Origin of the sequence: Rhizobium sp. BK538 (assembly GCF_014197575.1) — a bacterium.
Lineage (GTDB): Bacteria > Pseudomonadota > Alphaproteobacteria > Rhizobiales > Rhizobiaceae > Rhizobium.
On record NZ_JACIFT010000005.1, the window covers coordinates 1 to 227,014 of the forward strand.

Here is a 227,014-nt window from a genome sequence, read left to right on the forward strand (position 1 = left end):
GTCGACACGTCGCCGATGTCCTTGGCGCCACCCTCGCTGAACTTCGCCGGAAGCGGCATCTCCGGGGGTACATGGTCCGGGCCACTCACACAGCCTGACAGAACAGACAGTGCGGCAAGGATTGCATATCGGTGCATAGGGTCTCCAACGGGATGCTCGGCGATTCTCTAAGAAATTATTACCGCCTATGGTTAATTTTTCACTTCTCAATACCCCTTAACCACAATCCAAAAGGAAGCATGCGTGATGACGAAACGGAGGCGTTGATGCCGGCCATTTGAGCGCGCGCCCCCGCACGCCAATTGCATGAATATGACTATGCCGCGATCCGAGTGCACAATCGCAAATACCGATGTAACAGCGGCGCGCAGCACGCAGTGGATGAGGATCTTCGCGCAAACTCAACTCATGAGACTTGACGCAGCTTACGCTGTCAACCGCCGTCTAATGTGGAGCGCATGGCCCTCGAGTAGTCGCTCCCCGCCGGGGCGGCGAGTGCCCGGCTGCTGATCGCGGCCTGTTTCCTTACCTGGTCGAGAGGCAGGTCGGTACGGACCAGGCCGCGGTCGTAGAGGTAGTCCGGCAGGTAACCAGATGCGATGATGCGCCAGTCGAGCGGGATGCCGGGATCGATCAGTCGGGCGAGCTTGAAGACGATCGTCGTGCAGTTTGCCGTGATCGTCTGGTAGAATTCGGGCTGTGCCGCCAGCGCGTTGGCCTTTTCAAGGTAGGACAGGAAGAGGGCGCGCGCTATCTGCGGGGAGACACGGAGCGGATAAAGCGACACGGTCTCCCGGCGGATGTTGGTGCGCAGGCGGACGATGTCGCTCTCTTCCGCAGCTATCAGCACCAGTTCGAACTCTTTGAAGAAGCCGCCGATCTCCGAGAATGCCTCGCCTCGTTCCTTTCGGATCTCGGCCGAGAATACGACATGGCGACCATCCGCAAAACCGAAGCTGACAAGGGTATGGGCAATCGCGGGGTTGCTCCAGACGGAGTTCAGCAAATCGACCGACCGGAGCGTGGCGAGGTCATATTGCTCGGTTTGCCAAAACGGATCGAAGTCTTCAGTCGTCCGCCATTGAAAGTTCCGGACGTTGTGCAGGATGATCTGGTCGCCTGTTATCGTTGCGGTGACACCGTGGGCAACGTCGGCCGCCCACTCCCGGTTGTTGCTCGGCTTGATGCCGCTCCACCAGTAGGAAACCGCGAGCATCGCCGCCAGTAGAAGCACACCGGCGAAAAGCAGGCGCCGCCTGGCAGTCAGAATGGCGATCAGTCCGACGAGAAAGCCAGCGGCGATGATTGGCCATTTCCATGTAGAAGGCGCCTGATAGAAGGCGGCAAGGGCAAACCATCCGGCGAAGGCAATGGCTGCAAGCCGGAAGACGAAGCGAGCGATAAGTACCAGAATTCGCCACTTCCGAGGCTTTGCCGCAGTGGAGATAATTGCCATTGTTTCGCCCCCGCGAACGCGCCTGCCTGCCAATCGGAAGGCGCAATATCGCGCGGCCTTCCAGGAAGCGCAAACCACCGGAACGACCGACGCCCGCTTCAATGGCGGCCCCAGATCCCACCAGCGGTGCGAGCGGGGCCGCCTCGTTGAATTATGCGGATGCGGCTTCGCTCGAACTGCCTGAGAGCGCCTTGCGCAGCCGCTCCTCCTGATCCGGCGCCAGCGAAGTTTTCAGGACGCGGCCGCGCAGCCCCTGGAGCTCGGCGAGAACCTTCTCCGGTTGCGCCTTGCGCACGAGGATGAAGAGAGCGGAGGAGGAATTCGGTATGGTCCCGCCAAGAGACCTGATGAACTCGTCGTCGATACCATAGTCAGTGAGCGAGCCGGAGATCGCGCCGGTGCCTGCACCGACGAGGCCGCCGATTGCAAAGCCTGCGAGCGGATTGAGGAACAGCAAGCCGACAAGACCGCCCCAGAGGGAGCCGGACAACAAGCCTGATGTGGCGCCGATCGCCGTCAGGTTGAGGCTCTGCTTGAGATGGACCTTGCCGGCCTCGTCTCGAACCACCACGACTGCATCTTCGAGATCGACGAGGTATTCCTTCTTCAGGCTGTTCAATTTCAGCAGCACCTTGTCTGCTTCGTCCATGGCATCGAAGCCGATGACAACGAGTTCCGACATTGTCCGTTCCTTTCGTTTGATGGCGAGGATATGGAGCATGACGGCTGGCAGACGTGCGCCAGCCGGGGCCCATTGATCGAACGCGTAGATCTTCCGCCAGTCTGCTTTCATGTCAACGAGCAACCAACTGCGCGCCGCAGCCTCAAGCGCCTTATCGAGCATTCCGAAGTCAGATTTGCGCATCATATGCGTATTCCCGATCTGCATCGGTATGATGAACGGTGTCATTGCGAAGTAAGGCCGCATCCAGCCATGACCACTGGTTGGGACAGGCTGGAGCCCCGGCGCTGCACAATGCTCGTCGCATTTCTCGACGAGCTCGCGTTCCCACTGAAGAGGGTCACTCGGTAAGGACGTGACCGTAACAAACGAGCGTCAAACGTAACAGCGAGCAGAAGTGCCTTGGCCTACTGGGTAAGCGGCTGTGGCTTAAAGTCTCCCTGAAGAGTTTCATCGGCAGGGCGTTTCTTGGCCTGCATCGGCTGCTCAAGCACTGTCACTGGTGCGGCGACAGCCGTGGCGGCAACGTTGCCGATGGTTGTCACCGTGCCGCCGACCACAGCGGTCAGCCCTTGGCCGAGCGAGACATTCGAGTCCGTCAGCGTCTGCCCGGTGATGATGCGTTGGCCAATCAGTTGAACGATTTCAGGACTTTCGGCGAACTTGCCATGGTTCAGACCTTCCCCCTTCACCTTGGTAAGATCGATCGCCGTAATGCCGGCAGCTTCGAGTTTCGAGCGATAGGGCTCCACGGTCGGGTCAATCGAGCCCAAACGCGAGACCTTGCCGGTGATGAAGCTTGACACTGCAAGCGCCTTGTCATCCTGCGACACGAAGATCGTGAACTTCGGCGTCGGCGTGCCCATCTCGGCGAACTGTTTTGCGAAGACCTGAATGTCGATATCAGGGGAAGCGAGGATGACGTTGTGAATCTTGCTGTTCACATGGCCGTCGCGGATGCCCATCTGTCGCAGCGACTCCATGGTGAGCCAGGTGCCCATGGAGTGGGCAAGGATGGTGATGTCCTTGACATCCGGGTCCGCGGCGAGCGTTCGCAGCCCCTGCTCGAGTGCTGTGCGCGAGTAGTTGGTGCTCTCCTTGTCGTATTCGTAAGCCGTGAGTTGCGCGCGTGAGGGCCAGGTGAAGAGAAACGGCGTCGCCTCCATGCCGGAATCGTGGACGATCTGGGCGAGGCGGAAAACCGAGTCTTCGTACTTGTTATTGAAGCCATGCACGAAAACCAGCGCGTGACCGCCTTGAATATGCTGGCGAAACCAGGCACGGCCCTGCGCTTGCGTCTCGATCTCTCTGACGCTGGTCACCGCAAAGTCGGTCGCGGGGTTGGGCGGCAGTCGCCTCGGCCATTGGACGGTGCCGGGCTCCCGTTTTGGCGGTATCGAGACGTCGACCGCCGTCAAGTAAGGTTTCGGGCTGCGTTCGCCGGTAAACAGCGTTGCAGGGTCGCCGGACGGTTCGCGGGTGGTGGCGACCAGCATGCTGACTTGCGAGGTCTTCGGCGTGGCCGCCGTCAGCGCAATGGGTGCCATGACCCCGCTTGGATGACCACAACCGGCAAGAAGTGCGGCGACGAGCAGCGGTGCAATTGTCCGAACAGCGCGGGCAGCGATCACGTTTCCGGTCCCCTCGTTTGAAAACGCAAGCACCTTACGGTGGCCGGGCCAAAGTGAAAATACCTTACAGTAACCACGCAGATGTTACGTGCAATTCGCGCAAGACGCCTACGTGCCGCGACGAGTTTTGGGCAAGTGTTACCGAACCGCAACGTGTGCACGCCGCTTGTCCTCTGGGCGGCTCCAGTCCGATCTCGCGGCGCCCCTTTCGTCCTCATTTGTCCTTTTGTGAATTCGGTTCACAGATCCTTGGACCACGTGACCGCTTATCATCGAAATCCAATGCCTCCATATGTCCGCCAGTCAACCACGCCGGCAGGCCGGCAGTCATTTGAGGCACATTATGCCAATTGCTCTTTTTGCTTTGACGATCGCGGCCTATGCGATCGGAACCACAGAATTCGTCATCGTCGGACTGTTGCCGACTGTCGCTTCAGATCTTCATATCAGTCTGCCGCTGGCGGGATTGATCGTCAGCGTTTATGCCTTGGGTGTCACTTTCGGCGCACCCGTGCTGACGGCGCTGACCGGACGTATCGAAAGGAAGCCACTGCTTCTCGGCCTGATGGCACTCTTCGTCATCGGCAACGGCATGGCGGCAATCAGCCCGAGCTACGCGCTGTTGCTGGTCGCGCGCGTGCTTTCGGCCTTTGCGCATGGCGTCTTCTTCTCTGTCGGTTCGACCATTGCGGCCGACCTCGTTCCCGAAAACCGTCGTGCTTCGGCGATCGCTATGATGTTCATGGGCTTGACGGTCGCCATCGTCACCGGCGTTCCGCTTGGCACGCTGATCGGCCAGGTCTTCGGCTGGCGCGCAACCTTCGCCGCTGTTGCCGGCCTTGGCGCAATCGCCTTTCTTGCGATTGCCGTGTTGCTGCCGTCGAACCTGAAGAAGGCACCAGCCGCCGGCATCGGCGACCAGATCCGCGTGCTCGGCAGCGGTCGCCTGCTTATCGTCTTCGCCATGACAGCGCTCGGATATGGCGGTACCTTCGTCGCCTTTACTTTCCTCGCGTCGATTCTGCAGGAAATCACCGGGTTTTCCGCCGGCATCGTCGGCCTCGTTCTCGTGGTCTACGGCATCGCCATCGCCATCGGCAATGTCGCCGGCGGCAAGCTCGCCAACCGCAGCCCTGTACGTGCCTTGACCGGGCTCTTCATCGCCCAGGCAATCGTGCTGGTGCTCTTCAGTTTCACGGCAGCATCGCCCTGGCTGGTCGTTCCGACGCTGGCAGCACTTGGCTTCCTCTCCTTCGCCAACGTGCCAGGGCTGCAGATCTACGTGGTGCAGTTGGCAAAGCAGGTTCGCCCCGCCGCCGTCGATGTGGCATCGGCCCTGAATATCGCAGCCTTCAACCTCGGCATCGCGGCGGGTGCATGGATCGGCGGTCTGGTGGTCGAGTCCTCGCTGGGGCTTGGTGCAACGCCATGGGTTGGTGCAATCCTCGTCGTGGCAGCGCTGGTTCTGACACTCTGGAGTGGTGCTCTGGATGGCCGCTCGGCATCCGATGCCGACACCGCGAGCCAGCCTGCCTAACCACGGCGACGGGAATCCCCAACATCCCGAGATCGGTGGTCGACGCGAGCCCAATTGCGTTGGCCACTGTTACTTTGTGGACGGCGGAGTACCTGTGCCTTAACCCGGCGAAGGAGGCTGGCGCTGCGCGGGAAGCATTCTTTGCCAGTCGTTTCCGATGTTTCTTTTCCCGGTAAAATTGTGTCGTCGTCGTCCACAATTTTCTTGCCTAATAGCGGCATGCTGCGACATACTCAGCGCAGCTGATAGCCACTTGTATGCATGCTTCGAAACACCTTGCGCATTTGCGTTCTTCACGCAGTTGGGGTTCGATCAATGGTTTATCTGTCGCCTTTTCTCAAGATATCGGTTGCAATGCTCGCCACTTGCGGGGCGTCGCTTCTGTCCAGTACATCCGCATATGCACAAGATCCCCTTGACGATTTTCCGCTGGTTATCAGTTGTGAATACAAGGGCACCTACCACGCATTCTATTTGTCGAGGGTGACGAAAGACGGCACCGCCACTTTTTCAGCCTCCGACCGGATTGCGGGCACGATTACGCTGGACGGTAAAGCAAAGGCCGTCGGCGGATCCGATGGGGGAAGTTGCGTGGGCAAAACCCTCAAGGAACTGCGCGCGTCAGGGCAGGCGCACGACCTCAAATCTTAGCCCTGCAACGCCGCGATTCTGGGCTATTGGCTTCGACCAGGGCCATCTTTCGCGCGGGCGATGGAGAGGCCCCCAACCTACGTCGCACGAGCTGGCTTGATCTGTAGCGTGAAGCTCAGCTATTGGCGCGACGCGAGGGGGAAGAGGCATGGAAGAGCTGCGAACTCCTTTCAAGGTAACAGCGGGTCGCTTTCTGCGCTCGGTGAGGATTTTCATGTCCTCGGAAGTCGGCGGCGCAGCCAAGCTTCTGACGGCAAGCCTTGTCGCGCTCTTCCTCGTGATCAACGGGCTCAATGTGCTGAACAGCTTCGTGGGCCGGAACTTCATGACGGCGATCGCCGACAGGCAGATCGCGGAATTCGCCCGGCAAGCCGTATTCTATCTTCTCGTGTTTGCTGGCTCCACGATCGCATCGGTTTATGCGCGCTTTACGGAGGAGCGGCTAGCACTCACCTGGAGAGACTTTCTGACGCGTCGCGCCGTCAATCTCTATCTTACTGACGGAGCCTTTTACCGCCTCGGTGTTTCGGGCGAACTCTCGTATCCGGATCAGCGCATTTCGGAAGATATCCGGGCATTTACCGTGACGACACTGTCTTTCTTGCTGATGATCTTCAGCAGCGGGCTAACGATCCTTTCATTTTCAGGCGTACTTTTATCGATCAACCCCGTCTTGTTCGCCGTGGCCTTCATTTATGCGGCTTGCGGCTCGCTTCTGACGATCTGGCTGGGGCGCCCGCTCATCAAGCTGAACTACGACCAGCTCGATAAAGAGGCAAGTTTCCGTACGGGCCTCATTCAAGCGAGGGAGAACGCCGAGCGAATCATACTCACCGGCAGTGAGTCGCGCATGAAGTCCTTTCTTGCAAGCCGAATTGATGATTTGGTGACCAACTTTCGCAGCATAACATCCGTGAACCGCAATGTCGGCTTCTTCACGACGGGCTACAACTGGCTGATCCAGATCATCCCTGCTTTGATTGTCGCACCGGCCTTCTTCCGCGGTGATATCGAATTCGGGGTGATCACCCAATCCGCGGCAGCATTCGCAATGCTGGTGGGCGCCTTTTCGCTGATCATCAACCAGTTCAACTCGATCTCCAACTTCGCCGCGGTCGTGGCGCGACTAAACATGCTTTTGGAAGCGATAGAGAACTCGCAGCAGCGCGTCGGATCCGACATTCGGATCGACGACACCAGCGAGGGCCTGTCGTACGAGAGGCTCACGATACTGTCAGAGTGGGACGGCTTGCCGTTGTTACAGGAGTTGACCGTAGCCATTCCGCCTCGTGCTCGCGTCCTTGTGACATGCGCCCGAGAGGACCAAGGGAGCGCGCTTTTCAGGGCCACCGCCGGTGTTGCTTGTCCCGGTTCTGGCCGAATATTTCGCCCCGCCGCCGAACGGATACGCTTCCTGCCGCAGCAGTCCTATTTTCCGACGGGTACGCTTCGACAACTCATCGTTCCGTCGGACGCGAGCACAGAAATTCCGGACGAACAAACTTCGCTGCTACTTGCCGAATTCGGACTCGAGCGCATTTCTAAGGCAGAGGGATTTCAACAAGAAGTGGAATGGCATACGTCTCTGACGCAAAGAGAGCAGTGCTTGCTGATGCTGGCGAGCGTGTGCGTTGCGAAGCCGGATGTCATCTTGCTTGAGAGGGCCGAGGTTATGGTTGGCTGGGATACACTTTTCCGGATCATGACGCGCTTTGCAAATGACGGCATCGCCTGCGTTCATATCGGGAGCGCCGCCAACATATCATCCTATGACGCCATCCTGGACCTTGGCGATAGTGGCGGATGGCAATGGAGGAAACCCACATAACCGCGCAGACGCTTCTGCGGCGTGCAGCACGGAGATTGCGACGACAAGAAAGTCGATAGGAGGCTGACGATGACGAATGCCGCTCTTGCAACCGACGATTATCTGAAAACGAGCACTCCGCTTGGAGCAGAGGAACTCCGCTTGATGGACGCCTACTGGCGCGCATCGAACTATCTTTCGGTCGGGCAGATTTATCTGCTCGACAATCCGCTCCTGAAGCAACCCCTCGCGCGGGAGCACATCAAGCCGAGGCTGCTTGGCCACTGGGGAACGTCGCCTGGCTTGAACATGCTCTATGTGCATTTAAACCGAGTGATCAAGCGCGACGATCTCAACATGATTTATGTGATCGGGCCTGGCCATGGTGGGCCATCACTGGTCGCGCATGCTTATCTGGAGGGGACCTACAGCGAAGTCTACCCGAATATCGGTCAGGACACCGAAGGGATGAAGGCTTTGTTCAAGCAGTTCAGCTTTCCCGGCGGCATTCCGAGCCATGTCGCCCCCGAAACGCCAGGAAGTATTCATGAGGGTGGCGAACTCGGCTATGCGTTGAGCCATGCCTACGGCGCGGCCTTCGACAATCCGGATCTGATCGTCGCCTGCGTTGTTGGCGACGGCGAGGCCGAAACCGGTCCGCTTGCGACGGGATGGCATGGCAATAAGTTTCTCAATCCTGCCCGTGACGGATGCGTGCTGCCGATCCTGCATCTCAACGGCTACAAGATCGCCAATCCCTGCTTCCTAGCCCGCATCCCCAAGGACGAATTGCGGAAGTTCTTCGAGGGGATGGGCTATGCTCCGCTTTTCGTGGAAGGTCATGATCCTGACAAGGTGCAGCAGCAGCTGGCGGCAGCGATGGATACAGCCGTCGGCGAGATCAATCGGATCTGGGCGGAGGCGCGTGAGAAGGGTAATCTGAAACGCCCGGCGTGGCCGATGATCGTTTTCCGCACGCCAAAGGGCTGGACCTGCCCAAGCGAAATCGACGGCAAGAAATGCGAGGACTACTGGCGGTCGCACCAGGTTCCGATGGGCGACATGGATAAGCGGGAACACATCGAGATCCTTCGGCACTGGATGCAGACGTACAAACCTGGAGAGCTCTTCGACGACGACGGTAAGCTGCGCGCCGAATTCGCGGCGCTCGCCCCGGCTGGCAATCGCCGGATGAGCGACAATCCGCACGCGAACGGTGGTCTGCTGCTGCGTGACCTGAAGATGCCAGATTTCCGCGACTACGCCGTTCCCGTGCCGAGCCCGGGGGCGACAACGACCGAATCCGCCCGGGTGATGGGCAAGTTTCTTCGCGATGTCATGAAGATGAACCTGAACACAAAGAACTTCCGGCTGTTCAGCCCCGACGAGAACAACTCGAACCGCTGGCAGGATGTGCTCGAGGTCACCAACCGCTGCTACATGGCTGAGATCTATCCCGAGGACGATCACCTGTCGCCCGATGGCAGGGTGATGGAGGTGTTGAGTGAGCATCAGTGCCAAGGCTGGCTTGAAGGCTACCTTCTGACAGGACGCCACGGCTTCTTCTCGTGCTATGAGGCCTTCATTCACATCATCGACTCGATGTTCAACCAGCACGCCAAATGGTTGAAGGTGTGTAATCACATACCTTGGAGGCGGCCGATTGGATCGCTCAACTACTTCTTGAGCTCGCATGTCTGGCGCCAGGATCATAACGGCTTCAGCCATCAGGATCCGGGGTTTATCGACCACGTCGTCAACAAGAAGGCCGAGGTGATCCGCGTCTATCTCCCCGCGGACGCAAACACGCTGCTTTCCGTTACCGATCATTGCCTGCGTAGCCGCAACTACGTGAACGTCGTCGTGGCCGGCAAGCAACCGGCGCCGCAATGGCTGACCATCGATGAGGCGATCAAGCATTGCGCCGAGGGCCTCGGCATTTGGGAATGGGCCAGCAATGATAAGGGCAGTGAGCCTGACGTCGTGATGGCGTGCTGCGGCGACGTTCCGACGCTCGAGACGCTGGCGGCGGTGCAATTGATCCGCGAGCATCTGCCCGAACTGAAGGTGCGCGTCATCAACGTCGTCAACCTCATGAAGTTGCAGCCATCAAGCGAGCATCCCCACGGTCTTTCAGACCGCGATTTCGATGCGCTCTTCACCAAGGACAAACCGATCATCTTCGCGTTCCATGGATATCCCTGGCTGATCCACCGGCTGACCTACCGGCGCACCAACCACGGCAATCTGCATGTGCGCGGATACAAGGAGGAGGGGACGACGACGACGCCATTCGACATGGTCGTTCTCAACCAGCTAGACCGCTTCCATCTTGTCGAAGACGTCATCGATCGGTTGCCGCAACTCGGTTCCCGCGCCGCCTACTTCAAGCAAGCGATCCGCGAGAAGCTGATCGAGCACCGGCAATACATTGAAGACCATGGCGATGACATGCCTGAAATCACCGGTTGGAAATGGGGCGTCCAGGGGCGGCCAGCAAAGACGCAAAGGACGTCGACGGAAGGCGACAATACCTAAGGCGTTCGGCCCGCAACGTGCGGCCGGGCTGCATTTCCCGGGCGCCGATGACGTCGGTGCAGTATACAAGTCACTGCTGTGACGACGCTCGGGCGGCGATTTGCATATTGGCGAGTTGAGGAGCGCCGTCAGGCGCGAAGCCCGTGTGGAAAGGGGGAAGTCATGGTCGAGGTACCCACCCCAAACATCGAGTCCGCGCCGAGCGACGAGGATTTCGCGCGACTGCAGTTCACGACCCTACTCTATTACCTGCATTGCACGAACCCGGACAACGGGCTCGTCCGCGACAAGACTCAAGCGGGCGCGCCGGCGAGTATCGCCGCCATCGGCATGGCACTTGCCACTATCCCTGTCCTTGTGGAGCGCGGTATCATCATTCGTGAGTTTGCTGCCAAGATCGCCCGACGGCGGCTTGATTTTCTCCTGCATTGCCACCAGGGTCCCGAGCCGGACGCCTCGGGCTATAAGGGCTTCTTCTACCACTTCCTCGATATCGAAACAGGACGTCGGGTATGGCAGTGCGAACTGTCGACCATCGACTCCGCCTTCCTGTTTGCCGGCGCCCTGACGGTCGCCACTTACTTCGATGAGGATACGGCTGACGAAGCAAGGATCAGGCAACGTGCTGCATCGCTCTACGAGCGGGCAGACTGGAACTGGGCATGTGACCACGGCGCGACCCTGACGCACGGCTGGCGCCCCGAGAACGGCTTCATTCCCTACCGCTGGCGCGGCTACGACGAAGGCTTGCTTCTCTACATACTGGGGCTCGGCTCGCCGTCGCATCCCTTGCCGCAGGAAAGTTACGCGGCCTACACGGCAAGCTATGACTGGCGCAACATCTTCGGACGCGAACTGCTCTACTCCGGTCCGCTCTTCACGCACCAGCTTTCGCATATGTGGATCGATTTCCGCGGCCTCCGCGACGAATTTATGCACGAACATGACAGCGACTATTTTCAGAACAGCAGGCAGGCGACGTTCGTCCACCAGGAATATGCGATCCGAAATCCGATGGAGTTCGAAGGCTATGGCGAGCACTGCTGGGGATTTACCGCAAGCGATGGACCCGGCTGGCTGACGGCGGAAGTTGACGGGGTGCGCAGGGAGTTCTTCGACTATATCGCCCGCGGGGCACCGTTCGGGCCGGACGACGGGACGGTCTCGCCGTGGGTCGTCGTGGCGTCTCTGCCTTTCGCACCCGAGATCGTCATTCCAACCGTCCTCAACTGCGGGCGCATGAATCTGGGAATGACGCGGCTCTACGGGTTCAAGCCATCGTTCAATCAGACTTTCAAGGTTGCAGACAGTCCTACAGGGTGGTGGATCAGCCCCTGCCACTTCGGCATCGATCAGGGCCCGGTGGCGCTGATGATCGAGAATTACCGGACCGGCTTCCTATGGAATCTGATGCGCAATTGCGAACCTATTGTCAGGGGACTGCGCCGCGCCGGCTTTACCGGCGGCTGGCTTTAGCCAGCGTTTGTGCATGCGGACTTGTACGATGGTCGCGCACGCCGAGTTCGATCAATGGGAACCGCGAAGCTGATTGTCCACGAGCCAATTCCGGTTGAAAACACGCTTCGCTCCATCGGTTGCCTGGGAGGTCTGCACGATATCCTCCCGCAACCACCAGTCGAGCGAGGTGCCGGGCGGCGAGAGTTTTCCTTGTTCAAGGTTTGCCGTGACCAGGATTGATATCGATGGGTTCCGCGCAGACTTCCCTGCCGCCGTTTCGGCAGCCGACAGAGCAAAAAGCGGCGCGACGATGCCCGTCATGAGGACGGACGCGTAGACTGGTAGCGTTTGCGAGTACGACATAACATGCACCCCGCTGGAACTGCAGCAATACTACAATGTCGCAAGTCAAACCTGTAGTCGAGCCTGTATTTTGTGTGCTTCGTCCAATGAGATGCCGCGGGGATAGGAAGCACCCCGCGCTGGATTTCTGTACCTTTACTTTGACCGTCTGCGGCGGCGACCGGCACAAGCGCTATCGCTTCAGCAGTAGCCGTGTTGGCTCGAGGCTGCACCATGCGGATCTCCGTCAAAACGAGAGCGTTGCGGCCCCCTCCTTGATCTCGGCATGCATCGCGCTTGCGCCGACGATCACGACACCATCGAGGAGGTCTTCCTGATCGTAGCCGCGCGACTTCACGCATGGTGGGCAAGCCCAGATCGTGCCGCCACGGTTCTGAAAGTCCTCGATCAAATTCGTGAGGGGGTCGAGAGGAGGGACATGCGTCATGCGCTGGCCGCCTTTTCGCACCAAATCGATCGCGGTGCTGGTGAGGAACATCGAGACTTTGAGCCCGGCGGTGATGCCGCCGTTGGCGATCGTGAAGGCAACGGACGAAAGCTCGGAATCAATTCCCTTCGTCAGGAGCACGACCAGTTTTTCAGTCGAGGTTTGCATAGTATTCTCCTCCAGTTGAGTTGTACCTGTTCATTCTAGGGAGGCGGGAAGCACCTGTATTTGGCCGAGATGCGTGAAGACTTATCCAAAAGTCCTCAACCGACGCGCGGCGTGGCGCGGGATGACGTTCTGTCGACGCTTCTGTCAGCGATGCGCCTTTCGGGATCGCTGCAGTTCTGCTTTATGCCGTCTGGTGCCTGGCAGACGGATGACAAACCTTCCCTGGCCGCTCTCTCGGGAAAAGCAAGCGGTACGGTGCCGTTCCACATCGTCGTCGCGGGCCAATGCTGGCTGAAGATTGAAGGCGACGAGGCAACTTTGAATGCAGGTGATGTGCTGATATTCCCCTTCGCTACCGGACACCAATTAGGGGCAGGGGCCGGCGGCGTATTGGTCGAACCCATGCGCGAATTGCCGCCGAAGCCGTGGCGGCAGATCCCCGTTCTCCGGCATGGAGACGAAGCGGACGGCGTGAGGCTGCTCTGCGGCTACCTGCAATGCGATGCGCTGCGCTTTGAGCCACTGAGGAAGGCGTTGCCCAAGCTCATTCATGTGAAAACGCTCGGCGCGAATGGTGGAGACTGGCTCCGTGCCACCATCCGGCAGATGGTTGACGAGGTCGATAGGCCACGTGCGGGTGGAATTTCCATGCTGCCGCGGCTGACCGAAATGATCTTCATCGAAATTCTCCGCCACCAGATCATGACGGCCGAGCCGCGGAGTGTCGGTTGGCTGGCGGCGCTGGCGGATGAGGCGTTGTCGCGGTGCCTTTCCATCATTCACGACGACCCGACGCACGACTGGTCTTTAAAGGAATTGTCGATCACCTGCGGGATGTCGCGAAGTGTACTGGCGGAGCGGTTTAAGACAATCCTTGGTACATCCCCCATCAGGTACATGCGGGATTGGAGGCTCTATCTTGCCAGCGTGTCGCTGGCGACGACCGGAGCGCCGATCGCCGCCATTGCTTATGAAGCCGGATATGCGACGGAGGCGGCTTTCAGTCGAGCCTTCTCCCGCGCCTTCGGCACACCACCGGCGACGTGGCGCACAGAGGCGCAGAATTCTCACGCGGCCTTGGGCCAAAGGCCACCTCGCAGCACACCGTGAAAGCCTTGCGGTGCGCTGCACAGCGAGCGGGCTGTTTGGCGCTCTAAAGTGGGCCGTCGGGTCTCAACCCGACGGCCTTTCAAGATCGCAACGTTCTAAATGCGGCTCTGACCTCGTCGCTGAACAGTTCAGGTTCTTCCCACGCCGCGAAGTGCCCGCCTTTTGCGGCGCGATTGTAGTAGATGAGCTTTGGATATGCCCTGGATAGCCAGCTCTTCGGCGGCTTGTAAACTTCTCCGGGGAATACCGTGACGGCAACCGGAACTTTCACCGGGGTCAATTTCACTCCCGAAGCAGTGTTTTCCCAATAAATCCGCCCGCTGGAAGGGCCGGTGTTCGTCAGCCAGTAGAGCGTGATGTTGTGGAGGATAGCCTCCTTGTTCAGGGCCTTCTCCGGATCTCCACGCGTGAAGACCCAATCGGCCATCTTATCGTAGAGCCAAGCGGCCAAGCCGACCGGCGAATCCGCGAGGCCATATCCGACCGTCTCCGGACGGGTACCCATGATGGCCGCGTAACCGAAGCCGTTGTTCAGGAAGTCGCGGGTTTCTTCGAAGACGGCCTTCTCATCTAGAGACAGGCTATCCGGCGCGGGTCCACCGCTCTTGAGAGCCTGCGCAGCTTCCGGTGGGAAAGTCGTCGCGCGTTCGACCCTGTTGACATGGATACCCAGCAATCCTTCAGGTGCCTGACGACCCAGGGCGTCGCTGATGATCGCGCCCCAGTCGCCGCCTTGCGAGACGTAACTGTTATAGCCGAGACGTTTCATCAACGCGTCCCATGCTGCTGCTATCCGCTGCGGGTTCCAGCCCGTCGCAGTCGGCTTCTGCGAGAAGCCGAAACCAGGGATCGAGGGGAGCACTAGGTGGAAGGCGTCTTCAGCGCTGCCGCCGTAAATAGTGGGATCTGTCAGCGGGCCTACGACATTCAAAAGTTCGAACACCGACCCCGGCCATCCATGCGTCATGATCAGTGGCAGTGCGCCCTCATGCTTCGAACGAATGTGGATGAAATGAATGTCCAGGCCATCGATGTTCGTCAGAAACTGGGGCAGCGCGTTCAGCTTCTCTTCGGCCTTTCGCCAGTCATAGGACGACTGCCAGTAGTCTACCAAATCTCTCAGTCTATCGGGCTGGACACCCTGAGAGCGGTCGGTCACCGTTTCGCCGTCCGGCCACCGCGTCGCGGCAAGGCGTCGCCTGAGGTCCGTTAGCGCGGCCTCGGGAACTTCGGCTCTGAACGGACGGATATCCCCGCCGCCAGCCTTCGTCACGTCAACGGCGTTCGCCGCGGTTGCCGCCAAGGGGAGGATCGTCGTCGCAAGTCCAATTGCCGCACCGCCAAACATCAGTGAGCGCCGTGACATATGGATTCTTTCGATTGATTGCTGGATCGTCATGACATGCATCCTTTGCGCGGGAAGCTTCCAGGGCTCATTTGACCGGCTCGACGAGTGCGACGCCCTTGCTGACGACATAGGTCGCCAATTCGGAAGCCTTGCCGTCACCGACGTTCTTGGCGGTGTGCGGCACTCCCGAGGGAATGAACAGCGATTGGTCGGCCTTCAGCGTAACGGGCTTGCGGCCCTCGATCCGGTATTCCAGCGTGCCCTGGAGGACGACCGCTATTTCTTCGTCGGGGTGCTTGTGATTGGTTGCCAGAGCGCCGGGATTGCGATCGACTCTCGTCTGGATGGCTTCCTTTCCCGGAACGCTGATATTGCTTTTGGCGACATCGATGCGCTGTATATCAAGCTGCTGTGCCTGAGCTGTCTGAAGCGACAGGACGCCAAGTGCCAGGGCTGAGATGATCGTCATACGCGTTTTCATATGTTTCCCCCTTCGAAGATGGTGGGAGGCGTGGGCAAGGTACGCCACGCTCCCGAGAAAGGTTGGTGGTCGCAATCAGACCTGATCCGGACCTGCACGGTAGATCAGGAACTTGTTGCCTTCAGGATCGCGGAAATAGGCACAATAGGGGCCTTCGCCGTTTTCGCCTCTCGGGCCCGGAGCTCCTTCGTCGGAGCCGCCCAGCGCCAAAGCGGTCGCATGCGCTTCGTCGACCTTGGCACGGGAGCGAGCTTCGAAAGCAACCATTCCACCATTGCCGACGGTGGCCGGCTTGCTGTCAAACGGTTTGATGACGCCGAATTCCAGCGTCTGGTAGCCATAGTAGACAGCGCGGCCGGGCTGGACGAGAACGCGGCCGATCCCGAATACGCCAAGCAGTTTGTCGTAGAATGCCGAGGCGGCATCCAGGTCGTTGGTCCCGACGGTCGAATGGCCCGGCAGGCCACGCACCGTCTCGGGCCGGGCGGCATGTTGTTTATTGGCTGTCATGTCGTTCATGTCCGTCTTCCTTTTGGCTCAGGGGTTCAATCGCGGCCATCTCGAATGCGAGCTCTTCGGCCAGCGAGTGGGAAGAATCTAAGCGGGGCAAGCTTGCCTCGGTACTCAGGGAAACTGAGAGCCAGCCTCTCGTTTCGATGCCCTGAATAGGCTTCGATGCAGGGCGCTGAGCGCCAGCTCGCTATCCACAAAGATCGTCGACGACACCGTGCACGTTTGTATTTCGTCTGCGGCGAGCATCCGCCAGATCGGCTGCGGTGCGATCGACGCAAGCGGTTCATGCCGGTTCGGGACCTGCCGAATTCAAGAGGCTGCCTCTCGCATTCTTGCTCTACCCGATGCGGTGGCGATGTTCGATTTTGCGGCAATCGACAAACCGATCGTGGAATTTCGAACGAAAGGGCACTCACATGCTGAAGTTGTCAATCGGAACCCTGCTTGCGGCCGCAGCGGCTTTTACACCTATGTCGCTGGGGCATGCTGCAGCCGCCGAGCGAAAAAACCAGGCCAGCATCAGCTTCCTCGACGTTGGCAAGGGCATCACGCTGAGGAGAATGGTGGTGCGGGCACCGGACCCGAAGGGGACGGTCCTCTTCCTGCACGGGTTTCCCGAAACCCTATTTGTCTGGAAGGAGATCTCGGCTGCACTCAGCGACGACTTCGAAGTGCATGCCTTCGACTGGCCAGGGTTTGGACAATCGACGCGACCCGCTGTCGAGAAATTCTCCTACTCACCCACAGCCTACGCGGAGGTGCTGAACGCTTATATCGAGAAAGCCGGCATCGATCGATCGAATCTTACGATCTACGCCACGGACATCGGTGCCCTTCCTGCGCTGCTTTTGGCAGTCGACGAACCGGATATTGCCAGGAGCATCATCGTCGGCGACTTTGCGCCGTTCAACCGGCCCGAATACATGTTCGACAGTCTGCAGAGCCTGAAGGCCGAGCCTTCGGCCTCACAGGTGCGCGCGCACATGAACGAGACCAGCGCCGAGATTCTGGCGAATGCCTACAGGCGAGGTCTTTCAAAGGAAGAGCAGTTCGACCTGCCCGAAGACGTCCAGAAAGACATGGTCCGTGGCTGGAGCCACGGGGCTTTGACCTCGGCTGATGCCTTCTATTACTATTATGCAAAGTTCACGCGGGATGAGGATTTCCTCGAGGCAAATCTGGACAAGCTCAAGACCCCAATCAAGGTAGTCTGGGGCGAGAAGGACCTCTACATCAGAAAGGAAATGGGCGCCGAGTTGGCCAAGCGGATCGATGCGAAACTCGATATATTGGGTGGCCTCGGGCATTACCCGCATTTGCAGAAGCCAGAGCAGACCGTTGAGGAAGTGCGCGCCTCATTCCGGTGAGACGGTAGCACTCGCGAGGTCGGCACCATAACTTCTGCAGGCCGCCCGAAGCCGCGGCAGGGTCCAGTCGATGAATGAACGCACCTTCGAGGCGAGTAGACCTTGGCGCGAATAGACGATGTGGATTGGCCCTGGTGGGCCGGCGTATTCATCCAGGATCGGCACAAGCGCGCCCGACGCCAACTCGTCGGCAACCTGGTAGTCGAAAAGCCGTGCAATACCCGCTCCGCTGAGCGCGGCGGCGACACAGTTCGCCGCAGTGTTGACCTCCACCCGATGGCGGGGGACGGATTCAATCGATGCGCCATCGACGTCGAATGTCCAGAAGAATGTCCGCTTGTTGAAAATGATGCCGTCGTGGTTTGCCAGGTCGCCGGGATGCTCGGGACGTCCACTCCGCTTCAGATAAGTCGGGCTGGCGCAGGTGAGCAGCCGGAATTCGCCAGCCTTCACCGCATAGAGGGAACTGTCCGCAAGTTTGCCGAGCCTGATGGCGATATCCACTTGCTCACCGACCAAGTGAACCGTGCGGTCGAGCGACAGCAGGTTCAACGAGACCTCTGGGTGTTGCTGTATGAATTCCAGCGCGATCGGCAACACGTAGCGGCGCCCGAACTCCACGGGCATCGTAATTGTCAGGGTCCCGCGAGGGGTGTGATATTCCCCGGAGGCACGGCGCTCGGCCTCCTCAAGATCTGCCATGATTTTCCGCGCGGCTTCGACATAGTCGCGCCCGGCATCCGTCAGCTGCAGGTTCCGACTTGTGCGGATGATGAGATTTGCGCCGAGCTGCCGTTCCAGATCGGCGACTTTGCGGCTGACGCTGGGCAACGGCGCGTTCAGCACCCGACTGCCGGCCGACAAACTGCCGGCGTCGACCACCGCAAGCAACACACGCATGGCATCAAATCTGTCCATCGGACACCGCGGCTAGCGTTTGTCTTTGTCGAAGCCAAATCGGCTCGGAGGATTGAACACGTTTGACGGCTCCCTGTCACCTGCGAGAGAGCGATACGATTGCCTTTAGCCAGCCTGAGAGAGCCAGGGAGTTCCCAATCCGCGTTTATGGCGTCACAGTCCGTCGTCGGTCGAAGGGCGTCCTCGTGGCGCTCGACGTAAAGAAAAGGCCAGCCAGCTTGGGAAAGATTGCGACAGTCAAAGCCGAGGGCTTCGAAGGCCGGCTTCATCTCAGTCTCAATATACTGGTCGAGCATCGGCGCGATCAGGGTTCTGTCTCTCCGTCGGCATCGCGACCCGTCGCACCAGATCCTTCCGCTGGCAATGGTGCCGTTGCTCGCCGCGGCTTCCGTCGCAGTTGACTACGCCAATGCCGGTTTCGAGGCTGACAAGCTGCAGGAGGCATTGGATAGCGCCGCGCTCAGCGCGGTCCGGCTTTACGGCGAGGGCCAAACCGAGGCGGAAGCCACTCGGCGTCGCCGATCGAAACCTGGTTGGACATCGAAGAGGCCAACTATCAGGGTGCATCTGAAGAATGGGAGGAGGCGGATTACGAGGGGGATGCACCAGTCCGGGGTTTCAGGTGCAACTGGGATTCTGCAAAGAAGGGTTGGCGGGAGGGGCGATCCAAGATCCACTGCCTAATCGCCCAGCGGCGACGGCGAGCAAGATCGTTTTCATTGTGGAATCTTCTGCTGTTGTTGACCGCTCTGCGGCCCGTCGCGGTGACTTGCGTCGTCGGGAAAGATTGGCGGGGCTACCGAAAGGACGACGACATACGAGATTGTGCCGCCGCCTCAGCGCCCGCTGATTCGCCACGATGGCGTCCCGCGGATGCGATGTCTTCGGCCCGGGAGTGACGCGGTTTCAAGGCAACTCGCGCGTGGAGCGCTCGTTGTAGTTCGTCTATCCTTCGACGGCCAATCGCGCACGGAGTTGGTCGATGGCACGCTGGAAGACTGCCGGATCGTCCAATGCCCGAGACAGAACAATCGCTCCCTGGATGGCGAGAACGGCGTCTTCCGAGAGGAGGCGCGCCTGCTCAGCGTCACGGCCTTGCCGGACGAGCGCTGATTGCAACGCGTCCACCCAGGATACGAAGTAACCCCGGATGGCCTGCGCGAAGAGGTCTCGGGTGTTGGCGACAGCCAACGCACCGACGAGACAGACACGCCTGCCCGACCTGAAGTATTTCGCAGTTTCATCGAGCATTGCAGTGATGGCGGCATCGGCATCGGTCCCGTCTCGCAGGGGGGAATAGACGGAATCCTCGAACCATTGTTCAATCTCGGCAAGCACAGCCTGCACCATCTCCTCCTTCCCGTTCGGGAAGAAGTGGTACAGACTGCCCTTGCCAAGGCCGGTGGCCTTGCCGATCAAGGCAAGGCTTGCACCTTCGTATCCATGTTCGCGAAATACTTCGGCCAAGGAGGCGATGGCGTCGGATCTTTCAGCGACCATGCGGGCCATGATTAGAGACCCAGATCGCTGAGGCCGGGATGGTCATCCGGACGGCGGCCGAGCGGCCAATGGTACAGCCGATCGCTTTCAGCAATCGGCATTTCGTTGATGGATGCGTGGCGGTGTGCCATCAGGCCGTCCTCTGCGAATTCCCAGTTCTCGTTACCATACGCGCGGAACCACTGCCCGTTGTCGTCGCGATATTCGTAAGCGTACCGTACAGCGATGCGGTTGCCGGTGAAAGCCCAGAGCTCCTTGATGAGGCGGTATTCATGCTCCTTGTTCCACTTACGCGTCAGAAATGCCTGGGCTTCTTCGCGGTTGGTCGCGAATTCTACGCGGTTCCGCCAGCGGGTGTCGACCGTGTAGGCGAGGGCGACCTTGGCGGCATCGCGGCTGTTCCAGCCATCTTCGGCCAGACGGACCTTTTCAATTGCAGTTTCGCGGGTGAACGGGGGAAGAGGAGGACGTGACATGTTGATATTCCTTTGTAAATCGTTTTTGTGTACTGTTCGGTAAAGACTTTACTGATTGGTACAGTAGCTACGGTGATTTTGGGTGTCAACCTGTTTTTTGCGGTGTCGCGAAATTTTTTTAAGGGCGTTTCTCCGGCTCGAACCGCGGGCGACGCGGCTGAAGCTGACTGAATATCTGCAGAACGTGCGCGTCATGAAGGCGCGGCAGTTGCTTGAGACGACGAACGGTTCGGTCGAGAGCATTGCCTGGGCAGTCGGCTATCGGGATCCGGCAGCATTCCGTAAGGTGTTTGGCCGGTTGACGGGCGCGAGGCCAAACGTCTATCGCGGCGATGCGCGACTGTGATCGTATCGGTAATGTGGTGCCCTGCTGGCCGTCAGCAGAGGACGATCATCTGCAACGGGCATGGGTCTGCCAAGCACCATCGCCTCCATTGTACATGGTGCGGCGAGGCCGGTTTTATTCGACTTCATCAGCGAAACGCATAGGGGCCATCGAAACCGTGCTGGCTACGGGTCTCGGTTCATCACCATAACGGATCGCAAACCTGCGTCGGGCACGCCTTGACGGGTGCCCAGCATCCATAACGACAGAACGCGCCAGTGCGGGCGGGCACTGGCGAGATCGATCACAAGGGGGGGTGGCGCTTAAAGGCCGAGATCGCTCAGCGAGGGATGGTTGTCCGGACGCCGGCCAAGCGGCCAATGATATTTGCGATCCGCCTCGGCGATCGGCATCTCATTGATGCTGGCGTGCCGGTGTGACATCAACCCGTCTTCGGCAAAAAGCCAGTTTTCGTTGCCGTAGGCGCGAAACCACTGCCCGCTGTCGTCGCAATACTCGTAGGCATAACGCACCGCGATGCGGTTGTCCGTAAAGGCCCACAGTTCCTTGATGAGCCGGTATTCGTGTTCCTTGTTCCACTTGTGGTAAATCCGCATATGTTTGCGCCTGAGAATGCCTCGCAACGGGAAAAGTGTTTTATTTTCAATTGTTTATAGGATCGACTTTGGAGCCTGATTCAAAGTTGGTCGTTTCTCCGCGGTAGGTGTGATCCTGGATTTAGCACGATAACCTTCCTCTTGGAGCTAAACGCAAAAAAGGCCCGCCGAAGCGAGCCTGGGAGATGCCGGATTTGTCGAAGAAAGGTGCTATTTACCCTTGAACCTGCGAACCTCGATCGGTGCGTTCAACACTTCCGAGCGGAGGAAGTAGCGGCTAACATTGCCACAATTGTCGTAGATCGGTCGTACACCAATTTTGGCAAAAAGATCCAAGATTGTAATCGGACGAGTTCCATGCAGCGCGGCCACTTCGGAGACGAGAATGTGATCCTTTTGGAAGCGATCCATCGACTCCACTGTTACTGCCAACTGTGGGCGACCGTTCATCGGATTGTTAATCTCGACTGTGTCGAGCAGCCCAAGATTGATCAGGTAGCCGTCGACGATGAAATCAAGGATGCCATGAAGGACGTAGTCTGGACCGTTTTTTCAGGATCTGCGGAGATGCCTCAAGCTGCTTCCTGAGTTCGCTGTGGCCGCGATCTGATCCGTGGCGAACGGAGATGATGTGATGACGTCCGACGAAGATCGAGGTCTCGCCGTATTCGATCTCATCGCCGTCGAGGTGGGCGGTTTTCGCGACCACGAAGATCTGGTCATCATAGACGTCCACCTTCGGCACCTGCCTTGCGTTGAGGGCGTCCTCGACGGCAAGAGGGTGCAGATGAAACGCCTTCTGAAGAGAACCAAGTTCGTCGGCGCTCGGATCATGGAGGCCGATCCAGACAAACTCGTCCGTCGCGTCGGTGGCCCTTGGATCTTCAAGAGAGACGGCTTCGGCTCGGCGGCCATTTCTGTAGAGGAATGCTGCAACGACGCTCACGAACGATCCTTCACGCACCGGGTTATGCATCGTTGGAACGGCAAGACATCGTTGTCCAGTTATCTAGGGTGCCTTGTGCAGCTCGCGTGGCGCAGTCCGCGCTGGTCCTGCGAGGTGACGCTGAAGCAGCTCATCCCGGAGGCTGGGGCTGCGGCAGCTCTTCGGACGCCATGAAGGCTGCGTAAAGGCTTGCGGAGTCCTCCGCGTTTCGCATCGCCGAAATAATCGCGGTGTGATGACCCTTTCGGGCGATCGTCGCGAGCACTTTCAAATAATCTGAACGCCATTCCTCACCAAACACCAGTAGGAATATCAGGTCGACTGGGGCTTCGTCGATAGCATCAAAATCAAGCGGACGAGAGAGTTGGAAAATGAAGCCGCGAGGGGGACCCAGCTCGGGCAACGCTGCATGCGGCACGGCAATCCCTTTGCCGATGCCGGTCGATCCAAGTAACTCCCGCTTTTCGAGGACGCCGAGGAGTGAAGCAGCGTCCACTCCCAGCGCCTCGGAAGCTTTCGTGGCGGCGACGTGCAGCGCCTTGGCTTTTGTTTGCGACGGGGCGCCGACAAAAACGTCGCTTGGAAGGAAGATGTTCGTAAGGTCCATTATCATGTCATCTATATCGATCATTTTGGTGGTTGCCAGGCGTGTCTACGCGCATCAGTCCGGTTCACGCAATCGATATCCCACACCGGTCTCCGTCGTGATGTACTGCGGTTGATCGGGGAACTTTTCGACCTTCTGACGCAGTTGCCGGACGTAGACACGAAGGTACTGGACATCGGCAGTCGGTCCCCAGACCTGCTTCAAGACAAACTGGTGCGTCAGCACCTTGCCAGCGTGCTGCGCAAGGACGCGGAGAATGTCGTATTCCTTCGGAGAGAGTTTAATCTCGATACCGTCCACTCTGACGATGCGCTTGACGAGATCCATCGTCAGCCCTCCGGTCTGAAATATCGCCCGTTCACCTTGTTGCTGAAGGCGGTGGCGAAGCGCTACGCCGATGCGTGCAACGAGCTCATTGATTCCAAAAGGTTTGGTAACATAGTCGTCCGCGCCGGTCTCAAGCGCTTTGACGATGCCGATCTCGTCCGTCCGACTTGATAGAATGACGACTGGGGTAAGCACCCCGGCATGTCGCCATTCCTGCAGAAGGTCATAGCCGGGTTTGTCTGGCAAGCCGAGGTCGAGGATGATGAGATCGGGCTGATGCTGCTTCAGGTATTCGGTTGCCTCGAAAGCGTCGGATGCCTCCGCCACTGTATATCCTTGCGCGGAAAGGCCGACGCGAAGAAGTTTACGGATCGGCGGCTCGTCGTCGACGACAAGGATGTTGATAGCTGCGCCTGTCATTTGAATTCATCCAGTTTGGGAATATCGTTCGTTTTCGGAAGGCGAATGGTGAAGATGGCTCCCGTTCTGTCGTTGCGGTTCTCTGCCGAAATTGTGCCACCCATGGCTTCAACGAAACCACGGCAGATGGAAAGGCCGAGGCCGGTTCCCGCTCGTACCTGGTCGCCCTTGCGCACTCTGTAGAAAGTGTCGAAAACCCGTTCAAGATCGGCGGGTGGAATCCCTTGGCCCTCGTCGGACACTTGGATAAAAACGTTGTAGGCATTCGACCAGCCATTGATCCTGATCGTAGAGTTTTCAGGAGCGTATTTTGTCGCGTTGTCGAGCAGGTTGAACAGAACCTGTTCAAGCAACACGGGGTCGACGAGAACCATCGGCAGATCAGAGGCGATGCTCATTTCAGTCTTATGGTGCGCAAGTATCTTGGCACTTCGCCGGAGAGCGCTGCCGGCGATATCGCCAATGAAGTGCGGTGCGGTGTTCGGCTCCATCGCTCCGGATTCCAGTCGCGTCATATCGAGCAGATTGGCGATGAAACGATTGAGCCGCTCGGATTCATCGACGATCGTCGAGAGCAGATCGATGCGATCTTCCGCTGGCATCGATTCCAGGTATTCGCGTAGCGCTCCAGCAGCGCCCAATATGGCCGCGAGCGGCGTCTTGAGGTCATGGGAGATCGATGTGAGCAGCGCCGAGCGCAAGCGATCGGCTTCCACCGCGAGCCTAGCGCGATCGACGTCCGCAACGAGCTGGATGCGTTCTATCGCCAACGCGGCTTGATCGGCGAGCGCGTCGAGCAGGCGTTGCTGCTCTGGCGTTAGCAGCGGTCCGTCGCGGCGGTCGCTATCGAGACCGATCACGCCGACAGCGGAGCGCCCGGTTCTAAGCGGCACGTAGAGTCGTTTGGCTCCAGGCAGGGTGTCGGCACCGCGGCCGGCGGCATGATTGTGCTCCCAAGCCCAGCGGGCAGCGGCGATATCGGCGTCGTCAAGCGTATCATCCGGAGGATAACCGGCCTTGACCGCGATGGTGCCTTCTTCCGGCAGGAGCAGCACGACGCGGACCTTGAGCATCGAGGCCAATTGGAATGCCGTGGCCCACAAAACATCATCAAGCGTGCCGGTGCCGGCCAGTTTCTTGGAAAACAGGTAGAGGTCTTCCGTCGTTCTGGCGCGATGCCGGGCGGCGGCGGCCTGGCGCTGCACGGTCGCTGTCAGATTGCTGGCGATGACGGCTACTCCAAGAAAGAAGAATAGCGCGAGTACGCTTTCCGGATCGCTGATCGTGAGCGTGTAGCGGGGCGGCAGGAAGAAGAAGTTGAAGGCGAGAGCCCCGAGGAGCGACGAATAGAGCGCGGGCCGCAAACCGTGAAGGACGGCCGATGTCAAGACCGCCATCAAGAAGACGAGGGCGAGGTTGCGGACATCAAGCACCTGATCGAGGACCACGCCGACCAGAAGTGCCACGGCCACGTAGGCGGTTGCGCGCGCGTAGGCCCTGAAATCCAACGTGGACGAAACAGCGGCGGTGCCAATACCTCGCGAAGTCGCGGCGTCCTTCTCGCTGCCCGATATGACGTGGACGCTTATCTCACCAGCCTCCCGGATCAATTCATCCGCGACAGACCGTCCCCACGACTTCCACCAGGCGGTCCTCGCAGGCGCGCCAATGACAATATGAGTGACGTTGTTGGCGGCGGCGTGACGTAGGAGTTCCTCGGAAGCTTCGCGTCCGGGAAGCGTGATCGCTTCGCCGCCAAGCTGTTCTGCGAGGCGGAGGGTGGCCGCCACACTGTCGCGTTGCGCCTCGGTGAGGTTGATCGAATGATTAGTCTCGACGTAGACCGCAGCCCAGGGCGCCCGAAGGCGCGAGGCCATACGCGAGGCATACCGTACCAGCGACGCCGATCGCGCCTGATGGTCGACCGACACCAAGACGCGATCGCTTGCCGCCCAGGGGCCGGAAATCGCGTTGGCCTGCATGTGGGTCAGAAGCTGGTCATCGACACGCTGGGCGGTCTTTCGCAACGCCAGTTCGCGCAGCGCCGTCAGGTTGCCGGGGGTGAAGTAGTTCGTCAGCGCCCGCTCGGCGGTCCCTGACATGTAGACCTTGCCGTCATGCAGCCGCTTGATGAGATCGTCTGGTGTCAGGTCGATGATCTCGATATCGTCCGCGAGGTCGATGATTGAATCGGGGACCGTCTCTCTCACGCGAATTCGGGTGATCTGCGAGACGACATCGTTCAGGCTCTCGACATGCTGGATGTTCAGCGTCGAATAGACGTCGATACCGCGGTCGAGCAGTTCCTTGACGTCGAGATAGCGCTTTGGGTGGCGGCTACCTTCGGCGTTGGTATGCGCTAGTTCGTCGACGAGAACAAGGTCGGGTTTCCGGGCAAGGATCGCGTCGAGATCCATTTCGTCGAGCGACCGGCCCTTGTATTCGACGGCCACACGCGGAACGATCTCGTAGCCCGACACAAGCGCTTGTGTCTCCTTACGGCCATGCGTCTCGACCACACCGATGACGACATCGACACCGTCAGCGACCTTGGCGCGGCCTGAGACGAGCATCTCATACGTCTTGCCGACCCCCGGTGCGGCGCCCAAGAATATCTTGAGGCGACCGCGCGTCTCGGAACGAGCCTTTTCCAACAGAGCATCGGGCGAAGGTCTTATTGATAGATCGCGGTCGCTAATGGACATCATGTGTTCCTTCTGTCTGCCCGGTGCCGGTGAGGCTCCGGGCGTCATTTACTGTGTTGCGGCAGCGTCGAGTGACATGTTCAATGCGAGAACATTCACGGTCGGCTCGCCGAGAATGCCGAGTTCGGGGTGATCGATGGCAGCATCGACAATCGCCTTCAGCTTGGCTTCATCCGTGCCGCGGGCCTTGGCAACGCGTGGTATCTGGAAGTAGGCAGCTTCAGGTGAAATATGCGGGTCGAGGCCGCTGCCCGAGGCTGTCACCAGATCGATCGGGACCTCCGCATTGGGATTGGTCGCCTTGGCTGCCTCGTAGTCTGTCTTCACGCGATCGAGCAGCTTCTGGCTCGTCGGACCGAGGTTCGAGCCGCTCGAGCTGGCGGCATTGTAACCGTCGCCGGCTGCCGAAGGACGCCCATGGAAGTACTTGTCACTGGTGAAGCCCTGACCGATCAGCGTCGAGCCGATCACGGTGCCGTCCTTCTCGACTAGACTGCCGTTGGCCTGCGTCGGAAAGATCGCTTGTGCCACGCCAGTCATGGCGAGAGGATAGACGAGACCGGTGATGGCGGTTGTAGCAACAATCATCACGATTGCGGGGCGAAGCTGGTTCAGCATTGTCGTGAACTCCTAGGATTCAATTGAGGTATGGAGCCGGACGCGGTGCGTCCGGCATCAGACTTATGCGAGGCCAAGGGCTGCGACGACCATGTCGATCGCCTTGATGCCGATGAACGGGACGATGATGCCGCCGACGCCGTAGATCAGAAGATTGCGTGACAACAACGCGCCGGCACCGATCGGACGATAACGCACGCCCTTCAGCGATAGCGGGATCAACGCGATGATAATCAAGGCGTTGAAGATGATCGCCGACAGGATGGCGCTCTGCGGCGTCGAAAGACCCATGATGTTCAGCACGCCGAGTTGCGGATAGAAGGTCAGGAACATCGCCGGGATGATGGCGAAGTACTTGGCGATGTCGTTGGCGATCGAAAACGTCGTCAGCGCGCCGCGGGTCATCAGCAACTGCTTGCCAATCTCGACGATCTCGATCAGCTTGGTCGGGTCGCTGTCGAGGTCCACCATGTTGCCGGCTTCGCGGGCTGCGACCGTGCCGGTGTTCATGGCGACGCCGACATCGGCCTGAGCGAGAGCGGGCGCGTCGTTGGTGCCATCACCGCACATGGCGACGAGCTTGCCCTTGGCCTGTTCCTCACGCATCAGGGCCAACTTCATTTCCGGCGTCGCCTGGGCAAGAAAGTCGTCGACCCCCGCCTCAGCAGCAATGGCTGCCGCAGTCAGCGGGTTGTCACCAGTGATCATCACGGTGCGGATGCCCATGCGGCGCAGCTCGGCGAACCGCTCGCGGATGCCGCCCTTGACGATATCCTTGAGCTGGATGACGCCGAGCAACTTGCCGTCGCGGGCAACGGCGAGCGGTGTTCCACCAGACTTCGCGATTTCGTCGGCAATGGCCTGCAACTCACGTGCAACGTCGTTGTTGACCTGCAGCGCGACGACGGCGTTGCCCGAAACAGATGCGGAGCTGGAGCCAACGTAGGTGAGTACAGCGTCAACCGCGCCCTTGCGGATCGACGAGCCCTCGACATCGACGCCGCTCATCCGGGTCTGAGCCGTGAAGGGTACGAAATGCGCCTTCAGGCTTGCCATGTCGCGGCCGCGGATTGCGTATTTCTCCTTGGCGAGCACGACGATCGAGCGGCCTTCTGGCGTTTCATCGGCAAGCGATGCGAGCTGGGCCGCATCGGCCAGATCCTGTTCGGAAACGCCTCGTACCGGTCGGAAGGCAGTCGCCTGGCGGTTGCCAAGCGTGATCGTGCCCGTCTTGTCGAGAAGCAGCGTATCAATGTCGCCCGCGGCTTCCACGGCGCGACCGGACATGGCAAGCACGTTGAAGCGCACGAGACGGTCCATGCCCGCAATGCCGATCGCCGAGAGAAGCGCGCCGATCGTCGTCGGGATCAGCGTCACAAAGAGGGCAACGAGTACGATGATCGGGATCGACCCGCCGGCATAGGCGGCAAAGCTCGGGATCGTCGCCGTGGCCAACACGAAGATCAGCGTCATTCCGGCGAGCAGAATGTTGAGCGCGATCTCGTTCGGCGTCTTCTGGCGTTCAGCGCCCTCGACCAGCGCGATCATCCGGTCGATGAAGGTCGAGCCCGCCGCAGCGGTGATGCGGACGCGGATTTCGTCGGACAGCACTTGCGTGCCACCCGTGACAGCCGAGCGGTCGCCGCCGGACTCGCGGATGACCGGAGCAGACTCGCCGGTAATTGCGGCTTCGTTGACGGAAGCGACGCCCTCGATCACTTCTCCGTCTGACGGGATGATGTCTCCGGCTTCGACGAGGACGAGATCACCAACCTTGAGGCTGGTTCCGGGTACCATTTTGTAATCGGTGCGACTGCCGTTGGTTAGAAGCTTTGCCTGCGTTTCCGTCCGCGACTTGCGCAAAGACTCAGCCTGGGCCTTGCCGCGACCTTCGGCGACAGCTTCCGCGAAGTTGGCGAAGAGCACCGTGAACCAGAGCCAGAGATTGACCTGGAAAGAGAAACCAAGATTTCCGTTGCCGACAGCAAGGTCGCGCAGAAACAGTACGGTGGTCAGCGCCGAGACCGTGGCGACGACAAACATGACGGGGTTTCTTGCAAGTGCCCGAGGGTTGAGCTTTTTAAAGGCGGCGCCCACGGCCGGAATGAGAATGCGACTATCCATGATACTCGCGGATTTTGCCTGGCTCATAAGAGACTCCAGCTTTAGAAAGAGGACAACAGGATCGGTTAAGTCCGATCAGCCAAATAAAATTCTGTAGGCGCACAGCATGAGAAAAAGTGCGGCCATCATTATCAGGATGATGTCCGTGCCCCGTGCTTGGCGCTCTCGCTCGCGTCCCGGCGAACCGGGACGCGAGCGGAATGAATCCCGCAATTTGTGGCGGAGGATCATTGCTTCACCTCAGAAAGTCTGTCCGGCGATCATGACCAGATGCTCTATGATCGGGCCGAGAGCCAGCGCTGGGAAGAAGGTCAGGCCGCCAACAATCAGGATCGTACCGACGAGAAGGCCGACGAAGAGTGGGCCATCAGTCGGGAATGTGCCGGCGGAAGCGGGAACCGTCTTCTTGGTGACCAACGAGCCTGCGATTGCGAGAGCCGGAATGATGACCAGAAAGCGCCCCATCAGCATGCCGATGCCGAGCGTGATGTTGTACCAGGGCGTGTTGCCCGTCAGCCCACCGAAAGCCGAGCCGTTGTTCGCCGCAGCGGACGTATAGGCATAGAGAATTTCGGAGAAGCCGTGCGGACCCGCCGTACCGACCGACGCGACAGCCGATGGAAGCACGGTGGCGATCGCGGTGAAGACGAGCATCGCGAGCGGCAGGCACAGGATAGCGAGCACGGCCATTTTCATTTCCTTGGCTTCGATCTTCTTGCCGAGATATTCCGGCGTACGACCAACCATCAAACCTGCGACAAAGACGGCGACGATGATGAAGAGCAGGATGCCGTAGAAGCCTGCGCCGACGCCGCCGACGATGACTTCGCCAAGCTGCATGTTGATCAGCGGGATAAGGCCGCCGAGCGCCGTGAAGCTGCCGTGCATGGCGTTGACCGCGCCGCACGAGGCGGCCGTTGTGATCACCGCGAAGAGCGAGGACATGGCGACGCCGAAGCGGACTTCCTTGCCTTCCATGTTGCCACCGCCAAGGCCGAAGGCGTGCATCAGTGGGTTGCCGGCAGCTTCCGCCCAGTAGGTGACGATGACGCCGGCGATCAACAGTACGCCCATTGAGGCCAGGATCGCCCAGCCTTGACGCTGATTGCCGACCATGCGGCCGAAGACATTGGTCAGCGCCGCACCAATTGCAAAGATCGTGACCATTTGGATGAGGTTCGAGATCGCGTCCGGGTTCTCGAAGGGATGGGCGGAGTTGGCGTTGAAGAAGCCGCCGCCGTTGGTGCCTAACATCTTGATCGCGAGCTGTGAGGCGACCGGGCCGAGGGCAATCGTCTGCTGTGCACCTTCAAGCGTCGTCGCGTTGACGTAAGGACCGAGAGTTTGCGGAACACCAAGATAAACGTAAGCCAGCGTGAGAACGATGCAGAGCGGTAGGAGGATGTAGAGCGTGCAACGGGTCATATCGACCCAAAAATTGCCGACGGCCTTACCGGAAGCGCGCGCGAAGGCGCGAATGAAAGCCACTGCGATTGCAATGCCCGTCGCTGCCGATGCAAAATTCTGGACGGTTAAGCCAGCCATCTGCGTCAGATACGACATCGTGCTTTCGCCGCCGTAGTTCTGCCAGTTCGTATTGGTCGGAAAGCTGACAGCGGTGTTGAAGGAAAGCTCCGGTGGAACGGCGGCCATACCGGCTGGATTGTAAGGCAGCATGCCCTGCAGGCGAAGGAGCGCGTAAAGGACGAGCACACCGAACAGGTTGAACATCAGCATGGCGAAGGCATAGGAGGTCCAATGCTGCTCCTCGCGCTCGCTGGTGCCGGCGATGCGGTAAAGCCCCCGTTCGATCGGAACGAGGACCGGTGACAGGAATGTGCGCTCGCCATTGAAGACACGCGTCATGTAACCGCCGAGCGGCTTGACGAGCACGATGATGATCCCGCAGTAGAGCAGAATCTGAAGCCATCCGTTGAGGGTCATGGGAGGTAACTTTCAGTACGGGCAGCTTCGATTAGAAGCGCTCGGGGCGAATGAGGGCGTAGGTGAGATAAACGGTCAAAAACACCGTCACCGCACCGCTCAGGAAATAGTCGAAAATCATGGCGAGGTTCCTCGGTTCAGAGAGTGTCGCAGGCCTTGGTGTAGGCAAAGCACAGTGCGAAAAAGATCACGGCGATGCCGAGCAGAACGATGTCCATCATCGGGCGCATATCCTTCCAGACGTTTGAAAACGGTGAGGCAAATGGGCGAGCCTCGACCGGCAAAGGACGTTTCCCCGCCATGGTGTTATGCGCCTGATCCGGATAAAGGTTCGAGATGCGAGGCAATCGGTATAAATAAAAAAGTTATAAAGAATGTCGGCTACGGCAGCGTGCGAAACGACCGTGGGCCTATAGAGGCGCGACACCGAAGCCGGCATGAGGCTCACTACGAGATTCCTATAGGCCCGTCGTCATCCTCCAATGGAAATCCTACCCGTTCCAGACCTAGATGAACGACGGTCGCTGGGCCCCTGAAATCTCGCGCAGTCGCCGGTGCGTCCGTGCATGCCGTGCACATGGTCTTCGAGGGATTCAAATGAGAGAAGTAATGCCAAATCTTGCAGTGCCTCAGGGCGCTATCACGTCATTGGTGACTCCTTTCCGATCGGATCTGGTTGATCAACGCGGCCTGGAGCTTCTCGTTGATCGCCAGGTCCTCGGCGGCGTTGACGGGCTGCTCGTGTGCGATCCGACCGGGGAAGGGACCTCGCTGTCGGAGGACGAGCGAGATGCCGTCGTCAGGACTGCTGTCGCGGCGGCTCGCAATCGCGTTCCCGTCATCGCAGCCACCGGGACGAATTCTACATCGACGACGATCGAGCAGACGCTCCACGCCGCCGAGCTCGGCGCCGCGGCCGCTTTGGTGACCGTTCCCTATTATTCGAAGCCGGGCCAACGAGGGATCGTTCACCACTTCGAAGAGGTCGCGACCCGGACAAAAGTTCCAATCATCGTCGACGTGGACCCTAACAGGACGGCGAGCCCACTCGGCCTCAGCGCCCTGACCGAGTTGGCGAACATGCCGAACATTGTCGGCCTCAAGCATTGCGACGGGGACATAGCGTCCTTCGCCGCGATGCCTCCTGGTCTGAAGCACCGCTTCATCCAGTATGGAGGTCATGACCTGACGGCACTTGCGTTTCTAATCGCCGGGGGCTCGTCTGTAATTTCCCGCACGAGCAACATCACCCCCCAGCTTGTCAGTTCCATGCAAAAGGCGGCGTCCGGGCAGAATATCTGTGCGGCGCTTTTGATACAGAAGCGATTGGCACCCCTGGTGGCGGCGATAGGTGACAGCGGCGCACCGACGATCAAGCACGCGCTGTCGTTAATGACCGGGTGCAGTGCGGACGTACGGCTTCCGCTCGTGCCCGCGGAACCTGAGGAGTGCCACGCTATAGCCGCTGCGCTGGCACCCTACCTTGCGTCGGAGACCACCTTCAACATCAGGCGCCACGCGCAGATATGGGCCTGATTCCTATGGGATTTCGATTTTCTGAGCGGCCCAGTCCAATGGAACCCATATCCGGACTCGCTTACATTGACCGCGTTGCATTGCCGTGTCGGCGACCGCTTCACGACCATCGGAAAGGATTTTGAGATGGCACGCATTAATCGGGTTTCCCGCGAAACGGACCCGCTCCAATGGCATAACGCCCCTGTTTCCGCTCAGCAGAATATCGAGGCGCGCTTTATGATCGGCCGCGACCGTATGGGCCGCTGGATCGTCAAGGACAGGGAGGGGAATGTCGGGGGAATGTTTGTCAATGAATCGGCCGCGCTGCATTTTGCGCGCGAAGCGGCTGACTATGACGTTTCTCAGGTCTGCAAAGCTGCTGAGGGGCAGATCTTGGAACTTGGGATTCTCTCGGGTATCCGCACGCAGATTATTCACTAAGATCGGTTCCGGAACGGGCGCCGCCGCCAGCCCCTGCACTCTACGCATCGTGTTGTACTGGACTGCGTCCCCTCGACGTCCCTGTCCAGCGGTGAAGAGAAGTTCGACCCGATACAGGCGTCGACAACAGTTCATGGAACGGGCGACCGTAGGCCGCCACAGTGGCACGCCATGCTGGCGCCGAACTCGCAAGACTGGCACCTTTTCCCTGGCCCGACAGGCCATCCATCTGGGCTTCGTGCCGCGGCCGAAAATTCGTTTCACTTCGCCATGGAACACCTGCTCGCGCTCGAGGTCTTCGAGCGGAAGTCGGACCACGCTACGGTCGAAGTTTCCGGAACGGCGATCTTCCTCGCCAGCGCCCCGGACATGACACCCGGCGTCCTCCTGCATAATCTGAGACACATTCGCATGCTCGACGAGCGCAACGTGATCCTGAGCGTCCAAACGCTTCACCAAAATCCAGCTCCTCTTTGGCTTCATGGAGGATCAGAAAATATCCGCCGCGTTGCCGCTCTGCCGCAAGGCCGGCTTCGACTTCGAGATCATGTCGACGTCGTTCTATGTCGGGAGGCGAAAGCTGGTCGGAGATCCGAATACGGGTCTGCCGCATTGGCAGGACAAGCTGTTCATCGCCATGGCCGGCTTCGCCATCGATCCTTCGGACTACTTCCAGCTTCCGGCTAACCGCGTCGTGGAGCTCGGCGAGCAGATAGTGATCTGAGGTCGTCGTTGCATCCGTACATCTTGTCAGTCAAACTATCGCGGAAACTGTAAAGGCGGGTTGGAGTTGTTGTTTCGATATCTGAAGGATCGGAACCGGGATCGCGTCCCGGTCAAGGTTCTGCTCTGGCGCGATATCGTATAGGGCACCGTCGTCAATCTCCTCTTCGTCGGCCTTGCGCTTCTGACCATATACCATGGCTATCCCGACTGGCTGGCGGTCGCGGTGTTCTTTCTGCCGATGCCGTTCAACATTTTCCTCTGGTCTGGGGTCTGGCGTGCAGCCGCGCAGGTCTCCGGCATTGCTGCATGGATCGTCCGTGTACTCGGCACGGGCCGGCTGGCCGCGACCGTCGTCGTCTGATTTTCTTCCCACCCTCTTCGCAGGAAAGCTCCGCTTTGGTTCTGGAAATCTCGATCGTCATCCTTCTCACCATCGTCAATGGCGTACTCGCCATGTCGGAGCTTGCGGTCGTTTCCGCCCGACCGGCGCGGCTCAAGGTGCTCGCCGACCAGGGGAGCCGCGGCGCCCGCCAGGCCTTGCGACTTGCCGACAATCCAGCAAAGTTCCTTCCACCGTGATCGAGGCCGTTTGAAGGTCGCCGCATCACATGGTCCTGGTCTTCGACGAGTACGGTCACTTCGAAGGGGTGATCACGTCCGGCGATTTTCTGGAATCGATCATGGGCGTGTTTGGAGACGAAAGTGCAGACGAGCAGGCGATCAAGCGACGGGACGACGAAACCTACCTCGTCTCGGGATGGACGCCTATCGACGAGTTCGCGGATTCATGAACTTTCCGAAGGAGGACGACGTCGAATACCAGACCGTCGCCGGACTGGTGTTGGAAGAACTCAAGCACATTCATGATCTCGGGGAGTCTTTCGTCAAGAACGGCTGGCGCTTCGAGGTCATCGACCTAGACGGCCGCCGGGTCGACAAGGTGCTCGTCAGCGCCGATAAGGATGTCGGTCAGACCGGAGGCTGATTTTCGGACGATAGTCCGCATCCGCTGTTGACGCTTTCGGGTAGAAGGGAAGCATTGATGAAGAGGTTCGTAATCGCCCTGACGATCATAGTTGCGCTTCTCGCGGTGGCTGCGTCCTACCTCCTGCCGGAGATAGCGCAGAGAGCTGTGCCGACCGCCACCACGCCTGCCGAGTGAGCGGTATTGGGATTCACGGCTCCCCAACGCCACCGGGTATCAGGTAAAGACGCACTCGATTTGGCCAAGCGGGCCGAAGTCGGCTGCTAGATGCTGGCCTGCCCAGACCTGAAGAATTTTCGTGCACGAGCCAGTTGCGATGACGTCGTTCGGCTCGAGTTGTCGGCCCTTTGCTGCAAGCTCGGCGGCGAGCCAGGCGACAGCGTTCAAGGGATCGCCCATGACCGACGTCGCCTTTCCCGAAAAGACGGTCTGCTTGAACAGAAACGTCGTCACGTCGATCTTGGCGACATCGCCAAGCCGTACGTCCGGAGCCGGATCGCCGCAGATCGTTGCGACATGTAGGCCGAAGTCGGCAATCGCCGCATAGTCGCCATTGAATGTCCGGCGAGTCCGGCGGCCGATGATCCCAATGGCCGGTCGACAGGCCAGGATGGCGTCGCTGGCAGTTCTACTGTCGATGAGCTCGCCCGCCTCGGAATAGGATCGGCGCATGGTGAACACGAACTCGCACTGGACCCCGATCGTTTCTGGCGGAAGTCGGAACTCCTTTACCCCTTCAAGAAGATAGGACGCGGGAATCTCCGAATAGATTGGGGTGGTCAAACCCAACGTCTGACGTGAGGCGTCGCTTGTACCGATAATGGCATAGCCCTTTCGCTCGAAGCCCAGGGCTTCCTGCGCGATCGACTGGATGTCGTATGCCTCCTTTTCCGAGGCAATCAGGTTTAAAGGAAGATCGCAGACGTCTTCACGGCGTCGACTCTTGGCGAGGATGTCGCCGGTTGCGTCCTTGAGTTCGAAATACATCTTCGGGCTCCAATTCCTGAGATTGGCTGTGACGTGAAGATGGTCTTTCGCGCGTTAGGTGTCCATGCGAACGCGAGCTCGTGGAAATCAAAATCCCATAGTGGCACCAGGTTCCGATGGTCACGCTTATACGATACTTATAAATCTCACCTCGCTCCCACATGGAATTCAAATCCAACACAGCCCACTTCTGTTTGTTAGGAGGATTTGCTCATGTCCTTGGATAGTGAACTTTCCCACTCCGAAGGTGGCGTCGCGGCGAAGCCGAAGGTTGACAGTGACCTTGGCCTTTCAGAAATACCATCCCCAGTCCAATATCTCGCCTCTTTGATCATGGCGGGAATGGCCACGGCAATCGCCGCCGGCTTTGACCGCTATGAGACAATTCCGAACCTGTCGCTGATCTACGTCCTGCCTGTCGTCGTCAGCAGCGTCGCATTCGGTCTTGGTCCGGCATTGTTTTCCGCGCTTATCGGAGCCCTTGCCTACAACTTCTTCTTCACCGAGCCCCGTTTTTCGCTTGCGGTAGCGGACACAGCCAACATCTGGGCTATTGCGCTGCTCTTCGTCGTCGGCTGCATAACCAGCACCATTGTATCGACGAAACGGCACGACAAAGCGGAGCTTGACCGCTTCCGTCTACACCAGGACAAACTCAAGATTTACGCGCGTCAGATGATTGCAGCGACCTCCGCAGAGCAAGCGAAAGACCTCACGCGTTCAATCCTGGCGGAGATTCTCCAGGCTCCGGTCGCCCTCGTTTACGCGGGCAGCGACAACGTGAAGGTCGACGGCGAGGCAAACCTAACCGAAGTGGAAATAGATGCGGCGAGAGCGGCATCTGCGTCGAACGCGATGGTGGCTGCGGGTGTCTACCCCTTTGACAAATCCCGCTTCGATTTCTGGCCGGTCCAAGCGACTGTTGACGAGACGATTGTCATTGGTGTTGCATTCAGTCCGGAGCGTCGTCCGGCAAATCCTGATGCGACCATGGAGACTGTCGCGCTGATCCTCGCTGCAACGATTGATCGCTACAAGGTATAGGCCGGCGCCGGATGAGCACACCCCACGCGAAGCGTATCGAGCTTCGCGATCACGTAAAGCTCCCGGAGAGGCACCGGCGGGCTTTCATGCAGTTCCTATTTGCGGCAGCTCTTCGCCGTATCGATTTCATACGCGCGACGATGCAGATTCGTTCCGCTGAATATCTGGTGGAGACATGAATGTTCGGTCGCGTCGTGCGGTCCGATGGGCGCCAGTGGAGGAGGCGTTCACGCCCTATCGCGCGCGCTGCCGTTCATACCAGTCCAAGCGCCCCTCGCGGCTGCTAACAAGGGTCCAAGCGGCCGGTTTTTTGCATTCGCGTTCTCTAGATGTTCTCGCCATCGCGTCCTGCCGGCCTAATCCGCGCGGCGCCTGCCACGGAAGAACCATCCGGAATACAGACAGATAAGAAAGAGCACAAAGTGGACCGTGCCACGCACAGCGCTGAGCTCAGGCGACTGGACCGCGCTGGTCCACATCAGCGGGATCGGGATCTTCGCGAAGTAGAAGTAGAATTGCATCCCGCTGCTGACGAAGAACGCGCCGGCAAGGAATTTGCGGTACTCGCGGTATCGCATCGCGACGTAGAGTGTCGGCAGCCCAATCACGATGATCGCGGCAACAAGATATGGAAGCATGGGCCTTATCCTGGGCTCGCGCTTGCCGCCCGCCCGTTCTTCTACATATTCGGCAGATGCCGAACATATCAAACAAGGTGGGCGAGGACGAGCGGCGCTTCGTGGCGGACGTGGCTCGGCCGCTCGCGCAAATGGGGCGTACCACCCGTCGCCGCCCGGCTCTATGGGCGTCCGCTTCTCTCCCGCCACGCTGCCGGGAGCGGCAGGTGGCGGCGGGCCATAGCATAACGCTGGTCAGGATCGTCCTTGATGCGATCGAGGGCGTCCGCCCAGAACTCACCATTCTCAGGTGCCGGACCTGTTGCCTGTGCAACAAAGCTTCCATCCGGCTCCTGCCGACCGACCACTTCCCACATGCCGCGGTCGGGCGCACGGGCCTCTTCGTCGGCTCTCTCGGGCGAAGAACTATCATAAGAGGTTTTTCGAATGACGTACACGGCAAGCGCGGATACTGCACTCCTTGCGCAGCGTCTGTCTCTTCGGTCTGTACACAGATCGAATGACATCGTAAGCAAACTCTAATCGATACTTTTCGAGGGGAAAGGACAGCAATGGAGTTCGACCTCAGCCGCGTTTTGGACGCGCTTCCGGCCATGGTGTGGATCGCACTGCCAGACGGGCAGCTCGAGCTCATCAATCGACGCTGGTCTGAATACACCGGCCTCAGTCTGGACGAAGCCCGTGGCTCGGAATGGCAGACTGCGGCACACCCGGACGACCTGCCCGCACTGTTCGAACGCTGGCGGTCGATTCTTGCGTCCGGCCAGTCAGGCGAGATGGAGGCGCGCGTTCGGCGCTTCGACGGGCAGTATCGCCGAGTTCGCGTGCAATGCAGTCCGATGCTCGACGATGCCGGACGGATCATCAAATGGTGTGGAACGGTCACCGATGTCGAGGATTTTCGGCGAGCTGAGGAGGCCTTGCGGCGACGTGAGCTCGACTTTCAGTTGATCGTCGACAGCATCCCGATTCCGGTCGCCGTGACGACACCATCAGGCGAGGTCGAAGGCCTTAATCAACTGACCCTCGACTATTTCGGCAAGACATTCGAGGAGCTGAAAGGCTGGAAGGTCTCCGAAGTCGTCCATCCGGACGATCTCGAGCGGACGGTCGCCGCTCATCTGGAGGCGCACCAGCAGGGCAATTCGTACAACATCGAGATTCGCCACCGTCGCGCCGACGGCGTCTACCGCTGGTACAACGTCCTGGGCCTGCCTCTACGGGATCCGCAAGGCAACATCCTCCGCTGGCTCCACTTGCTGATCGACATCGATGATCGGAGGCGGGCAGAGGCGGCCCTCCAGGCCGCGAACGACAGGCTTGCGCGTGCATCGCAGGTCGCAAGCCTGGTCGAACTCTCCGCCTCGATCGCGCACGAGGTCAATCAGCCGATTGCCGCTGCACTCGCCAACGCGCAGGCTGCGTTTCGCTGGCTGGGAAGGGACCCGCCCGATCTTGCGGAGGTGAGAGAGGCGCTCGACGACGTTGTGAAGGACGGCACGCGAGCCGGAGCTGTCATTGATCGGATACGCTCGCTGTTCAAGAACGCACCGCCGTCGCTTGAGAACCTGGACATCACCGAGGCGCTCAGCGAGATTGTTGCCCTTAGCCGCGGCAAAGCCCTGAAGAGCGGTGTCTCCTTACAAGTCCAACTCTCGGAGGGCTTGCCGACCGTCCGAGGAGACCGCGTACAGTTGCAGCAAGTGATGCTCAACTTGATCACCAACGCCATCGAGGCGATGAGCGATGTCGATGATGGTAATCGCAATCTTCGGATCACCGCCGGAAGAGACGACGACAAAGTCTTTGTCAGCGTGCAGGACTCCGGTCCGGGCTTGACGCAAGCCGCCTTGGAGCGCGTCTTCGAACCGTTTTACACGACCAAGCCGAGCGGTCTCGGGGTGGGGCTGTCGATCTGCCGTTCTATCATAGAGGCCCACAGCGGCGCGCTCTGGGCGACAAACGCCGAGAAGGGCGGCGCCGTGTTTTCGTTTACTGTTCCCATGTCCATGTCGACAAAATCCAGAATAGGCGTTCCGAATCCCGTCGCGCCCAGCCAAGAGTCTAAACCGTTCGCCGATATAGTCTCCTGAACTGCTTCAGTCAGTTCCATAGGCGAGCCGATTATCAAACCGCATCAAGTCCAACGGTCTTGGCTAATGCCTTCGTCTTGCATCCGAGGCAGTTTCCGTCATGCTATGGTTTCAACGCTTTTAGAGAACATGGGCCTTTAAATGTCGCACAGTCCGGACGATAGAGCGATTGTCTACATCGTCGACGACGATGAAGCGCTGCGTCGCGCGCTAGACCGCCTGTTCCGCTCGGTTAGCCTTGAAACGCGCAGCTATGGAGCTGCCCGCGAGTTTATCGATGCGCAGCGACCGGATCTACCCGGATGCATCGTACTCGACGTAAGGCTGCCGGGCATCAACGGGCTTGAATTCCAGGCGCAGCTTGGCGAGCTGGGCATCAACTTACCCCGTCGTCCTGATCACCGGTCACGGCGATATTCCCATGACGGTTCGGGCCATGAAGGCCGGGGCCGTAGACTTCCTGCCGAAGCCTTTCCGCGACCAGGACATGCTCGATGCAGTGAGCACGGCGATCAACCGCGATCGCAGCCGACGCGCCACGGAGGACCTCACTGCCGGTCTCAAAGGTCGCTTTGCCACATTATCGACGCGCGAGCGGGAAGTGATGATGCTGGCGACCTCCGGCAGGATGAACAAGCAGATCGCCGGGGATCTGGGACTGAGCGAGGTGACGGTCAAAATCCATCGTGGTGCTGCGATGCGCAAGATGGGTGCTCGTACGCTCGCCGATCTGGTGCGAATGGCCGATGCCTTGAAACTGGGACTTGAGCACGACGCTAACACCTGAGTATGATTTCCAAAGGGTGGGACGTGTGCGAGGCTGACGTTCAGCGCTCCGCTCTATCTCCGCGGCCAAGCTAACAAGAAGCGAGTGATGCCGCGTGGCAGGGGAACCACTCATCTCCATTATCGACGACGATCAGGCGATGCGGTCAGCGCTTGTCAGGCTGATCCGTTCGCTCGGATATGTTGCCCGTGGTTTCGCATCAGCCGAGGAATTCATCGAGGCGGGTGTCATGTCGGGCTGTTCCTGCGTCATCACGGACGTCCAGATGCCGGGCATGAGCGGCATCCATCTGACAAGGCTGATCGCGGAGCGGCAATCCGAGGTGCCTGTAATCCTGATTACCGCTCGTACTGAGCCTGGACTCGAGGAGAGCGCCCTTGCCAGCGGGGCCGTCGCCGTCTTCAGGAAGCCGATAGACACCACGGCCTTTGTTGAATGCCTGGAAATGGCGATAAGGGCATGAGCCCACTCGGCCCGCCTCTGCTCCCGCACTAGATTAGTCTTCATCAGGATTTCAACCCGCAACGGCCGCTCACGGCTGACAACAGCGGTGTGAAGGGCGGCGGTTGCCCTCCTGGCGCAGGCGGCAGAGCCATCAAGCTGACCGGGGATACCGCTCCGTGGCATCTAATACCAACGCATGAGCCGCATAGCCGCTCGTCTTAACCAGACAGCCGCCCGTACGATGGCGACGACGGCATTCGTCCAGCAGTATGCTCATCACCGACCTGGCACGTGTGAGTGCCGATCGAAAGATCTCAAACGGAGAAGCACATGCTGCAAATCACCTCCAAACAAGCCCAGGCGATCATCTCGGCCGGCGAGGCTAAGGCCGTCGACATCGGCGTCCCCGTCAACATTACGGTGCTGGATGCCGGCGCCCATCTGAAGGCGTTCAGCCGCATGGATGGCGCAGTGCTCGGCTCGATCGACATTGCCACGCGCAAGGCACGAACCGCCGCGCTTTTCCAGACCACCAGCGAGGCCGTCTGGGAATATTGCAGGCCGGGCGCGCCCGCCCACGCACTCGAACTTACGAATGGTGGCCTCGCCCCCTTTGCGGGCGGGATTCCGCTCGTTGATGCGGACGGCACGATGATTGGCGCTGTCGGCGTGTCAGGCGGGTCCGTCCCGCAGGATCTCGAAATCGCACAGGCGGCCGCGGCCGCCCTGGGCGCCTAACCCTCTCAAGGGCAACTACCAACCAGTCGAAAGGAACTTCCATGTCCAAAACAATTCTCATCACCGGTGCAGGTTCGGGCTTTGGCAAGGGCGCCGCCATCGGCATGGCCAAGAACGGCCACAACATCATCGCCACCTGCCAGGTTTCGCCGATGGTCACCGCACTGCGCAACGAGGTGGAGGCGCTCGGTCTGGCCGACCGAATTCGCGTCGAGCGTCTCGACCTCACGGATCCTTATGACATCAAGCAAGCCCAGGGATGGGACTTCGACGTCCTCTGGAACAATGCCGGACAGGGCGAGCCGGGTCCGGTCTGGGAAATCCCCGTAGACATCGTCCGTCGCAACTTCGAAACGAATGTCTTCCTTCCGCTGACGCTCACGCAAGGTGTCGTCCAGCGCTGGATCCGCGAGGGCAAGCATCACGGCAAGAAGGTGGTCTTCACCTCCTCGATGGGCGGCCTGTTCACGCCGGCGAACTGGGGCACCTACGTCTCCACGAAGCACGCGCTGGAATCCATTGCTGAGGCTCTGCAGCAGGAACTCGCCGCCTACGGGATCAAGATCCAGACCATCAATCCCGGCGCCTACTATACGGGCTACAACGAGACCATGGCCGACAATCCGTTCCGCTGGATGGACGACAGCAAGAACTTCACCAAGCGTGCCGACCTGCGCAAGGGCTTCGACGACTTCTTCGCAACCCCGGAAGGCAGGCTGGACCCGAAGGAGATGATCGATCGCATGATCGAGATCGTTCCGGCGGATACCGGCAAGTTCCGCAACGTATGCCCGAAGGTCATCGAGGACATGCTGAAGGATCACCAGCTCAAAGCCTGGGAGGCCCAGATCTAGGACTTCGCGGCGTTGCCCCTGCCGCTCACCTACCCCGTCGGGGAGCTGCGGGGGCAATCCAACTCGTTCCAAGGCGACTCTGACATGAGCAAAAACAAGCTATTGGTGGCAACTCTGCGGGGCACCGCGTGTGCGGCCTTCATTTCAATCTTCATCGCGACAGGAGCCGCAGTCGCTGCCGACGAGGCAGCGAACAAGGCAACGGTCCAGAAAGCCTTCGACGCTTGGGCTGCGGGCACCGGAAGCCCGTACGACCTTCTGGCAGACAACGTCACGTGGACAATCACGGGCAATTCGGCCGCGTCCAAATCCTATGGCAGTCGGGATGCCTTCATCAACGAGGTGATCAAGCCCTTCAACGCCCGCATGAGTGTCGGTCTCAAGCCGACGATCCGGAACATGTACGCCGACGGCGACACGGTGATAGTGTTCTTCGATGTCGCCGGAACGGCGAAGGACGGCCAGCCATACAAGAACACCTACGCGTGGTTCCTTGATCTCGATGGCGGCAAAATCGTCAAAGCGTCGGCTTTCTTCGACAGCATTGCCTTCGACAAGCTCTGGGCGCTGCCCGCCGCCTCTGAATAGGAAAGGAGACCGAAATGAAGACATGGTTCATAACCGGAGCATCGCGCGGATTCGGCGCCCGCATCGCGCAGCTTGCTTTCGAACGCGGCGACAACGTGGTCGCGACTGCCCGCAGTGCAGGATCGGTCACGGAGAAGCTCGGAGAGCGAGGCAACCTGCTCGCGGCCGCACTCGATGTGACGAACGAGGAGCAGGCGCGTGACGCTGCCCGACAGGCAGTCGAGCGCTTCGGCACAATCGACGTGCTCCTCAACAACGCAGGTTTCGGCCTTGTCGGTGCGGTCGAGGAAGCCACCGGAGAGGAAGTCGAACGTCTCTATCGGACGAACGTCTTCGGTCTGCTGACGGTGACGCGTGCCGTCCTCCCGCAGATGCGGGCGCAGAGGTCGGGTCGCATCCTCAACATCTCATCGATCGGCGGCTACCGCGCTGGCGCAGGATTCGGTGTCTACTGTTCCACGAAGTTCGCAGTCGAAGGATTATCCGAGGCGCTTCATGCGGAACTGGAACCGCTTGGAATCCACGTTACCGTGATCGAACCCGGCTACTTCCGGACGGACTTCCTCGACCCCAGCTCGTTATCATCGAGCGGCAACAGGATCCGCGACTATGATGCTACCGCCGGCGCGGTTCGCGAGCGCGCGTCCTCGCTGAACCACAACCAGCCCGGAGACCCGGAAAAGTTCGCGCAGCAGGTCGTGGCATTCGCCGACATCGCCCAGCCTCCCGTTCGCATGCCGTTCGGCAGCGACACCGTTGCGGCGATCGAGGCGAAGCATCTCGGCGATGCCGACATCATCAGGCAGTGGCGAGAGGTATCGGTCTCCACTGACTTTTGATGAGGATGCATCTCGTCGCCTCTGGTTGCGTTCTAGGCGGAGCCGTTCTTTGATAGGCCACGTTGGCCACGGGGAGACATATGGACGGCATCCACCTCTTTGAACTCGTGATCGCGATGTTTCTCGCGATCATCGCGCTCCACTATCTGGCCCATCGGCTGGGACTGCCTCCGACGGTCGCACTGCTTACGGGCGGTGCTGCTTTGGCCTTCGTCCCCGGGCTGCCAGTGGTAACGGTGGATCCGGAGCTTGTTCTCGTCATCTTCCTGCCGCCGCTTCTGTTCGACGGGGCTTGGTCCATCGCCGTCGACAGGCTGAAGCGCCACATGTTCGGCATTGCCTCGCTGGCAGTTGGCGCCGTGCTCTTCACCACGATCGTCGTTGCTGTTGTCGCTCATCTGCTGATGCCTTCGTTGCCTTGGGCTGCCTGCGCGGCGCTGGGAGCGATCGTATCGCCGCCGGACGCGGTGTCCGCCCGAGCGGTACTCGAGCGGGTTCGCCTGCCACGACGTCTTCAGATCCTTCTGGAGGGCGAGAGCCTGCTGAATGACGCGAGCGGGTTGGTCCTTTTTCGCTTCGCCGTTGCAGCGGCAGCGACTGGCGCGTTCAGTACGGTCAGTGCAGTTGGGACGTTCCTTGTGCTTGCCGCCGGCGGGGCGGCGGTGGGGGTCGTGCTCGGTTTCGCGTGGGTCAGGCTCATCCGGAGACTGCGCGACGACTACCTCATGATCGCTGCGACCACGTTGCTCTGCTGGATCGCATACCTTCTGGGAGAGCAACTCCATGTGTCGGGTGTGATCGCCACCGTCACAGCGGGTCTGATCGCCTCCTGGCACCAGCACACCGTGATGTCGGCCGGGACGCGCATGCGCGGCACGTCATTCTGGACAGTGCTCGTCTTCCTGATGGAGGCGATGGTGTTCATCCTGATTGGCCTATCGCTGCGCGATGTCGTCGAGCGCGGCGGCGGCTTCGGGGTGCTGGTCGAAACCATGGCGTTTCCGGCGCTTGTGATCCTTGCCGCCCTCGTTGCGGCTCGCTTCGTCTGGGTCTTCGGCTCCGATCTGGCGATCAGGCTTGCAAACGGGGTAGGACTCGCTCGATCGGTTCCGATGGGGGCGGGGGCGGCGACGGTGTTGAGCTGGGCAGGCGTCCGCGGTGTGGTCACCCTCGCGCTTGCCTTGAGCTTGCCCGAAGGGTTTCCCGGGCGGGATTTCATCCTCGTCATTTCCTTTGCCGTGATCATGGGGACGGTGCTCGTGCAGGGGACGACGCTAGGTGCGGTGATTTCCTGGGCTGGCTTGGGAGAGGCGGAAGCCGAGCGCGCGCCGATGACGATGAGCCAGGCCGAGGCGGCGATGGCACAAGTCCAGTTCACGAAGGTGAGAGATCTCGCTTACGACATCGAGGGGAACCTCATCCATCCCCAACTGCTGAAGAGGTACGAGCATCGGGCGACGGCCATCGTGGATTACGCGGAGCGGACCGTGGATTACATGCCGATGCTTCACGCCCATTTCGACGTCGTCCTAGAGGCGGTTGCCGTCGGCCGGACGGAACTGATCCGACTGCATCGTTCGGGACAAATCGATGACGAAACCCTCCGCGAACTGGAGCGTGATCTGGATCTTGAAGAATTGAGTGCGATCTCCGCGAAGGCATAATGTTCGAACTTGCGTTCGCCGAGATACCGCACAGTGCGCCATGTCAAACGACTTCACGACATCGTTCGACGATGTCAGGTAGAAGACGCGCGGTGCAATGGGGATCGTGCCGAAGAAGTCGCGGCAGACCGCATGCAGCAAAATTTCGCCAACCTCTCCCCGGCGCTTGTAGTTGTCGCTCGTATAGACCTGACCGCCGCCTGCTGCATCTTGACGTATGAGTTCGAATGATTGACATCGAGCTCGTCCTCCTTAAGGGCGTAGTCGAGAATCCATTCGATCAGGTGTCTCGCTAGAGCATCGCAACGCCACGCCGAGAATTCGAACCCTGCACAGTAACTATTGTTGTTGAACGGAATATCGATCTTCAGAACGTGTTTGAGCAGTCTGTTCGGCTTGATCGAATACTTCGTCACAACCGTCTCTGTAAAAAAATCCGGGAATGAGAATCACTGAGTAATTCTATCATGAGTTGACTTACTAACCCATGATCCGTGGTCGTGAAGTTGCACGAAAATCGCCAATGCATGCGGAAAACCAAAGCTGCGCCCTGAAGGACATGGCGTGGGATCCTGACCAAGTGGTTCTTGTCCCCAAGGATTCATGCTGAGTGATGTCGAACCACGACTCCTGGTCTCAAGCGCGGAACCCGGTTGCAGCTGCCGAAGGATATGACGGTGAATCCTGTTCGCGAAATCGCTGCCTAGTATTAATCACTGTATATCCGAGTACTTGTCCCGATGAGCGAATTTTCAATTAAATTGAACTGTAACGAGGCGATCCATATACACGTGCTGTATTTCGTAACGGGATCGAAAAGCGGCGAGTTTGAGCTCAATACAATGCCATTTTCCGCGTACGAAGGGGTTTTTCGACCTGTTAACTGGTTGTTGAGGATAACTGGCGAATGGCCGTTTGAAGCCTCTTTTCGCGGTCAACCTGGGGAACGTCGTTACGTGTCAACAATTGTAAAGAGGGCGGCAGTGGGGAAGAACTCGGTAGGCCACTCGATTGCCAGAACCCAAGCTCAGATGAGACAAAGCTGGTCGGAACGATCGGAGGAGAGGCCGCTGGATCACGGTGGCGCTCACCGCGCTTCGCTGCCGATCGAACTATCGCAACAACAGGTAGGCCGACCTACGCGTCCCTCCGCGGTCGCTACACCAGGATGGGAAATGTCGAAATAAGCCGAAGACGGCCCTTCAGGCCGGTCCAGTTCGCACTTATGGTGTCGAGAGTCCGCGAAGCAGTGGCGTCAGTTCGCGCTTATGTGGCGACACAGACTCGTCAATTGGTGGCGCACCCGACAGGATTCGAACCTGTGACCTTTGGAATCGGAATCCAACACTCTATCCAGCTGAGCTACGGGTGCATGCCTGAGGCGTTTGAATCGCCTGTCCGATGCGTGGTTCTTAGCCTAGCTTCTCGCTGGCTTCAATCTACAAAATGAAAAGTCCGCCGTTCTTGCGGGCGGCGGACTTTTATATCTCACGTCCGGGGTCAGACCTGCATGGCGCCAGGGCCAGGGATGGCCTTCGGCGGCACCTTGCCGAGGATGATCATGCCGAGCACTTCGTCCTTGGTGACGTCCTCGGTGCGGGCGTGGCCGACGACCTGGCCGTTCTTCATCACCGAGACGCGGTCGGCGAGATCGAAGACGTCGTGGATGTCGTGGCTGATCAGGAAGATGCCGATGCCTTCCTTTTTCAGCTGCTTGATCAGCTCGCCGACCTGCGCCGTTTCCTGGGGACCAAGGGCGGCCGTCGGCTCGTCCATGATCAGGATGCGGGCGTTAAAGAGGATAGCGCGAGCGATCGCCACCGATTGCCGCTGGCCGCCGGAGAGCGCCTTCACGGGCTCCTTGAAGCGACGGAAATTGGGGTTGAGACGCCCCATCACCTCGCGCGCGGAGGCTTCCATGGCGACGTCGTCCAGCGTGCCCCAGGGGGTACGCAGCTCGCGGCCGAGATAGAGGTTGGCGGCGGCGTCGACGTTATCGGCGACGGCGAGCGTCTGGTAGATCGTCTCGATGCCGTACTTCTTCGCATCGCGCGGATTGCGGATGTCGGCCGGCTCGCCGTTGATCAGGATCTCGCCGCTGTCGCGCTTGTAGGCGCCCGAGAGGATCTTGATCAGCGTCGACTTGCCGGCGCCGTTATGGCCGAGAAGCGCGACGACTTCGCCGGGGTAGAGATCGACGGAAGCGTTGTCCACGGCGTGGATACCGCCGAAGGAGATCGAGATGTTCTTGAGTTCCACAAGAGGAGCGTTCTGGCTCTGGGGAGTGCGTTGATCAGTCATATCTAGGACTCCTCTTACTTGGCACGTGAACGATAGACAGTGTCGAGCCAGACGGCGACGACCAGCACCGCACCGACGACGACGCTCTGCAGCGGCGTGTCGACATGGGCAAGTACCATCCCTGACTGCAGCGACTGCATCACCAGTGCGCCGAGCATAGCGCCGGCGATCGTGCCGGTACCGCCGGCCAGTGACGTGCCGCCGATGACGGCTGCGGCGATCGTATACAGTTCGTCCAACGTACCTTGGGCATTGGTGGCGGCGTTGAGGCGGGCGGTCGAAATCGCTGCCGCGACGGCGGCGAGCATGCCCATCAGCGCGAAGATGCGGACAGTGACCCAGCGGGTCTTGATACCGGCAAGTTCTGCCGCCTCAGGATTTCCGCCGATCGCGAAGACGTAACGGCCAAAGCGCAGGCGGGTGGCGATGAAGGTCATGATGATGCCGACGATGATTGCGATCAGAACCGGCACGGCAATGCCGTAGGGGATATCTAGGCCGGTTTCGGGCCACGGAATGTTGTTCGCCTCGGCGTACCTCTTGGCGATATTGATCGGCCAGTAATAGCTGTTGGCGATCCAGACGGCGCCGAGGATCAACACGCAGGAGAGCGCCGACAGGAAGTACTCGGCCCAGACCGGGCGCCGCGGGAAGCCGAAGCGTTTGCGCTGGCGGCGCGAGTTCAGGATGCTGCCGATGACGAAAAGGCAGGCGAGCACGCCAACGATCCAGCTCCAGGTAGCGCCGATCGAGCCTTCGGCACCGCCGCCCATGATGCGAAAGGTCTGGTCCATCGGGGCAACCGTCTGGCCGCTGGTGACGAGCCAGGTGGCGCCGCGCCAGACGAGCAGACCGCCGAGCGTCACGATGAAGGAGGGAACGTTCAGGAAGGCGATGATGAGGCCCTGGAAGGTACCGATCAGTGCGCCGGCGATGAGGCCGACGATCAGCGTGACGATCCAGGTGAAAGGGCTATCGAAGCCGATGAATTCGGGCAGGATTTTCGCCTGCGTGACGCCCATGATCATGGCGCAGAGGCCAAGCACGGAGCCGACCGAGAGGTCGATATTGCGCGTCACGATAATGAGAACCATCCCGGTCGTCATGATCGCGATGTCGGTTGTCTGAACCGAAAGGTTCCACAGGTTTCTCGGCGTCAGAAACAGCCCGCCGGTGATGATGTGAAAGCCGATCCAGATGATAAGCAGCGCACCGATCATACCGAGGAGGCGCGTGTCGATTTCGGTCGCGCGGAAGAAGCGGCTGACGAGGTTGCCCTCAGCCATGCTCGGTCCGCTTGAAGTTGTGGATTTTACCATTTCGGCCATGGGTTTGCCGTTCCCCCACTGTTTGGACGTTTGATCCGCTTCGCATCACGTCGATGCCGGCGGCGTCGCCCCGTTCTTGTACTGACCATCGCCGTGCTTCCGAATTTCGGTCGCTCTGTCCCGCGACATGAAACCGGCAGGGAATCAAGGCCGCGATGGTTGGGTGAGGCGGATAGACCATCGACCGACGGTTCCAATCCGCATCCGGCGCCGCAACGGTTTCAGCCGTTGCGGCGCCGGCAATCTATGCCTTGCGGCCGTCGATTAGTCGCAAGCCTTGACGCTGCCGGCCTTGACGCCTTGGCAAGCTTCAGCCTTGGAGATCCAGCCGGCATCGATGACGACGTTCAGGTTGTCCTTGGTGATCGGAAGCGGCTTCAGGAAGACCGACTCCATCGGAACGCCCTTGGCGCCACCCTTGAAGGTCTGAACGCCTTCGATCTCGTTCATCTTCTTGCCGGCAGCGAGGTCGAGCGCGACTTCGGCGGCGCGCTTGCCGAGTTCGCGTGAGTCTTTCCAGACGGAGACCGTCTGTGTGCCGAGCGCAACGCGATTGAGAGCGGCTTTGTCGGCGTCCTGACCGGAAACCGGTACGGAGCCGGCGAGGCCCTGCGCGTCGAGGGCTGCGATGGCGCCACCGGCGGTGCCGTCGTTCGAAGCAACAACGGCATCAACCTTGTTGTTGTTCGCCGTCAGGAACTGCTCCATGTTGCGCTGTGCGTTCTCTGGCAGCCAGCCGTCGGTATAGGCTTCGCCAACGTTCTTGATCTTGCCGGCATCCACGGCGGCCTTCAGCACTTCCATCTGGCCCGAGAACAGGAAGTCCGCGTTCGGGTCGGACGAAGAGCCCTTGATGAAGACATAGTTGCCTTCCGGCTTCACCTTGAACACGCCTTCAGCCTGCAGACGACCAACTTCCTTGTTGTCGAAGGTGATGTAGAAGGCAGCCGGATTTTCGATCAGACGGTCGTAACCGACGACCGGGATGCCTTCAGCGGCGGCCTTTTCGATGGCCGGGCCGATGGCGTCGCTATCCTGAGCGAGGATGATGAGTGCATTCGCGCCCTGCGAAATCAGCGATTCAACGTCGGTCAGCTGCTTTGCGGCAGACGACTGGGCGTCGGCGGAGATGTACTTGGCGCCCTTGGCTTCCAGTGCCTTCTTGATGGCAGCTTCGTCCGTCTTCCAGCGCTCTTCCTGGAAGTTCGACCAGGAAACGCCAACGACGAGATCGGCAGCCATGGCGGCAGTGTGGACCGACACGAGGATGGCCGCCCCGGCCATCAGCTTCAAAATTGACTTCATAATTATCCTCCCGAGTGAGTTGCGGCCAGCCCCAGCCAGTGGTTCCTCCGGCCGCCGCGGTTCGCTGACGAGAAGTTCCAATTATTTTCTCGACAGTCGAGAAATTTAGTGTCAGAGATTTTTTCAACTGTCAACACCGCACTATCAGCTTCGTTTCCGTTGCGGAAAACTGCTGGAGATGCTGTGTGAACGAGGGCGGAATGCGAGGGGGAGAGGGCCGGCATATATGCTGACCAAGTCGAGCACGGAATTGGTCCGGCAGCGAAATAGCGTCCTCGTGCTCGCCGCGCTTCGAAGACATGGCGCGTTGGCGCATACGGAGATTTCCGAATTTACGAAGCTTTCCTCGGCGACGATCTCGGCGATCACCGCCGATCTGGAAAAAGCGCAGATCATCGAGAAATCCGAACACCAGGCAACGAGCGGGAGAGGGCGTCCGCGCGTGCTGTTTCGGCAACGGCGCGACTGCGGCTACCTTGTCGTCGTGATCATTTCATCGGATGGCGTCCAGTATTCGCTCGTCGACTATGCCGGCAGGCTCATCGACCGGTTCAGCGAGGAAAGGTCGCACGATCCCGCCGGTTCCGAGCGGTTTATTGCCTCCATCAGGGAGGGGCTTGCACGCATTCTTTCACGCTCAAAGCTTTCCCAGGAAAAAGTGCTGCTGATATCGATCAGCAGCAAAGGTCTCGTGCATGCAACGGACCCCGTGCTGGTGTGGTCTCCGATTTTCGGCAGCAACCAGATCGACTTTGAATCGGCATTACGGCCGGACTGGCAGGCCAAGATCATTCTCGGCAACGAGACGCAGCTGGTTGCGGCGGCGCTCGGCGCGCATGAGGAAAATACCAGGCCAGCGGAATTCCGCTCGCTGGCGGCGTTGTCGCTCGGACATAGCATCGGCCTCGGCATCGTTCGGCGCACGGGGCAGGGGGAGCGTGAGATCTCGGCGCCGAATTTCGGTCATATGCTGCATATGGCAAACGGAGGCCTTTGTCGCTGTGGAAGCAGGGGGTGCATCGAGGCCTATGCCGGATTCTATGCCATTTTGCGCATGGCCTTCGAAGTGCCGCTCGACACGATCCCGGCCAAGTTCGTGCCGGTCGCCGAGCTCGACAAGATCGCCGCGCGAGCGCGCCAGGGGCATCGCATGTCCGCTTTTGCGTTCAGGCAGGCCGGTATCGCACTCGGAAACGGGCTTTCGCGTCTCCTCAGCCTGACGGAGCGTATGCCGATCGCGATCACCGGTCCGGGAACGCGCTACTATGATCTGTTGCGACAAGGGATCGAGGAAGGGCTTGGCCAAGCGCATGTCGTGCGAATGGAAGGGATGCCGGAGATCCGCGTCGTACCTGACGAATCGATCCTCGTCTTCGAGGGGCATCTGGACAGGGCATTGTCAGTGATCGATCAGGAGCTGGTTCTGTCCGGCATTCAGGGATCGGACTAGCCGTGCGTCCCGCGCAGCATAGCAATGAAACGAGAAATGGCCGGGCAGGGACCCGGCCATTTCACAGGTGGCTTTCGGTCGGGAGAGGGCCGTCAGCCAATCTTGATGAGTTTGCCTTCCTTGACGGACTGCACGGCAGCGTCGGCAAGTGCCAGAGCAGCGAGGCCATCGGCGCCGGACGGCGTAATCTTCGCGCCCTTCTCGATCGCGGCGATGAAGCTCGCGATCTCGTTGGCATAGGCTTCGGTGTAGCGGGTCATGAAGAAGTCGTGCAGCGGCGGGCGGGTGTAGCCGAAGCCGTTGGCAACCTCGATCGACACCGGGCGCTGGTTTTCGGCGGCGACCATGCCCTTCGAGCCATGCACTTCGATGCGCTGGTCGTAGCCATAGGTGGCGCGGCGCGAGTTGGAGATGATCGCCTGCTTGCCGGACTTGGTCTGCAGGATCACCGAAACGCTGTCGTAGTCGCCGGCTTCGCCGATCGCCTTGTCGACGAGGACCGCGGCAGTGGCGCTGACGGCAACCGGCTCCTCACCAAGCAGGAAGCGGGCCATGTCGAAGTCATGGATCGTCATGTCGCGGAAGATGCCGCCCGAACGCTTGATGTAATCGACCGGCGGAGCGCCCGGATCGCGCGAGGTGATGGTGACCATTTCGACGTCGCCGATTCGGCCGTCATCGATCGTCTTGCGAACGGCCATGAAGTGCGGGTCGAAACGGCGGTTGAAGCCGACCATCAGCTTGGCCCTGGTCTCGTCGACGACCTTGATGCAGGCCTTGACGCGGGCAACGTCGAGATCGATCGGCTTTTCGCAGAAGATGGCCTTGCCGGCGCGCGCGAAGCGCTCGATCAGATCGGCATGGGTGTCGGTAGGGGTGCAGATGACGACAGCATCGATATCCTTGGCGGCTTCGATCGCCTCGATTGTGCGGACCTCGCAGCCGTAGGCGGATGCGATCGCTTCGGCTGCCTGCGGGAACGCGTCGGCGACGGCAACGAGCTTGGCGTTGGCATCGCCGCTGACGGCCTTCGCATGAACCTTGCCGATGCGGCCGGCGCCGAGAAGACCAAATCTGACTGTCATGAGAACCTCCCTTGGATTCGGAACAGATGAACCGAATTGCATCTAATGTGGAATTTTCATTCCATTTTATGTCCGCCGCGTCAAGCCGGCGCTCTTTCACATTTTCAAAATCCACCTTAAAGACGTGTGACAATTCAGCTATGGGAATGAGATGCAACTGATCGATCCACAACATCCGGCCTATCGCCCGCTTTGGGTTCGCATCCTGATTGTGGCCGTTTGCTTCGGCTGGGCGCTGGTCGAAATCATTACCGGCGATCCATTCTGGGCCGTCCTGTCGGGCGGTGCCGGTGTCTACGCGGTCTACATGCTGTTCTGGACCTACAAGCCGCAGTCGGCGCAGAACGCCACGCCGCCATCGACCGATAACGACGACGACGAGGAAGACAAGGAAAACAAGGAAAACAAGGAAAACAAGGAAAACAAGAAGGACGCGGACTAGTCAGCGGGCAATGCGGCGCAGTGCCTGGTCGATCAGCAGATTGGCTGTGGTCATCCGCTTCGTCGCGTTCTCGCGGAACAGCGGATCAACGCGATCTGGATGGTTCTTCTTGGCAAAGGCGCGCCGTTTCACGCTGAGACTTTGCACCGTATCGCGCGCTGAAATATCCAATTCGGCGGCGATGTCTTCTGCTGTGATGCGTGCAAGATAATCCGGCATTACCGGCTCGGGCTCCGGTTCAGGAGGCGGCAGGGGCTCGGCCACCGTCTCCGGAGCGATGAATTCCAGTGTCTCGAAATACGCCTGGTCGGGCCGTGCTGACGATACCGAGACCCCTTCCATGACGTTGAAAGCGAGTCCAGTGTTGAGACCGCTCACACGGGCCGAAGCGGGCGCATCCTGTTCGACAGTCTCGTCCTCCGCCTTCAGGCGGTCGAGCACGGACTGGAACACCGATTGGCTGAACAGCATGATTGCCCTCCTTTGGCGGCGGGCATTAGATGCGAGCAAAATGGTGCAAAGCTTGTCAGCCCGCGGCCGCTTTCTTGCTCTCGGCCAGTACTAGGTCATAAAGGAGCCGCGCGCTCGGGGGGAGCGCCCGCTCCTTCACCGTGATCAGGCTGTAGGGCCTGACATTGATCTCGAAATCGATCGGCAATACCCGCACATCCGACGCCTTCGACTTGTGGGTCGCCAGGAACTGCGCGACGTCAAGCGCGATCGGAGCGATTGCATCCGTCTGGCAAACCGTCGCGCAGGTGAGCAGTAGCGACGAGGTGTTGACGATATTTTCCGGCAGCGGCACGCCGCGAGACAGGAACAAGTCCTCGATCGTCCGGCGCAGCAGCGTCCCCGCCGGCTGGAAGACCCAATCATATCGTGGGAGGTCCTCCAGGGAGGCGACCTTCTTCTTCAGCAACGGATGGCCTCCCCGCACGATCAGGCAAGCCTTCTCCACGCCGATCTCCTGGACCTGGAACAAGCGCGGATTAAGATCGTCGGGAATGCGGCTGATAATGAAGTCGTGCCGGGCGGCCAGCAGTTCGCGGGCGAGCACGTTGCTCGTTTCGACCTGTATGGTCACCTCTATGCCGGGCAGGGCGGTTCTAACCCGCTTGATCGCCGGTACCACAAGGCTCATGGCCGGCGCGGTAACCGCGCCGATGAAGACGGCGCCGCCCTTTCCCGTCTTCAGTTCGGCAATCTCGCGGCCGGCCTCGCGAAGTTCCAGCATGATCTTGCGCGCCCGTCTGGCAAGCGCCTGTCCGAAGGTCGTCAGTACGACGCCGCGCGCCACTCGCTCATAAAGCGGTGTCTTAACGATCGATTCCATTTCCGACAGGATTCGCGATGCCGCCGGCTGCGAAATGTTCAGCACCTCGGCGGCGGCTGAAATTTGGCCGCTATCTTCGATTGCGACGATCATCCGCAGGTGATTCAGTTTAAGCCCCGATCTCAAAAAGGCGTCGTCACCGAAAATATCGGTATGAATGTCCACATTGGCATCGGTCTGCGGGTCTGAAATGAACGCCATGGTTGCGGCCTCCCAACCGCGCTCCATCAAAAGTAATACTTTTTAACGATATACCAAAATTGTTATGCACTTTGCCAGTTATTCTATTTGACAGTTATAGGAATCCATACCAGTTTGCCGCCGTGTGCTGGTTGGCACTCAACACGTGTGAGAGCGTGGAGGAGACCTACTTCGTTTCTCACCATCTGAAGTAATTATCCAAGACGGAACCTGCCACAGTTTCGGAGCGGGCGATTTTTCGTCCGTGCGTTTATTAACTAAGGGAGAGAGAGATATGAAATCCATTATCTCGTTGATGGCAGCGGCGGCCTTTGGCGTCGCTTCGTTCGTAATGCCGGCTATGGCAGCCGACAAGGGGACTGTCGGCATTGCAATGCCCACGAAGTCGTCCGCTCGCTGGATCGATGACGGTAACAACATCGTCAAGCAGCTCCAGGAAGCTGGCTACAGCACCGACCTGCAGTACGCAGACGACGACATTCCGAACCAGCTGTCTCAAATTGAGAACATGGTCACGAAGGGCGTTAAGGTTCTCGTCATCGCCGCTATCGACGGCACGACGCTTTCCGACGTTCTCCAGAAGGCTCACGACGCAGGCATCAAGGTCATCGCTTACGACCGCCTGATCCGCGATTCGGGCAACGTCGACTACTACGCGACGTTCGACAACTTCAAGGTCGGCGTTCTGCAGGCAACGTCCATTGTTGATGCCCTCGGCCTTAAGGATGGTAAGGGTCCGTTCAACATCGAGCTCTTCGGTGGTTCGCCGGACGACAACAACGCCTTCTTCTTCTATGACGGCGCGATGTCGGTTCTGCAGCCTTACATCGACAGCGGCAAGCTCGTCGTGAAGTCCGGCCAGACCGGCATGGACAAGGTCGGCACGCTGCGCTGGGATGCGGCAACGGCCCAGGCTCGCATGGATAACCTGCTCTCGGCTAACTACACCGACGCGAAGGTCAATGCAGTTCTGTCGCCTTACGACGGTCTGTCCATCGGCATCATCTCGTCGCTGAAGGGCGTTGGCTACGGCACCCCGGACCAGCCGCTCCCGGTCGTTTCCGGCCAGGACGCTGAAGTTCCGTCGGTCAAGTCGATCATCGCTGGCGAGCAGCACTCCACGATCTTCAAGGACACCCGCGACCTCGCAAAGGTGACCGTCGGCATGGTCAACGCCCTGATGGAAGGCAAGGAGCCTGAAGTCAACGACACCAAGACCTACGACAACGGTGTCAAGGTTGTTCCGTCCTACCTGCTGACCCCGGTCGCAGTTGACAAGACCAACTACGAGAAGATCCTCGTCGAAGGCGGTTACTACAAGGCTGACCAGCTGAAGTAATAATTGTACCAAGTTGGCCGGAATCCGCTGCTTGCGGGTTCCGGTCTTCAATTTTATGATCGCCGCGCCCCTTTTGGCTGCTGGCGCTGGATTATGACCATGGACAATACAATCCTCGAAATGCGGAACATCACCAAGACGTTCCCAGGCGTAAAGGCGCTTGAGAATGTGAACCTCAAGGTTCGACAGGGTGAGATCCACGCATTGGTGGGTGAAAACGGGGCCGGAAAGTCGACCCTGATGAAAGTTCTCTCCGGCGTTTACCCGGCCGGAACCTACGACGGCGACATTGTCTACGAAGGCGACGTCCGTCATTTCAAGGCACTCAAGGACTCCGAAGAAATCGGCATCGTCATCATTCACCAGGAACTGGCGCTGGTGCCGCTCTTGTCGATCGCCGAAAATATCTTCCTCGGCAACGAAGTCGCCCAGAACGGCATCATCAAGTGGCAGGAAGCCTTCAAGCGCACGAAAGAGCTGCTGAGCAAGGTCGGCCTCAAGGAGTCGCCGGAAACGCTCGTCACCGACATCGGCGTCGGCAAGCAGCAGCTGGTCGAAATCGCCAAGGCGTTGTCGAAGAGCGTAAAGCTGCTGATCCTCGACGAGCCCACGGCTTCGCTCAACGAAAAGGATTCCGACGCGCTGCTGGAACTCCTGATCGAGTTCCGCAACCAGGGCCTGACGTCGATCATCATCACGCACAAGCTCAACGAAGTGCGCAAGGTCGCCGACCAGATCACGGTTCTGCGCGACGGCATGACGGTGAAGTCGCTCGACTGTCAGACCGAAGAGATCAGCGAAGACATCATTATCAAGAACATGGTGGGCCGCGAGCTCGCCGATCGTTATCCGCCGCGCTCAGTGCCGATCGGCGAGACGATCCTCGAGGTGAAGAACTGGAACGCTTATCACCAGCATCACCGGGACCGCCAGGTTCTGCACGACATCAACGTCACCGTCCGCAAGGGCGAAGTGGTCGGTATCGCGGGCCTGATGGGCGCCGGTCGCACCGAATTTGCGATGAGCCTGTTCGGCAAGTCCTACGGACACAAGATCCATGGCGACGTGTCCATGCACGGCAAGCCGGTGGATGTCAGCACCGTTCGCAAGGCGATCGATGCCGGTCTTGCCTATGTGACTGAAGACCGCAAGCATCTCGGGCTCGTGCTCGGCGAGAACATCGTTCACAACACGACGCTCGCCAATCTGGCCGGCGTGTCGAGCGCCACGGTTATTGACAGTATCAAGGAATCGAAGGTCGCATCGGACTACCGCTCGAAGCTGCGCATCCGCAGCTCCAGCATCTTCCAGGAAGCGGTCAATCTCTCGGGCGGCAATCAGCAGAAGGTCGTGCTGTCGAAGTGGTTGTTCTCCGATCCTGACGTTTTGATCCTCGATGAACCCACACGCGGTATCGATGTCGGAGCAAAATACGAAATCTATACTATCATCAACCAGCTCGCCGCCGACGGCAAAGGCGTTCTGATGATCTCATCGGAAATGCCGGAACTGCTTGGCACGTGCGACCGCATCTACGTCATGAATGAAGGACGTATCGTGGCGGAACTGCCAAAGGGAGAGGCGAGCCAAGAAACCATCATGCGCGCTATCATGCGCTCAGGGGAGAAGAAACAATGACTCCGGTCAACCCTTCAGCCACCGAGGAAAGTAACGTCGTATCTGTTGCCGACTATATCAGGGGCAATATCCGCGAATATGGCATGCTTATCGCGCTCGTCGCGATCATGGTCTTCTTCCAGTTTTATACCGGCGGTATTCTCTTCAAGCCGGTCAATCTGACGAACCTCGTTCTGCAGAACTCCTTCATCGTCATTATGGCGCTTGGCATGCTGCTCGTCATCGTGGCCGGTCACATCGACCTCTCGGTCGGCTCGATCGTCGCCTTCGTCGGTGCTGTTGCCGCAATCATGACCGTCACCTGGCAAATGAATTTTGTGGTGGCGGGCATCCTGTGCTTGATCATCGGCGGTCTGATCGGTGCTGCCCAAGGTTACTGGATTGCGTATCACCGCATCCCGTCCTTCATCGTTACGCTGGCGGGTATGCTCGTCTTCCGTGGCCTCACGTTGTTTGTGCTCGGCGGCAAGAACATCGGCCCGTTCCCGAAGGACTTTCAGGTCATCTCGACCGGCTTCCTACCGGGCACGATGATCGATGTCGCTGGTGTTCCGCTGCATTCCACGTCCCTGATCTTGACGCTTGCCATTACTGTTGTCCTTTTCTATCTCGCTTGGCGCCGCCGCAAGGTCAACGAGAGCCATGGTATCGATGTCGAGCCGACGAGCTTCTTCATCGCGCAGAACGCCGTCCTGTCGCTGGCAATCCTGTTTCTCGGCTATCAGCTTTCGAGCTACAAGGGCCTGCCGAACGTTCTCGTCGTCATGCTCGTGTTGATCGCGGCCTACGCCTTCGTAACGCGCCGCACGACAATCGGTCGCCGCATTTACGCCATGGGCGGCAACGAGAAGGCAACCAAGCTCTCGGGTATCAACACCGAGCGCCTGAGCTTCTACACCTTCGTCAACATGGGTGTCCTGGCTGGCCTCGCGGGCATGATCATCGCAGCTCGCCTGAACTCGGCGACCCCGAAGGCGGGCGTCGGCTTCGAGCTTGACGTTATCGCGGCCTGCTTCATCGGCGGTGCCTCGGCATCCGGCGGCGTTGGCAAGATCACCGGTGCTGTCATCGGCGCCTTCATCATGGGTGTCATGAACAACGGCATGTCGATCGTCGGCCTTGGCATCGACTTCCAGCAGATGGTCAAGGGACTGGTGCTTCTCGCTGCCGTCTTCTTCGACGTCTACAACAAGAACAAGGGCTAAGCGCTCCGGCGCTGCGCACGCATTCGCAGTCATGTGAACTTACCAATCCGGCTCCTTTGAGAGCCGGATTGGCGGAGCATTTTCCGCGCTATCGAAAAAAGGATGAAGACCGTGCTCATTTCGCAGATCAAGGGTTCGAACGGAGAGATCATTGTCGCCGTGCGCGAGCCGGGCGGTACCGCGAAAGCCGTCAAGAATGCCGGCAGCGTCTATGCGCTGGCCATGGAAGCCGCAAACGGCGGCAAGTCGCTGGTTTCGGTGATCGAAGCGCATGGCTACGGCGATGCGGTCGATCTCGAAAAGGCTTATGCCGAGGGCCGCTTCCTGCCGCCGATGACGCATCCCGATGCGGCGCACCTGCACCTGACGGGCACGGGCCTCACCCACCTGGGCTCGGCCGCCACGCGCGACTCCATGCACAAGAAGACCTCCGAGGCGGCTGAAGAGACGCTCACCGACTCGATGAAGATGTTTAAGATGGGCCTCGAGAACGGCAAGCCGAAAGCCGGCGAGAAGGGCGTCCAGCCCGAGTGGTTCTACAAGGGCAACGGCTACGGTTCGGCGGCCCCCGGCACGCCGCTCGTTTCCCCGTCCTTTGCGCTTGATGGCGGCGAAGAGCCTGAAATGGCGGGCGTCTATGTCATCGCGGAAGACGGTACTCCGTTCCGCATCGGTTTTGCGCTGTCGAACGAGTTCTCCGATCACGTCACGGAGCGGATCAACTACCTCTACCTCGCGCACTCCAAGCTGCGCCCGGCAAGCTTCGGTCCGGAAATCCGCATCGGCGTGGCGCCGGAAGACATCCGCGGCACCTCGCGCATCAAGCGCGGCGACAAGGTGATCTTCGAAAAGCCCTTCCTGTCGGGCGAGGCGAACATGTCGCACACCTTTGCCAATCTCGAATATCATCACTTCAAGTACGGCCTGTTCCGTGTGCCCGGCGATGTCCACGTCCACATGTTCGGAACGGCAACGCTCTCCTTCGCGGAAGGCATCAAGGCGGAACAGGGCGATGTCTTCGAAATCGAAGTCGCCGAGTTTGGCCTGCCGCTGCGCAACCCTCTGAAGATTGCCGCCGAAGAAGAGATTGCCGTCAAGCAGCTCTGATTTCGCAAGGCCCGGCCGCTTCGGCGGCCGGACCGTTTCTATAGAACGGTGAAGGAGGCCTCATCAGCCCATGACCATTTATCAGAACCTCATTGCCGGCGAATGGGTCGGCTCGGACGCGACCAAGAACATCAATCCGTCGGACACCAACGAGGTCGTCGGCCTTTATGCGGACGGTACGGCCGAAGACACGAAGAATGCGATTGCCGCCGCCAAGGCAGCCTTTCCTGCCTGGTCGCGTTCGGGCATCTGGGAGCGCCACGTCATCCTGAAGAAGGCCGGCGACGAGATCATGGCCCGCAAGGACGAGCTCGGCGCCCTGCTTGCCCGCGAAGAGGGCAAGACGCTTCCCGAAGCGATTGGCGAGACCGTTCGTGCGTCGCAGATTTTTGAATTTTTCGCTGGCGAAGCATTGCGCCTTGCAGGCGAGGTCATCCCGTCGGTTCGCCCCAACATTGGCGTCGAGATCACCCGCGACCCGCTCGGCGTGATCGGCATCATCACGCCCTGGAATTTTCCGATCGCGATTCCTGCCTGGAAGATCGCGCCGGCGCTCTGCTATGGCAACACGATCGTCTTCAAGCCGGCGGAACTCGTTCCGGCCTGCTCCTGGGCAATCGTCGACATCCTGCACCGTGCCGGCCTGCCGAAGGGCGTACTGAACCTCGTCATGGGGAAGGGTTCGGTTGTCGGCCAGGCGATGCTCGACAGTCCTGATGTCGCGGGCATCACGTTTACCGGTTCCACCGGCACGGGCCGCCGCGTCGCGGCAGCCTCGATCGAGCACAACCGCAAGTTCCAGCTGGAAATGGGCGGCAAGAACCCGATGGTCGTCCTCGACGATGCCGATCTCACCGTCGCCGTCGAAGCGGCCGCCAATTCCGGCTTCTTCTCTACCGGCCAGCGCTGCACTGCGTCTTCGCGTTTGATTGTCACCGAAGGCATCCACGACAAGTTTGTTGCCGCGCTGACGCAAAAGCTGGAGACGCTCGTCGTCGACAACGCGCTGAAGCCTGGCACGCACATCGGGCCGGTCGTCGATGAAAGACAGTTGAAGACCGATACGGACTATATCGAGATCGGCAGACAAGAAGGCGCGAAACTCGCCTTCGGCGGCGAACTCATCACCCGCGAGACGCCCGGCTTCTATCTGCAGCCAACGCTGTTTACGGAAGCCACGAACCAGATGCGTATCAGCAGGGAGGAAATCTTCGGTCCTGTTGTATCGGTCATCCGCGTCAAGGACTACGAAGAAGCGCTGGCGACCGCCAACGACACGCCGTTCGGCCTGTCAGCCGGCATCGCCACGACGAGCCTCAAGCACGCCACGCATTTCAAGCGTAACTCCGAAGCCGGCATGGTGATGGTCAATCTGCCGACCGCGGGCGTCGACTTCCACGTTCCCTTCGGCGGCCGCAAGGGTTCGTCCTATGGCCCGCGCGAGCAGGGCAAGTACGCGGCGGAGTTCTACACGACCGTCAAGACAGCTTACACGCTGGCCTAACCACGGCCCAAAACGATCCGAGCCGCCCTGCGGCGGCTCGGCCAGATCTCGATACAGAGTTCTTCCGAGGCCGCCGCTCAGCTCTGGCTCTGCATCTGTCCCTGATCTTCTACCGTGACGACGACCGAGAGCTTTTCGCCCGGCGTGCCGATGCGCATGCCTGAAACGGGGGCGGCATCGCGGTAGCAGAGGCCGGAGGCTACACGCACATAGCGTGCGTCCGGGCAGATATTGTTGGCCGGGTCGAAGCCGACCCAACCAAGGCCCGCGACGTGCGCTTCGCCCCAGGCGTGGGTCGCTGCCTGCTCAACCTTCTCTTCCATCATCAAGTAACCGGAGACGTAGCGGGCCGGAACGCCGAGGCTGCGTGCGGCGGCCACAAAGATATGAGCGTGATCCTGGCAGACGCCGCTTTTCTTCTCCAGCGCCTGCTCCGCTGTCGTTTCGGTATCGCTCGTCCCGGGCCGGTAGGCTACCATCTCATGAATCCCGGACATCAGCGCATGCATGCGAGCAAGTTCGTTTTCGCCGCTCACGCCTTTGGTCAGCTCCTTGATAAGCTTTCCGGGCTTCGTCCTTGGCGTCTCGCGCAGGAATAGCCAGAGCGGGCAGAAGCCGCTGTGGGGGCCGAGGACGCCGTTTCGATCTTCCGTTTCGACTTCGCCCTCGGCAACGATGCGTGTCGTCCGCTGCTCACCTTCCAGCGAGACGAGGTTGACGTGGTTGCCGAACTGATCGTCGTATTCAACCTCGGGCTTGGCGCCCTCGACATGCAGGGACCAGTTGAGGATCGTTTGTCCGACCACGGTCGGCGGCGTCAGCCGCAGCCGCTGCAGCGAGAAGGCCGACGGCTCTTCGTAGTGATATTCGGTGACGTGGCTGATCTTAAGTTTCATGTCGTGCCCGCCTATGCATAGAACCGGTAACCGTCGGATATTTCCATGCCGAGCTGGTTGTTGCGCGTGACGAAATCCTCGAGAAACTCATGCAGGCCCTGATCCATGATCTCCTTGATGGCGCGTGTCTGGAGCGTCTTCCGGATGGCGTCTGCCGTGTCGTGCGCCGGCAGCCGCTCGCCGTAATCCTTGGCGAGGTAGCCGAGTTCGCCGACGATCTTCTCGTAACAATAGGCGAGCGAGCGCGGCATCTGGCCGTTGAGGATCAGGAAGTCGGCGATATTCATCGCGCGATACTCGCCGTCATAGGCCCAACTATAGGAGCGGTGGGCGGAGACGGAACGCAGGATCGACTCCCATTGGATGTTGTCGATCGACGTGCCGACGGCGGAGACCGCGGGCAGGAGCACATAATACTTCACGTCGAGAATACGGCTCGTATTGTCAGCGCGCTCGATGAAGGTGCCGATGCGTGCGAAGTTGTAAAGTTCGTTTCTGAGCATGGAACCATGGAAGGCTCCACGGATCAGCCCTGCGCGATGCTTGATGGCATCGATCGCCTCGGGCAGTTCCGCCGCTTTCAGCCGCTTGGAAAGCAGAGCCTTGAGCTCGATCCAGAACTCGTTGGTCGCTTCCCAGGTTTCGCGGGTCAGCGCCGTGCGCACCATGCGGGCGTTGTTCCGTCCGTAGTCGACGCAGGACATGACGCTCGAAGGGTTGGAGCGGTCGCGCAGCAGGTAGTCGATCGCATCGGCGCTCGTCAGCTTGCTGTGGCCTTCGTCAAAGGTCTCGCGCACTCCCGCACTTTGCAGGACGCCATCCCAATCGTCGTCCCCGGTTCCGCTTCGCGTCAGCGACATGCGCAGGCCGGCGTCGATAAGGCGCGCGATGTTTTCGGCGCGCTCAATGTAACGGAACATCCAGTAGAGTCCGTTTGCGGTTCTTCCGAGCATCAGTCCTCCAATACCCAGGTATCTTTTGTGCCGCCGCCCTGGCTGGAATTGACCACCAATGAACCCTGCTTCAGGGCTACACGGGTCAGGCCGCCGGGGATGATCTGCACCTTGTCGGAGACGAGAACATAGGGGCGCAGGTCGACATGGCGCGGCGCAATTCCCTTGTTGACGAGGATCGGCACGGTCGAAAGTGAAAGCGTCGGCTGTGCGATGTAGTTGGCGGGCTTCGCCGTCAACTTCTCGCCAAAGTCGGCGCGTTCCTTCTTCGAAGCTGTCGGGCCGACCAGCATGCCATAACCGCCTGAACCATGTACCTCCTTGACGACGAGCTCTTCGAGATGCTCGAGGACGTATTTGAGGCTTTGCGGCTCGGAACAGCGCCAGGTCGGCACGTTTTCCAGGATCGGCTTGCGCCCGGTGTAGAACTCTACGATCTCGGGCATATAGGAATAGATCGCCTTGTCATCCGATATGCCGGTTCCCGGCGCATTGGCGATGGTGATGTTACCCGAGCGGTAGACATCCATGATTCCCGGGATGCCGAGCGCGGAATCCGGACGGAAGGTGAGGGGATCGAGGAAGTCGTCGTCAACGCGGCGGTAGAGCACGTCGATCGCCTCGTAGCCGCGGGTCGTGCGCATCTTCACCTTGCCATCGATGACGCGCAAATCCGAGCCTTCGACAAGCTCGACGCCCATCGTGTCTGCGAGGAACGAATGCTCGTAGTAGGCGGAATTGTAGATGCCGGGGGTGAGCACGGCGACGCGCGGCTTGCCCTTGCAGCCCGGAGGCGCAAGCGACGCCAGGCTCTGGCGCAGCAGGTAGGGATAGTCCTCGACCGGCCTGACCTTATTGGCGTGGAACAGCTCCGGGAACATCTGCATCATCGTTTCCCGGTTTTCCAGCATGTAGCTGACACCGGACGGCGTGCGGGCGTTGTCCTCCAGCACATAGAACTCATTCTCGCCGGTGCGCACGATATCGGTGCCGACGATGTGGGTGTAGACGCCTCCCGGCGGCCGGAAGCCGATCATCTCGGGCAGGAAGGCGTCGTTTCTCTCGATCAGTTCGCGCGGAATGCGCCCGGCACGGATGATTTCCTGCTTGTGGTAGATGTCATCGAGAAAAGCGTTGAGTGCGATCACCCGCTGTTCGATGCCCTGCGCGAGCTTGCGCCATTCGCGGCCGGAAATGATGCGGGGGATGATGTCGAACGGGATGAGCTTTTCGGAAGAGTCTGCGTGTCCGTAAACCGCGAAGGTAATGCCGGTCTTTCGGAAGATGTTTTCGGCGTCCCGGCTCTTGGCAATCAGATGCGTTCGATCTTGGTTATTGTACCACTCAAAATATTTTTCATACGGCTGACGAGGACTTTCGTCCCCGGTGATCATTTCATCAAATGCCAAAGGTGTGGCTCCCCTTTTTTGTTCATTTGAATACAACGCACTAAGCAATGCAAGAACCATGCACAGTTGGAGGGCGAGATTCGTAAAATCCTCCCAAATGGCCAAAAGAGCCGAAAAACTGGGCATTCATCAAAATCTGGCATGGCCGTTGCCGTCTTCAATCCCTGGTGGCCGCTCAAAATGTAGGCACCTGATTATTTTCAGATCGGCATTCGATTCATTTTCGGGCGAGGCGGCAGAGTGACCGATCGCGCCACCCATCAACGAAACTGCAGGCAAGCATCAACGCTTCGACTTTGACGGAGAGGCTGTTGGTCGGTTATCTGCGGCACGCTCCGTTGCCCCAGGATCCATCCATGTCGCTCGATCGCATTGCACCCGCCATTTTCGTTCTTCTCTGGTCGACCGGCTGGGTCGTGGCGAAATACGCCGCCATTCATTCGCAGCCCTTCACCTTCCTCGCGGTGCGTTATGCATTGTCGACGCTGGCGTTTTTCAGCCTTTGTCTCGCGATGCGCGCGGCGTGGCCGGGCAGGGTGGTTGCTTTCAAGGCGGTCTACTCCGGTGTGTTCCTGCATGGCTTCTATCTTGCCGGCCTGTGGTGGGCGATCGCGAATGGCGTGCCGGCGGGGATATCAGGGATCATTGCCGCCTTGCAGCCGCTGTTGACGGCCATGGCTGCGCCGCTCCTCGTCGGCGAGCGCTTGCAGGGCACCCAGAGGCTGGGCCTGCTGCTTGGCTTCCTCGGCATCGCCATCGCGATATCGCCGAAGCTCTTCGATCCGGCGACGGCCGATCTGGCGCATGCCGCCGTACCGCTGGCCATCAACCTCATCGCCATGTGTTCCGTCACTTACGGAACACTCTATCAAAAGAAGCATCTGCAGACGGGCAACCTTTTGCCCATCGCCACGCTGCAATATGTCGGCGCGCTGATCGTCACGGTACCGCTGGTGCTTACTTTCGAGCGCATGCATTTCGATGGATCGGCGCAGGCCATTGCGGCGCTTGTCTGGTCGGTGTTCGGATTGTCGATGGGCGGCGTCGGACTGTTGCTCTACCTCATCCGCCGCGGCCAGGTCTCACGGGCGGCTTCGCTCATCTATCTGATGCCGCCGACGGTGGCGCTTGAAGCCTTCGTCGCCTTCGGCGAGCCGTTGACGCTGCCCCTGATCCTCGGCACCATCGTGGTTGTGACCGGCGTCTATCTGACCAATCGGCAGGTGACCGAATCTCGGCTGCGTGAGCAGCTGCAATGAAAAACGGCGGGGTTTGCCCCGCCGCCGATCATCTTTAAACGTTGAAAACTAGGCGCGTTCGCGACGCTGGCCATTGCCGCCGCGCGGCGGGCCGCCGCGACGATTGCCGCCATTGCCTTCGCGACGTTCGCCGCGCTCGCCGCCGTGGGCCTGAGCGCTGCGATCTTCGCCGTGCTTGCGGGCCGGGCGGCCGTGGGCATTGCGGGCGCCGCCGCCGGGGTGGTGGCGGTTGGCGTCGGCGTGGCCGTGGTTGCCATGCTGCGGGCGCTGCGGCTTACGGGCCGGACGGAAGTCCGACGTTGTGGCCAGATCATTGTCCGGACCGACGGCAGGCGTGGGCTCGCCACGGCGCTGGCCGCGGAAGTCCTCGTTGCGGGCGGTCTGGCGCTCCGGACGCGGACGACGCTCGCGGCGCTCCTCGTTGTTGGCGCGTACTTCGTCACCGGCTTCAGGGCGCGGACGACGCTCCGGGCGGCTGCCTGCACGGTGGCCTTCGCCACGGCCTTCGCCGCCACGACGCTCACCGCCACGCCCCTCGCCACCGCGACCTTGGCCACGGTTGCCGCCATTGCCGCGGCGTGGAGCCGCGTTCATGTTGGCCGGGACTTCGCCGCTGGCAACCGTGATGCCGATGTTCATCAGACGTTCGATATCGCGCAGCAGGCGGGTTTCATCAGGTGCGCAGAAGGCGATCGCAACGCCGTCGCGGCCGGCGCGGGCCGTACGGCCGATGCGGTGGACGTAGGCGTCCGGAACTTCCGGCAGGTCGTAGTTGTAGACGTGGCTGACGGCCGGGATGTCGATGCCGCGGGCGGCAACGTCGGTCGCGATCAGCGTCTTGATGTCGCCGTCGCGGAAGGCCTTGAGGGCGCGTTCGCGTTGGCCCTGGCTCTTGTTGCCGTGGATGGAGGCGACGGAATAGCCGACGTGATCAAGATGCTTCATCAGCTTCTCCGCACCATGCTTGGTGCGCAGGAAGACGATGGCGCGGCCATCCGGGTTTTCGGTGAGAGACTTCTTCAGGAGGTCCGTCTTGTCGTTCTTGCCGTTGACGAAGTGGACATACTGCTCGACCTTGTCGGCAGCCTTGCCAGGAGGCGTCACTTCGACGGTGACTGGATTCGTCAGGTATTCGCCGGCGAGATCGGCGATCGACTTCGGCATCGTCGCAGAAAACAGCATCGTCTGACGCTTCTTCGGCACCATCTTGGCGATCTTGCGCAGGTCGTGGACGAAGCCGAGGTCGAGCATCTGGTCGGCTTCGTCGAGAACGAGGTAGCGCACGGCTGTCAGGCCGATGGCGCGACGGTTGACGAGGTCGAGCAGGCGGCCCGGGGTGGCGACGAGGATGTCGGTGCCCTTTTCAAGCTGCAGCTGCTGCTTGTTGATCGATACGCCGCCGACGACGACGTTGATACGCAGGTGCGACTTGCGCAGGAAGTTCTTCAGGTTGGTGGCGATCTGGTTCACCAGTTCGCGGGTCGGCGCCAGGATCAGCGTCCGGGTGGTGCGGTTGTCGGGGCGGCGTTCTTCGGGGATGAGCTTTTCGATGAGCGGCAGGCCGAAGGCGGCCGTCTTGCCGGTGCCGGTCTGGGCGAGGCCGATGAGGTCACGGCCTTCGAGGAGAAGCGGGATCGCCTTTTCCTGAATGGGGGTCGGCGTTTCAATGCCGAGCTGGAAAAGAGTGGCGACGATCGGCTTGGAAACACCAAGCGATTCAAAATTGGTCAAGTCATAACCTTTTTAGGGCGCGCCAAAATAATATCGCCGGAACGCAGAGTGCGGCCCGGTGTCATTCTGGCGTCAAGCACCCCGCGTGAAGTGGGAACTTGTCTTGTTGGAAAAAGCTTTCCAGCGCTTCCGCCGCGTCTTGGGATGCGGCCTGTATGAAATGCGCTTTTGTCCTTCTTCCTGCATCCTATTTGCTGGCAGGAGCACGCTCACGCGGCGGCCGGAAGGTGAAAGCTGGCCTGCATTTGGTCTAGTTCGGGCCAAAAGTCAAGAGCAGCCAGCTCAAGAAGCGGCTGTGCGCGAAGGCCCTGTGACGCTTCAGACCAGCTCAGTCCTCAGTAGCATACCCTTGCACGGTAAGCCTCGCCCCATCCATTGCGCTGCCATTGAACATAACAACGGGGTGCGTAGTAGTCGCGGCGGTAGTACGGTCTGTAGTAGCTTCGATAGGTCGGATATGGCCGATAGTAAGATCCGTAATAGGGCCGGTAATAGGGCCGATAGTAGGAGCCGTAGTAGGGCCGATACACCGATCCGTAGTAAGGCCGATAGTATGGCTGCGGATAGTAGCCGTAGTTGGGGTAGGGACGTACAGCCTGCGACAGTAGGATGCCACCGACAGCCCCAGCCGCGACGCCGCCCCAAAAGTCGCTGTTAGCATTCGCGGGCGTTGCCGGGAGGAAGGTTGTCCCAGTCAGGGTCAATGCCATTAAGCCCGCCGCCATGCTTTTACGAAGTACGGACATGGTCGTCTCCTTTCGTTGACGAAGCTTGTTCTTGAAGCCGCCAGGAGAAGCCGTTCGGGTTTACGGGCCAGCTGAACGAGTCCATTTTAGAAACGACTGAAACTATACCACAGTTCCCGGATGTTTACTGCTTGTGATCATACAGCGCCGGCCAACACGCAAATTGCTCATGCCCTCAAGAATCATGGTTAAAGCCTTGTTAAAGCGGCGCGGCTATAGTCGTTCGACGAACAAACGTTTCCTGACCGAGGACTGATCTTGACATCGAACGGGGACCTTCTCGAACTGGCCTGCCGCCGGATCGCAGATCTGGATCGCCCCGCCTATGTCAAGAACAGCGAGCTTCGCTACGTCGCCGTCAACCGGGCCTATGCGTCCTTCTTTGAAAAGGAGATCTCCGATTTTATCGGCCGCCGGAGCCGAGAACTGATCGATACGCCGGAAGAGGAGACCCGCGAGGACAAGGAGCGGCGCGCTCTCGTCTTTGCAAGCGAGGAAAGCGCCGCTTGCTTCGCTTCCCGTGGTGCCGAGCACGAGCGGGTGCGCATTGAGAGCTTCTCGCCCTCCGCAGACCGTGTCTACGTGCTCGGCATCTTCGAGAAGAGGGCGCCATGCCGCAGTGACGATCGGCCTTCGGCGTCGGATTTGGCCCACGGCCAAGCCCTGACGGAGGATCTTCAAAACATCCTTCACGCTCTTCCCGTCGGTGTCATGATCCTCGACGACAAGCGCAACGTTCTCTACGCCAATGACGAGTTTTACGATGTCTGGGATCTGCCGCGTGACAACCGCTTTGACGGCTGGGCCTTCATCGACGTAATCCGTTACAATCACGAGCTCGGGCGTTACGGCGCCAAAGTGACGCCGGAGCAGATCTTTGCTCGGCGGGAGGCGCATTTCCACGTGGTGGAGAGGCAACAGCAGCCGGTGGAGCTCGGCTGGGTCGGCGGTAAGCGCGTGCTTTTCGATGGCCGAAGTCTCTCCAATGGCCGGGTTCTGCTTTCCTATGCTGATGTGACCGCAGTCCGTGAGCGCGAAAAGGAAGTCCACGAGACGCGGGCGGCGCTCGAGCATCTGGGCGATCTGATGCACGACGCAACGCGCGCGATGTCCCAGGGCCTCCTGATCGTTCAGGACGGGATCATCCTGCTCGCCAGCGACCCGCTCAGCGACATCCTCGCCATTCCGCCCGAATACCTCGCGGTCGGCCGGGGGTGGATCGATCTCTTCCGGTTCTGCGCTGAACGGGGGGATTTTCACGGCCAGGAAGATGAAATCCTGACGAGTTGGCGAGACAACATCGCGGCCAGGAAACCGATCTCGACGCCATTTCATGTCGCTGGAGAGCGTTGGGTCAACCTGGACGCTACCATCAGCGAGCGGCAGCATTGGATTGCGTTGTTCACCGACGTCACCGAAGCGAAGGAGCGCGAGGCCGAGCTCGAGCGGCTGCTGTCACGGGCGGAAGCCGCTGACCGCGTCAAGTCGGAGTTCCTGGCGAACATGAGCCATGAAATCCGGACACCGATGAATGGCGTCCTCGGCATGGCTGAGCTGTTGGCAAAGACCGATCTCGATACGCGCCAGAAGACCTTCATCGATGTCATCGTCAAATCAGGCAATGCGCTGGTGACGATCATCAACGACATTCTCGACTTCTCGAAGATCGATGCCGGACAGATGACACTCAGGCGCACGACGTTCGATCTGGTTGACGCGATTGAGGATGTTGCGACCCTCTTGTCTTCATCTGCGGCCGAAAAGAATATTGAATTGCTTGTGCGCACGGCGCCTGATTTGCCGTCGGCGGTGATCGGCGACGCGGGACGCTTCCGGCAGATCATCACCAATCTCATCGGCAATGCCGTAAAGTTCACGGAGCGCGGTCACGTCCTTGTGGACGTTGGCTTCACGCCGGGCGCGCAAGATGAGATCATGGCGAGCATCCGGGTCGAAGATACCGGCATTGGTATTCCGGGCGACAAGCTCGAGTCCATTTTCGACAAGTTCTCGCAGATCGATACATCCTCCACGCGTCGCCACGAAGGAACGGGCCTTGGCCTTGCCATCACGACAGGGCTGGTTGACCTGTTCGGCGGTTACCTCGAGGTGGACAGTCAGCCGGGGGAAGGCTCGGTCTTTACCGTGAACCTGCCTTTCGTCGTGGCCGCGGCGCGGTTGGCGCCAAAGCCGCTGCCCGTCAACGTGAAGGGCGCGCGTGTTCTCATTGTCGACGACAACGCGGTCAACCGGCAGATACTGACTGAGCAATTGGCTGTTTGGGGCTTCGATGGAGCGGCCGCCGGGGATGGACTGGAGGCCGTTGCGATCCTCGAGGCGGCGGACGAACTTGGCATCGGGATCGATGCGGCTGTGCTCGACTACCAGATGCCCGGCATGAATGGCGCCGAGATCGCGCGAAAACTGCGTGCGGACTGCCGGTTCGAGCGCTTACCAATCATCTTCTTGACGTCGATGGACATTTCGGGGACGCAGAAGGACTTCGCGGCGCTTAATGGCCAAGCCTATCTCATGAAGCCGGCGCGGGCCAACGTGCTGAGGAACACAATCGTCGACGTCGTGCGTACCAGTCGCACGAAACAGATCGCCACGGCGCTCAACATACTCCCCAATGTTCAGGAAACAGCACCGTCGCTGCTTCCCAAAGTTGAGTCTTCCGAAAGAATGCCGGCGGGGTTCATTGATGTGCTGGTCGCCGAGGACAACGAGGTCAACCAGATCGTCTTCAAGCAGATCCTGCAGGAAACCGGCGTCAGCTTTCTCGTCGTCAGCAACGGCCAGGAGGCGGTGGCGGCGTGGGACCGCTACACCCCGCGCGTCATCATGATGGATGTCTCGATGCCCGTGATGAACGGCCATGATGCGACGCGTGCAATACGCGATCGCGAGTGCGGACAAGGCCATCGCGTGCCAATCATCGGTGTGACGGCGCATGCGCTGGATGTCGACCGTGATCTGTGCCTGGAGGCCGGCATGGATGATTATATGTCGAAGCCGATCAGCCCGGAACTGCTTGAAGAAAAGCTGCGGCTATGGCTGGGCAGAAGCGAGCAGCGGGCGGACCGCTCGGCCAGCTAGGATTTGATGCCACAGAGCATCTCACGTTTTCCCGCAAAGCCGCTGCGGCGCTCCACAACAAAGCCAGCGGCAATCAGATTGCGCCTGACGAAGCCCGCCGCCGCATATGTCGCGAAGGTCCCGTTAGGCTTCGTCTTCTCGCAGACGAGGCGCATCAAATCCTCGCACCACATGTCGGCATTGCGCGACGGAGCAAAGCCGTCGAGATACCAGGCATCGAAGCCCGCCTCAGCGGCCGCAACACCTTCGAGTGCGCGGCCGCAGACGACGCTGAGGGATGTCTGGTCATCGAGCCTCAGGGATACGGTTCCCTGCGGCGTTTCCGGCCAGGCTGCCGTCAGGGCTTGCCGTTCGGCATCGATCTCTGTCCAATGAGAAAGTGCACGGTCGATTTCCCGGCGCTGCATCGGATAGAGCTCGAACGACATGAAGTGCAATTGCTGGCCGATGCGCCGATTGAGCTTCCACTGTCGCCATGTTTCGGCAAAGTTCAGGCCGGTGCCGAAGCCGAGTTCGCCGATCAGGAAGTCGCTCTGCTCCTGCCAACGCTGCGGCAAACCGTTGCCAGCCAGAAAGACATGCCCGCATTCCAACCTGCCATCGGTCTGGCAATAAAAATGATCGCCAAAGGCCGGTGAATAGGGCATATCGCCGTCGCGCCACTCCAACGGCCCATGTGCGCCAGCAATTTTTTCAGGATCTGTATCTGTCATGCCCAAAGCCGATAGTCCGGCCTTGTCTTCCGGTCAATCATCGACCGCCCTATTGATCGTCGGCGGTGGGATCATGGGGCTGTGGGCGGCAGTTCACGCCGAAAGGCTGGGTATCGATGCAGTGCTCGTCGATGCCGGTCGGCTTGGCCACGGGGCGAGCGGCGGCCTGCTCGGCGCGCTGATGCCCCATATGCCGGACAAGTGGAACGCCAAGAAGCAATTTCAGTTCGATGCGCTGGTTTCGCTGGAAGCGGAGATTGCCGCGTTGGAACAGCAGACGGGCCTTTCCGCCTGCTATCGCCGCTCTGGGCGCCTTATCCCGCTGCCGAAGCCGCATTTGCGTGAGATCGCCTTTGGTCATTCCCGCGATGCCGAAGATAGCTGGATCGCGGGCGAGCGGCGTTTCCACTGGCACGTCCTCGACAGGCCTCCCCAGGAGAATTGGCTTGACGCAGCGGCCGGCGAAAGCGGCTTCGTGCACGATACGCTTGCGGCAAGGGTTGCCCCCCGATCGCTGACTGCAGTACTGGCCGCATCGACGCGCGACGCACGGCATGTGCGGGTTGCCGAATACGTTTCGGTCGATGATATCGATTTTGAGCGCAAGGCTGCGAAAACGACCGCAGGTAACATTGCGTTCGGCCGCTGCATCGTCGCAGCCGGTCACGAATCCTTTCCCTTGCTGGGGCGTTACACCGCCGGCCTTGCGCGGCCGCTCGGCCAGCCCGTCAAAGGGCAGGCGGCGTTGTTGAAAGCCGATGTCGACCCATCCTTGCCGACCATCTTCCGTGACGGGCTCTATATCGTTGCACACGAGGGCGGCCACGTCGCCGTCGGCAGCACCAGCGAGAATCGTTTCGACGAGCCGTTCTCGACCGATGGACAGCTCGACGCACTGCTTGAGGCAGCCGGACAGCTGGTGCCGCTATTGAAGAGTGCGCCTGTGCTTGAACGGTGGGCCGGTTTGCGGCCGAAGGCAATCGACCGTGATCCGATGATTGGCGTGCACCCTGACTACGACGGCCTGATCGCATTGACCGGTGGCTTCAAGGTCAGCTTCGGCTTGGCGCACCGTCTAGCGGCGGCAGCTGTCCACTTAGCCGCCGGTCTTCAGCCGCCCTTTGCGCTGCCCGAAAATTTCCTGCTTGCCAATCACATCCGCGTGGCTTCACGCTAAACGTGAATTAGCATTTCCTGCCTTTCGTCAATTTGTCACGCAAATCACCTATCTGCTAGCGCAATCGCGGCGCCGACGGAGGGCTGCGCCGTTTGTCTACGGAGGAAATTTGATGCGCTACGCCATTTGCTTTACGCCCGCTGCGAGCGACCCGCTCTCGCATGTGGCCGCAAATTGGTTGGGTCGGAACGTGTTTTCCGGCGATATGGTCGAGCCGATTGCGATACGCGGCCTGAGCATTCACGAGATCGCCTTCCACACGGCGATGCCACGCCGCTACGGGTTTCACGGTGTCCTGAAGGCGCCCTTCCGCCTGGCCGCCGATGTGACGGAGGCGCAACTTCTGCGTGATCTCATGCGCTTCTGCGGCACGCTGACGCCGTTTCACATCAATCGGCTGGAGGTGGCCCGGCTCGGTGGATTCTACAGCCTTGTGCCGTCGCTGCCTTGCGAACACGTCCACTATCTTGCCAATGGCGTTGTTCAGGAGTTCGACCGATTCCGCGCGCCGTTGAGCGAGGCGGAAATCGAGCGCACCGATCCGGGCGGTCTGTCGGCGGCGCAGTTCGCCAATCTGCACCGCTGGGGAAGCCCCTATGTGATGGACGAATTTCGCTTCCACATGCCGCTGACCGGACCGGTCAGCCATTGTGACATGCCACGAGTCGAGCACGCGCTACGCGACGTCTTCGAGCCCGTGCTTGCCGATTCCGTGAAGGTTGCGAATGTCGCGCTGATGATCGAAGAGGGAAATGGCGGACCGTTTCGCGTGCATTCGCTGCATCCGATGGGCAAAGTCAGCGCCCGGAAAGATCGCGTCCCCGCGCTAGCCTAGGAGTTGTGCCACAACGGCAAAACTCTGTTGCGTACTTTCCGTCTCGACATTCCGTCTCCGGGTGTTACCGTTTCGCCGACTTTGAGGAAGGTGATTTCATGGTATCCGAGACTTATCCGCGCAATCTGATCGGTTATGGACGCAATACGCCCGATCCGAAGTGGCCGGGCGATGCGCGCGTGGCCGTCCAGTTCGTCATCAACTACGAGGAGGGCGGCGAGAGTTGCATTCTCGATGGCGATCCGGCCTCCGAGAACCTGCTGTCGGAAATTGTCGGTGCTGCAGCCTGGCCGAGCCAGCGCAACCTCAACATGGAATCGATCTACGAGTATGGTTCGCGCGCCGGCTTCTGGCGCTTGTGGCGCATGTTCACCGAGCTCAACGTTCAGGCCACCGTTTATGGCGTGACGCTGGCCATGGCGCGCAACCCGGAAGCGGTCGCGGCCATGAAAGAGGCCGGCTGGGAGATCGCCAGCCATGGCTACCGCTGGCTGGAATACAAGGACTTCCAGGAGGACGTCGAGCGCAAGCACATTCAGGAAGCCGTGCGCTTGCACACGGAACTGACTGGCGAGCGGCCTTACGGCATGTATCAGGGCAAGCCCTCAGACAACACGCTGCGCCTCGTCATGGAGGAGGGCGGTTTCCTTTATTCCTCGGATTCCTATGCCGACGACCTGCCGTTCTGGGTGAAGGGTATCGACGACAATCCGTTCCTGATCATCCCCTATACGCTCGAGACCAACGACATGCGTTTCGCCACACCGCAGGGCTTCAACTCGGGCGATCAGTTCTTCACCTACCTCAAGGATGCCTTCGATACGCTCTATGAAGAGGGCAAGGCGGGCAGCCCGAAGATGATGTCTGTCGGGCTGCATTGCCGCCTCGTCGGTCGTCCTGGCCGCGCGGCGGCGCTGAAGCGGTTTATCGAGTATGTGCTGAAGCACGACAAGGTGTGGGTGCCACGGCGTCTCGAGATCGCCCAGCATTGGCACACCCACCACAAGGCTGAGGCGATCTGATGCTGTCGCGTGACGAGTTCGTATCGCGTTACGGCGGCGTTTTCGAACATTCGCCGTTCATTGCCGAGCGCGCTTATGACGACGGTTTCGTCGGAGACGAGTTGACGGTGGACCGGGTGCATACGGCGCTCGTCGCCATCTTCCGAGCGGCGAGCCCGGAGGAGCGGCTGGGTGTGCTGCGCGCCCATCCGGATCTTGCAGGACGCCTCGCGATAGCAGGTGAGCTCACCGAAGACAGCAAGAAGGAGCAGGCAGGCGCCGGGCTCGACCGACTAAGTGCGGAGGAGCATGCCCGTTTCACCGAGCTCAACACGGCCTATGTCGAGAAATTCGGCTTTCCCTTCATCATTGCCGTCAAGGGCTTGAACAAGGACGACATTCTGGCGGCCTTCGAAAAGCGCATCGGCAAAACCCGCGACGAAGAGTTCGATACGGCCACGGCTGAAGTCGAGCGCATCGCGTTGCTGCGACTGGAAACGATGCTGCCGGCGCGTTGAAACAGGCGTCTCCGACTTTTCTCTTTCGCATCCGTGACTTATAGTTGCGCCATGAAGCCGTCAGAAGTGCTGGAGAAGAACAGGCAGGCGATCCGCGAAGCGACGAAGCGCTTCAACGCGGCGAATCCGCGTGTCTTCGGTTCCGTGGCGCGAGGGCAAGATCGGCCGGACAGCGATCTGGACATTCTGGTGGATACCTTGCCAGGCACTACCTTGTTCGATCTGGGAGGGTTGCTTGAGGAGTTGAAAGAGACGCTTGGTATCGAGGTCGATCTTGTAACGCCCGGTGGCCTGCCGGAGAAAATACGCGAACGCATTCTTTCGGAAGCGGTCGTTGTATGAGCGTCGAGCGGCTGGTGGAGTACATTGATCGTATGCAGCAGGCCGCCGAACAAGCACGCGCGCTAACCGAAGGTTTGACCAAAGAAACCTTTCTGGCGGACCTTAGAACCCAGCTGGCTGTCACAATGTCCCTGGTCCTTTTGGGCGAGGCAGCGGCTCGCATCGGCACGAACCACCCTGATTTCCTTCGCGATCATCCAGAACTCCCCTGGTCAAAAATAAAGGGAATGCGGGATCTGATTGTGCACGACTACTATCATGCAGATCTTTCGGCGATTTGGGGTACGGTGCGAAGCGATCTGGCGGATCTTATCTCGCAGCTTCAAGCGATACGCCATTGGCGCATCCAAGGCGAATAGTGAAATGTCTCAATTACTCGATATTCTTCCCCTCACCAAATCCGCCTTCGCGCCCTTCGGCGACGTTATCGCACCAGATCCGGCAACGATGCGCTATATCAACAACGGCACGACCGAGCGTTTTCATGCGCTGGCCACCGCCGAAGCGGCAGGCGAGGGTGCGCGTGTCATCATCAACCTTTTTCGCGGCCGGCCCAGGGCCTTTCCCTATGAAATCGGCATGATGGAGCGGCATCCGTTCGGCAGCCAGAGCTTTTCGCCGATCTCTGGGCGGCCTTACCTTGTCGTCGTCTCCGAGGACGAGGGGGGAAGGCCCGGCCGTCCTTGCGTATTCCTCGCGCGCGGCGATCAGGGCGTGAACTATCGTCGCAACGTCTGGCATCATCCCCTGATGTCGCTCGGTGCCGTCAGCGATTTCCTCGTCGTCGACCGCGAGGGACCTGGCAACAATCTAGAAGAATACGTCTTCGATACGCCCTTCATCATCAGCGAGCCCAGCCTATGACCGGACTGACCACGCATGTTCTCGACACCGCTTCCGGCAAGCCAGCCGAAGGCCTGCGGATCGATCTTTTCCACCTGGAAGGAGACGTCCGCCGGCACATCAAGACGGTCAGCACCAATTCCGACGGCCGTGTCGATGGGGGGCCGATCCTGATCGGCGACAGCTTCAAGGCGGGAACCTACGAACTGCTCTTCCATGCCGGCGATTATCTGCGTGCAAAAGGTATTGCTTTGCCGCATCCGGCTTTTCTGGATCTCGTGCCCATCCGCTTCGGCATCGCCGACGTGACCGCGCATTATCATGTGCCGCTATTGATCTCGCCCTACGGCTATTCGACCTATCGCGGCAGCTAGACCATGCGTTTTGCGGCGATTGCGGACATTCATGGCAACCATCTGGCGCTCGAGGCTGTATTGGCCGACATTGCGGCGCAGGGCATCACCGATATCGTCAATCTCGGCGACTGCTTCAGCGGTCCGCTGACCGCAGGACGAACCGCGGAACTGCTGCGGGCGCAGGACATGCCGACAGTCCGCGGCAATCACGATCGCTACCTGATCGAACAGCCGCGGGACGCCATGCATGCTTCGGATGCGGCCGCTTTCGATCAGCTGACAGTGGATGACCTGCAATGGTTGCGCAGCCTGCCGACGCGTGAGGTCTATCGTGACGAAGTCTATCTCTGCCACGCGACGCCGGCGGACGACAGCACCTATTGGCTCGAGTCCGTGTCTACGGAAGGCGACGTCTTCCTGAAGCCGCTTGCGGAGATCGAAGCGCTGGCCAAGGGCGCGGATCTCCCGCTGATCCTCTGCGGCCACAGCCATCTCCCGCGCGTGGTTCGCCTCAGCGACAACAGGCTGATCGTCAATCCCGGCAGCGTCGGCTGCCCCGCCTACGACGACGACGTGCCGCACTACCACAAGGTCGAGACCGGCCATCCGCTCGCGTCCTATTGCATCCTCGAGAAGGGACAGGCTGGCTGGCTTCCGGCTTTCCGCACTGTCGCCTACGACCACATGGCTATGTCGCGCCTCGCAAAAGAAAACGCCCGCCTGGATTGGGCAGGCGCGCTTGCGACGGGCTGGATGCCGTAGCTCTGTCTTTACTGACGGCCGAGCAGGATCGACGCGTTGACGTCGTTGATGTCGCGCTTGCCGCAGAGCGCCATGGTGACATCCATTTCCTTGCGCAGAATATTGAGGGCAAGCGTCACGCCCTCCTTACCCATGGCACCGAGGCCGTAGAGGAAGGGGCGGCCGATATAGGTGCCCTTGGCGCCGAGGGCGATTGCCTTCAGCACGTCCTGTCCCGAGCGAATGCCGCCGTCCAGATGCACCTCGATCTTGTGGCCGACGGCATTGACGATCGGCTCCAGCATGCTGATCGAGGAGGGGGCGCCGTCGAGCTGGCGACCGCCATGGTTGGAGACGATGATGGCGTCGGCGCCGGTTTCGGCTGCCGCCTTGGCGTCCTCGACGTCGCAGATGCCCTTGATGATCAGCGGGCCGCCCCATTGTTGCTTGATCCAGGCGACGTCGGCCCAAGAAAGCTGCGGGTCGAACTGCTCGGCGGTCCAGGAGGAGAGCGAGGAGAGATCGGAAACGCTCTTGGCGTGGCCGACGATGTTGCCGAAAGTGCGGCGCTTGGTCTGCAGCATGTCGAGGCACCAGAAGGGGCGCGTCGCCATCTGCCAGATGTGTTTCGGCGTGAACTTCGGTGGTGCGGAAAGGCCGTTGCGCAGGTCCTTGTGGCGCTGGCCGAGGATCTGCAGGTCGGCGGTCAGCACGAGGGCAGAGCACTTTGCCGCCTTCGCACGATTGATCAGGTTGAGCACGAAGTCCTTGTCGCGCATCACGTAGAGCTGAAACCAGAAGGGCTTAGTCGTAACCGAAGCGACATCTTCGATCGAGCAGATGCTCATCGTCGACAGCGTGAAGGGAACGCCGAATTCCTCGGCGGCACGGGCCGCCAGCATTTCACCGTCGGCGTGCTGCATGCCGGTCATGCCGGTCGGCGCAAGCGCCACCGGCATCGCCACCTTCTGGCCGATCATCGTCGTCTCCAGCGTCCGGTTCGTCATGTCGACGAGCACGCGCTGGCGCAGCTTGATCTTGGCAAAATCGCTCTCGTTCGCCTGGTAGGTCGACTCCGTCCAGGCACCGGAATCCGCATAGTCGAAAAACATCTTCGGGACGCGGCGCTGGGCGAGGCTTTTCAGGTCGGCGATCGTGAGAGGCGTGGCCATGGATAAGACTTTCACATCTGAATAATGCCATGGCCCTTAACATGATTTCCGAGGCTTTGTGTATCTCTTTCGTCGCCTACGGAACAAGAATAAGGCTGCCTGCGGCACGCCCTTCTTCGAGGAATTGCTGGGCTTCTGCTGCCTCCTCCAGAGCGTATTTGCGGGCGATCGTTGCGGTGATGCCGGAGGCCAGCATTTTGACCACTGCTTCGGCTGCGCTCAGATAGTCCGCAGTATCCGTGATGTAGGCCATGATGCTCGGATGCGTCAGCCATTTCCCGGGGCGAAGCTCGTCGACCGAGACAGGCGGGATCGGCCCGCCGGCCTGTCCAATCGTTGCGACGACCCCGAAGGGACGGACGCATTGGATGGATTTTGCGAGCATGCCGGCGCCGATGCCGTCATAGGCAACATCGACCCCGCGATTGCCGGTCAGCGCCTTCGCGGTGGCGACGACATCTGCGTCGCGGCCGACGATCACGTGATCGGCGCCATAGCCACGGGCGAGATCAGCCTTTTCCTCCGAGCTTACGGTTGCGATCACCGTTGCGCCGAGGTGCTTGGCCCATCGCACGAGAATACTTCCAAGCCCGCCGGCGGCGGCATGGACAAGCACGGTGGTTCCCGGCTCGACGCGGTAGGTCTTCGTCAACAGCATATAGGCCGTCAGTCCCTTCAGCATGGATGCGGCTGCGACGTTCGAAGGCACGCTATCGGGCAGGCGAACGGCGCGGGCTGCCGGCAAGAGCCGTGTTGCGGCATAGGCGCCGACTGGCGCGCCGGCATAGGTGATGCGATCGCCGGGCTTCAGATCCGTGACTAGGCTGCCAACAGCCTCCACGGTGCCGGCGCCTTCGACGCCGAGCACGGCGGGATAGGCCGGCAAAGCGTAGAGCCCGCGCCGGTGGTAGATATCGAGGAAATTCATCCCGATCGCGTTGTGGCGTATCCGGATCTCGGTTGCGCCGGGTTCTTGCGGCGCTTGTTCCCAAACCTGCAATTGCTCGATGCCACCCGGCGCGAGAAGTGTAACGACCTTGTCCATGAAAAGTGCACTCCGATTGCTGTTGCAGTCAGCATCGCGCATGGCATAATGATCGAAAATTCCCTATTATTTATCATTGAATGGGAAAAAATAAACAATGATCGATTGGGAAAGCCTTCGCTACTTTGCGGCTTTGGCTCGCGCCGGAACCTTGCTCGGGGCCGCTCGCGCCCTTGGAGTGGAGCATGCGACGGTTGCCCGCCGGGTTGCCGGGCTCGAGGAACAGATGGGTGTGAAGCTGGTGGATCGGCGTGGCCGCCGCATCGTGCTGACGCCGGAGGGTGGGCGGATCGCGGGAATGGCGGAGCGTATGGGGCAGGAGGCGCTTGCCATCGAACGGCTGGGGCTTGCGGCCGGCGCAACGCTTGCCGGCGAGGTCCGGATCAGCGCGCCACCGACACTCGCCGCCGCAATGATGCCGGCAACGCTTGTTGCTTTGCGAGCCCGCCACCCCGATATCGGCATCACGATCGTTGGCGAGACGCGCTACGCCTCGCTCGACAGGCGGGAGGCGGATATTGCGGTTCGCATGACAAAGCCGGAGCAGGGCAACTTCGTCATCAGCAAGCTTGGAGATGTCGCCTTCGGCCTTTATGCCACGGCTACCTATCTGGCCGCGACGCCGAAGGAGCAGAGAACCTTTATCGCCTATGACGAAACGATGGCGAGCGCGCCGCAATCGATGCGGCTTGCCGAGGCGACTGAGGGGAGGAAGGTGACGCTCAGGGCAACGACGCTGGAATTCCAGCTGGCGGCGGCGCGCGCCGGCGGCGGCATCGCCATGCTGCCGAATTTCATGCTGGCCGAGCTTGACGACTTGGTCGAGGCGATTCCTCAGCGGCAGCCGCTGACGCGTGAACTCTGGCTGGTCGTGCATGCCGACATCCGTAATGTGCCGATCATCCGGGTTGTCATGGACGCGCTGAAGTCGATTGCGTGGTCGAAATAGCGGCCGCCAGCGTTATCCTGGACGATAGCGCAGGTAGACGACGTCGCCTTGGAGTTGCTCGACCGAAACAAGCTGCAGGCTCGTTGCCGGCTCGGCGGCGCGGTCGAAGGTCATCGGCATGTTCACGCTGCCGTCGGCAACAGGCAGGATCAGCAGGCTGATCTCGTCGATGAGCCCTGCGGAAGCTGCCGTTGATACCGCCACCGCCTTCGAGCAAGAGCCGGTCAGTGCCGAAGTCGGCACGGATGCGTTCAAGCGCCAGAGCAAGATCGATCTCATGCCGACCGGCAAAGAGATAGGAGATACCGTCGCGGCGCAGTTCCGCTAGATGGTTGTCCGGCACCGTCTCCGGCAGGATCATCACGATCGGATCGCCGTTGATCGTGTCGATGTTCATATGCAGCCTGGCACCCTGATCGACGGCAACGGCGTAGTGACCTTTTCCAGCCCCTGGTGCTTTCCAGGTCGTGCGAGGGAAAACCTCGCCAGCTTCAACAGGGCGGGGATCGCCTTCCGCGAATTCGGCCATGGTCACGCGTCCGACGATCCAGGCATCACCTCTCATCTGCTGGTGCAGGCGTTCATAGATCGCGGTGAAGGCGGCAGTCATCTCCTTCGGCCATTGCGACGTCACGATCCGGCCGTCGATGCTCGATCCCATATGCAGGATGACGTAAGGCTTCACGTGGTCCTCCGATCCCGGTAGGTGGCGAAAGGCGGCCGGAGCGTCGCCCTCGATGTCAATATTCCTGCTTTGTCGGCCTGAACAGGATTTCGTTCACGTCGACGTCCTCCGGCTGGCTCATTGCGAAGGCCACCATGCTTGCGAAGGAATTGGGGGGGCCGCCATCTCGACGACCTTATCCTTGAACTGTCGGTCATGGCAGATCCTTTCCGTCCGCTTCGCCGCCGCTCAGCGGTCGACTCTCGCCTGCAGATGCGCCGGGTAGCGGTCGCCCTCGACCTTTATGTCGGCGAGTGCGGTCTCGATGGCAGCGAGATCGTCGCTTGTTAGTTGTACCGCGGCGGCGCCGATATTCTCGTCCAAGCGGTGCATCTTCGTCGTGCCGGGGATCGGAACGATCCAGGGCTTGCGGGCCAGCAGCCAGGTAAGAGCGATCTGCGCCGGCGTCGCGTCCTTCTGGCGCGCGATCTCGCTGAGCCGATCGACGAGCGCCTGGTTGGCCTTGCGGGCCTCGGCGGAGAAGCGCGGCACGACGTTACGGAAGTCCTTGCTGTCGAAGGTCGTCGCCTCGTTGATCGCGCCGGTCAGGAAACCTTTCCCGAGTGGGCTGAACGGAACGAAGCCGATGCCGAGCTCCTCGAGCGTCGGCAGGATTTCCTGTTCCGGCTCGCGCCACCACAGCGAATATTCGCTCTGAAGGGCGGCGACGGGCTGCACCGCATGCGCGCGGCGGATCGTCCTGGCGCCCGCCTCGGAGAGGCCGAAATGCTTGACCTTGCCTTCGCGGGGGAGCGCCTGCCTATTTCGAGCGGCGGCCGAAGCCAAAGACGCCGGCCGATCTCACCGACCACAACTGCATCAATCTACGCCTGCCGACCTACGGCGGGGTTTATGCCTGGGAATTCGGGAAGGACGGGCGCGAAGTGAAGGTGCGCGTGGAGGGGCAACTGGTGTTCAACAATGCCCAGCTGCGGTTGAATGCTGCGCTTTCAGGACTTGGCCTGGCCTTTGTGCCAGAAGCACTGGTGCGACAGCCTCTGTCCGATGGACGGCTTGTCCGCGTGCTTGAGGATTGGTGTGCGCCTTTCCCCCGGATACCACCTCTATTATCCGAGCCGCCGGCAAACATCGCCGGCTTTCGCCCTGCTCGTGAACGCGCTTCGCTACCGGGCGTGAGACGTGCTACGTCTGCCCGCCGTCTGCGGGCGACCTGTCGCCGCGGAACCTCACATCGCACTCTTGGCCGCAACGCCCGCCACGTAAGTCTCGACGATCGCGCGGTCGTCGCCCATGGTTTGCAGCAGGAACAGTTCTTCCGGCAGCGTCTTCACGACCTCCATCTTCAGCGCCATGGCAGGCGTTGCGGCGGCGTTGAGGACAACGATATCGGCGTCCGAGCCGACATCAAGCGTGCCGATCCGATCGGCGAGCGAGAGCGACCGGGCGTTGCCGAGCGTCATGTGGTAGTAGCTTTCCAGTGGGTTCAGGCGCTCGCCAAGCAGCTGCTGGATCTTGTAGGCCTCGTCCATCGTGCGCAGCATGGAATAGCTTGAGCCGCCGCCGATATCGGTGGCGACGCCGATGCGTACCGGTTTTTCGCGGCGGGCGAGCGCCTTCAGCGGGAACAGGCCAGAGCCGAGGAAGAGGTTCGAGGTCGGGCAATGGACCGCGACCGAGCCTGCCTCGCTCATTGCATCCGCCTCGCGATCCGAGAGATGGATGCAGTGGCCGAAGAGCGTCTTGTCGCCGAGCAGGCCGTAGCGTGCGTAAATATCGGTGTAGTCGATCGCCTCGGGATAAAGCTCGCAGGTGAATTTGATTTCGTCGTGGTTTTCCGACAGATGCGTCTGGATGTGCAGGTCGGGAAATTCGCGGGCAAGCGCCTGCGTGGCCTCCATCTGCGCCGGCGTCGAGGTAATCGCGAAGCGCGGGGTGATCGCGACGTGGTTGCGACCCTTGCGGTGCCATTGCGCGATAATCTGGCGGGTTTCGTCGTAGCCCATCTGAGGCGTATCGAGCAGGCCCTGCGGGGCGTTGCGGTCCATCATCACCTTGCCGCCGACCATGCGCATGTTGCGCCTCAACGCCTCAGCGAAGAAGGCATCGGCTGAGGTCTTGTGGACGGAACAATAGGCGACCGCCGTCGTCGTCCCATGACGCACGAGCTCGTCGTAGAAATGCGTGGCGATACGTGCGGCATGGGCGCTTTCGACGAAACGGCATTCCTCCGGGAAGGTATAGGTATTCAGCCATTCCAGCAGGTTTGCAGCATAAGAGGCGATCACCTGCATTTGCGGGAAATGCAGGTGCATGTCGATAAAGCCCGGCATGATCAGATGCGGACGATGATCGACGGTCACGGCATTAGCGGGGGCTTGCGCGCTCACCGTGTCATAGGCGCCGCAGGCGACGATCAGACCGTCCTTGATCAAGAGGGCACCGTCGCTTTCGTAGAGGTAGCTTCCGCTATCGCCGAGGTCTTGCGGGGCACGCAGGAAGGAGAGGAGGCGGCCGCGGAGAAGGGTGTGTGTCATGGCTTTCTGCCTCTCGATTGTCTTGTTGCGCGGCTTTCGCGTCAGGGCGCCGGCTGGGCGGCGATGGACGCCGGCGTGGCGGCGCAGCCGTACATGGTCTTGTCTGCGAACACCAGAACCGCGTTCATCGCGTAGTGGCGATCGGACATGCCGTCCGAGCAATCCCCTTTGGTCAGCGTCAGCTTGAACGGTGTCGGTCCATCGGCGACTGTCCACGTGGCACGATCGTTCTCGATGACTGGACCAGGGTTGGCGCTCTTGACGTCCTCGACGCCCGGACGGCTGAACGTGAGACCGTCGGCACGGATTTTGATCGCCCAGAAGGGTTCGGTACCGAGCGCGTTGAGGTCACCGGCGAAATCGCCTGCTGTCGGGCTGCTTGCCGTCGCCGTTGCATCCGCACCGCTCTGGCCGCAACCGGTCAGAGCGGAGGCGAGGAGCATGACGCGAAGGGCGGCTGACATCATTCCTGCTTGCCTTCGACTGCGCTTTCGAACCAGGCGACGAGCAGCTTGCGCTCGTCCGGGGTGATATCGGTCACGTTGCCGGGCGGCATGGCGTGGCTGCGGCCCGCCTGTATATAGATCTCCCGGGCGTGAGCGGCAATTTCCGCATCGGTTTCGAGGATGACGTTGTTCGGCGGACGGGCCAGTCCTTCATAGACCGGTTCGGCGGCATGGCACATGGAACAGCGCGTACCGACGAGCTGCTTGACCGCGGGGAAATGTGCATCGCCAGCGAATTGCTGGAAAGCGGGAGCGACGGCCTGCGCATCCTTCTCGCCGGTCAGCACCTTTGGCACGGTCGACAGCCACATGATCAGGATGAAAAGGATGACGGTGACGATCCAGGTCCAGGTCGGCCGTCCCTTGCGCGCATGCGTCGTGTTGAACCAATGACGGATGGTGACGCCCATCAGGAAGACGAGGGCGGCGATCACCCAGTTGTAGGCGGTGCCGAAGGCCAGAGGATAGTGGTTCGACAGCATGAAGAAGATGACGGGCAGCGTCAGGTAGTTGTTGTGGAGCGAGCGCTGCTTGGCAATCGCGCCATACTTCGCATCGGGCGTGCGCCCGGCAATCAGGTCGGCAACGACGATCTTCTGGTTCGGGATGATGATCATGAAGACGTTGGCCGACATGATCGTTGCCGTGAAGGCGCCTAGATGCAGGAAGGCGGCGCGGCCGGTGAAGAGCTGCGTATAGCCCCAGCCCATGAAGACGATCACGGCGTAGAGCACGACCATCAGGCCCCAGGTGTTCTTGCCAAGCGGCGACTTGCACAGCCGGTCGTAAACGATCCAGCCAACGGCCAACGAGGCGAGCGAGATCAGGATCGCCACCGGCGCGCTGATGTCGAGCACATGGCGGTCGATGAGGAAGAGGTCGGCGCCGCCGTAGTAGACGATGCAAAGCATCAGGAAGCCGGAGAGCCAGGTAAAATAGCTTTCGTACTTGAACCAAGTCAGGTGCTCGGGCATCTGTGCGGGTGCCACGAGATACTTCTGGATATGATAGAAGCCGCCGCCATGGACCTGCCATTCCTCGCCATAGGCGCCGGGCGGCAAATGCGGCCGCTTCACCAGGCCGAGGTCGAGTGCAATGAAATAAAAGGACGAGCCGATCCAGGCAATCGCGGTGATGACGTGGAACCAGCGGGCGGCAAAGGCCAGCCATTCCCACGCGATGGCATATTCATACATTGAGTTCCCCTGTTCTTCCTCCGACTCGTCACATTGCAGAAAGTCGTGCCAGGAGGAAAGGGGATTGGCGATCACTCGGAGCTAATGCCGGGAATAACGCAACGCCGATCGTGGTAACGAACTTTTGAAAAGCCCCACGGGGCAGCCTCGCATTCCCGAAGCTCAGAACCTATGGGTGAAGCCAGCCCTGTTCTTTTGATTTCATTCGGCCAGAGATCAAGGCGGCTTTGCCTTGTCTGAAGCATGGGAGCCGGTGATCGACAGGACGGCGCAGCTGATTCGCGCTCCTGTAACCGATTGCCTCGAACCTCGCATCTGTCCTGTCTCGCCCTTCAAACGAAGAACGAAACTTAATCCCGATACGGCTGCAATACACAAACCATATCAATGCCCTTTTCGAGGCTGCTGGTCTTGCGTGTATCGCCGCGCAATCAGATTCTCTGCCCGAAGTTGATGTTGCCTGGCATGCAGCAAGGGCGGCGTAAAAACACCACGCACTAAGCCAACATATCGACGTTTTTTCATCGGATGCTCTCCCGTGCTGGAGATGTCTGCCGGTTGCGGAGAGGCTTGCCAACGGTCGATTGGTGAGCGCCGCGAATGGTGAAACGCCTTTGAAAATGCGGTCCGTCGACGCCGCCCTGCAGCCTGCAAAGTGGCTTGAAATGTAACGGTTCGATTACAGTTTCATTTTGAGGCCGCCGGAATGAGGTGGAAACCGCTTCATTCCGGCGGCGCATTCATCAACGGAGAAGATGCCAATGCGCAGTATTCTTGTGTGTGTGATGATTGCATTCGCGTCCTGCGCTTACGGCCATGACGCGCCTTCGGGTTGGAGTTATGAGCCCTTCTGTTGCAATGGCGATAGCGAAACCGGGGACTGCCAGATGATCCCGCCGAAAAGCGTGGCGATTACCCCCCATGGCTATCGGGTGACGCTGCTGCCGGGCGATCACCGACTTGTCACGCATGCGCATGTCTTCCTGCTTCCCATGGGAAAGGCCATGCGTTCAGGTGACGGCGACTATCATCTTTGCCTGTTCCCGAACGAGGATACGCCGCGTTGCTTCTACGCGCCACAGATGGGCTATTAGCTGCCCTTGATCTCAAAGACGTTCATTTCCTCGAGAATCCAGTTTCGGAATGCCTTGATCTTAGGAACGTTGCGACGGCTCTCCGGATAGGCCAGCCAGTAGTCCCAATCGTTGTCGCTGCAGACGATTGGAAAAGGCTGGATCAGCCGACCTGCGGCAATGTCATCGCGATAGAACGCGGGCGTCAGGATCGCCACGCCTTGTCCCGCAAGAGCAGCGCTCGCCTCGAAGGACTGTGCGCCGAGCCGGCTGCGCGGCCGGCCCGCGAGGTCGGGATTGTGGACACCGGCCGCCTCGAACCATGAAGCCCACCACGAGTCGCCGGCGTCGATCAGTCGCAGTTTGAGGAGATCACTCGGCTGGCGGATGCCGCCGGCGGCGCTAGCGGCAAGTTCGGGGCTCAGCATCGGCGTGAAATCAATCGCCATCAGCCGATGCGACACAAGGCCCGGCCAGTTTCCCTTGCCGCTACGGATCGCGATGTCGGCGGACTCCCGGGCAAAATCGATCAGCGTATCTGATGTGCGCAGGCGTACGGCGGTCGCCGGATACTTGAGATGGAACGAGCCGAGGTGACGTGCCAGCCATTGCGAGGCGAATGTCGGGGTAGAGTGAATAAGCAGCGTTTCCTCGGCAGCGCCCCGAACCGAGGCCATCGCTTCGTGCAACATGGCGAAGGCTTCGGTCACTTTGGGTGCCAGCCGCTCGCCGGCGTCGGTCAGCCTGATGTGGCGTGGGCGCCGCATGAAGAGGGGCTCGCCGATATTCTCCTCCAGCAGCTTCACCTGGTAGCTGACGGCCGTCTGCGTCATGCCGAGCTCCTCGCCGGCCTTGGTAAAACTCCCGAGCCTCGCGACCGCCTCGAAGACCCGCAGCGCGTTCAGGGGAAACTGTTTCGACAGCTTCATGGATAAGCTCTCTTTATGTGTCCAGACGATCGTTCGATTGGAATTGCAGCATTTATTGGCGCAGTCTGCAACCCAACGGATCAAATTGTCGAGGTGATGTTATGGATTGCGCCGCTATCGAACAGGACAGGCAGGCAAGGGCTGCCGGGACTTTCAGTTGGCTGTCCGACCTTGGCCGGAGACTGCTGCGCCGGCTTTCGGGATGGGACAGGCTGGAACTCGAGGGTATGCCGGATCGCGTCAAGCGCGATCTCGGTTTCATGGACGGGCGCGAGCCGCGCTACGACAGGGAGTTCCGGCGGTAGGCCGTGAGGTTGGCGTGGCAGTGCCCCGAGGTGTTGCCACTTTAGCCTATGCCTTCTTCATTCTCTCCACGGCCATCAATACCCGCTCGGGCGTCGCCGGCGCATCGAGCCGCGGGCAGAGCTTGTAGTTGGCAACGCTGGCGACCGCCATCGAAAGCGCCTCGAGCACCGAAATCGCCAGCATGAAAGGTGGCTCGCCCACCGCCTTGGATCGGCCGATCGTATGCTCGGCATTCTCCGACCACTCGGCCAGCCGGACGTTGAAAATCTTCGGCCGATCGGAGGCGAGGGGGATCTTGTAGGTCGAGGGGGCGTGCGTGCGCAGCCGGCCCTTGTCGTCCCACCAGAGTTCTTCCGTGGTCAGCCAGCCCATGCCCTGCACGAAGGCGCCCTCGACCTGGCCGATATCGATCGCCGGGTTCAGCGAACGGCCGACATCGTGCAGGATATCGGTGCGTTCGATCATGTATTCGCCTGTCAGCGTATCAATCGATACCTCCGAGCAGGCCGCGCCATAGGAATAATAGTAGAACGGCGTGCCGCGGCCGGCGGCCCTGTCCCAGTGGATCTTCGGGGTCTTGTAGAACCCGGCAGCGGAAAGCTGCACACGGGCGAAGTAGGCCTGCTTGACGAAGTCGGGGAAGGGGAACTCCTTGTCGCCAACCCGCACGCGGTTCGGCAGGAAGACTACGTCCGTCGGAGGTACAGCCCATTTTTCGGCGGCAAAGGCGACCAGCCGTTCCTTGATCTGGCGGGCGGCATCGCAGGCGGCCATGCCGTTCAGATCCGATCCGGACGATGCCGCCGTGGCCGAGGTGTTCGGCACCTTGCCTGTTGTCGTTGCCGTGATCTTTATCCGCTCGATGTCCACCTGGAAGCTGTCGGCCAGCACCTGCGCCACCTTCGTGTAGAGGCCCTGGCCCATCTCGGTGCCGCCATGGTTCAGATGGATCGAGCCATCCTGATAGACGTGAACGAGGGCGCCAGCCTGGTTAAAGGCCGTCATGGTGAAGGAGATGCCGAACTTCACCGGCGTCAGTGCAATGCCCTTTCGGATGTAGCGGTTGTTGCGGTTGAACGCGACGATTGCGTTGCGGCGCGCCTGATAGTCGGCGCTGTCTTCAAGTTCGTCGACGATCCGGCCGATGATGTTGCCTTCGACCTCCTGATGATAGGGGGTGAGCGTGCGACCGGAGCCGGGCTGTCCGTAAAAGTTCAGCTTGCGGATCTTTAGCGGGTCCTTGCCGAGCGCATAGGCGATTTCCTCGATAAAGCGCTCTCCGCCCAACATGCCCTGTGGGCCGCCGAAGCCACGGAAGGCGGTGTTCGAGACGGTGTGAGTCTTCAGCGGCTTCGATGCTAGGTGAACATGCGGGTAGAAATAGCTGGAATCCGCATGAAACAGCGCGCGGTCCGTGACCGGCCCCGAAAGATCGGAAGAAAAGCCGCAGCGGGCAGCGTAGGTCGCATCGACCGCGTGGATTCGCCCGTCGTCGTCGAAGCCAAGTTCGTAGTCGACAAGGAAGTCATGGCGCTTGCCGGTGGCAGCCATATCCTCGTCGCGGTCGGGCCGGAACTTGATGGCACGCTTCAGCTTTTTGGCGGCAATCGCCGCCAGAGCTGCGAACTGGTTGCCCTGCGTTTCCTTGCCGCCGAAGCCGCCGCCCATGCGGCGCACGTTCACCGTCACCGCGTTCGACGGGATATCGAGGACATGACCGACGATATGCTGGATCTCGCTCGGATGCTGGGTCGATGACCAGACGGTAACCTCGTCGTCTTCGCCGGGGATCGCCATGGCAATATGGCTTTCGAGGTAGAAATGTTCCTGGCCGCCGATCCGCATCTGGCCCTTCAGGCGCCGCGGCGCGTTCTCCATTTCGGTCTTGGCGTCGCCGCGCTGCAGGGTCATCGGCGTGACGACGAGGGGGCTGCCGTTGGCGAGCGCGCCATCGATATCGCTCCAGTGGGGCAGGTCGCGGTACTCGATCTTGGCCTTGCGGGCGGCTCGCCGGGCAATCTCGCGCGTTTCGGCGATGACGGCAAAGATCGGCTGGTTGTGGAATTCGACCTTCTTTTCGGCAAGCAGCGGCTCATCGTGGCTGCCGTTCGAGCTGACATCATTGACGCCGGGAACGTCCTTGCCGGTGAACACCCAGACGACGCCGGGCGTCGCCTTGACCTCGGAAAGATCCATGCTGACGATCTCGGCGTGGGCTCGATCGGACAAGCCGAGCGCGCCATGCAGCAGCCCGGTGGGCTCTGGCAGATCGTCGATGTAGTCGGCAGCTCCGGTAACGTGCTTGTGGGCGGAATCGTGGCTGAGCGCATCGTGCATCGCGCCATTGACGATGAATTTGGGGTCCGCGAAGGTCGACTTGTCCATTACGCAACCTCCTCGAAGCGATGGAGCTCGGCCGGTGCGCCGGAGGTTTCCAAGAAGAAGCGCGTTAAAAGGTTCTTTGCCGTCAGCTGACGATACTCGGCCGTTGCGCGCCAGTCGGTCAGGGGCTGGAAGTCGGCGTCGAACTCTGCGCGCGTCGCCTCGATCGTTGCTTCGTTCCACGGCTTGCCCATGAGGGCGTTTTCGACGTGGCGCGCGCGCTTCGGCGTGGCGGCCATGCCGCCGAAGGCGATGCGGATGTCGTTGACGTCTCCCTGCGTATCCAAGGTCAGATAGAAGGCGCCAAGAACCGCGGTGATGTCCTCGTCACGGCGCTTGCTGATCTTGTAGACGGCGAATTGGGTGTCCTCGGCCGGATAGGGCACGAAGATGCTCTCGACGAATTCGCCGCGGCGGCGATCCTGCTTGCCGTAGTCAATGAAGAAATCCTCGAGACGCAGCATTCGCGTCCCGGCCAGAGAGCGCAGCTTTACGGTTGCGCCAAGGGCAATCAAGGGCGGCGGCGTGTCGCCGATCGGCGAACCATTCGCGATATTGCCGCCGATCGTGCCCATGTTGCGCACCTGATCGCCGCCGATACGGTTGATGAGGCGGCCAAGGGTCGGCACCTTGCGGGCGATGGTCTCGAAGGCGCGGGTGTAGGTGACGCCGGCACCGATGGTGAAGCCGCCGTCGCCAGATGTGATCGACTGCAGGTCTGTCAGGTGGTTTATGAAGACGACAGGGTCCAGGGCGCGCATCTGCTTCGTCACCCACAGGCCAACATCGGTGGCCCCTGCAACAAGAGTGGCGGTGGGCTCTTGCGACAGCACGCGCGCCAGCGCGTCCAGCGAACCCGGCACGACCAGCCGGCCTTCGGCCGTCGTGATCGAGATGGTCTGGCTGTTGCGCATTGCCCAGAGGCGGGAGATGATATCGGAGCGGGTCTTTTCGAGCGGGTCGAAGAGCGCGCTCGGGCGGGTGTGGCTCACCTGCTCGGCGGCCTTCACGATCGGCTCGTAACCGGTGCAGCGACAGAGATTGCCTTGCAGGGCCTTTTCAATGTCGGCGCGGCTCGGCTTGTCGTTGGAAAGCCAGAGGCCATACATCGACATGACGAAACCCGGCGTGCAGAAGCCGCACTGCGAGCCGTGGCAATCGACCAAGGCCTGCTGCACCGGATGCAGCGTTCCATCCCTGGCCGCCAGATGCTCCACCGTGACGACATGGGTGGCGTTGAGCGACCCCATGAAGCGGATGCAGGCATTGACGGACTCATAGTGCAGCTTGCCGTCGATCAGCCGTCCGACAAGGACGGTGCAAGCGCCGCAATCTCCTTCCGCGCATCCTTCCTTCGTGCCGGTCAGCCGGCGCTTCAACCGGAGATAATCGAGAAGCGTCTCGGTCGGCCGGACATCGCCAAGCGTGACGTCCTCGCCATTCAGGATGAAGCGGATGCTGTCGTTCATGTGGTTCCCTGGTTTTTATGCTTATCTTGAATGGTTATGCCGCGGTCCAGCCACCGTCAATCGAGATGTGGGTACCCGTCACCTGCCGGGCTTCGTCGCTTGCGAGGTAGAGAGCCAGCGCGCCAATCTCCTCCGCCTTGACGAATTCATGCGTCGGCTGGGCCTTGAGGATCACTTCGGTCTTGACCTGCTCCTCGGTCATGCCGCGTGCCTTGGCCGTATCCGGTATCTGCTTCTCGACGAGGGGCGTCAGCACGTAGCCCGGGCAGATCGCGTTCACGGTCACGCCAAATTCGGCAAGCTCCAGTGCCGCCGTCTTCGTCAGGCCCAATATACCATGCTTTGCCGCCACATAGGCGGATTTGAACGGCGAGGCGACCAAGCCGTGCGCGGAGGCGATGTTGATGATCCGCCCTTGGCTTTTCGCCTTCATCAGCGGAATGGCCGCCCGCATGGTGTGGAACGAGCTGGACAGATTGATCGCAATGATCTGGTCCCACTTTTCGATCGGGAAATCCTCGATCTTTTCCACATGCTGAATGCCCGCATTGTTGACCAGCACATCGACGCTGCCGAAGGTCTTGGCGGCTGTTTCGATCAGATCCGCGATTTCGGCCGGCTTTGTCATGTCTGCCGGATGGTGGGTCACCTTCGCCTTCGAGGCGGATTCAAGTTTCTCGACGATCGCCTTGATTTCCTCGGGCTTTCCAAAGCCGTTGATGACGACGTTGTCGCCCTTGCCGGCAAAGGCTGTTGCGATCGCAAGCCCGATGCCGCTGGTGGATCCGGTGACGACGACTGTTCTTGCCATGCTCTTCTCCTAAAGCCGTTTTGCGACGCAATAGAGCTGAGGTTATGCGCAAAGCATCTCTTGTGGCAATTGCGATCACGGCAAATCTCTTGTGTCGAAGAGGCGGTGAGGTTCTTTCCTCGCCCGCCGTCCTGTCCTATTGATTTTTCCCGATAATCACGATCTTGGGGAGGACTGGCATGAGCGGATATGTTCTGGCGATCGATCAGGGGACGACCTCGACGCGGGCGATCGTTTTCGACGGCGAGATGAAGATCGCCGGTGCGGGCCAGAAGGAATTCCGTCAGATCTACCCTCAATCCGGTTGGGTCGAGCACGATCCGGAGGAAATCTGGGATTCCGTGGTCTCGACCATCAAGATGGCGATCCGCGAGGCGAGGATCGAGGCAAAGGACATTGCGGCGCTCGGCATTACCAACCAGCGCGAGACCGTGCTCGTCTGGGAGCGCGACAGCGGCAAGCCGATCCACAACGCGATCGTCTGGCAGGACCGCCGCACGGCAAGCTATTGCGACAAGCTTAAGAGGCAGGATCTCGAAAAGACCTTCACCAGGAAGACCGGCCTTCTCCTCGATCCATATTTCTCCGGCACCAAGCTCTCGTGGCTGCTTGCCAACGTCAAGGGCGCGCGGGCGCGTGCCGCCAAGGGGGAGTTATGCTTCGGGACCGTCGATGCTTTCCTGATCTGGCGGCTGACCGGCGGCAAGGTGTTTGCGAGCGATGCGACGAACGCTTCCCGCACGCTGATGTACAACATTGCCGACAACAAGTGGGACGCGGATCTCCTCGATATCCTGCGTGTTCCCGCAGCGATGCTGCCTGAGGTAAAGGATTGTGCCGATGATTTCGGCATTACCGAGAAAGCTATCCTTGGTGCCGAGATCCCGATCCTCGGCGTTGCCGGCGACCAGCATGCCGCGACCATCGGGCAGGCCTGCTTCGAGCCCGGCATGATGAAGTCCACCTACGGCACCGGCTGTTTCGCATTGCTCAACACCGGAAGCGACATTGTTCGTTCGAAGAACCGGTTGCTGACGACCATCGCCTATCGGCTGAACGGCGAGACGACCTATGCGCTCGAAGGCTCGATCTTCATCGCGGGTGCTGCCGTGCAATGGCTTCGCGACGGGCTCGGCATCATCGATACGGCCTCGCGCACGGGGGAACTTGCCGATGCCGCCGACCCGACGCAGGAGGTCTATCTGGTTCCCGCCTTCACCGGGCTTGGCGCGCCGCATTGGGATGCGAATGCGCGCGGGGCGATTTTCGGCCTGACGCGCAACAGCGGCCCGAAGGAATTCGCCCGCGCCGCGCTCGAAGCGGTCTGCTATCAGTCCCGCGATCTGCTCGACGCCATGCACAAAGATTGGAAGGGCGGTGTGGAGAGCACCGTCCTTCGCGTCGATGGCGGCATGGTCGCTTCCGATTGGACGATGCAGCGGCTTGCCGACATTCTCGATGCGCCCGTCGACCGGCCAGTCATCCTCGAGACCACGGCGCTTGGCGCTGCCTGGCTTGCCGGCAGCCGGGCCGGTGTCTGGCCGGACCGCGTAGGCTTTGCCAAGAGCTGGAAGCGCGACCGCCGTTTTGAACCCGACATGGACGAGAAGACGCGCGCCGCAAAGCTCAAGGGGTGGCGTAGCGCCGTCAAGCGCACGCTCGCCGATGTGTGACGCGCGCAAGGCGGCAGGCAGGCGGAACGGCGCTCATTCGTGTCTCGGATGTGAGGCGTGAGATTGCAGAGCAATTCCGGCCAGGCGGCTTGATGGCGCCGACGTGGACGCCACGGGATGATACGACGGCTTTTCCATCGCCAACCAAAACAGGATTTGGGGCAATGACGGGTTGAGATGGCAGCCAGCAATGGTTATGTGCTGCCAATCGCAAGCGGACTTCCGCAAACAACAAGGCGCATCCTGGCATGAATCCAGATTTCCTCGTCACCCATTCCGGTGGCTTCCATGCCGATGAAGTGCTGTCGAGCGTCATCCTGACCCGTCTTTTCCCGCAGGCTCGTGTGATCCGCAGCAGGGCGCCGGAGTGGATCACGCCGGGCGCCGACCGCATCATCTATGACGTCGGGGGTGCATATGACGCCTTAAAGGGCATCTTCGACCACCATCAGCGTGGCGCGCCGCTGCGAGAGGACGGGCAGCCCTACAGCTCGTTTGGGCTGATCTGGAAGCACTACGGCCGCGACTACCTGGTTGCCACCGGCGTTCCCGAAGCCCACGTCGAGGCATTGCATACCTCGTTCGATCTCGCTTTCGTGCTGCCGATCGATCTCACGGACAATGGTGCGCTCAGCCCGTCAGGGCCGATCGCCGGTCTGACGCTGCCGGCCTTGCTGGAAACCTTGAAGCCGGTTTTCGACGATACCGATCCGGATGCCGATGATCGCAAATTTCAAGATGCCGTGGCCATCGCCCGCAGCTTTGTCGAGGCGAAGATCGCCCAAAGCGCTGCCAAATTGCGGGCCGAAGCGCTCGTCCTTCAAGCCATAGAACGTACCGGGCAAGGGCGTGTTCTCGAACTTCCGACGGGAATGCCTTTCCGTCCCGCCATCGTGAAGGTGCGCGCCGATCACCTGCTCTTTGTCGTTCATCCGCGAGAAAGGGATTGGTGCGTCACCGGCATCCGCCGCGGGGATGAGGGGTTCGAACTTCGGGCGGATCTGCCGGCTGCCTGGGCAGGCCTGACCAATCACGATCTGGAGGCGGTCTGCGGCGTTCAGGGCGCAACCTTCTGCCACAACGGTCGCTTCGTCGCCGCCGCCAAGACTCGCGAAGCCGCATTGGCGATGGCGCAGCTGGCTGTGCAGGAGGCCCTTGCCGTCGGAGCCGTGAGCTGAGGTAGGCGTAATACTCTTCGGTCTGGCAGCTGCCTGCCAAGACGGCCGCGAGGTGCGCGCCCGTCCGTTTGTGTTATGTCGCATTCGCCGCCTTCGGCTGCTGCCGGCGAACACTTAACCATCTCCGTCTACACGCTGTAATTTTTTGCTGCGTCCTGTCGGATGTCGCGTTACTCCTTCGTCATTCAGGAAGAGGAGTACGACATGCTTTATGCAATCCTTTGTTATGCCAATGAAGAGACCGTGTTCTCCTGGACCAAGGAGGAAGAGGACGCCGTTATGGCGAAGCTCTACGCTGTTCAGGCACCCTTGGCCGAGCGCGGCAAGCTTGGTCCCGTGGGCCGGCTGATGCCGACGACGGCGGCGACCACCGTGCGCAAGGGCAAGGAGGAGCCGCTGGTTCTTGACGGTCCCTTCGCAGAAACGAAGGAAGCGCTCCTCGGTTTTTACGTGGTTGATTTCGATACGCTGGAGGAGGCGGTCGCCTTCTCCAAGGAGCTTTCCGTGGTCAATCCCGGTTCCACCTCTTATGAAATTCGGCCGTTCTACGTGTTCCGGCCGGGAGCTTCTGCGACATGACAGACATTGCCTGGATCGACGTGACGCTTGCTTCGGCCCGACCGAAGGCGCTTGGCGCGCTGCTCAGATACTTCCGCGATCTCGACATCGCGGAAGAGGCCTTCCAGGAGGCCTGCCTGCGCGCCATCCGCACCTGGCCAGACAAGGGGCCGCCGCGCGATCCGACGGCATGGCTGATCTTCGTCGGACGCAACAGCGGCATCGATGCGGTCCGCAAGCGCTCGAAGACCCAGGCGCTTCCCGATGAGGAGCTGATCTCCGATACCGGCGACGCCGAAAGCGACATCGCCGAGCGGCTGGACGATTCCAACTACCGCGACGATATCCTGCGGCTGCTCTTCATCTGCTGCCATCCGGATCTGCCGGCAACGCAGCAGATCGCACTGGCGCTGCGCATCGTCTCGGGGCTTAGTGTCCAGCAGATCGCGCGTGCCTTCCTCGTCGGCGAAAGCGCGATGGAGCAGCGGATCACGCGAGCCAAGGCGCGCGTTGCCAAGGCCGGCGTGCCCTTTGAGACGCCGGATGCGCAGGAACGGGCCGAGCGGCTCTCGATCGTCAGCACGATGATCTACCTTGTTTTCAACGAGGGCTACAGCCAGGCCGATCCGAAGCACGAAGCATGTGCCTTTAGCGACGAGGCGATCCGGCTCGCGCGGCTGCTGCTGCGCATTTTCCCCGGTGAGCCCGAGCTGATGGGCCTGCTGGCGCTGATGCTTCTGCAGATTTCGCGGCGCCAGGCCCGCTTCAACGGCGAAAACGACATCGTGCTGCTCGAGGATCAGGATCGCTCGCTGTGGAATCGCGAGCTGATCAACGAGGCGCTGGCGCTGCTCGACAAGGCGATCCGCCATCGCCAACCGGGACCCTACCAGCTGCAGGCGGCGATCGCGGCGCTGCATTCACGCGCCAAGCGTGCCGAGGATACCGATTGGGAAGAGATCGAGCTGCTTTATCGGGCGCTGGAGCGTGTTCAGCCGTCGCCTGTCATTACGCTTAACCGCGCCGTTGCCGTCTCGAAGCTCAGAGGGCCGGAAGAAGCGCTGGCGCTCGTCGAAACACTCGGCGAAAAGCTCGGCGGTTACTTCTATTACCACGGCCTGCGTGGCGGCTTGCTAAAGCAGCTCGGCCGCGCTCACGAGGCGCATGAGGCGTTCGACCGCGCCATTGCGCTTGCTCATTCCGCAGCGGAAGCCGCCCACATCCGCCAACAGATCGACAGCCTCGTCCATGGGGCCGCGCAACCGATCGCGAAATAATTCTCAAAAAGTCAGATCCGGTTGTCGGAACCGGAAAATCTCCCACGTCCTTGTAACAACCTGATCGAAAACAGGTTTCGCTCAACAGGAGGAAGGCTGAAATGACCGCAGAAGCTCAACATGAACTGATTCTCGTCCGTGAATTCGATGCCCCGCGCGAGAAGATTTTCAAGGCCTGGACCGATCCTGCCTTGATGAAGGAATGGTTCGTCCCGCGTCCCTGGACCCTGTCTGATGTGGAGGTCGATCTACGCCCGGGCGGATCAAACCTCATCGTCATGCGCGGCCCCGAAGGCCAGGAATTTCCCAACCGCGGCGTCTATCTGGAGATCGTCGAAAACGAGAAGATCGTCTTCACTGACGCTTTCACCAGCGCCTGGGTACCGTCCGAAAAGCCGTTCTTCGTCGGCATCATTGTGCTCGAAGACCTCGGCAACGGGCGCACGAAATACACCGCCAAAGCCCGGCATTGGACGGCGGCCGACAAGGAACAGCACGAGCAGATGGGCTTCCACGAGGGCTGGGGCAAATGCGCCGACCAGCTCGCCGAGCTGCTTCCCAGGATCTGAAATCGGGAATCGAAACAGGGGGATAGGGGCATGTCTGCAATTGTTGATTCACATGCGCGGCTTCCGCGTTGGCAAACCGTCACCGGCACTGTCATGAGCGGGCTGATCGTCGCCTTTCTCGTTTTCGACGGGGCGATCAAGCTTGTGCCGATCGCGCCGGTTACGGAAACGATGACGGCGCTCGGCTACTCGGGCGATCCGATGCTGGCCCGAGGTCTGGGTATCGTGACGCTGTTGTGCGCGCTGCTTTACGCAATTCCACGCACGTCGGTGCTCGGGGCGATCCTGCTTACGGGTTTGCTCGGCGGTGCGATCGCGACGCATCTGCGCGTCGGGAGCCCGATCTTTTCGCACCTGCTGTTCGGCGTTTATCTCGGGCTGATTGCCTGGGGAGGTCTTTATCTCAGATACGAAGCCGTTCGGAAAATGATTCCATTCAAGCTTTGAAGTCGTTGATTTCAGAATCAAAGTTCGCCGCGATCCCCGGGTCGCGGCGGTGCTGCCTATCGATATTCTCGAACGATCGGTTCCAGAATTTATATTTGCGCTGAGGCCGCTCCATCCTTATCTCCATCTGTAGATTCAACGGGATGCGAGCCATGGAACTAGGCCTCTACACCTTTGCCGACGTGAACCCGAATCCGAGCCGAGGCAAGGGTGAGGAAGGGGCCGAGCGACTGAAGCATCTGCTCGAAGAAATCGAACTCGCCGATCAGGTCGGGCTCGATGTGTTCGGGTTGGGCGAGCATCACCGGCCAGACTATGCGGCTTCCGCTCCCGCCGTCGCTTTGGCTGCCGCTGCCGTGAAGACCAAGAACATCCGGCTGACCAGTGCGGTGACCGTGCTGAGCTCGGACGATCCCGTGCGGGTCTTCCAGCAGTTCGCGACACTCGATCTGCTTTCCAATGGACGTGCCGAGATCATGGCGGGGCGAGGCTCGTTCATCGAGTCCTTCCCTCTCTTCGGCTACAATCTGGAAGATTACGATCAGTTGTTCGAGGAAAAGCTCGACCTGCTGGTGGCCCTGCGCGACAACGAGACGGTCAGTTGGTCGGGCGAACTGCGCGCGCCGATCAATGGGCGCGGGGTTTATCCGCGGCCGCTGCAGGATCCCTTGCCTTTGTGGATCGCCGTCGGCGGCACGCCGCAATCGGTAGCGCGTGCAGGCGCGATGGGCCTGCCGGTGGCGCTGGCGATCATCGGCGGCGAGCCACGGCGCTTCGCACCGCTGTTTGATCTCTACCGCGAGGCGGCCCGCCGGGCCGGGCAGGAGGCGTCGAAGCTCAAGACCAGCATCAACGTCCACGGGTTCATTGCGGACACGACGGACGTTGCTGCCGATCAGTTCTACGGCCCGCAGGCCGAGGTCATGAACCGGATCGGCCGCGAACGTGGCTGGGGACCGACGAACCGGGCGCATTTCGACATATCGCGCGGGCCGAACGGCGCGCTCTTCGTCGGTGAGCCGGAACTGGTGGCGGAAAAGATCATCGCGCATCACCGGCTCTTCAAGAACGACCGCTTTTTGCTGCAGATGGCGATCGGCCTGATGCCCCATGATCAGATCATGCGCGGCATCGAATTGTACGGCACGAAAGTCGCGCCGATCGTCAGAAAGGCATTGACTGAAAGCGACGAAGAGGCGAAAGCCACCGCCTGAAGCTGGAGCATGATGCCGTAAAGGATGAATTGGATTCCCAACGCCGTCGTGCTCTCATTCTGATCGAGAGCCGGCCGACCGGCCGAAGAAGGCCGGGTAGAGATTCATGATCATCGAAAACGAAGACGAACTTCTCAAGCTGAAGGAAATCGGCCGTATCTGCGCCAATGCCCTGCAGGTGATGGGGGCTTCACTGGAGCCCGGCATCACGACGCTGGAGCTCGATCAGATCGGCCGCAAGGTGCTCGAGGAGGCCGGCGCACGCTCCGCGCCCGAGCTTTGCTATCAGTTTCCCGGGGCTACCTGCATCAGCGTCAACGAAGAGATCGCCCATGGCATTCCGGGGCCGCGCATCATTCGCCCGGGAGATCTCGTCAATATCGACGTCTCCGCCGAGAAGGATGGATTCTTTTCCGATACCGGCGCGTCCTTCAGCCTTCCACCGCACAAGTCGAAGATCGAAAAGCTCTGCCGCGACGGCAAAAGGGCGCTGTGGGTTGGCCTAAACCAGGTGAAATCGGGCGAGCCGCTCGCCAAGATCGGCCAGGCCGTCGGCGCCTTCGCCCTGAAAAACCGCTATACCCTTGTCGCCAATCTGGCGAGCCACGGGATCGGCCGTTCGCTGCATGAGGAGCCGGCCGAGCTCTCGACCTGGCCGGATCCATCCGAGAAGCGGATGATAACGGAAGGCCTTGTCTTCACGGTCGAGCCGTTCCTCTCGCTTGGCGCAACATGGGCGGAGGGGGGCGACGACGCCTGGACGCTCTACGGGGAGCCTGAGGCTCCGACCGTGCAATACGAACACACGGTCGTCGCCACGCGAAATGGTCCGCTGATCCTGACGCTGCCGGAAGGCGGCGCTTGAGGCCTCACTCGCCCGAACGGCCGCCGGCAAGAATTTCGCCGGCCGCGCGCTCCAGAATGCCAGCGATGCGCTTGGCCTCGTCCTTCGACCAGGGGTAACGCAGGCGAAGCGCCGATTTTAGCAGCATGCGCGCAGTTGCGACCTCGCTCTTGTCTTCCGGAAAGCCGTCCTCATCCCGATCGCCATTGCGGCTTTCGGGGTCAAATATCTTGCGCACGTGCGCCATCTTCGCGCCGATCTTCTCCAATTTTCCAAGCGTCATGTCGATCATCGTTTGGTTCTCTTCGACGAGCCTGCGGCCACTCTCCGTGATGCGATAGAGCTTCTTGGTGCCCTCGCTCTCCACGTCAGCAAGGCCGGTTTCTTCCAGGTAGGTCAGTGCCGGATAGATCACGCCCGGGCTTGGAACATAGAAGCCACCCGAACGCTCTTCCAAGAGCTTGATAAGCTCGTAGCCATGGCGGGGCTGTTCCACCAACAGGGCCAGGATCACCAGTTGCAGGTCGCCTGACGCAAATTTCCGCCCCATGCGAAAACCGCCACCACCCATCATTCCACCTCTAAAACCTCTCATAGGTCACTCCTTAGATGTATCGTTCACTATGTCGTAAAATGTATATCGTAAGATAATTGCGTTCAAGGGCGAATGCATGATTTCGTGCGATTGATCGATCGATCAGAAATTCTTGATTGTCGGCGCCATGCTGCAGCGCGATAAGCAATCCATGTTGGCACGCAATGACACCTTCCCCGAAAACCTGTTTCGAACCGGCCTCGCAGGCGCTATCGCCATGGCTGCCGCCATGGGCTTCGGCCGTTTTTCCTATACGCCGATCCTGCCGAGCATGATCAGCGGCGTGCCGCTTTCGGCCGCAGATGCCGGCTTCATCGCTTCGGCGAATTTCGTCGGTTACCTCGTCGGTGCCGTGCTGGCCGCCTATGGCTGGGCGACAGGACGCGAGCGCAAGGTCGCGCTTCTTGCTCTTGCGGCCACAGCAGTCCTTCTGGCGGCCATGGCCACGACGACATCGGTTTCGGCCTTTGCCGTCATCCGGTTCCTCGCCGGCGTTGCGAGCGCCTTTGCTCTCGTTTTCAGTTCGCAGATTGTGCTCAGCCACGGGGCGATCGCCGGCAACGATCACGTGCAGGCGGCGCATTTCGGGGGGCCGGGCGCCGGTATCGCGCTTTCATCGGTTATGGTGCTGCTGGTGGGACTGCTCTTTGATGGAAGCGCAGACGCCTGGCGCGCATCCTGGATCGGTGGCGCCATCTATTCGGCGGTCAGTCTGCTGGCGGTCTGGTGGTTGCTGCCGGCAGGCCCGGCTGCCGCGGCACAGACCGGCAAGGAACCGCGGATCGCCTGGAGCCTGCCGATGCTGCTCGTCACGGCATCTTATGGCCTGTTCGGGTTCGGCTATGTGATCACGGGCACGTTTCTGGTCACGATCGCGCGCATGGATGCTGCCGGACCGACTGTCGAGTTTCTCTGCTGGTTCATCGCCGGTCTGACCGCTTCGGTGGCGCTCTTCGCCTGGAAGCCATTCGTCCGCCCGCTGGGATTGGGGAAGGTGTATGTGGCCGCACTGCTGATCGAGGCAGCTGGCGTGCTGGCGACCGTACTCCTGCCGCACTCGGTGGCTCCGCTTATCGGCGGCGCGCTGTTTGGAGCAACCTTCCTCGCGATTACCGCCTATGGACTGCAGATCGGCCGCAAACTTTCGCCGGCCAGCCCGCGCCGGATACTCGCGACGATGACGGCCGCCTTCGGGGTCGGGCAGATCATCGGCCCCATTGTCGCGGGGTGGATGGCCGAGCAAACGGGCAGCTTCACGACGCCGACCTATGCCGCGGCCGCAGCGCTGCTCGTGTGTGCGGCGCTGGTGATGCCGGTCGCCAGGAAGTTGTCGTAGCGCGTTACAAGTGCGTAACAATGGGGCGAGCCCATTGCCGCTCTTTGCGAACTGCCGTAGTTTTCGCCGCAATTGGTCTGTTAGAGACTCCGAAGACTCCAGTTCAGGAAAGCAACCTCTCCCGTGTTCGTATCCTACTTCCCCAAGCCTAGGCTCTTCTTCATCTCAGCTGTTGCTTGGGCGCTTCTTGCCGTTCTCTTTTGGTATTTCGTGGGTTCCGGCCTCGGCGCAGCAATTGGTCTGCCGCCGCTGGCACCAGGTCTGGAATCGCCGATTGGTGTGTCTGTCTTCTGGTCGGCCCCGTTCCTATGGTTCTACATCTACTATGTGTTGGCGGTCGCGCTCTTTGCCGGCTTCTGGTTCGCCTACAGCCCGCACCGCTGGCAGATGTGGTCGGTGCTCGGCTCCGCGCTGATCATCTTCAACACCTATTTCTCGGTGCAGGTCAGCGTTGCCATCAACGCCTGGTACGGACCGTTCTACGACCTGATCCAGCAGGCGCTCGCGAAGACGGCGCCAGTCACCGCGGCACAGCTCTACCTCGGCATGCTGGGCTTTGCCGGCATCGCTTTCGTGGCAATCACCGTCGGCGTGCTGAACCTGTTCTTCGTCAGCCACTGGATATTCCGCTGGCGCACGGCGATGAACGAATACTACATGGCGCACTGGCCGAAGCTTCGACACATCGAGGGTGCCTCGCAGCGTGTTCAGGAAGACACGATGCGCTTCTCCTCCACGGTTGAAAGCCTCGGCGTCAGCCTCGTCAGCTCGGTCATGACGCTGATCGCGTTCCTGCCGGTGCTGTTCAAGATCGGTGCCAACATCACCGAGCTGCCGCTGATTGGCGAAGTGCCGCATGCGCTCGTCTGGGCGGCGATCTTCTGGTCGATCTTCGGAACCGTGTTCCTGGGGCTCGTCGGCATCAAGCTGCCGGGGCTCGAGTTCCGCAACCAGCGCGTCGAAGCGTCCTATCGCAAGGAGCTCGTCTACGGTGAGGACCATGCGGACCGCGCGACGCCGCCGACGGTGGCCGAACTCTTCGCCAACGTGCGCCGCAACTACTTCCGCCTCTATTTTCACTACATGTATTTCAACGTCGCCCGCATCTTCTATCTGCAGGCCGACAACCTGTTCAGCCTGATCGTGCTTGTGCCGTCGATCGTCGCCGGTAAGCTGACGCTCGGCCTGATGACGCAGATCAACAATGTTTTCGATCAGGTGCGCGGCTCGTTCCAGTATCTCGTCAATTCCTGGACGACGATCGTTGAGCTCCTGTCGATCTACAAGCGCCTGCGCACTTTCGAATCCGCGATCGAGGGTGAGCCGCTGCCTGATATCGACCAGCGCTACCTGGAGCGTGAGGCCGGCATCATCCACGCCGACGGCTGACGTCGTCGGCTGCAGAAAGCCGGAACTCGGTCATAAATGCTGCCATGCCTTGGCGAGGGCGCAGACGGCCTTTGCGCCAAGGGTGGCCGTTGATTGACCGGCTCGGTCTGTTGAACCTGACCTTTCGCTGGCCGGATGTTCACCTCGTCGACCCGAACGATGATCTCCTGTGCGCGACAGGACTCTCTTACGCGAACCGGATTGCAGTTCTCGCGCGGGCCTTTGCAGCTACTTCCTCACGATCGCGAGGCGGTTGAGAAGTCTCCAGCGAATTGAGCAGCTCGTGGGCGCATCTCGCAATCGAAATGACCGCGTGCTCGAACGCGGCCTCATTGCGTTTCGATGGCCTGGTGGTGCCGCTCAACTTGCGCACGAATTGAAGCGCGGCATCATGGATCTCCTCGTCTGTCGCTGGCGGATCGAAATTGAACAGCGGTTTGATATTTCGGCACATGGCTTGCTCCCGGTCGTTTTCTCTCTGCCAATGAGAGGAGGGTAACCTAGTATAAGAACTAGTCGCATAAGCGTTCATGGCAAACGGACCAGATGGCCGTGGCGGAAAGCTATGGACCGCAAGGCAGGCGTCCTCACTTCGTTGCTGTCGTTTCTGGCTTTAGGCTAGAGGCGCACGGCGGTTGCTTCTCGCTGGTGGTCGAAATCTTAGATCGCCACCGCCTTTGCCGTAAGGCGATCCTTATCCGGGGAGATTGCCGTTTTCGTCCGCGTAAGACTGGCCACTCCAGGAGCGCCTCGACCTCAGGCGACGGACCATCCGCCGTCCACCAGCAGGTTCGCGCCTGTGATTAGGCTCGCGGCCGGCGATGCAAGGAAAACGACGGCACCCACCACATCATCGGTTTCGCCGATCCGGCCAAGTGGAATGTGACCAAGCGTTGCTTTGTGGTTGTCGGCATCGGATAGAAACGGTGCTGTACCATCCGTGTGGATGAACGTCGGCGATACGGTATTTACGGTGACATCATAGCGTGCCCATTCAGCCGCAAGACAGCGCGTGAGGTGATTAATTGCCGCCTTGCTCATGCAATAGATTGCCTCGCCGCGCAGTGCCACGGTACCGGCCTGTGAGCTGATGTTGATGATTCGGCCGCTATTGCGCTCGATCATGTGACGGCCAACGGCCTGCGTCATCAGGAAAGTGCCCTTGATGTTGACATCGAGTATCTCGTCAAGGTCCTTCTCCTCAACGAGCTCCGCGAGATTGCCCGGCGCCACGCCGACGTTGTTGACGAGGACGTCGATCCGACCGAACGTCGTAAGCGCCGCCTCGACGGCTTGTGCGATGTGGGCCTTATTGGGAATGTTGAGTTCAACAGGGAGAACCTTTCGTCCCGCACCCTCGAGTTCGGCAACCAGGCCCGCCGACGCCGCGACATCGCGGACCCCCAAAACAATATCGGAACCTGCTGCGGCACAGGCTAGTGCGCAAGCTCGACCGATGCCACGGCTCGCTCCCGTCACCAAAGTCACCTTGCCCTGAAGGCTGAAGTCCGGCGCATTCTTCTGCATCATGATGCCTCCCTCGATGAAGCTCATTTATGGCAGCGTCGGCGTGTGGATGCCAGATGTTCTGCGCATGCAGGGGAGCGTCTCCTTGACCAACCGGTGATCCCCGAGCGTTTCTGGAGTCAGATTGATCGGGCAGCCCGAGCGTTGCGTGTTCACGCCGCCGCCTTTCACACCCGGCAAGAAGCGGGAAGAGGCCGAATGCGCGCTTAAAGACCCGAGGCTTGTGCCTGCTCCCGCAGCTTGCCACGTGCCTCGATCATGGGAATCGCGTCGGAATAGCTGACGCAGGCGACATCCGCGCGATGACAGACATCGCTGACGAGCCTGTCGAGCGCGCGCCAGTAGGCGCCGCCGTTCATCTCGACGAAGTGGAAGCCGAGCTGCAGCGGAACACGGTTGCCCGCATACTGCTTGTCGAAGGCCTCCTTGAAGGCCGCATAGGAGCGGTCTTCGAATGCCTTTGAATCGGCCTTGTCCTCGGTGCCGTTGGAGTGGCGAACAAAGAGGTTGTAGTCCATGCCGATGATCGGCTTCTCGCGCGGGCCTTCGGGGATCAGCGGCAGGCCGAAGCGGACGATGCCGGCTTCCTCGACGGGCATGGCCGGTCCCTTCGTCACCAGGCTTGCGTCATAGGCGAAGCCGGCCTTCTTCTCTGCCGCGATCATGTCGGCACCCGGCGTTGCCGAGAGATAGGGGGCACGGAAGCCGCGGATGCCTTGGTCGACCAGATCCTGCCAGCCTTTCGGCTCCTCCAGGTCGACGCTCTTCCAGGCGTTTTTCAGCGTGGCGTGGAAGGTCGCGAACTCCTTCGACCAGTCGGCTTCGCTCCACTGGCGGCCATCGAAGTGGCCGCAGGCATGGCTCGAAATGTCGTGGCCCTCAAGATGGGCGTGCCAGATATTGCCGAGCCGCTCGCGGATCTCATCGTCGCTCTGGGCAAAGCCCACATTCGACTTGCCCTGTTTCTGGTGCGGCGCCTGATAGGCCTTCTTCGCTGCCAGGTTCATCAGGAAAGTGCAGGAGAGGAAGTAGGTGAAATGTGCGCCGTTTTTCGCCGCCATCTCACGGCTCTTTTGCCAGAGCGCGTTGTCGTGTGCGCCGTCGAACGAGATGATCACCAGCTGCTTCGGCTGGTCGCTGGCGCCCGCTGCGCCAGGAATGAACAAAGAAAGGGTAAGCGAGGCTTTGAAAAACGAACGAAACATAGACACCGCGACGATTTGTTTGCGGCTTTCCTGTTACAGAAATGCGGCGAAGCTGCGGTGACGCTGGCGTTTTTGCGTGTCTCCGGCTAAGTCTCGGAAAACGCACAGGAGATCACCATGGCATTGCTCATCGTCGGGATCGTCATTTTCCTTGGGCTTCATCTGATACGTGTGATTGCGCCCGGTCTTCGCCAGTCCATGATCGACCGTCTCGGCGAGAACGGCTGGAAAGGCGTCTACTCTGTCGTCAGCATCCTGTCCCTGATCCTGCTGATCTACGGCTTCGGTCAGGCCCGCCAGGTGACTGGCATGCTCTACGATCCGCCGGTCTGGATGGCGCACATCGCTCTGACGCTGATGTTGCTCGCCATGATCTGTCTGGCCGCCTCGCTGCTGCCGGCGGGGCATATCGCGGTCAAGACGAAGCATCCGATGGTTTTGTCGGTGAAGATCTGGGCACTGTCGCATCTGCTGGCAAACGGCGAGACCTCCTCGGTGCTGCTGTTCGGCGCCTTCCTTGCATGGGGCGTCATCCTCCGCATTGCGCTGAAGCGCCGTGAGCGCGCCGGTGAGCTTACCCGTCGGCCCTTCGTCTCCGGCAAATATGACCTCTATGCCGCGATCATCGGCGTCGTTGCCTGGGCACTCATCACGTTCAAGCTGCACGAGTTGTTGATTGGCGTGGCCCCGATCGTAATGTGACGAATCTTTCCGATCCCCCTTACAACTGCTGAAAAATGGGGTAGAAGGCCCCACAATGTGCGTGCAACCCGCATGCCGAAGCATATCCGTGGCCGGAGACGAGAATGGCATTCAACGACGACAGCTTCATTCGTGAAGTCAATGAGGAACTGCGTTCCGACCAGGTGAAGGGCGCATGGCGCCGGTTCGGCCGCTACCTGATTGCGCTCGCTGTCCTCATCGTTCTCGGTACCATCGGCTACAAGGCCTACGAGTATTGGGACGACAACAAGTCCTCCGGTACCGGCGACCAGTTCATCGCTGCCATGAAACTCGCCGACGAGAACAAGACCGACGAGGCACTCGCTGCCCTCGCGAAGCTGGAGAAGGAAGGTCACGGAGCCTATCCGATCCTTGCGCGTATGCGCTCGGCGACCGTGCTGGCGCAAAAGGGCGACGCAGCGGGCGCCGTTGCCGCTTTCGACGCGATCGGCAAGGACACAGCAGCGCCGCAGGCGGTTCGCGACGCCGCCAAGATGCGCGCCGGCTGGCTGCTGATCGAAGGCGGCACCTACGAGCAGGTTTCCGCCCAGGTCGAGGAAATGGCAGTGCCCAGCAACGCCTTCCGCCACTCGGCCCGCGAAGCGCTCGGTCTTGCCGCCTACAAGGCCGGCAATATGGCGCAGGCGCGCCAGTGGTTCAAGGCGATCGCCGACGACGCGCAGAGCCCCCGCAATGTTGCCAATCGTGCCCAGATGATGCTTGATAACATCACCGCATCCGGCAAGGCGCCCGCCGCACAGGGCTGAATGTAAGGAATTTCAATGAGCTTCACGGTCGCCATCGTCGGTCGCCCGAATGTCGGCAAGTCGACGCTTTTCAACCGTCTGGTTGGAAAGAAGCTGGCGCTCGTCGATGACACACCGGGTGTCACCCGCGACCGCCGCCCCGGCGACGCGCGGCTGATCGACCTGCGCTTTACCATCGTCGATACCGCTGGCCTTGAGGAGGCCCACGAAGAGAGCCTGCAGGGCCGCATGCGCGCGCAGACCGAGGCCGCGATCGACGAAGCCGATCTCTCTCTGTTCGTCGTCGATGCCAAGACCGGTCTGACGCCGGTCGATACGGCGCTTGCCGAAATGCTGCGCCGTCGCGGCAAACCGGTGATACTGGTCGCCAACAAGTCCGAGGCGCGCGGCTCCGACGCTGGTTTCTACGATGCCTACTCGCTGGGCCTCGGGGAGCCCACGCCGATTTCGGCCGAACACGGACAGGGTATGCTCGACCTGCGTGACGCGATCGTTGCAGCCCTTGGCGAGGAGCGTGCGTTTCCGCCGAAGGAAGATGTCGCCGTCACCGACGTCGATATCCCGCAGTCGACCGGTGCCGACGGCGAAGAAGAGGAAGAGCCGGCTTACGACGACAGCAAGCCGCTGCGTGTGGCGATCGTCGGCCGCCCGAATGCCGGCAAGTCGACGCTGATCAACCGCTTCCTCGGTGAAGACCGGCTGCTGACCGGACCGGAAGCCGGCATCACGCGCGATTCCATCTCCGTGGAGTGGGACTGGCGCGGTCGCACCATCAAGATGTTCGACACGGCAGGCATGCGCCGCAAGGCGAAGGTGATCGAGAAGCTGGAAAAGCTCTCCGTTGCCGATACGCTGCGCGCCATCCGATTTGCCGAACTCGTCGTCATCGTCTTTGATGCGACGATCCCGTTCGAGAAGCAGGACCTGCACATTGTCGATCTCGTGCTGCGCGAGGGCCGGGCTGCCGTTCTCGCCTTCAACAAGTGGGACATGATCGAGGATCCACAGGCCGTCCTGGCTGACCTGCGTGAAAAGACCGACCGGCTGCTGCCGCAAGCGCGCGGCATCCGCGCCGTGCCGATTTCCGGCCAGACGGGCCGCGGTCTCGACAAGCTGATGCAGTCGATCATTGACACGGACAAGGTCTGGAACAAGCGTATTTCGACGGCACGTCTCAATCGCTGGCTGGAACAGCAGCAGGTCCAGCACCCGCCGCCGGCCGTTTCCGGCCGCCGCATCAAGCTCAAGTATATGACGCAGGTGAAGGCGCGTCCGCCGGCCTTCATGATCTCCTGTACGCGTTCGGACGCGCTTCCGGAATCCTATACGCGTTATCTGATCAATGGCCTGCGTGCTGATTTCGACATGCCGAGCGTGCCGATCCGCATTCACTACCGCTCGCCTGACAATCCGTACGAATCAAAGAAGAGACGGACCTGATAGAGCGAGTTCAGGTTGCGCTGCGCTCCAACGCATCGCGTAGCGCAACAACCTCCGCCCTTAGCCGCTTCAGTTCAGCGAATTCCTGGCCCGACGCGCTGACGATGCAGCCGGGGATGGAAGCTGCGCGCTTTCTAAGTTCCCGGCCTTCCTCGGTCAGCCGGATAATGACGACACGTTCGTCGTCCATGCCGCGTTCACGCTTGACGTAGCCGGTCGCTTCCAGACGCTTGAGGAGGGGGGTGAGGGTGCTCGATTCGAGGAGCAGTTTCGCGCCGATGGCACCCACCGTCTGGCTATCTTCCTTCCAGAGCGTGACCATGACCAGGTATTGCGGATAGGTCAGGTTCAGTGCGTCCAGCATCGGCTTGTAGACGCGGTTCATCGCGTGGTTCGCGGTGTAGAGGGCGAAACAGATGAAATCGTCGAGATTCAGGTCGTCGCTCATATCGTGATCTCCAAAATCGCACAATAATATATCGCACGATAAATAGTCGCAAGCATACTTTTTGCATGGCTGCCATGCTCAGATTTATATCGCGCAATAAATAATCGTTCGATAAATATAATGCGTGTTCACAACGAACCGCAACCAAAAGGACAAGACGATGTCGACCATCAAGACCGCAGTCTGCGCAGCAACCATCCTGGCAGCCACCGCCTTCGGCGCCGCTGCCGATCCGGTGCTGGAACCGACGACCCAAAAGTTCATCGACGCGCTGGCCGGCGCCAAGCCGATCTATACGCTGTCTCCGTCCGACGCCCGCGGCGTTCTTGCCGGCGCGCAGAAGGGCGACGTCAGGAAGCTCGCCGCCAAGGAAGAGAACCTGACGATCAAGGCCGGTCCGACCGGCAGCATCAAGTTGCGCATCGTTCGTCCGGAAGGCGCGAAGGGCGAGCTTCCTGTCGTCATGTATTTCCACGGCGGCGGTTGGGTTCTCGGCGATGCCGACACGCATGACCGGCTCGTCCGCGAGATTGCCAATGGCGCCAAGGCCGCCGTCGTCTTCGTCGACTACGAGCGCTCACCGCAAGCGCGTTATCCGATCGCGATCGAACAGACCTATGCCGCCACGAAATATGTTGCCGAGCACGAGAAGGAATTCAATGTCGATGCGAGCCGCCTGGCGGTGGCCGGCGATAGTGTGGGCGGCAATATGACGGCGGCAGTCACCTTGCTTGCCAAGGAGCGCGGCGGCCCGGCAATCGATCAGCAGGTTCTCTTCTATCCGGTGACCGACGCCAACTTCGAGACCGGCTCCTACAATCAGTTCGCCAATGGCCCGTGGCTGACCAAGGAAGCGATGAAGTGGTTCTGGAACGCCTATCTGCCTGATGAAGCCAAGCGCAAGGAGCCGACGGCTTCACCGCTGCAGGCGTCGCTCGATCAATTGAACGGTCTGCCGCCGGCACTGATCATCACCGATGAGAACGACGTGCTGCGCGATGAAGGCGAGGCCTATGGCCGGAAACTGAGCCAGGCCGGCGTGAAGGTGACCTCGATCCGCTACAACGGCACGATCCACGACTTCGTGCTTCTGAACGCCATTGCCGAGACGCCGGCGGTGCGCAGCGCGATTTCCGTCGCCAACCAGACGCTGCGCGACGCGCTCAGGAAATGACGGGATCAGGTTCCTGAGGAGATAGGCCCGGCGGCCTCGCCGGGCTTTTTCGTTCTTGGCAGCGACTTGGCGGCAAACTGCCAAGCCTTTTTCCATTTTGGCGTGATGACGCCGTTGGCGGCGCGAATGTTGTTGATGAACTGCGTGGTCGCCGCTTCCCAGGAATATTGCTGGGCAAGTTCACGGGCCTTTTCGCGCGAAGCAGACAGAGCCGCCAAGCAGGCTGTCCTCAGGTCGTTGTCGAGTGCGCCGACCTCGTTGTCTTCGCCGATGATGTCGAGCGGCCCAGTCACGGGGTAGGCAGCGACGGGAACGCCGGAGGCAAGCGCCTCCAGAATCGTATTGCCGAACGTATCCGTCAGCGATGGGAAGACGAAGACGTCCGCCTGGGCATAGGTCTTTGCCAGTTCCTCGCCGACTTTCAGACCGGTGAAAAGTACATCCGGGTAGCGCTTCTCGAGTTCGGCGCGGGCCGGTCCGTCACCCACGACGACTTTCGATCCGGGCAGGTCGAGATCCAGAAAGGCCGGGAGGTTCTTCTCCAATGCTACCCGGCCAACCGTCATGAAGACCGGGCGGGGCAGTCCGAACGGTGCATCTTCCAGCGGTGTCGGGTGGAACTGGCCGGCGTCGATGCCGCGGCTCCATGGCATCAGGTTGCGGATACCCTTCTCGGAGAGCTCACGCGCAAGACTTGGCGTTGCGACCATGCAGCCCGCACCCGAATTGTGGAACCAGCGGACGAAAGCGTAGAGCCAGCTTTTCGGTACCGGCAGGCGCGCCGAGACATATTCCGGAAAGCGGGTGTGATAGCTGGTGGAAAACGGCATGCGGTTCCTCAGGCACCAGCGCCGCGCCGTGAGACCCAAAGGGCCTTCCGTCGCGATGTGAACGTAGGACGGCATGTGCTTTTCTATCTCGCGCGCGACGCGGCGATAATTGGCGATCGAAAGGCGAATTTCAGGATAGGTGGGGCAGGGGATGCTGTGAAAGCCCTGCGGCGTCACCATCGCCACCTCGATGCCCATCTTCGCGAGTTCGCGATTGGTATTCTCGATCGAGCGAACGACGCCGTTGACCTGAGGATGCCAGGCATCACTGACAATAACCAGCCGTTCCGCCACGCCCTGCCGAGACATAGCCAGGCTTTCGTCGCTTCCAACATCCGACATATGTTGCAGCACGCCCCAATTCCATCCACGCCGCGCCGCGGGGCGCCGGCTCAATTCCGGGTAGGCCCGGAGACTCGATTCCCGCGCTTCCTATTCTGGCGGCCGTCGATGATGGAAATATTACAGTCGCGTTACGCCGACAGATGAGTGGTCTTTAGCGGGGCGCGGTGCTGCCTAGGCCTTCTTCAGGCCGAGCTTTTCCCGTGCGACGAGGGCGCCGTGTTCGCTGACGACGCGTGCGGCGACCTTTGCGGCAAATGCGGCTGCGGCCGCAGCGTTCCTGGTCTCGAGATAGCGTGCGAGAAATGCGCCATTGAAACTGTCACCGGCGCTTGTCGTGTCGACGACCTGCTCGACCTTTTCAGCCGGGACGAAGTTCTCCACGCCATCGAAACTCAGCGTAGCGCCTTCCGCGCCATTCTTGACGACGACATCGGCAGCCCCAAGTGTGCGATACCGCTGGATCGTTGCCGCTATCGAGACGTCGCCGAAGTGAGTTGCCTCGTCATCAAAACTCGGCAGCACCAGGGAAGAGGCGCGCGCGCCTTCGCTGATTGTCGCATGCATCACGTCATAGCCCGACCAGAGCCGTGGGCGAATGTTGGGGTCGAAGGCAACAATCTTGCCGGCCGCCTTGGCACGGCGAACCTCGGCCAGCAACGTGTCGGCGTCATTGCGCGACAGGATCGCAAGCGTGATGCCGGAGAAATAGATGACGTCGCAGGCCTCGATCGCCTCGCGCAAAAGTTCCGCATCAGCTGCCAATTGGCGAGCCGCGGAGTTGTCGCGCCAGTAACTAAAGGAGCGTTCGCCATCCTTCAGACTGATCATGTAGAGACCGGGCGCCTTGCCCTTGATGCGCCTGATAAACGCGGTGCCGATGCCGGCTTCCTTGAAGAAGGCGATCATCTCATCGGACATAGGTTCGTCACCGAGCGCGGTAAAATACTCCACCGACCAATCGGCCGGCAGGCAGGCGCGAGCATACCAGGCGGTGTTCAGCGTATCGCCGGCGAAGCCCTTGCGCAGCAAGCCGGCGCCGGCCTGCGAAAGCTCCACCATGCATTCACCGATCGATAGAAAACGCCCGCTCACAGAAAGCCTCCCCGAATTTTCTCCTTTCGCTGATACGCGCAGAGCACTTCGCTGACAAGCTACGAACTGGCGGCTTTGGATCTGATAATCGGTTGGATTGGCGGGGCCATTGGCGACGCTTCCGGCTGAAGGTTGTTTTTTGTCCCACCCGCTTTAGTGTGCAACGTCATTGCATGAATGCAGGAGATGAACGGTGGCGGTTGCGGACAAGACGGCGGACTGGTGGCGGGGTGCAGTGATTTATCAGGTCTATCCACGTTCCTTTCAGGATACGAACGGAGATGGCTTGGGCGATCTCAAGGGCATTACTCGGCGATTGCCCTATATCGCCAGCCTCGGTGTCGATGCCATCTGGCTGTCGCCGTTCTTCAAATCGCCCATGGCCGATATGGGCTACGATGTTTCGGACTATTGCGATGTCGATCCGATTTTCGGCACTCTTGCCGATTTCGACGAGATGATGACCGCGGCTCACGGGCTCGGCATCAAGGTCGTCATCGACCAGGTGATCTCGCATACGTCGGACGTTCATCCCTGGTTCATCGAGAGCCGCTCGAGCCGGACCAATTCGAAGGCGGACTGGTATGTCTGGGCCGACCCGAAACCGGACGGCACTGCGCCCAACAACTGGCTCTCGATCTTCGGCGGACCCGGCTGGGAATGGGACGGCGTGCGCCGGCAGTACTACCAGCACAACTTCCTGACCTCGCAGCCGGATCTCAACTTCCACAGCCCGCAGGTTCAGGATGCCGTGCTTGCCACGGTGAAGTTCTGGCTCGACCGCGGCGTCGACGGCTTCCGCCTCGATACCGTCAACTATTACTTCTGCGACAAGCTGCTTCGCGACAACCCTGCGCACGCGCCTGACGAGAGTGACGCCGGCCTCGATGCGCCGGATACGAACCCCTATGGCATGCAGAATCACCTCCATGACAAGACGCAGCCGGAGAATATCGGCTTCCTCCAGCGGTTCCGGGCTCTGCTCGATCGCTACGAGGCACGCACGACGGTCGGCGAGGTCGGTGACGGCGCCCGCTCGTTGAAGACCGTGGCCGCCTATACGACCGGCGGCGACAAGCTGCACATGTGCTACACCTTCGATCTGCTCGGGCCGGATTTCACCGCCACGCATATTCGCAGTTGCGTCGACGCCTTCCAGAAGTCGGTCGCAGATGGATGGGTCTGCTGGGCCTTCTCCAACCACGACGTCAACCGCCATGTCAGCCGCTTTGCCAAGACGGAAGCGGAGCGACCTGTTATCGCCAAGCTCGCCATGTCGGTGCTGGCGGCACTGCGGGGCTCGATCTGCCTCTATCAGGGTGAAGAGCTTGGCCTTCCGGAGGCACAGCTTGCCTTCGAGGACCTGCGCGACCCCTACGGCATTCGCTTCTGGCCGGCCTTCAAGGGGCGTGACGGGTGCCGCACGCCGATGCCCTGGGAGGCGGCCAAGGCGCATGCCGGCTTTACGACGGCCGAGAAATCCTGGCTGCCGGTGCCTTACGAGCAGGCAGCACTTTCGATCGATACGCAGGAGAGTGATCCGCATTCCGTCCTGCATCACTACCGGCAGACGCTCAGATTCCGCAAAGGCCACCCGGCGCTGCTCGACGGCACCATGGAGTTCATTGGAACCAATCAAGATCTTCTGGCCTTCACGCGTTCGAAGGGAAGCGAAAAGCTGCTCTTCGTCTTCAACCTGACGCGCAAGCCCGCACAGTTCGTTCCGCCAGCGGGAATGGTGATCGGAGAGCGGCTGGCGATACCTGGCTTCGAGGCGGTGACCGGAACCGGGCCGATCAAGCTGGCGGCGCTGGATGCGTTCTGCGCGCGGGTGGCGGGCTAGGCGCTCACACGATCAACGCGAACTTGTCGACATCCACCATTCCGCGGTCGGAGATCTTCAGGTGCGGGATGACCGGCAGCGGCAGGAAGGCGACCTGCAGGAAGGGTTCTTCCAACGTCGTGCCAAGCGCGTAGGCGGCTTGGCGAAGGTGGTGGAGCGTGTCGCGCACCGTCTCGTAGGGCTCAAGGCTCATCAGCCCTGCAACGGGCAGGGCGATCTCGCCTGTGACCCTGCCATCCTCGACGACCACGAAGCCGCCGTTGATTTCGCCGAGGCGATTGGCGGCGAGCGCCATGTCGTCCTCGCTGACGCCGACGACGCAGATGTTGTGGCTGTCATGGCCGACGGTCGAGGCGATCGCACCCTTCTTCAGGCCGAAGCCCTGAACGAAGCCGTTGGCATGGTTGCCGTTCTTGCCATGCCGCTCGATAACGGCGACCTTGACGATGTCGTTGCCGAGGTCGACGTCGGTCTGGTTGCCCTTCACGGGAAGCCGGTAGCGGCGATATTCGGTGATGATCTTGCCGGGGGTGACGCCGATGACGGGCGTTTCTCCATCGGCGACCGGCACGCCGAAATGAGCGGCGTTGACGGGCCTGGCCTTCACACTGTCGAGGCCGACGGGCTCCACCGGTTTGCGGGTGGCAAAGAGTTCGGCGGTTACCTCGCGTCCGGCCACAAAAACGATATCGGCGCGGCAGTTTTCCAGGCTGTCGATCACCACGAGGTCCGCGCGCCAGCCGGGGGCGACGAGGCCGCGATCTCTCAGTCCGAAGGCCCGCGCAGCCGAAATCGATGCGGCGCGGTAGATAGCCAGCGGCTCGACGCCGTTCTTGATCGCGGTGCGGATCATGTAGTCAAGGTGGCCGTGCTCGGCGATGTCGAGCGGATTGCGGTCGTCGGTGCAGAGCGCAAGGTGCGGCGACAGGCGTTCGGTGATAATGGGCATCAGGGCCGCGAGATCTTTCGACACTGAACCCTCGCGCACGAGGATGTGCATCCCCTTGCGGATCTTTTCCAGCGCTTCTGCAGCACTCGTGCATTCGTGCTCGGTGCGGATGCCGGCGGCGAGATAGCCGTTCAGGTCGTTGCCCGAGAGCAGGGGCGCGTGGCCATCGATATGCTCGCCCTGGAAGGCGTCGAGTTTGGCCAAGCAGACGGGATCCTTGTGGATCACGCCGGGGAAATTCATGAACTCTGCAAGGCCAATGACTTTCGGATGACGGCGGAAGGGCAACAACCGCTCGATCGGCAGATCGGCGCCCGACGTTTCCAGGTGCGTGGCGGGCACGCAGGAAGAAAGCTGGACGCGGATGTCCATGATCGTCTCGAGGGACGAATCCAGGAAATACTGAATGCCTTCGATGCCAAGGACATTGGCGATCTCATGCGGATCGCAGATGGCAGTTGTGACGCCATAGGGCAGGACGCAGCGGTCGAACTCGTGCGGTGTCACCAGCGAGGATTCGATGTGGAGATGCGTGTCGATGAAGCCAGGCACGACGATCTTGCCTGAGATATCGATCTCGGTTTCGCCATCGTAGTTGCCGCATGTGCCGACGATACGGTCTTGGGCGATAGCGATATCCGATGCCACAAGTTCGCCCGTAACGAGATCGAAGAAGCGCCCGCCTTTCAGCACGATATCGGCAGGCAGTTGGCCCGTTCCCTGGTCGATGAGGCGTTCGAGCTTGGCGGTCATGGGCATCCTCGTGCTGGCGTTTGTCCAGTTATAACCCATGTGTCAGACAAAGCGAGATCGGCTTGCCGGCTGGTCCACAAACGAAAACCGGGCGCCCCAAAGGGACGCCCGGCGATCCATCCGCGAGATCGAAGGCTTACTCGGCCGGAACGATCTTGCCACCTTCCCACTTGTAGAGCGCGAAGCTCTGCGAGGTCAGGTCACCGGTTTCGCCGTAGGTCAGCTTGCCGATGGTGGTCGAGATCGGCTCGCCGCCCTTCAGCGCCTTGGCGACGGCTTCGGAATCTTCGGCGCTGCCGGCCTTCTCGATGCCTGCCTTCAGGACTTCGACTGCGGCGTAGGCGTTGAGCGTGAAGGCTTCGGCCGGGATGCCCTTGGCCTTCAGCGCATCGGCTGCCGCCTTGGAATCCGGGCTCTTGGTCGCGTCGACCGCGTTGGTGAAGATCGTGCCGCCGGCGGCATCGGTGCCGATGTTCCAGAACTCGCTGTTGGAGAGGCCATCGCCGCCGATGATGACCGCATTGACGGAGAGATCATGCAGCTGGCGGGCCAGCAGACCGCCTTCCGGGTGATAGCCGCCGAAATAGACGACGTCGACCTTCTCGGCCTTGAGGCGGGTTGTCAGCGCGCTGAAGTCCTTGTCGCCAGGGGTCAGCGAGTCGTCGAGCACCTCCTTGATGCCGCCGGCGTTGAGCGTTGCCTTGAAGGAATCGGCCAGACCCTTGCCGTAGGCGCCCTTGTCGTTGATGATCGCGACGCGCTTGTCCTTGAAGTTCTTCAGGACGTAGTTGGCAGCGACTTCGGCCTGCTGGTCGTCACGGCCGCAGGTGCGCAGAACGTTGGTGAGGCCGCGCTTGGTCAGGTCCGGGGCGGTTGCGGTCGGAGTTACCATCAGCACGCCGTTCTCGGCGAGAACGTCGGATGCCGGGATCGCGACGCCCGAGGTGACCGGGCCGACGACGAAGCGGATGCCGTCGCCGACGATCTGGTTGGCAGCGGAAACGCCCTGCTTGGGTTCGCCGGCGTCGTCGGCGTACTTGAGGATGACTTTCTCGCCGAGGATGCCACCCTTCTTGTTGATCTCGTCAACAGCGGCCTGCGCGCCATTCTTCACCTGATCGCCATAGGCGGCGACCGGACCGGTCAGCGGCGCGATGAGGCCGATGGTGATGTCTGCATGGGCGAGCGGCGCAAAGGCGAGCGAGGCGACAAGGGCCGCCGACAAAGTCTTCAGACTCATTTTCTTTCTCCTTGGGTGGGTTTCAAAACCCGCGATTTGAGTACCGCGGCGGCGAGCCCAGATCGTACAACAGCCCTTGCGGGATGCGCCAAGAGACGATGAGCAGCCGCCCGGCCGAGACACCCGGCTTCCATGTTTGGCTTCGCAGGGTGCACAGCAAGTTTCTTAGGAATTTCACAGCGATTAGGCAAGAAGATAGCAAATCGATCGCCACTTTTGACGAATTCTGTCATGAGCTACGCCGGAATCACGGTTTTCACGGGAAAATCCGCGATTCCGACCGTGCCGCCGCACCATCTATTTTGCGGGAAGTGCTTTGGCCAGAAAGGCAAGAGAAATGTCGCTGACCTGCCTGTGGATCGATTGTCGCTTGGCGCCCGTCGCGGCAGAGCTTGGATGGGAAGAGAATGCGGCGAGCACAGAAAGAAAAGCGCAAGCAGTCTCGTGAACATGAAATCATCTCCAATCGAAAGGAACGTGTCCTTTCTGGCGGAGAAATGCGGTGGCCAAGACCTGTAACGCGATTGAGGTCTTGGCGTTATACAGATTTGCCATTTGGTGGATGACGAGCAAAGCGGTGGTCGGTCATCGCGTATTTTGTGCTCATCGCGTTTGATGCCTCTCCCCCTCTGGAAGGGGAGAGGATTAAAAGGCGGGCACTCTACCGTTGCCGATATCAGATGTTGCTTTGCAGAATTTCGCGCAGTTTTGCGAAGAGTTCGTCGATGTGGTGCTTCTCGATGATCAGCGGCGGCGAGAGCGCGATGATGTCACCGGTGGTGCGGATCAGCAGGCCTTTCTCATAGGCCCTCAGGAAGGCGGTGAAGGCACGCTTGGTCGGCTCGCCAGCGATCGGATCGAGCTCGATGGCGCCGATAAGGCCGGTGTTCCTGACGTCGATCACGTTCGGGCAATCCTTCAGGGAGTGCAGCGCGTCGGCCCAATAGTCGGAGAGTTCCGCAGCGCGGGTCAGGAGGCCTTCTTCCTTGTACGTGTCGAGCGTGCCGAGCGCGGCGGCGCAGGCGATCGGGTTGCCCGAATAGGTGTAGCCGTGGAAGAACTCGATCATGTGTTCCGGGCCGCTCATGAACGCGTCATGGATCTCCGCAGTCACGAAGACCGCGCCCATCGGGATGACGCCGTTGGTCAGGCCCTTCGCGGTGGTGATCATATCGGGCTTGACGTCGTAATACTGCGCGGCGAACGGGGCGCCGAGGCGGCCGAAGCCGGTGATGACTTCGTCGAAGATCAAAAGGATGCCATGCTTGGTGCAGAGCTCGCGGAGCTTCTGCAGATAACCCTTCGGCGGGATCAGCACGCCGGTCGAACCGGCGATCGGCTCGACGATGACGGCCGCGATCGTCGAGGCGTCGTGTAGCGTGACGATGCGTTCGAGCTCGCTCGCCAGATCGCCGCCATGCTCGGGCTGGCCGCGGGTAAAGGCGTTCTTGCCGGGCTGATGGGTGTGCGGCATGTGATCGACGCCCGTCAGCAGGGTGCCGAACATCTTGCGGTTGGAGACAATGCCGCCGACGGAGATTCCGCCGAAGTTGACGCCGTGATAGCCGCGCTCGCGGCCGATCAGACGGAAGCGCGAGCCGTTGCCCTTCACGCGATGATAGGCGAGAGCGACCTTCAGCGCGGTCTCGACCGATTCAGACCCGGAATTGGTGTAGAGAACGTGATCCATGCCTTCGGGCGCGATATCGACGAGGCGGTTCGCCAGTTCGAAGGCCTTGGGATGGCCGAGCTGGAAGGCCGGCGCATAGTCGAGCTCGCCCGCCTGTTCGCGGATCGCCTCGGTGATCTTCGGCCGGCAGTGCCCTGCATTCACACACCAGAGGCCGGCGGTGCCGTCGAGCACCTGGCGGCCGTCATGGGTCTGGTAGTACATGTCCTTGGCGCTGACGAAGAGACGCGGCTCCTTCTTGAACTGACGGTTCGCAGTGAAGGGCATCCAAAAGGCCCGCAGGTCATTTGGCGTGGTATTGAGGCGGTTGGACATGCTGTTCTCCATGGCCGTTTCGGAGGCCGTTCCCGGTATTGGCTGATGCCGTTTTTTACTGCCCGGTCAAATTATCAGCGCTTCTCCGGGCGTCAAGCCGCGGACGTTGCCGTCTGGGCAGCGCAGCGGCGAACAATATGCAAAAAAAGACCGGCATTGCTGCCGGCCTAAAAGTATGCAGACGTGCTGAAACAAGGTTGCCACACTATTCCGGATGCATCCCTCGGCAGTGCGGCTTATAGGCTGACGTTATGTCAGCGCATCCTTACGCCGCAGACTTGGTGCGGCTTTGAACAGCATAGATGTCAGTGAGGGCTTCGAGGATTTTGAGAACCTGCTCGGAATTGCTCGAATAGTAGATCGTCTGGGCGTCGCGGCGCGTTTTTACCAGTTTCTGGGCGCGCAGCTTGGACAGGTGCTGCGAGAGAGCCGACTGGCTCAAACCGACCTCCTGCGCCAACGCACCGACCGGAATTTCACCCCTCACGAGGTTGCAGAGAATGAGAAGTCTCTTCGGGTTTGCCATAGCCGACAACAGGGCAGCGGCAACGTTTGCATTGGCGGTTAAATCGATTGTATCCATATCCTGTTCCCGATGTGAAACTAATTTCAAAAACGCACGTTCCCGCTCAATGCCGGACGGCGAAAACTATCAATACAGCGTCAAGATTGTATATAGCTAAATTTCAGGTATTGCGTATTTTATGTTAGGTATATGTGAATAAACGTCCTCAACACCCTGCGCAACGGCATCAAACTCGTAACGCAGGAGCAAATCACCCGAAATGAGATCGAAACCGGCGCAATCCACTCCACAAATGCGCCAATCGCCGTTGCCGGCCTGCCGGCCCGCCGCAGCCGCAGCCGCGAGATCCGGGCGCATGGCTAGCAATTCTTGCACTATCGCGTCGGCTTGCGCTGCCACGGCTTCGCTGCCGGGGGATCGAATCGTCAGATCTTCGCCCTCCAGCAGATAGGCGCGACCGAAACCGCCATTGAGGCTTGCGGACTGCGGCACAAGCCGGAAGAAACGGAAGTCCGGGAAATCGATGTAGAGCTTTGCCTTGGCATGGCGGTTGAGGAAGCGGCTGCGAATCCGGACGTGGATGTCGCTGTCGCGCTCGACCGGTTCGGCAAGGCATTGGGTCGTTAGGCGCGGATAGGCAAGCGGATCGCCCTTGCCGGGCTCGCCCGTCAGAAGCGAGGCGCGGCGGTCGGCGTCGAGCGCGCGCGTATGCGTCGACAGGCCCGAGACGAGAATGACGGGAACACCATCGATATCGGTGCCGAGCAGGACGCGACTCGCAAAGGGAAAGCCGGTCCCGGGATCGAGAACGGCAATTGCGGCATAGCGGGCGGAGCGGAGAAGCGTGCGAGCGAGTTTGCGGGCTTCTCCGTCCGTTTCCCTGAGAACGGAAGCTTGATCTTTCATGTCCACTTTGTGACGGAAGCGGACGGCGGGATCAAGCCTGTTCTTTGCGCCGGTGCTGGGTCAGGCCTTCGACGATATCCTGCGCCGAGATAGTCCCGACGATCGCGCCGTTTTCCACGACACCGATACTGCCCGGCTGGCGCGACAGCGCATCGAGAATGTCGATCAGCGGCGTCTCGGCGCGCGCCGTGCCGCTGACGCTCGCGCCAGCGGCCGCATGTCCGAGACCGCGCTGCATCACGTCCTGCGCCGTCAGCATGCTGATCGGGTTCATGTGCTGGACGAAATCGGCGACGTACTGGTCGGCCGGGTTCTTGACGATTTCCTGCGGCGTGCCGCACTGGATGATGCGCCCACCCTCCATGATGGCGATGCGGTTGCCGATGCGGAACGCCTCGTCGAGGTCGTGGCTGACGAAGAGGATCGTCTTCTTCAGCCGCCGCTGGAACTCGAGAAGCTCATCTTGCAGACGCGTGCGGATCAACGGATCGAGCGCCGAGAACGGCTCGTCCATCAGCAGGATCGGTGCACCAGTCGCAAAGGCACGCGCTAGGCCGACACGCTGCTGCATGCCGCCGGAGAGTTCGTTGACCTTGCGGTCGGCCCATTTCGTCAGGTTGACGAGCTCAAGTTGTTCGCCCACGCGCTTCTTGCGCTCGGCTTCCGGCATACCCGCGAGCTCGAGGCCGAAGCCGACATTCTCCGCCACCGTGCGCCACGGCAGCAGCGCGAACTGCTGGAAGACCATCGAGACGGTGTGCATGCGCAGGTCGCGCAAGCCCTTGGCAGTGGTCTTGTAGGGATTACAGAGGCCGTTTTGCGTTGCGACAGACACCTCGCCACGTACGACAGGCGCCAGCCCGTTCACGGCACGCAGCAAGGTCGATTTGCCGGAGCCCGAAAGGCCCATGAGGACGAGGATCTCGCCTTCCTGTACGGAGAGCGAGGCATCCGCCACGCCGAGAACGAGACCGGTCGCGGCGCCGATCTCGTCGCGATTCTTGCCCTGATCGGCCAAGGTGAGGGCGTTTTCCGGCTTGTCGCCGAAGACGATGCTGACGTTGTCGAAGCGGACCGCGGTCATACGCCTTCTCCTTCACCTGTCGCACGGAACATGCGGTCGAGAATAATCGCGAGGATGACGATACAGAGACCCGCCTGGAAGCCCATGGAGACATTGACCGTATTGAGCGCGCGCACCACCGGTTTTCCGAGACCATCGGCGCCGACAAGCGCCGCGATAACCACCATCGAGAGGGAAAGCATGATGGTCTGCGTAAGGCCGGCCATGATCTGAGGCATGGCGAAGGGGAGCTCGACCTTGCGCAGCACCTGCATTGGCGTCGCGCCGAAAGACTCCGCTGCTTCCACGAGGGACGGCGGCGTCGAGATGATGCCGAGACGCGTCAGGCGGATCGGGGCGGGGATCGCGAAGATTACGGTCGCGATCAGACCCGGAACCATGCCGAGACCGAAGAGGATGAGCGCGGGGATGAGATAGACGAAGGTCGGGATCGTCTGCATCAGATCGAGAACCGGCCGCATGATGGAAAACACCCAGGCGCGCCGCGCACCGGCGATACCGAGTGGAATGCCGACCGCCATGCTGACAAATGTCGATGCCAGGACGAGCGCCAGCGTTTCCGTCGTTTCCTTCCAATAGCCCTGGTTCATGATCAGCAACAAGCCGAGCAGGGTGAAAACCGCGACGCCGATCGAGCGGCGCAGCCAATAAGCGATCCCAACGATCGCAGCCAGTACGATCAAAGGATGCGGAGCCTGCAGAATGAAAAGCAACGCATTGATAACGTGCGACAAAACGAAAGCAAGCTGGTTGAAAAACCACTCACCGCTCGACGTCAGCCAGTCGACGGTCGATTTGGCGAAAGGGCCAATAGGAATTTTGTAGTCGGTGATCCAGTTCAAGGAGCGCGCCTATCCGAAAGAGCAAAGATCGAGATGAAACAAAAAGGGGCGGCGAGGGCCGCCCCGTTCATCAGTTTCAAAGGCCGAGGCCCGACTTCACGGCGGTAAGGGCGTCCTTGCCGTCCTTGGTCGTAACGCCTGCGAGCCACGGATCGACTGCGTTCGGATTTGCCTTCAGCCACTCGGTCGCGGCGACCTGCGGATCCTCACCATCGTTGAGGATCTTGCCCATGATCTGGTTTTCCATTTCCAGATTGAACTTCAGGTTCGAGACGAACTTGCCGACGTTGGGGCATTCGGTGGTGTAGCCGGCGCGGGTGTTGGTGTAGACCGTCGCGCCGCCGAAATTTGGACCGAAGGTGCTGTCACCGCCCGTCAGGTAAGTCATCTTGAAGTTCTCGTTCATGGGGTGGGGTGCCCAACCCAGGAATACGACCGGCTTGCCTTCCTTCTCGGCGCGGGCGACCTGTGCCAGCATGCCTTGTTCGGAGGACTCGACGAGCTCAAGGCCGCCCATTCCCATCTCGTTCTTTTCGATCAGGGTCATCACGAGGCGGTTGCCGTCGTTGCCGGGCTCGATCCCGAAGATCTTGCCGTCGAGTTCGTCCTTGTGCTTGCCGATATCGCTGAAATCCTTGATGCCGAGTTCAACGCCCTTGGCATTGGTCGCGAGCGTGTATTTGGCGCCCTCGAGGTTGACGCCGAGGGAATCGACCGTCTTCTCATCGAGGTAGGGCTGGACATCCTTCGCCTGAGCCGGCATCCAGTTGCCGAGGAACACGTCAATGTCCTTGTTCTTCAGCGACTGATAGGTAACCGGAACCGAAAGAACCTTGACATCAGGCTCGTAGCCGAGGTTCTTCAGAATGACTGCGGCCGTGGCGGTGGTTGCGGTGATATCAGTCCAGCCAACGTCGGAAAGACGGACGGCGGAGCAGCTATCGGGGTCTGCGGCAAATGCTGCTGTTGCGACAGAGAGAGCGGCAACTGCGGTGGCGGTGGTCAGTTTGAATGCGCTTGTCGTTTTCATTTTTAGACTCCCAGTCTTGCGTTCCCAAGCCAATCACCAATAACCGAGTTTGACAAGCGATCTGAGCGCGTTTGCGCCGCATTGCAGTACCCGATTGCGACGTGGGGCATTTTTCGCGGAGTGCCGGGTTTTCAAGGCTTTTGGCGGTTTTTGGCCGCGATTTTCCTGTGATTATCAAAATGAGGGACTTTTCTTCGCAGTTTCGAGCTTCCAAGAAGCGAAAGACGGAGAAAACGATGGCAAAACTCTATTTCAACTATTCGACCATGAACGCCGGCAAGTCGACGATGCTGCTGCAAGCCTCCTATAATTACGAGGAGCGCGGCATGCGTGTCGTTTTGCTGATCGCGGCCTTCGATGAGCGCGCCGGAAAAGGGGTTATCGGCTCTAGGATCGGGCTGCAGGCGAGCGCCGTGGCCTTCGAACCGGAAGCAGACTTGCAGGCCTTGATTGGCGAACTTAGCAAGGAGGGGGAGCCAATCGCTTGCGTCTTCGTCGACGAAGCTCACTTCATGACGCGCGAGCATGTCTGGCAGCTTGCCCGGATCGTCGACCGGATGAACATTCCGGTCATGGTCTATGGCCTCAGGACCGACTTCCAGGGGAAGCTGTTTCCTGCGTCTGAGGAGCTTCTCGCGATCGCGGACGAGATGCGTGAGGTGCGGACCATCTGCCATTGCGGACGCAAGGCGACGATGGTGGTGCGCCTCGACGCAGAAGGAAAGGTGCTGCGCGAAGGCGCGCAGATCGATGTCGGGGGCAACGAAAAGTACGTATCGCTTTGCCGGCGGCATTGGGATGATGCCATGAACGGGCAATGGCTTGCCGAGGCGGTGTGAGCGTTCCTCAAATCGATTCCGGTTTGTCGGCTTATGCGCTAGGTTCGCTGTAACCGATTCATGGAGGCGTTCCGGTGCGCAAGCCTTTCTCCTTCGACACGCAGCTGGAAGCCGCGCGAGCGCTCGTGGAACAGCTGCGTCTTGAAGCCAGGGTCTGCGTCGATTTCGTCAAAGAGTTTGCGCGCCAAGGGGCCGCCGTCGATGATGAGCGCTTCCTTGTCGAGAACGGGCGCTTCCAGGCGTTTGTCACAAACGGCGCGAGCCTGACCAATCTGCTGGCGGAACTCGTATCCGTCCTCGACACGCTGACGGTCAAGGTTTCAGCGGATCTCGACAGTTTCCGCGGCCTGACGACAGGCGAGAAATTCATCGGTCGCTTTTCGCGTCAGCGGATGTGGCGTCGCCATAGCGCGCGGGTGCGCGCCGCCCCGGTTGTGGAGCGGCTGCGCGACCTGCTGGTGAAGTCGAACGAAACCGCTGCTGTCATTGCGAGCTACCGCACGATTGTGATCGACTTTCACAAGTTGGGGGAGCATGGGTTGATCGGCATCGTCGAGCAGCGCCGTCGGCTTGTCGACAAGATCGATATCGCGCGCCTGCGCATTCGGGAATTGAATGCCAAGGCGCTGACGAAGCAGGGCAGGATCGGTCTTTATGGAAGCAAGGCCGAATGGGAACGTATGGAACAGGAGCGGCGCGCCCTGAAGAGCGAAGCCGACCGCGTTGCCGAGGAAGAACGCGGAATGCGCGAGGATAGCCAGCGCCGCGAACGCTTCATCAATCTCTTCCAGGTTTTCGTCGATGCGCTGAATAGCCAGGTCGGCCTGTGCAACGCCCTCACGCGCAAGATGGTGATCGACACCGAAGAGCGGCTTTTGATCTATCAGGCACAGGTGGACACGGACATTCCCGGGTCGAAGGTCCAGATTTCGGCGGAACTCTTTCCCGCCATTGCCGGTCCGATTGAACTGTTTGAGCGCAATATGCTGGTGCCGCAGGAACTGGAGCATCGCAAGCGGACCGCCGACGCCGTCTTCGCCAGTAAGTTCGAGACCTTCCAGCGGGAGCCGGAGGAGGGCTGCGGAGGGCCGATCATCGATACGAGGAAAATCTCCAAGCGCCTTCGCTTCCGCCTCCTGCGCCCCAAGCTCCTGAAGAAACAATAATATCAGCACGATATTGTTCTTCCCGGAGCGAGCGCATATGTCAGTGCGCAGACACTGTCTGCCCATCACGGCAAGGAGAAGAGGATGCTCGACCGGATCGCCGGTTTTTTCAGGCTGATCGGCCGGACCATCGCACGCTGGGCGCGGATCTTCTTCGCCTGGGCTTTCTGGCCATTTATCGCCGCCCGTGGCTGGTACGTTCAGCGGACCTGGATGGTCCGGTTGCCGATCCTTGGTTTTATCGGGCTGCTTACCGTTCTTTATTGCTATTTCATCTGGCAGACGCAGGTCTGGTCCGGCTTCAACCCGTCCTTCGTGAATGAGTACAGGCTTTCCGAACGCAAGGTGCCGGCTGGGCAGGAACTGCCGGCAACAGACGACGCGGCGGCGACGAAGACCTGCCAGCGCTCGGCCATCGTCGATGTCGCGGCCGATCTGACGGACTTCAACGTCAATCAGAATGCGTGGATCTCCTCCATGCTCCTCTATCGTCTCGGCTTCTTCGGCATCGACTGGGATCACACGCCGTTCCTCGACAACAAGGCGTCGTTCCAGCGTGGCGTGAACCAGGCGGTTCGTCGCACCTCGGTCGAACTCGTCGATACGCTTGGCCGCGTACGGGGCACGTCGGGGATCAACAACGATCTGCAAAAGGCACGCGGCAATCTGCAGTTCGATGAGTACAGCTGGTATTTCGGACTCGATCCGTTCGGGCCGAAGACGCCGACACCAAGCTATTATCGTTCCGCTCTCGAAAGCCTGCGCAAATTCAATGCCGACTTGGCCGCTTGCAATGCGATCTTCGATGGACGCGCGGATAACCTGATCCAGTTCATCGACCGCATCGCCAACGATCTCGGCAGCACCTCGGATGTGCTTGCGGACCGCTCGCAGAACCATCATCGCGGCTGGTTCGATACGCGCGCCGACGACCGCTTCTGGTTCGCCTATGGGCAGCTCTATGCCTACTACGCGATCCTTGCCGCCGCGCAGTCCGACTTTTCCCAGGTCGTCGCGGAACGCAATCTGGGCGCCATATTCGGCGCAACGATGAGGCAGTTCCAGGCCGCCTTGCAGATCCAGCCCGCAATCATTTCCAATGGTCGGGAAGACGGTTGGATCATGCCGAGCCATCTGGCGACGATGGGCTTCTACATTCTCCGCGTCCGGTCCAATCTCGTCGAGATTCGCTCCGTGCTCGATCGCTGAGCGTCTTGCTCAGTTGATCAGCTTCATCCGGATCGCCTTGGCGACAACTTGCGTTCGATTTACGCAGTCGAGCTTCTTGATGGCGCTCGTCATGTAGGCATTCACGGTGTGATCCGACAACGAAAGGATCTGGCCGATCTCGATCGACGTTTTTCCCTGTGCCGTCCAGCGGACGACCTCCCGTTCGCGGGCAGAAAGGGGCGTGTGCTCCGTAACCTTCGATTGCTTCGTGCGGTTATAGGCGTCGAGCAGATGGAGGGTCACCATCGTGAGTTCGTTGAGCTCGGTTTGTCCGAGCACCGGGCGATCACCGGCCAGCCAGAACAGGATTCGCTCACCGTCGCGTGTATATGCGGGGACAGCAACGCCCGTCGGTATGCCGAAGTCATGCAGAAGTTTACTCAACTCATGCGGGAAAATGTCAGCAGAGGAGTTGTCGGAAAGGCTCCACGAGCGCGGCAGGGCCGAGTCGCCCATTCCGGTCGACAGCATGGGAAAACGCATGATGCGGGCGCGGTCGAATTGGTTGTAGTATGTGGACGGAAGCGACGTTTCAATGAGGAGGGCTTTGAGAAGAACGCTTTCAGGAGCGGGAGCAAGCATCAACGTGACATGCCGGAAGCCATAGGCGCGCGCTACTCTGACGAGAATTTGCGCGAATTCGGCCTTGGTATTGACAGTTGAAATCTCTGTGGCCAGAGACAGCTGCCTTTCCGAGGTAGTCATGTAAGACATTAATGCGTCCCTGCTTACCTTCATTTCAGCGCCATAGAATATGCAAACTGATATATTTGCTAGTGCGAAACGGCGGGGTCTGCAGCGATTAATTTCAAATGTATTACTTTAACCACAGGATCGTCCTATGGTTGCGCCATCCCCTATTCGAAACGCAACCCAAGGAGACGGAAGCGGCTTTCCGCGCAAGCGCTCCAGGAAAATATGCAGGTTCGTCGGGGGGCGCCAGCGCCTGCGAATCACGTCACGATCAGATCTTGTCCGTCGCCTTCGCCTTTTTCCGTTAGCTGCTCGAGAAGCCAAGCATGACCGCAGAGCGGACGGATGCCAGGATGCGCTCGACAATGAGTTCGAGTGATGTCATGTCTTGTCCTGCCACGTCTAGAATCAATGTCTGACTGATAGCGGCTTGGATAAGCGCTGGGCAACCAGCGCACTATTCACAGTCGCGGCATATTTCGCTATCCCGTTGAAGCAAAGGTGGCGCCGATCGAGCGCACAGGCCAGTGGGGAAACGGGATGGCAGCCTACAAATCCGACATCGAGATTGCGCGCGCGGCGGAGAAAAAACCGATCTTCGAGATCGGTGCAAAGCTCGGCATTCCGGCCGAGCAACTGGCGCCATACGGGCATGACAAGGCCAAGCTCAGCGCGCAATTCATTGCGGCACAGGCCGAGAAGCCTGATGGCAGGTTGATCCTCGTCACGGCAATCAATCCGACACCCGCAGGCGAGGGCAAGACGACGACGACCGTCGGCCTCGGCGATGGGTTGAACCGGATCGGCAAGAAGGCGATCGTCTGCATCCGCGAGGCTTCGCTCGGACCATGCTTCGGGGTCAAGGGCGGCGCTGCCGGTGGCGGCTATGCGCAAGTCATTCCGATGGAAGACATCAACCTGCATTTCACCGGCGATTTCCATGCGATCACCTCGGCCCACAATCTGCTCGCGGCGATGATCGACAATCACATCTATTGGGGCAACGAGCAGGATATCGATCTCAGGCGCGTCACGTGGCGGCGCGTGATGGACATGAACGACAGGGCGCTGCGCGAGATGGTCTCCTCGCTTGGTGGGGTCGCCAACGGCTTTCCCAGGCAGAACGGCTTCGACATCACGGTGGCCTCCGAGGTGATGGCCATTCTTTGCCTCGCCACGGACCTCAAGGATCTGGAGGAGCGCCTCGGCAACATCATCGTCGGCTACCGGCGCGACAAGACGGCCGTCTATGCCCGCGACCTGAAGGCCGATGGGGCCATGGCCGTTCTCCTGAAGGATGCCTTGCAGCCGAACCTTGTCCAGACGCTGGAAAACAATCCGGCCTTCGTGCATGGCGGCCCGTTCGCCAATATCGCGCATGGCTGCAACTCGGTGATCGCCACGCAGACGGCGCTGAAGCTCGGCGACTATGTCGTGACGGAAGCGGGTTTCGGCGCCGATCTCGGGGCCGAAAAATTCTTCGACATCAAATGCCGAAAGGCGGGACTGAAACCGGATGCCGCCGTTATTGTCGCGACGGTGCGCGCACTCAAGATGAATGGCGGCGTGACGAAGAACGATCTCGGAACGGAGAATGTCGCCGCGCTGAAGAAGGGCTGCTCCAACCTCGGCCGCCATGTCGCCAACGTTCGCAAGTTCGGCGTTCCCGTCGTCGTCGCCATCAATCATTTTGTCTCGGATACGGATGCGGAAATCGCAGCCGTGAAGGAGTATGTCTCGCGCCTCGGGGCGGAGGCGATCCTCTGCAGGCACTGGGCCAAGGGGTCTGCCGGCATCGAGGAACTCGCCTACAAGGTGGTCGAGCTTGCGGAATCGGGACAGTCGAGATTCGAGCCGCTCTATCCCGACGACGTCTCCCTGTTCGAGAAGATCGAGATCGTGGCCTCGAAGATTTACCACGCAGGCGAGGTGACCGCTGACAAGGCGGTGAGGGACCAGTTGCTTGCCTGGGAGGAGCAGGGCTACGGGCACCTGCCGGTCTGCATGGCGAAGACGCAATACTCCTTTTCGACCGATCCGAACCTGCGCGGCGCGCCGGAAGGACATATCGTGCCGGTCCGCGAAGTCCGCCTCTCGGCAGGCGCTGGCTTCGTGGTGGCCATCACCGGCGAGATCATGACCATGCCTGGTTTGCCGAGATCGCCCTCGGCGGAGCGGATTTACCTCAATGATCAGGGCTATATCGAGGGCTTGTTCTGATCGGGCGTTGAGAAACCGATTGAAAGGGCTCGGATCTTGATTCAGCGTTGGTGTCTAGGCCTCTGGCTTTTTGGCATTTGCCAGGCAGGGGCTTGCTGTCGCTGCCGCTCAAGTGCTAAATCCAAGGCGTCGAAAAAGGCAGGGTCGGATATGGTAAGCACGGCCCCTTCCGCAAGGAAGCTCTGATCCGCACCACATTCCAGTGCATGTGAGAACCCGCGACGAGAAACGGCGCATCCCGCGCCGCTCTCGGCGGATTCAATGCGCGTTATACGTCGTTCCGCCGGGCAACCCGAAGGAATGAACAATGCGAATGAACCATATTGATATTCACGTGCCCGATGTCGCTGCCACTGCCGCATTTCTCGTCCGGCATTTCGGCCTGTATCTGCGGGAGATGCGAGGTGCGAGCGGCCTTGCGATCCTTGACGACGATGCCGGCCTCGAAATCGTGGTCAGCCACCCGATCGAAAAGTTCGGTAGCGGCGATCAGCAGGCGCTGGACCTCGTCACCTATCACCTCGGCTTCATCCAGACCGAGCGAAGCAACGTTGACCGGCTATATAGCGCGTTGAAGGAAAAGCGACGCCGAAATCGTCGGTGAGCCGCGCGAGATGCGCGGTGGATATCTCTTTTATTGCATGGCGCCGGGGCGCGTGCTGATCGAGGTCGGATGGCGTGCGGGATGACCCGCCGCTAGTGACAGTAGCGATATCCTCCGTTCCGCTCCAACACGTCGAGGTGGAAGTGCGTTTCGTGGGCTGCGTCACTTTCGGGGTCCAGCACCGTCATGAAGTAGAGGCAGGCGGCGGCGCTGATCGTCCGCTGGAAGGCTCCGATCAGCGTTGAATCCTCCCTGCGCGGCTGAACGGCGATGTCCTTGCCTTTTTCGAAACTGAAGCTTGCAATGTCGATCGCATTGCCGCGCGCGTGCTCGGAAACCTTGCCGGTTTCCGCGCCGTTGCGCAGGCGGCAGACATAGGACGATGCCTGATTGACGGCGACGATGCGGCCCTGATCCATCGCGGCGGCGCTTGCCGCCGGGATGACGCTTTCCTTCATCCAGCGGGCCAGGGCGAGGGCGACAGGGCAGCGAAACACCGCCTCTGGCTGCAATTTTATTCCCGGCAAAGCCTCGGAAACCTTGATCGGTTTGTCGATTCCGCAGCCGTTGCCGTCATCGATACGCGCGATGTCCTTGAAGACAACGCCGAGGACCTGAAGCTCCCGCTCACATTGCGAATGCTCGGCGTCGCTCTCTGCGGCAATCGTCAGATGCTGCTCTTCCAGCGTCTGCTGCGACGGAAGTTTCGGTCCCTGCTTTTCCGGTACGCCAGAAGAGTTTGGAGGACCCTGCTTGATCGGCGGCGCTCCGGTTTTGCCTCTCTCGGGTTTCGGTTCGGGTATCGGGGGAAGTTGCGGGGCGGGCGCAGCCGTATTGGATTCACCTGGACGGGCCGCCGGGAAAGGGCCCGTGTCCGGCAGGCGTGCGCTGGTCAAAAGCCCAATGCAGCTCAGTGCCGCTAAAATTACGATGATATTCTTCACGCATCCACCCGTTGTATGTTGAACCGGGGAGGAGAACGTGCGGATGCGGTTTTCGTTGCAATTTCGCAACGTTGATCCCTATGGTGAAAATATGAGTTATTAAATCAAGATAACTGTCTCTCGATATATTGACAATTAAACTCATGTTTTTTATGCGGCAAAAAGAAGGCGAAAAACGTCGCCAGAAAGCCTAGCCAGCCCATCGAAACGCAGCCGCGTCACGACCAGCCAGCCCGGTGGATATTTCTCTCAAGGGGTTGATTTCATGATCGTCCGGCACTCGCGCTCGGTTCTACTCGCCTGCACGGCACTTGCTTTTGTTTTGCCTTCCGCCATTGCTTTTGCGCAAAGCGCGCCTTCGACTGGCCAGACGGCCGAAGAGCAGCAGGCCAAGAGCGAGGGCGATACCTTCCTCTCGCCAATCATCGTGAAGGGTAGCCGGCAGGCGGCCAACGATCCCTACACCAAGCCGGGTCCTTCAAGCACGGTCACGGCGGACCAGATCAACCTCCAGGCGGGGCAGGGTACGGATGATCTGCTGCGCAGCGTTCCGGGAACGTCGACGGCCAACAATCCCCAGAACCCCGGCGTAGCCGTAAACATTCGCGGCTTCGAGGGCTCCGGCCGCGTCAACATGTCGATCGACGGCGTTCGCCAGAATTTCCGCTTCACCGGTCATGAGGCGCAAGGATTTACCTACGTGGATCCGGCGTTCCTGGCAGGCATCGACGTGACCCGCGGTGCAGTCACCGGTATCGGCGGCGGTGCGCTGGCCGGGACAGTCAATTTCCGTACCTACGAGATCGATGATCTGATCCAGGGCGACAAGAACTACGGTGGCATCGTCTCTGCGACGGTCGGAACCAACGAACTTGGTTGGTCCGAGTCGGCCATCGGCGCCTATCGGTTCAACGATGTCTTTGCCGTCCTCGGCGGTATCAGCAAGAGCGATCCGGGCAACTACGAGAACGGCGACGGCGTTACCGTGCCTTTCACCGAGCAGGATCTGCTTTCCGGCATGCTGAAGGCTGAGATCACGCCGAACGCGGAAAACACGATCAAACTCGGCGGCATCACCTACGACAACGACTTCTTCGCCAATTCCTATTTCCAGAACGTGAAGAACAAGACGTTTGCCGCGAGCTACGCCTATACGCCCGGCGACAACGAGCTGATCGATTTCAAGACGAACTTTTACTACAACCGCCTTGAGATGAAATATGACACGAACGCCACGGGCGGCGGTGCGGCCGCCGGTCGCCGGATTACCGATACCGGGATTGGCTTCGACGTCTCCAACACTTCCAGGTTCAACCTCGGCGACGTTGCTGTCGTCACCAACTATGGTGTCGAGTACTTCCACGACGATTACGATGTGGTCAACAGCCGGACGCAGCCCTTGGGTGGCGTCAACGGCGACGGCAAGAGCGGCATCCTTGGTGTCTTCGACACGACGACATTCACCTACGGCATGGCGGATCTGACGCTTGGCCTGCGCTATGATCATTTCGATATTGACGGTTCGGGGTCGGTTGTCGCAGGCAACCCGCTCGGTATGCCGGCCGGCGCCTATACCGTCGACAAGTCCGATGGACGCCTGAACCCCAGTGTCACCTTTGCGCTCAATCCGACTGATTGGTTCCAGCCGTATGTGACATATGCAGAAACCCAGCGGGCGCCGACCATCAACGAAACTTTTGCTGGCGGATCGCATCCAGGCGCTACCGGCCAGAACTTCTTCCCCAATCCCTTCCTCGAGCCGGAAACCTCCAAGGGCTGGGAAATCGGCGCCAACGTCAAGTTCGATGGCATACTGGATGCGGGCGACAGCTTCCGCCTCAAGGCCAACTATTTCAACGACCGTATCGACAACTATATCACGGGTGCGTTTGCAGGGGGCGGCAGGCAGACCTTCTTCATCAACAATCCCGGTACGTCGAAAGTCGACGGCATCGAAATCCAGGCCGCGTATGACGCGGGCTTCGTCTTCGGGGAGCTTGCCTATACCCATACCAATACGGACCTGCCTGCGCAGATCAATGGCTTCGGTGTGCAGAGCTACCTGCCTGAAAACATCTTCAGCGCCACTCTCGGCGGCCGCTTCCTTGAAGATCAGAGATTGACCGTCGGTACGCGCCTGTTTGCTGCCGGACAGGCCGACATCGGGCAAATCAACGCAACGAATGCCGGACGCCCGCGGTTCATGAGCGGCTATGGCGTCGTCGATCTCTTTGCGAATTACCAGTGGGAAAACGGCCTGGAGCTGACGGCGAGCGTGACAAACGTCTTCGACAAGGCCTACACGCCGGCTTCCAGCACGATCCAGACCACGACGATCGACACCGGTCGCGGTCGTACCTTCATGGTTACAGCGAAAGCCAGGTTCTGAACCGACGGCATAATGATGCGTAGGGCGGCCATTGCGCCGCCCTACTTCATTCGCCGGATTCGGCTCTTGCACTTGGTCCGATCTCACGCTAACAATTTCGCCCATGAACACGTCCTTGAACATTGCAGTTTGGTGGTGGGCTCGCTGAGGCGGCCTCGACCAATCGTGTCCAAAGACGACGAGTGAGCCGCCCGGAAAACGCCAGGCGGCTTTTTTGCTTTTTAAGGCTGCCTGTCATCCGGGCCCGACAACGGAGTGGAACAATGGTAACGATCCTTCGGGATGACGGAGCGGAAATCTACGAGACGAAGGGCGGCATAACCGTTACCCGGCAGCGCCGGGCGATCCCCTATGCCGATGCAGTCTCGTCCTATGTCGACAAGCTCGACGAGCGCCGTGGCGCCGTCTTCTCGTCGAACTACGAATATCCGGGCCGCTATACCCGCTGGGACACCGCCGTCGTCGACCCGCCGCTCGGCATTTCTTGCCATGGCCGCGAGGTCTGGATCGAGGCCTACAATGAGCGCGGCGAGGTGATCCTCTCCTTTATCACGGAGCGCCTCAAGACGATCTCAGATCTCGTGCTCGGTGCTTCGACGGCGCGGCGCCTCGACCTGACCGTGAAGACGCCCGAGCGCGCCTTCACCGAAGAAGAACGTTCGAAGATCCCGACCGTCTTCACCGTGTTGCGCGCCATCACCGATCTCTTCTATTCGCAGGCGGATGCCAACCTCGGCTTCTATGGCGCCTTCGGCTACGACCTTGCTTTCCAGTTCGATGCGATCAATCTGAAGCTGACGCGTCCGAGCGACCAGCGCGACATGGTGCTCTACCTGCCGGACGAAATCCTCGTCGTCGACAACTACTCGGCCAAGGCCTGGATCGACCGCTACGACTTCGAAAAGGGCGGGCTTTCGACCGAGGGCGAGGCCGGCGACATTCCGGCTGAACCGTTCCAGCGCACAGACGCCATTCCGCCGAAGAGTGACCATCGCCCCGGCGAGTATGCCAACCTCGTCGTCAAGGCCAAGGAAAGCTTCCGCAAGGGCGATCTCTTCGAAGTGGTGCCCGGCCAAAAGTTCATGGAGCGCTGCGACAGCAAGCCTTCCGACATTTCCAAGCGGCTGAAGGCGATCAATCCGTCGCCCTACTCCTTCTTCATCAATCTCGGCAACCAGGAATATCTGGTCGGCGCCTCGCCTGAAATGTTCGTGCGTGTGTCCGGCCGCCGCATCGAGACCTGCCCGATATCAGGCACGATCAAGCGCGGCGACGATCCGATCGCCGACAGCGAACAGATCCTGAAGCTGTTGAACTCCAAGAAAGACGAGTCGGAGCTTACCATGTGCTCGGACGTCGACCGCAACGACAAGAGCCGTGTCTGCGAGCCGGGTTCGGTGAAGGTCATCGGCCGCCGTCAGATCGAGATGTATTCGCGTCTGATCCACACCGTCGACCACATCGAGGGCCGGCTGCGCGACGACATGGATGCCTTTGACGGCTTTCTGTCTCACGCCTGGGCCGTGACGGTCACCGGCGCACCGAAGCTGTGGGCGATGCGCTTCATCGAAAGCCATGAGAAGAGCCCGCGCGCCTGGTACGGCGGCGCTATCGGCATGGTCGGCTTCAACGGCGACATGAACACCGGCCTGACGCTGCGCACCGTGCGCATCAAGGACGGGATTGCCGAAGTCAGGGCAGGGGCGACCTTGCTCAACGATTCCGATCCGCACGAAGAAGAAGCCGAAACCGAACTGAAGGCCTCCGCCATGCTTTCCGCCATCCGCGATGCCAAGGCCGGCAACTCCGGCAAGGTCAGCCGCGACGTCGCTGCCGTCGGCAAGGGCGTCAAGATCCTGCTCGTTGATCACGAAGACAGCTTTGTGCACACGTTGGCGAATTATTTCCGCCAGACGGGGGCGACGGTCTCAACCGTGCGCACGCCGGTGCCGGAGGAAATCTTCGATAGGCTGGATCCGGATCTGGTCGTCTTGTCGCCAGGTCCAGGCAATCCGAAGGATTTCGACTGCAAGGCGACGATCAAGAAGGCGCGGGCGCGCAACCTGCCGATCTTCGGCGTCTGCCTCGGATTGCAGGCGCTGGCAGAAGCCTATGGCGGCGAACTGCGGCATCTGGCGCTGCCGATGCACGGCAAACCGTCGCGCATCCGCGTGCTCGAGCCGGGCATCGTGTTCTCGGGCCTCGGCAAGGAGGTGACGGTCGGGCGCTATCACTCGATCTTTGCCGATCCGTCGACGCTGCCGCGTGATTTCATCATCACGGCGGAAAGCGAAGACGGCACGATCATGGGCATCGAGCACGAGAAGGAACCGATTGCGGCCGTGCAGTTCCACCCGGAATCGATCATGACGCTTGGCGGCGATGCCGGCATGCGGATGATCGAGAACGTCGTCGCGCATCTGTCCCGCAAGGCAAAGACCAAGGCGGCCTGAGACGAGGCGTCGGGCGAGACCGTCTCGGCCTCTTTGGAGATAATCGAAGGCATGGCCACTGTTGTGGGCCACGCCTTCGGACCTGCGGAAAATTCCCGTGCGGTGTCAAGATTTTCTACGCCAGATTGCCACAATAGCTGTTAAGCATCCACTGCTCTGTCGGCGATGGATGGCTGCATGCTCCTGAAGATCCTGAAGTCATTCGCGATCGTCATCGTGCTAATCGCTGCGACAACTGCGGCCGGCATCGTTTTGCCAAGGCCGATGTGGCGTGACGATCCGACGCCGGGAGACGTCCGCCGCCGCATCCTCGTTCTCAGCAATCCGATCCACACCGACATCGCCGTGCCGGCTGACGCCGATATTCTTGCGCGGTTCGGCTTCCTTCGTGACGGCGCGCTTGATCTGGACGACCCGAACCTTCGCTACATCATCTTCGGATGGGGAGGGCGGTCATTCTATACGGAAACACCGACCTGGCCAGACCTGAAGGCGATGCCGGTCTTCAAGAGCTTCAGCCTCGACAATTCCGTGATGCATGTTTCGCTGGCCGGCGACATTCCGCTCGACCACCCGAGCGTCATGGCGGTCGATGTCGGCGAGGAGGGGTACAGGCGCCTGCTCGGCTTCGTTCTCGGCAGTTTCACCGAGCAGGTCGGCAAGCCGATGCCGCTGGCCGGATTCTCGTATGGCGAGAACGATGCCTTCTTTGAAGCTGAGGGCTATTTCAATGCCTTCTTGGGGTGCAACACCTGGACTGCCGCGGCGTTGCGTCAGGCTGGTCTCGTGTCCGGATGGTGGACAGCGCTGCCGTGGCTGCTCAGAGCTTCCCTGTGGCTCCACAATGATCAGGCCGTATTTGCTGACGAAGCCGCCTCCGGCAATCTGCCGTGAACTGCGATCTTGCGTGGCCGCCGCAATGGTAGCTCGGTCGCCGCGCTCTTGGTCTCGCATCGGTTTGGCAGCGTGCAGTTCGGACACCAGCGACAAGAGCCGGCAGAGTCTGATTGACATCCTGCAACAAATCAGAACATTTCCGGAACGATGAATGAGGAATAACGTCGTGGCCAATGCTGAGAAGTTTATCGTGCTCCCGTACCGTAAGAACCGGGGCAATCTGGTGCCGGGCGAGATGCGCCAGGCATCGAACGCCGTCAGCGCGGAGAAGATTGCGACCTCAATGGCCTCGCGTTTCGTCGGGGTTGCGGCCTATGCCGTGATGGTCGACGAGGAGACCGGCGATATGTCGTCGCCGCGGCTGCTTGCCCGGCACGGCGAGATTGCCGACCTCAATTCCTGATAACAGTCTCGATGGAAACCTCGCTCTATCTGCCGGTCAAAGGCTTTCTGGAAGCGGCGGGCTATGTCGTTAAAGGCGAGATCGGCGGATGCGATCTCGTCGGCCTGAGCGAAGGAGAGCCGTCCGTCGTCGTGGTGTGTGAGCTGAAACTCAGCTTCAACCTCGAGCTTGTGCTGCAGGCAGTCGATCGAGCGGCAATGAGCGATGAAGTGTGGATCGCCGCCCGCATTTCCGCCAAGGGGCGAGGGCGCGAGGCCGACAAGCGCTATCGCGATCTGTGCCGTCGGCTGGGGATCGGCATGCTCGGCGTCTCCGATGCCGGCGAGGTCAGCGTTATCGTCAGCTCCGTCTCGCCGATGCCCCGCACCAATCCGAAGCGCCGGTCGCGGCTCGTCAAGGAACATCAGCGCCGGCGCGGCGATCCGGTCGTCGGCGGCGGCTCGCGTGCACCGATCATGACGGCCTATCGCCAGCGTGCCCTGATCTGCGCCGCGGCACTCCAGCAGGGGCTCGTGCGGCCACGCGACATGAAGGCGCTGGCGCCGGATGCTGGCAAGATCCTGCTCGGCAATGTCTACGGCTGGTTCGAGCGTCGGGAGAAGGGCATCTATGCGTTGACGCCAAGCGGCGAAGCTGCGCTCCTTCGCTGGCCGCAAGCCATCAGTGTGGTAGCGTAAAGCCGCTGCGCATCGGCGCCTCGATCATTGCGAGCCCTGCAGACTGACGCTTTACCAGCCACGGCCAGCCCAAATTGGGATCGCCGCTTGGCCGCGGCGACACGCGTTCCGTCGTCGCGCATCTGCGCAAGACAACGAACAAGCGACCTAAAAGGCTGAACAATCGGAGCCGCCGTTGCCCCGCATACGGCGGCTTGCTCTTGCCTAAAGGAGATAAACTAGATCGGACTCCAGTAACGCAACCTTTATCGGGAGCGGCGTGGCCAAGCGTCCGTGATCGCCCTAGCTTAGCCGTCGTGAAGAATGCTGCGCAGCTCGCTGGGGCCGCAATGGGTCCAGCCAACCCCCGAGGCTCGACGATGGTTACGTTCACGCTCAATGGACAGACGAAGACTTTCGACGGCGATCCGGATACGCCGCTACTCTGGGTTATCCGTGATTTCGAGAGGCTCACAGGCACGAAATACGGCTGCGGGGTTGCCCAGTGCGGTGCCTGTACGGTGCATATGGACGGCTTCACGCGCCGCTCCTGCATCACGCCGATCTCGACGGCGGAAGGCTCCGAGATTTTCACGATCGAAGGGGTCGAGGGCAAGGAAGCGGAGGCTGTGAAAGCGGCCTGGATCGCGATCGACGTGCCGCAATGCGGATACTGTCAGTCGGGCCAGATCATGTCGGCCGTCTCGCTCTTGCAGAACACCCCGAAGCCGACCGACGAAGATATCGACGGTGCGATGACCGGAAATATCTGTCGATGCGCCACCTACCATCGCATACGGGCGGCAATCCACAGCGCCGCCGCTTCGATGGAGGGTTGAGACATGACCATCCAGGAGATTTCAACCACGCGCCGTGCTTTCCTCGCCGGAAGCGCCGGTCTCGTCATCGGATTTGCGCTGGCGCCGAAGATTGCCGCCTTCGCCGCCGAGAAAGGCGAACAGGCTGGCGGTTCGGACGCGCTCGTGACACTCAACACTTTCGTGAAGGTCGGGACCGACGACACGGTGACGATCCTGTCGAAGCATATCGAGTTCGGGCAGGGGCCGTTCACCGGTCTCGCGACGCTGATCGCGGAGGAACTCGATGCCGATTGGGGGCAGATGCGTGCCGTGCATTCGCCCGCCGATGACAAGATCTACGCCAACCTTGCTTACGGTCTGCAGGGGACCGGTGGCTCCACCTCGATCGCCAATTCCTACGAGCAATTCCGCAAGGCAGGAGCGACGGTACGCGCCATGCTGGTTGCGGCCGCGGCCGATGAGTGGAAGGTTCCGGCAAGCGAGATCACCGTCGAAAAAGGCCGTGTCAAGCATCCCGGTTCCGGCAAGGAGAGCGGCTTCGGCGCCCTGGCAACGAGGGCCGCCGCCATCAAGCCGCCGGCCGACATCGAGCTGAAGGATCCTGCAAAGTTCACTCTGATTGGGCAGGAACTGCCAAAGCTCGACACCGTCTCCAAGACCAACGGCCAGGCAATCTTTACGCTGGACATCGTGCCGGACAATCTGCTGGTCGCGGTGGTCGCCCACCCGAACCATTTCGGAGCAACGGTCAAATCGTTCGACGATCGCGAAACGCGCAAGGTGAAGGGTGTTGTCGACGTCAAGCAATTGCCGCAGGGTGTCGCCGTCTATGCCGACAACACATTTGCTGCGTTGAAGGGCCGTTCGGTCCTGAAGGTCGATTGGGATCTTTCCAATGCGGAGACGCGCTCCAGTGACAAGCTTGCAGCCGACTATGCGAAGGCGCTGACGGAGAAGGGCGTCACTGCCGCCGAGAAGGGCGATGTCGAGAAGGCCTTCGGCGACAAAGGGCTGAAGACCCTCGAAGCGCAGATCATCTTCCCGTTCCTTGCTCATGCGCCCATGGAGCCGCTTGACGCCGTTTTCATCAGGGCGGCGGATAGCAGTCTCGACGTCTACAATGGGGCCCAGTTCCCTGGCGCGGACAAGAATACTGCGGCAAAGATCGTCGGGCTCGATCCGTCAAAGGTCCGGCTGAACACACAGATCACCGGTGGCAGCTTCGGACGCAAGGCGCAATTCGGCTCGCCCTATATGCAGGAGGCGGCCGCCGCCTTTGCGGCGACCGACCAGTCGCGCCCGGTCAAGCACATGTGGACGCGCGAGGACGATATCCGCGGCGGCTATTATCGGCCGATGTATCTTCACAAGATGCGCGGCGCCATGAATGCGGATGGCCGCATCGTCGCCTGGGACCAGGCGATCGTCGGCCAGTCGATCCTGGGCAAGGCGGATCTCGACAGCACATCGGTCGAGGGGGCTTCAGACCTGCCTTACGACGTGCCGAACCTCAGGGTGATCTCGCATAATGTGAAGCTTGCCGTGCCGCCGCTCTGGTGGCGATCTGTCGGACATACGCATACCGGCTTTGCGGTCGAGACCTTCCTTGACGAGCTGCTCCAGATGGCCGGCAAGGATCCGGTGGAAGGGCGGCTCGAGCAGCTCAAGGAAGATCCGCGTTACGCGGGCGTGTTGAAGAAGGCGGCGGAGCTTGCTGATTGGGGCGGGAAGATACCGGAAGGCAGACAGCGCGGCGTGGCCGTGGTCAAGAGCTTCAACACCTATGTCGGCCAGGTGGCGGAGGTGTCGGCCGGGGCCGACGGAACACCGCGCGTGCACAAAGTCTGGTGCGCGGTCGATTGCGGCGTGGCGATCAATCCGAACGTCATCAAGGCGCAGATGGAGGGCGGCATCGGCTACGGTCTTGGTGCGGTTCTGTTCGATGCCGTGACGCTCGGCGAGGGCGGCGCGATCATGCAGTCGAACTTCCATGATTACCGGTCGATCCGGATCAACGAGATGCCGGATGTCGAGGTGGCTGTCATCAAATCCGGCGAGCCGCCCACCGGTGTCGGGGAGCCCGGCGTGCCGCCGGTCGGGCCGGCGACCGCCAATGCCTGGCGGCGGCTGACCGGCACACCGGTTCGCAGCCTGCCAATCGTTGCCGTGACGACAAGCTGAGGGAGGCGGACATGAAAAGCAGACTGGCACTCGCCTGCGCGGCAGGCGGCCTCTCCCTTCTTGCGGCCTTGCCCGCCTCGTTCATGGCGCTGGCGCAGACAGCGCCCGTGTCCGACAAGTCGACACTCAAGCCGGTGGCATCCTTCTCGTCGATCGCCGATCAGAAAGCGCGCTCGGTCGCGCTCTTCAAAGAGGCGGGCAAAGTGATCGAGCATCCTCGATGTCTGAACTGCCATCCGGCGGGCGACAAGCCGCTTCAGACGATAGCCATGCATCCGCATCAGCCGCCAGTCACCCGCGGCGACGGCGGCATGGGCGTGCCTGGCATGATGTGCAACACCTGTCACGGCGCGGAGAATGCAACCATCGTCGGTCAGTCGCCGACGTTGAAGAGCGTTCCCGGCAATCCGGCGTGGCATCTGGCGCCGATCGAAATGGCATGGGTGGGCAAGTCGCTCGGCGAAATCTGTCAGCAGCTCAAGGACCCGACGCGCAACGGCGGCAGGGATCTGAGCAAGATTGTCGAGCACATGTCCCATGACAACCTCGTCGGCTGGGGCTGGAACCCGGGCGAGGGCCGCGAGCCTGCACCCGGCACCCAGGCGGAGTTCGGTGAACTGATCAAGGCCTGGGTCGATACAGGAGCCGCCTGCCCGGCAGGCTGATGAAAATAGCGCCAAGCGCTGGTCAGTCCTGGCGCTTGGCCACACCGAGGTTCATCTTCGAAGTCAAATTTGCAGAGCGAAATTACATCGGTATTTCTCGCCGCGCCGTTTGACAAAACATGCATTGTCACCATATGAGCCTCATGGGCCGCCTGCGCGATTTTCGCGCGGGCGGTTTTGCGTTTGAATGGTCTGGTTTGTGCAATTCATTCGCATCCGCATCGATGTCTGCGCAGGGGATGAAAATGGACGAAAAGGGCGATCTCACGGTTCGGCGGCTGGCGCTCTGGGGTATCCCGATGTCGCTCGGGGTCATGGGCCTGAAGATGGTCGCATGGCAGGTGACAGGCTCGGTGGCATTGCTGTCGGACGGGCTGGAATCGACAGTGAACGTCGTTGCCGCCTTCATCGCCTTCTTCGTCATCCGCTATGCACAGAAGCCGGCCGATCACGATCATCCGTTCGGACATCACAAGGCGGAATATCTTTCGGCCGTGACCGAAGGCGTGCTGATCGTCGTGGCGGCGCTGTTGATCGTGAATGAAGCGATTGGGCATCTCTCCGATCCGCGGATGTTGGATGCGCCAGCGCTTGGTCTTGCGATCAACTTTGTCGCCGGCGTGATCAATGCCGTCTGGGCGCAGATCCTGATCAGGAGCGGACGCAAGTATCGCTCGGCGGCGCTGACGGCGGATGGCCAGCACATCATGTCCGATGTCGTCACCTCGGTCGGCGTCCTGGTCGGCCTGCTGCTGGCGCTGGCCACCGGCTACGCAATCTTCGATCCCGTGCTCGCCATCCTGGTTGCCGTCAACATTCTCTATCAGGGCTGGAAAGTGATCTCGCATTCGATCGGCGGCCTGATGGATCAGGCGGTCACGCTCGAGGAGGAGGAGGCGATCAAGCAGGCGATTGCCACCCATGCGGCGGGCTCGATCGGCGTGCATGACCTGAAGACGCGCCGTGCTGGCACCGTCACCTTCGTCGATTTTCATCTTGTCGTGCCGGCCGCCATGTCTGTAAGGCAGGCGCACGATATCTGCGATCGCCTTGAAGATGCCATCCGTGCAGCGCATCGGGGCTCCAGCATCGCCATACACGTCGAGCCAGAGGGCGAGAAGGCCCACGGCATTCGCGTCAAAGTCATCAAGGAGGCTTGAATGCCCAAAACAGATGTATCCAACCTGTCCATGCTGGGCAGCCAGACGGAATCTCCGAAATCACCGGAGGAAGCGGTGCTAGAGCGCGTGCCGTCGAGCCATGCCGGCACCGACTACGTCGTCCGCTTCACGGCACCAGAATTCACGTCGCTCTGCCCGATGACGGGTCAGCCAGACTTCGCCCACATCGTGATCGATTACATCCCCAACGAATGGCTGGTGGAATCGAAATCGCTGAAGCTGTTCCTGCATGCCTTCCGCAATCACGGCGCCTTCCATGAGGATTGCTCGATTTATATTGCCAAGCGGCTGGTCGAACTGCTCGACCCGAAGTGGCTCAGGATCGGCGCCTACTGGTATCCGCGCGGCGGCATTCCGATCGACGTTTTCTGGCAGACCGGCAAGCCGCCCGAGGGCGTTTGGCTGCCCGATCAAGGCGTCGCCACCTATCGCGGTCGCGGCTGAACCCTGGCGATTTGGTTGAGAGGCCTGGAATTCAAACGTTGTCGCGGGCGAGTGCAAACTTGGCGACATCCATTTGGATCTGGCGCTTCTCGCTGCGAAGGCCGGCTCTCAGAAGATTGCGCGCCTTCACGAGTTCGAGACGCAAGCGCATCAAATGCTTGCCCAGCTTGCTCTTTGGCCTGAACGTATCGTCCTCGGATGCCCGAAGGAAAGGCGCCTTGTTTGCGCTGTCTTCGAGAAAGCGCAATTGGACCACGGGGGCCGGTTCGATCTGAAAGGCCGTAATCCACGATCTATGCCAGAAGTATGCATCGACCAATGCATAGTTCTTCGTGTCTTGAAGCATCTTCGCGGCTGCGCGTGGCCCTATGACATAACCCGCCAAGCCGAGCCGGTTTTGAAAGACGCGCGTCGCCCGGTGGCCGCTGTGATCATCGGTCCAAAGCGGTGACTTCGCCATGATATGGGGCAGGGGTACGAATTCCAGATCGTAGACGCAGTTCCAGTCGTCGTCACGGTCGCGGATAGTCCTTATCACTTCGGCAATATCGCTCGAAAGGACGGCGTCGTCCTCCAGGATGATTGTCTTTTCATTTCGCTCTGCGACGGCATGCCATGCCATTCGATGCGAGGTGAAGCAGGCTATGTCCTGGCGAAGCGTCGGACTTGGCCAGTTGTTGGCCGCTTCCTGGCAGGCCTCGAGAGATAGGTCGCTTGCCTCGAACGCGTCGAGAAAACGATATTCCAATCCGAGTCTCGCCATCTGCCGAGACTGATAATGCCTTCTCTCGTTCTCGGACTTGCGACTGATGATAAGGATATTCAACAGATCTTGCCTAGTAGATGGCCATAGCGTTCAAATCTTATTGAGAACTCTGTCTCTATCGTCAAGGTTGATCGTCGATGCCTCACGACGTCCACGCGTGGACGCGGCAACAGGCGGCCTCCGGGAAGGCCGCCTGATCGCGTCAGACATTGAAGCTGTCGTCATTGCCGAAGTCGGATTGATCGTCATCGGCGGAATCGTCATCATTGGTGTCGTAGTCGGCTTGCTGAACACTGGCAGTGTCGTTGTCGTCGTTATCGCTTTTCGTGTTGTCGGCTGCCTGCTGCTTGTCACCATCGTTACTGAAATAGTTGTTGATGACCGTCCCTTCTGTCGGCGCGTTGCCGAAGGGATTGTTACCGGCAAGCGGTGAACCCAAGCCAAGCGACGACATGTGGCTCCCGAAGATACCGCTTAGCGAATTGGCGAGCAGCATGCCGCCTGCGACGCCTGCCGCCGTGCCGAGCGCGCCTTGCAGGAAGCTGCCACCTGCAGAAGGCGCCGCCGCCTGCGGGCTCCATGGCCCGGTCGGCTGCTGTGGCATGGCGCGGGGGGTGTCGAAACCGCGATCCTCATGGATCTGCTGGCGCGGCGCGCTTCCCCATGGACCGGAGGAGGGCGGCGGCACCGCCGGCTGCTGGGGCGGTGTCTGGCTGGTGCCGAAGATCGAACTGAGGAAACCGCCGCCTTGTTCGGCCTTGTGATATTCGCTCTGGTCGGCCTCGAGCACACGAATGCGCTCCTCCAGCTGCTTGATATGATTGGCGGCCGCTTCCAGCCCCTTTTCCTGCACGATAACGGCCTGCGCAAGATAATAGGTGGCATAGGGCTGCTCGCTCGTTGCCTGGTCGATCAGCGCTTCGGCGTCATGGTCACGCGGCGTTGCCGATGCGGTGCGGACACGCTCGAAAAGGGCGGTCAACAATTGGCGTTCTTCAGGTGACATGGCCGGTCTCCTTTGTTGCTGGCGATCTCGCGCCTAGGGATGACGTAGGAACGGATTTCGACTTTTCAAAGCCGTGCCAAGTTACATTTCGGTAAGCCGCGCCGTCTGCCTAACCATATCTTCATCCGTTCCGTGGCTTGTCTTTTTCCCGCATTGTTTTACGCATGGAGTCGCACTATGTGCGAGGAACCCGAATTCGACGCAAGAGAGGTTCGAATGTACGAAGAAGAAGAACAGGACGACAAGACGAAGGAACTGCCGCTCGGCAAGGAAACGGAGGCGAACCTTTTCAAGTCGCGTTCGATCTTCATCTACGGGCCGATCACGCAGGAACTCGCGCAGAAGGTCTGCACGCAGCTCGTGGCGCTTGCCGCTGCCAATGACGACGATATCCGCATCTACGTCAACTCACCCGGCGGCCACGTCGAATCCGGCGATTCGATCCATGATATGATCAAGTTCATCAAGCCGAAGGTCTGGATGATCGGAACGGGCTGGGTCGCGTCGGCCGGCGCGCTGATCTATGTCGCAGCGCCGAAGGAGCGGCGCATTTGCCTGCCGAACACGCGCTTCCTGCTGCACCAACCGTCCGGCGGCACGCGTGGCATGGCTTCCGACATTGAAATCCAGGCTCGCGAGATCATCAAGATGAACGAGCGTCTGAACAAGATCATGGCTGAAGCAACCGGTCAGTCCTACGAGAAGATCGCTGCCGATACCGACCGCGACTATTGGCTGTCTGCGGAAGAAGCCAAGGCCTACGGCCTCGTTTCGCGCATTATCATGTCGCAGTCCGAGATCTGATTTCGTGCTATGAAAAGCGCCCTTCTCTTGCCGGCTGGCAGGCCAGGGCGCTTTTTCATTTTCGTACCGAGCCGCGGAGTTCCAACATGCCCGATCTGCATTACGAGCATCCGCGTCTGGCAGGCCTTTATGATCTTGCTTGCGGCTGGTCCGAGGACCGGGATTTCTACCTCTCGCTGGCAGACGGCGGGCCGAAGTCAATCCTCGATCTTGGCTGCGGCACCGGGCTGATCTGCGATGCCTACGCAGCACGCGGTCATGACGTGACCGGCGCCGACCCCTCGGCACCGATGCTCGATATCGCCAAGCGCAAGCCGCATGGCGACAGGATCGAATGGGTCGAGTGTTACTCCCAGGATTTTCGATCCGAAAAGCGCTTCGATTTGATCATCATGACCGGTCATGCCTTTCAGGTATTGCTCGACGAGAGGTCCATTCTCGCCACCTTTGCTGCCATGCGCGAGCATCTGGCGGATGGCGGCTGCATCGTCTTTGAGACCCGCAATCCTGAAATAGACTGGAAAGCCCGCTGGGACGGCGGTGCGTTCGAGGTCGTTCACGGCGGGGCTTGTCGTTCGCAAGACGCGCGACGTGGTCTCTTACGGGGAGGGGCGGATCCATTTCGAAACTCGCTATCAATTCCCCGAAGAGACGCTTGTCTCAAAAAGCGAGCTGCTGTTTTTGCCGTGCAGCGATATCGAACGGCACCTCGAGGCTTCCGGGCTGCGCGCCGAAGCCGTCTATGGCGATTGGGACCGTCAGCCTTTCGACCTGCGGACCTCCGAGGAGATGATCTTCGTCGTCCGGCGCGCTTCGTGAGTCAGGCAGCAAGGCACACTCTCAAGCAACGGCGGGCCGCCAGGCGATCACGCCTTCCGCGTTGCTCATAGATCCGCAAGGCCTTGATGGAGATACCTAGCCGCGCTGCCGCCTCGGACGGGCTCAAAAAGTGTGCGGAATGACTCAACGACTCACCTCGTTGGTTGTTTGTCGCCCTGCTTATCGGGGCAGCCCCAGGGGACAGGTCAACAGTATTTCGAACATTGGCGGCGTTTCTTTGCAGGACGGTTCGATGGTGCAGGAGAACGGAACTTGGCCGTCGCGGACTTGTGTTCTTTCCGCGTGTAATGCTCCATGCGGCAGTTGCATTCAGTTCGAGTCCCGCCATGCTCAAAGACTTCTCCGTTCAAAGCCTGTTTATGGGCCTCCTCACTACGTTCGTGGGGTTTGCCAGCTCCTTTGCGGTCGTGCTGCACGGCCTGCAGAGTGTCGGCGCGACGGATGCGCAGGCGGCATCGGGCCTCATGGCGCTATCAATCGCGCTGGGGCTCTGCGCGATCGTGCTGAGCTGCGTGACGCGGTTGCCCATCAGCATTGCATGGTCCACGCCCGGCGGGGCGCTGCTTGCAAGTACCGGCGTGGTCGAGGGCGGGTTCAATGCGGCGGTCGGCGCGTTTCTTATCTGCGCAGTGCTGATCGTGATCGCCGGCCTGTTCAAGCCGCTCGGCCGGGCGGTTGCGGCCATTCCCGCGCCGCTCGCCAATGCGATGCTCGCTGGTGTGCTGATCGGGTTGTGCTTTGCACCGGTCAGGGCGATCGGCTTCAATCCGTCGCTCGGCTTGCCGATCGTATTGGCGTGGATCGCCGTTGGCGCCTTCAAGCGACTCTGGGCGGTGCCGGCGGCTCTGGCGGCCTTCGTGCTTGTGGTTGCCTTCGGCGTCGACATTCCCGAGGGGGCGCTGGGCTCGATCCAACAGGCGCTGCGGCCGCCGGTCGAGTTCGTCATGCCCGTCTTCAACCTGCCGGCTTTCGTCTCCATCGCCCTGCCGCTTTTCATCGTGACCATGGCGTCGCAGAACATCCCCGGCATCGCCGTCCTGAAGGTGAACGGCTACGAGCCGAAACCCGGGCCGCTCTTCTCGGTGACGGGCCTCTTTTCGATCCTATCAGCGCCGTTCGGGGGGCATGCGGTGAATCTGGCTGCCATCACGGCTGCAATGTGCGCCGGCCAGGACGCCCATCCCGATCCCGCGCGACGGTATTGGGCCGTCCTCGTCTCAGGCATTTCCTATGTCATTCTCGGACTACTGGCAGGCGCGGTGACGACCTTCGTGGCCCTGGCGCCGCCAATCCTGATCCAGGCGGTGGCTGGACTGGCACTGGTCGGCGCTTTCTCCGGCTCGGCCATGGCAGCGTTCCAGGCACCGGAATCGCGAGAGGCGGCGGCCATAACGTTTCTGGTGACGGCATCCGGCGTTTCCTTTGCGGGAATCTCGGGCGCATTCTGGGGATTGCTCGCCGGAGGGTCGATGCTGGCCCTGTCACGTTTTGTGCAAGCGGCGAAAAAATAGACGGAGGGATTGCCAGTTTTTTGCACCCCGGCTATAAGCGCGACCATGAAGAACACGGGCATCATGATTTCTGAGCAGATTGCACGCGGGCGTATCGCCCTGCGCGACAATACGCGCGCCCTGACCTCGCTTCTTCTCCTCGGCCTTACGCGCGGTTGCCGGGTCCGTTGAGGAGCGCCCGGCGGCCGAAAGCCCGCCCAGGCCATCGCTCCTCGTGACCAATCCCGAAAACTGATCAACCGGATGCTTTCGCACCGGATTCGTCATCGCCAAGCCAGACCCGATACGCTATGACGCGGCTGGCCAGATGACGGGAAGAGGAAGAGAAGACATGGACACGAACACCCGCTCCCAAACCAAAGGCATGCCCGAGGCGGCGATCAAGTATCGCGCCTATCCGCAGGTGAACATCCCTGACCGTACATGGCCGTCCAAGACGCTGACCAAGGCGCCGATCTGGTGCTCGGTCGATCTGCGCGACGGCAACCAGGCGCTGGTCGACCCGATGGGCCACGACCGCAAGGCCCGGATGTTCCAGTTGCTGCTCGACATGGGTTTTAAGGAAATCGAGATCGGTTTCCCATCGGCATCGCAGACGGATTTCGACTTCGCGCGCTGGTGCGTGGAGCAGAGCAACGTACCTGATGACGTGTCGCTGCAGGTGCTGGTGCAGTGCCGTCCGGAGTTAATTACCCGTACGTTCGAGGCGCTGGAAGGGGCGAACCGCCCGATCGTTCACTTCTACAACTCCACTAGCGAATTGCAGCGTCGTGTCGTGTTCGCCAAGGATGTCCAGGGCATCAAGCAGATCGCGGTCGATGCGGCGAAGATGATCTCCGACATGGCTGCCAAGGCTGGCGGTGGCTACCGCTTCGAATATTCGCCGGAGAGCTTCACCGGGACCGAACTTGAGGTGGCTTTGGATATCTGCAACGCCGTCATCGAGGTGATGAAGCCGACGCCTGACAATAAGCTGATCATCAACCTGCCGTCCACGGTCGAGATGGCGACGCCGAACGTCTATGCCGACCAGATCGAGTGGATGTGCCGCAATCTCGACAATCGCGAAAACCTGATCATTTCGCTGCATCCACATAACGACCGCGGCACCGGTATCGCTGCTGCCGAGTTGGCCTTGCTGGCGGGTGCAGATCGCGTCGAAGGCACGCTGTTCGGCAATGGTGAGCGCACCGGCAACGTCGACGTCGTCACCATGGCGCTGAACATGTTCACTCAAGGAGTCGATCCGGAGATCGACTGCTCCAATATCGTGCGCATGAAGGAAGTGTTCGAATATTCGAACCAGATGCCGATCGGCGAGCGCCACCCTTATGTCGGCGAACTGGTCTACACGGCTTTCTCCGGCTCGCACCAGGATGCGATCAACAAGGGCATGAAGGCGATCAAGGTTGCCAACCACCCTGTTTGGGAAGTGCCTTACCTGCCGATCGATCCGCAGGATGTCGGCCGTACCTACGAGGCGATCATCCGCATCAACTCGCAGTCCGGCAAGGGCGGCATCGCCTACATCCTGCAGCAGGATTACGGGCTGAACCTGCCGCGCAACCTGCAGGTCGAGTTCCGCGAAGACATCCAGCGGATCACCGACGAAGAGGGCAAGGAATTGCCGTCGAAGCGCATCTACGACCGTTTCATCGAGCGCTATGTGACGCAGCCGGTAGGCCGCATCAAGTTCGTCGATCACCACACCTATGCCGATCCGGAGCACAAGGGGCAGCGCATCGTCGCCGCCGAGATCACCGACAACGGCGAGACGAAGCGCATCGAAGGCAAGGGCAATGGCCCGGTCGACGGCTTCGTCAACGCGCTCTCGCACTATCTCGGCATCGACATGTCGGTCGAGGACTATTCGGAGCACTCGCTGCAGCATGGCTCGAACGCTGCGGCCATCTCCTACGTCGAGACCTCCTATCCGGGCGGCAAGCTCTTTGGCGCCGGCATCAGCACGAACATCGTCGGTGCATCCCTGGAGGCGATCGTCTCTGCCGCAAACCGCGTGCTCGAGGTCAAGGCTGGAAAGGCCTGACGCGCCGCGCTCTGGTGCAGCGGACTATTCCGCTGCACTCCTTCCTGGACAGTGCCGAGAATTTTTGGGCGTCGTCATTCGGGCGGCCGCATCGTTGCGGCCTACCCGAACATCAGATCGATGCCGCAACCTGCATGGCGAGCTGGCCGAGCGACGCTTCCGACGATGGGCCGACGAGCACATAGGACGTGCCGGCATTGTGCCAGGCAACCACCCCGATCTCGTCCTTGATCGTTTCTTTGAAATCGTCGATCTCGGAGGGCAAGCTGTCCTTGCGGAAGCAGATGGAAGCCAGATCGCCATCGGAGCTCGTGTAGACCAGCTGGCCGACCGGCCGGCCGTCGCCGATGAAGACGCGTGCACCCTGGAAGGTCCAGCCCTGATCCGACAGGTCAGGCACGCGGAATGCAACGCCAACCGTTGAGGTCAGCCAGGTGGAAATTTCCTCCGCCTGCGTCGACGGCACCTCGAAAATATGACGCGGCTGGCGAGCGATCAGGCGTTGGTTGGCGATGACGTCTGTCAGCCATTGGCTGGAATCGGCGGCGGCTTCGATCGTTGCCGGGGGTGCCGATTGCATCGTGCTGGTGCTGCCGGCGGCGAAAAAACCGATGCCGCAGCCGGCGATGAAGAGGATGATTGCTGCCGCAAGAGCCTGTGGCCCGGTTGGCGCAAGCTTAAACGAGGGCCGCGAAACGCGCGAGGCAACCGGAGCCTTCGGGGGCTGTGCGCTCTTGATCGACCGAACAAGGGCGAGGGGAACCGGTTCCTTGAGAACATCGTCGAGGCGGTGCTTTCCGAAGTCGGCGCCGTGTCGCAGCTTGTCATAGAGCCGCTTGGCACCCTCGTCGTTGGCCAGGCGCTGCTCCAGCTCCTGCTTCTGTTCGGGCGTCGTCTCGCCATCCAGCAGGGCGGTTAGCTGAGCATCGAGCGGCAGTTTTTTGAAATCGAGCAATTCAGTACCTGTGAGAATAATTGTCCGCGATGCTGGCGAAATGCAGCCTCGCCGCGGCAAGCTGCGATACGACGATGTTGATCGTGACACCCATAATATCAGCCGTCTGTTGATAGCTATGCCCCTCGACGATGACCAGCAGAAACGCGCTAGAGGTGCCTTCGGGCATCTCGGAAACCATGTGGTGGATGACATCAGGATCGACGAGGGGGGCACGGTCGCGGCTCGCCTCGCGGATATCGGTGATATTGGTTTTCGAAACGGCATGCGGCTTGCGTCGGCGATGGTCGTCACTCCATTGCTGGCGGGCGAGGGTGTAGACCCAGCTCTCCAGACGGCCTTCGCCATTCCATTGGTTGCTCCTGGCGATGGCGCGCTCACACGCCGCTTGCGCGAGTTCGTCCGCACTTGCTGCATCACCTGCAAGGGTCATCGCGAAACGCCGCAGCCGGGGCAGAAGGCCCACTAGGTCGCGTCTGATATCGATGGTCGTCACGGGTTGACGCATGGTCTTTCCAAGTAATGCATGGGCGTTCAGGCAGAACGCCCAGCAGGAGATCGATTTATATCGCTTCTGTGTCCTTTATGAAACAAGTACCTGATGCTTCGCAAGCATCCGGCCGCGTATCCCACGGGTTCTCAAAGCTTTTCTTCGCTGGTACCGGTGCTGCAACCTCAATACGTGCGGTAGCCGTTTAATGTTTGCAGTAGCGAGCGGTAGGCCCAGGTCTGCTCGCCGCCCCGATCCCGGATCTCGACGAGCTGGACGCGCGCTCCCTGTACATCACCCTGTTCCACCAAAGCTTGGCCCATATATGACCGTGCCAGAACATAATTCTCGTCGGCCTGCAGCGCCTTGCGATAATACGACATCCCCAGTTCCATTCTACCCGCCTTGCGGTTGGCGTAGCCGAGGTAGTTCAGGATGCGCGGATCGTTCTGGTTGTTGGCAAGCTGAAGCACGGTCAGGGCGTTGTCATATTGACCGGCATAGGCAAATTCACGGGCTGCCTTGTAGAGGTCGTCATCGTTGAACGAATTCTTCTTCGGAACCACGCATTCCTTGCGCTTTACGTCCCAGACCTTGCCGGCAGTGCATTTTGTCGTCGTTTCGGTCTTTGGCGGCGGCTTGGTTTCGTCGCTCTCATCACCGATCGCAAGGGCGGATGAAGAGACAGCGATGGCAAGCGAGCCGGCCAAAGCCAGACCGCGAAGACTGATGAACGCCATGGGCATGCAATGACTCCGTGAATTGATACTGCAGAGACAACGAGTTTACGTGGCAATCGCCAATTGCCAAGGCCTCGGATGCTTTCCGAATTCAAGATACCGTCATCTTCAGTTTCTGAATCAACTTGGCGAGACGATGATTTCGAAGGTGGCGCTAACCCTTGAAAATATCGACACTTTCACTGCATACGCCGTCGCCCATGGCGTTGATGCTGAAGCGTTCCCCGGTCAGTTCCCAGGCACGCGGAGAGCCGTCGATCGAGAACAGATTGTAGGCGGCGCGGGGCTTTAGTCCTCCTGGTCCCTGCGATGCGGAGGCGATGCCGACCACCGGGACGGGGCCAGTCTGGCCGCGCAGCCAGTGGAGCGTGTTCAAATGCGTATGGCCGTGGAGCACCAGTTCGGCGCCGCCGGTGGAGATCACGGCGCCGAAGCGGCGAATGCCGATCATCCGCTTGTGGAAGGACGTTGCGCCACGAATAGGTGGATGGTGGATCATCACGACCCGAAACAAGCCGGCTTCGCCAGCCGCGCGCAGCATGTTGACGGTGTCTCGCGCCTGGCGCTCACCAAAGAAGCCGCTGGCCGCGAAAGGGGGCGTTGCGACGGCTGTCGAGCAGCCGACGATGGCGACCTTGCCGCGAACGCGGAGATAGGGAAAGACGTGGCGATCTTGCTGCCATTCGGGCGGCGCGAGGTCGCCGCGCACGTTGTCGTACCATGCACGCACCGATTTTTCGTAGGCGCCGGGAACGTAAGCATCATGGTTTCCGGGCACGACGGAATTGTCCTCGGGGTCACCGAGTTCTTTCAGCCAGGCGGCGGCGGCGCGAATCTCCAAGCCGCTTGCGAGGTTCACCAGGTCGCCGGTGACCGCCAGATGATCGGCCTGCTTCGCGCGTATGTCGTCCAGCAGCAGATCCAGCGTGCTGCCGAAAAGGTGCTTGCGCCGGTTGCGATGCCAGTTCACAAAGCCGGTAATGCGTTTGGAGAAGAGCTCGCGGACGGAAAGGCGAGGGAGCGGGCCGAGATGGATATCGGAGATGTGCGCGAGCTTGAACATGCGAGCAGACATAGCCCAGTAAGTCTGCAATTCAAACACATCTGCTTGAACGGATTAATGGAATTGGAAAAAGCGTGACCGGAACCATCCGCCCCTGGCAATCACGAGTCCTGATGCGCATCGTGCATGTCTATTTCGCGATCGCGCGCGGAATGACGATGGGTGTGCGAGCCGCCTGCTTCGATTCGGCGGGGCGCATCTTCCTCGTGCGGCACAGCTACGTGCCCGGCTGGCATATGCCGGGCGGAGGGCTTGAGCGCAATGAGACTGCCGAGGAGGCCCTGATCAAGGAACTTCGCGAGGAAGGGAATCTGCGTATTCTCGGCCGGCCTCAGCTCTTCCACATCTATTTCAACACGGCGGCCAGCCGACGCGACCATGTTCTCTTCTATAAGACCCAGGTGGAGCAGACGGCACCCCGGCCACCGGACCGGGAAATCGTCGAGTGCGGCTTCTTTGAGGTCGATGATCTGCCAGTGGGCACAACTGAAGCGACGCGCCGTCGCCTGGCTGAACTCGCGGGCGAGCAGGAGCCCGCCCACGTCTGGTAGAACACAGGCTAGGCCGCTGCCAATCGGGCACGGCCATGCGGATGGTCGAGATCGAGCGCCGGGCCGACGGGCACAATCCCCGTCGGATTGATCGTCTTGTGGCTGCGGTAATAGTGGTCCTTGATATGGCGGAAGTTCACCGTCTCCTTGACGCCCGGCGTCTGGTAGAGATCGCGCAGATAGGCCGACAGATTGGGGTAGTCGTCTATGCGGCGGATATTGCACTTGAAGTGACCGACATAGACGGCATCGAAACGGACTAAGGTCGTGAACAGTCGCCAATCGGCCTCGGTCAGCCGATCGCTGAAGAGATAACGACCCTTGCCGAGGCGCTCGTCCAGCATATCAAGCGTCTCGAAGAGCCTGACGACATTTTCGCCATAGGCCTCCTGTGTCGTCGCGAAGCCGGCCTTGTAGACGCCGTTGTTGACGGTGTCGTAGACGACGGTATTTAGCTCATCGATGTCAGCCCGCAAATCCTGCGGGTAGAAATCAACGGCCGAGCCGGTCAGATGATCAAAGGCGCTGTTGAACATCCTGATGATCTCGGAAGACTCGTTGTTCACGATCGTATTGGTCTTCCTGTCCCACAAGACCGGGACAGTCACGCGGCCGCAATAGTGCGGATCGGCCTTCACGTAGACCTCCGACAGCGTCTTGGCACCGAAGAGATGATCGCCGGTCGCACCGTCGCCGACCTTGAACTCCCAGCCGTTTGACAGCATGAGCGGATCGACGACCGAAACGCCGATAAGATCCTCGAGCTTCTTGAGCTTGCGGAAGATCAGCGTGCGATGCGCCCAGGGGCACGCCAGCGAAACATAGAGATGGTAGCGGTCAGCCTCGGCCTTGAAGCCACCCGTACCGGACGGCCCGGCTGCGCCATCGGCCGTAATCCAGTTGCGAAACTGGGAAGCGGCGCGCTTGAAGTGCCCCTTGGTTTCTTTTGTATCGTACCAGACGTCATGCCAGACGCCGTCAACCAGCATGCCCATGTTGTCATCCTTCAGATTGTGTTGGGTCAGAACATATCGCAGCTTTTGCTTGTTTACAGGCGGTAAAGATTGAACACTGCGTCACGCCCGTGCGGTCTCTCGCCAAATTCCATTGGACGATCGAATTTTTTCCTGCTATCGGCCATTTCACATTTTGGAACCCGATTTGATGTTTGCACCGAGAAACCTGCGACGACGCTGATGCTCCCGAACGCCGAAGGGCGTGCTCGAGATCCATCAATTCTGTCTATCCGGTTTCCGTCTCATCATGCATAAGCACGATCTGGTCTACCTCACTGAGGACGCGTCGCACGACGCTGCAATCGAACACATCAACGAAGAAGCATTCGGCCCCGGCCGGCATACGCGCGCGGCAGCCCGCATTCGCGAGCAGGGACCGCACGATCTTTCACTTTCCTTCATTTGCGCCGATGACGGCGAGACAATCGCATCGGTACGAATGACGCCCGTCCAGGCCGGCTCGGTGAATGGGCACCTGCTTGGACCACTTGCGGTGCGGCCGTCTCACAAGGGCCGCGGCATCGGCCGGGAACTCGTCCGGATTGCCATCGACGCCGCGCGCCGCTCGGGTTCGGAGGCGGTCATTCTCATCGGCGATCCACCCTACTACTGCCCGCTCGGTTTCGAGAAGGTTGCTCATAACGCGCTGACGTTTCCGGGGCCGGTCGATCCGGCGCGCGTCCTTGTTGTACCGCTCGCGGGGGACGCGCATGCGCGGCTGAAGGGAACTATCGGCTGGCGGAAATAGGGTGCATGCGGTATCAGCCTTATGTCCGAGACGCGCTTTGCGTGATCTTTCAGTGGCTTGAAGGGCTTGATCATGAGCGGCATTTCCATGGATGAGGCGCTGGATCGCGCCGGGACGGGTGCCTTCCAGCGCCGTCTGATCGGCATCTTCGGGCTTGTTTGGGCGGCCGATGCAATGCAGGTGCTCGCCGTCGGCTTCACGGCGGCATCGATCGCCGCCACCTTCGGACTGACGGTTCCGCAAGCCTTGCAGACCGGCACCCTTTTCTTTCTCGGCATGCTGATCGGTGCCGTTGCCTTCGGTCGCCTGGCGGACAAGGTGGGGCGTCGGCAGGTGCTGATCGTGACGGTTGCCTGTGACGCACTCTTCGGCACGCTTTCAATTTTCGCTCCGGACTTTACCAGCCTGCTGGTGTTGCGCTTGCTGACCGGCATGGCGGTCGGCGGGACGTTGCCGGTCGACTACGCGATGATGGCCGAGTTCCTGCCCGCTAGAAGCCGTGGTCGGTGGCTGGTGGCACTGGAAGGTTTCTGGGCGATCGGAACGTTGATCGTCGCGGTGGCCGCTTGGGCCGCGAGCCTTGCCGGGGTGGCAGATCCTTGGCGCTATATTTTCGCGGTCACGGCGCTGCCGGCAGTGTTGGGACTGACGCTGCGCTTCTTCGTTCCTGAATCACCACTCTACCTGTTGCGGACCGGACGGGCAGGCGAGGCCAAGGCCATTGTCGACAAGATGCTGGCGCTGCACCAAAAAGCGCCCCTGCCGTCCGACGACGAGATCGTCGCGACGCCGCAGGTGGCGGAAGGGATATTCTCCGAAGAGCTTCGTCGCCGAAGCGCATTGATCCTGGCGATCTGGTTCCTGGTTTCCGTTTCCTACTACGGCGTCTTCACCTGGATGCCGGCGAAGCTGGCCGGCGACGGGTTCGGTTTCGTCCGCGGATACGGCTTCCTGGTGTTCGTCGCACTCGCGCAGGTGCCAGGCTATGCGCTTGCCGCCTATGGCGTCGAGGCTTGGGGGCGCAGGCCGACGCTGATCGGTTTCTGCCTGCTCTCCGCGCTTGGGTGCCTGCTCTTCGTGGTTTCTCCTGATGACATGCTGGTCGGCGCGTCACTGCTGATCATGAGCTTCGCGCTGCTCGGGACGTGGGGGGCGCTGTACGCCTATACTCCGGAGCTCTACCCCACTGCATCGCGGGCGACCGGTATGGGATCGGCAGGTGCGATGGCGCGCCTCGGCGGGCTGCTTGCTCCGTCCCTAATGGCATTCGTCGTCTCAGGTGGATTGGGTTTGGCCATCGGCCTTTTTGCGGGCCTGCTGGTCGTGGCGGCCTTTGCCGCGAGGGCGATCGATACCGAAACGCGGCAGGCAGCGCTCAGCTGATTCCCGCGTTAGCGGGCACCCATCCATTTCTATCCCCGCTTCAAATTCAGTTGATCACAGGACTGTCATGCGCCGTCCCTAGACTTTGGAAGCGCTCTAAGGCGGATGTCGTCAATATTATGGGGGTAGTTCGGTGACCGAACATATTTCGCAGAAGGAAATCTTTCCGACCAGCCAGCTCGAGGATGCGGATGGCGAGGGCCATAACCGCAGCGACAATCCCACGATGGGGGAAATCATTGGGCGGCGCTTCTCACGTCGCGGCTTCCTGCAAGGGTCGCTCGCCGTCTCCGCCATTGCCGCGACCGTCAGCCCAATTGCGCTGTTGAGCGCAGAAGAGGCTCGCGCGGCAAGCGGTTCGGCCTTCTCCTTCACGGAAGTCGAGGCCGGCGTCGACGCCAATCACCATGTCGCCGAAGGATACAACGCCGATATCCTCCTGCGCTGGGGCGATGCGCTGTTTTCCGATTCGCCGGCCTTTGACCCCAAGAAACAGTCGGCGGAGGCGCAGAGCCGGCAGTTCGGCTACAACAACGACTATGTCGGCTATATTCCGATCGAAGGTTCGTCGGAGCACGGCATCCTCGTCGTCAATCACGAATACACAAATCCGCACCTGATGTTCCCCGGCCTGGTGACGATCGCCGAAGGTAAGATCAAGCAGGCGCCACTTACCAAGGAGCAGGTGGATATCGAGATGGCGGCTCACGGCGGCACGATCGTCGAGATCCAAAAAGTGGACGGCAAGTGGCAGGTCGTGCCTGATGGCAAGTACAATCGCCGCGTAACTTCGACGACCGAGATGGAGCTGACCGGTCCCGTGGCCGGCCATGAGCGCGTCAAGACGTCTGCCGATGCCACCGGCACCAAGGTCATCGGCACGTTCAACAACTGCGCTGGCGGCGTAACGCCCTGGGGCACCTACATTATGGCCGAGGAAAATTTCCATGGCTATTTCTCCGGCGAACTGCCTGCCGATCACAAGGAAACAGCGAACTACAAGCGCTACGGCGTGCCGGAAGGCGCCTATGAGTGGGCAAACTTCTATGACCGCTTCAATGTGGCAAAGGAGCCGACTGAACCTAATCGCTTCGGCTGGATCGTAGAGGTCGATGTCCTCGATCCGACGTCGACCCCGAAGAAGCGCAGTGCGCTTGGACGCACGAAGCACGAAGGCGCAGCCTCGATCGTCGACAAGGATGGCCGCGTCGTCTTCTACCTCGGCGACGACGAACGCTTCGACTATGTCTACAAGTTCGTGACGGCGGGCACCTATAACGCCAACGATCGCACTGCCAACATGAACCTGCTCGACGAGGGGACGCTTTATGTCGCCAAGTTCGCCGAGGACGGCACACTGCAGTGGCTGCCGGTCGTCCACGGCCAGGGCTCGCTGACCGCTGAAAACGGCTTTGCCAGCCAAGCCGACGTGCTGATCGAGACCCGCCGCGCGGCGGACCTGCTCGGCGCGACGAAGATGGACCGGCCGGAAGACATCGAACCCAATGCCGTCAACGGCAAGGTCTATGTGATGCTCACCAACAACACGAAACGCAAGGCCGACCAGGTGGACGCCGCCAATCCGCGTGCCGAGAACGCCTTTGGCCATATCATCGAGATCAGCGAGGATGGCGGTGCCTTCGGGGCAACCTCGGGCAAGTGGGAAGTGCTGTTGAAGTGTGGCGATCCTGCTGTCGCCGATGTCGGGGCGTCCTTCTCGACCGAAACGACGAAGAATGGCTGGTTCGGCATGCCGGACAACTGTTCCATCGATGCCGCCGGCCGCCTCTGGGTCGCGACCGACGGCAACAACAACAAGGCGACAGGCCGCACCGACGGCCTCTGGGCCGTCGACACCGAGGGCGAGGCGCGCGCAACGTCCAAGCTCTTCTACCGTGTTCCTGTGGGTGCCGAGCTCTGTGGTCCGCTCTTCCTGCCCGACGACCAGACAGCATTCGTGGCCGTGCAGCATCCAGGCGACGGCGGCGACGACTGGTCTGGTCACGGCCGTCCGTCCTACTATGAGGATCTCTCAACCCGCTGGCCGGATTTCAAGGACGACATGCCGGTTCGTCCGGCTGTCGTCGCAATCACCAAGATCGGCGGTGGAAAGATCGCCGTCTGAAGGGTGAATGACCTCCGCTTCGCCGTCTTCGGACGGCGAAGCATCTATCTACAGGCGCTTGCGCAGGAATGTGCGTGTGCGCCCTTTGGGGAATTCCGGCACCTCGCCGAATATTTCGTAACCCTGCCGCTGATAGGCTCGAAGTGCCTGGGGATTAAAGGTATCGATCCAGGCGCCGTGGCAACCACGGGCCGCAGCCTCTTTCTCGGCCAGGGCAAGAATCTTGCCGGCGATGCCCTTGCCGCGTTCCTTATCGGGCACATACAGCAACTGAGTGAAGAGCCAGCCCCAGGCAGTGTAGCCCGAGAGGCCGCCGGTGACGTTTCCATCGGTATCGCGAATGAGGACGGCGAGCGGCTGGCGTTCGGAAGGGCCGACGTCATGGAGATTGAAGGCCGAGAGCGCGTCGCCGATCGTCGCAAGGTCATCGGCAGAGGGCGAGCCAGTCACCTCGAACCCGGCCATGCGGCTAACGTCCTTCACGCCACCACATGGCGCCAAAGGCGAGTAGCAGGATGCCGACACCGGCGAAACCGGCAAACAGCGGCAGGGTGTTGATGCCCTTCAGCACCGTTTCGTTGGTGAGATGGATTTGCATGCGATCGTCGTCTGCAACGCGGATCTGGCCGCGAACCGGCAGGATCGGCGGAATGCTGATCGCGCCGCTAGTATCGGACAGGCGGGTAACGAGGCCCTTGGTCTTGTCGGCAACAGGCTTCAGCGGTTCGGTCGTCGATATCATTGCCTTGAATTCAGGAGCATCGACCGCGCCGACATGCGCGAGTGTCGTCATGTCGCCATTTCGGATTTCGAAAAGGCCGATCTCGTCCATCTTCTTCTCGGCCTTGAAGAGGCCGGGCTCGGCTTGTGTCAGGGGAAGAGTTTCGGTCCTTCCCGAGGGATAGCGTACCGTTGCGTTGCCTGGGGCCGCGCCAATGGTTTGGCGCGTAATCTCCAGCGTGCGGCCGGATGCGCGCGCTGTCAGGGCCTCCTCCTCCAGGGCAGGCTCCTTCATCAGCCAATGGGCGACGCGGCGGTAGAGCGACACATGCGGACCGCCGCCCTCGAAGCCACGAGCCCACAGCCAGCCTTGATCGGACAGAAGCATGGCGACGCGGCCCTGTCCGGCGCGATTGAGAACAAGCAGCGGATGGTTGTCGGCGCCAACCATTACCGTCTGGCCCTGCGGCGGCTCGACGTCGACGCTGCGGAACCAGCGGCCCCAATGCGGCGGCTCGTCGGCGGAACCATCGAGGCCGCGGGTAACCGGGTGCTTGCGACCTTCTTCCGAAAGCCTGGGATAGAAAGCTTTCTCGATCATCTGGCCGGTCGGAGCGGCCGGCAGCACGGACGACAGGGGCGTCAGCGCGATCGAATCCTGGCCGGCATGTTCGGGGCCGGCCGCGATCAGCAGGGCGCCGCCATTTTCCACATACTGGGCGATGTAGTCGTAGTAGAGGATCGGCAGCACGCCACGATGCTGGTAGCGGTCGAAGATGATGAGGTCGAAGTCCTTGATCTTGTCGACGAATAGCTCGCGGGTCGGGAAGGCGATCAGCGACAGCTCATTGATCGGCGTGCCGTCCTGCTTTTCGGGCGGGCGCAGAATGGTAAAATGGACGAGATCTACCGACGCATCCGATTTGAGGAGGTTGCGCCACGCGCGTTCGCCAGCATGCGGCTCGCCGGAGACGAGCAGAACACGCAGGTTCTCGCGGATGCCGTCAATCAAGTGGACTGCGCGGTTGTTCGCGTCCGTGACTTCGCCCGGAAGGTTCGCGACCGAAAATTCGAGAACGTTGCTGCCGCCGCGCTCGACCTTGAACGAAAACGGCGTGTCGCGGCCCGGCGTGGCCTGGAGCGTCGCGATCTCGTTGCCGTTGAGCTTCACCGTGACGTTGGCCGTGCCGCCGGGGCTCGGCCCATCGTCGAAGACGCGCAGCATCAACTGCTGCTCCTCGTTGACGATGCCGAAACGCGGCGCCTTGACGACTTCGATGCGGCGGTCGAATTCGTTGGCTTTGCCCGTGATCAGGCCGTGGATCGGGGCGTCGAAGCCGAGTGCCTGATTGACGCCGGGAACGTCGTGGACCTCGCCGTCCGTCAGCATGATCGCGCCGCCGATGCGGGCCGGCGGCACGTCCGCGACAGCGGCGGAAAGCGCATTGAACAGTCGCGTCGAGGGAGCGTCGGAACCTTCCGGTTCCGTCGCATCCACGTAGCGCGGTTCGACATTGGGGAAGCGAGCGAGGCGATCCTTCAGCTGCGCCAGGGCATCGTCGGTCATCTTGATGCGTTCAGGCGTCTGCTGGCTCTGGCTGCGGTCCACGATGACGGGCACGACGGTCGACAGCTGTTCGCGATCTTCCTGCAGCAAGAGTGGGTTGGCAAGGGCGGCCAGCAAAGCAAGGGCTGCGATCGAGCGGATCCAGGCGCCCCGCACGCGGCGCCAGATGGCGAAGGCTGCGGTCAGGAGCACAATGAGCGCCAGCCCCGCCAGGAGCGGCAAAGGGATGAAGGGCGAAAAATCAATCGTCATGTCACTGCCCCAAACGTTCCAGGAGAGCGGGGACGTGGACCTGATCGGTCTTGTAGTTGCCGGTGAGCATATACATCATGATGTTGACGCCGCTGCGGTAGGCATATTCGCGCTGCATTTCATCAGGCGGGACCGTCGGCAACATGGGCACGCCGTTGTCATCGACCGCCCAGGCGCCGGCAAAGTCGTTGCCGGTGATGAGGATTGGGGAAACGCCGTCGGCCGTCGCCGCCGACTTGGCGTTCTCAGCACGATTTTCCTGGCGGGCTTCAATCCAGAGCGGGCTGCCGGTGTAGCGACCGGGGAAGCTCGACAGGAGGTAGAAGGACTTCGTCAGCACGTGGTCGGACGGCACCGGTTCTAGCGGCGGAATGTCGAGATTCGCGAGGATTTGCTGCAGCCGCTCGCCGTTGGCGCTGACCGAGCTGCCATTGTTGTCGAGTGCGCTGAACTGGTCGCGGGTGTCGAACAGCACCGTTCCACCGGCGCGCATATAGGCATCGATCTTGTTGACCGCTGCCGTTGAAGGCATGGGCGCCGTCGCCGAGATCGGCCAATAGATGATCGGGTAGAAAGCGAGTTCATCCTTCGCGAGATCCAGGCCAACGGGCGGCGAGGGCTCCAGCGTGGTGCGGAAGGTCAGGAATTCCGTCAGGCCCTCGAGACCCCGCTCGGAAATCCGGTCGACTTCCTGTTCACCAGTGACGACATAGGCGAGATGCGTATTGTCGAGCCGCTGGAAGATCTGGTCATCACCGGGTTTGGCGTCATCCGCATGCGATTGACCTGGCTCCAGCAGCAAGAAAGCCGCGCTGAACGCAACGGCGACAATCGCGGCCGCGCGCGCCGCAGGGCGCAGCCGCGAGAATGCGCCGCTCATGAACATCACGACTAGGCTGTCGGCAAGCAGGAGCAGGAAGGCGATCAGGAACAGCGTAGGCTTTGCCGACCAGGTCTCGCCGCCGATCAACCCTTCACGCACCACGGTGGTACCCGAAACATCAAGCGGCTTCAGTTCGGCATTTTTCGGCAGTACGTTCAGCGCGGTAAATCCTTCTTCGGATCCGTAGAGGCCAGGCGGGTTATCGAAGCTGGCAACCGGCGTGACCTTGGCGTTGGGTATCAGCGGGCGTGCCGTACCGGTTTCGGTCGTCAATGCGCCCTTGGCGGTCAATAATCGGAATGGCGGTAGCGCTTCAGCGGTCGAAGCGCCGTCGGTTTGCGCGGTCACGCCGCCAGAGCGTGACAACTGCACGAGGCGACGCAGCATCTCGACGAAATTGCCTGATATCGGAAGGTCGGACCACGTGGCCTCCGCACTAACATGGAAGAGCACAATTCGGCCAGCATTGATCGGCTTCGTCGTCACCAGCGGCGTTCCATCGGCGAGGCTCGCCCAAGTGCGCTCGGCAAGATCCGGCGTTGGCTCTGCGAGAACCTGACGTTTGACAGTAATATCCGTCGGCTTCGGCATTCCGGCGAACGGGCCGAAAGCGGGAAACTCTGCAAGCGGCTGTGGTTCGGCCCAGGATAGCGCACCACCGAGGGCGCGCTCACCCTGGCGCAACGTGACCGGCACCAGCGGGTCGTCGGCGGGCGCAGCAGCAAGGCGTGGCCCTGCAAAACGGACCAACGTTCCACCGTTGCCGATCCAGCGCTGCAGCGGCTCGTAGGTTTGTTGGGGAAGGCGGCCGATATCAGCCATGATGATGACGGACGGATTCTGCGACAAAAGATCCGGGATCGAGGTCGCGAGATCGGGCGTGTTCGGCTCGATCAAGTCGGCATAGGGCTGTAGGGCGCGCTGGATGTAATAGAGCGGCGAAAGCAGTGGCTGGAACGTATCGCCGACTTCGCCGGACAGCAGAACGACACGGCGACGCTTGAAGCCGTCGTCAAGCAGGTGCACGGCGCCAGCCGTAGCGTGGCTATCGATGCTGACGCGCGCAAAATCGTTGCGCATTTCAAACGGTGCGGCGATTGATCCGGTCGCGACGCTCTGCCCTGGTTGGAAGTCGATCGAGCCGGCCGCGATCGCGCGTCCCTGAGTGTCCTGCGCGGTGATAGGGCGCGAAGCGGCGCTGGTGCTGTCGAGGCGTGTGGCGGTAACCGTCATCGCATCCGCGGCATTGCTGGCCGACGTGATCGCGATCGTCTCGGCCGCGTCGCCGGAGATCAAGCGCAGTTGGGCAGGCGAGAGATCCAAGAGCTGGCGGACGGTTGCGTCGTTGTCGGTTGCGGCGGCGCCATCGGTCAGGAAGGCGAGAGTGCCAGGATGGACGCCGTTCAACGCGGTGCGGAGAGCCTCGAAAGCGCGCTGCCGGTCGGGCACCAGCGGCTTCGGTTCTGCGGCGCGTAGCTTGTCGCGGGCAACGGACGCCGTTCCCGGAACCGCATCGTTGGTCGGATCGGCGGTGAAGGCGATGGCAACGGGGGTACCGGCGGCTTCCGCGTCATCGATCAGTGCGTCGGCCGTCTTCACGCGGCGATCCCAATCCGGCGACGTTGCCCAGCCGTTGTCAACAAAGAGCACGAGCGGGCCGCCCGAAGCAATTGAATTCGTGCGCGGATTGAAGACTGGGTCGGCGATAGCCAGAATGACGGCGGTGGCAAGCAGCATGCGCAGCAGCGTCAGCCACCAGGGGCTCTGGGCCGGGGTTTCCTCCCGCTTCAGGACCGTTGCGAGAATCTTCAGTGGCGGGAAGACTTCCGTCTTCGGGCGCGGCGGCGTCAATCGCAGCAGCCACCAGATGATCGGCAGGGCCACGAGGGCGCCGAGGATCGCGGGGTAGGCGAAAACGAAGGGAAGAGCGTTCACGTGCGTTCTCCCTGCGTCATCCTTGCGGGCATTCCCGAGAGGTACATGTGAACGGCGACCAGCGCTTCAGAGGCGAGATGGTCGGTGCGGTGGCTGACAAAGGTCCAGCCCATGTGGCGCAGCGCCTGGCCGAGATCATCCCTGCGCTCGAGATAGGCGCGGGTGTAGGTTTCGCGCACATGCTCGGCCCGACCGGATGTCAGCTTCGAACCCGTCTCGGGATCGGTGAATTCGGTGCGGCCATCATAGGGGAAGAGCTCTTCGGCCGGGTCGGCGATCTCGATCACGTGGCCGCGCAGACCGCGCCGCGCCAAGGGAGCGATGCGCGCCATGACCGCACGCGCATCGTCGAGAAAATCGCCGATCAGCACGAGTTCGCTCCAGCCGCGGATCATGGCTGTGTCGGGCAGTCCCCCGCTCAGGGGCGCATGCATCAATGCGGTTGCAAGCCGTTCCGCAGCGTTCCGCGCGGCGATCGGTTCCATCACGCCGGGGCATCCGATGCGCTCGCCGGAGCGCGCAAGGATTTCGGCAAGCGCCAGCATGATGACGAGTGCCCGGCCTTCCTTGGAAGCGTTTCCGAAGGTCGATTTGTACATCATTGAAGCAGACATGTCGGCCCAGAGCCAGATCGTATGGGCTGCCTCCCACTCGCGGTCGCGGATGTAGGTGTGGTCGTCACGGGCGGATCGACGCCAATCGATGCGCGATAGGCTTTCGCCCTCGGTGTAGGGGCGGAATTGCCAGAAGTTCTCGCCAATGCCGCGCTTGCGGCGGCCATGCCAGCCGGCGATGACGGTATTGGCGATCCGCTTGGCCTCGACCAGACAATCCGGGACAAGGCTCGCCCGCTGCCTAGCGCGAGCGAGCGCATCATTGCCCGAGGTCGGATTGACGATCTGTCCGATGGGTGCCACGCAGACGCTTCCTTATCCCTTGGCCTGCTTGACCAGCCCGTCAATGACATCGCGAACCGACATGCCTTCTGCACGCGCCGCAAATGTCAGCGCCATGCGGTGCTGCAGCACAGGTTCAGCCAACGCGTGGACATCGTCGATGGACGGAGCGAGGCGGCCTTCGTAGAGTGCACGGGCGCGGGCGCAGAGCATCATGGCCTGGCCGGCGCGAGGGCCAGGGCCCCAGGCGACGTTCTTGTCGGTGGATGCATTGCCCTGGCCGGGGCGGGCGGAGCGGACAAGCGCCAGGATCGCATCGACGACCTTGTCGCTCACTGGCATCTGGCGGATGAGCGTCTGGATTTCGACCAGCCGCTCGGCGCTCAAGACTGCTTGTGGCTTCGTCTCGCTGAGGCCCGTCGTCTCGAGCAGGATCTGTCGCTCGGCCGCAAGCTCCGGATAGTGGACGTCGACCTGCAGCAGGAAGCGATCGAGCTGTGCCTCGGGAAGAGGGTAGGTGCCTTCCTGCTCCAGCGGGTTCTGGGTGGCCAGGACGTGGAACGGAACCGGCAGATCGTAGCGATGGCCGGCGACGGTGATGTGGTATTCCTGCATGGACTGCAGCAGTGCCGACTGCGTGCGCGGCGATGCGCGGTTGATTTCGTCGGCCATCAGAAGCTGGGCGAACACCGGGCCCTTGACGAAACGGAAGGAGCGGCGGCCGCTGTCGTCCTGGTCCATCACTTCCGAGCCCAGTATGTCCGAGGGCATCAGGTCCGGGGTGAACTGAATGCGGTTGGAGGCCAGCCCAAGCACTTCGCCGAGCGTCGTCACGAGCTTGGTCTTGGCGAGGCCAGGCACGCCGACGAGCAGGGCATGGCCACCGGAGAGAACCGCCAGAAGCGTATTTTCCACGACGCTTTCCTGGCCGAAGATCACCTTAGAGACTTCGCCCCGGACGACGGCGATATCTGCTAGTGCCTTCTCGGCCGCGGCGATGATCGCCTTTTCATCAAGGGGGGCTTCGGTCTTCATCATACCCATAAGGCATCTCCAGCGGCTGATAACATTCGTCGCGAATCGGCAGACTTACACGCAAGCCTCATACCAGATAGAGTTATGGAGATGTTGCGGGCTGACAAGTTCGTTCCAAATGACTATCTCGTGACCTTCTGGAGTTAAAGACAAACCGGGACAGAAGAATGGCAGCCGAAGAGATCAAGGCGACAACGGATGCGGCCGGTCTTGCCGCGCTGATTTCGCGCGCCGCCGGCGACGCAGGGGCCAAACCCCGAGGCCTTCCGCCCGTCGACAAATGGAATCCGCCCTTCTGCGGCGATATCGACATGGAAATCCGGGCTGATGGCACATGGTTCTATATGGGAACACCGATCGGCCGAGCGCCTCTCGTCAGACTGTTTTCAACGGTCCTGCGCAAGGATGAGGATGGGAAGACATATCTCGTAACGCCTGTGGAGAGGGTCGGTATCCGTGTTGTAGACGCGCCCTTTTTGGCCGTTGAAATGAATGCCGGCGAAAGGGATGGCGAGCCATTGCTGACGTTCCGGACCAATGTCGGCGATGTGGTCGAGGCCGGGGCGGCACATCCCCTTCGCTTTGTAATTCACGGCGAAAGCAGCGAGTTGAAGCCCTATCTTCACGTTCGCGGGCGGTTGGAAGCGCTGGTCTCCCGGCCCATCATGTACGAACTCGTCGAGCTCGGCGAACGCCTTCAGGTCGATGGCGAGACGATGTTCTGTCTCCGCTCCGGCGGTGTGACCTTTCCTGTCATGCCGGCGGCCGAACTGGATGCACTTTCCCGATGACCAATGCTTTGACCGACCACCGTTCGCTCTATTCAGCGGCCGAATTCCGTCACCGCGCGCTTCACCAGAGCGGCGGCCCGGTAGACCGCTCCTGGCGTGATCACGGCGACCATATTCTGAACCCCGATATCGTTACGCAGGTGGAGACCTTCAAACTTCGTGATGCTGCGGTTCTGGTGCCTGTCGTCGACGACGGTGACGATGCGCATGTGATCTTCACGCAGCGCACCGCGACGCTGCGAAAACATTCCGGACAGATCGCGTTTCCCGGTGGCAAGATCGACGCCATCGACGGCTCGGCCGAGAGGGCGGCAATCCGGGAAACCGAAGAGGAAATCGGTATCGACGGGTCGTTTGTCGAGACCGTGGCGCGGCTTCCGAACTATCTTGCATCGACTGGCTTCCGTATTACGCCGGTGCTTGCCGTCGTCCGGCGCGGCTTCGAATTGAAACTCAATCCAACCGAGGTGGACGACGTCTTCGAAGTGCCGCTGTCCTTTCTCATGAATCCGGCAAATCACAGTCGCGACAGGCGTGTACTCGACGGTCTCGAACGACATTTCTACCGGATGCCCTATGAAAGCCGGATGATCTGGGGCATTACCGCGGGCATCGTCCGCACCCTTTACGAAAGGCTTTATGCATGACCAACCTTGGCCACGAAACATGGTTCAAGGATCCGGCGCTGACGCGCGTATTCACGCTGCTCAACGCCGACGGAGGAGAGGGGCGTGTCGTCGGCGGAGCGGTCCGCAACAGCCTCATGGGGCGCCCGGTCAACGATATCGATCTTGCCACGACGCTCACGCCGGAACAGGTCATCGAGCGGGCGGCTGCCTTTGGCATCAAGGCCGTTCCGACCGGCGTGGCGCACGGCACGGTGACCCTCGTCATCGACGGCAAGCCCTTCGAAGTCACGACGCTGAGGGCCGATGTCGAGACCGACGGACGCAGGGCCAAGGTGGCATTCAGCTCGGATTGGCAGACCGATGCGGAACGCCGCGACCTGACGATCAACGCGCTTTATGTCGACTCCAAGGGCGATGTGATCGACCTGGTCGGTGGTCTTGCCGATATCGAGAAGCGCAACATCCGCTTCATCGGTGATGCGGCGACGCGCGTCGGCGAGGATTATCTGCGTATCCTGCGGTTTTTCCGGTTCTTCGCTTATTATGGTTCCGGCCGTCCGGATGCCGATGGACTCCGGGCGTGTGTATCGGCTCGCGCCAAGCTAAAGACGCTTTCGGCCGAAAGGCTATGGTCGGAACTTCGCAAATTGCTCAGCGCGGAGGATCCTGGACGGGCGCTCTTGTGGATGCGGCAGGTCGGTGTGCTCAGTGAAATCCTTCCGGAGACAGACAAGTGGGGCATTGACGCCGTCCCGGCGTTGATCAGCACGGAGAAGGCGCTCGGCTGGAAGCCGGATCCGCTTCTGCGTCTCGCCGCCATCATTCCACCCGATGCCGATCGGCTGGAGAAGATGGCCGCACGCCTCAAGCTTGCCAATGCCGAATTCGCCTGGTTCAAAGCATGGGCCAAGGCGCCTGTTATCAATGATGAATTGTCTTCGGCTGCCTTTGCACGATTGCTCTATCGGCACGGTGGGGATGGGATACAGACGCGCTTGAAACTTGCGCTTGCAACGGCGCGGGGCAAGGCGGAAGGCGACATGCAGGAGATGGCGCGCTCAGCAAGGCTTGGCAAGCTGCTCGAACTGGCTGAAAACTGGAAGAAACCACAGTTCCCGATCAATGGCACAGACGTCATGGGCGCCGGGGTATCCGCCGGAAAGCAGGTCGGCGAAACGCTGTCGGCACTCGAGAATTTCTGGATCGAGGAAAATTTCTCTCCGGACCGGGCGGCGCTGCTCGCCCGGCTGAACGACCTGACAAAGTAACTTCAAGCCGCCGTGGCCTCGTTGCGGATGCGGGCCTTGATGTTGTCGATCATGTTTTCGCGGATCACGGTCTCGCCGTGGACGCTACGCATGTGCTCAACGACACGGCGCACGATTTCAGCGTCGTCGTTCGCCCTGGTATGCCATTCACATCCGGGGACAAGCGTTCCACATTCGAAGAGTCTCATTTTTTCCTCCTTCTTTCGGATTTCAATGACATTGCGCGGTCCTGCAATGCCTGAATGTTCGAAGCGGCAAGAAGGTTCCGGCCGGCGCGAAGGACCGGCCGGTTGGTCATTTTCTCGTTATTCGGGCATGGCCCAGGATCTGAAGCAATCGACGGCCGCTTTGTTGTCGTGAGCCTTGGCCGGGTGGTCGAGTTCCTCAGGTGTCTTGCCGCCGGCCAATTGAAGCTTCACTTGTTCGATGAAGCAGGAAAGTGGGAGGTCGGATCCGCTTTCTGCCCTGAGCCTTTCCGCAACGCGGCTCAAGAAATCGGGTCTATCCATGGGCGGGGGGCGCTCTTGGGCACCCGCCGATGCCGCAGAGCTACTTTGTATCGTCATGACAATCCTCCTCCGATTGCTACGCGTACATGCCTAGACTAAGTGATCCGGCCTCCGAATTTAACCCCTCCCGGCATCTTTATTTGTCAGGTCAAGGCCAACGGACAAGAGGAGGCAGGGACGAGAGAATGGATTCGACGTTGCCTCCTGTCTTGAGGCCGAAGATCGTGCCCCTGTCATAGAGAAGATTGAACTCAACGTAGCGTCCACGGCGAATCAATTGTTCGTCACGATCCGCCTCTGTCCACTGTTTATTGAAGTTGGCGCGAACGATCCGTGGATAAACCATGGCAAACGCCCGTCCAACATCGCGGGTGAAGGCGAAATCGGCGTCCCAGCCGCCGGCCTCCTGGCTGGAATGCAGCCAGTCATAGAAGATGCCGCCGATGCCGCGAGCCTCGTTCCTGTGCTTGAGGAAGAAATACTCGTCGCACCATTTCTTGTAGGCAGCGTAGTCGGCGACACCGGAGTGGCTGCGACAGGCAATCTCCATGGCCTTGTGGAACAACTGGCTGTCCTCATCTTCCTGCGTGCGACGGCGATCGAGCACCGGCGTCAAGTCGGCGCCGCCGCCGAACCAGCGGCTCGAGGTGACCACCATCCGCGTGTTCATGTGTACGGCAGGCACGTTGGGATTGACCGGATGGGCGATCAACGAAATGCCCGAGGCCCAGAAGCGAGGATCCTCCTTGGCACCGGGCATCTGGGCGCGCAGATCAGGCGCGAACTCTCCGTACACGGTGGAGGTGTGCACCCCAACCTTCTCGAAGACGCGGCCGTGCATGATCGACATGCGGCCACCCCCACCTGCACCATTTTCACGCGACCAGTCCTTCGCCACGAAGCGGCCCGGCTCCCTGTCGCAGAGCGGGCCCGAGAGTTCGTCTTCCAGCGCTTCGAAGGAGGCGCAGATCGTGTCGCGAAGACTTTCGAACCATGCCCGGGCAGTCGACTTCTTCTCTTCGATATCGTCAGGCAGGCCGATCGGAAGTTCGGGTCTTTCCATTCTATCTCTCTCCGAGCGGGTCGCCAGTCGACTCGCGCTTTCGTCTTTGCTGCTCTGATAGCAGGTAGGGCAGGGTCCTGCCAGCAGAGGGCGATGACTGAGGCTTCCTCAGATTCGACTCGCAAAAAGCAATTTTCGATATTACCTTTTTCCTACAGAGGTAGGCTCATGACGAAAATTCCTGGACCTCCGTCGTTCGACGGTCTCAAACGACGGATTGCCACCCACCGGGCAGAAGGCACGCCCCGGAAGAACGATCGTTTCGTCCGACAAACCTATTGCCTCAATCTCCTCGATGCCCGCGCCAAGGCGCGCGAATGGTTCGACGAATATCCTAAGGCAGCCTATTGGACGGAAGTCGAGAGCTGGCGCCAGCTGGAAGGCGACCAGATCGAATTCACGATGCGGCGGCTGCCGTCTGCCGATTGAACGGCTTTACTCGGCGGCGCCTTTCAGCCTGCTTTCGATAAGCAGCCCGCTTTCGTCGAGGATCGGGTGTGCGACCGAAACAATGTGGGCGTTGATGCGCTTCAGGTCGCGCAGCATGTCCAGATGCAATGAGCTTGTCTGCAGGCTGTCGGCGCGGCCATCGCGCAGGCGCTCCAGATGCCGTTCCGAGGACTGCTTCTCCATCCGGCGAACCTCGACCTTCACCTCCATCAGCTGCTTGGCGAGATTGAAGTCGCGGGTGACGAGGATCGTCTGGGCAATGCGCAGGTTGTCGATCGTCAGGTGGAAAAGCTTCTGCAGTTCCTCGTAGCCTTCCTGGGAGAACTTCAGTCCCAGCGAAACCTTCTTGGTCACCTGCGGCATCAGACCCTTCTCTATAATGTCGCCCATATGTTCGAGGTTGATCGCGTAGTCGATGATAACGATGGAACGGCGGCCGTCCTCTTCGCTCAGGCCACCATGCCCAAGCTTGGAAAGATAGATCTTCACCTCCTGCTGCAGGCTGTCGACCCGCTTTTCCAGCGACGGGATTTCCTTGAGTTTCGCCAGGTCATTGCTCTCGAAAGCGCTTGAGGCGCGCAGCAGCATCCGTTCGATCAGATCGCCGACGCCCAGCACCTCTCGTGTCGCGCTTGCGAGAGCGACAACAGGCGTCGAAAGTTCCTGCGCGTCGAGGTATCTCGGTCCGCTGTCCGGCTGCGTGTCGTCCGGCACCAATCTCAGCATCAGCCGCGAAAGGGGGCGCGAGAAGGGCCAGGCGAGGGCTGCAAGGATCAGGTTGAAGCCGAGATGGGCATCGACCGGCAGTTTTGCCGGCGTCAGCGGCAACGTTCCCAGCAACTCGGCGCCGTAGCCGGCGAGCGGCAATGCAATCAGGCAGCCGATTGCCCGCACAATCAAATTGCCGAGCGTGACACGCCTGGCGGCTGCCGGCCCGGCGAGCGAAGCTATCACAGGCGGAATGGCGCCGCCGAGATTGGCGCCGAGCACCAGCACGATGACCAGTCCGGCCGACAAGATGCCCGTTGAGGCGAGCGAGAGAATGAGGACGACGGCGGCTAGGCTCGACGACGAGATGAAGGCGATGCCGGCGGAAAAGGCCAGTGCGACCGGCCAGGCATTGTCCAGCAGGGCGATGAAGGCGCCAAGGGCCGGCGACTGCCGCATCGGTTCGGTGGCGCTGCTCAGCAGATGCAGCGACAGCAGCATCAGGCCGATGCCGATTAACGCCGTGCCGCCGCCCTGGCGTGACGACGAGCCGCTGCGATGGAGGATCGTTCCGGCAAGGATCACCAGAGGAGACAGCCACGCGATGCCGGTGGCGACGATCCAGGCGGTCACCGCGGTTCCGACATTGGCGCCGAGCAGGACGATTTGCGCCATGCGCGGCTTCACCAGTTCGCGCTCGACGAAGGAGGCGACCATCAGAGCCGTCGCGGTGGAGCTCTGCAGCGCGATCGTGGCGACGAAGCCGGACAGGAAAGAGCGCAAGCCACTGCGGGTGCCGGTCGCAAGGCCAGTGCGCAATCGGGCTCCAAACGCTCGGGAAACGCCGTCCTTCACCTGTGCCAGGCCAAACAGTAGCAGGGCTACCGCGCCGAACAGGTTGATCATGACGATCGTCGATTCCATTCTGCCGTTTCTTTTGTCTCTTACGCGAACAGGCGCCTTCCTGTTCGAATCTCTCTTTGCCAAGTAATTGAAAACATGGCTTTCTGGACATTTTTTTAATTGTCCGGCTAAAAACTATACGCCGCTCAGGAAAATTCACAACGCCGTTCGCGACATATTCCGAGGCTATGTCGGCATTTGCGTCACCGGGGCCGGAAATCAACCCCAGACGGTCTGCCGCATGGCCTCTCCGATAATCATCGCGGCCGAGACGGCAACATTGATAGAGCGTTGGCCTTCAACCATCGGAACAAGGATCCGGGCGTCGGCTGCCGCGTGCACATGATCTGGAACGCCGGCGCTCTCGCGGCCGAAAAGCAATATGTCGTCGGCACGGAATGCGAAGTCTGTATAGCGGCCGGACGACTTGGTGGATGCCAGCACCAGGCGTCGGCCGGTGCTCCTTCGCCAATCGTCGAAGCGATCCCAGTTGACATGGCGGGTGAGGGCGGCAGCCGCGATGTAGTCCATGCCGGCCCGCTTGAGATTGCGATCCGATATGTCAAAGCCTGCGGGCTCGATGATGTCGATGGCAAAACCGAGGCAGGCGGCAAGACGCAGGATGGTACCGGTATTACCCGGAATGTCAGGCTGATAAAGGGCTAGTCTGAGGTCTGCCATAGTGGAATGTCGTCTCTTCCGCTTTTTCGTCGAAAGACACCTATTGCAACTGTGATTTTGACGCAACAGGACGCATTTGGGCCGATAATTGTTCAATTTCCGGCCGGCCGGGGCTGGAAATTCAGCTTAATTCGCGTTAAGGATGCACATCTTTTAATCGCCAGAAGGGAGCGCCAAGATGGAAATATTGCCGCGTATGCGCTCTCGACGCGTGAACCCACGAGTGGCGATCTGGCACGCCTAGTGCCATTTCTTTCCTGAATTCCCATTTCTAATCCATTGCGCGGCTGTCGTGGCCTCGCCCCGTGAACGTCCGGTTCCCATATGAGCTCAAGCGCCGTTTTGCGCGAGCCGGGAGGCCGGAGCGATCAAGTTTCGGAGCATTTTCATGTTTGGCTGGTTCGAACAGCGACTCAATCCCTTCCCCAGCGAGGAGCCGATTGCTCCTCCGAAGGGCCTTTTTGCATTTTGCTGGCACTATACGAAGCCGGCAGCGCCGTGGCTTGCCATCATGGCGGTCCTGACGGCGCTGATTGCCGTCGGTGAGGTGGCGCTCTTCCAGTTCCTCGGTGACATCGTGGACTGGCTGACCAAGGCGGACAAGGCGACATTCCTTCAGACGGAGTGGCCGAGGCTGGCATGGATGGGAGCGTTGATCCTCATCGGCCTGCCGCTGGCGGCGGGACTGGATTCGCTCATCATGCATCAGGTGCTTCTCGGCAATTACCCGATGATCGCGCGCTGGCAGATGCACCGGTTCCTGCTGCGTCACAGCATGACCTTCTTCGCCAACGAGTTCGCCGGACGCGTTGCGACGAAAGTGATGCAGACGTCGCTTGCGGTTCGTGAAACGACGATGAAGATCCTCGATGTCTTCGTCTATGTCGTCACTTATTTCCTGTCGATGATCATCGTCATCGCGGCTGCCGACGTGCGGCTGATGGTGCCGATCCTCGTCTGGCTGGCCATCTATATCGGCATCGTTTCCTACTTCGTACCGCGGCTTCGCAAGATCGCGGCGCAACAGGCGGATGCACGCTCGATGATGACCGGGCGGGTGGTCGACAGCTACACGAATATCGCTACGGTCAAGCTGTTCTCGCATGCCGGCCGCGAGGAGACCTATGCACGTAGCGGTATGGAGGAATTCCTCGGAACCGTTCACGCGCAGATGCGCCGCGTCACGTTGTTTCACGTCGCTGTCTATATGAACAACTGCGTCGCGCTCTTCGTGGTGTCGGGCCTGTCCATCTGGTTCTGGCTGAACGGACAGATCTCCGTCGGCGCCATCGCCATCGCGATCGGTCTTGCCATGCGCGTCAACGGCATGTCGCAATGGATCATGTGGGAGGTCTCGGCGCTGTTCGAGAACATCGGCACGGTCTATGACGGCATGGAGATGATGACCAAGACGCACGACATCGTCGACAAGCCGGGCGCGCCGCAGCTGTCTGCGAAGAAGGGTGCAATCCACTACGAGCGCATCCGCTTCCATTATGGCAAGGGCAAAGGCGTCATCGACAATCTCTCTCTTGACATCAAGGCGGGCGAGAAAGTCGGTCTGGTCGGCCGCTCCGGCGCCGGCAAGACTACGTTGATGAACCTGCTGCTGCGCTTCTACGATCTGGAGGCTGGCCGCATCACCATCGATGGACAGGACATCTCGGCCGTGTCGCAGGAGAGCCTGCGTGAACTGATCGGCGTCGTGACGCAGGATACGTCCCTGCTGCACCGTTCGATCCGCGACAACATCGCCTATGGCCGCCCCGAGGCGACCGATGCTCAGGTGATCGAAGCGGCCAGGCGGGCCAACGCCTGGGAGTTCATCGAAGGGCTTGTCGACATGCAGGGTCGCAAGGGGCTCGACGCGCAGGTCGGCGAGCGTGGCGTGAAGCTCTCCGGCGGCCAGCGTCAGCGCGTCGCGATCGCCCGCGTCTTCTTGAAGGATGCGCCGATCCTGGTGCTCGACGAGGCGACATCGGCGCTCGATTCCGAGGTCGAAGCGGCGATCCAGGAAAACCTGTTTGCGCTGATGGAAGGCAAGACGGTGATTGCAATCGCGCACCGCCTGTCGACCCTGACCGAGATGGACCGCTTGATCGTGCTCGATAAGGGCAGGATCGTCGAAGCCGGTGCCCATGCCGCGCTTGTCGACCAAGGCGGCATCTATGCCGACCTCTGGAACCGGCAATCGGGCGGCTTCCTGGCCGACCATTCCGAAGAAGCGGAAGAGGCGGCCGAATAAGCCAGAAGCCCTCTCTGTGGATGCGGAGAGGGCTTCTCATTTGCGTTCATGGATGTCGGCTCAGAGGCTGTCTGCCCAGTCTTTCACGCGGTTCCCTTCGACAAGCATGCCGTTGGTCGAAGCAAGCGTACGCAAGGCGAACAGGCGCCGCTCTTCCTCACGATCGACCCACGCAGATATCGCCTCTGCGACAGCCTGATCGTAGGAAATATCCAACTGTTCAACGATTGCATCAAGTCGTTCCGCAAGGGGCAGCGGGATACTCGACATGAGTGCCTTTCTTGCTTGCATCGCGGCCATCTCCCGTAAAAATCCATTGTACCCCGAGATTGTGACGAGGTCAGTCTCATTCAACGGCGATGCCGTTGTTGTTACCGATTGTTACGAAAATATAAGGTTGCGCCCTGGGGCCGTTGCTTTCCCGCTCCGGCTATTAAGCCTATATCGCAAATATGCTGATAAAACGACTCTTTCGTGCTTTCGAAAACTGGATTAATCCCTTTGCGCCGCGGGAAAACATTCAACCACCGCGCTCCACGCTTGGATTCATCTGGTTCTATATTGGTCAAGCGAAGGCGCCGTTCGTGGCGATGCTGGTGCTCGGGGGCATGTCGGCGGCGATCGAGGCGGCCTTGTTCTGGTTCGTCGGGCGGCTCGTGGACATTCTCGCGACGATCACGCCGGCGGCAGGCTGGAGCGGTCTCCTGGCCGCGCACGGCGCCGAGTTGTTCAGCATGCTCGTTCTTATCGGCATTGTCCGCTTTGTCGTCGCGCTGTTGATCGCACTTGTCGATCAGCAGGTGATCACACCCGGTTTCTACAACCTGGCGCGCTGGCAATCCTACCTGCATGTTTCGCGGCAATCGCTCTCCTTCTTCCAAAGCGATTTTTCGGGTCGCGTCGTCACCAAGGTCTGGTCGGCCGGCCAGGCCACCGGCGACTTGGTGACGTCACTGATGGAGAGTGTCTGGTTCGTCGGCATCTATGCGGCGACGACGCTGGTGCTCGTCGCAGGGCTCGATTTCTCGCTTGCCGTCGTCGTGCTGTGCTGGCTGTGCGCCTTTGGCGTTCTGGCGCGTTATTTCGTGCCACGCATCCGGTTTCATTCCCGCGAAACAGCCGAAGCCGCCTCGATGATCAACGGGCGCATGGTGGACGCCTACAGCAATATCCAGACCCTCAAGCTATTTGCGCGCGATGAGGAAAGCGACCGCTATATGCGGCAAGGCTTCGACTTCTATCAGGAGACGGTGCTGCGGTTCACGCGCTTCATCACCGGCGTGCGCGCCTCGATGGCGCTGCTCTCGGGCATCATGATCGTCAGCATGGCGGCTCTCAGCGTTCACCTGTGGTTGGCCGGCCTCGTCAGTTCCGGTGCGGTGGCCTTCTCGCTGGCGCTCGTGCTGCGCCTGAACTTTCTTCTGGGCCGGTTGATGACCCAGTTCAACGGCATCATGCGCAACCTTGGCACGATCCAGAATGCCGCGGAGTTGATCTCGCAGCCGCTTGGACTGGTCGATCGCCCCGGTGCCAGTGATCTTGTCATCCGACAGCCTGGCATCCGCTTCGAGAACGTCTCTTTTCACTACGGCAGGCCAAATGGCGTCATCGACAACTTTTCGCTCACGATCGAGCCGGGCGAGAAGGTCGGCATCGTCGGGCGCTCCGGTGCGGGCAAGTCGACACTGGTGAACCTGCTGCTACGGCTCTACGACCTCGAAGGGGGGCAGATATTGGTCGACGGCCAGAATATCGCGGCGGTCAGGCAGGAGTCACTGCGCATGCAGATCGGGGTCGTCAGCCAGGATACGTCGCTGCTGCATCGCTCGGTCCGGGACAATATCCTGTTCGGCCGCCCGGATGCGGGGGAGGCGCGGCTGGTTGAGGCGGCACGGCGCGCAGAAGCGCTTGGCTTCATCGAGCGCCTGCAGGACCAAAATGGCCGCAAGGGCTTCGATGCACATGTCGGGGAACGTGGCGTGAAACTCTCCGGCGGTCAGCGCCAGCGCATTGCGATCGCACGCATCATGCTGAAGGATGCGCCGATCCTGGTTCTCGACGAAGCCACCTCGGCGCTCGATTCGGAGGTGGAAGAGGCAATCCAATCCAATCTGATCGGCCTCATGGAAGGCAAGACCGTGCTCGCCATTGCGCATCGGCTCTCGACCATTGCTGCCCTCGATAGATTGATCGTCGTCGACGAGGGGGGGATCATAGAAGAGGGGACGCACGAGACCCTGCTGAAGCGTGGCGGTCTCTATGGCGAACTCTGGGCGCGGCAATCAGGCGGGTTCCTCGCCACCGATTTCGACGTGTCGCAGTCTGCGTCAAGAGCTGAGGGCAAACTCGGCCATGAGGCCAAAGTGGTTTGATCCCATATTGTCCTCGATCCGTTCGACCGATTTCAGCCGCAGTGGCGCACGGGCGAGCACGTGATCGATACTGATACCGAAGTCACGCGCCTTGATTGGCCAGGTCGCCGGCTCCGGAAAGACGGTATGAAAGCCGCTCGTGCGCATAAAGCGCTGGATACGTGGGTCGAGGATCGCGGAATTGAAGTCTCCGGTGAGGACAAGCGGCGCATCGATAGCGACTGTCGCAGACGCCAGATCAACGAGTTCGTCCGCCTGGAAGTCATCGAAGTAAGGCTTGGCGAGATGGGCTACGAGAAAGCTGATCTTCGTTCCGTCGAAGTCGATGGCTGAATACGTCAGCCGATTTTGCCACAGCTTGCCAAGGCTGGCGACTTTCTTCTCGATGAACGGTCGCTTCGAGAGGACGAGCGTGTCGCACTGGTTGATCTCTTCGCCGCAGCCGATGTGATAGGGATATGTGCTGGACAGGCGTGCGATGTAAGGGCGAAGCGGAGCTGCCTCCAGGATGTTCACGACATCGGCATTCGAGGCGATGACGAAATCCGCAATTCGCCCAGCATTGGAGAAGTTCTCGTGTTCGATGTTGAAGGACATCACCCTGAAAAGCGGCGGCGTATTGGCACGCGCTGGAGTGGCGGCGAATTCCCTCAGCATGATAAAGCCATGCCCCAAGAGCATCACTGCGATGGTCAGAAGCAGATAGGCATACCAGTGCCGCTTGAGGAGCAGAAGGACCAGGCACCCTGCGATTGCGGCCAGGGCGAAATGAATCTGAAAGCTGTAGACGAAGGCGAGAAGCCAGACGTGTGTGATGTAGCGCAAAGACATCAGCGCCAGTAACAGGGAGAGGAGGACACTTCCTATGCAGTATAAAGTGTCTTTCATCGGCGGGCGCGGGAATAGGGAGAGGTTTGTGGGGCTCGCCTAGCACGAGGTTCGAATTGGTGCAATGCACAACTGTGGCAAGCATGTGATTGTCTTCGAAAATCATCTGAAAATTCCCGCGACATTGTGCCCACATGGCCTTGCCAAGGCTGGACATAATTTGCGATCAAGCTTAGAACGCGCCGGATTGGTGGGGAATCTATGGTCGAATTGTGTCGCGACAGATTCGCTACCGCGAGGGGAAGGCGGAGTTCCGCAAAAATTGCGTAGAGGATGGTTTAAGCCGTGAGCGAACACGAAACGACAAGCGAGATCACGGGCGAGCCTACTCGCCGTGATTTCCTTTATCTCACCACTGGTATGGCGGGCGCTGTCGGCGCCGTTTCGGTCGCTTGGCCGTTTATCGATCAGATGCGTCCGGATGCCTCGACGTTGGCTCTGGCATCCATCGAAGTCGACGTTTCCAGCCTCGAGCCTGGAATGTCGCTGACCGCCAAGTGGCGCGGCAAGCCGATCTTCATCCGCAACCGTACGCCCGAGGAAGTGAAGGCTGCCGATGAAGTTCCGCTCTCTGATCTGAAGGATCCGATTGCGCGCAACGCCAACCTGCCTTCGGACGCACAGGCGACCGGCGTTGACCGTTCCGCCGGCAAGGACAAGGAAAACTGGATCGTCATGATCGGCTCTTGCACGCATCTCGGCTGCATTCCGCTCGGCCAGGCCGGCGAATATAATGGTTGGTTCTGTCCCTGCCATGGCTCGGTCTACGATACGGCCGGCCGCATCCGCAAAGGCCCGGCGCCCACGAACCTGGCGATTCCGACCTATTCGTTTGTTTCCGATAAAGTAGTCAAGATCGGTTGAGGGGGACTGATTTATGAGTGGCCATTCCAGCTACGAGCCATCAACCGGCCTCGAGAAGTGGATCGATTCGCGCCTGCCTTTGCCGCGGATGGTCTACGATAGTTTCGTCGCATACCCGGTTCCGCGGAACCTGAACTATGCCTACACCTTCGGCGCCATGCTTGCGGTCATGCTCGTCGTGCAGATCCTCACCGGCGTCGTGCTCGCCATGCACTATGCCGCGGAAACGACGGTTGCCTTCAACTCCGTCGAAAAGATCATGCGTGACGTCAACCACGGCTGGCTGCTGCGCTACATGCACGCCAACGGCGCGTCCTTCTTCTTCGTTGCGGTCTATCTGCACATTGCCCGCGGTCTCTACTACGGCTCCTACAAGGCGCCGCGCGAGATCCTGTGGATCCTCGGCGTCCTCATCTACCTCCTGATGATGGCAACCGGCTTCATGGGCTACGTTCTGCCCTGGGGTCAGATGTCCTTCTGGGGCGCGACCGTTATCACCGGCTTCTTCTCGGCATTCCCGCTGGTCGGCGAGTGGATCCAGCAGTTCCTTCTCGGTGGTTTCGCCGTCGAGAACCCGACGCTGAACCGCTTCTTCTCGCTGCACTACCTGCTGCCCTTCGTCATTGCGGGCGTTGTCGTCCTGCATATCTGGGCGCTGCACGTGGTCGGCCAGACGAACCCGACCGGCGTCGAGGTCAAGACCAAGACGGACACCGTTCGCTTCACGCCATATGCAACCCTCAAGGATGCGCTCGGCGTTTCGATCTTCCTTTTGGTCTACGCCTACTTCGTCTTCTACATGCCGAATTTCCTCGGCCACCCGGACAACTACATCCCGGCTGATCCGTTGAAGACGCCCGCCCACATCGTTCCGGAATGGTACTTCCTGCCTTTCTACGCGATGCTGCGCTCGATCACCTTCAACATCGGACCGATCGACTCGAAGCTCGCAGGCGTTCTGATCATGTTCGGCGCGATCATCGTGCTGTTCTTCGTGCCCTGGCTCGATACCTCGAAGGTTCGCTCCGCTGCCTACCGCCCATGGTACAAGGTGTTCTTCTGGCTGTTCGTTGCCAATTCCATCGTTCTCGGTTGGCTCGGCTCGCGTCCTGCCGAGGGTACCTATGTGATCATGTCGCAGCTCGGCACTCTCTTCTACTTCGCCTTCTTCCTGGTGATCATGCCGGTTCTCGGCCTCGTCGAGACGCCGCGCCGCTTGCCAAATTCGATTACGGAAGCGGTTCTGGAAAAGCGCAACAAGGCGGCGGCTGCTGAGCCGGTCAGAGCCTGAGCGTGCGACGGGAAGGGAAGAGAAACATGAAAAAGCTTGTTACAAGCATTCTGTCGCTTGCTGTCGTTGCGGGTCTGAGCGGTGCGGCATTCGCCCAGGAAGCCGCCTCGGGCGGAGCCGAGCCGGCGCAACACGCCGAAAGCGAAACGCCGCACTATCCGCTGCTTCATCCGAAGCACGAACACTGGAGCTTCGCCGGGCCGGCCGGTCACTATGACAAGGGTCAGCTGCAGCGCGGTCTGAAGGTCTACGCCGAAGTCTGCGCGGCCTGTCACTCGATGAGCCTCGTGCCGTTCCGCACGCTTGGGGCTCTTGGCTACTCCGAGGCTCAGGTGAAGGCTTTTGCCGCCAACTACGAGGTTCAGGACGGTCCGAACGCCAGCGGTGACATGTTCACCCGCAAGGCTATTCCATCGGACTATTTCCCGTCGCCGTTCCCGAACCACGAGGCGGCGGCAGCGGCCAACAATGGCGCGGCTCCTCCGGATTTCTCGCTGATCGCCAAGGCGCGCGGCATTGAACGTGGTTTCCCGCAGTTCCTGATCGACATGATCCCGTTCGTCGGTGGTTATCAGGAAGGCGGTCCTGACTACATCTATTCGCTGCTGACCGGCTACGACGAGCAGCCGCCGGCAGGCGTACAGGTTGCCCAAGGCACGCATTACAACCCGTACTTCGCCGGCGCTGCCGCTCTCGCAATGCCGAAGCCGCTTTCCGACGGCCAGGTGACCTATGACGACGGCGCGCCGGCGACGGTCGATCAGTATGCCAAGGACGTCTCGGCTTTCCTGATGTGGGCTGCCGAGCCGCATCTCGAAGACCGCAAGCGCACCGGCTTCATGGTCATGGTCTTCCTGCTGATCTTCTCGGGACTGATCTACCTGACGAAGCGTTCGGTCTACGCGAACAAGGAACACTGAGAGCTTCGCTCCAGACTCTAGGGAAAGGCGGTCTTCGGGCCGCCTTTTTTGTTGGTTCCGACAGTGGCAATTGATAGGGTGCAGCCGAACTGAAGCCTTGCAGAATATGGATACTCCATGAGTGAAACGATTTCGGAGCTTGCAGCGAGCATCCGCTCCATCCCGGACTACCCAAAGCCCGGCATTATCTTCCGTGACATCACGACGCTTCTCGGCAACCCGCGCGCGTTCCGCCGTGCCGTCGACGAACTGGTGCAGCCCTATGCCGGCCTGAAGATCGACAAGATTGCCGGAACCGAAGCGCGGGGCTTCATTCTGGGCGGTGCAGTCGCGCATCAGCTTTCGGCCGGGTTCGTACCGATCCGCAAGAAGGGCAAGCTGCCTCGCGATACCGTGCGCGTCGCCTATAGCCTGGAGTATGGTGTCGACGAGATGGAGATGCATCGCGATGCCGTCCAGCCCGGCGAGAAGGTCATTCTCGTCGACGATCTGATCGCAACCGGCGGGACGGCAGTGGCCGCCACGCAGCTCCTGCGGCAGATGGGGGCGGAGGTCGTTTCCGCCTGCTTCGTCATCGACCTGCCGGACCTCGGCGGTCGCAGGAAGCTGGAAGAGCTTGGCGTCGACGTCCGTACCCTGGTGGAGTTCGCGGGCCACTAGGCCCGCGACTACTCGAATTCTATGACGGTGCTTTCGAACCGGATGACCGGGGTGCCGTCAGCGATCGTTCCCTCGCAGAGGATCGTGTTCAGCCGACGTCCCGGACGCGACGCCAGGGGGCGACTTGAAAGAAGCGTGACGAAGTAGGTCACTTCCTCGCCGGCGAAGACCGGCCGCAGCCACTGAAGCGCTTGGAATCCCGGGGAGGGGCCGAGTTTCGGCGGCCTGATGCCCTCACTCGCCAGTCGCGCGCACTCTGCATTCCAATAGGCGACGAAGGTCTTCATCCAAGCCGCGCAAGTGTGCCATCCCGAAGCGCAGAGACCGCCAAAGAGCGTAGCCTTTGCAGCTTCCGCGTCCAAGTGGAACAGTTGAGGGTCGAAGCGCTCGGCAAAGTGAACGATCCGTTCGGCCGTGAACACGTAGCTGCCGATTTCGGTCTTCTCGCCGCTGGCGTAGTGTTCCGTCATGATCATGCGGTCTTCTCCAGCGCTTCACGCAGGACGAACATGATCGAATTCTCGGCCAAGCAGACGCGTTCGCCTTTTTGATTCTCAACCTCGTGGCGGAACTTCACCATGCCGATGCCGGGCCTTGAGCGCAGCGCACGGGTCTCCATGACCGTCGAATGACCGGAAAGCGTGTCTCCGGCAAGGACCGGCTTTCGCCATTCCATGAAATCGACGCCGGGCGCACCTTGCGAAAACGAGTTGATGAGGAAGCTCTCCGCCATCATGCGCATGAACAGCGCCGACGTATGCCAGCCGGATGCCGCCAGGCCCCCGAGGATGCTGGCGCGACCGGCCGCCTCATCGAGATGCATCGGCTGCGGGTCGAACTCGCGGGCGAACTCGATGATCTCCGCTGCCGTTACCGGCCTCGGGCCGAGTGCAAAACGTCGCCCCGGCTGGAAATCTTCAAAGGCAAGTTTCTGATCGGACAAATTCTTCTTCCCCTCGTAGGCGTTTCCAAACGACTACAATACCATTCGACGCGACTCAACGATTCCCGGATTCCCGCGAGATTTTGAACATGCCAGAATTGAAATTGATCCTCGATGAGGCCACCCGAAAGGGTATCATTCCTCTCCATGCTGCCGAGCGGCTTTTGCCGTTTCTGATCGAACGCGGCGTGAAGGCGGATGGCCAGCCGGTGGAGCCTCGCGCGCAGCCAACGCCTTTTTCAGACACAGAGACGCCGAGCTTCGTGCGCGGCTTTCATGATGTGCTCATAACGATCGGCATCATCGTGGCGCTGGCAGGGCTGTGGGGCATCGCTTCGCTCTTTGCGGTGTTGCCGGCAATCGTCGTTCTTGCGGAGATCCTTGTTCGACGCCAGAGGCTGGCATTGCCTGCCGTCGTCCTGACGCTCACACTTGCGGTCTGGACTGCAATCGTGGCTGCGCGCTGGCTGGAAGACTCTGCCGTCATGGCGATTGGCGGCAACGTGGCACTGCAGTACACGCTCGCCTTTCCGGTTGTGCTCGGAGCCTTCTATCTGCTCTATCGCATCCCGCTTGCCCTTGCCCTGACGATCATGGGGGCGGCGGTGGTTGTTCTGCAGCTGGTTTTGCGCGCGCTCGGCTGGCTCACCGGCGATCCCCTCTTCGAGGTCAATCATCCCGTCTTGTTGTCGATCACCGCGATCGTATGCGCGCTCGGCCTTTTCGCACTCGCCATGAAATTCGATCTGCGCGACCCGCTTCGTCGTACAGTCAATTCCGATATTGCCTTCTGGCTTCATCTCGGCGCAGCACCGGCATTGCTCTACAGCATCATTTCGCTTGCCGGTCTCAGCGGCGGCACACTCGCTGCGCTGCAGACAGTATCGTTTCGTACGCCGGTGGTGGTTGCGACCGTCGTCGCGCTTATGCTGATCGGCCTGATCATCGACCGGCGCGCATTCGTGACGTCAGGATTGCTGTCGCTGGGCTTTGCGCTCTACGGCATCTTCCGTCAGGGGGACGCGCGTGTCGATACCTACATCTACATCACGCTTCTGACCGTCGGCGCGATCGTGCTCGTCATCGGCACCGGATGGATGCCACTTCGGCGCTTCGCCATGCGACAGCTGCCGGTTGCCATGCAGGAGAAACTGCCGCCGGCATAGGCGGCAGTCGCTCCGGTTGCGTCTCAGGTGTTGAAGCGGAAGTGAATGACGTCGCCGTCCTGGACGACATATTCCTTGCCTTCGTCGCGACCTTTGCCGGCTTCCTTGGCGCCGACTTCACCCTTGAAGTTGATGTAGTCGTCATAGGCGATGGTGAAGGCGCGGATGAAGCCGCGTTCGAAGTCGGTGTGGATCACGCCGGCGGCGGCAGGCGCCTTGGTGCCGCGCACGATCGTCCAGGCACGCGTTTCCTTGGGGCCGACGGTGAAATAGGTGATCAGGTCGAGCAGGTGGTAACCGGCGCGGATCAGTCGGTCGAGACCGGCTTCCTCGAGGCCGAGCGCCGAAAGGAACTCGGCTGCTTCCTCGTCGGGAAGTTGGGCCACTTCGGATTCGATCGCGGCCGAGATGACGACGCATTCGGCGCCCTGCTTCTCAGCCATGGCGGCCACGGCCTTGGTGTGCTCGTTGCCGGTCGAAGCGTCGGCTTCCGCGACGTTGCAAACGTAGAGCACCGGATGCGAGGTCAGGAGGTTGAGGCCCTTGAGGATCTCGATCTCCTCAAGCGCCAGCGTCTTGAGAAGCAGGCGTGCAGGCTTGCCCTCGTTCAGCAGCTTGATCACGGCTTCCATGACAGGGAGCTGCGTCAGCGAATCCTTGTCCTTGCTGGCGGCGCGCTTGCGGGTCTGCTCGACGCGGCGCTCAAGGCTCTCGAGGTCGGCGAGCATCAGCTCGGTCTCGATCGTGTCGGCATCGCCGACCGGGTTGATGCGGCCCTCGACGTGGGTGATATCGTCGTCTTCGAAGCAGCGCAGCACATGCACGACGGCATCGACTTCGCGGATATTGGCGAGGAACTTGTTGCCGAGGCCTTCACCCTTCGACGCTCCGCGCACCAGGCCGGCAATATCGACGAAGGAGATGCGGGTCGGGATGATTTCCTTGGAGCCGGCGACCGTTGCGAGCTTCTGCATGCGCGGATCGGGGACGGCGACTTCGCCGGTGTTCGGTTCGATCGTGCAGAAGGGATAGTTCGCCGCCTGCGCCTGCGCCGTCTTGGTGAGCGCGTTGAAGAGTGTCGATTTGCCGACATTCGGCAGACCGACGATACCGCATTTAAAGCCCATGGCCTGAAACCTGCTGTTCTTGAATTCGTTGGTGCTGGCTATGGGATAAAACGCGCCTTGCGGTCAAGCTCTTCGCGCAAGTCTCTTGCATTCTCAGGGGTTGAACGCCGCCTTTGCGGTGCAATATAGATATGGCGAACTGTTCTCGCCTTTCCATGTCATCAACGGGTGGGTTTCCGATGAGTGACAACGATATTGCCCTTAAACCGAAGACAAAGTCGAAACCGAAGCTGGATCGGCCGAAGCTCTATAAGGTCATTCTCTTCAATGACGACTACACGCCGCGTGAATTCGTGGTGATGATCCTCAAGGCTGTTTTCCGTATGAGCGAGGAGACTGGCTACCGCGTCATGATGACCGCGCACAAGCTCGGATCGAGCGTCGTTGTGGTCTGCGCGAAGGATATCGCCGAGACCAAGGTCAAGGAGGCGATGGACTATGCCAAGGACGCCGGCTTTCCTCTGATGTTGACGGCGGAGCCGGAGGAATAGTCGTCAGCGCCGGATCTGGTAGCCGGTCTTGTCCTGCGTGAAGCCGCAATTCTCGTAGAAACGTAGCGTTGCCGGATCCTTCGAGCCGGTCAGGAGCATCACCTTGTAGCAGCCGGCCTTAAAGGCGGCTTCGATGGCGCACTGGATCAACGCTCGTCCGTAGCCGCGTTGCCTGAAGCGAGCAGCAGTGACAACGTTCTCGATCAGAGCATAAGACGCGCCATTCCGGGTCAGATTAGGGACGATGACCAGCGTTACCGACGCCGCGGCAGCCTGACCCGCAACGCCGACGAAAATCGTCATGCCGGGCTGTGCGAGGATCGCTTGAAACCGTTCTTCGGCATGTGCGCGGTCCATGACTGGATCAGTTGGGTTGAGCTCATGGTAGAGGGCAAGCAGGCGCGGCAGATCACCAATCTCGGCAGCGCGCATGACGAGTTCGCCGGCAGACATGCTCAATCGCCCTTGTTGCCGAACATCTTCTTCAGCATTTCGGCCATTGGCCCAGTTGCAGGCAGCTTTGGCTGATTGTGATTGCGGGCCTGGTGGATATGGGACTTGGCCGCTGGCTTCTTCTCCAGCTTCGGCTTTTCCTCGTCGGCCTTTGCGCCAATCGCCAGCGCCAGCTTGTTCATCAGCTGAGAGTCTTCCTTGCGGACAAGCATGTCAGCGTTGTCGGCGAGGGCGTCAAGCAGTGGCTCAAGCCACGCCTGATCGGCCTTGGCGAAGTCGCCGAGGACGTGATGCTGCACGAGCTCTTTGACGCCGGGGTGTCCGATGCCAAGCCGCAGCCGGCGATAGTCCTTGCCGCAATGCGCGTCCAGCGACTTGATGCCGTTATGGCCTCCATGACCACCGCCCGTCTTGAGGCGCGCTTTGCCGGACGGCAGGTCGAGTTCGTCATAGATCGCGACGAGGTCGGCGGGCTGCAGTTTATAAAAGCGCATGGCTTCGCCGACGGCTTCACCTGAAACGTTCATGTAGGTCTGCGGCTTGATAAGCAGCACCTTCTCGCCCGCGATCTCGCCCTCGGCGATCTCAGCCTTAAACTTCTTCGACCAAGGCGGAAAATTATGGCGGCGATAGATCGCGTCGACGGCCATGAAGCCGATATTGTGGCGGTTTCCGACGTACTTGCCGCCGGGATTGCCGAGGCCCGCGATGATCAGCATGGCTCGTTCGTTCCTTGCAATGTGCCTTATGCGTTCACCACCGCGAAACGGCGTCAAAGTCAAGGCGCAGAGGCCATAACCGCAGAAAAATCAGTTTTCGGAGCTAAGGCCATACCTGGTGAAGATGGTTTTCTGCGTGCCATCGGCAATCAGATTGTCCAAGGCTTCCTGCATCCTGGCCAGCAGGTCGCTAGGGAAGTTCTTTTCGCAGGCTATCCCCATCGGCTGGGTGGAGAGCACCGTGACCTTCTCCAAAGGCTGCTCCGTCTTGAGTTTGGTGAAGTAGATCTCGGAGATCGGCATCATGTCGATGCGACCATTGAGCAGCTTGCGCAGTGTGGCGTTGAAGTCGGTGGCGACGTCGAGCTTGGTGAAACCGTTCTCCTTCAGCGTCGCCTCTGTATAATCTTCGCGCTGTGTTCCAATGGTATATTGCCTCGCTTCCTCAAGGTTCTTGGCTGTCACGCCTGACCCGGACCTGGTGATGAGGATGTTGCGATCGACCAGCAAGGGCTCGACCCACGTGAACATAGGGTCGCGCTTGGCGCTGTGAGCGGTCGTAAAGACGCAGCTCATAGGCGTGGTCTGGGCGAGATTATAGGCCCTGGCCCAAGGCATCATCGCGATCTTGTAGTCGATACCGGCGTCTTTCATCACCTTTTCGACTTGCTCGACCGAGGCGCCCTTGATTGTCTTTCCATCACGATAGCTGAAGGGAGGGTATTCCTCGGTGGCGAGTATAACGCCGGCTGCAATGGCTTTTGTGGAGGCGGAGATGCTCAAAAGAGTGACAAGCAGCAGCTTTTTCATCGTGTTGCCTTTCTGTGTTCAAGACGCCCGCGCAATAAGCTGCTCAGTCGCAGACAGACGCTCGATCAGAGCCGCGGCTTGCTGCGGGCGATGGAACAGGTATCCCTGGCCGAAGTCGAGGCCCATTTCGTGCAAGGTCTGGCATTCGTCCTCGGTCTCGATGCCCTCGGCAATGACGATGCAGCCCATCTTGTGAGAGAGCGTGGTGATGCTTTCCACCAGCGTGCGGCTTTTCTCGCGAACGTCGTCGTTGGCGTCGTTGATCGACTGCGTGAAGGACTGGTCGATCTTGATGATGTCGACCGGGAAGCGGTTGAGATAGCTCAGCGACGAATAGCCCGTGCCGAAGTCGTCGAGGGCAATCCGGCAGCCGAAGCGGCGCATCTCGGCGACAACAGTGCGGATTTGTGGATTGTTGTGCATCAGCACCGCCTCTGTGATTTCCACGACGATGCGCTGAGGGCGGATGCCGTGGCGGCCGAGCAATGCGGCAAGCCGCGCGGGCAAAGCGGCTTCGAATTGCAGTGGCGAGAAGTTGATGGCGAGATAGCTGTCCTGCATGCCGGGGAGGCGGGAGATGACCGCAAGATGGGCGATCGCCTTTTCCATGATGACGTTGCCGACGCGCACGATCTTTGCGGTTTCCTCCGCGACATTGATGATTTTTGTCGGTGCCATCAGACCCTTTTGCGGATGGTTGAGGCGCATGAGGGCCTCGAAGCCGGCAACGCCGCGTCCGTTCAGGTTGACGATCGGCTGCAGGTAGGCGTCGAACCAATCATCGGCGAGGCCGGCTTCGATGCAGCTTTCGATTTCGGCGCGTGCCCTTGTGTGGTCCACCATGCTGGCGTCGAAGAGCTGCGCGCCGTTCTTGCCATCACGCTTCTTGGCATACATGGCCATGTCGGATTTCTGCAGCAGCTCGGCGGCGTTGGCGGCATGGCGTGGGTAAATGGCGATGCCAACGCTGGCACTCAGATGCAGGTCCGGGCCGAACGGCTCGATGAAGATGGAGGCGATCTGCTCAGCCATCGCGCTTGCCCTGCGGGCCGCATCCTTTGCCGGCAGAAGGATCGCGAATTCGTCACCACCGAGGCGGGCCGCCTGATCCGATGGCGCCAGATGCGTCTTCAACCGGTCAACAAACGCGCGGAGCGCCTTGTCGCCCTCGGCGTGGCCGAGATTGTCGTTGATCCACTTGAAGCGATCGAGATCGACGAACAGGCAGGCAAGTTCCTGGCCGACCGCATCCGCTTCACGGATCTTGGCGTCGAGCACCGACTCGAATCCCTGACGGTTCAGCAGGCCGGTCAGATGATCCCGGATCGCTTGCTGGTGGTTGCGCGCCTCGGATGCTTTCAGCTCTGTGACATCGGTCATCACCGATAGCGAAAGTCGGTCATACCCCGTCGTGGCTGCCGTCGATTCCAGGATGAGAACATCCATGAGGCGGCGGTCGGCGCATATGAACTTTACCGTCACGTCGACTGCGGCGCCGCCGTCGAGGTCGTTCTTGCGCTTCAGGAAGGCTTCGCGCGTATCTGATGTCACAAGGTCTGCGAACCTGCAGCCGATCACGCGCAGCCGGTCGTAGCCGGTCGCGACGAGCCAGTAGTCGCTAACAGCCGTTATGCGATCATCCTCATCGAGCGAGAACAGCATGGCCGGCGTCAGGTCGTAGATGTCGACAGCGCGGCGATGCGCGAGCTTCAGTTCGCGTTCCTCGCTTTCGAGCTTCGATTGCATTTCGTTGAAGCCGCGTGCCAGGCGGCCCATCTCGTCGTTTGACTGCCAGTTGACGTGATGCCGCGAGCCGAGCTGGCGGGTCGCCTCGACGGCTGCCGTAAGGCGCATCAGCGGCCGGATAATGAAGATGCGATTGCCGATCAGTGCCGCGCTGAAGACCGCAAGCACCGCGAAGATGAAGATCGACATGAAGACGACCTCTTCGTGCTTGAGGCCGGAGAACAAGCCAAGCGCCGGATAGAAGACGGAGATGCTGCCTAAATTCTTCGGGCCGTCGATGGTGTTGTATATGATCGCGCGCGATACCTGGACGAGATTGCCGTTGAACGATTTCGGTATTGTCGACTGCGTCACGTCGAGCTGACCGGATTGATCCCGGACCTGAACCTTGACGATGGCGCCCTGCGAAACGATCGTCGCGCTGATCTGGGTTACGCTGTCATCATCGAGGTCCCAGAGCGGCTTTGCGAGCGCCTGAGAATTGGCGACAAGAAGAACCGAGATATGGTCGCGTATTTCCTGGTCTGCGCGCTCGGACGAAAGAACGAGGAAAAGGACGAACAGTGGAGCAACGAACAGGAGCAAAGCCCCGCAAATGATTGCTAAAAAACGATTTTCAACGGAATTGTTCATTGTTCCGTTTGCCCCCAGCCGCACTTTGCGCTCACGGTTTTCTACGCCCGTCGGTCTTTAAAAACCTACCGGCATGCTTCCATGAAATGTATTAAATGTTGCTGAAACAGGCTCCTCGCGTGCAAATGAAAAGGCCCGCTTTCGCGAGAAAGCGGGCCTTATGCTTTACAAATTATGGAAGCGATCAGGCTTCGGCTTCGCCTTCTTCTTCGACCGTTTCGTCAACGCCGCCAGCCGGGGCGATGATCGTTGCGATCGTGAAGTCGCGGTCGGCGATAACCGGCGCTACACCCTTCGGCAGGGTGAGGTCGGAGATGTGGATGCTGTCGCCGATCTTCTTGCCGCTCAGGTCAACGTTGAAGAATTCCGGGATCGCATCGGCCGGGCACTGCACTTCGATTTCGTGACGAACGATGTTCAAAACGCCGCCAGCCTTGAGCCCCTGGGACTTTTCTTCGTTGACGAAGTGAACCGGGATTTCAACGGTAACCTGGGTGTTGCCGGAAACGCGCAGGAAGTCCACGTGCATCGTGAAGTCGCGGACCGGATCGAGCTGATAGTCCTTCGGCAGAACCTTGTACTTCTTGCCGTCGACTTCGATGGTCGCGATGGTGGTCATGAAGCCACCTGCGTGAATGCGCTTCGTCACCTCATTGGTGCTCAGAGCGATAGAAATGGGGGCCTGCTTGTCACCATAGATGACAGCGGGAATCAAACCGTTGCGGCGAAGTTCACGGGCGGACCCCTTACCAACCCGTTCGCGCGCCTCGGCCTTGAGCTCGTAGCTTTCGTGGCTCATGACTTTTCCTTCCGAGGTTATTTGGAGAGCCCCGCGGAGGCCAATGCTTGCCGCGGAACTGGAGGCGGGTTACCCCATCCTCATCCGCGTTGCCTCCAAGGGTGTCTGCGCGGACGCGTGCGCTATAGTATAGATGCGACGGAAAGGCAAGCTGGTGCCTTGCCAGGGACAGCAGCAACGATTTCGGACAAGCTGCTGGCGAGTGGTGTCGTTCGGGCGATTCCAGAAGTTGAAGCGGATTGCGAAAGCTTAACCATATAGCCGGATTTCGCGCGAGATTAAGGAATACAGAATGTCACGGCGGCTATGAAGGCCAAAACGTAACCTGGTCCCTTCGATGCCTCGTCTCCTTACCTGCATTGTTGCCGAACACAGCTGGCCGCATCTGATCTTCGCAACCGTTATCTGCCTGCTTGGGTCCTTGCTGACGGTGCGGCTTTTTTCGCGGGTTCGGCGCACGCAAGGACTGCAGAGATTCAATTGGCTTTTCCTGTCGGGCTTCGTAGGCGGTGCGACGATTTGGACGACCCATTTCATTGCCATGCTTGGGTTTCGCGCGCCGGCGCTCAGCGGTTATGAGCCCGATTTGACGCTGCTGTCGCTTTTCATCGGCATCGCCTCCACGATGATCGGCTTTACCGTGGCCTCGATGCGAAGCCGGGACGCGCTTGTCGAGGCCGGCGGCGCCATCGTTGGACTTGGCGTGGCAGCCATGCACTATGTCGGCATCGCCGGCTACAGGGTGGCCGGGGATATCCAGTGGAGCAGCGTCTATGTCATCTGCTCGCTGATTGCAGCGGCCGGGTTCGGCGCCTTCGTGACGAGCCGGGTTGCTCGCCCGACGACACGTTTCAGCCCGCTCGGCGCCGCCCTGCCGCTGATCCTTGCAATCGTTTCGACGCATTTCCTCGGCATGGCAGGCATGACGATCGTCCCCGACGCGACCGCGTCCGTTCCCCGCGAGATTCTCTCCGTCGGCGTGATGACCAGCCTAGTTGGCGCAGTCATGATCATCATCCTGCTTCTCGGCGCGTCCACCTACATCATCGACATGCAGTCGACGGAAGCGGCCGTGGCCCGCTACCGCCATCTGTCGCTTCACGATCCGCTGACGAACCTCGCAAACCGCTCGGCGCTGAACGAACATCTGGCGACCTCGACCAAAAACACCCATGAAATCGGCTGGAACGTCGCGGTCCTCTGCTTCGACCTTGATCGGTTCAAGGAAATCAACGACGTCCACGGTCATGCGGCTGGCGACGCCGTGCTCCGGGCGATCGGCGAGCGGCTGGCGAAGGTCATGCAGAAGGGACAGTTTGCAGCCCGCGTCGGCGGTGATGAATTCGTGGTCGTGATGCGCGATCACGCTGGCCGTTCGGAGGCCAGGAGCATAGCACAACACCTGCTCGACGAGATCGAGCGACCTGTGGAGTGGAACGGCCAATCGCTCAGCGTCGGATCCAGCATCGGCATTTCCAGTTTCCCGGACAGGGCGCGCACCGTCGATGACCTGCTTTCGCAGGCCGATGTCGCCATGTACCGCGCCAAGACGACGGTGGGAAGCAGCATCTGCTTCTACGATCCCTCGATGGACGAGGCAGCGCGGGAACGAAGTGCGCTGGCGATCGAGATGCGCGAAGGACTGAAGAAGGGTGAATTCGAACTGTTTTATCAACAACAGAACGATACCGTGACGCGCGAGGTGCTGGGTTTCGAAGCGCTGCTGCGCTGGAAGCATCCGACGCGCGGCTATATCTCGCCGGCGGAATTCATCCCGATCGCCGAGAAGACGGGGTTCATCATGGAACTCGGCGAATGGGTGCTGCGCAGTGCTTGCGTCGAAGCGGCCAGCTGGAAGAACCCGTTGAATATAGCGGTCAACGTGGCGGCCCAGCAGCTCGCCGATAGCCGTCTGCCGCAGATCGTGCATCAGGTCCTGATGGAAACGGGGCTGGTGGCAGCGCGGCTCGAGCTCGAGATTACGGAATCCGGCATCATTGCCGACCATGGGCATGCGCTGAATGCGATCCGGCGGCTCAAGGCGCTTGGCGTCAAGGTGGCAATGGACGACTACGGCACCGGTTACTCCTCGCTGTCGACGTTGCAGAGTTTCCCGTTCGACAAGATCAAGATCGATCGTGCCTTCGTCGATGGCGTCGTCACCAACAAACAGTCAGCTGCGATTGTCCGCTCGACGCTTATTCTAGCGCAGAGCCTTGATATTCCGGTTCTCGCCGAGGGCGTGGAACGAGAGGAGCATGTCGATTTCCTTCGCCGCGAAGGTTGCCTGCAGGTGCAGGGCTTCCTTTTCGGAAAGCCGATGCCGCGTCCCGACATCGAGGCCTTCGTCAATGCCGACAATACAGTCGCAGCAGATGGTCCGGCGCACGCCGCTAAGACCGACGCCGCGGCCTGACCGCGGCGCTGCAACACAGCTTGACATCCGCCGCCCGGAAACCTCACATGCTGGCAAAACGCAAGCGGCGGAGGAATTCAGGTATGCGGCTCAATCTCATTGCGGCAACGAGCACGATCGCGATCGCTCTGGCATCCGGAGCCTACGCCGCCGACATCAACCAGGCAGGGGCGAAACAGGTCGAAGAAAGCCTGACGAAGCTGCTGCCGAGGAGCGTGGCGAAAGACGGCTTCGTGACCGTGAATCCGGCAGGGACACGCTACGAGATCATCTATGATTTTGCGAAGCTCCTGAAGAAGATCGATTCGAGCGGATTTTCGATCACCGGCTTGGCGCCCTGGTCGATGTTCGCGACACCGCAGGATGCCGGCCTGTGGAGCGTCGAAGGGAACAATTCCCTCAATGTTTCCGGCAACTTCAAGGCGCCGGGACAGCCGAGAACGGATTTTACCTACGCCATCGATAGCTTCGCGTTCAGCGGCATTTTCGACCCGGCGATCAGCTATTTCCGCTCGGGTGACTTCTCCACGAAGGCGGTCAACTTTTCGTCGAAGGCCGAAGCCGAGGAGGTCCGTGCCAGCTTTGACGGCATGAAGTACAAGGTGACGTCGTCGGAGGGCGCCGCAGCTGGTACGACGAACTTTGCCACCAGCGGCTCCGCCACCGGATTCATCGAGACGATCAGCAGCCGTGAGGTGCCTCCGGTCGAAATTCGCGCCGACGCATTTGATTTTGCCGCGGCGGTGAACGGCCTGCCTGCGAACAAGGTTCGCGACATCATCATGTTCGCGATCGACCACGCTGATGAAAAGAAGCTTGCCACTGCGGACAGCGACAAGTTGAAGGCGATGCTTCGCGATGCGTTCCCGTTGCTCACGAGCTTCAACGAAACGATTGGCCTTAATAATCTAACGGTCTCGAGCGCTGCAGGGAACGGTGGTGCGAAGAACGTCGGCTACGAGGTCACGCTCGACGGTCCAGCCGATGCCACTCGTTTCGGCGTCGGTGTGACTGCGGAGCAGATCAGCTTTGCGAGCCCCATCGTTCCTGCGGCCTATTCGGCTTTCGTGCCACAGGAATTGCAGCTGCAGTTCGCCATTTCCGACATGGATTTCGCGGCCTTCGGCGACGAGTTTCTCAAAGTTGATTTCACCGGCGGCGCCGTATCGCAGGACAGCGGCAAGAAGGCGGCCGAGCGGCTCTTCAAGGGCGGCGAGCTGGTGATGGATTTCCCGAAGATCAGCGCGGTCTCAAGTGTTTACGATGCCGAGATTTCCGGAAAAATTCGGGGACGGATCGACTCGTCCAAAGACTATTCCATGGACGCGACGGTTCTGGCCCGTGACCTCGACAAGACGATCGCCGCCGTTCAGGAGCTTGCAAAGACCAATGCCGATCTCAATCAGGTTTCGTTTGGCTTGATGATGGCCAAGGGTTTTGCAAAGACGGATCCCGATGGACGCCAGCGCTGGGATATCAGTGTTGCGCGAAACGGATCCGTCACGATCAACGGCCAGGTCGTCAAGGGCGCGGACTGAGCTCTAGGCACGGATGGCTCTTGCGGGTCACCCCAGGCAGGTTCATGCTGTCTTCTAGCGTCGGCTCCAGGTGAGGGGCGGTACGCGTCCGAGAGGCAGGCCGATGAATTGTGCCGCCTGTGGTTTTGCGATCGAAAGCAGTTTTGCGTTCTGCCCCAAGTGCGGCGCAAGACAACCTGTAGTATGCGTCGCCTGCGGTGAGGCCTGCCAGCCCGGTTTTGCCTTTTGCCCGAAGTGCGGAACGGCCGTTGGTCGGCCTGAGAGCCCCACGGCTCCAGCAGAGGTGCCGCGGCCCCTCACGCCTGTGTCGTCACTCGACGATGTCGCCGACCGACGGCCGCTGACCGTTTTGTTTGCTGATCTTTGTGGCTTCACTGCTCTTAGCGAGAGAACCGACCCCGAACTGATGCGCTCGCTGCAAAACGAGCTGTTCGAAGAATTGACGCACGCGGTGGAAGCTTACGGTGGCTTTGTCGACAAGTTCGTCGGCGACGCGCTGCTTGCTCTGTTCGGTGCGCCTTCGGCGCACGAGGATGATCCCGATCGTGCGCTTTGCGCAGCGCTCGACATGATTGCAGGCGCTGACCGTCTTGGCGCCAAATGGCTGAATCTGGCTGGTGGTGACCCGCTGCAGCTGCATGTCGGCATCAACACCGGACCGGTGGTCAGCGGCGGCTTTGGGGCGGCGGCAGCGCGTTCCTATTCGGTGACCGGCGACACGGTGAACACCGCTCAACGACTGCAAACCATGGCAGGCCCGGGCGAGATTCTGGTCGGGCCGGTGACCTGGCGCCTGACGCGGCATGCGTTTGCCTTCGAAAATCTCGGCTCTCTGGCGCTTCGCGGGAAGGCGGGCAATGTGCAGGTGCATCGTCTCATCGGGCAGATGGAGACGCCCCATGCAGCGCGCGGACTAGAGAGCCTGGGACTACACGCCGAACTCATCGGGCGTGATGCGGAACTGTCGCGGATGTCCGATTGTTTGGATTCTGCCTGTGGCGGAAATGCGCAGCTTGTCCAGCTCATCGGCGAGGCCGGTATCGGCAAGTCAAGGCTGGTCAAGGAGTTCCTCGCGACCGTGGCTGAGGGAGAGCGATTTCGTCACGTTGTTGTGCGCCGCGCCGTCTGTTCGCCACTCGGCGAGCAGTCCTACGGCACGCTCGCATCCGTACTGCGCAGCGCTTACGGGATAGCCGAGCGGGAAACGGCAGCCCGGACTGCGGAACTGCTGGCATCAGGATTGATCGACCTCGGCTTTAGCGAGAGCGAGGTCGCCGGTCTGACACCGCTCTTATCTTACGTCCTTGGCCTGGGAGATCCCGATGGAGCGCTGCGCCATGTCGAGCCGGAGCAGCTACGGCGGCAGATCTTTTACGCAACGCGCACGCTCTTCGAGCGGCGCCTGGCGCTCAGTCCGCTGTTGCTTGTCGTCGAGGATCTTCACTGGGCGGATGCTGCTTCCATCGAGGCGCTTCGCTTCGTGCTGGACAGGCTGGAGCGAACGCGCCTGATGATGCTGACGACAGGGCGGTCGGTTGCTGAAGGCAAGGGCCTGGAGTCGAGCCGGATCAACCGTACGCTCATGCGGCTCGCGCCGCTCTCTGTTGGGGACGGCGAGGCACTGCTGGCCCAGCTATTCGGCATAGACAGTTCGGTGCCTGCAAAAACGCGCTCACGAATTCTCGCGAGAGCGGGCGGCAATCCGCTGTTCATCGAGGAGATCGTCCGGGCCTTGATCGAGACGGGCGTGCTGCACTTTGAGGACGGATGTTGGAGTGTCGCCAGCGCTGAAATGGGAACCGAGATACCGATGAGCCTGCAGGCGATGCTGCTTGCGCGCGTTGACCGTCTGCCGCCCGAAATCAAGCGCTTGGCGCAGGAAGCCGCTGTCATCGGTCCGCGCTTCGATCTCGCGCTACTTCGCGCCGTCGCATCCGATACAGCGCGCGTTGAGCATGGGTTGGACTATCTCTGCCAGGCTGAGATCGTGGAGGAGACGCCCGGCGCTGCTGCGACCAAGGCAACGTCCTATCGCTTTCCACAACAGCTATTGCACGATGCCATCTATAGCAATCTCTTGCTACAGCGTCGCAAGCAGTTGCACGCGCGCATCGGCGCTGCGATCAAGCGGATCCATCATGGGACACCAGATCGGCTTGAGGACATTGCACAGCTCGGCCGTCACTACTGCCGGGCGGGCGAGACGAGCGAGGGTGTGCAATATCTCATGGCGGCGGGCGATCTGGCCCGCAAGATTTACGCCAATGACGATGCGATGCGTCTCTACCGCGAAGCGCTCGGGGCGATTTCGGAAGATCCGCAGGCCAGTTCGCAATTGCTTGCCCTTTCTGAGCGGTTCGCCGATCTATGCGGCCCGGCGGGAGAGCGGGACATAGCACGTGAACACTACGGGCGCGTACTGGCGACCTTAAGGAAGGCTGGGGATCGGCCTGGTGCGGCACGGATCCTGCGAAAGCTTGGCCGTCTCAATCTCGCCGCCGGCAGAAGCGATCTTGCCGATGCCGACTATGCCCAGGCAGCTTCGCTGCTCGGCGAGAGCAATGCGCCGATTGAGCTTGCCCATCTTCTTCAGGAGCGGGGGCATCTTGCTTTCCGAATGGGCGATCAAAGCGCGGCAGCACGCTGGGCCGATGATGCGCTATCCTGCCTCGACACAGCGGCGATCGATGGGGCAGGTTCGGCTGCCTCGGAATCCGCGCAGGTGCGCGCGGAGGCGCTCAATACCAAGGGTGTGGCATTGGCGCGGCTGGGGCGGCACCGCGAGGCCGTGCGCGAGGTCGAGCGAAGCCTGGAGGTCGCCGAGGCGGCCGGCTTGTTGAGCGCTGCGTGCCGCGCCTATTCCAATCTGGGAGTGCTCTACACGATCGTCGATCCGGCGCGCGCCATCGATGTGTGCCGCCAAGGCCTGGAGGTCGCCACGCGGATTTCCGATCTCGGCTTTCAGGCTCGTCTCTTTGCCAATCTCGCTGTCGCTTGCTGCACCTTCACGGACAACTGCGCCAAGGAGGGAGTTCCGGCGGCGGAGAGGGCGATCGAGATCGACCGGGCGCTGGACCAACGCGATCATCTGGCGGTGCCGCTCATCGTGCTCGGACAGATCCATCAATGTCACGGCAAACCGGATCTCGCCTGGAACTATTATGAGGAAGCGCTTCAGCTCGCGCGCGAAATCGGCGAACCGCAGCTCCTGTTTCCATGCTATGATGGGCTTGCGACGTTGAACCTTGAAAAGGACGACATGGCCGAGGCCGAGCGATACTTTTCACTCGCCCAGGATGTTTGCGTCAGGCATGGGCTGGATCCCGACGCACTGGTCGTACTGCCCTTCCTGGATTGATTCAATGCCGGCAGGTAAAGTGCTGAGTTTTCGCAATTTTGTTCTTCTGCTCGGCCTTCGGCCGATGCGCAAGCGAGGGAGGGTGTCATGCCCGAAAGTCAAAGCGAAAGACCGCTGCAGCCCGGAGACCGCGCGCCAAACGTCGTTCTCGATGCGATCACGCGTCAGGGCAAAATTTCGATCGATGACTTCCGCGGGCAGAAGCCCGTGCTGATCGGTCTGTTTCGCGGGCTCCACTGTCCGTTCTGCCGGCGGCAAATCGCCTCGATGGCGAGCCTTGCCGGCGATCTCCAGCAAAAGGGCGTCGAGAGCCTGACGATCGTCAACACCCCCATCGATCGGGCGCGCCTCTATTTCCGTTATCACCCCTTGCCCAATCTGGTGGCGGCGTCCGATCCTGATCGAATATCGCATCGTGCCTTCGGGCTTCCGAATCTCGAATTCACACAATCGGAGACAGTATGGCCTTACAAGGTCAGCCTCGACACGCTCACCTCGATGCGCGTCAACATGCCCGATCTGCCTGAGCCGATGGCTCCGATGGCGGCTGTCGAATACCTCGACAATGCCGATGGCTACGAATTCACCGACGATGACAAGCGCATGATCGCAACGGGCGAGGGCCAATTGGTCGGCGAATTCCTGCTCGACCGTGATGGCGTCATCAGATGGTGTTTCACGGAGGTCGCCGACGAGGGGCGTCATATGTTCGGCGTACCGGCGCCCGAAGAAGTCATGTCGGCAGCATCGAACTTTGCCGCTTAACGCGCGCCGCGAGCTTTCAGGTCCGCTTGTCACGCCTTAGTCCATCTCGTGAGATGCGCTTCGGCTCCCGCGCACACAAAAGCCGCCCGTCAGGGTTGCTGCTTCACCGCCGGCACGTCCCCTGGCTTATGATGCGGAAACCGCCATTGCCAGCTTCGCAGGCGTTCGGGAAGGTCCGCATCTGCGGTCCACGCTGGCCGCAGACCGGCCGGTATTCGCGGGTGCAGATGCCACCGGGTCGCGGCGGTGCGGGAGGCTGCGGGCGGATTGTTATGCCGGGCTGTCGGCGGCACTGGCCGCGGCTGATGACCGTGAAGTTGGCGGCGCGGGCCTGGCACGCGTTGGAGAATGTCTGGACACGCGCTCCACGCTGGCCGCAGACCGGAGCATATTCCATGGTGCACATCTGCGGCCCGGCCGGGCGAAGAGGAGGCGGTAGACGCGGACGCGAATAACTGGGCCCGACGTCGACCGTGCAGGCGCAAAGAAGCGGGATGAGTGCAAGCAGAGCGAGCTGTCGCAGCGACAGGAATCCGGCGAGCGTCATTATTCTTCCCCTCACAGCTGGATTTCTTTCTAAATCCTAGCGCAAGTTGCATTTTCGGAGAAGTTCAAACCTCAGCGGTCGTTCAGAATTTTGTAGCGGTTCAGTCGAATAGGCTGGAGACCGACTCTTCCTGGCTGGTTCGGTTGATGGCTTCGCCGATCAGGCTTGCCGTGCTCACGACGCGGATGTTGTGGGCCGACTGGACAGCGGTCGTCGGCTGGATGGAGTCAGTGATGACAAGTTCGCGCAGCTTCGAAGAGGTGATGCGGGTAACCGCGCCGCCGGAAAGAACGCCGTGGGTGATATAGGCGGTGACGCTTGCAGCGCCCTGGGCAAGAAGCGCATCGGCGGCATTGCAGAGCGTGCCGCCGGAATCGACGATGTCGTCGATCAGCAGGCAGTCCTTGCCTTCAACTTCGCCGATGATGTTCATGACTTCGGATTCACCCGGGCGGTCGCGGCGCTTGTCCACGATCGCCAGCAGACAGTCGAGGCGTTTGGCGAGCGCGCGGGCACGAACGACGCCGCCGACGTCCGGCGAAACGACCATGACGTTGCTGATGTCGTGTTTCGCCTTGATATCGCGGGTCAGGACCGGGATAGCGTAGAGGTTGTCCGTCGGAATATCGAAGAAGCCCTGAATCTGGCCCGCATGCAAATCGAGAGTCAGCACACGATCGGCGCCGGCTTCCGTAATGAGGTTCGCCACGAGCTTGGCCGAGATCGGCGTACGCCCCGAGGCGCGGCGATCCTGACGGGCATAGCCGAAATAGGGAAGGACGGCGGTGATACGGCGCGCGGACGAGCGGCGCATCGCATCGATCATGATAAGCAGTTCCATGAGATGATCGTTCGTCGGGAAAGACGTCGACTGAACGACGAACACGTCCTCGCCGCGGACGTTTTCCTGGACTTCGACGAAGATCTCCTGGTCGGCAAATCTTCTGACGCTGGCTTTGCCCAAGGGCACATTGAGATAGTTGCAGATCGCTTCGGCGAGATGCCGGTTCGAATTGCCTGCGAAAACCTTCATCTTGGTCCGCCTATTACCTGCTGATAGCCGCGCTTTTTAGTCAGCTTGCTCCTGAATGCAAGGGCTAACGCGTCATCTCGGCTCATATTTCAAAAAAAGCTTGTGGCTTAACCGCCACGAGCGTCGCGCCACGTTGAGAATTCGGTGATGGTTTTCGAGGCGATTTGCTGCATGACCGAGGCGGGAACGCCGGCCCAGGGATCCTGCGCTTGCGAGGGCACGCTTTCCTGTCCCTGGATACGGTGCAGGCGTGCACCCCCGCCATCGAGAATGTCCCAGACGTAGACCACGGTCACCTTGCCGCTGTCGGAAAAGGCGGAGAGATATCCTTTCAGAATGTAGGCGCTGGAGCTGTCGTTCGAGCTTTTGATCGAAAACCCGTGCGAGCGCGCCTCGGCTCCGAGTTGACGCGAAAGCGGCGTGACGGCTTGAACCGGTGCGCCGATGATCGGCAGGAAGCGGACGGTCGTGGCGCGTGTCGAAGGCAAGCTGGCATTCAGCATGGCAGTCTGGGTCTGCTGCCGTGGCGGCTCACGCGGGGGCGTTTCCACCATGTCTTCTTCTTCGGCCTGGGCGTTGGACACCGGCTCAGGCAGCGCCTCGGCTTTTATCGCAGCGGAGGCGGCGGACGAGCGCGTGTCGCCTTCGAGCGCCATAGCCTGGGCTTCCATCGTGGTCGGCGGTGCGCCGGAACCCTGCCGATAGCCCGTCTGGCTGTAGGCAGGGTGATATCCGTTCGATCGCTGTTCGGAGGCAAAAGCCTGCTGGCGTGGCGGCGATCCTGCCATGCGTTCCACGTCGCCCTGCGTTACCGGCGATGAACGCATGCTTGCGGAGGAGTCGCCGATGTCGACCAGGGGGACTAGGGCGTCGGTCGTGTTGCAGGCGGATAGGACAAAGCAGGCAAGGAGCATTGGCGCAGTCGCAACTCGCTTCATCCTTCGTTACATCCTTCCCAGTGCCGCACCCCGTGCACTTTATGAAGGCCGGCGCCGGCATGTGTCAATTCCGGATTCTTGCCCGCAATGGTTTGCGTCCTGATCGGCCTCTAGTGGATAAACGGGATTTCAGCCGAAAGCCGCTTACACTTTTGGGATCCCGCTCTAGACGCTGATGAAGTCCAGAGAGTGACGGGAAAGCGCGCGCGGCGCATCGTCAGTCGTCAGGTAGGTCTGTCCGAGGGTCATTGCCGTTCCCGTGTCGGAGTCCATGATGATCATGTGCACGAAGAGCGACATGTTCGGCTCGATCGGCTGCTGATTGCCGACATGGAACATCTGATGCTCCATCCAGGACGGCGAGAAACGGGCGCCCAGCGAGTAGCCGCAGGCATTGAGACGGTGGCGGGAAAGGCCGCGCTCATCCATGATTTTCGCATGCATATCGAACACGTCCCCGAAGGTGTGGCCCGGCTTCAACACCGTTTCGATCGCCTGGATCGTCTCGAAGCAGGCATTGTAGAGTTCACGGTGGCGATAGGTCGGTTCACCGATGACGATGGTCCGCATCATTGCCGCATGGTAGTGCGCGTAGGCGCCGGCCCATTCGAGTGTCAACTGATCGTTCGGATCGAGTTTGCGGCGACCGGCCTTGTAGCGGCAGAGCAGGGCGTCCTCGGCGGAGCCAATGATGAATTCGTTCGCGGGGTAGTCGCCGCCACCGGCAAAGACGGCGCCCTGCATCGCGGCCAGAATGTCCGCTTCGTCCGTACCGGGCTTGGTCAGCGCGAGTGCCGCATCGAGTGCATCGTCGGCCAAAACAGCAGCACGTTCGACATATGCGACTTCGGCCGGGCTCTTAATCAGCCTCAGGCGGCTGACGAGATAGGAAGCGTCGACAATCTGTCCGAACGACGTCAACTGCGCATCGAGCATCCGGGCAACGCGGCCGGTCATGCCATGCGTATCGTATTCGACGCCGATCCTGGCACCGAGCAGGTCCATCTCGACCAGCAGGTTCTTGAGATCGACGGTCGGGTCGGCATTCACGCGGTCGACCCAGATCTGGACATTTTCCAGGATAGAAGTGTGCTTGGCCTGGCGCAGGTCGGCGGAGCGCGTGATCAGCGCCATCGTCCCGTCGGCCTTGACGACAAGGGTCTGGAAGAAGCAGTAGCCGAAGGTGTCGTAGCCGGTCAGCCAGTACATGCTTTCCTGCGCGAAAAGCAGCAGGGCATCCAGCTTTTCTTCCCGCATCTTATCGGTCAGACGCGCAAGTCGGACGGCGAATTCGGGTCTGTCGAAGTGCAAGGCCATGCCGCTCAAGTCTCCCTGATTGCGATTGCAGAAATCTGCCGGCCGTAATCCGGCTCCTTATTATGTGTGGTCCGGCGATAAGAGAAGAAACGCTCGGCGTCGGGATAAGTGCAAAGGCCCAGGCTTTCCGCCCGCACACCCGCGGCGCGAAGCCGATCGACTGTCAGCGCCTGCAGGTCGAACATCGCGTGCCCGGGCTTTTCAGAAACCACGAAATAACGCTCGTAGGATGGATCCTGTGTGACAAAGCGCTCCACGAATTCCGGGCCGACCTCGTAGCTCGCCTGGCTGATCGATGGCCCGAGACAGGTAACGATTGCCTCCCGCTTCGCGCCAAGTCGGACCATGGCGTCGATCGTGTTTTCCAGCACACCGGTAAGGGCGCCTTTCCAACCGGCATGCGCGGCGCCGATCACACCAATCTCCGGGTCGGCGAACAGGATTGGTCCGCAATCGGCTGCCAGCACACCAAGCGCTATTCCGGGGGTTGCCGTTACCATCGCATCCGCTGCAGGACGGGAGCCATCATAGTCTTTGTCGACGATCACCACATCAGGGGAGTGGACCTGGTGCACGGTAGCAAGACGCTCGACGGGCAACTCAAACCAGCTTGCCACGCGGCGACGGTTTTCCTGAACCTTCTCGCGCTCGTCGTTCGAGCCGAGGCCAACGTTCAGGCCGCGATAGATGCCGTTTGAAACGCCGCCTTGCCGGGTGAAATAGCCGTGGAGAATCGCGTCACCGGTTGCCTCTTTCAGCAGCGCGCTTTGGATCGGTGCCGGAGATGCTGCTTGTGTCATTAAAACTTCCAAGATTGCTTGAATTGCTTACGCGCCATTTCGCATGGCAAAGCCTTGTCGATTGCCGCGGATGTTGGCCCAGCAGCGCTCGGGCTGTCAATCCACTGAACGGAAGGGCATCAAATCCAGGGCCGGGTGCGAGACCGCCAAGACCTTGAAGAGTTCGCCCATGCGCCCTTCACCTTCGCCGGCCAGCCGATCGACTGCCGTTTGGATAATTTGCCGCGTATGTGCTTCGCGATCCCGGCCAAGAGCGGCGGCGCGGTCGAGAATGCCGAGGCCGACAAGAAAATCGCCTTGGCGAAGCATGCCGTTGACGTAGACGCCGGCTGAAGTCGCGGCCTGTGCCAGCGCCTGGAAATCGACGTGGCTCGTCAGGTCCGCTTCGCCCGGATGCGCCAGCGGCGGGTCATACTCATGCATGCGCACCGCCTGTAGCGTATCGCCGTAGCCGCTCACGAGATGCCCGTAGTCGATGGCGACAGCCGTGCCGCCACATTCCTTCAGCCGATCGCAGATCGCGAGCATCACTGACTGGCGTGCCGGCGAGACTTCAAACACCGTTCCCGGGAGCACGTCCTCTTCCGGCCAGGGGAGAAGGCTTGGATCGACCCCTGCCACGCCGGCACCGAACGTCAGTTCGCCCGCTGCGTCGACGCCGACCATACGTTCACGAAAGCCCGCCGGCGTCTTCACGAACTGACGGATCGGAATGGCATCGAACAACTCATTTGCCGCGACGAGCGAAAATCCCGGCGGCACTTCATCGAAACCCTGATGCCAGCTGACCTTGTCGCCATAGGCCGCCAGCGTCTCCTGCTGGATGTCGCGCAAGCGTGCGCTGGTTTCGACGAGGTGCACCGTCATGTCCTCAAAGAGGGGCGGCGCGATACGGGAAATGACACGCAGCATATCCGACATCATGGTGCCGCGGCCGGGGCCGATCTCGACGAGGCGTACGCCTGCGGGTGTTCCGTGCCGCTGCCAGGCGTGTACGACGAAGACGCCGATCATCTCGCCAAAGAGCTGGCTGACCTCGGGCGCCGTCACGAAATCTCCCGAGCGCCCGAACGGCTCGCGCGTCCTGTAGTAGCCGTGTTCCGGATCGGCGAGGCACAGCGAGAAAAAGTCCGTGACGCTGATCGGGCCGTTCGCCTGAATGATAGCCTTGATCTTCTCACCGAGCGCGGTGCTCATGGATCCCCCTCCTGTCCAGCCGCGGTCAGTGCTGCAGAGCAGCCTGACGGCGGGCTCGAAGCATGGCCCAGATTCCCAGCAGAACCATCGGCGTGGAAAGCACCATGCCCATGGTGAGCCAATCGGTACCCAGCAGGTAGCCCAGCTGGGCATCCGGTTCGCGGAAGAATTCAACGAAGATGCGAGAGAGCGCATAGCCGCAGGCAAAGACGCCGGTGACGAAACCGGGAACCTTCAGAGCGCGGAAGCTGTAGATCAGAAGGGCGAGAACCAGGAGCAGCACGACGCCCTCCAGGCCTGCCTCATAAAGCTGGCTGGGGTGGCGAACAAAGTCGCCGCCGGGGCAATAGCCGTTGGTCTTCTCGATGTATTGGTTGCAGAAAACCATGCCCCAAGGCGCGTCCGTCAAGCGGCCCCACAGTTCGCCATTGATGAAGTTCGCGATGCGGCCGCAAAACAGGCCGATCGGGACGACTGCCGAGACGACATCGAACAGGCTCCAGATCGGTATGCCGTTGCGACGTGCGAAGATGATCATCGCGATGACAGTGCCCGTCAGTCCGCCATGGAACGACATCCCGCCGTTCCATATCTGGATGGCCCGGATTGGGCTCTCGATCACCGACGGAAGATCATAAAAGAGGATGTAGCCGATGCGGCCGCCGACAACGATGCCGAGCGCGACCCAGATGATGAAATCGTCGAGTTGCACCTTGGTGATCGGTGAAACATCGCCCCCCCACAGCTTGTTGTTACCGGCGATCTGACGCGCATAATACCAGCCGAGCATGATGCCGGCGACATAAGCAAGTCCGTACCAGTGAATTGAGAGTGGACCGAGCGAAAAGGCGATCGGGTCGATCTCGGGGAAGGGCATGATCGCCATGAGATTGGCTACTGTCGGCAAGGTTTTCCCATTCGCTGGCGTGAGCCCTATGGAGTGACCGGTCGGACGTCAACGCGCTTCAGTTCAAGGCGTCCTTTTTCTGAAGGCGCGCCAAGCTCGATGTGGGCGGAAGATGGCGCTGGGATCAAGAGCGGTCAAGTCGATTGTTGGCGATCGGAAGCCTACGAGCAGGCTTATCCAGAGCAAAGCGCTTGCATCCTTGGTGGCGAAGCCCTACCTCATTCTTGAGGGGCTAAAGAGGCCCTAAGTGGTATGTTGCAAAGGGAGAAAACCGCCATGACGACTGGAGCAAACCGCATCATGGACGAGTTCGCCAAGCTGATGACGGATGCCGCCGGCGCGGCCCAGGGTGTACGCAAGGAAATCGAGACAGCCTTCAATGCGCAGGCGGAGCGATGGCTCAATACGCTCGATATCGTCAAGCGCGAGGAATTCGAGGTCGTACGCGAAATGGCGATCAAGGCACGCGATGAAAACGACGCCCTGCTTGCCCGCATCGCGGCGCTTGAAGAAAAGCTTGCCGCCAAAGGCAAGTAATTCCCGTTGTGACACAGGCCGTGGTGTGGCCTTTATGAGACACGCCGCGGCTGCGACCTAAAAACCAGGTGCCGTTATCCACCTGTGGACACTGCCAAAAAGATCAATGGGCAGAGTCAGTTAAACCCTCCTTCTGAATCTAAAACCGAAAAGCTTTCCACAGTGCCGTTCCCTAAAACGGCTGTGAGGGGCTGGCGTGTCGCCTAGCCCGTTATACACTGATTTTAAATGATGATTCGAAGCGGTTGGTAAGCTCCAGGCAGGTTTGACTGCGTTAAGTCTGGTAGCGGTTCAACGGTCATCAGGGTTGGTGGTTCCGGCTGTTGCGTGTGTTCTCCTTGTGTCTCGTTGACGAAGTTGGTTCGCATTCACTCCGGTCAAGAAGGTGCTGCATGAGCCTCATGGAATTGGAAGTCGAGCGTCAGTCGAACCCGGTCGATATGATCGAGTACGTCGCCGCCAATAACGACTGGTCTTTCGAGCGGTCGGGCGATGACGAGATTGCGATGACGGTTGAAGGGAAGTGGACCGACTACCACGTTTCCTTTTCCTGGATGGAAGAGTTCGAGGCGCTGCACCTGGGCTGCGCCTTCGACGTCAAGGTTCCCGAACAGCGTGTCAACGAAGTCACCAAGCTTCTGGCCGCGATCAACGGTCAGGTACTGATGGGACACTTCGATCTTTGGCGCCAGGAAGACGTCATCATCTTCCGCCAATCGCTGCTGCTCGCCGGTGGTGCCGAGCCGACCAATCGGCAGGTCGAGGTTCTGCTTGCTAGTGCGCTCGACACCTGCGAGGCGTATTATCAGGCCTTCCAATTCGTGATCTGGTCCGGCATGGAGGCGAACCGCGCGATGGAAGCGGTTCTCTTCGAAACGGTCGGCGAGGCGTAAATGTCATCCGCATCTTCAGGTCCTGTCGTTCTCATCGGTGCCGGCAACATGGGGGGCGCAATGCTCTCCGGCTGGCTGAAGAGCGGCGTGGCCGGTTCCTGCATCGTGGTTGTCGATCCCGGTCCGTCTGACCAGATGATGAAGACCATCAACGATGCCGGCGTGACCCACGTTACCTCCGCTCCGGCCGGATTGACGGCAGGTGTCCTGTTCCTCGCGGTCAAGCCGCAGGTGATGGAAGCCGTGCTGCCGCCGGTGAAGGGCACGATCGGGCCCGAGACGGTGGTCGTTTCCGTCGCAGCCGGCAAGACGCTCTCGTTCCTTGAGGGGCATCTCGGCGCGGCTGCGATGGTGCGCGCCATGCCGAATACGCCGGCCATGGTCGGTCGCGGCGTCACGGGCGCCTTCGCCAATACGCGCGTCACGGCTGCGCAGCGCGAGCACGTCCATTCTCTCTTGCAAGTATCCGGTCCCGTCGAGTGGGTTCCAACCGAAGCCGATATTGATGCTGTCACGGCGCTGTCGGGAAGCGGACCGGCCTATGTGTTCTATCTCGTCGAGTGTATGGCAGAGGCAGGCCGTAAACTTGGCTTGCAGGCGGACCTTGCCATGCGCCTTGCACGGGAAACTGTCGCGGGGGCTGGTGAGCTTTTGCACCAGTCCCCCGACGACGCCTCACGCCTGCGCCAGAACGTGACCTCGCCGGGCGGCACGACGGCGGCTGCGTTGTCCGTTCTCATGGCCGAGGATGCGATGCAGCCGCTTTTCGACAAGGCCCTTGCCGCAGCACGCAAGCGCGCCGAAGAGCTTGCCGGCTGAGGACATCCGAACATGGCTGACGAAATCACCTATGCCGACTTCGAACGTGTCGACATCCGCGTCGGTACGATTGTCGAAGTGAGCCCGTTCCCGGAAGCACGGAAGCCGGCCTTCAAGCTGTTGATCGACTTCGGGGCGGAAATCGGCCTCAAGAAATCATCGGCCCAGATCACCGTTCACTATACGCCCGAGAGCCTGATCGGTCGGCAGGTTCTCGGTGTGGTCAACTTTCCGCCGCGGCAGATCGGCCCGGTCCGCTCAGAAGTCCTGACGCTCGGCTTCGAGGACGAAGCCGGCGCCATCGTTCTTGCGGCAACCGATAAGCCAGTGCCGAACGGCAAGAAGCTGATGTGATCAGTGGATCTCGCGCGACAGTGGGTCGCTCAGCGAGAAAGCATGGAATACGGCTTCAAAACCGGCGCGTTGGGGCGAGCAGAATGCCGGACCGACGGCAACCTCCACAAATGCCGGATCAAACCAAGCAAGCCGCGCCATGCGCCAGTCCTCCATGCGGTCTGTTCTGTATTGAACGAACAGAGCATCGCCAGTTCGCGTTACGCGCACGCCCATGCGGTCGAATGCCTGGTCGAGCCGAAAGGCTGACCAGTCGGAGTTGCGGTTGGTGACGACGACGCTCAAGTGCATTGCTCCATCGGTATATTCGATCCCGCATTTCATCCAATGCGTCGCGTCGGCCCGAACCATCATGCCGGCCTGGTCGTAGAGCTCCTCATAGCGTGCGGAGAAGGATACGTCGGCCGTGAAGTCGCCCTGCCGCGGCTGATGCAGGAAATGCGCGTCGTCGCGGTGAAAGCCGTAGTAGGTTCCTTGCCAGAAGTCCGTCTTCGGTCCGGACCAGACATGCAGGTCGCCGTTGCGCTCTTCGGAGCGAGGCGGCGGGTTCAGCCATGTCATTGGCGCCGTATCGATCGTCATCTGTTTTTCACGCGGGTAGGCGCACGGTCGCCCGCAGACCGCCCAGAGGGCTGTCGCCGAGCGTGACGTTGCCGCCGTGGCTTCGGGCGATGTCGCGGGCAATGGCAAGGCCGAGGCCGGTGCCCGAGGCATCGAGATTGCGCGCTTCATCGAGCCGGAAGAATGGCTTGAAGACATCCTCGCGGTTTTTCTCGGGAATACCCGGACCATCGTCGTCAAAGGTGATCGTCAGCCACTTGGCGCTGTGTTTGGCGTTGACGTCGAGGGTGCTGGCGTAGCGGCGAGCATTCGAGGCGAGGTTCGTCACAAGGCGCGTGAAGGCGTTTGGACGCACCGCAATACCGTCCTCGCCCTCTATGGAGTATTTGAGTGTCTTGCCCTCGTGAAGTTCGAAATCGGTCTCAAGCTTTGCAAAGAGGTCGCTGAGCTTCACTTCGCCGACGTCTTCTTCGACTTCGCTTCGTGCAAAAGCCATGTAGGCCTCGAGCATCGACTGCATGTCGTTGATGTCGTCGTTCAGGCCGTGCAGGTCGGGATTGTCGCCGGCCAGCGCCAATTGCAGCTTGAAGCGGGTCAGGATCGTGCGCAGATCGTGGCTCACTCCGGTCAGCATCGCGGTGCGCTGCTCCATCTGCCGCTCGATGCGCTCGCGCATCAGAATGAAGGCAAGGCCCGCGCGGCGAACCTCGTCTGCACCGCGCGGGTGGAAGTTGTCAGCCTTCTGACCCTTGCCGAAGCTTTCTGCTGCGTTTGCGAGCGCGAGGATCGGTCGGATCTGTCCCCGCAGGAAGAGGATCGATATGCCGATCAGCACCAGCGAAGCGCCGACCATCCAGACGATGAAGATGTGGGTGTTGGAGGCGTAGGTCGAGCTGCGTCTTGCCAGCACGCGAAGGATCTTGTCTTCGAGCTTGATGCGGATCTCGACGAGATTGGAATCGCCCAATGTGTCGATCCAGAACGGGCGTTTGACCTGGTCGCTGATCTCGTCGCTCAGGATGCCATCAAGGATTGAGAAAAAGGGCTTGGTTCGTGGCGGCGGAAGATCGCCGTCCGGCTCGATCGAGATCTGCAGGCCCAGCTGGTCGCGTGCTATGTGAGTGACCTCGCTGTAATCCGTATCCTGCGGGTAGGTCTCGATGATCTGGATGACCGCGGCGATGTCGCGTGTGACCGCAGCAGAGAGGCGCTGCGTCACCATCTGCCAGTGGCGTTCCATGAACAAGGCCGCGACAACGGACTGGAGCAGCAACATCGGGATGATGATGATGAGAAGCGAGCGGACGTAGAGGCCGGTCGGCAGATAGAGCCGTAATCTGCGGATCATCCACCGCCATCCGCGGGTGGGCGAACGGTCTTCGCGCCGAAGAGAGTCGAATGTCACCATTTGGTCGCTGGTCCCGGGGTTGCGACTGTCAATCGATGCTCAATCGGTATCCTATACCACGAACCGTCTGCAGCCAGACCGGATTTGCGGGATCGTCCTCGATCTTGCGTCGCAGGCGATTGATCTGCACATCGATGGTGCGCTCGCCGACATCGACATCGTTGCCGATAAGCTCATGCCGCGGAATCGTGTCGCCGGCGCGCTTGGCAAACAGCAGCATGATTTCCTGCTCGCGATCCGTCAACCGGACGACTTCGGAGGCCTTCTTCAGCTCCTTGCGCGTCAGCGAGAAGGTATATGGTCCGAACATCACCTGTTCGATCTTCGGCGCATCGTTCGAGACATTGCGGCGCAGGATGTTGTTGACGCGCAGCACCAGTTCGCGCGGATCAAAGGGCTTGGCCAGATAATCGTCGGCGCCCGCCTCCAGTCCGGCGATGCGGCTGCCCGATTCCGCCAGTGCCGTTAGCATGATAATCGGCACGTTCTTGATCGTGCGCAGGCCCCTGGTCACGTCGATCCCGGAATCGCCCGGCATCATGACGTCCATGATGATGAGGTCGAAATCCAGTCCGGCGAGCTTGCGTTGCGCCTCAGCACCGTCTGCGGCCACCGTCACCCTGAACCCGTTCTCGGTCAAATAGCGGTTGAGCAGAGCGCGGATACGCGTGTCGTCATCCACAACAAGCAAGTGCGCAGCGTCGTCCGAAATCACTGTCTTTGTCGCCATTCAGTCTGCTTTCGCGTTTTGTCTGTTACGCATACCCCTCAGGAAGGCCTTTATGCCCTCCCGTACCTCCGGAGAAGCCCCGTCGAATGCTCTCTCAATACGGCGCGATTGCGGCTCTGCCAGAGCAAGGGCCAGCTCGCGCCCCATCTTGGTAGGATAGAGCTTGCGCTGCCGCCTGTCTTCAGGCCCCGCAATCTGACGAATATACCCCGAATCGATGAGTTGTTTGAGCACTCTTGCGAGACTCTGCTTGGTAATCTTCAATGTATCCAGCAGATCGGCAACCGTCATGCCGGGGTTGCGGTTAACGAAATGAACGACGCGGTGGTGCGCCCGGCCGAAACCGATCTCCGCAAGAATGGCGTCAGGATCGGAAACGAAGTCACGATAGGAAAAGAACAGAAGCTCGATGATCTCGAAATCGATGGTTTCCGTGTCTTCCATCGGCATTTTCAGCGGTTCGGGCTTGCCCGCCTTCGGGCTCGTCTGGCGTGCCAATTTGGCATTTCCTTTCTTGTTGCGCACCTCGGGGCAAGCTTTCGTAAAAATATGTCAGCATTGTTGACGTATCTCTGCGCCGTTGCTAGCTTCCCTAAGCGTTGCGAAGCGGGAAGAGGACGCCATTTCCACTGGAAATTTGGCCCGACTTCGCAAACTTCACTACAATGCGTAATTTTCCCCTGCGTGAGTGGATAAAACGTATTGGGGACAACAATCAACAGCAATGGCGTGCGGGCGCCGGAGGAGTGCGAAATGGCTTCAGTTCCCTTTGATCAAATGGATGGCGAAATCTGGTTCAACGGGGCGTTCGTGCCGTGGAAAGACGCAAAGATCCACGTGCTGACCCATGGGCTCCACTACGCAAGCGCGGTGTTCGAAGGTGAGCGCGCCTATGGTGGCCGGGTCTTCAAGCTGACGGAACATAACCAGCGCCTGCACACGTCGGCCGAGATTCTCGGCTTCAAGGTACCATACTCGGTTTCTGAGCTGGATGCGGCGACGATCGAGCTCCTGAAGCGCCAGGGCTTTTCCGATGCCTATGTCCGCCCAATTGCCTGGCGCGGCAGCGAGATGATGGGTGTGTCCGCGCAAGCAAGCCGGATCAATGTCGCGATCGCCATTTGGCAGTGGGGGAGCTACTTCAATCCGGCCGAGAAGCTGAAGGGCATCCGGCTCGATATTGCCGAGTATCGCCGGCCCGATCCGAAGACAGCGCCTTGCGCATCGAAGGCCGCCGGTCTCTACATGATCTGCACGATTTCAAAGCATGCGGCCGAAGCCAAGGGGTATGCCGATGCCATGATGCTCGATTATCGTGGCCAGGTGGCGGAAGCGACCGGGGCAAACATCTTCTTCGTCAAGGATGATGTCATCCACACACCAACGCCGGATTGCTTCCTGAACGGCATTACGCGACAGACGGTGATCGAACTCGCGAAGCGTCGCGGGATCGAGGTGATCGAGCGCGCCATCATGCCGGAGGAGCTTCCGGGTTTCAGCGAGTGCTTCTTGACGGGCTCTGCGGCAGAGGTGACGCCGGTCTCGGAAATCGGTCCACATAAATTCACGCCGGCCACGATCAGCGAAACGCTGATGAACGACTACATGAAAGAGGTATATCCAGCCGCTGCAGCGGCCGAGTGATCTTGACCAGCAGGAACGGCCGAGTTCCTCGCGAGCTCGGCCGTTTTTCGATGCGCTGTCTACCTCGCGCGAGCGACTACCGCGCCGACGATCGTCGACAGGATGCCGCCGCCGATCAAGCCGCCTATGCCGTCAGCAATGAGGCCGGTCATTGCGGCTTCTCCACCGACCATGCTGAGCAGCATGCCGCCGCCGATGCCGCCGATTGCGCCGGCGATCGTCCGGGCAACGGTATTGATCGCAACCTGCTTCAGTGCGCCGCTCGCAACATTGCCGCCGACGGCACCTGCTATCACTTGTGTGATGATAGGCAATAAGGCTTCCACGATTTCCCTCCTTTGCGTTTCCTCAAAACGCCGCTGCCGGCTGCGCGGTCCGAAAGGATAGCCAGCCATACAGGCGATCCGACGTCCGACTGGGAGCAGGGATATCGTCTGAATTTCAGTATTTTATCATGGTTGAATGTAAAGTGGAATGGAGAGCAACCCATGCGTGAAAGTTTTCCACGCTGCCGTCAAAGAAAAGGCGCGCGAAGGCGCCTTTTCCATGTTGTGCATCATGGTCAGTTGTAGACATAAACGATGCGACGAGTACCGGGGTCCACAAGAACCGGCCGATCGTTGATGCGGACATATCGATACTGATAGTCCGGAATCTCCCGGAACGTCACGTTATCCGGCACCGCTGCACCGACAACGACATCTCCGCGGAGGCGCACGGTCTGGGCCGGATTGGTTTGAACATAGGTCGTAACAGTTTCAGGCGGGCTGATCGCTTCGACGGAACCAACCGGGCCCAGCAATTCGTCACCTGGTGCCGGATCGGCAGGCGCGACACTCGCCGTTGTCTCATAGGTCACGACGGGAACGCCGAGATCGGCTTGGTGCTGTTCGACGATGACGCTGTTGCCAGCTTGTTCAACCTGTAGATACTGTGCATAGACCCAGCCACGGACGCCGTTGACGTCAACACGGCACCAACGGCTTCCCTGGATGCAGCCATCCAGCATGGCCTGCGAGCCGCGTGTCACCATACCGATGGAAGGATACTGCGGGCCGGGGCCGGCACGAACGTTCAGATCGTTGATGGCCGTGGCAACCATGTCCGCCTGGGCAAGACCGGCGCTTCCCACGACGATCGCGCCGGCCAGGAACAGATTTCGCTTCAAGGTCATCTCGTTTCTCCTTGTCTTGTACAGGCAGGTAACGTTTTGGTTGATGACGATGTTCCCGCGCGCCCAGTCTCGCCGGTAAACGATTGTATCAATGTGTTAAATTCGAACGGAACCGATGCCGACACCTGGGCCCAGATAAACCTGGGCCCAGGTGTCGACGGTCTTTGCCTGACGCTGCGTTCGATAAATCCCGGGCTGTGCACGGCGCGGTTTCGGACTATAGGGACACAGGACATAGAGAAGCGAGGCACTCATGGGCATGCTCCAGGCCGGCATTATTCCGGTGACACCCTTTCAGCAGAACTGCACGATCCTCTTCGATCCTGAGACGAAGGAGGGCGTCGTGGTCGATCCGGGCGGGGATGTGCCGGCGATCCTTGATGCCATCAAGTCGAACGGTTTCAGTATCAAGGAAATCTGGCTGACGCACGGCCATCTTGACCACGCCGGCGGTGCGAAGGAGCTCAAGGAGGCTCTAGGTATTGATATCGTCGGCCCGCATGAGGATGATCTTCCTCTGCTGCAGCGGATCGAGACGCAGGCGCAGAAATATGGTCTGCCGCCGGGCATGCAGAACGTCGTTCCCGACCGCTGGCTGAAGGACGGTGATAAGGTTTCCTTCGGCACTCACGAGTTCGAAGTCTATCACACGCCGGGCCACGCGCCGGGCCATGTCATTTATGTCAATCGCGCGCAGAACTTTGCCCATCTGGGCGACGTGCTGTTCAACGGCTCGATCGGTCGGACGGATTTGCCGGGGGGGAACCACCAGCAACTGCTCGATTCGATCCGCGACAAGGTTTTGCCGCTGGGCGATGACGTCGGCTTCATTTGCGGGCACGGGCCGGGCAGCCGCATTGGTGATGAGCGACGCAGCAACCCGTTCCTGCAGGGGATCTGACCGACAAAATGAAAGCGCCGCTGAAAGCGGCGCTTCGTGTTCCATCATATCGTGCGACGATCAGCCAGCTGTGCAGAAGTGGCTGCGACCGTCGTAGCCGATGTAGGTGCCGCTACGCGGGTCGAAGGACTGGTAGCGATAGGAGCAATAGCGCTCCCACTGCGGGGTCCAGGGCTCGACGTCGGCACGATAATAGCGAGCCGGGGGCGCGCGATAGACCGGAGCGGCGTCGTATTCCGGCTCATAGGGGGGATCGATGTAGCGCGGCTCATCATAACGCGGGGCGCTGGCGATGGCAGAACCAACGATAAGACCTGTTGCCAAGCCTACGGCACCGCCGACGAGGGCGTCGTCGTTGTGGTGGTGGCGATGCCAATCACCGGCGGACGCAACGCTGATCGATGATACGGTGAGGGCAGCAGCAGTTGCCGTCATGAGGAGCGTTTTCGCAAGCCTGTTCATTTGTCTTTCCCTGTTTCAACCGATTCCGGTTCTGCACCTTGATGATGGCAAGGTAAGGGCCGCGATGTGAATGCAGGCTGAATAACAAAACCCGGCATCGCTGCCGGGCTTCAACTCGAATTGACAGCGTTGGCTGGAGGCTCAGCCTGCAATCTGCAGGTTGACAGCCTTGGGGCCCTTGCCGCGCCGATCCGGCTCCGTGTCGAAGCTAACCTTCTGATTCTCCGTCAGTCCGGCCAAGCCAGAAGCCTGAACGGCAGAAATGTGCACAAAGATGTCGGCGCCGCCCTTGTCCGGCTTGATAAAGCCAAAACCTTTGTCGGTATTGAAGAATTTTACAGTGCCAGTCTCGGCCATGCGTCAGGTCCTTTTATCTCTGCCCGCCATCCACACGGGCAGCATCACTGATATTGCCTCCTTGCGGAGACGTTAGCAGGCAATCATTGAAATGTGAGAAAAAGGTCCCCTCTAGCTCAACCAGATTCGCCACGGAACTGACGCCCGCGTTGTTGCAACTGGTTGACCGGAATATTAGCGTCTCCGGCGCGCACATTCCTAAGGACTTCCCATGCTCGCAAAATGCCCGAACACGGTGAGAGTGCTGCGATTATTAAATTTTGGCAAGCAAAAGTTTTTTAACGCCTCTGTGCCGATACGCCTCTTTGAACGGCATTTTCGCGCGTCTAGAGCAAAAATTTGGTCGTCAGCCGCCGCAGATCAACGCTTTATATCGTTGGCAATATAGTTTGGGAGCAGATTTTGCCAAAAATGCAACAATAACGCGACTACGCAAGAGCTAAAGTTTTTTTCTTTTCTGGGCATTCAACCCAAATTTGGGCTCGGTTTCAGTCTGTCCGAAGCACGGCGGCGTGCCATTTCGGGCACCACTTCAACCAGAAGCATAGCGGTAAACATCAACGCGCAGCCGGCGTAGCCGAGCGGTGGCATGGTTTCGCCCAGCATCAGGGCGCCGAGCGAGGCGCCGAAGAGCGCTTCAGAAGACAGGAAGATCGCTGCCTGCGACGGGGTCGTGTAGCGTTGGCCGATGATCTGCAGCGAAAAGGCGACACCCGAGGAGAAGAGGCCGACATACAGGATCTCGGGGGCCGCCGCCCATACCGCCTCCCAGCTGATCGGTTCCGCGACGATGGCAACGGCGAGCGCACAGGCCCCGGCCACGGCAAACTGGGCGGTCGAGAGTGCAAGCGGACGACCGGTTTCGGATACCGTAGTGCCTGCCAGAGTGATCTGCCCGGCCCAGAAGACAGCGCAAACGACCGTCAACAGATCGCCGGTCGTCAAGGCCGAGAGCTGTCCGCCCGACAACAAGTAGATGCCGGATACGGCCATGATCGCACCGGGCCAGATGACCCAGTGCGGAGAGCGGCGGAGGAAGACGACGGCGATCAAGGGGACGATCACGACATAGAGCCCGGTAATGAAACTCGAATTCGTCACCGTCGTCGTCTGCAGGCCGATCTGCTGCGTTGCGGCGCCGCCAAACAGCGCAAGACCCGTCAGCACATAGAGCTTGAGATGGCGCGGCGCGGTCTTGACCGCCGCCTTGCGTGCCTCGAGCAGCATGAAAGGCAGAACCGCCACTGCAGCAATCATGAAGCGCAGGCCAATGAACCAGAACGGACCGATCGCCTTCATTGCCGTTGACTGCGCGACAAAGCCGCCGCCCCAGATGGCAGCTGCAAGCAATAGAAGGAGGTTCGCCTGAATGCGCGTCATTTCGTCCTCTGGGCGGGAGCGGGAGAGTATGGCCGAGCGTTAACAGTTGCCTTTCGTTTGAGCAAGGGTGAAGAATGTCGCCACCGCGTTAGCGCCTGAAGGCAAACGGATGACAACGAAAGCGGTTTCATCGCCTGACGAAGAGGCTGCGCCGTCACCGCGCGGACATGATGCGCCGGCGGGGTATTCCGGCAGTTTACTGACGCGAAAGCTAGGCCTGAGGGAAGGGCAGGCGGCACTGTTGATCGGCGTGCCCGAGATCACCGAGATACAAGGTTTTGATCACTTCTCCTCTGTCGAGACCGCTTTGCCATCAATGATCGAGCGTCGCTTCGACTATGGCCACGTTTTTGAAACGCGCCGGCCAGTTCTTGAAGACATGGCACCGGCTCTGTCGGGCGTCCTTAAACCGGACGGGATGCTGTGGATTTCCTGGCCCAAGAAAGCGGCACGGGTGCCGACGACAATCACCGAAGACGTCCTAAGATCGATTTTCCAGCCGTTGGGACTGGTTGACGTCAAAGTTTGCGCCATAGACGAAACATGGTCCGGCCTGAAGTTCGTGATTCGAAAGGAACTGCGCGCCGGTCTTTAGGCTTCGCATCAATCATTGTTGGCCGGCGCTCGCGACACTCTGAGCAAGGCACCATCATCTTCATCCGTGAGGATCAGCAGGGCGCCGTCCGGTGCAATGACCACGTCGCGCATGCGGCCATAGGAGCCGTCGAATATCCGCTCCTCGGCGACAAAGGCTCCGCCATCATCGCGCTGCATACGCGAAAGTAGCTGAAACTTCAGCGCGGCAACGAGAAAGTTGCCGTCCCATTCGGGGAACATCTTGCCGCGATAAATGGCCAGCGCTCCCGGCGCTATGGAAGGGTCCCAATAATAAAGAGGTTGTTCAAGTCCTTCCTTGGCCGTGCCTTCGCCGATCTCGGCGCCGGAATAATCGCGGCCATAGGTGATGATCGGCCAGCCGTAGTTCTTGCCGGGTTCGATGTCGTTGATCTCATCACCGCCACGGGCACCGTGCTCAGCCGTATAGAGCTTGCCGTCGGCGGCATCGAAGGCGATGCCTTGCGGATTGCGATGGCCTTTCGACCATATTTGCGGAAGCGCCTTTTCGCCGTCCTTGAAAGGGTTGTCATCAGGAATGCTACCATCAGCGCTGATGTGAATGATGGAGCCGGCGTCGTCCTTCCAGTCCTGGGAGCGATCCCTGTCGCCGCGATCGCCGATGCTAATGAAAAGCGAGCCGTCCTTGGCGAAGGCGATGCGAGAGCCGTACTGGATGTTGCCGCTGGTAAAACGCTTCATCGCAAAGATGGATTTGACGTCCTCGAGGCTCGTTCCGTCTTTTGACAGCGTAGCGCTGAAGACCTCGGTGCCGGAGCCACCCTTGGCCCTTGTCGCAGCGGTGAGGAATATCCTGCGGCTCATTCCAAAATCAGGCGCGAGCGCAACGTCCATCAGGCCTCCTTGGCCGCGGGCATTGACATCAGGGACGCCGGCGATGGGGGCGGAGAGCTTGCCGTTGCGGATGATGCGCAGCCGTCCCGGTCGTTCGGTGACAAGATAGGAGCCGCCAGGAAGAACCTCTACGGCCCAAGGATGCTCGAGCCCGGTCGCAATTGTATCGACTTGCACCTCAACCGTTTTCGTCTTGACGATATCGGCAGACAGGCCGGGGGAGGCGGCCAAGGCCGCTGTTGCGAGAAGAAATCCGAATTGAAGCCTTGCAAGTGTCCTCATGGTCCGTCCCGTCGTCTGTCCAGATCAACGTGGTGCGTCGGACACCTGCTTCAAGCTCATTCGCGCTGGGATAACGGCTTTGTGTTTGCCGCTGGCACGGTGCCGATTGGCTGCGGATCGACGAGTTCCGCTTCGACGATGTAGCGCAGTGGGCCGCGTTCCGTCGCGCCGAAAGGCCAGCAGGTCGCGAGCACGAGATGGCGGCCTTGCGCTGTCGGATCAATGCCGCTTTGATCCCATGGCACGATGCGGCCTTCGCCCGCCTTGAAGGTCAAAACCTTGCCATCGCGACGTGTGACCTCGATTTCGTCGCCTGCTTCGACGTCCTTCAGCCAACGGAAATGCGTGTCGCGATGGGCGGCGATGACGGAGGTGCCCTCATCGCCGGGTTGGGGCGTATTGGCGAGCCAGGCGGGGCCGAAGGCCAGAGCCTCGCCGGAGGCGCCGGACAGGACGATCGCATGCTTGCCGAGGCGAGGCGCGGTCACTTCCGCCTCGGTCGTGAAATCCGCCCAGGGCCAAGGCTTGGTGTCTTCGCCGCGAAGTTCGGCGGCAAAGGCCCGCTTCAGGAGAAGCTGCGACAGTTCCGCCTTGGCCTTGATGTAGAGCCCGTCGGCCACCAGTGCCGTTCCGTACAGCGCGAGGGCGGCGATGCTCACAACAATGGCCTTCTCGACGACGCAGAGACGGGGCAGGAGCGAGCGGCTTTCCTGCGCCGTCGCAGTATCGTAAGCGGTCGCCGCCGCCGTCGCCATGGCGAGCTCGAGGTAGGTCGGAAGTGGGCCGAACTCCTCCGCTTCGTGGTTGCGAACTGCGGCTCGCGAGCTCACTGGCGTCATTGCCTGTCCCCTGCGAAGACGCCGCGCACGCGCCGGCGCCAAATGGCAAACCCGCTTGCCGCGATCAGTGCGGCAAAAAGCATGACGATGCCGCGGACGATCTGCTCGTCTGCACGCGTTGCGGTTTGCGGCAGCTTTACCGACGCGGACTTCTGGGCAATCAGCCCGGCTGCCTTCGCCGTAGGTGCGGCAGCCATGCGCGATGCCGCCAGCTGCGCAAACTCCTGCCGGGGCGTCGCCATCGCATGATCGGGCGGGCTGGTCGGGGCCGGGGCTTCCTCACCGAAGACCTTCTCGAAATCCCAGCCATCAGGCAGGTTAAGCGGCAGCTTTGCCGAGCCGACGGGCTCGCCTGCAGGACGCGATGGTGTGACGTCGACCGCGACGAGGCTCGTTACACGCGAGACGAGGTGGTGGGCGAGCGCCACCGTCAAGATGTCCCTGTCGAGCGAAGCGCGGTCCTCCCGTTCGTAGCCGCGGGCTTCGAGGTCGTCGATCTTGCGCCGCGCCCAGAGCTTGGAAATGCCCTGGCCATCGGCGGCGTTGGCGATATCCACGTCGACGCGCCAGGGCTGGATGCCGGTCTTGCCTATGATCTGCAGCTTGCCGGTGGGTTTTTCTTCCGCCAGTTCCGCGGTCAGGACGACCGGCTCGCCGGTATAGAGGTCAGGCATCGGGTTCGGGGTGATGTCCTTGGCCTTTATACCTTCGAAGGTTGCCGTAATATCGGTCATTGCCGGGTTCTGAAGCTTCGCGAAAAGCTCTCCCATGCGGGTCGCGACCTGCTCGGCGGAGCCGATCTGGGTGAAGGTACCGCGGCCCATCTCGGCGGCTTTGGTCATGAAATAGGAGTTTGGCGCCGAGCCGATGCCGACTGTGAAGACGCGGGCCTCGCCACGGTTTTGGCTGATCTCGCCAAACAACTGCTGTTCATTGCCGATTGCGCCGTCTGTCAGGAACACGACCTGGCGAAGCGCGCCGTTGGCGACAGGCCCCTGGTTGCGCAGCGCATCCTGTAGCGCCGGCAGCATTTCGGTACCGCCGTCTGCGGTCAGTCCGCGGACATAGGCGATGGCCTTCTCGCGATTGTCGGGTGAGGCGGCAACGAGGCCGTTGAAATAGTCGGTCATCGTATCGTCGAAGCGGATGACGTTGAAGCGGTCGTCGGGGTTGAGCTTCGAGATCGCAAGCGCCAGGCTTTCCTTCGCCTGCGCGATCGACGGGCCGGACATGGAACCGGAATTGTCGAGGACGAAGACGACTTCGCGCTTGGCTGTCGGCGACGATGTATCGGGCGTTGCCGGCGGTGTGACGAAGGCAAGCAGGTAGGTCTTGCCGTTGATGACCTCGCGGAAAAGTCCGGCACTTGGCGTTTTGCCAGGCGCGGCCTTCCAGGTGAGTTCGAAGTCCTTGTCGGCCGGAACGCTCTCTCCCCTAATCGAGATCGTGCGGCTCTGGTCGCCGTCCTGCTTGATGTCGACGTCATGGAAGGAGGATTTCACGTCGCCGAGCGGAAAGCCGGCCTTGAGATTGACGGTGAGCGCGACGGGGTTGATCTTCGCGTTCTCGCGCGGATCGAGAACCGGCGCCTCGATTTTCTCGCGATTTTCCACCGGGTCGGTCGGGACCGCGAAGCCGGCACCATTGTTGAATTCCACGGTCTGGACGATCGGCGCCGGATTGTAGCGGGGGGCGACGACCATAGGGAAGCGCAGCGAGAACTCGCCGCCGGACTGGTGGACGGCCTGCTGGTATTCGATCTGCACGACAATCGTTTCGCCGGGGCCGATGTTGGCGACCTGGTTGGTGAAGATGTTGGATCGCTGCTGCTCGAGAAGAGCGGCCTTCTTGCCTTCCGCCTTTGCCTGTTCGTAGATTTCGCGCGCTTCCTGGCGCGGCTTGATCTGACCCTCGATGAAGCGCTCGCCGATCTGCATCTTCAGCACGTCGACAGCGGAGTTTTCCGGGAGCGGAAAGACATACGTACCCTCAACCCAGCCCTTGCTCGGGTTCTGGAATCGTTGGGTGACCCTGACGCGGGCGATGGGGCCGGAGACGTCCATCTGGACGTCGGTCTTCAGGCGTGGTGCCTCGATAAAGAAGCCGGGCTCCTTAGCGGGAAAAAGGAGGGAGCCGCTGTTGACGTCGTTCGGTCGAACGAGACCGGCGAGTTGCTCGACCTTTTGCTGGCTTTCTTCGGCGTAAACCGTCGTGACGAGCCCGAATGTCATAACTATCGACGCGGCGAAAGCCACGAATGCAACCAGCAATGAGATGGATACGCGACTGGCGCGAAGGCGCCTTATGACAAACTCGTCTTCCACAAACATGGTATGCCCTCAATAACCAATGTCGGATGCACCAAGATGCGGCTTCGATCTCGGCGCGCTCGCGACCGAATTGCGGCATGCCGCGGCATTTGTTGCGGCCAATTCGTGGCAAAGCCTGAAAAAGGCGAAGTTTTTGATTTCAGGGCGTAAATCGGACCCTCTTCAGAAATCGATTCAAGTGCTTCGCAAAATTGTTCATCGGGCCGAGTGGGTGATGTCGCGAATTGACAATCGTATGAGCCAACTGATCACGAAGAATCATTGGCACCATCACGCCTTTGCGCTTGAAATGCCTGCTCACATTGGACATAGAGCTTAGCGCAGAATTCCGGTCCCGGCTTTCTGCCCAAATCAACCGTATAGGACCGATATCATGGCCTTTCTTGCCGATGCTCTTTCCCGTGTGAAGCCTTCAGCCACCATCGCCGTTTCCCAGAAAGCGCGCGAGCTGAAAGCGAAAGGACGCGATGTGATTGGCCTCGGCGCCGGCGAGCCGGATTTCGATACGCCAGATAATATCAAGAAGGCGGCCATCGACGCGATCAACCGCGGCGAGACAAAGTACACTCCGGTTTCCGGTATCCCTGAACTGCGCAAGGCGATTGCCGCGAAGTTCAAGCGCGAGAACGGCCTGGAATACTCCTGGGAGCAGACGATCGTCGGCACCGGCGGCAAGCAGATCCTCTTCAATGCCTTCATGGCGACGCTGAACCCGGGCGATGAAGTCGTCATCCCGGCGCCGTACTGGGTGTCCTACCCGGAAATGGTGTCGCTGTGCGGCGGCACCCCTGTCATCGTTTCGGCGACGCAGGAAAACAACTTCAAGCTGCAGGCGGGCGATCTCGACAAGGCGATCACGCCGAAGACGAAGTGGTTCGTCTTCAACTCACCGTCCAACCCGTCGGGTGCTGCCTACACGCATGCCGAACTCAAGGCACTGACGGACGTGCTGCTGAAGCATCCGCATGTCTGGGTGCTGACCGACGACATGTACGAGCATCTGACCTATGGCGACTTCAAGTTCGTCACGCCTGTCGAAGTCGAGCCGAAGCTCTACGATCGCACGCTGACGATGAACGGCGTCTCCAAGGCCTACGCGATGACCGGCTGGCGTATCGGCTATGCGGCAGGTCCGATCCAGCTCATCAAGGCGATGGACATGATCCAGGGGCAGCAGACCTCGGGTGCGACGTCGATCGCGCAGTGGGCTGCCGTCGAAGCGCTGAACGGCACGCAGGATTTCATCCCTCAGAACAAGAAGATCTTCGAAGGCCGCCGCGACCTCGTCGTGTCGATGCTGAACCAGGCCAAGGGCATCACGTGCCCGTCGCCGGAAGGCGCGTTCTACGTCTATCCGTCCTGCGCCGGCCTCATCGGCAAGATCGCACCCTCTGGCAAGGTTATCGAGACGGACGAGGACTTCGTGTCCGAGTTGCTTGAAAGCGAAGGTGTAGCCGTCGTTCACGGCTCGGCTTTCGGCCTTGGCCCGAACTTCCGCATCTCCTATGCGACCTCGGAAGCGCTGCTTGAGGAAGCCTGCAAGCGCATCCAGCGCTTCTGCGGCGCCTGCAAGTAAGCAATTCAGGAACGAATGCGAAATCCCGCCGGAAACGGCGGGTTTTTTGTTGGTCGGACGTTGCCAACCGGCTGAGATGAAAAGTCTACCGAATTCCCGGCGAGAAGTGCCATGTTCCTACCCAGTACCGCAAGGCAAGGGCGGGTCCGCTGGGATCGCTTCAAATGTGCGACAAGTGTCCCCTGGTCATTCCTTGATCGGCGTTGCATGGGAAGATTGCCCGGCCCGAGCGTGCGCTTCTTGCTCAAGGCGCATCGCTCTCAGTCGAGCGGTCTTCTCATTTCTGGCGGTAGCAACGGCATCGATTTTCAATGCTTCCTGCGTGCGCGACAACATCTGTGTCTGCGTCAATCCGAACGCAGCTTCTGCGCGTTGGCGGCTTTTGCTCCATGGCTCATGCATACGATAGTCCTCGTTGTAGGGTTGGTTTTCGGTACGGGCTTTGGTGTAGGAAAAAGCAAACTGCGATCGATCTGCTACTTGAAATCCGACAGTTTCAGGACGATCGAATTCTCTCGTTTAGAGCCATAGACGCGTTTGGCGACATCTAGAATTTGGGTTCGAAGCCCGTCAAATCCCGCGAGATAGTCGCGTTCCGATGTCGCTGCCGGGCAAGGTCCCTTCGTCAGCACGTCAATATCCATCGAGAAACGAATCTCGAACATACCATCATGGCCGAGGAAGCGGATGCGCCTGGCGGTTTCGTCATAGCTTCTGGCGCGGTTGGGAAATGCGATTGCCATAATGCTCCTCTCGTTTCTCTACTGGAATGCGTTGTCGAATGGCCGCCGCTCGGTCTTTAATCGCCCGGTTGTACTGGCATCCTTGGCCAAGGCAGTTTCAATTTCCTGCGAAGACACACTCAATCGCTGCCTGGTGCCGTTATCCGTTGCAATCGCCGGTATTTCGAGATGGGTATCGGTTCTCCTGAAGGCGGAGAATGATAGGCCTTCGATCTCTTCTTCGTCGACAATCAGCCGATAGGTCCCCGCTTCCAACGGGACTACCAGTGAGCTCAGAACGAAGGGGTGAGCAAACGTTATTTCCGTTTCTCTGGTGCGCTCTGCCATGGTGACCTCGAATGAAAGGGCCCTCGGTAA

212 protein-coding genes, 1 tRNA gene and 13 pseudogenes are annotated in these 227,014 nt (G+C 60.4%); 111 read left to right on the top strand and 115 right to left on the bottom strand.

Annotated features, from left to right (window positions below):
• Positions 1-433: 433 nt before the first annotated feature.
• From FHX09_RS07205 to FHX09_RS07215, 3 genes are all read right to left on the bottom strand, one after another.
• Positions 434-1,456 carry a DUF4105 domain-containing protein gene (locus FHX09_RS07205; protein WP_183723108.1) on the bottom strand — a complete coding sequence of 341 codons (1,023 nt, stop codon included), beginning with the start codon at positions 1,454-1,456 and terminating at the stop codon, positions 434-436.
• Between the two features lie 151 nt (positions 1,457-1,607).
• Positions 1,608-2,138, bottom strand: coding sequence for a DUF1269 domain-containing protein (locus FHX09_RS07210; protein WP_007800363.1), 531 nt, complete (start codon positions 2,136-2,138; stop codon positions 1,608-1,610).
• 407 nt (positions 2,139-2,545) lie between these two features.
• Positions 2,546-3,685 (bottom strand): alpha/beta hydrolase, encoded by a 1,140-nt coding sequence (locus tag FHX09_RS07215; protein ID WP_132594754.1) that lies wholly within the window; start codon positions 3,683-3,685, stop codon positions 2,546-2,548.
• 427 nt (positions 3,686-4,112) lie between these two features.
• Between FHX09_RS07215 and FHX09_RS07220 the strand changes: the two genes are divergently transcribed.
• From FHX09_RS07220 to FHX09_RS07240, 5 genes are all read left to right on the top strand, one after another.
• Positions 4,113-5,306 carry an MFS transporter gene (locus FHX09_RS07220; RefSeq protein WP_184449629.1) on the top strand — a complete coding sequence of 398 codons (1,194 nt, stop codon included), beginning with the start codon at positions 4,113-4,115 and terminating at the stop codon, positions 5,304-5,306.
• Between the two features lie 315 nt (positions 5,307-5,621).
• The gene (locus FHX09_RS07225; RefSeq protein WP_007800355.1) at positions 5,622-5,957 is read left to right on the top strand and encodes a hypothetical protein; all 336 of its coding nucleotides are present in this window, start codon (positions 5,622-5,624) and stop codon (positions 5,955-5,957) included.
• A gap of 148 nt (positions 5,958-6,105) precedes the next feature.
• The gene (locus FHX09_RS07230) at positions 6,106-7,785 is read left to right on the top strand and encodes an SbmA/BacA-like family transporter (RefSeq protein ID WP_132594738.1); all 1,680 of its coding nucleotides are present in this window, start codon (positions 6,106-6,108) and stop codon (positions 7,783-7,785) included.
• Between the two features lie 69 nt (positions 7,786-7,854).
• Positions 7,855-10,302: a phosphoketolase family protein gene (locus FHX09_RS07235; RefSeq protein WP_184449631.1), complete on the top strand. Its 2,448-nt coding sequence runs from the start codon at positions 7,855-7,857 to the stop codon at positions 10,300-10,302.
• Positions 10,303-10,464: 162 nt separating this feature from the next.
• Complete coding sequence (locus FHX09_RS07240) at positions 10,465-11,778, top strand: glucoamylase family protein (RefSeq protein WP_184449633.1); 1,314 nt, start codon at positions 10,465-10,467, stop codon at positions 11,776-11,778.
• Positions 11,779-11,829: 51 nt separating this feature from the next.
• Here the strand turns inward: FHX09_RS07240 and FHX09_RS07245 are convergent, their stop codons facing one another.
• Entirely contained in the window at positions 11,830-12,123 is a 294-nt protein-coding gene (locus FHX09_RS07245; RefSeq protein ID WP_132594732.1) for a hypothetical protein, read from the bottom strand.
• Between the two features lie 226 nt (positions 12,124-12,349).
• Positions 12,350-12,718, bottom strand: a complete 369-nt coding sequence (locus FHX09_RS07250) for a DsrE family protein (RefSeq protein WP_132594730.1) — start codon at positions 12,716-12,718, stop codon at positions 12,350-12,352.
• A gap of 69 nt (positions 12,719-12,787) precedes the next feature.
• Here FHX09_RS07250 and FHX09_RS07255 point away from each other — a divergent pair, with 69 nt between their 5' ends.
• Positions 12,788-13,828 (top strand): AraC family transcriptional regulator, encoded by a 1,041-nt coding sequence (locus tag FHX09_RS07255; protein ID WP_132594752.1) that lies wholly within the window; start codon positions 12,788-12,790, stop codon positions 13,826-13,828.
• 79 nt (positions 13,829-13,907) lie between these two features.
• Here FHX09_RS07255 and FHX09_RS07260 read toward each other — a convergent pair whose 3' ends face one another.
• From FHX09_RS07260 to FHX09_RS07270, 3 genes are all read right to left on the bottom strand, one after another.
• Positions 13,908-15,227 carry an epoxide hydrolase gene (locus FHX09_RS07260; RefSeq protein WP_184449635.1) on the bottom strand — a complete coding sequence of 440 codons (1,320 nt, stop codon included), beginning with the start codon at positions 15,225-15,227 and terminating at the stop codon, positions 13,908-13,910.
• A gap of 34 nt (positions 15,228-15,261) precedes the next feature.
• Positions 15,262-15,657 (bottom strand): cupin domain-containing protein, encoded by a 396-nt coding sequence (locus tag FHX09_RS07265; protein WP_183723102.1) that lies wholly within the window; start codon positions 15,655-15,657, stop codon positions 15,262-15,264.
• 75 nt (positions 15,658-15,732) lie between these two features.
• The gene (locus FHX09_RS07270) at positions 15,733-16,176 is read right to left on the bottom strand and encodes a VOC family protein (RefSeq protein WP_007800336.1); all 444 of its coding nucleotides are present in this window, start codon (positions 16,174-16,176) and stop codon (positions 15,733-15,735) included.
• Between the two features lie 410 nt (positions 16,177-16,586).
• Here FHX09_RS07270 and FHX09_RS07275 point away from each other — a divergent pair, with 410 nt between their 5' ends.
• Entirely contained in the window at positions 16,587-17,537 is a 951-nt protein-coding gene (locus FHX09_RS07275) for an alpha/beta hydrolase (RefSeq protein WP_132594722.1), read from the top strand.
• Here FHX09_RS07275 and FHX09_RS07280 read toward each other — a convergent pair.
• Together FHX09_RS07280 and FHX09_RS29710 are read right to left on the bottom strand one after the other, a co-directional pair.
• Positions 17,526-18,455, bottom strand: a complete 930-nt coding sequence (locus tag FHX09_RS07280; RefSeq protein ID WP_132594720.1) for a LysR substrate-binding domain-containing protein — start codon at positions 18,453-18,455, stop codon at positions 17,526-17,528. The genes FHX09_RS07275 and FHX09_RS07280 overlap by 12 nt on opposite strands.
• 164 nt (positions 18,456-18,619) lie before the next feature.
• A pseudogene (locus tag FHX09_RS29710) lies at positions 18,620-18,866 on the bottom strand (hypothetical protein); the annotation flags it as partial.
• On the opposite strand from FHX09_RS29710, the gene FHX09_RS29715 reads away from it, so the two are divergent.
• Positions 18,819-19,139, top strand: a complete 321-nt coding sequence (locus tag FHX09_RS29715) for a Tad domain-containing protein (protein WP_246699408.1) — start codon at positions 18,819-18,821, stop codon at positions 19,137-19,139. The pseudogene FHX09_RS29710 and the gene FHX09_RS29715 sit on opposite strands and share 48 nt — an antisense overlap.
• Positions 19,140-19,400: 261 nt before the next feature.
• Here FHX09_RS29715 and FHX09_RS07290 read toward each other — a convergent pair whose 3' ends face one another.
• Positions 19,401-19,964: a TetR/AcrR family transcriptional regulator gene (locus FHX09_RS07290; RefSeq protein ID WP_132594718.1), complete on the bottom strand. Its 564-nt coding sequence runs from the start codon at positions 19,962-19,964 to the stop codon at positions 19,401-19,403.
• A 2-nt stretch (positions 19,965-19,966) separates the two neighbouring features.
• The gene (locus FHX09_RS07295) at positions 19,967-20,431 is read right to left on the bottom strand and encodes a DUF1348 family protein (RefSeq protein WP_132594716.1); all 465 of its coding nucleotides are present in this window, start codon (positions 20,429-20,431) and stop codon (positions 19,967-19,969) included.
• 145 nt (positions 20,432-20,576) lie between these two features.
• On the opposite strand from FHX09_RS07295, the pseudogene FHX09_RS07300 reads away from it, so the two are divergent.
• Positions 20,577-20,777, top strand: a pseudogene (locus FHX09_RS07300) (helix-turn-helix domain-containing protein); the annotation flags it as partial.
• Between the two features lie 302 nt (positions 20,778-21,079).
• On the opposite strand, the pseudogene FHX09_RS07305 reads toward FHX09_RS07300, so the two are convergent.
• The 10 genes and pseudogenes from FHX09_RS07305 to FHX09_RS07350 form a co-directional block, all read right to left on the bottom strand.
• Positions 21,080-21,358, bottom strand: a pseudogene (locus FHX09_RS07305) (DUF1348 family protein); the annotation flags it as partial.
• Positions 21,359-21,835: 477 nt separating this feature from the next.
• Positions 21,836-22,319: pseudogene (locus FHX09_RS29720) on the bottom strand (CorA family divalent cation transporter); the annotation flags it as partial.
• 130 nt (positions 22,320-22,449) lie between these two features.
• On the bottom strand, positions 22,450-22,926 hold the full coding sequence (locus FHX09_RS07315) for a PTS sugar transporter subunit IIA (protein WP_184449762.1): 477 nt from the start codon (positions 22,924-22,926) through the stop codon (positions 22,450-22,452).
• Between the two features lie 54 nt (positions 22,927-22,980).
• Positions 22,981-23,673 carry a response regulator transcription factor gene (locus tag FHX09_RS07320; RefSeq protein WP_132594714.1) on the bottom strand — a complete coding sequence of 231 codons (693 nt, stop codon included), beginning with the start codon at positions 23,671-23,673 and terminating at the stop codon, positions 22,981-22,983.
• Positions 23,670-26,378, bottom strand: a complete 2,709-nt coding sequence (locus FHX09_RS07325; protein WP_184449637.1) for a sensor histidine kinase KdpD — start codon at positions 26,376-26,378, stop codon at positions 23,670-23,672. The genes FHX09_RS07320 and FHX09_RS07325 overlap by 4 nt, the downstream gene beginning before the upstream one ends.
• A 48-nt stretch (positions 26,379-26,426) precedes the next feature.
• A complete protein-coding gene (gene kdpC, locus FHX09_RS07330; protein ID WP_132594712.1) occupies positions 26,427-26,996 on the bottom strand; it encodes a potassium-transporting ATPase subunit KdpC in 570 nt (189 codons plus the stop codon).
• 63 nt (positions 26,997-27,059) lie between these two features.
• Positions 27,060-29,147, bottom strand: a complete 2,088-nt coding sequence (kdpB, locus tag FHX09_RS07335) for a potassium-transporting ATPase subunit KdpB (protein ID WP_132594710.1) — start codon at positions 29,145-29,147, stop codon at positions 27,060-27,062.
• Positions 29,148-29,360: 213 nt separating this feature from the next.
• Positions 29,361-31,064 carry a potassium-transporting ATPase subunit KdpA gene (gene kdpA, locus FHX09_RS07340; protein ID WP_132594708.1) on the bottom strand — a complete coding sequence of 568 codons (1,704 nt, stop codon included), beginning with the start codon at positions 31,062-31,064 and terminating at the stop codon, positions 29,361-29,363.
• A gap of 31 nt (positions 31,065-31,095) precedes the next feature.
• Positions 31,096-31,185: a K(+)-transporting ATPase subunit F gene (locus FHX09_RS07345; protein ID WP_037068191.1), complete on the bottom strand. Its 90-nt coding sequence runs from the start codon at positions 31,183-31,185 to the stop codon at positions 31,096-31,098.
• A 16-nt stretch (positions 31,186-31,201) separates the two neighbouring features.
• Complete coding sequence (locus FHX09_RS07350) at positions 31,202-31,366, bottom strand: hypothetical protein (RefSeq protein ID WP_165933208.1); 165 nt, start codon at positions 31,364-31,366, stop codon at positions 31,202-31,204.
• Between the two features lie 307 nt (positions 31,367-31,673).
• Here FHX09_RS07350 and dapA point away from each other — a divergent pair, with 307 nt between their 5' ends.
• The 6 genes and pseudogenes from dapA to FHX09_RS29735 form a co-directional block, all read left to right on the top strand.
• Positions 31,674-32,600 (top strand): 4-hydroxy-tetrahydrodipicolinate synthase, encoded by a 927-nt coding sequence (dapA, locus tag FHX09_RS07355; RefSeq protein ID WP_132594706.1) that lies wholly within the window; start codon positions 31,674-31,676, stop codon positions 32,598-32,600.
• 219 nt (positions 32,601-32,819) lie between these two features.
• On the top strand, positions 32,820-33,023 hold the full coding sequence (locus FHX09_RS07360; RefSeq protein WP_246699409.1) for a hypothetical protein: 204 nt from the start codon (positions 32,820-32,822) through the stop codon (positions 33,021-33,023).
• Between the two features lie 300 nt (positions 33,024-33,323).
• Positions 33,324-33,747, top strand: a pseudogene (trkD, locus tag FHX09_RS07365) (potassium transporter Kup); the annotation flags it as partial.
• A gap of 225 nt (positions 33,748-33,972) precedes the next feature.
• Positions 33,973-34,110 carry a hypothetical protein gene (locus FHX09_RS29725; RefSeq protein ID WP_245505581.1) on the top strand — a complete coding sequence of 46 codons (138 nt, stop codon included), beginning with the start codon at positions 33,973-33,975 and terminating at the stop codon, positions 34,108-34,110.
• A 92-nt stretch (positions 34,111-34,202) separates the two neighbouring features.
• Positions 34,203-34,328: a CNNM domain-containing protein gene (locus FHX09_RS29730; RefSeq protein WP_245505583.1), complete on the top strand. Its 126-nt coding sequence runs from the start codon at positions 34,203-34,205 to the stop codon at positions 34,326-34,328.
• Positions 34,325-34,734 (top strand): annotated as a pseudogene (locus FHX09_RS29735) (transporter associated domain-containing protein); the annotation flags it as partial. The gene FHX09_RS29730 and the pseudogene FHX09_RS29735, both read left to right, overlap by 4 nt.
• Before the next feature lie 216 nt (positions 34,735-34,950).
• Here the strand turns inward: FHX09_RS29735 and FHX09_RS07375 are convergent.
• Entirely contained in the window at positions 34,951-35,721 is a 771-nt protein-coding gene (locus FHX09_RS07375; protein WP_183723096.1) for a hydratase, read from the bottom strand.
• A 213-nt stretch (positions 35,722-35,934) separates the two neighbouring features.
• Between FHX09_RS07375 and FHX09_RS07380 the strand changes: the two genes are divergently transcribed.
• Entirely contained in the window at positions 35,935-36,765 is an 831-nt protein-coding gene (locus FHX09_RS07380) for a DUF4118 domain-containing protein (protein WP_184449639.1), read from the top strand.
• A gap of 356 nt (positions 36,766-37,121) precedes the next feature.
• On the opposite strand, the gene FHX09_RS07385 is transcribed toward FHX09_RS07380, so the two are convergent.
• A complete protein-coding gene (locus tag FHX09_RS07385) occupies positions 37,122-37,403 on the bottom strand; it encodes a hypothetical protein (protein WP_184449642.1) in 282 nt (93 codons plus the stop codon).
• A gap of 551 nt (positions 37,404-37,954) precedes the next feature.
• Here FHX09_RS07385 and FHX09_RS07390 point away from each other — a divergent pair.
• The 8 genes and pseudogenes from FHX09_RS07390 (at position 37,955) to FHX09_RS07425 (ending at position 45,410) form a co-directional block, all read left to right on the top strand.
• Positions 37,955-39,496 (top strand): PAS domain-containing sensor histidine kinase, encoded by a 1,542-nt coding sequence (locus FHX09_RS07390; protein ID WP_184449644.1) that lies wholly within the window; start codon positions 37,955-37,957, stop codon positions 39,494-39,496.
• A 141-nt stretch (positions 39,497-39,637) separates the two neighbouring features.
• Positions 39,638-40,283: pseudogene (locus FHX09_RS30300) on the top strand (response regulator transcription factor).
• 94 nt (positions 40,284-40,377) lie between these two features.
• Positions 40,378-40,746, top strand: coding sequence for a response regulator (locus FHX09_RS07400; RefSeq protein ID WP_184449646.1), 369 nt, complete (start codon positions 40,378-40,380; stop codon positions 40,744-40,746).
• Between the two features lie 311 nt (positions 40,747-41,057).
• A complete protein-coding gene (locus FHX09_RS07405) occupies positions 41,058-41,465 on the top strand; it encodes a heme-binding protein (RefSeq protein ID WP_184449648.1) in 408 nt (135 codons plus the stop codon).
• A gap of 41 nt (positions 41,466-41,506) precedes the next feature.
• Positions 41,507-42,319: an SDR family oxidoreductase gene (locus tag FHX09_RS07410; protein ID WP_184449650.1), complete on the top strand. Its 813-nt coding sequence runs from the start codon at positions 41,507-41,509 to the stop codon at positions 42,317-42,319.
• Between the two features lie 84 nt (positions 42,320-42,403).
• Positions 42,404-42,907 carry a nuclear transport factor 2 family protein gene (locus FHX09_RS07415; protein ID WP_184449651.1) on the top strand — a complete coding sequence of 168 codons (504 nt, stop codon included), beginning with the start codon at positions 42,404-42,406 and terminating at the stop codon, positions 42,905-42,907.
• A 14-nt stretch (positions 42,908-42,921) separates the two neighbouring features.
• Positions 42,922-43,746, top strand: coding sequence for an oxidoreductase (locus tag FHX09_RS07420; protein ID WP_184449653.1), 825 nt, complete (start codon positions 42,922-42,924; stop codon positions 43,744-43,746).
• 80 nt (positions 43,747-43,826) lie between these two features.
• Positions 43,827-45,410 (top strand): Na+/H+ antiporter, encoded by a 1,584-nt coding sequence (locus tag FHX09_RS07425; protein WP_184449655.1) that lies wholly within the window; start codon positions 43,827-43,829, stop codon positions 45,408-45,410.
• A 1,295-nt stretch (positions 45,411-46,705) separates the two neighbouring features.
• Here FHX09_RS07425 and FHX09_RS07435 read toward each other — a convergent pair.
• From FHX09_RS07435 to xylF, 4 genes are all read right to left on the bottom strand, one after another.
• Positions 46,706-46,782: transfer RNA gene (locus FHX09_RS07435), tRNA-Arg, on the bottom strand.
• A gap of 128 nt (positions 46,783-46,910) precedes the next feature.
• Positions 46,911-47,711, bottom strand: a complete 801-nt coding sequence (locus tag FHX09_RS07440) for an ATP-binding cassette domain-containing protein (protein WP_132588864.1) — start codon at positions 47,709-47,711, stop codon at positions 46,911-46,913.
• A gap of 14 nt (positions 47,712-47,725) precedes the next feature.
• Positions 47,726-49,039 carry a sugar ABC transporter permease gene (locus tag FHX09_RS07445; RefSeq protein ID WP_132588863.1) on the bottom strand — a complete coding sequence of 438 codons (1,314 nt, stop codon included), beginning with the start codon at positions 49,037-49,039 and terminating at the stop codon, positions 47,726-47,728.
• A 264-nt stretch (positions 49,040-49,303) separates the two neighbouring features.
• Positions 49,304-50,344, bottom strand: a complete 1,041-nt coding sequence (xylF, locus tag FHX09_RS07450) for a D-xylose ABC transporter substrate-binding protein (protein ID WP_007800280.1) — start codon at positions 50,342-50,344, stop codon at positions 49,304-49,306.
• A gap of 226 nt (positions 50,345-50,570) precedes the next feature.
• On the opposite strand from xylF, the gene FHX09_RS07455 reads away from it, so the two are divergent.
• Positions 50,571-51,794 (top strand): ROK family transcriptional regulator, encoded by a 1,224-nt coding sequence (locus FHX09_RS07455; protein WP_183719197.1) that lies wholly within the window; start codon positions 50,571-50,573, stop codon positions 51,792-51,794.
• Between the two features lie 92 nt (positions 51,795-51,886).
• Here the strand turns inward: FHX09_RS07455 and iolG are convergent, their stop codons facing one another.
• Entirely contained in the window at positions 51,887-52,879 is a 993-nt protein-coding gene (gene iolG, locus FHX09_RS07460) for an inositol 2-dehydrogenase (protein WP_132588861.1), read from the bottom strand.
• A gap of 151 nt (positions 52,880-53,030) precedes the next feature.
• Here iolG and FHX09_RS07465 point away from each other — a divergent pair, with 151 nt between their 5' ends.
• Positions 53,031-53,321 (top strand): hypothetical protein, encoded by a 291-nt coding sequence (locus FHX09_RS07465; protein ID WP_184449657.1) that lies wholly within the window; start codon positions 53,031-53,033, stop codon positions 53,319-53,321.
• On the opposite strand, the gene FHX09_RS07470 is transcribed toward FHX09_RS07465, so the two are convergent.
• Positions 53,322-53,792: a hypothetical protein gene (locus FHX09_RS07470; protein WP_132588859.1), complete on the bottom strand. Its 471-nt coding sequence runs from the start codon at positions 53,790-53,792 to the stop codon at positions 53,322-53,324.
• Positions 53,793-53,847: 55 nt separating this feature from the next.
• Positions 53,848-54,855 (bottom strand): LysR family transcriptional regulator, encoded by a 1,008-nt coding sequence (locus FHX09_RS07475; RefSeq protein WP_007800271.1) that lies wholly within the window; start codon positions 54,853-54,855, stop codon positions 53,848-53,850.
• A gap of 274 nt (positions 54,856-55,129) precedes the next feature.
• Here FHX09_RS07475 and chvE point away from each other — a divergent pair, with 274 nt between their 5' ends.
• From chvE to FHX09_RS07500, 5 genes are all read left to right on the top strand, one after another.
• Positions 55,130-56,194, top strand: coding sequence for a multiple monosaccharide ABC transporter substrate-binding protein (chvE, locus tag FHX09_RS07480; RefSeq protein WP_007800269.1), 1,065 nt, complete (start codon positions 55,130-55,132; stop codon positions 56,192-56,194).
• A 99-nt stretch (positions 56,195-56,293) separates the two neighbouring features.
• Positions 56,294-57,832, top strand: a complete 1,539-nt coding sequence (gene mmsA, locus FHX09_RS07485; RefSeq protein ID WP_007800268.1) for a multiple monosaccharide ABC transporter ATP-binding protein — start codon at positions 56,294-56,296, stop codon at positions 57,830-57,832.
• Positions 57,829-59,037, top strand: coding sequence for a multiple monosaccharide ABC transporter permease (mmsB, locus tag FHX09_RS07490; RefSeq protein ID WP_007800267.1), 1,209 nt, complete (start codon positions 57,829-57,831; stop codon positions 59,035-59,037). Before mmsA ends, mmsB begins: the two co-directional genes overlap by 4 nt.
• A 111-nt stretch (positions 59,038-59,148) precedes the next feature.
• Positions 59,149-60,144 (top strand): AraD1 family protein, encoded by a 996-nt coding sequence (araD1, locus tag FHX09_RS07495; protein WP_184449766.1) that lies wholly within the window; start codon positions 59,149-59,151, stop codon positions 60,142-60,144.
• A gap of 70 nt (positions 60,145-60,214) precedes the next feature.
• On the top strand, positions 60,215-61,648 hold the full coding sequence (locus FHX09_RS07500) for an aldehyde dehydrogenase family protein (protein WP_007800264.1): 1,434 nt from the start codon (positions 60,215-60,217) through the stop codon (positions 61,646-61,648).
• Positions 61,649-61,725: 77 nt separating this feature from the next.
• Here FHX09_RS07500 and FHX09_RS07505 read toward each other — a convergent pair whose 3' ends face one another.
• From FHX09_RS07505 to FHX09_RS07515, 3 genes are read right to left on the bottom strand one after another with little or no spacing between them, the layout of a single operon-like run.
• A complete protein-coding gene (locus tag FHX09_RS07505) occupies positions 61,726-62,544 on the bottom strand; it encodes a transglutaminase family protein (RefSeq protein ID WP_132588858.1) in 819 nt (272 codons plus the stop codon).
• Positions 62,545-62,555: 11 nt separating this feature from the next.
• A complete protein-coding gene (locus FHX09_RS07510; RefSeq protein ID WP_132588857.1) occupies positions 62,556-63,497 on the bottom strand; it encodes an alpha-E domain-containing protein in 942 nt (313 codons plus the stop codon).
• Positions 63,497-64,906, bottom strand: coding sequence for a circularly permuted type 2 ATP-grasp protein (locus FHX09_RS07515; protein ID WP_132588856.1), 1,410 nt, complete (start codon positions 64,904-64,906; stop codon positions 63,497-63,499). The genes FHX09_RS07510 and FHX09_RS07515 overlap by 1 nt, the downstream gene beginning before the upstream one ends.
• A 356-nt stretch (positions 64,907-65,262) precedes the next feature.
• Between FHX09_RS07515 and FHX09_RS07520 the strand changes: the two genes are divergently transcribed.
• Positions 65,263-66,165, top strand: a complete 903-nt coding sequence (locus FHX09_RS07520) for a DMT family transporter (protein ID WP_183719201.1) — start codon at positions 65,263-65,265, stop codon at positions 66,163-66,165.
• Positions 66,166-66,213: 48 nt separating this feature from the next.
• On the opposite strand, the gene FHX09_RS07525 is transcribed toward FHX09_RS07520, so the two are convergent.
• Both FHX09_RS07525 and FHX09_RS07530 read right to left on the bottom strand, forming a co-directional pair.
• Positions 66,214-67,896 carry a DEAD/DEAH box helicase gene (locus FHX09_RS07525; protein ID WP_184449659.1) on the bottom strand — a complete coding sequence of 561 codons (1,683 nt, stop codon included), beginning with the start codon at positions 67,894-67,896 and terminating at the stop codon, positions 66,214-66,216.
• A gap of 335 nt (positions 67,897-68,231) precedes the next feature.
• Entirely contained in the window at positions 68,232-68,642 is a 411-nt protein-coding gene (locus tag FHX09_RS07530) for a hypothetical protein (protein WP_132588853.1), read from the bottom strand.
• A 258-nt stretch (positions 68,643-68,900) separates the two neighbouring features.
• Between FHX09_RS07530 and FHX09_RS07535 the strand changes: the two genes are divergently transcribed.
• The gene (locus tag FHX09_RS07535) at positions 68,901-71,741 is read left to right on the top strand and encodes a response regulator (protein WP_184449661.1); all 2,841 of its coding nucleotides are present in this window, start codon (positions 68,901-68,903) and stop codon (positions 71,739-71,741) included.
• Here the strand turns inward: FHX09_RS07535 and mnmD are convergent.
• Positions 71,738-72,454, bottom strand: a complete 717-nt coding sequence (mnmD, locus tag FHX09_RS07540) for a tRNA (5-methylaminomethyl-2-thiouridine)(34)-methyltransferase MnmD (RefSeq protein WP_184449663.1) — start codon at positions 72,452-72,454, stop codon at positions 71,738-71,740. The two genes, FHX09_RS07535 and mnmD, sit on opposite strands and share 4 nt — an antisense overlap.
• Here mnmD and FHX09_RS07545 point away from each other — a divergent pair.
• From FHX09_RS07545 to FHX09_RS07585, 9 genes are all read left to right on the top strand, one after another.
• Positions 72,453-73,631: an FAD-binding oxidoreductase gene (locus FHX09_RS07545; RefSeq protein WP_132588850.1), complete on the top strand. Its 1,179-nt coding sequence runs from the start codon at positions 72,453-72,455 to the stop codon at positions 73,629-73,631. The genes mnmD and FHX09_RS07545 overlap by 2 nt on opposite strands.
• Before the next feature lie 112 nt (positions 73,632-73,743).
• Complete coding sequence (locus tag FHX09_RS07550; RefSeq protein WP_132588849.1) at positions 73,744-74,466, top strand: DUF1045 domain-containing protein; 723 nt, start codon at positions 73,744-73,746, stop codon at positions 74,464-74,466.
• Positions 74,467-74,564: 98 nt separating this feature from the next.
• Positions 74,565-75,488 carry an allantoinase PuuE gene (puuE, locus tag FHX09_RS07555; RefSeq protein ID WP_007789761.1) on the top strand — a complete coding sequence of 308 codons (924 nt, stop codon included), beginning with the start codon at positions 74,565-74,567 and terminating at the stop codon, positions 75,486-75,488.
• On the top strand, positions 75,488-75,985 hold the full coding sequence (gene uraD, locus FHX09_RS07560) for a 2-oxo-4-hydroxy-4-carboxy-5-ureidoimidazoline decarboxylase (protein ID WP_132588848.1): 498 nt from the start codon (positions 75,488-75,490) through the stop codon (positions 75,983-75,985). Before puuE ends, uraD begins: the two co-directional genes overlap by 1 nt.
• A gap of 51 nt (positions 75,986-76,036) precedes the next feature.
• On the top strand, positions 76,037-76,327 hold the full coding sequence (locus FHX09_RS07565) for a nucleotidyltransferase family protein (RefSeq protein ID WP_132588847.1): 291 nt from the start codon (positions 76,037-76,039) through the stop codon (positions 76,325-76,327).
• Positions 76,324-76,686 carry a HepT-like ribonuclease domain-containing protein gene (locus FHX09_RS07570; protein WP_132588846.1) on the top strand — a complete coding sequence of 121 codons (363 nt, stop codon included), beginning with the start codon at positions 76,324-76,326 and terminating at the stop codon, positions 76,684-76,686. The genes FHX09_RS07565 and FHX09_RS07570 overlap by 4 nt, the downstream gene beginning before the upstream one ends.
• A gap of 4 nt (positions 76,687-76,690) precedes the next feature.
• On the top strand, positions 76,691-77,191 hold the full coding sequence (locus FHX09_RS07575; protein WP_007789768.1) for an ureidoglycolate lyase: 501 nt from the start codon (positions 76,691-76,693) through the stop codon (positions 77,189-77,191).
• The gene (gene uraH, locus FHX09_RS07580) at positions 77,188-77,544 is read left to right on the top strand and encodes a hydroxyisourate hydrolase (protein ID WP_007789769.1); all 357 of its coding nucleotides are present in this window, start codon (positions 77,188-77,190) and stop codon (positions 77,542-77,544) included. The genes FHX09_RS07575 and uraH overlap by 4 nt, the downstream gene beginning before the upstream one ends.
• Positions 77,545-77,547: 3 nt before the next feature.
• Positions 77,548-78,288, top strand: a complete 741-nt coding sequence (locus FHX09_RS07585; RefSeq protein WP_184449665.1) for a metallophosphoesterase family protein — start codon at positions 77,548-77,550, stop codon at positions 78,286-78,288.
• Between the two features lie 8 nt (positions 78,289-78,296).
• Here FHX09_RS07585 and FHX09_RS07590 read toward each other — a convergent pair whose 3' ends face one another.
• Entirely contained in the window at positions 78,297-79,439 is a 1,143-nt protein-coding gene (locus tag FHX09_RS07590) for an alpha-hydroxy acid oxidase (RefSeq protein ID WP_184449667.1), read from the bottom strand.
• 76 nt (positions 79,440-79,515) lie between these two features.
• Complete coding sequence (locus FHX09_RS07595) at positions 79,516-80,484, bottom strand: quinone oxidoreductase (protein ID WP_183719213.1); 969 nt, start codon at positions 80,482-80,484, stop codon at positions 79,516-79,518.
• 97 nt (positions 80,485-80,581) lie between these two features.
• Here FHX09_RS07595 and FHX09_RS07600 point away from each other — a divergent pair, with 97 nt between their 5' ends.
• Positions 80,582-81,433, top strand: coding sequence for a LysR family transcriptional regulator (locus tag FHX09_RS07600; protein ID WP_184449669.1), 852 nt, complete (start codon positions 80,582-80,584; stop codon positions 81,431-81,433).
• 12 nt (positions 81,434-81,445) lie between these two features.
• Here FHX09_RS07600 and FHX09_RS29750 read toward each other — a convergent pair whose 3' ends face one another.
• From FHX09_RS29750 to FHX09_RS07610, 4 genes and pseudogenes are all read right to left on the bottom strand, one after another.
• Positions 81,446-81,712 (bottom strand): dihydrofolate reductase family protein, encoded by a 267-nt coding sequence (locus FHX09_RS29750; protein ID WP_246699411.1) that lies wholly within the window; start codon positions 81,710-81,712, stop codon positions 81,446-81,448.
• A pseudogene (locus FHX09_RS07605) lies at positions 81,666-82,094 on the bottom strand (pyrimidine reductase); the annotation flags it as partial. The pseudogene FHX09_RS07605 and the gene FHX09_RS29750, both read right to left, overlap by 47 nt.
• Before the next feature lie 79 nt (positions 82,095-82,173).
• A pseudogene (locus FHX09_RS29755) lies at positions 82,174-82,275 on the bottom strand (oxidoreductase); the annotation flags it as partial.
• A 71-nt stretch (positions 82,276-82,346) separates the two neighbouring features.
• A pseudogene (locus FHX09_RS07610) lies at positions 82,347-82,916 on the bottom strand (aldo/keto reductase); the annotation flags it as partial.
• Between FHX09_RS07610 and FHX09_RS07615 the strand changes: the two are divergent.
• Positions 82,907-83,294, top strand: a pseudogene (locus tag FHX09_RS07615) (LysR substrate-binding domain-containing protein); the annotation flags it as partial. The pseudogenes FHX09_RS07610 and FHX09_RS07615 overlap by 10 nt on opposite strands.
• A 50-nt stretch (positions 83,295-83,344) precedes the next feature.
• Here FHX09_RS07615 and guaD read toward each other — a convergent pair.
• From guaD to puuD, 3 genes are read right to left on the bottom strand one after another with little or no spacing between them, the layout of a single operon-like run.
• Positions 83,345-84,652: a guanine deaminase gene (gene guaD / locus FHX09_RS07620; protein WP_132588841.1), complete on the bottom strand. Its 1,308-nt coding sequence runs from the start codon at positions 84,650-84,652 to the stop codon at positions 83,345-83,347.
• Positions 84,653-84,693: 41 nt separating this feature from the next.
• On the bottom strand, positions 84,694-85,119 hold the full coding sequence (locus tag FHX09_RS07625; protein ID WP_037082019.1) for a membrane protein: 426 nt from the start codon (positions 85,117-85,119) through the stop codon (positions 84,694-84,696).
• Positions 85,116-86,354 (bottom strand): urate hydroxylase PuuD, encoded by a 1,239-nt coding sequence (gene puuD, locus FHX09_RS07630; RefSeq protein ID WP_007789789.1) that lies wholly within the window; start codon positions 86,352-86,354, stop codon positions 85,116-85,118. The genes FHX09_RS07625 and puuD overlap by 4 nt, the downstream gene beginning before the upstream one ends.
• 761 nt (positions 86,355-87,115) lie before the next feature.
• On the opposite strand from puuD, the gene FHX09_RS07635 reads away from it, so the two are divergent.
• Positions 87,116-87,448 (top strand): hypothetical protein, encoded by a 333-nt coding sequence (locus FHX09_RS07635; protein WP_007789791.1) that lies wholly within the window; start codon positions 87,116-87,118, stop codon positions 87,446-87,448.
• Here the strand turns inward: FHX09_RS07635 and FHX09_RS07640 are convergent.
• Positions 87,445-88,356, bottom strand: coding sequence for a LysR substrate-binding domain-containing protein (locus tag FHX09_RS07640; protein ID WP_132588840.1), 912 nt, complete (start codon positions 88,354-88,356; stop codon positions 87,445-87,447). The two genes, FHX09_RS07635 and FHX09_RS07640, sit on opposite strands and share 4 nt — an antisense overlap.
• A gap of 101 nt (positions 88,357-88,457) precedes the next feature.
• Here FHX09_RS07640 and FHX09_RS07645 point away from each other — a divergent pair, with 101 nt between their 5' ends.
• Positions 88,458-88,661: a hypothetical protein gene (locus FHX09_RS07645; protein WP_132588839.1), complete on the top strand. Its 204-nt coding sequence runs from the start codon at positions 88,458-88,460 to the stop codon at positions 88,659-88,661.
• 46 nt (positions 88,662-88,707) lie between these two features.
• On the opposite strand, the gene xdhB is transcribed toward FHX09_RS07645, so the two are convergent.
• From xdhB to FHX09_RS07660, 3 genes are read right to left on the bottom strand one after another with little or no spacing between them, the layout of a single operon-like run.
• Entirely contained in the window at positions 88,708-91,047 is a 2,340-nt protein-coding gene (xdhB, locus tag FHX09_RS07650; protein ID WP_183719219.1) for a xanthine dehydrogenase molybdopterin binding subunit, read from the bottom strand.
• Entirely contained in the window at positions 91,047-92,513 is a 1,467-nt protein-coding gene (gene xdhA / locus FHX09_RS07655; RefSeq protein WP_184449671.1) for a xanthine dehydrogenase small subunit, read from the bottom strand. The genes xdhB and xdhA overlap by 1 nt, the downstream gene beginning before the upstream one ends.
• Before the next feature lie 34 nt (positions 92,514-92,547).
• Complete coding sequence (locus FHX09_RS07660) at positions 92,548-93,324, bottom strand: 3-hydroxybutyrate dehydrogenase (protein WP_184449673.1); 777 nt, start codon at positions 93,322-93,324, stop codon at positions 92,548-92,550.
• A gap of 179 nt (positions 93,325-93,503) precedes the next feature.
• Between FHX09_RS07660 and glpK the strand changes: the two genes are divergently transcribed.
• The 8 genes from glpK to map all read left to right on the top strand — a co-directional run bounded on the left by glpK (position 93,504) and on the right by map (position 101,105).
• Positions 93,504-94,997 carry a glycerol kinase GlpK gene (gene glpK, locus FHX09_RS07665; protein ID WP_132588836.1) on the top strand — a complete coding sequence of 498 codons (1,494 nt, stop codon included), beginning with the start codon at positions 93,504-93,506 and terminating at the stop codon, positions 94,995-94,997.
• Between the two features lie 248 nt (positions 94,998-95,245).
• Entirely contained in the window at positions 95,246-96,175 is a 930-nt protein-coding gene (locus FHX09_RS07670) for an MYG1 family protein (RefSeq protein WP_132588835.1), read from the top strand.
• Positions 96,176-96,379: 204 nt separating this feature from the next.
• A complete protein-coding gene (locus FHX09_RS07675; protein ID WP_007789807.1) occupies positions 96,380-96,754 on the top strand; it encodes a YciI family protein in 375 nt (124 codons plus the stop codon).
• Positions 96,751-98,010, top strand: a complete 1,260-nt coding sequence (locus tag FHX09_RS07680) for an RNA polymerase sigma factor (protein WP_184449675.1) — start codon at positions 96,751-96,753, stop codon at positions 98,008-98,010. Before FHX09_RS07675 ends, FHX09_RS07680 begins: the two co-directional genes overlap by 4 nt.
• Positions 98,011-98,111: 101 nt before the next feature.
• Positions 98,112-98,579, top strand: a complete 468-nt coding sequence (locus FHX09_RS07685; RefSeq protein WP_184449677.1) for an SRPBCC family protein — start codon at positions 98,112-98,114, stop codon at positions 98,577-98,579.
• A 30-nt stretch (positions 98,580-98,609) separates the two neighbouring features.
• A complete protein-coding gene (locus FHX09_RS07690) occupies positions 98,610-99,026 on the top strand; it encodes a DoxX family protein (protein ID WP_007789812.1) in 417 nt (138 codons plus the stop codon).
• A 152-nt stretch (positions 99,027-99,178) separates the two neighbouring features.
• Positions 99,179-100,240, top strand: a complete 1,062-nt coding sequence (locus tag FHX09_RS07695) for an LLM class flavin-dependent oxidoreductase (RefSeq protein WP_007789814.1) — start codon at positions 99,179-99,181, stop codon at positions 100,238-100,240.
• Positions 100,241-100,346: 106 nt separating this feature from the next.
• Positions 100,347-101,105 carry a type I methionyl aminopeptidase gene (gene map, locus FHX09_RS07700; RefSeq protein ID WP_007789816.1) on the top strand — a complete coding sequence of 253 codons (759 nt, stop codon included), beginning with the start codon at positions 100,347-100,349 and terminating at the stop codon, positions 101,103-101,105.
• Positions 101,106-101,109: 4 nt separating this feature from the next.
• On the opposite strand, the gene FHX09_RS07705 is transcribed toward map, so the two are convergent.
• Positions 101,110-101,679 carry a PadR family transcriptional regulator gene (locus FHX09_RS07705; protein WP_007789818.1) on the bottom strand — a complete coding sequence of 190 codons (570 nt, stop codon included), beginning with the start codon at positions 101,677-101,679 and terminating at the stop codon, positions 101,110-101,112.
• Between the two features lie 127 nt (positions 101,680-101,806).
• On the opposite strand from FHX09_RS07705, the gene FHX09_RS07710 reads away from it, so the two are divergent.
• Together FHX09_RS07710 and sbmA are read left to right on the top strand one after the other, a co-directional pair.
• Complete coding sequence (locus FHX09_RS07710; protein ID WP_184449679.1) at positions 101,807-103,015, top strand: YbfB/YjiJ family MFS transporter; 1,209 nt, start codon at positions 101,807-101,809, stop codon at positions 103,013-103,015.
• Positions 103,016-103,138: 123 nt separating this feature from the next.
• Positions 103,139-104,404: a peptide antibiotic transporter SbmA gene (sbmA, locus tag FHX09_RS07715; RefSeq protein WP_132588831.1), complete on the top strand. Its 1,266-nt coding sequence runs from the start codon at positions 103,139-103,141 to the stop codon at positions 104,402-104,404.
• A gap of 187 nt (positions 104,405-104,591) precedes the next feature.
• Here the strand turns inward: sbmA and FHX09_RS07720 are convergent, their stop codons facing one another.
• The 3 genes from FHX09_RS07720 to FHX09_RS07730 all read right to left on the bottom strand — a co-directional run bounded on the left by FHX09_RS07720 (position 104,592) and on the right by FHX09_RS07730 (position 107,136).
• Positions 104,592-104,858, bottom strand: coding sequence for a DUF2277 domain-containing protein (locus FHX09_RS07720; RefSeq protein ID WP_132588877.1), 267 nt, complete (start codon positions 104,856-104,858; stop codon positions 104,592-104,594).
• Positions 104,859-105,160: 302 nt separating this feature from the next.
• On the bottom strand, positions 105,161-105,931 hold the full coding sequence (locus FHX09_RS07725; RefSeq protein ID WP_183719332.1) for a glucose 1-dehydrogenase: 771 nt from the start codon (positions 105,929-105,931) through the stop codon (positions 105,161-105,163).
• A gap of 206 nt (positions 105,932-106,137) precedes the next feature.
• Positions 106,138-107,136, bottom strand: coding sequence for a polysaccharide deacetylase (locus FHX09_RS07730; protein ID WP_184449681.1), 999 nt, complete (start codon positions 107,134-107,136; stop codon positions 106,138-106,140).
• A gap of 117 nt (positions 107,137-107,253) precedes the next feature.
• On the opposite strand from FHX09_RS07730, the gene FHX09_RS07735 reads away from it, so the two are divergent.
• The 3 genes from FHX09_RS07735 to der all read left to right on the top strand — a co-directional run bounded on the left by FHX09_RS07735 (position 107,254) and on the right by der (position 110,066).
• Positions 107,254-107,838 carry an NnrU family protein gene (locus tag FHX09_RS07735; RefSeq protein WP_184449683.1) on the top strand — a complete coding sequence of 195 codons (585 nt, stop codon included), beginning with the start codon at positions 107,254-107,256 and terminating at the stop codon, positions 107,836-107,838.
• A 104-nt stretch (positions 107,839-107,942) separates the two neighbouring features.
• Positions 107,943-108,626 carry a tetratricopeptide repeat protein gene (locus FHX09_RS07740; protein ID WP_007789834.1) on the top strand — a complete coding sequence of 228 codons (684 nt, stop codon included), beginning with the start codon at positions 107,943-107,945 and terminating at the stop codon, positions 108,624-108,626.
• A 15-nt stretch (positions 108,627-108,641) separates the two neighbouring features.
• On the top strand, positions 108,642-110,066 hold the full coding sequence (der, locus tag FHX09_RS07745; RefSeq protein ID WP_184449686.1) for a ribosome biogenesis GTPase Der: 1,425 nt from the start codon (positions 108,642-108,644) through the stop codon (positions 110,064-110,066).
• A gap of 10 nt (positions 110,067-110,076) precedes the next feature.
• Here der and FHX09_RS07750 read toward each other — a convergent pair whose 3' ends face one another.
• Positions 110,077-110,514 (bottom strand): MarR family transcriptional regulator, encoded by a 438-nt coding sequence (locus FHX09_RS07750; RefSeq protein WP_007789838.1) that lies wholly within the window; start codon positions 110,512-110,514, stop codon positions 110,077-110,079.
• A 160-nt stretch (positions 110,515-110,674) separates the two neighbouring features.
• Here FHX09_RS07750 and FHX09_RS07755 point away from each other — a divergent pair, with 160 nt between their 5' ends.
• Positions 110,675-111,688: an alpha/beta hydrolase gene (locus FHX09_RS07755; RefSeq protein WP_132588827.1), complete on the top strand. Its 1,014-nt coding sequence runs from the start codon at positions 110,675-110,677 to the stop codon at positions 111,686-111,688.
• Between the two features lie 5 nt (positions 111,689-111,693).
• On the opposite strand, the gene FHX09_RS07760 is transcribed toward FHX09_RS07755, so the two are convergent.
• Together FHX09_RS07760 and FHX09_RS07765 are read right to left on the bottom strand one after the other, a co-directional pair.
• Complete coding sequence (locus FHX09_RS07760) at positions 111,694-112,827, bottom strand: glycosyltransferase family 1 protein (RefSeq protein ID WP_207911663.1); 1,134 nt, start codon at positions 112,825-112,827, stop codon at positions 111,694-111,696.
• A 207-nt stretch (positions 112,828-113,034) separates the two neighbouring features.
• On the bottom strand, positions 113,035-113,955 hold the full coding sequence (locus FHX09_RS07765) for a sugar kinase (protein WP_132588826.1): 921 nt from the start codon (positions 113,953-113,955) through the stop codon (positions 113,035-113,037).
• Positions 113,956-114,148: 193 nt separating this feature from the next.
• On the opposite strand from FHX09_RS07765, the gene FHX09_RS07770 reads away from it, so the two are divergent.
• The gene (locus FHX09_RS07770; protein ID WP_132588825.1) at positions 114,149-115,798 is read left to right on the top strand and encodes an alpha-glucosidase; all 1,650 of its coding nucleotides are present in this window, start codon (positions 114,149-114,151) and stop codon (positions 115,796-115,798) included.
• 4 nt (positions 115,799-115,802) lie between these two features.
• Here the strand turns inward: FHX09_RS07770 and ade are convergent, their stop codons facing one another.
• The 8 genes from ade to FHX09_RS07810 all read right to left on the bottom strand — a co-directional run bounded on the left by ade (position 115,803) and on the right by FHX09_RS07810 (position 125,133).
• On the bottom strand, positions 115,803-117,500 hold the full coding sequence (gene ade, locus FHX09_RS07775) for an adenine deaminase (RefSeq protein WP_132588824.1): 1,698 nt from the start codon (positions 117,498-117,500) through the stop codon (positions 115,803-115,805).
• A 136-nt stretch (positions 117,501-117,636) separates the two neighbouring features.
• Complete coding sequence (locus FHX09_RS07780; protein ID WP_007789853.1) at positions 117,637-118,740, bottom strand: branched-chain amino acid ABC transporter substrate-binding protein; 1,104 nt, start codon at positions 118,738-118,740, stop codon at positions 117,637-117,639.
• Positions 118,741-119,416: 676 nt separating this feature from the next.
• The gene (locus tag FHX09_RS07785) at positions 119,417-120,745 is read right to left on the bottom strand and encodes an aspartate aminotransferase family protein (protein ID WP_132588823.1); all 1,329 of its coding nucleotides are present in this window, start codon (positions 120,743-120,745) and stop codon (positions 119,417-119,419) included.
• A 265-nt stretch (positions 120,746-121,010) separates the two neighbouring features.
• On the bottom strand, positions 121,011-121,328 hold the full coding sequence (locus tag FHX09_RS07790) for a metalloregulator ArsR/SmtB family transcription factor (protein WP_007789858.1): 318 nt from the start codon (positions 121,326-121,328) through the stop codon (positions 121,011-121,013).
• A 96-nt stretch (positions 121,329-121,424) separates the two neighbouring features.
• On the bottom strand, positions 121,425-122,177 hold the full coding sequence (locus tag FHX09_RS07795; RefSeq protein WP_132588822.1) for a pyridoxamine 5'-phosphate oxidase family protein: 753 nt from the start codon (positions 122,175-122,177) through the stop codon (positions 121,425-121,427).
• Positions 122,178-122,208: 31 nt separating this feature from the next.
• Positions 122,209-123,261: a choline ABC transporter ATP-binding protein gene (gene choV, locus FHX09_RS07800; protein WP_132588821.1), complete on the bottom strand. Its 1,053-nt coding sequence runs from the start codon at positions 123,259-123,261 to the stop codon at positions 122,209-122,211.
• Positions 123,258-124,103, bottom strand: a complete 846-nt coding sequence (gene choW, locus FHX09_RS07805; RefSeq protein ID WP_007789864.1) for a choline ABC transporter permease subunit — start codon at positions 124,101-124,103, stop codon at positions 123,258-123,260. Before choW ends, choV begins: the two co-directional genes overlap by 4 nt.
• A 76-nt stretch (positions 124,104-124,179) precedes the next feature.
• On the bottom strand, positions 124,180-125,133 hold the full coding sequence (locus FHX09_RS07810; protein WP_132588820.1) for a choline ABC transporter substrate-binding protein: 954 nt from the start codon (positions 125,131-125,133) through the stop codon (positions 124,180-124,182).
• A 236-nt stretch (positions 125,134-125,369) separates the two neighbouring features.
• Here FHX09_RS07810 and FHX09_RS07815 point away from each other — a divergent pair, with 236 nt between their 5' ends.
• The 3 genes from FHX09_RS07815 (at position 125,370) to FHX09_RS07825 (ending at position 128,347) form a co-directional block, all read left to right on the top strand.
• Positions 125,370-125,972 (top strand): thymidine kinase, encoded by a 603-nt coding sequence (locus tag FHX09_RS07815; RefSeq protein ID WP_132588819.1) that lies wholly within the window; start codon positions 125,370-125,372, stop codon positions 125,970-125,972.
• Positions 125,973-126,046: 74 nt separating this feature from the next.
• The gene (locus tag FHX09_RS07820; RefSeq protein ID WP_184449688.1) at positions 126,047-127,138 is read left to right on the top strand and encodes a hypothetical protein; all 1,092 of its coding nucleotides are present in this window, start codon (positions 126,047-126,049) and stop codon (positions 127,136-127,138) included.
• Positions 127,139-127,222: 84 nt separating this feature from the next.
• Positions 127,223-128,347, top strand: coding sequence for a DUF2333 family protein (locus FHX09_RS07825; protein ID WP_007789871.1), 1,125 nt, complete (start codon positions 127,223-127,225; stop codon positions 128,345-128,347).
• Between the two features lie 9 nt (positions 128,348-128,356).
• Here the strand turns inward: FHX09_RS07825 and FHX09_RS07830 are convergent, their stop codons facing one another.
• The gene (locus FHX09_RS07830; RefSeq protein ID WP_183719238.1) at positions 128,357-129,082 is read right to left on the bottom strand and encodes a LuxR family transcriptional regulator; all 726 of its coding nucleotides are present in this window, start codon (positions 129,080-129,082) and stop codon (positions 128,357-128,359) included.
• A 519-nt stretch (positions 129,083-129,601) separates the two neighbouring features.
• On the opposite strand from FHX09_RS07830, the gene FHX09_RS07835 reads away from it, so the two are divergent.
• Positions 129,602-131,281: a formate--tetrahydrofolate ligase gene (locus FHX09_RS07835; RefSeq protein WP_132588816.1), complete on the top strand. Its 1,680-nt coding sequence runs from the start codon at positions 129,602-129,604 to the stop codon at positions 131,279-131,281.
• Positions 131,282-131,588: 307 nt separating this feature from the next.
• Positions 131,589-131,970: pseudogene (locus tag FHX09_RS07840) on the top strand (VOC family protein).
• A 7-nt stretch (positions 131,971-131,977) separates the two neighbouring features.
• On the opposite strand, the gene FHX09_RS07845 reads toward FHX09_RS07840, so the two are convergent.
• Positions 131,978-132,829 (bottom strand): extensin family protein, encoded by an 852-nt coding sequence (locus FHX09_RS07845; RefSeq protein ID WP_132588815.1) that lies wholly within the window; start codon positions 132,827-132,829, stop codon positions 131,978-131,980.
• Between the two features lie 265 nt (positions 132,830-133,094).
• On the opposite strand from FHX09_RS07845, the gene FHX09_RS07850 reads away from it, so the two are divergent.
• From FHX09_RS07850 to queF, 10 genes are all read left to right on the top strand, one after another.
• Positions 133,095-135,218, top strand: a complete 2,124-nt coding sequence (locus FHX09_RS07850; protein ID WP_184449690.1) for a TonB-dependent receptor — start codon at positions 133,095-133,097, stop codon at positions 135,216-135,218.
• A gap of 263 nt (positions 135,219-135,481) precedes the next feature.
• Positions 135,482-137,671, top strand: a complete 2,190-nt coding sequence (locus FHX09_RS07855; protein ID WP_007789884.1) for an anthranilate synthase — start codon at positions 135,482-135,484, stop codon at positions 137,669-137,671.
• 177 nt (positions 137,672-137,848) lie between these two features.
• Complete coding sequence (locus tag FHX09_RS07860) at positions 137,849-138,565, top strand: TIGR02117 family protein (RefSeq protein WP_184449692.1); 717 nt, start codon at positions 137,849-137,851, stop codon at positions 138,563-138,565.
• A gap of 169 nt (positions 138,566-138,734) precedes the next feature.
• A complete protein-coding gene (locus tag FHX09_RS07865; RefSeq protein ID WP_037082076.1) occupies positions 138,735-138,971 on the top strand; it encodes a hypothetical protein in 237 nt (78 codons plus the stop codon).
• Between the two features lie 11 nt (positions 138,972-138,982).
• Positions 138,983-139,648: a DUF2161 family putative PD-(D/E)XK-type phosphodiesterase gene (locus FHX09_RS07870; RefSeq protein ID WP_132588813.1), complete on the top strand. Its 666-nt coding sequence runs from the start codon at positions 138,983-138,985 to the stop codon at positions 139,646-139,648.
• A gap of 359 nt (positions 139,649-140,007) precedes the next feature.
• Positions 140,008-140,466, top strand: a complete 459-nt coding sequence (locus FHX09_RS07875; protein WP_007789891.1) for a (2Fe-2S)-binding protein — start codon at positions 140,008-140,010, stop codon at positions 140,464-140,466.
• Positions 140,467-140,469: 3 nt separating this feature from the next.
• Positions 140,470-142,629: a xanthine dehydrogenase family protein molybdopterin-binding subunit gene (locus FHX09_RS07880; RefSeq protein WP_184449694.1), complete on the top strand. Its 2,160-nt coding sequence runs from the start codon at positions 140,470-140,472 to the stop codon at positions 142,627-142,629.
• A gap of 11 nt (positions 142,630-142,640) precedes the next feature.
• Positions 142,641-143,294 (top strand): Isoquinoline 1-oxidoreductase subunit, encoded by a 654-nt coding sequence (locus FHX09_RS07885; protein WP_132588811.1) that lies wholly within the window; start codon positions 142,641-142,643, stop codon positions 143,292-143,294.
• 245 nt (positions 143,295-143,539) lie between these two features.
• Positions 143,540-144,454: a CDF family cation efflux transporter EmfA gene (gene emfA, locus FHX09_RS07890; RefSeq protein ID WP_183719248.1), complete on the top strand. Its 915-nt coding sequence runs from the start codon at positions 143,540-143,542 to the stop codon at positions 144,452-144,454.
• Positions 144,455-144,919, top strand: a complete 465-nt coding sequence (gene queF / locus FHX09_RS07895) for a preQ(1) synthase (protein ID WP_007789896.1) — start codon at positions 144,455-144,457, stop codon at positions 144,917-144,919.
• Positions 144,920-144,950: 31 nt separating this feature from the next.
• Here the strand turns inward: queF and FHX09_RS07900 are convergent, their stop codons facing one another.
• Positions 144,951-145,745, bottom strand: a complete 795-nt coding sequence (locus FHX09_RS07900) for a glycosyltransferase family 25 protein (RefSeq protein ID WP_184449696.1) — start codon at positions 145,743-145,745, stop codon at positions 144,951-144,953.
• A gap of 142 nt (positions 145,746-145,887) precedes the next feature.
• The gene (locus FHX09_RS07905; protein ID WP_184449698.1) at positions 145,888-146,691 is read right to left on the bottom strand and encodes a DUF2076 domain-containing protein; all 804 of its coding nucleotides are present in this window, start codon (positions 146,689-146,691) and stop codon (positions 145,888-145,890) included.
• Between the two features lie 216 nt (positions 146,692-146,907).
• Between FHX09_RS07905 and FHX09_RS07910 the strand changes: the two genes are divergently transcribed.
• The 6 genes and pseudogenes from FHX09_RS07910 to leuA all read left to right on the top strand — a co-directional run bounded on the left by FHX09_RS07910 (position 146,908) and on the right by leuA (position 151,893).
• Positions 146,908-147,495 carry an ATP-dependent Clp protease proteolytic subunit gene (locus FHX09_RS07910; protein ID WP_037082079.1) on the top strand — a complete coding sequence of 196 codons (588 nt, stop codon included), beginning with the start codon at positions 146,908-146,910 and terminating at the stop codon, positions 147,493-147,495.
• 86 nt (positions 147,496-147,581) lie between these two features.
• Positions 147,582-147,995 (top strand): annotated as a pseudogene (locus FHX09_RS30445) (class I SAM-dependent methyltransferase); the annotation flags it as partial.
• Positions 147,996-148,035: 40 nt separating this feature from the next.
• Entirely contained in the window at positions 148,036-148,314 is a 279-nt protein-coding gene (locus tag FHX09_RS30450; protein WP_348649163.1) for a hypothetical protein, read from the top strand.
• Between the two features lie 347 nt (positions 148,315-148,661).
• Complete coding sequence (locus FHX09_RS07920; protein ID WP_132588807.1) at positions 148,662-149,846, top strand: benzoate/H(+) symporter BenE family transporter; 1,185 nt, start codon at positions 148,662-148,664, stop codon at positions 149,844-149,846.
• A gap of 45 nt (positions 149,847-149,891) precedes the next feature.
• Positions 149,892-150,017, top strand: a complete 126-nt coding sequence (locus FHX09_RS30305; RefSeq protein WP_274533072.1) for a hypothetical protein — start codon at positions 149,892-149,894, stop codon at positions 150,015-150,017.
• Positions 150,018-150,177: 160 nt separating this feature from the next.
• Positions 150,178-151,893 (top strand): 2-isopropylmalate synthase, encoded by a 1,716-nt coding sequence (leuA, locus tag FHX09_RS07925; protein ID WP_007789903.1) that lies wholly within the window; start codon positions 150,178-150,180, stop codon positions 151,891-151,893.
• A 112-nt stretch (positions 151,894-152,005) separates the two neighbouring features.
• Here the strand turns inward: leuA and FHX09_RS07930 are convergent, their stop codons facing one another.
• The 4 genes from FHX09_RS07930 to FHX09_RS07945 form a co-directional block, all read right to left on the bottom strand.
• Entirely contained in the window at positions 152,006-152,848 is an 843-nt protein-coding gene (locus tag FHX09_RS07930; RefSeq protein ID WP_132588806.1) for an anti-sigma factor, read from the bottom strand.
• 1 nt (position 152,849) lies between these two features.
• On the bottom strand, positions 152,850-153,356 hold the full coding sequence (locus FHX09_RS07935) for an RNA polymerase sigma factor (RefSeq protein WP_132588805.1): 507 nt from the start codon (positions 153,354-153,356) through the stop codon (positions 152,850-152,852).
• Between the two features lie 167 nt (positions 153,357-153,523).
• Positions 153,524-154,084 carry a hypothetical protein gene (locus FHX09_RS07940; RefSeq protein WP_007789908.1) on the bottom strand — a complete coding sequence of 187 codons (561 nt, stop codon included), beginning with the start codon at positions 154,082-154,084 and terminating at the stop codon, positions 153,524-153,526.
• A 148-nt stretch (positions 154,085-154,232) separates the two neighbouring features.
• Positions 154,233-155,171: a metallophosphoesterase gene (locus tag FHX09_RS07945; protein ID WP_132588874.1), complete on the bottom strand. Its 939-nt coding sequence runs from the start codon at positions 155,169-155,171 to the stop codon at positions 154,233-154,235.
• Between the two features lie 83 nt (positions 155,172-155,254).
• Between FHX09_RS07945 and FHX09_RS07950 the strand changes: the two genes are divergently transcribed.
• Positions 155,255-155,692 carry an NUDIX domain-containing protein gene (locus FHX09_RS07950; protein WP_007789910.1) on the top strand — a complete coding sequence of 146 codons (438 nt, stop codon included), beginning with the start codon at positions 155,255-155,257 and terminating at the stop codon, positions 155,690-155,692.
• A gap of 8 nt (positions 155,693-155,700) precedes the next feature.
• Here FHX09_RS07950 and FHX09_RS07955 read toward each other — a convergent pair whose 3' ends face one another.
• Positions 155,701-156,687 carry a glutathione S-transferase family protein gene (locus tag FHX09_RS07955; protein ID WP_132588804.1) on the bottom strand — a complete coding sequence of 329 codons (987 nt, stop codon included), beginning with the start codon at positions 156,685-156,687 and terminating at the stop codon, positions 155,701-155,703.
• 268 nt (positions 156,688-156,955) lie between these two features.
• On the opposite strand from FHX09_RS07955, the gene FHX09_RS07960 reads away from it, so the two are divergent.
• The 3 genes from FHX09_RS07960 (at position 156,956) to FHX09_RS07970 (ending at position 160,964) form a co-directional block, all read left to right on the top strand.
• Positions 156,956-157,456 (top strand): N-acetyltransferase, encoded by a 501-nt coding sequence (locus tag FHX09_RS07960; protein WP_132588803.1) that lies wholly within the window; start codon positions 156,956-156,958, stop codon positions 157,454-157,456.
• 72 nt (positions 157,457-157,528) lie between these two features.
• Entirely contained in the window at positions 157,529-158,839 is a 1,311-nt protein-coding gene (locus FHX09_RS07965; RefSeq protein ID WP_184449700.1) for an MFS transporter, read from the top strand.
• Positions 158,840-158,972: 133 nt separating this feature from the next.
• Entirely contained in the window at positions 158,973-160,964 is a 1,992-nt protein-coding gene (locus FHX09_RS07970; RefSeq protein ID WP_183719252.1) for a PhoX family phosphatase, read from the top strand.
• Between the two features lie 48 nt (positions 160,965-161,012).
• Here the strand turns inward: FHX09_RS07970 and FHX09_RS07975 are convergent, their stop codons facing one another.
• The 5 genes from FHX09_RS07975 to FHX09_RS07995 are packed head-to-tail and all read right to left on the bottom strand — an operon-like array spanning position 161,013 to position 168,261.
• Positions 161,013-161,429, bottom strand: a complete 417-nt coding sequence (locus FHX09_RS07975) for a GNAT family N-acetyltransferase (protein ID WP_132588800.1) — start codon at positions 161,427-161,429, stop codon at positions 161,013-161,015.
• A 4-nt stretch (positions 161,430-161,433) separates the two neighbouring features.
• A complete protein-coding gene (locus FHX09_RS07980) occupies positions 161,434-163,503 on the bottom strand; it encodes a hypothetical protein (RefSeq protein WP_184449702.1) in 2,070 nt (689 codons plus the stop codon).
• 1 nt (position 163,504) lies between these two features.
• The gene (locus FHX09_RS07985; RefSeq protein WP_184449704.1) at positions 163,505-166,321 is read right to left on the bottom strand and encodes a DUF4159 domain-containing protein; all 2,817 of its coding nucleotides are present in this window, start codon (positions 166,319-166,321) and stop codon (positions 163,505-163,507) included.
• Entirely contained in the window at positions 166,318-167,238 is a 921-nt protein-coding gene (locus FHX09_RS07990; protein WP_183719260.1) for a DUF58 domain-containing protein, read from the bottom strand. The genes FHX09_RS07985 and FHX09_RS07990 overlap by 4 nt, the downstream gene beginning before the upstream one ends.
• A gap of 12 nt (positions 167,239-167,250) precedes the next feature.
• Positions 167,251-168,261, bottom strand: a complete 1,011-nt coding sequence (locus FHX09_RS07995) for a MoxR family ATPase (RefSeq protein ID WP_132588796.1) — start codon at positions 168,259-168,261, stop codon at positions 167,251-167,253.
• A gap of 158 nt (positions 168,262-168,419) precedes the next feature.
• Between FHX09_RS07995 and FHX09_RS08000 the strand changes: the two genes are divergently transcribed.
• The 3 genes from FHX09_RS08000 to FHX09_RS08010 are packed head-to-tail and all read left to right on the top strand — an operon-like array spanning position 168,420 to position 170,940.
• Entirely contained in the window at positions 168,420-169,043 is a 624-nt protein-coding gene (locus FHX09_RS08000) for a DUF1285 domain-containing protein (protein WP_132588795.1), read from the top strand.
• Positions 169,040-169,690, top strand: coding sequence for a CoA pyrophosphatase (locus FHX09_RS08005; RefSeq protein ID WP_007789926.1), 651 nt, complete (start codon positions 169,040-169,042; stop codon positions 169,688-169,690). Before FHX09_RS08000 ends, FHX09_RS08005 begins: the two co-directional genes overlap by 4 nt.
• Positions 169,687-170,940, top strand: a complete 1,254-nt coding sequence (locus FHX09_RS08010; RefSeq protein ID WP_184449706.1) for a CCA tRNA nucleotidyltransferase — start codon at positions 169,687-169,689, stop codon at positions 170,938-170,940. Before FHX09_RS08005 ends, FHX09_RS08010 begins: the two co-directional genes overlap by 4 nt.
• A gap of 2 nt (positions 170,941-170,942) precedes the next feature.
• Here the strand turns inward: FHX09_RS08010 and FHX09_RS08015 are convergent, their stop codons facing one another.
• The 3 genes from FHX09_RS08015 to hemF form a co-directional block, all read right to left on the bottom strand.
• Positions 170,943-171,128 carry a DUF1059 domain-containing protein gene (locus FHX09_RS08015; protein WP_132588793.1) on the bottom strand — a complete coding sequence of 62 codons (186 nt, stop codon included), beginning with the start codon at positions 171,126-171,128 and terminating at the stop codon, positions 170,943-170,945.
• A gap of 117 nt (positions 171,129-171,245) precedes the next feature.
• Entirely contained in the window at positions 171,246-171,506 is a 261-nt protein-coding gene (locus FHX09_RS08020) for a hypothetical protein (protein WP_007789930.1), read from the bottom strand.
• A gap of 91 nt (positions 171,507-171,597) precedes the next feature.
• Positions 171,598-172,512, bottom strand: coding sequence for an oxygen-dependent coproporphyrinogen oxidase (gene hemF, locus FHX09_RS08025; protein ID WP_132588792.1), 915 nt, complete (start codon positions 172,510-172,512; stop codon positions 171,598-171,600).
• 168 nt (positions 172,513-172,680) lie between these two features.
• On the opposite strand from hemF, the gene FHX09_RS08030 reads away from it, so the two are divergent.
• Complete coding sequence (locus tag FHX09_RS08030) at positions 172,681-172,941, top strand: hypothetical protein (protein WP_007789934.1); 261 nt, start codon at positions 172,681-172,683, stop codon at positions 172,939-172,941.
• Between the two features lie 6 nt (positions 172,942-172,947).
• Here the strand turns inward: FHX09_RS08030 and FHX09_RS08035 are convergent, their stop codons facing one another.
• On the bottom strand, positions 172,948-174,594 hold the full coding sequence (locus tag FHX09_RS08035) for a Na/Pi cotransporter family protein (RefSeq protein ID WP_184449708.1): 1,647 nt from the start codon (positions 174,592-174,594) through the stop codon (positions 172,948-172,950).
• Between the two features lie 198 nt (positions 174,595-174,792).
• A complete protein-coding gene (locus tag FHX09_RS08040) occupies positions 174,793-175,254 on the bottom strand; it encodes a tRNA (cytidine(34)-2'-O)-methyltransferase (RefSeq protein WP_007789940.1) in 462 nt (153 codons plus the stop codon).
• A gap of 388 nt (positions 175,255-175,642) precedes the next feature.
• On the opposite strand from FHX09_RS08040, the gene FHX09_RS08045 reads away from it, so the two are divergent.
• Positions 175,643-177,499: an ABC transporter ATP-binding protein gene (locus FHX09_RS08045; RefSeq protein WP_132588790.1), complete on the top strand. Its 1,857-nt coding sequence runs from the start codon at positions 175,643-175,645 to the stop codon at positions 177,497-177,499.
• 60 nt (positions 177,500-177,559) lie between these two features.
• Here FHX09_RS08045 and FHX09_RS08050 read toward each other — a convergent pair whose 3' ends face one another.
• Positions 177,560-177,769, bottom strand: coding sequence for a hypothetical protein (locus tag FHX09_RS08050; RefSeq protein ID WP_132588873.1), 210 nt, complete (start codon positions 177,767-177,769; stop codon positions 177,560-177,562).
• 182 nt (positions 177,770-177,951) lie between these two features.
• Here FHX09_RS08050 and FHX09_RS08055 point away from each other — a divergent pair, with 182 nt between their 5' ends.
• Positions 177,952-179,871 (top strand): ABC transporter ATP-binding protein, encoded by a 1,920-nt coding sequence (locus FHX09_RS08055; RefSeq protein WP_183719265.1) that lies wholly within the window; start codon positions 177,952-177,954, stop codon positions 179,869-179,871.
• Here FHX09_RS08055 and FHX09_RS08060 read toward each other — a convergent pair.
• The gene (locus FHX09_RS08060; protein ID WP_184449710.1) at positions 179,827-180,759 is read right to left on the bottom strand and encodes an endonuclease/exonuclease/phosphatase family protein; all 933 of its coding nucleotides are present in this window, start codon (positions 180,757-180,759) and stop codon (positions 179,827-179,829) included. The genes FHX09_RS08055 and FHX09_RS08060 overlap by 45 nt on opposite strands.
• A 285-nt stretch (positions 180,760-181,044) precedes the next feature.
• Between FHX09_RS08060 and petA the strand changes: the two genes are divergently transcribed.
• The 4 genes from petA (at position 181,045) to FHX09_RS08080 (ending at position 184,494) form a co-directional block, all read left to right on the top strand.
• Complete coding sequence (gene petA, locus FHX09_RS08065; RefSeq protein ID WP_037082086.1) at positions 181,045-181,623, top strand: ubiquinol-cytochrome c reductase iron-sulfur subunit; 579 nt, start codon at positions 181,045-181,047, stop codon at positions 181,621-181,623.
• A 13-nt stretch (positions 181,624-181,636) separates the two neighbouring features.
• Positions 181,637-182,914, top strand: coding sequence for a cytochrome b N-terminal domain-containing protein (locus FHX09_RS08070; protein WP_007789946.1), 1,278 nt, complete (start codon positions 181,637-181,639; stop codon positions 182,912-182,914).
• A gap of 26 nt (positions 182,915-182,940) precedes the next feature.
• Complete coding sequence (locus FHX09_RS08075) at positions 182,941-183,834, top strand: cytochrome c1 (protein ID WP_132588787.1); 894 nt, start codon at positions 182,941-182,943, stop codon at positions 183,832-183,834.
• Positions 183,835-183,951: 117 nt separating this feature from the next.
• Positions 183,952-184,494, top strand: coding sequence for an adenine phosphoribosyltransferase (locus FHX09_RS08080; RefSeq protein ID WP_132588786.1), 543 nt, complete (start codon positions 183,952-183,954; stop codon positions 184,492-184,494).
• Positions 184,495-184,502: 8 nt separating this feature from the next.
• On the opposite strand, the gene FHX09_RS08085 is transcribed toward FHX09_RS08080, so the two are convergent.
• Positions 184,503-184,970: a MaoC family dehydratase gene (locus tag FHX09_RS08085; protein WP_183719269.1), complete on the bottom strand. Its 468-nt coding sequence runs from the start codon at positions 184,968-184,970 to the stop codon at positions 184,503-184,505.
• Positions 184,967-185,437, bottom strand: a complete 471-nt coding sequence (locus FHX09_RS08090; protein ID WP_132588784.1) for a MaoC family dehydratase — start codon at positions 185,435-185,437, stop codon at positions 184,967-184,969. Before FHX09_RS08090 ends, FHX09_RS08085 begins: the two co-directional genes overlap by 4 nt.
• A gap of 89 nt (positions 185,438-185,526) precedes the next feature.
• On the opposite strand from FHX09_RS08090, the gene FHX09_RS08095 reads away from it, so the two are divergent.
• Positions 185,527-186,603: a hypothetical protein gene (locus FHX09_RS08095; RefSeq protein WP_183719271.1), complete on the top strand. Its 1,077-nt coding sequence runs from the start codon at positions 185,527-185,529 to the stop codon at positions 186,601-186,603.
• 23 nt (positions 186,604-186,626) lie between these two features.
• Here FHX09_RS08095 and ychF read toward each other — a convergent pair whose 3' ends face one another.
• Positions 186,627-187,730, bottom strand: a complete 1,104-nt coding sequence (ychF, locus tag FHX09_RS08100) for a redox-regulated ATPase YchF (RefSeq protein ID WP_007789956.1) — start codon at positions 187,728-187,730, stop codon at positions 186,627-186,629.
• A gap of 179 nt (positions 187,731-187,909) precedes the next feature.
• Between ychF and clpS the strand changes: the two genes are divergently transcribed.
• A complete protein-coding gene (gene clpS / locus FHX09_RS08105; protein WP_132588782.1) occupies positions 187,910-188,221 on the top strand; it encodes an ATP-dependent Clp protease adapter ClpS in 312 nt (103 codons plus the stop codon).
• A 3-nt stretch (positions 188,222-188,224) separates the two neighbouring features.
• Here the strand turns inward: clpS and FHX09_RS08110 are convergent, their stop codons facing one another.
• The 5 genes from FHX09_RS08110 to FHX09_RS08130 form a co-directional block, all read right to left on the bottom strand.
• Positions 188,225-188,674: a GNAT family N-acetyltransferase gene (locus tag FHX09_RS08110; RefSeq protein WP_183719273.1), complete on the bottom strand. Its 450-nt coding sequence runs from the start codon at positions 188,672-188,674 to the stop codon at positions 188,225-188,227.
• A 2-nt stretch (positions 188,675-188,676) separates the two neighbouring features.
• A complete protein-coding gene (gene pth, locus FHX09_RS08115; RefSeq protein ID WP_183719275.1) occupies positions 188,677-189,393 on the bottom strand; it encodes an aminoacyl-tRNA hydrolase in 717 nt (238 codons plus the stop codon).
• 90 nt (positions 189,394-189,483) lie between these two features.
• Positions 189,484-190,203 (bottom strand): transporter substrate-binding domain-containing protein, encoded by a 720-nt coding sequence (locus FHX09_RS08120; RefSeq protein WP_132588779.1) that lies wholly within the window; start codon positions 190,201-190,203, stop codon positions 189,484-189,486.
• Positions 190,204-190,221: 18 nt separating this feature from the next.
• Positions 190,222-192,582 carry an EAL domain-containing protein gene (locus FHX09_RS08125; protein WP_183719277.1) on the bottom strand — a complete coding sequence of 787 codons (2,361 nt, stop codon included), beginning with the start codon at positions 192,580-192,582 and terminating at the stop codon, positions 190,222-190,224.
• 184 nt (positions 192,583-192,766) lie between these two features.
• Positions 192,767-193,381: a 50S ribosomal protein L25/general stress protein Ctc gene (locus tag FHX09_RS08130; protein WP_007789967.1), complete on the bottom strand. Its 615-nt coding sequence runs from the start codon at positions 193,379-193,381 to the stop codon at positions 192,767-192,769.
• A 337-nt stretch (positions 193,382-193,718) separates the two neighbouring features.
• On the opposite strand from FHX09_RS08130, the gene FHX09_RS08135 reads away from it, so the two are divergent.
• The 4 genes from FHX09_RS08135 to FHX09_RS08150 all read left to right on the top strand — a co-directional run bounded on the left by FHX09_RS08135 (position 193,719) and on the right by FHX09_RS08150 (position 201,458).
• Positions 193,719-195,797, top strand: a complete 2,079-nt coding sequence (locus tag FHX09_RS08135; RefSeq protein ID WP_132588776.1) for an EAL domain-containing protein — start codon at positions 193,719-193,721, stop codon at positions 195,795-195,797.
• 83 nt (positions 195,798-195,880) lie between these two features.
• Positions 195,881-197,335 carry a hypothetical protein gene (locus FHX09_RS08140; RefSeq protein WP_184449713.1) on the top strand — a complete coding sequence of 485 codons (1,455 nt, stop codon included), beginning with the start codon at positions 195,881-195,883 and terminating at the stop codon, positions 197,333-197,335.
• Positions 197,336-197,438: 103 nt separating this feature from the next.
• The gene (locus FHX09_RS08145; RefSeq protein ID WP_184449715.1) at positions 197,439-200,693 is read left to right on the top strand and encodes an adenylate/guanylate cyclase domain-containing protein; all 3,255 of its coding nucleotides are present in this window, start codon (positions 197,439-197,441) and stop codon (positions 200,691-200,693) included.
• Positions 200,694-200,780: 87 nt separating this feature from the next.
• On the top strand, positions 200,781-201,458 hold the full coding sequence (locus tag FHX09_RS08150; RefSeq protein WP_007789978.1) for a peroxiredoxin-like family protein: 678 nt from the start codon (positions 200,781-200,783) through the stop codon (positions 201,456-201,458).
• Positions 201,459-201,561: 103 nt separating this feature from the next.
• Here FHX09_RS08150 and FHX09_RS08155 read toward each other — a convergent pair whose 3' ends face one another.
• The 7 genes from FHX09_RS08155 to lgt form a co-directional block, all read right to left on the bottom strand.
• A complete protein-coding gene (locus FHX09_RS08155) occupies positions 201,562-202,005 on the bottom strand; it encodes a Kazal-type serine protease inhibitor domain-containing protein (RefSeq protein WP_184449717.1) in 444 nt (147 codons plus the stop codon).
• A 100-nt stretch (positions 202,006-202,105) separates the two neighbouring features.
• A complete protein-coding gene (locus tag FHX09_RS08160; protein ID WP_132588772.1) occupies positions 202,106-203,038 on the bottom strand; it encodes a ribose-phosphate pyrophosphokinase in 933 nt (310 codons plus the stop codon).
• A gap of 107 nt (positions 203,039-203,145) precedes the next feature.
• Positions 203,146-203,976 carry a hypothetical protein gene (locus tag FHX09_RS08165; protein ID WP_184449719.1) on the bottom strand — a complete coding sequence of 277 codons (831 nt, stop codon included), beginning with the start codon at positions 203,974-203,976 and terminating at the stop codon, positions 203,146-203,148.
• 165 nt (positions 203,977-204,141) lie between these two features.
• Positions 204,142-205,293, bottom strand: a complete 1,152-nt coding sequence (locus FHX09_RS08170) for a Xaa-Pro peptidase family protein (RefSeq protein WP_132588770.1) — start codon at positions 205,291-205,293, stop codon at positions 204,142-204,144.
• A gap of 5 nt (positions 205,294-205,298) precedes the next feature.
• Positions 205,299-206,093, bottom strand: coding sequence for a peptidoglycan editing factor PgeF (pgeF, locus tag FHX09_RS08175; protein WP_132588769.1), 795 nt, complete (start codon positions 206,091-206,093; stop codon positions 205,299-205,301).
• A 96-nt stretch (positions 206,094-206,189) separates the two neighbouring features.
• Positions 206,190-207,290, bottom strand: coding sequence for a class I SAM-dependent methyltransferase (locus FHX09_RS08180; protein ID WP_184449721.1), 1,101 nt, complete (start codon positions 207,288-207,290; stop codon positions 206,190-206,192).
• Between the two features lie 25 nt (positions 207,291-207,315).
• The gene (lgt, locus tag FHX09_RS08185) at positions 207,316-208,197 is read right to left on the bottom strand and encodes a prolipoprotein diacylglyceryl transferase (protein ID WP_183719283.1); all 882 of its coding nucleotides are present in this window, start codon (positions 208,195-208,197) and stop codon (positions 207,316-207,318) included.
• A 276-nt stretch (positions 208,198-208,473) separates the two neighbouring features.
• Here lgt and FHX09_RS08190 point away from each other — a divergent pair, with 276 nt between their 5' ends.
• From FHX09_RS08190 to FHX09_RS08205, 4 genes are all read left to right on the top strand, one after another.
• Positions 208,474-208,734: an accessory factor UbiK family protein gene (locus tag FHX09_RS08190; RefSeq protein ID WP_007534115.1), complete on the top strand. Its 261-nt coding sequence runs from the start codon at positions 208,474-208,476 to the stop codon at positions 208,732-208,734.
• Between the two features lie 392 nt (positions 208,735-209,126).
• Positions 209,127-209,627, top strand: a complete 501-nt coding sequence (locus tag FHX09_RS08195) for a YbjN domain-containing protein (RefSeq protein ID WP_132588767.1) — start codon at positions 209,127-209,129, stop codon at positions 209,625-209,627.
• Positions 209,628-210,446, top strand: coding sequence for a pyrroline-5-carboxylate reductase (gene proC, locus FHX09_RS08200; RefSeq protein ID WP_183719285.1), 819 nt, complete (start codon positions 209,628-209,630; stop codon positions 210,444-210,446). It begins immediately after the preceding gene.
• Positions 210,447-210,458: 12 nt separating this feature from the next.
• The gene (locus FHX09_RS08205) at positions 210,459-210,800 is read left to right on the top strand and encodes a tRNA-binding protein (RefSeq protein WP_007790002.1); all 342 of its coding nucleotides are present in this window, start codon (positions 210,459-210,461) and stop codon (positions 210,798-210,800) included.
• Here the strand turns inward: FHX09_RS08205 and FHX09_RS08210 are convergent, their stop codons facing one another.
• From FHX09_RS08210 to FHX09_RS08225, 4 genes are read right to left on the bottom strand one after another with little or no spacing between them, the layout of a single operon-like run.
• On the bottom strand, positions 210,801-211,382 hold the full coding sequence (locus tag FHX09_RS08210; protein ID WP_184449723.1) for a DUF1349 domain-containing protein: 582 nt from the start codon (positions 211,380-211,382) through the stop codon (positions 210,801-210,803).
• A 7-nt stretch (positions 211,383-211,389) separates the two neighbouring features.
• Complete coding sequence (locus FHX09_RS08215; RefSeq protein WP_037082050.1) at positions 211,390-212,769, bottom strand: ATP-binding protein; 1,380 nt, start codon at positions 212,767-212,769, stop codon at positions 211,390-211,392.
• 28 nt (positions 212,770-212,797) lie between these two features.
• Entirely contained in the window at positions 212,798-213,499 is a 702-nt protein-coding gene (locus FHX09_RS08220) for a response regulator transcription factor (protein ID WP_007790008.1), read from the bottom strand.
• Positions 213,500-213,997: a MarR family transcriptional regulator gene (locus FHX09_RS08225; protein WP_007790010.1), complete on the bottom strand. Its 498-nt coding sequence runs from the start codon at positions 213,995-213,997 to the stop codon at positions 213,500-213,502.
• Between the two features lie 255 nt (positions 213,998-214,252).
• Between FHX09_RS08225 and FHX09_RS08230 the strand changes: the two genes are divergently transcribed.
• Positions 214,253-215,143, top strand: coding sequence for a branched-chain amino acid aminotransferase (locus FHX09_RS08230; protein WP_183719289.1), 891 nt, complete (start codon positions 214,253-214,255; stop codon positions 215,141-215,143).
• A gap of 59 nt (positions 215,144-215,202) precedes the next feature.
• Here the strand turns inward: FHX09_RS08230 and FHX09_RS08235 are convergent, their stop codons facing one another.
• Together FHX09_RS08235 and FHX09_RS08240 are read right to left on the bottom strand one after the other, a co-directional pair.
• Positions 215,203-215,469, bottom strand: a complete 267-nt coding sequence (locus tag FHX09_RS08235) for a hypothetical protein (protein ID WP_007790016.1) — start codon at positions 215,467-215,469, stop codon at positions 215,203-215,205.
• Positions 215,470-215,705: 236 nt separating this feature from the next.
• Entirely contained in the window at positions 215,706-216,317 is a 612-nt protein-coding gene (locus FHX09_RS08240; protein WP_132588763.1) for a DUF1236 domain-containing protein, read from the bottom strand.
• Between the two features lie 253 nt (positions 216,318-216,570).
• On the opposite strand from FHX09_RS08240, the gene FHX09_RS08245 reads away from it, so the two are divergent.
• Positions 216,571-217,218, top strand: coding sequence for an MBL fold metallo-hydrolase (locus FHX09_RS08245; RefSeq protein ID WP_132588762.1), 648 nt, complete (start codon positions 216,571-216,573; stop codon positions 217,216-217,218).
• 60 nt (positions 217,219-217,278) lie between these two features.
• Here FHX09_RS08245 and FHX09_RS08250 read toward each other — a convergent pair whose 3' ends face one another.
• The 3 genes from FHX09_RS08250 to FHX09_RS08260 all read right to left on the bottom strand — a co-directional run bounded on the left by FHX09_RS08250 (position 217,279) and on the right by FHX09_RS08260 (position 219,417).
• Positions 217,279-217,680, bottom strand: coding sequence for a BA14K family protein (locus FHX09_RS08250; RefSeq protein ID WP_132588761.1), 402 nt, complete (start codon positions 217,678-217,680; stop codon positions 217,279-217,281).
• A gap of 141 nt (positions 217,681-217,821) precedes the next feature.
• The gene (locus FHX09_RS08255; protein WP_007534130.1) at positions 217,822-218,037 is read right to left on the bottom strand and encodes a cold-shock protein; all 216 of its coding nucleotides are present in this window, start codon (positions 218,035-218,037) and stop codon (positions 217,822-217,824) included.
• 465 nt (positions 218,038-218,502) lie between these two features.
• On the bottom strand, positions 218,503-219,417 hold the full coding sequence (locus FHX09_RS08260; RefSeq protein ID WP_132588760.1) for a DMT family transporter: 915 nt from the start codon (positions 219,415-219,417) through the stop codon (positions 218,503-218,505).
• Positions 219,418-219,526: 109 nt separating this feature from the next.
• Between FHX09_RS08260 and FHX09_RS08265 the strand changes: the two genes are divergently transcribed.
• On the top strand, positions 219,527-220,012 hold the full coding sequence (locus FHX09_RS08265) for a DUF3052 domain-containing protein (RefSeq protein WP_132588871.1): 486 nt from the start codon (positions 219,527-219,529) through the stop codon (positions 220,010-220,012).
• An 8-nt stretch (positions 220,013-220,020) separates the two neighbouring features.
• Here FHX09_RS08265 and FHX09_RS08270 read toward each other — a convergent pair whose 3' ends face one another.
• Genes FHX09_RS08270 through FHX09_RS08280 form a run of 3 tightly spaced genes read right to left on the bottom strand, consistent with a single transcriptional unit; the run spans position 220,021 to position 224,338 of the window.
• Positions 220,021-221,169, bottom strand: a complete 1,149-nt coding sequence (locus FHX09_RS08270) for a PQQ-dependent sugar dehydrogenase (protein WP_132588759.1) — start codon at positions 221,167-221,169, stop codon at positions 220,021-220,023.
• Between the two features lie 56 nt (positions 221,170-221,225).
• The gene (locus tag FHX09_RS08275) at positions 221,226-222,008 is read right to left on the bottom strand and encodes a class GN sortase (RefSeq protein ID WP_132588758.1); all 783 of its coding nucleotides are present in this window, start codon (positions 222,006-222,008) and stop codon (positions 221,226-221,228) included.
• On the bottom strand, positions 222,005-224,338 hold the full coding sequence (locus FHX09_RS08280) for a marine proteobacterial sortase target protein (protein ID WP_184449725.1): 2,334 nt from the start codon (positions 224,336-224,338) through the stop codon (positions 222,005-222,007). Before FHX09_RS08280 ends, FHX09_RS08275 begins: the two co-directional genes overlap by 4 nt.
• 19 nt (positions 224,339-224,357) lie before the next feature.
• On the opposite strand from FHX09_RS08280, the gene FHX09_RS08285 reads away from it, so the two are divergent.
• Positions 224,358-224,657 (top strand): hypothetical protein, encoded by a 300-nt coding sequence (locus tag FHX09_RS08285; protein ID WP_132588756.1) that lies wholly within the window; start codon positions 224,358-224,360, stop codon positions 224,655-224,657.
• Between the two features lie 54 nt (positions 224,658-224,711).
• A complete protein-coding gene (locus FHX09_RS08290) occupies positions 224,712-225,914 on the top strand; it encodes a pyridoxal phosphate-dependent aminotransferase (RefSeq protein ID WP_184449727.1) in 1,203 nt (400 codons plus the stop codon).
• Positions 225,915-226,390: 476 nt separating this feature from the next.
• Here FHX09_RS08290 and FHX09_RS08295 read toward each other — a convergent pair whose 3' ends face one another.
• Positions 226,391-226,657 (bottom strand): DUF1488 domain-containing protein, encoded by a 267-nt coding sequence (locus FHX09_RS08295; RefSeq protein ID WP_007790035.1) that lies wholly within the window; start codon positions 226,655-226,657, stop codon positions 226,391-226,393.
• A gap of 18 nt (positions 226,658-226,675) precedes the next feature.
• Positions 226,676-226,984 carry a hypothetical protein gene (locus FHX09_RS08300; RefSeq protein WP_132588753.1) on the bottom strand — a complete coding sequence of 103 codons (309 nt, stop codon included), beginning with the start codon at positions 226,982-226,984 and terminating at the stop codon, positions 226,676-226,678.
• Positions 226,985-227,014: the final 30 nt, after the last annotated feature.

Bases quoted from the DNA above. Each gene is read 5' to 3' on its own strand.
- FHX09_RS07205 (WP_183723108.1), bottom strand. From the start codon at position 1,456: ATGGCAATTATCTCCACTGCGGCAAAGCCTCGGAAGTGGCGAATTCTG.
- FHX09_RS07210 (WP_007800363.1), bottom strand. From the start codon at position 2,138: ATGTCGGAACTCGTTGTCATCGGCTTCGATGCCATGGACGAAGCAGAC.
- FHX09_RS07215 (WP_132594754.1), bottom strand. From the start codon at position 3,685: ATGGCACCCATTGCGCTGACGGCGGCCACGCCGAAGACCTCGCAAGTC.
- FHX09_RS07220 (WP_184449629.1), top strand. From the start codon at position 4,113: ATGCCAATTGCTCTTTTTGCTTTGACGATCGCGGCCTATGCGATCGGA.
- FHX09_RS07225 (WP_007800355.1), top strand. From the start codon at position 5,622: ATGGTTTATCTGTCGCCTTTTCTCAAGATATCGGTTGCAATGCTCGCC.
- FHX09_RS07230 (WP_132594738.1), top strand. From the start codon at position 6,106: ATGGAAGAGCTGCGAACTCCTTTCAAGGTAACAGCGGGTCGCTTTCTG.
- FHX09_RS07235 (WP_184449631.1), top strand. From the start codon at position 7,855: ATGACGAATGCCGCTCTTGCAACCGACGATTATCTGAAAACGAGCACT.
- FHX09_RS07240 (WP_184449633.1), top strand. From the start codon at position 10,465: ATGGTCGAGGTACCCACCCCAAACATCGAGTCCGCGCCGAGCGACGAG.
- FHX09_RS07245 (WP_132594732.1), bottom strand. From the start codon at position 12,123: ATGTCGTACTCGCAAACGCTACCAGTCTACGCGTCCGTCCTCATGACG.
- FHX09_RS07250 (WP_132594730.1), bottom strand. From the start codon at position 12,718: ATGCAAACCTCGACTGAAAAACTGGTCGTGCTCCTGACGAAGGGAATT.
- FHX09_RS07255 (WP_132594752.1), top strand. From the start codon at position 12,788: ATGCGTGAAGACTTATCCAAAAGTCCTCAACCGACGCGCGGCGTGGCG.
- FHX09_RS07260 (WP_184449635.1), bottom strand. From the start codon at position 15,227: ATGACGATCCAGCAATCAATCGAAAGAATCCATATGTCACGGCGCTCA.
- FHX09_RS07265 (WP_183723102.1), bottom strand. From the start codon at position 15,657: ATGAAAACGCGTATGACGATCATCTCAGCCCTGGCACTTGGCGTCCTG.
- FHX09_RS07270 (WP_007800336.1), bottom strand. From the start codon at position 16,176: ATGAACGACATGACAGCCAATAAACAACATGCCGCCCGGCCCGAGACG.
- FHX09_RS07275 (WP_132594722.1), top strand. From the start codon at position 16,587: ATGCTGAAGTTGTCAATCGGAACCCTGCTTGCGGCCGCAGCGGCTTTT.
- FHX09_RS07280 (WP_132594720.1), bottom strand. From the start codon at position 18,455: ATGGACAGATTTGATGCCATGCGTGTGTTGCTTGCGGTGGTCGACGCC.
- FHX09_RS29715 (WP_246699408.1), top strand. From the start codon at position 18,819: ATGGTGCCGTTGCTCGCCGCGGCTTCCGTCGCAGTTGACTACGCCAAT.
- FHX09_RS07290 (WP_132594718.1), bottom strand. From the start codon at position 19,964: ATGGCCCGCATGGTCGCTGAAAGATCCGACGCCATCGCCTCCTTGGCC.
- FHX09_RS07295 (WP_132594716.1), bottom strand. From the start codon at position 20,431: ATGTCACGTCCTCCTCTTCCCCCGTTCACCCGCGAAACTGCAATTGAA.
- FHX09_RS07315 (WP_184449762.1), bottom strand. From the start codon at position 22,926: ATGGACCTTACGAACATCTTCCTTCCAAGCGACGTTTTTGTCGGCGCC.
- FHX09_RS07320 (WP_132594714.1), bottom strand. From the start codon at position 23,673: ATGACAGGCGCAGCTATCAACATCCTTGTCGTCGACGACGAGCCGCCG.
- FHX09_RS07325 (WP_184449637.1), bottom strand. From the start codon at position 26,378: ATGTCCATTAGCGACCGCGATCTATCAATAAGACCTTCGCCCGATGCT.
- kdpC (WP_132594712.1), bottom strand. From the start codon at position 26,996: ATGCTGAACCAGCTTCGCCCCGCAATCGTGATGATTGTTGCTACAACC.
- kdpB (WP_132594710.1), bottom strand. From the start codon at position 29,147: ATGAGCCAGGCAAAATCCGCGAGTATCATGGATAGTCGCATTCTCATT.
- kdpA (WP_132594708.1), bottom strand. From the start codon at position 31,064: ATGACCCTCAACGGATGGCTTCAGATTCTGCTCTACTGCGGGATCATC.
- FHX09_RS07345 (WP_037068191.1), bottom strand. From the start codon at position 31,185: ATGATTTTCGACTATTTCCTGAGCGGTGCGGTGACGGTGTTTTTGACC.
- FHX09_RS07350 (WP_165933208.1), bottom strand. From the start codon at position 31,366: ATGGCGGGGAAACGTCCTTTGCCGGTCGAGGCTCGCCCATTTGCCTCA.
- dapA (WP_132594706.1), top strand. From the start codon at position 31,674: ATGCCAAATCTTGCAGTGCCTCAGGGCGCTATCACGTCATTGGTGACT.
- FHX09_RS07360 (WP_246699409.1), top strand. From the start codon at position 32,820: ATGATCGGCCGCGACCGTATGGGCCGCTGGATCGTCAAGGACAGGGAG.
- FHX09_RS29730 (WP_245505583.1), top strand. From the start codon at position 34,203: ATGTCGGAGCTTGCGGTCGTTTCCGCCCGACCGGCGCGGCTCAAGGTG.
- FHX09_RS07375 (WP_183723096.1), bottom strand. From the start codon at position 35,721: ATGTATTTCGAACTCAAGGACGCAACCGGCGACATCCTCGCCAAGAGT.
- FHX09_RS07380 (WP_184449639.1), top strand. From the start codon at position 35,935: ATGTCCTTGGATAGTGAACTTTCCCACTCCGAAGGTGGCGTCGCGGCG.
- FHX09_RS07385 (WP_184449642.1), bottom strand. From the start codon at position 37,403: ATGCTTCCATATCTTGTTGCCGCGATCATCGTGATTGGGCTGCCGACA.
- FHX09_RS07390 (WP_184449644.1), top strand. From the start codon at position 37,955: ATGGAGTTCGACCTCAGCCGCGTTTTGGACGCGCTTCCGGCCATGGTG.
- FHX09_RS07405 (WP_184449648.1), top strand. From the start codon at position 41,058: ATGCTGCAAATCACCTCCAAACAAGCCCAGGCGATCATCTCGGCCGGC.
- FHX09_RS07410 (WP_184449650.1), top strand. From the start codon at position 41,507: ATGTCCAAAACAATTCTCATCACCGGTGCAGGTTCGGGCTTTGGCAAG.
- FHX09_RS07415 (WP_184449651.1), top strand. From the start codon at position 42,404: ATGAGCAAAAACAAGCTATTGGTGGCAACTCTGCGGGGCACCGCGTGT.
- FHX09_RS07420 (WP_184449653.1), top strand. From the start codon at position 42,922: ATGAAGACATGGTTCATAACCGGAGCATCGCGCGGATTCGGCGCCCGC.
- FHX09_RS07425 (WP_184449655.1), top strand. From the start codon at position 43,827: ATGGACGGCATCCACCTCTTTGAACTCGTGATCGCGATGTTTCTCGCG.
- FHX09_RS07440 (WP_132588864.1), bottom strand. From the start codon at position 47,711: ATGACTGATCAACGCACTCCCCAGAGCCAGAACGCTCCTCTTGTGGAA.
- FHX09_RS07445 (WP_132588863.1), bottom strand. From the start codon at position 49,039: ATGGCCGAAATGGTAAAATCCACAACTTCAAGCGGACCGAGCATGGCT.
- xylF (WP_007800280.1), bottom strand. From the start codon at position 50,344: ATGAAGTCAATTTTGAAGCTGATGGCCGGGGCGGCCATCCTCGTGTCG.
- FHX09_RS07455 (WP_183719197.1), top strand. From the start codon at position 50,571: ATGCTGACCAAGTCGAGCACGGAATTGGTCCGGCAGCGAAATAGCGTC.
- iolG (WP_132588861.1), bottom strand. From the start codon at position 52,879: ATGACAGTCAGATTTGGTCTTCTCGGCGCCGGCCGCATCGGCAAGGTT.
- FHX09_RS07465 (WP_184449657.1), top strand. From the start codon at position 53,031: ATGCAACTGATCGATCCACAACATCCGGCCTATCGCCCGCTTTGGGTT.
- FHX09_RS07470 (WP_132588859.1), bottom strand. From the start codon at position 53,792: ATGCTGTTCAGCCAATCGGTGTTCCAGTCCGTGCTCGACCGCCTGAAG.
- FHX09_RS07475 (WP_007800271.1), bottom strand. From the start codon at position 54,855: ATGGCGTTCATTTCAGACCCGCAGACCGATGCCAATGTGGACATTCAT.
- chvE (WP_007800269.1), top strand. From the start codon at position 55,130: ATGAAATCCATTATCTCGTTGATGGCAGCGGCGGCCTTTGGCGTCGCT.
- mmsA (WP_007800268.1), top strand. From the start codon at position 56,294: ATGGACAATACAATCCTCGAAATGCGGAACATCACCAAGACGTTCCCA.
- mmsB (WP_007800267.1), top strand. From the start codon at position 57,829: ATGACTCCGGTCAACCCTTCAGCCACCGAGGAAAGTAACGTCGTATCT.
- FHX09_RS07500 (WP_007800264.1), top strand. From the start codon at position 60,215: ATGACCATTTATCAGAACCTCATTGCCGGCGAATGGGTCGGCTCGGAC.
- FHX09_RS07505 (WP_132588858.1), bottom strand. From the start codon at position 62,544: ATGAAACTTAAGATCAGCCACGTCACCGAATATCACTACGAAGAGCCG.
- FHX09_RS07510 (WP_132588857.1), bottom strand. From the start codon at position 63,497: ATGCTCGGAAGAACCGCAAACGGACTCTACTGGATGTTCCGTTACATT.
- FHX09_RS07520 (WP_183719201.1), top strand. From the start codon at position 65,263: ATGTCGCTCGATCGCATTGCACCCGCCATTTTCGTTCTTCTCTGGTCG.
- FHX09_RS07530 (WP_132588853.1), bottom strand. From the start codon at position 68,642: ATGTCCGTACTTCGTAAAAGCATGGCGGCGGGCTTAATGGCATTGACC.
- FHX09_RS07545 (WP_132588850.1), top strand. From the start codon at position 72,453: ATGCCCAAAGCCGATAGTCCGGCCTTGTCTTCCGGTCAATCATCGACC.
- mnmD (WP_184449663.1), bottom strand. From the start codon at position 72,454: ATGACAGATACAGATCCTGAAAAAATTGCTGGCGCACATGGGCCGTTG.
- FHX09_RS07550 (WP_132588849.1), top strand. From the start codon at position 73,744: ATGCGCTACGCCATTTGCTTTACGCCCGCTGCGAGCGACCCGCTCTCG.
- puuE (WP_007789761.1), top strand. From the start codon at position 74,565: ATGGTATCCGAGACTTATCCGCGCAATCTGATCGGTTATGGACGCAAT.
- uraD (WP_132588848.1), top strand. From the start codon at position 75,488: ATGCTGTCGCGTGACGAGTTCGTATCGCGTTACGGCGGCGTTTTCGAA.
- FHX09_RS07565 (WP_132588847.1), top strand. From the start codon at position 76,037: ATGAAGCCGTCAGAAGTGCTGGAGAAGAACAGGCAGGCGATCCGCGAA.
- FHX09_RS07570 (WP_132588846.1), top strand. From the start codon at position 76,324: ATGAGCGTCGAGCGGCTGGTGGAGTACATTGATCGTATGCAGCAGGCC.
- FHX09_RS07575 (WP_007789768.1), top strand. From the start codon at position 76,691: ATGTCTCAATTACTCGATATTCTTCCCCTCACCAAATCCGCCTTCGCG.
- uraH (WP_007789769.1), top strand. From the start codon at position 77,188: ATGACCGGACTGACCACGCATGTTCTCGACACCGCTTCCGGCAAGCCA.
- FHX09_RS07585 (WP_184449665.1), top strand. From the start codon at position 77,548: ATGCGTTTTGCGGCGATTGCGGACATTCATGGCAACCATCTGGCGCTC.
- FHX09_RS07590 (WP_184449667.1), bottom strand. From the start codon at position 79,439: ATGGCCACGCCTCTCACGATCGCCGACCTGAAAAGCCTCGCCCAGCGC.
- FHX09_RS07595 (WP_183719213.1), bottom strand. From the start codon at position 80,484: ATGGACAAGGTCGTTACACTTCTCGCGCCGGGTGGCATCGAGCAATTG.
- FHX09_RS07600 (WP_184449669.1), top strand. From the start codon at position 80,582: ATGATCGATTGGGAAAGCCTTCGCTACTTTGCGGCTTTGGCTCGCGCC.
- FHX09_RS29750 (WP_246699411.1), bottom strand. From the start codon at position 81,712: ATGAGATCGATCTTGCTCTGGCGCTTGAACGCATCCGTGCCGACTTCG.
- guaD (WP_132588841.1), bottom strand. From the start codon at position 84,652: ATGACACACACCCTTCTCCGCGGCCGCCTCCTCTCCTTCCTGCGTGCC.
- FHX09_RS07625 (WP_037082019.1), bottom strand. From the start codon at position 85,119: ATGATGTCAGCCGCCCTTCGCGTCATGCTCCTCGCCTCCGCTCTGACC.
- puuD (WP_007789789.1), bottom strand. From the start codon at position 86,354: ATGTATGAATATGCCATCGCGTGGGAATGGCTGGCCTTTGCCGCCCGC.
- FHX09_RS07635 (WP_007789791.1), top strand. From the start codon at position 87,116: ATGCGCAGTATTCTTGTGTGTGTGATGATTGCATTCGCGTCCTGCGCT.
- FHX09_RS07640 (WP_132588840.1), bottom strand. From the start codon at position 88,356: ATGAAGCTGTCGAAACAGTTTCCCCTGAACGCGCTGCGGGTCTTCGAG.
- FHX09_RS07645 (WP_132588839.1), top strand. From the start codon at position 88,458: ATGGATTGCGCCGCTATCGAACAGGACAGGCAGGCAAGGGCTGCCGGG.
- xdhB (WP_183719219.1), bottom strand. From the start codon at position 91,047: ATGGACAAGTCGACCTTCGCGGACCCCAAATTCATCGTCAATGGCGCG.
- xdhA (WP_184449671.1), bottom strand. From the start codon at position 92,513: ATGAACGACAGCATCCGCTTCATCCTGAATGGCGAGGACGTCACGCTT.
- FHX09_RS07660 (WP_184449673.1), bottom strand. From the start codon at position 93,324: ATGGCAAGAACAGTCGTCGTCACCGGATCCACCAGCGGCATCGGGCTT.
- glpK (WP_132588836.1), top strand. From the start codon at position 93,504: ATGAGCGGATATGTTCTGGCGATCGATCAGGGGACGACCTCGACGCGG.
- FHX09_RS07670 (WP_132588835.1), top strand. From the start codon at position 95,246: ATGAATCCAGATTTCCTCGTCACCCATTCCGGTGGCTTCCATGCCGAT.
- FHX09_RS07675 (WP_007789807.1), top strand. From the start codon at position 96,380: ATGCTTTATGCAATCCTTTGTTATGCCAATGAAGAGACCGTGTTCTCC.
- FHX09_RS07680 (WP_184449675.1), top strand. From the start codon at position 96,751: ATGACAGACATTGCCTGGATCGACGTGACGCTTGCTTCGGCCCGACCG.
- FHX09_RS07685 (WP_184449677.1), top strand. From the start codon at position 98,112: ATGACCGCAGAAGCTCAACATGAACTGATTCTCGTCCGTGAATTCGAT.
- FHX09_RS07690 (WP_007789812.1), top strand. From the start codon at position 98,610: ATGTCTGCAATTGTTGATTCACATGCGCGGCTTCCGCGTTGGCAAACC.
- FHX09_RS07695 (WP_007789814.1), top strand. From the start codon at position 99,179: ATGGAACTAGGCCTCTACACCTTTGCCGACGTGAACCCGAATCCGAGC.
- map (WP_007789816.1), top strand. From the start codon at position 100,347: ATGATCATCGAAAACGAAGACGAACTTCTCAAGCTGAAGGAAATCGGC.
- FHX09_RS07705 (WP_007789818.1), bottom strand. From the start codon at position 101,679: ATGAGAGGTTTTAGAGGTGGAATGATGGGTGGTGGCGGTTTTCGCATG.
- FHX09_RS07710 (WP_184449679.1), top strand. From the start codon at position 101,807: ATGCTGCAGCGCGATAAGCAATCCATGTTGGCACGCAATGACACCTTC.
- FHX09_RS07720 (WP_132588877.1), bottom strand. From the start codon at position 104,858: ATGTGCCGAAATATCAAACCGCTGTTCAATTTCGATCCGCCAGCGACA.
- FHX09_RS07725 (WP_183719332.1), bottom strand. From the start codon at position 105,931: ATGCAGAAGAATGCGCCGGACTTCAGCCTTCAGGGCAAGGTGACTTTG.
- FHX09_RS07730 (WP_184449681.1), bottom strand. From the start codon at position 107,136: ATGTTTCGTTCGTTTTTCAAAGCCTCGCTTACCCTTTCTTTGTTCATT.
- FHX09_RS07735 (WP_184449683.1), top strand. From the start codon at position 107,254: ATGGCATTGCTCATCGTCGGGATCGTCATTTTCCTTGGGCTTCATCTG.
- FHX09_RS07740 (WP_007789834.1), top strand. From the start codon at position 107,943: ATGGCATTCAACGACGACAGCTTCATTCGTGAAGTCAATGAGGAACTG.
- der (WP_184449686.1), top strand. From the start codon at position 108,642: ATGAGCTTCACGGTCGCCATCGTCGGTCGCCCGAATGTCGGCAAGTCG.
- FHX09_RS07750 (WP_007789838.1), bottom strand. From the start codon at position 110,514: ATGAGCGACGACCTGAATCTCGACGATTTCATCTGTTTCGCCCTCTAC.
- FHX09_RS07755 (WP_132588827.1), top strand. From the start codon at position 110,675: ATGTCGACCATCAAGACCGCAGTCTGCGCAGCAACCATCCTGGCAGCC.
- FHX09_RS07760 (WP_207911663.1), bottom strand. From the start codon at position 112,827: ATGTCTCGGCAGGGCGTGGCGGAACGGCTGGTTATTGTCAGTGATGCC.
- ade (WP_132588824.1), bottom strand. From the start codon at position 117,500: ATGACCGCCAAGCTCGAACGCCTCATCGACCAGGGAACGGGCCAACTG.
- FHX09_RS07780 (WP_007789853.1), bottom strand. From the start codon at position 118,740: ATGAGTCTGAAGACTTTGTCGGCGGCCCTTGTCGCCTCGCTCGCCTTT.
- FHX09_RS07785 (WP_132588823.1), bottom strand. From the start codon at position 120,745: ATGTCCAACCGCCTCAATACCACGCCAAATGACCTGCGGGCCTTTTGG.
- FHX09_RS07790 (WP_007789858.1), bottom strand. From the start codon at position 121,328: ATGGATACAATCGATTTAACCGCCAATGCAAACGTTGCCGCTGCCCTG.
- FHX09_RS07795 (WP_132588822.1), bottom strand. From the start codon at position 122,177: ATGAAAGATCAAGCTTCCGTTCTCAGGGAAACGGACGGAGAAGCCCGC.
- choV (WP_132588821.1), bottom strand. From the start codon at position 123,261: ATGACCGCGGTCCGCTTCGACAACGTCAGCATCGTCTTCGGCGACAAG.
- FHX09_RS07810 (WP_132588820.1), bottom strand. From the start codon at position 125,133: ATGAAAACGACAAGCGCATTCAAACTGACCACCGCCACCGCAGTTGCC.
- FHX09_RS07815 (WP_132588819.1), top strand. From the start codon at position 125,370: ATGGCAAAACTCTATTTCAACTATTCGACCATGAACGCCGGCAAGTCG.
- FHX09_RS07825 (WP_007789871.1), top strand. From the start codon at position 127,223: ATGCTCGACCGGATCGCCGGTTTTTTCAGGCTGATCGGCCGGACCATC.
- FHX09_RS07830 (WP_183719238.1), bottom strand. From the start codon at position 129,082: ATGTCTTACATGACTACCTCGGAAAGGCAGCTGTCTCTGGCCACAGAG.
- FHX09_RS07835 (WP_132588816.1), top strand. From the start codon at position 129,602: ATGGCAGCCTACAAATCCGACATCGAGATTGCGCGCGCGGCGGAGAAA.
- FHX09_RS07850 (WP_184449690.1), top strand. From the start codon at position 133,095: ATGATCGTCCGGCACTCGCGCTCGGTTCTACTCGCCTGCACGGCACTT.
- FHX09_RS07855 (WP_007789884.1), top strand. From the start codon at position 135,482: ATGGTAACGATCCTTCGGGATGACGGAGCGGAAATCTACGAGACGAAG.
- FHX09_RS07860 (WP_184449692.1), top strand. From the start codon at position 137,849: ATGCTCCTGAAGATCCTGAAGTCATTCGCGATCGTCATCGTGCTAATC.
- FHX09_RS07870 (WP_132588813.1), top strand. From the start codon at position 138,983: ATGGAAACCTCGCTCTATCTGCCGGTCAAAGGCTTTCTGGAAGCGGCG.
- FHX09_RS07875 (WP_007789891.1), top strand. From the start codon at position 140,008: ATGGTTACGTTCACGCTCAATGGACAGACGAAGACTTTCGACGGCGAT.
- FHX09_RS07880 (WP_184449694.1), top strand. From the start codon at position 140,470: ATGACCATCCAGGAGATTTCAACCACGCGCCGTGCTTTCCTCGCCGGA.
- FHX09_RS07885 (WP_132588811.1), top strand. From the start codon at position 142,641: ATGAAAAGCAGACTGGCACTCGCCTGCGCGGCAGGCGGCCTCTCCCTT.
- emfA (WP_183719248.1), top strand. From the start codon at position 143,540: ATGGACGAAAAGGGCGATCTCACGGTTCGGCGGCTGGCGCTCTGGGGT.
- queF (WP_007789896.1), top strand. From the start codon at position 144,455: ATGCCCAAAACAGATGTATCCAACCTGTCCATGCTGGGCAGCCAGACG.
- FHX09_RS07905 (WP_184449698.1), bottom strand. From the start codon at position 146,691: ATGTCACCTGAAGAACGCCAATTGTTGACCGCCCTTTTCGAGCGTGTC.
- FHX09_RS07910 (WP_037082079.1), top strand. From the start codon at position 146,908: ATGTACGAAGAAGAAGAACAGGACGACAAGACGAAGGAACTGCCGCTC.
- FHX09_RS07920 (WP_132588807.1), top strand. From the start codon at position 148,662: ATGCTCAAAGACTTCTCCGTTCAAAGCCTGTTTATGGGCCTCCTCACT.
- FHX09_RS30305 (WP_274533072.1), top strand. From the start codon at position 149,892: ATGAAGAACACGGGCATCATGATTTCTGAGCAGATTGCACGCGGGCGT.
- leuA (WP_007789903.1), top strand. From the start codon at position 150,178: ATGGACACGAACACCCGCTCCCAAACCAAAGGCATGCCCGAGGCGGCG.
- FHX09_RS07935 (WP_132588805.1), bottom strand. From the start codon at position 153,356: ATGCGTCAACCCGTGACGACCATCGATATCAGACGCGACCTAGTGGGC.
- FHX09_RS07940 (WP_007789908.1), bottom strand. From the start codon at position 154,084: ATGCCCATGGCGTTCATCAGTCTTCGCGGTCTGGCTTTGGCCGGCTCG.
- FHX09_RS07950 (WP_007789910.1), top strand. From the start codon at position 155,255: ATGCGCATCGTGCATGTCTATTTCGCGATCGCGCGCGGAATGACGATG.
- FHX09_RS07955 (WP_132588804.1), bottom strand. From the start codon at position 156,687: ATGGGCATGCTGGTTGACGGCGTCTGGCATGACGTCTGGTACGATACA.
- FHX09_RS07960 (WP_132588803.1), top strand. From the start codon at position 156,956: ATGCATAAGCACGATCTGGTCTACCTCACTGAGGACGCGTCGCACGAC.
- FHX09_RS07965 (WP_184449700.1), top strand. From the start codon at position 157,529: ATGAGCGGCATTTCCATGGATGAGGCGCTGGATCGCGCCGGGACGGGT.
- FHX09_RS07975 (WP_132588800.1), bottom strand. From the start codon at position 161,429: ATGGCCGGGTTCGAGGTGACTGGCTCGCCCTCTGCCGATGACCTTGCG.
- FHX09_RS07980 (WP_184449702.1), bottom strand. From the start codon at position 163,503: ATGACGATTGATTTTTCGCCCTTCATCCCTTTGCCGCTCCTGGCGGGG.
- FHX09_RS07995 (WP_132588796.1), bottom strand. From the start codon at position 168,261: ATGGGTATGATGAAGACCGAAGCCCCCCTTGATGAAAAGGCGATCATC.
- FHX09_RS08000 (WP_132588795.1), top strand. From the start codon at position 168,420: ATGGCAGCCGAAGAGATCAAGGCGACAACGGATGCGGCCGGTCTTGCC.
- FHX09_RS08005 (WP_007789926.1), top strand. From the start codon at position 169,040: ATGACCAATGCTTTGACCGACCACCGTTCGCTCTATTCAGCGGCCGAA.
- FHX09_RS08010 (WP_184449706.1), top strand. From the start codon at position 169,687: ATGACCAACCTTGGCCACGAAACATGGTTCAAGGATCCGGCGCTGACG.
- FHX09_RS08015 (WP_132588793.1), bottom strand. From the start codon at position 171,128: ATGAGACTCTTCGAATGTGGAACGCTTGTCCCCGGATGTGAATGGCAT.
- FHX09_RS08020 (WP_007789930.1), bottom strand. From the start codon at position 171,506: ATGACGATACAAAGTAGCTCTGCGGCATCGGCGGGTGCCCAAGAGCGC.
- hemF (WP_132588792.1), bottom strand. From the start codon at position 172,512: ATGGAAAGACCCGAACTTCCGATCGGCCTGCCTGACGATATCGAAGAG.
- FHX09_RS08030 (WP_007789934.1), top strand. From the start codon at position 172,681: ATGACGAAAATTCCTGGACCTCCGTCGTTCGACGGTCTCAAACGACGG.
- FHX09_RS08035 (WP_184449708.1), bottom strand. From the start codon at position 174,594: ATGGAATCGACGATCGTCATGATCAACCTGTTCGGCGCGGTAGCCCTG.
- FHX09_RS08040 (WP_007789940.1), bottom strand. From the start codon at position 175,254: ATGGCAGACCTCAGACTAGCCCTTTATCAGCCTGACATTCCGGGTAAT.
- FHX09_RS08045 (WP_132588790.1), top strand. From the start codon at position 175,643: ATGTTTGGCTGGTTCGAACAGCGACTCAATCCCTTCCCCAGCGAGGAG.
- FHX09_RS08050 (WP_132588873.1), bottom strand. From the start codon at position 177,769: ATGTCGAGTATCCCGCTGCCCCTTGCGGAACGACTTGATGCAATCGTT.
- FHX09_RS08055 (WP_183719265.1), top strand. From the start codon at position 177,952: ATGCTGATAAAACGACTCTTTCGTGCTTTCGAAAACTGGATTAATCCC.
- FHX09_RS08060 (WP_184449710.1), bottom strand. From the start codon at position 180,759: ATGAAAGACACTTTATACTGCATAGGAAGTGTCCTCCTCTCCCTGTTA.
- FHX09_RS08070 (WP_007789946.1), top strand. From the start codon at position 181,637: ATGAGTGGCCATTCCAGCTACGAGCCATCAACCGGCCTCGAGAAGTGG.
- FHX09_RS08075 (WP_132588787.1), top strand. From the start codon at position 182,941: ATGAAAAAGCTTGTTACAAGCATTCTGTCGCTTGCTGTCGTTGCGGGT.
- FHX09_RS08080 (WP_132588786.1), top strand. From the start codon at position 183,952: ATGAGTGAAACGATTTCGGAGCTTGCAGCGAGCATCCGCTCCATCCCG.
- FHX09_RS08085 (WP_183719269.1), bottom strand. From the start codon at position 184,970: ATGATCATGACGGAACACTACGCCAGCGGCGAGAAGACCGAAATCGGC.
- FHX09_RS08095 (WP_183719271.1), top strand. From the start codon at position 185,527: ATGCCAGAATTGAAATTGATCCTCGATGAGGCCACCCGAAAGGGTATC.
- ychF (WP_007789956.1), bottom strand. From the start codon at position 187,730: ATGGGCTTTAAATGCGGTATCGTCGGTCTGCCGAATGTCGGCAAATCG.
- clpS (WP_132588782.1), top strand. From the start codon at position 187,910: ATGAGTGACAACGATATTGCCCTTAAACCGAAGACAAAGTCGAAACCG.
- FHX09_RS08110 (WP_183719273.1), bottom strand. From the start codon at position 188,674: ATGTCTGCCGGCGAACTCGTCATGCGCGCTGCCGAGATTGGTGATCTG.
- pth (WP_183719275.1), bottom strand. From the start codon at position 189,393: ATGCTGATCATCGCGGGCCTCGGCAATCCCGGCGGCAAGTACGTCGGA.
- FHX09_RS08120 (WP_132588779.1), bottom strand. From the start codon at position 190,203: ATGAAAAAGCTGCTGCTTGTCACTCTTTTGAGCATCTCCGCCTCCACA.
- FHX09_RS08125 (WP_183719277.1), bottom strand. From the start codon at position 192,582: ATGAACAATTCCGTTGAAAATCGTTTTTTAGCAATCATTTGCGGGGCT.
- FHX09_RS08130 (WP_007789967.1), bottom strand. From the start codon at position 193,381: ATGAGCCACGAAAGCTACGAGCTCAAGGCCGAGGCGCGCGAACGGGTT.
- FHX09_RS08135 (WP_132588776.1), top strand. From the start codon at position 193,719: ATGCCTCGTCTCCTTACCTGCATTGTTGCCGAACACAGCTGGCCGCAT.
- FHX09_RS08140 (WP_184449713.1), top strand. From the start codon at position 195,881: ATGCGGCTCAATCTCATTGCGGCAACGAGCACGATCGCGATCGCTCTG.
- FHX09_RS08145 (WP_184449715.1), top strand. From the start codon at position 197,439: ATGAATTGTGCCGCCTGTGGTTTTGCGATCGAAAGCAGTTTTGCGTTC.
- FHX09_RS08150 (WP_007789978.1), top strand. From the start codon at position 200,781: ATGCCCGAAAGTCAAAGCGAAAGACCGCTGCAGCCCGGAGACCGCGCG.
- FHX09_RS08155 (WP_184449717.1), bottom strand. From the start codon at position 202,005: ATGACGCTCGCCGGATTCCTGTCGCTGCGACAGCTCGCTCTGCTTGCA.
- FHX09_RS08160 (WP_132588772.1), bottom strand. From the start codon at position 203,038: ATGAAGGTTTTCGCAGGCAATTCGAACCGGCATCTCGCCGAAGCGATC.
- FHX09_RS08165 (WP_184449719.1), bottom strand. From the start codon at position 203,976: ATGAAGCGAGTTGCGACTGCGCCAATGCTCCTTGCCTGCTTTGTCCTA.
- FHX09_RS08170 (WP_132588770.1), bottom strand. From the start codon at position 205,293: ATGGCCTTGCACTTCGACAGACCCGAATTCGCCGTCCGACTTGCGCGT.
- pgeF (WP_132588769.1), bottom strand. From the start codon at position 206,093: ATGACACAAGCAGCATCTCCGGCACCGATCCAAAGCGCGCTGCTGAAA.
- FHX09_RS08180 (WP_184449721.1), bottom strand. From the start codon at position 207,290: ATGAGCACCGCGCTCGGTGAGAAGATCAAGGCTATCATTCAGGCGAAC.
- FHX09_RS08190 (WP_007534115.1), top strand. From the start codon at position 208,474: ATGACGACTGGAGCAAACCGCATCATGGACGAGTTCGCCAAGCTGATG.
- FHX09_RS08195 (WP_132588767.1), top strand. From the start codon at position 209,127: ATGAGCCTCATGGAATTGGAAGTCGAGCGTCAGTCGAACCCGGTCGAT.
- proC (WP_183719285.1), top strand. From the start codon at position 209,628: ATGTCATCCGCATCTTCAGGTCCTGTCGTTCTCATCGGTGCCGGCAAC.
- FHX09_RS08205 (WP_007790002.1), top strand. From the start codon at position 210,459: ATGGCTGACGAAATCACCTATGCCGACTTCGAACGTGTCGACATCCGC.
- FHX09_RS08210 (WP_184449723.1), bottom strand. From the start codon at position 211,382: ATGACGATCGATACGGCGCCAATGACATGGCTGAACCCGCCGCCTCGC.
- FHX09_RS08215 (WP_037082050.1), bottom strand. From the start codon at position 212,769: ATGGTGACATTCGACTCTCTTCGGCGCGAAGACCGTTCGCCCACCCGC.
- FHX09_RS08220 (WP_007790008.1), bottom strand. From the start codon at position 213,499: ATGGCGACAAAGACAGTGATTTCGGACGACGCTGCGCACTTGCTTGTT.
- FHX09_RS08230 (WP_183719289.1), top strand. From the start codon at position 214,253: ATGGCTTCAGTTCCCTTTGATCAAATGGATGGCGAAATCTGGTTCAAC.
- FHX09_RS08240 (WP_132588763.1), bottom strand. From the start codon at position 216,317: ATGACCTTGAAGCGAAATCTGTTCCTGGCCGGCGCGATCGTCGTGGGA.
- FHX09_RS08245 (WP_132588762.1), top strand. From the start codon at position 216,571: ATGGGCATGCTCCAGGCCGGCATTATTCCGGTGACACCCTTTCAGCAG.
- FHX09_RS08250 (WP_132588761.1), bottom strand. From the start codon at position 217,680: ATGAACAGGCTTGCGAAAACGCTCCTCATGACGGCAACTGCTGCTGCC.
- FHX09_RS08255 (WP_007534130.1), bottom strand. From the start codon at position 218,037: ATGGCCGAGACTGGCACTGTAAAATTCTTCAATACCGACAAAGGTTTT.
- FHX09_RS08260 (WP_132588760.1), bottom strand. From the start codon at position 219,417: ATGACGCGCATTCAGGCGAACCTCCTTCTATTGCTTGCAGCTGCCATC.
- FHX09_RS08265 (WP_132588871.1), top strand. From the start codon at position 219,527: ATGACAACGAAAGCGGTTTCATCGCCTGACGAAGAGGCTGCGCCGTCA.
- FHX09_RS08270 (WP_132588759.1), bottom strand. From the start codon at position 221,169: ATGAGGACACTTGCAAGGCTTCAATTCGGATTTCTTCTCGCAACAGCG.
- FHX09_RS08275 (WP_132588758.1), bottom strand. From the start codon at position 222,008: ATGACGCCAGTGAGCTCGCGAGCCGCAGTTCGCAACCACGAAGCGGAG.
- FHX09_RS08280 (WP_184449725.1), bottom strand. From the start codon at position 224,338: ATGTTTGTGGAAGACGAGTTTGTCATAAGGCGCCTTCGCGCCAGTCGC.
- FHX09_RS08285 (WP_132588756.1), top strand. From the start codon at position 224,358: ATGTCGGATGCACCAAGATGCGGCTTCGATCTCGGCGCGCTCGCGACC.
- FHX09_RS08290 (WP_184449727.1), top strand. From the start codon at position 224,712: ATGGCCTTTCTTGCCGATGCTCTTTCCCGTGTGAAGCCTTCAGCCACC.
- FHX09_RS08295 (WP_007790035.1), bottom strand. From the start codon at position 226,657: ATGGCAATCGCATTTCCCAACCGCGCCAGAAGCTATGACGAAACCGCC.
- FHX09_RS08300 (WP_132588753.1), bottom strand. From the start codon at position 226,984: ATGGCAGAGCGCACCAGAGAAACGGAAATAACGTTTGCTCACCCCTTC.